Source organism: Caulobacter sp. BP25 (assembly GCF_002737755.1).
GTDB lineage: Bacteria > Pseudomonadota > Alphaproteobacteria > Caulobacterales > Caulobacteraceae > Caulobacter.
Genome location: NZ_PEGH01000017.1, coordinates 1 through 226,330, shown reverse-complemented (window position 1 = coordinate 226,330; position 226,330 = coordinate 1). Strand labels below are relative to the sequence as shown.

Below are 226,330 nucleotides of genomic sequence, written 5' to 3'. Positions count from 1 at the left end.
GGAGCTGGCGGTCGAGAAGGCCAGCAGGGTCGGGTCGCGGATCACGCCGAACAGCGGGATCACGCGCTTGCCCAGCACCAGCAGGCCGGCGAGGAACAGCAGGGCCCACAGCACGCCCATGGTGGCGTAGAAGCCCAGCACGAACTTGCCGTAGGTGGCCAGCATCGACAGGCCCTGGGTGGCGATGGTCGAGGCCAGGGCGGCGAAGATGGCCAGCGGGGCCAGCTTCATGACGAAGCCGGTGACCTTCAGCATGATCTGGGCGGCCTGCTCGACCAGCTCCAGAACCTGCGGGGCCTTGTCGTCCAGCGCCGCGACGGCGGTGCCGACAAACAGCGAGAAGACGACGATCTGCAGAATCTCGTTCTTGGCCATGGCGTCGAAGATCGAGGTCGGCACCAGGTGGGTGATGAAGCCCTTCAGGGTGAAGGCGTCGGTCGAGGCCGTGGTCTTCATCGCCACATCGACATGGGCCATGTTCAGGCCTGCGCCCGGATCCAGCAGGTGGACCATCAACAGGCCCAGCACCAGCGACACGGCCGAAGCGCCGATGAACCAGGTCATGGTCTTGGCGCCGATCCGGCCCACCGCAGCGGCGTCCTCCATGTGCGCGACGCCGGCCACCAGAGTCGTAAAGACCAGCGGCGCGATGATCATCTTGATCAGGCGCAGGAAGATGTCGGTGATGATCGACAGGTTTTCCGCGGCCGACTTGGCGCCGGCCGGTTCTAGAAACTGGTTGCAACCCCAGCCGACCAGCACCCCGAGGACCATCGCGCCGATGATCAGATAGGCGAAGCGTTTGTTCATTCGGTCCCCCTGGCGCCCTCGCCAAGCTCGGCGGGCGTCGACGGTGTGTCTGTTTGCGAAGAGAACGACGCGCGAGAACGGTCCCGCCGCCATACGCCCCCTTCTTGAGCAATTGCGCCCTTGTGGCCGACGCGAGCGGCTTCGTCCATGCTCTTGAGCTTGCGGCCCGCGGCTTGTCTCGCGTTCAGCGGGATAAACAGGCTGCGGCTTGCTTAAGCGGAAGGCTTCGAGGCGCCCAAAGCGCACGCTAAGTAATAAATCATTCCCATTTGGCGAGGCCGGTGTCTCGCCAATGTCGCGGAACGTCGCTATAAGGCGTCATGTCAAACCAAGAAAAAGCAATCGCCGTCGTCGAACGGCTCAATGACGAATACGAACGCGCCGTCGGCGTCCTGCGCGACGCGCTCCGCGCCTATCTCGAAAACGGAACGCGTCCCGACCCGCAAGCGCGGTTCGATGGCAGCTTCGCCTATCCCGAGCTTCGGCTGACCTATGATCCCGAGGCGCTGCCGCCCAAGCTGGCCCGTTCCTACGCCCGCGTCTCTCGACCGGGGGTCTATTCGACCACGGTCACCAAGCCGGCCCAGTTCAAGGACTATCTGGTCGAGCAGCTGAGCCTTCTGATGGACGATTTTGACGTCGAGATCGAGGTTGGCCGCTCGCGTCAGGAGATCCCCTATCCCTACGTGCTGGACGCCACGATCGACCTGAACCAGGCCGACGTGCGCAGCGAGGACATCGCCCGCTTTTTCCCGACCACGGATCTGGCCTTCATCGGCGACGAGATCGCCGACGGCGTCTGGAGCCCGGCGCTGGAGGAGACGCGGCCGCTGTCGCTGTTCGACGGACTGCGCACCGACTTTTCGCTGGCGCGCCTGAAGCACTATACCGGCGCCCCGGCTGAGGACGTCCAGCAGTTCATCCTGTTCACGAACTACCATCGCTATGTCGACGAGTTCGTGCGCTGGGGCATTGACCAGCTGAAAAAGCCCGACAGCCCCTACACGGCCCTGTCGTGCTCGGGCGGGGTGACGATCACCGCCAATACGGTCAATCCCGAGATGGCGGTGGCGGAGTCGGCCTGGCGCAAGCACCAGATGCCCGCCTATCACCTGATGGCGCCGGGCGGCTCGGGCGTGACCCTGGTCAATATCGGCGTCGGTCCCTCCAACGCCAAGACGATCTGCGACCACCTGGCGGTCCTTCGCCCGCAGGCCTGGCTGATGATCGGCCACTGCGGCGGCCTGCGCGACACCCAGACCATCGGCGACTACGTCCTGGCCCACGCCTATCTGCGCGACGACCACGTGCTGGACGCGGTGCTGCCGCCGGAAATCCCGGTCCCGTCGATCGCCGAGGTGCAGCGCGCCCTCTATGACGCGGCCAAGGCGATCAGCGGCGATAGCGGCGACCAGCTGAAGAAGCGCCTGCGCACCGGCACCGTCGTCACCACCGACGACCGCAACTGGGAGCTTCGCCACAGCCTGTCGGCCCTGCGCTTCAACCAGAGCCGCGCGGTGGCGATCGACATGGAAAGCGCGACCATCTCGGCCCAAGGCTACCGCTTCCGGGTGCCGTACGGGACGCTGCTGTGCGTGTCCGACAAGCCGCTGCATGGCGAGATCAAGCTGCCCGGCCAGGCCAACGCCTTCTACGAGCGCGCGATTAGCCAGCACCTGCAGATCGGGATTCTGGCGTGCCAGCTCCTGTACGCCGAAGGCCCGAACCTACACTCGCGCAAGCTGCGGGCCTTCGACGAGCCGCCGTTCAGATAATCGGCACGCTCAGCAGGCCCCCACCGGATCGCTGCGCGATCGTCCGCCCCCAGCGGGGGCGGAAGGTGATCCTTCTTCCCCCTCTGGGGGAGGAGGGCCGCAGGCCCGGAGGGGGCGAGTAGTCGCCTACCCCTCCGCCCAGGCCTTGATCAGCTGGTGGGCGATCGCCAGGGCCGGTGGGGCGAAGAGGCCGTCCTCGAACTCGCCCTTCATCAGGCGGATCGCCTCTTCCTTGGTGAACCAGCGGACCTCTTCCAGCTCGGTCTGGTCCGGCGCGGCCTTGTCGCTGTCGACGTCGGCGGTCATGCCGATCATCAGAGAGGACGGCCATGGCCAAGGCTGACTGGAGTGGTAGCGCACGGCGGTCGCCTTCAGGCCGGCCTCTTCCTCCAGTTCGCGCGCGCAGGCCTCTTCCATGGTCTCGCCGGGTTCGATGAAGCCGGCCAGGGCCGAGAACATCCCTGGCGGCCACGCGGCCTGGCGGCCCAACAGGCACTTGCCGTCATGAACAGCCAGCATGATCGCCACCGGGTCGGTGCGCGGGAAGTGCTCGGCGTCGCAGGCGGGGCAGACGCGCTTCCAGCCGCCGTCGGCGACCTCGGTCTTCTGGCCGCAGGCGCTGCACCAGCGATGGCGGCGGCGCCATTCGAACATCGACTTAGCCGTGGCCAGGATGCCGGCGTCGGCCGGCGGCATGCTGGCCGCCGCGCCGCGAAGCTCCTCGAAGCGGCCCAGCCCCTGCAGCGGCCCCTCGGCCGGATCGGCCGGGCCCTCGATATCGACCGCGAAGACCGCGATGTCCTTCCAGAGGCCCATGTACAACAGCTTTTCCGAGCCGCCGGCCAGGTCCTGGGCCATGTCGGCGCGCAGATAAGCGATCTGCACGCCCTTGGGCTTGCCGTCGGCGTCCAGAATGTCCTCGACCAGCGGCTTGCCGTTCCATAGCGCCACGGCCAGCGATTCAGGATCGGCCAGCTTTTCGGCGAGGAAGGCCGCATCGCCCCGTCGCTCGCTGTCGCGGTTCAGGGGGTTGCCGGCGAAGGTGTTGGTGATGATCGAGAGGGCCATAAGTGACTCTCTAGCGCGGCCTTTGGGAATCGTCAGCCTTGCATCCTTCGCGATGAGTCGCGATATAGGCCTCGGAGATCGGCTCGGACGAAGTCCTCGCCAACCTGGTCAGGGCCGGAAGGCAGCAGCCACAACGAGATCCCCTTCGGGTCGCTGTCCGGTCTCCACCTTCCCAAAATCCCCTATAATCCAAGACAAATCTGTCAGCAGATGTGCGTCCTGGCAGGCGCGAGGCTTTTGCTGCGCCCTTCGCCCCACTACACTGATGGCCATGGCCGATCACGACGATCTCTCGACCGATTCCGCGCCGCCGTGGGACGAAGAGCCCGCTGAACGCGACGAGAACACCGCCGACATCTTCGGCGGACCTCCGGCCGCGCCGGTCGCGGCGGCGGAAGAGGCGCGTCCGCTCGTCCAGGATCCGCCCGCCGAGACCGGCGACGCCTACACCGTGCTGGCGCGCAAGTACCGCCCGCGCACCTTCGAGGACCTGATCGGCCAGGAGGCCATGGTCCGCACCCTGGCCAACGCGTTCTCCACGGGCCGCATCGCCCACGCCTTCATGCTCACCGGCGTTCGCGGGGTCGGCAAGACCACGACCGCCCGCCTCCTGGCCCGGGCGCTCAACTACGAGACCGACACCGTCAAGGGCCCCTCGGTCGACCTGACCACCGAGGGCTACCACTGCCGCTCGATCATCGAGGGCCGGCACATGGACGTGCTGGAGCTGGACGCCGCCAGCCGCACCAAGGTCGACGAGATGCGCGAGCTGCTGGACGGGGTGCGCTACGCCCCGGTCGAGGCGCGCTACAAGGTCTACATCATCGACGAAGTGCACATGCTGTCGACGGCGGCGTTCAACGCCCTGCTGAAGACGCTGGAAGAGCCGCCGCCGCACGCCAAGTTCATCTTCGCCACCACTGAGATCCGCAAGGTCCCGGTGACGATCCTGTCGCGCTGCCAGCGCTTCGACCTGCGCCGGGTCGAGCCGGACGTGCTGGTCAAGCACTTCGACCGCATCTCGGCCAAGGAAGGCGCGCGGATCGAGATGGACGCCCTGGCCCTGATCGCCCGCGCGGCCGAGGGCTCGGTGCGTGACGGTCTTTCGCTGCTCGACCAAGCCATCGTCCAGACCGAGCGTGGGGCGACGGTCACCACCACGGTGGTGCGCGACATGCTGGGCCTGGCCGATCGGGGCCAGACCATCGCGCTCTACGAGCACGTCATGGCCGGCAAGACCAAGGACGCGCTGGAAGGTTTCCGGGCTCTGTGGGGCTTCGGCGCCGATCCGGCCGTGGTGATGCTCGATGTTCTGGACCACTGCCACGCCTCGGCTGTGTCGAAGGCGCTGGGGCCTGACGCCCTGTCGATGCCCAAGGAGCAGGCCGCGCGCCTGGCCGCCATCGGGGCTCACACCTCGGCCGGCACGTTGTCGCGGCTTTGGCAGATGCTGCTGAAGGCCCATGAGGAAGTCCGCCGCGCCCCCGACGCCATGGCCGCGGCCGAGATGGCCCTGATCCGCCTGTGCTACGCCGCCGACCTGCCCGGTCCGGAAGAGGCGCTGAAAGCCCTGCGTGACGGCGCCCCGATCGGCGGCGGCGGTCCTGGCGGCGGCGTCTCGGTCGGCGGCGGCGGTTCGTCGGGCGGCGCGGCCTCGGCCCACGCCCCGATGACCATGGCCGCGCCCGGCGCCCAGGCCATGCCGGTGGTGGCCTCGTTCGACGACGTGATGGCCCTGATCGCCGCCAAGCGCGACATCGGCCTGCGCCTGGACGTCGAGCAGTATGTCCGCCCGATCAACTTCCGGCCCGGCGCCCTCACCTTCGAGGCCGCCCCCGGCGCGCCTGGAAATCTGGCGGGGCGCCTGGTTCGCTTCCTGAAGGAGCACACCGGCCAGCCGTGGCTGGTGGCGGCCGAGGGCGGCGGCGGGGCCGAAAGCCTGATGGAGCGCCAGAAGCGCGAGGAGCGCGAGGCGCTGGAGCAGATCAAGAAGGATCCGTTCGTCGCCTCGGTGCTGTCGGCCTTCCCCGGCGCCGAGATCGTCGAGATCCGCAAGGTCCTCACGCCTGAGGCCGCGCCGCTGGAGCCGGACGAGGAAGAGGGCTGACAAAGGAAGCTGTCATCCCGGGCCAGCGCAGCGCAGACCCGGGACCACGGCGAGCGCCGGCGTATCCGGCGGTCCCGGCTTTCGCCGGGATGACAAGTAGGTTTGGAGACCAAGACCATGAAAGACCTCGGCGGCCTGATGAAGCAGGCCCAGGCCATGCAACAGAAGCTCCAGGACGCCCAGATGCGCCTGGCCGAGACCACTGTCGATGGCACCTCGGGCGGCGGCATGGTCACCGTCACCCTGATGGGCAATGGCGAACTGGTGCGGGTGCTGATGGACGAGAGCCTGGTGCAGCCGGGCGAGGGCGAGGTGATCGCCGACCTGATCATCGCCGCCCACGCCGACGCCAAGAAGAAGCTCGACGCCAAGCAGGCCCAGCTGATGCAGGAAGCCGCCGGTCCGATGGCGGGCCTGATGGGCGGCCTGCCTGGGATGAAGTTCTAGGGCCCCGCGCTTCAACACCCTCGTCATCCCGGAAGCCTCGAAGAGGCTATCCGGGACCCAGGGGCCGGCGCAGTGTGGTTGCCCCTGGGTCCCGGCTCTCCGCTTCGCTGCGGCCGGGATGACGATAGAATAAATGCTTCGTCGCCGTGCGGCGCGAAGCCGAAAAGGACCTGATGGCCGCCTCCGCCGGACCCGAGATCGAGCGCCTGATCGCCCTGCTGTCCAAGCTGCCGGGGCTGGGACCGCGCTCGGGCCGGCGGGCGGCCCTGGCCCTGCTGAAGAAGCGCGACACCCTGCTCGCGCCGCTGGCCCTGGCCATGGCCGAGGCCCAGGCCAAGGTTCGCACCTGCTCTACCTGCGGCTCGCTGGACGTCACCGACCCCTGCGCCGTCTGCGCCGACGGTTCCCGCGACAGCCGCCTGCTGTGCGTGGTCGAGGAGGTCGGCTCGGTCTGGGCGATGGAGCGCGGCGGCTCGTTCAAGGGCCGCTACCATGTGCTGGGCGGGCTGCTGTCGGCCTTGGACGGCGTCGGGCCCGAGGCCCTGCGGATCGGCGAGCTGGTCGCGCGGGTCGGGGGCGGCGAGGTGGCCGAGGTGATCCTGGCTCTGCCGGCCACGGTCGACGGCCAGACGACCGCGCATTACATCGCCGACCGCCTGGCCCAGACGAACGTGCCGGTGACCATGCTGGCGCGCGGCGTGCCCGTGGGCGGCGACCTCGACTGGCTGGACGACGGCACCATCGCCCAGGCCCTGCGCGCGCGGCGACCGGCCTGACGAAATCCAGTCGACGGGTCGGAAATCCGGCTGACAGTCCCGCTTTCCCGCGCCAAGCTCCTTGCCATCGCGTTGGGACCGCCGACGCGACAGTGGAGGGATAGATTAAATGAGCACGCCCGAGGACAAGGCCCCCGAGGCCGAGATCGAAGCCCCGCACGTCGCCAAGGTCGGCGTGCACGACAAGGGCCACAACGTGACCAGCTTCAACGAGGAGCCGATCAACGGCCTGATCGCCGACATCGCCGACGGCGACGAGTGATCGTTAGGGGCGGCGGCCTTTATGCCGCCGCCGACTCCCGGTAGGAACGGAGCATGAACTTCTCCGATCCGTTTTTGATCCTGGCCCTTGTCTTCGCCCTGGCCGCCGTGGCGCTGGGGCTGTGGGCCGTGAGCGCTCAACGCCGCGCCGCCAAGGCCGAGGCGGAAGCCTGGCTGCTGAACGAGCGCCTGGCCCAGGCCGAGGAGCGCCACCGCCTGCTTGAGGACCAGAGCGCCACCCAGATCGAGCTGATCAAGGCCCAGGCGGCCCAGAGCGCCAACGCGATCGCCGAGCAGTTGATCAAGCGCGCCGACGAGAACGCCAAGAGCCGCGAGCGCCTGGCCGAGGCCCGGCTGGAGGCCCAGCTGAAGCCGGTCGCCGAAACCCTGGCCAAGTTCGAGGCCCAGGTGAACGCCGTCGAGAAGGTCCGCGCCGAGGAGACCGGCGGCCTCAAGGCCCAGATCGCGGCCCTGCTGGAGGCTTCGACCGCCACCCAGGCCGAGGCTCGCAAGCTGTCGGCCGCCCTGCGGCGCGGCGCCGGCGTCCAGGGCCGCTGGGGCGAGCAGACGCTCCGTAACGTGCTTGAGGCCGCCGGCCTCAACAGCCGCTTCGATTTCCAGGAGCAGTTCAGCGTCGACAGCGACGAGGGCCGCCGCCGTCCCGACGTCAAGGTCACCTTGCCGGGCGGCGGCGTGTTCGTGATCGACGCCAAGTGCTCGCTGAACGCCTTCCTCGAGGCGCAGGACGCCACCGACGAGGCGCTGCGCGAGGCGGCCATGGCTCGCCACGCCGCCAGCGTCCGCGCCCACATGCAGGGCCTGTCGTCCAAGGCCTATTGGGACCAGTTCAACGCCGAGGGCTCGCCCGACTTCGTGGCCATGTTCGTGCCGGGCGACGGTTTCCTGGCGGCCGCTCTGGACCGCCTGCCCGAGCTGATGGCCGAGGCCATGGACCGCCGCGTGGTGCTGGTCACGCCCACGACCCTGTTCGCCCTCTGCAAGGCCGTCGCCTATGGCTGGCGGGCCGAAGACCAGGCCAAGAACGCAGCCCGCATCGTCGAGGTCGGCCGCGAGCTCTACAAGCGCGTGTCGGTCATGGGCGCCCACGCCGGCGCCATGGGCAAGGCGCTGGAGAGCGCGGTGGGCAAGTACAACCAGTTCGTCGGCTCTCTGGAGAGCCAGGTCCTGACCCAGGCGCGCCGGTTCGAGGACCTCTCCGTCGACCACGAGGGCAAGAAGATCGACGAGCCCGCGATAGTGGAGCAGGGCGTGCGTCCTCTCACGAAGTTGAGCGCCGAGCCGGCCGTGGGGCAATCTCCCACCTTGACCCTCGGAAATGACGCGCCTACCTGACGAACATCATGGCTATCCGTCGCATCCTCACCGTCGATAACGCCGCCGACCTGGCGGTCCTGAAGAAGATTTCTACCCCGGTGGAGGTCGTCACCGACGAACTGCGCGCCCTGATGGATGACATGCTGGAGACCATGTACGACGCGCCTGGCATCGGCCTGGCCGCCGTGCAGATCGGCGAGCCGGTGCGAGTCATCACCATGGACCTGGCCCGCGAGGGCGAGGAGCCGGCCCCGCGCTACTTTGTGAACCCCGAGATCCTGTCGAGCTCGGAAGAAGCCTTCGTCTACGAGGAAGGCTGCCTGTCGGTGCCGGAGTATTTCGACGAGGTCGAGCGTCCGGCCAAGGTCACCCTGCGCTACTTGAACTACCAGGGCGAGACGGTCGTCGAGGAGGCCGAGGGCCTGTTCGCCGTCTGCATCCAGCACGAGATGGACCACCTGGAAGGCGTCCTGTTCATCGACCACCTCTCGCGCCTGCGCCGCGACCGCGCCATCGCCAAGGTCAAGAAGGCGCGCCGGGCGGCTTAAGGCTGGTCAGCGGCTGATCGTTCGGGAGGCCGCGCTCATGTTCAAGATCCTGGCGGCCAGCCTGGCGATCACCTTCATGGGCGCCGCACCGGCGTCCGCGCCCTATGCGATCAAGTCGGGCCTGTTCCAGGCGGGGGAGGCGGACCTTGGGCTGGAAGCCGCGCCCGGCTCCGAAACCTTTACGATCTTTGCCCCCGGTCCCGAGACCGAGAAATTCAGCAACGGCGTGGTGCTGATCCCGTTCAATGGAAAGCTCTATGCCCAATGGCAGAGTTCGGCACGCGACGAGGACTCGACCGACACCTGGGTCGCGTACAGTGTCAGCGACGACGGTCGCGCCTGGAGCCAGCCCAAGACACTCGCGTCCGCTGGCACAAACGGCCTGATGCGCTCGAGCGGCGGCTGGTGGACGGACGGCCGGACGCTGGTCGCCTACGCCAATGTCTGGCCCGAGGGCTTCCAATCGGGCGCCGGCGGCTACACCGAGTATCGAACCAGTCGGGACGGGCTAACCTGGAGCTCTCCGCGTCGGGTGCTGGGCGTTGACGGCCAGCCGATCGAGGGCGTGATCGAGCAGGATCCCCACCTGATCGACGGGCGGGTATTCACGGCCTTTCATCTGCGGCCGGGCATGATCGCCCAGCCCTTCCACACTGATGATCCCCTGGGCGTCACGGGCTGGACGCAAGGGCGGATGACCAACCTGCCGCGCGACGTCTCGACCGCCGCCGCCCCGCACGAACGCCGCCTCAGCCGCGAGATCGAGCCCAGCCTGTTCCGCCGCGCTGACGGCTGCGTGGTCATGGTGTTCCGCGACGAGGAGCTGAGCTTCCGCCAGTTGGCGTCGGCAAGCTGCGATCGGGGCGCGACCTGGAACACGCCCGTTTTGACCGACATGCCTGACGCGCGCGCCAAGCAGAGCGCCGGCAACCTGCCGGACGGTTCGGCCTATCTGGTCAACGCCCCCAACAGCGCCCGGCCCCGGATCCCCCTGGCCGTGACGGTCAGTCGCGACGGCCGACTCTTCGATCGCAGCTGGAAGCTGCGCGGCCAGGCCGACCTGCAGCCGCTGCGCTTTGAGGGTCAGTACAAGCGGCCCGGCTATCACTATCCCAAGAGCGTGGTCTGGAATGGCTGGCTCTATGTCGGCTACGCCGCCAACAAGGAGGACGTGCAGGTGACGCGCGTTCCCATTGAGGCGCTCAAGTCGCGCTGACGCTCAGAGCCGTTATCGCGTCCGACCTGTCTCCGTCTCATACGGCGTCCCATCCCGATGGCGGTAGCCGCTCTCCCCCTCCCGCAGCACCAGGTCGATATCCGGATAGTCACATCCGTCCTCACCGGGCCGCCGCGACCCCACCTCCAGCAGCAGCACGTCGCGATCCGAACGGTTCTGAAAGCAGTGCCCGTTCGCCACCCCGGCCTTGAAGCCCGCGCAGTCGCCGGCCTTGAGCACCGTCTCGCCGTCATTGTCGACCAGCACCACCTCGCCCTCGACGACCCAGGTGAACTCGTCCTCGGCCGTGTGCCAGTGGCGCTGGCTGGACCATTGGCCCGGCGGCAGGCGCAGCAGGTTGACGCCGAACTGGGTGAGGCCGACCGCGTCGCCCAGCTTGGTGCGATGACGGCCCACGCAAGGCGCGTTGAACGGCGGCGGATAGCCCGTGCCGACGCGCGTGGGAGCCGAGGCGAGATTGATCTTGGGCATGGGCGGTCCGTGGAAGAGCTTTGCCGGGTTTGCGTCGGACGGAAGGGAAGCCTAAAGGCAAGATTATGAACAGCCCCGCGCCCGTTTCCGTCAGCATTGATCCCGTCGAGCTCGCCCAGGCCCTGATCCGACGTCCGTCGGTGACCCCGGCCGACGCGGGCGCGATGGACACGCTGCAGCGCCAGCTAGAGGCCCTGGGCTTCGCCTGCCGCCGGATGAAGTTCGGCGAGATCGAGAACCTGTACGCCCGGCGCGGGACGGCGCGACCGAACCTGTGCTTCGCCGGCCATACCGACGTGGTGCCCGTGGGCGATGACGCGGCGTGGACCGCCGGGCCGTTCGAAGCCGAGATCAAGGACGGGGTGCTGTACGGCCGCGGCGCGGTCGACATGAAGTCCGCGATCGCCGCCTTCGTCGCCGCCGTCGCTAAGGTTCCCGACCATCCCGGCTCGATCAGCTTCCTGATCACCGGCGACGAGGAGGGCGTGGCCGAGGACGGCACCGTCAAGGTCGTCGAGGCCCTGGCCGCCGAGGGCGAGATCATCGACCATTGCATCGTCGGCGAGCCGACTTCGGCCAATCTGCTGGGCGACATGGTCAAGATCGGCCGGCGCGGCAGCATCAACGCCTGGATCACGGTCGAGGGCCGCCAGGGCCACGTGGCCTATCCGCACCGGGCGGCCAACCCGATCCCGGTGCTTGTCGATATCCTGTCGTCCCTGAAGGCGCGGGTGCTCGACGAGGGCTATACCGGCTTCCAGCCGTCGAACCTGGAAGTGACCACGATCGACGTCGGCAACACCGCCACTAACGTCATCCCCGCCGCCGCCAAGGCGCGGGTGAACATCCGCTTCAACCCGGCCCACAAGGGCAAGGACCTGGCCGCCTGGATCGAGGCCGAGTGCGCCAAGGCTGCGGAAGGTTTCGACGGGACCGCCAGCGCCCTGTGCAAGATCAGCGGCGAAGCGTTCTTGACCGAGCCGGGCGATTTCACCGACGTGATCGTGGCCGCCGTGACCGACGCGACCGGCCGCGCGCCGGAGCTGTCCACCACCGGCGGCACCAGCGACGCTCGTTTCATCCGCGCCCTGTGCCCGGTCGTCGAGTTCGGCCTGGTCGGCTCGACCATGCACCAGGTCGACGAGCGGGTCCCGGTCGAGGAGGTCCGCCAGCTGGCCGGCGCCTACGAGGCCCTGATCGGCCGCTACTTCGCGGCGTTCGCCTGACCTGGACGGGGACGAGAATGAAGGCGCTCTCGATCCCCGACGTCCTGGCCGAGGTGGCCGTGCTGGTGAAGCCGCACTTCGGCAAGGGCAGACCCGCCGACTACATCCCGCAACTGGCCAGCGTGCCGGGGACCAAGTTCGGCATGGCCGTGCGCACGCTCGACGGCGGCGAGCACGTGGTCGGCGACGCCGACGAGGCCTTTTCGCTGCAGAGCATCACCAAGGTCCTGGCCTTGGGCCTCGCGCTCAACCGGATCGGCGACGAGATCTGGACCCGCGTCGGCAAGGAGCCGTCGGGCACGCCGTTCAACCACCTCTCCCTGCTGGAGGCCGAGCGGGGCGTGCCGCGCAACCCGTTCATCAATGCCGGCGCCCTGGCGGTGACGGACGTGCTGATGAACGTCACCCGCGACCCGGCCGCCCTGGTCCGCGACTTCGCCGGCTTCCTGTGCGACGAGCGATTGGAGATCGACCCGGCCGTCGCCGCCTCGGAACTGGCCCACGCCTGGCAGAACCGCGCCATCGCCAGCCTGATGCGCGGCCAGGGCACGATCGAGCACGAGCCGGAGGCGGTGGTCGCCGCCTACAGTCGCCAGTGCGCCCTAACCATGAGCTGCCGCCAGCTGGCGCGGGCCTTCCTGCCCCTGGCGGCGGGCGGCTTCTCGCCGGTGGCGCAGGAGACGATCTTTCCCGACCGCCTGACCCGCCGGCTGAACGCCCTGCTGCTGACCTGCGGCATCTATGACAGCGTCGGCAGCTTCGCCTATCGCGTGGGCCTGCCGGCCAAGAGCGGGGTTGGTGGCGGGATCGTGGCGGTGGTCCCCGGCAAGGCGACGGTGGCGGTCTGGTCGCCGGAGCTGGATCGCTTCGGCACCAGCGTGGTCGGCGCGGCGGCGCTGGAGGCCTTCAGCCAGATCACGAATTGCTCGGTGCTGTAGGGCAGGTCACTCGCCCCCTCCGCGCCTTCGGCGCTCCTCCCCCAGAGGGGGAAGAAGGAGCCGGATCACCTTCCGCCCCCCTCTGGGGGCGGACGACCGCGAAGCGGTCAGGTGGGGGCCTGCGGCGCTAGTCCCCATACCCCACGCCCACCAGATAAAGCCCATCCGCCGGCGCCACGGGCCCGCACTCGCGCCGATCCCGCGCCTCCAGCGCCGCCTTGACGTCGTCCACCGTCCAACGCCCCGCGCCGACCTCGACCAGGGTGCCGGTCATCGAGCGCACCTGGCGATGCAGGAACGAGCGCGCCTCGAAATCGAGATGGATTTCCTCGCCGACCCGGCGCACGCGGGCGACGTCCAGAGTCTTCACCGGGCTCTTGGACTGGCAGTGCATGTCACGGAAGGTCGTGAAGTCGTGCAGGCCGACCAGATGCTGGGCGGCGGCGTGCATGGCCTCGTGGTCGAGGTCCTTCTTCATGTGCCAGACGCGGCCCTTGTCCAGCGCCGGCGGGGCGCGGCGGTTCAGGATCCGGTACAGGTAGCGCCGCTCATTGGCCGAGAACCGCGCGTGCCAGTCTCCTTCCGCCACCTCGGCCGAGAGGATCGAGACCGCCTCGCGGGTCAGGTGGGCGTTGAGGGCGTTGAACACCGTCTGGGCCGGCCAGTCCTTTTCGAGGTCGACATGGACGACCTGGCCGGTGGCGTGGACGCCGGTGTCGGTGCGGCCGGCGGCGGCGATGCGCACCTCTTGCCCGCAGAAGGCCTTCACCGCCGCCTCGATCGCCCCCTGCACGCTGGGCAGGGTCGCCTGGGCCTGGAACCCCGCATAGGGGCGGCCGTCATACTCGACGAGGAGGCGGTAGCGGGGCATCAGGCCAGCACGGTCCCAGCCGCGATCGGGAAGCCGCGCGTGAAGGTCTGTGCGTCCTGGACGCCCTTGCCCTCGCGCTGGGCCTTCAGCAGGCGGATGGAGCCCTCACCGCAGGCGATCAGCAGGGCGTCGTCCAGGGTGGTTCCCGCCGCGCCGGAAGCCGTCTCGACCCGCGACAGCAGGGCCTTCACCCGGACGGGACCCTTGTCGGACTGCGCCTCGAACCAGGCGCCGGGGAAGGGCGAGAGGCCGCGGATATGGCGATCAACCTCGATGGCCGGGCGGGTCCAGTCGATGCGGGCCTCGGCCGATTTGATCTTCTTGGCGTAGGTGACGCCCTCTTCGGCCTGAGGCGTCTCGCGGACGACCTCGCGCTCGATGGCGGCCAGGGCCACGGGCAGCAGGCGCGCGCCGGTGGCGGCCAGCTTGTCGTGCAGGGTGGCGGCGGTGTCGTCGTCTTCGATGGCGACCTGCTGCGACATCAGGATCGGACCCTCGTCGAGGCCCTCGCTCATCCGCATAACCTGGACGCCGGTGACGAGGTCGCCAGCCATGATCGCCCGCTGGATCGGCGCGGCCCCGCGCCAGCGCGGCAGCAGGCTGGCGTGCAGGTTGAAACAGCCGTGGGTCGGGGCCTCTAGCACATCCTTCACCAGGATCTGGCCGAAGGCGACCACGACGGCGGCGTCGAGGTCCAGCGCCTGGAAGGCTTCGATCTCCTCGGGGGCCTTCATCGAGACCGGCGTGCGGACCGGCAGGCCCAGGCCCTCGGCGAAAGCGTGGACGGGTGAGGGCTTCAAGTCCTGGCCGCGCCCGCGCGGGGCTGGCGGCTGCGAATAGACGCAGACGATCTCATGGCCGGAGGCGACGAGTTCGGCGAGGCAGGTGACGGCGAAATCGGGTGTGCCGAGGAAGGCGATGCGCATGGCGGGGGTTTAGACGTCTCTGGCCGTCGCGAAAAGCCGGAGTCGGAACCTGCGCCTTGGGGCCTCGTTATTCAGGCGACCCAAGAAGGAGCACGACCATGCGTTCCAAGCTGATGCTGATCGCCGCCGCCGCCGCCCTGTCGCTCGCCGCCTGCTCGCAGGAGCACGCCGCCGAGGTGAAGGAAGGCGCCAAGGCCGCCGCCGCCGACGTCAAGGACGCCGCCAAGGCCATCGCCAACGATCCGGACGTCAAGGAAGCCGGGACCGCGATCAAGGAAAGCGCCAAGGAGACCGGCGCGGAGCTGAAGGAAGCCGCCGGTGAGGCCGGCCAAGAACTCAAGCAAGCCGGCAGGGACCTGAAGCAGGACGCCAAGGAAGGCGCGGCGCAGAGCGAGAGGCAGTTGAACCAGGCGGCGAAGTAGGGGTCGCCAGTTCCTCCCCCGCGACGCGGGGGAGGAACTAAGCCGCCATCAATCCCGCAGCAGGTCGTTGATGCTCGTCTTCGACCGGGTCTGCGCATCTACCGTTTTCACGATCACCGCGCAGTAGAGGCTGGGGCCGCCGTTCGGGTCGGGCAGGCTGCCGGGGACCACGACGCTGTAGGGCGGGACCTTGCCGATATGGACCTGGCCGGTCTTGCGGTCGACGATCTTCGTCGAGGCGCTGATGAAGACGCCCATCGACAGCACCGAGCCTTCGCCGACGACCACGCCCTCGACGACTTCCGAGCGGGCGCCGATGAAGCAGTTGTCCTCGATGATGGTCGGGTTGGCCTGCAGGGGCTCCAGTACGCCGCCGATGCCGACGCCGCCCGACAGGTGGACGTTCTTGCCGATCTGAGCGCACGAGCCGACCGTCACCCAGGTGTCGACCATCGTGCCTTCATCGACATAGCCGCCGATGTTCACGAACGAGGGCATCAGGATCACGTTCTTGCCGATATGGGCGCCGCGGCGGACGATGGCCCCCGGCACGGCGCGGAAGCCGCCGGCTTCGAACTGCGGGGCGTCCCAGCCGTCGAACTTGTTGGCCACCTTGTCCCACCACGGGCCGACGCCGCCGCCCAGCGCGCCCGAGCGCATCACGGTGTTGGGGTTCAGGCGGAACGACAGCAGCACGGCCTTCTTCAGCCATTGATGCGTGACCCACTCGCCGTCGATCTTCTCGGCGACGCGGGCCTCGCCGCTGTCGAGCAGCCGGAGCGCCTCCTCGACGGCTGTGCGGACCGGGCCCGTGGTGGCGGTCGAGACGTCGGCGCGGGCTTCCCAGGCGGCTTCGATCTCGGTTTGCAGATCAGACAGGCTGACGGCGGTCATTGCGGGCTTCCTTGCAGGCGGGCCGAGCTCAGGAACTCAGCGAGGTCGGGAGTGCGGAAATGGACGTGTTCGGAGGTCGAGGCCGCCGCGTGCGGGCCGACCAGAACCGTGGTCATGCCGATGCGCGAAGCCGGAACGAGGTTCTTTTCGCTGTCCTCGAAGAAGGCGGTCATCGGCGGGTCGATGGCGTGCAGCTTGCAGATCTTGTCGAAGGTGGCGAGCGCGGGCTTGGGCACATAGTCCGCCGTCTCGATTGCGAAGACTTCCGAGAAGAGGTCTCGAAGCTCAAGGTGCGTCAGCACCCGCTCGGCGTGGCCCAGCGAGCCGTTGGTGAAGATCAGCCGGCGGCCGGGCAGACGAGCGATCGCCGCGCGCAGGGCCGGATCGGGCGTCAACCGGTCCATCTCTACGTCATGGACCTCATCGAGAAAGCGCTTGGGCTCGAGGCCGTGGTTGATCATCAGCCCGGCCAGGGTGGTGCCGTGCTCGGTGAAGTAGCTGTGCTGCAGCGCGCGCGCTTCGTCGCGGGGCAGGCCCGTCTCGCGCTGGACGAAGTCGGTCATCTTGGCCTCGATCAGCCCCATGAACTCGCTTTCCAACGGGTACAGGGTGTTGTCGAGGTCGAAGAGCCAGGTGTCGACGTGGGTGAGGTCGGCCGACATCAGATGCTCCTCCCACGCAAGGCGGGGGAGGTGGCGCGGCGCGGATACGCGCCGTGACGGAGGGGGCGTCCAGCGCTGGCGAGCGCCCCCTCCACCGCTTCGCGGTCCCCCTCCCCCGCTGCTCGGGGGAGGATGAAGTCGGTGACGATCATTTCGAAATCAGCGTGCCCGCGCCGTGTTCGCTGAACAGCTCGACCAGCATGGCGTGCGGCCGGCGACCATCCAGGATGACCACGGCCTCGACGCCCGATTCCACGGCGTGGATGGCGTTCTCGAGCTTGGGGATCATGCCGCCGGTGGCGACGCCCGTCTCGATCAGCTTGCGGGCCTCGTCGATCGTCATCTGGCGGATCAGCTCGCCATTGGCGTCGAGCACGCCCTTGATGTCGGTCAGCATCAGCATTCGCTTGGCCTTCAGCGCGCCCGCCAGGGCGCCGGCGACCGTGTCGGCGTTGATGTTGAAGGTCTCGCCCTTGGTGGAGACGCCGATCGGCGCGATCACCGGGATGTAGTCGGTCTCGGAGGTCAACAGAGCCTGGATGATGTGGGGGTCGATCTTGGTCGGCTCGCCCACGAAGCCCAGATCGACGACCTGCTCGATATTGCTGTCCGGATCCTTGCGAGTGCGGGTGACCTTCTCGGCGGTGATCATCCGGGCGTCCTTGCCCGACAGTCCCACGCCGCGCACGTCGGCCTCGGCGCCGGCCAGGGTGATCCAGTTGGCGATTTCCTTGTTGATGGCGCCCGACAGCACCATCTCGGCCACTTCCATGGTGGCTTCGTCGGTGACGCGCAGGCCATCGACGAAGGTCGACTTTACGCCGGCCTTGTCCAGCATGCGGCTGATTTGCGGACCGCCTCCGTGGACGACCACCGGATGCACGCCCAAGAGCTTCAGCAGCACGGCGTCGGCGGCGAAGACCTTGGCCACTTCTTCCTGGCCCATGGCATGGCCGCCGTATTTGATCACGACCGTCTCACGGTCGTAAATCTGGATGTAGGGCAGGGCCTCGGCCAGGGTCTTGGCGGTGGCCCAGCCAGCTTCCTCGGCGGCGTCGGTCAAGGCGGCGATCCTCGAAGGGAAATTAGGCGGGCCTCGATAGCGGACCCCGCCCCCCCTGTCATCAAAAACGCTCAGCCCTTGGCTTGGCGCGCGAACCGCCACTTCATGGCCAGCACCGCGCCGGACATCAGCAGGCAGGCGATATTCGACGCAATCACGGGCCAGGCGCGGATCATGACGCCGTAGGCGATCCAGCACGAAAAGCCGATGACAGTCACGACATAGGTCCGCAGCGAGACGGACGATGCGTCCTTTTCCTTCCAGATCTTGAGGATCTGCGGTGCGAAGCTGGTGATCGACAGCAAGGCCGCGACGGTTCCGACGACGGCTGTGATCGGCGAAACCGCCATCAGGCCGTGCGGCCTAGCGTCTGGTCCAGGCCCCAGAGCGCGGCGTAGGCGGGCGCCAGGGTCAGGCCGACCGGTGTCGGACCCGGCGCGTGGCCTTCCCGCAGGCAGTGGGCCAGATAGACCAGGGCGGTTTTCACGCCGTGCTCGGAGTAGGGCTTGCCGATCACGCCGCAGGCGCCGGCGAAATCGTCTGGCAGACGCTTGACGTTCGCGGTCATGAACAGCGCCACGCCGCCGCAGTCCTGGGAGATCTTCCGCGCGACATCGACGCCGGTCGGACCGTCGCTGAGATGGACGTCCACCAAAGCGAGGTCCGGATGCAGCTGCTGGGCGAGGGCGAAGGCTTCGCCGGAGCTCATTGCGCATCCCAGGGGATGGCACCCGACCTCCTGGATCAGGTGCTCCAGCTCGATGGCCAGAAGCATCTCATCCTCGACGATCAAAACTTCGAGCGCACCTCCGCCCATAGCCAAAGCCTTGTCCTTCACTCAGTGCGCGCCGTTCACAGGGAGGAGAACGACCACGCGGGTTCCAGGTTCCGCGTCCGTGGTCTCGCACTTGGCCTTCAGCTGCTGGCAGAGCAGCTGGACGATCGTCAGGCCAAAGCCGTTGGCCTGCTTGTCCATGCCCACGCCATTGTCGGTGATTTCGATCCGAAACTCTCCGTCGAGGCGGCTGACGCCGACAAAGATCCGGCCGCCCCGGCCTTCGGGGAAGCCGTGCTTCAGCGCGTTGGTCAGCAGCTCATTGACCACCAGGGCGAAGGGGGCGGCCTTGGCGGCAGGGATGTCGACCCGCTCCAGGTCCAGCTGCATCTCGATGTCGTCGCGACCCGCCGAGCCCATCAGGTCGGCGACCATGTCGCGGATGAAGGCCGAGACGTCGAAGCGCTCGACGTCCTCGCTCTGGAACAGGCGGCGGTGCACGGTGGCGATCGCGTTCACCCGGCCCAGCATGCTTTTCAGCGCGCTTTTCAGGTCAGGGTCTGGGACCCGTCGTGTTTGCAGCAGCAGCAGGCTGGAGATGAGCTGCAGGTTGTTCTTCACGCGGTGGTCGACCTCGTGGAGCAGGGCGGTCTTCTGCTCCAGGGCTTCGGTCAGCTCCCGTGTGCGGGCCTCGATCACCTGTTCCAGGTCGTCGCGATGCTCGCGCACCTTGGCCTCGGCGGTCTTCTTGTCGGTGACGTCCAGCTGCGACCCGAAGAAATAGACGATCTCGCCGCCGTCGTTGCGCACTGGCGAGACATGGAGCGCGTTCCAGAACGTCGAGCCGTCCTTGCGGTAGTTCAGCAGCTCGACATTGATGTCCTCGCCGGCCGCGATCGCCGCGCTGAGCGCCTGCACCGCCTGCCGGTCGGTGTCGGGGCCCTGCAGCATGCGGCAGTTACGGCCGATGACCTCGTCGCGCTCATAGCCGGTAAGTTTCAGGAAGGCGTCGTTGGCGAAGATGATCGGATTATCGGCCTGGGCGGCGTCGGTGACGATTGTCGCCATCCGCGTGGCGCGGATCGCGGCCGCGAAAGGGTCGTCAAGGCCATGCCCAGCGGCCAGGCGGTCGCCGGCGCGTCGCGATTCCGAATAGTCGTCCATGCCTGCAATTCGCTCCACCGCCCCGTGGACGCTCAACGTACTCGATCGTGTCGGGTTCCAAACACAGGTTCAATCCCAAAAAGGAATGGCGGGAGTCGCGAGACTCCCGCCGTAAGGCGCGATCGAGGAGGAAGACTTCGCCGCCCATAAGCGGTGTCTAGGTCCGGCCTAGCGGCCGTTACTTGGGACGGTAGATCCGATCGAACACCCCGCCATCGGCGAAGTGGATCGCTTGGGCCTTCTTCCAGCCACCGAAGGCTCCGTCGATGGTGACTAGATCCAATTTCTTGAACTTGTTGGCGTATTTTGCCGCCACCTGGGGATTGCGCGGCCGATAGTGATGTTTGGCGATCATCTCTTGGGCCGCAGGGCTGTAGAGGAAGTTCAGATAGCCCTGCGCGACCAGGCGGGTCTTTCGGCGGTCAACATTCCTGTCCACCAGCGCCACCGGCGGCTCGGCCAGGATCGACAGCGAGGGATAGACGATCTCGTACTGGCCCGGCAGCTCTTCCTGCGCGAGGAAGGCTTCGTTCTCCCAGGTCAGCAGCACATCGCCGATGCCGCGCTGGGTGAAGGTAGTGGTGGCGCCCCGCGCGCCCGAGTCCAGGACCGGCACGTTCTGGAAAAGGGCCTTAACGAAGGCCTCGGCCTTTGCTGGGTTGCCGCCGGGCTGCTTCAAAGCCCAGGCCCACCCGGCCAGATAGTTCCAGCGCGCGCCGCCGCCGGTCTTGGGATTGGGCGTGATCACCGCTACGCCCGGCTTGATCAGGTCGCCCCAGTCCTTGATTTTCCGCGGATTGCCCTTGCGGACCAGGAACACGATGGTCGAGGTGTAGGGCGTGGAATTATTCGGCAGGCGCGATTGCCAGTTGGTCGGCAGGAGACGCGCCCTTTCCGCGATCTCATCAATGTCGTAGGCCAGGGCCAGGGTCACGACATCGGCTTCCAGGCCGTCGATCACGGAGCGGGCCTGCTTGCCTGAGCCGCCGTGGCTCTGGTTGATGGTCAGGGTCTGGCCCACCCGCGCCTTCCAGTACCGGGCGTAGGCGGCGTTGACGTCCCTGTAGAGCTCGCGCGTGGGGTCATAGCTGACGTTCAACAGGGAGACCGACTTGGACTGGGCGTGGGAGAGCCCGCCCGCCATCAAGGTCGCGGCCCCGGCGCCGGCGCCGGCCAGCAAGCCGCGTCGAGAAGGAGCCTTGCGGGTGTCGCTCATGAGCGCGATCCTTTCTGGAGACGTGAAGGGTAGAGAGGCTGGAGAACCGGCCGCCCCGCGATCCTGGCTTGCGAAGCGGGCGACTTTACGGACTAGAACGCGAACAGGCTTGGGAAGTCGATCTCCGGGCGGCTGTAGCTTAGCGTGGGCGGCTCGCGCCCGTCGCTTGCCTTTGGATCGAATGGCTTGGCGATCATCGCTAGTCCTCTCTCCCGGCGCCGCTGCGCGGACCGACCTGTCGAGCTAAGGAAGCCGATTATTCCTATCTCCGAAATGGAGATTTGGGAGCGTCGGCCGTGAGTTTTTCTGAAAGGCGCGGCGGAGTGGCAACGGGATTCAAAGAATCCCATAAGAATCCAAGCGCTTACTGGGCGGCTATCCGGTCGCGAGCAAGGATCGGCGCCGCTGCGAGAGGACGCCCGCTCGTATTTTCAGCGCTTTCGCGCTTCTGGCGTCACGCCGCGAGCCCGTTTCGTCGAAGGACAAGGGGGGAGCGAAGGAGGGGCGGCGCTAGCCTCGACCAGCGCCGCGATCCAGGCGCGACTTAGAACATCGCCCGGCCGGCGAGGCGCAGATTGTAGCGTTTCTGCTTCTTGGTGGCTTCAACGCCGCCTTCGATGGCCAGGTACGACATCGGCGTGCCGGCGCGCAGGGCGAAGCCGGCGGTGACCGCGCCGTCCTTGTCGTTCAGGGCCGCCAGGGTGAACGGATTGCCGCCCTGGAAGCTGGCCACCGTGTCGCCGACCGACCCGGCCAGGGTTTGACGGTAGCCGACGCGGACTTCCGGACGCCACCACACGGTCTTGCCGAAGTCGGCGCCCAGGACGAGGCCCAGCTCGCCGCTCAGGTTGCTGGAGGTGCGCTTGTCGACTGTCAGGTCGAAGCCTTGGCCGCCGCCGCTTTCAGTGCGTTTGCCCTCGCGCAGCCACACATAGTCCACGCGACCTTCGGGGCGGGCGAAGAAGCGACCCATCTTGGCCTCGTAGGCCATGCCCGCATAGGCGTTCGACGTCAGGCCTTTCCAGTCGGCCGTGTTCTGCAGAAACAGGTCGGCCACGCCGTCGCCGTTGGTGTCCGGGGCGATGAAGCGGCGGTCGCCGTCGAAGAAGCCGTAGCCGACTCCGCCGCCGGCGTTGAAGCGCCAGCCGCCGACCGAACGCCGCCAGTAGGCGCCCGTCTGGATGAAGGAGGCGGTGGTCTGCTCGCCGACCTTGGCGACGGTGTCGTGTTCTTCGATGCTGGCATAGGCCAGGGTCATGCCCAGCGCGCCACCGGCGTCGCCCATGGCCTCATAGCCGGCGACGAAGCCGAACGCCTGGGTGTCCGACCCCAGGGTCTCGCCGGTGTCGCGGCGGGTCAGCGAGGTGATCTCCTGAACCCACAGGCTGTCTGGCCCATAGCGGTCGCCCGGATCGGGACGGAACATGGTCGCGGCGGAAATCTGTTGGTTGACGGACTGCAGGGCCGAGAAAAGGCCCTCGCCTTGGTCGGGCAGCATCTGGTCGTACAGGTCGCGGAAGCCATCGCGCGTGCCCTGATTCAGGAACGCGCCAGCCAGGGTCGAGTTCTCGCCCAGCGCCGCGAACACCGCGTCATAGGCCGAGGTCTCGGCCTTGTTGAAACCGATCTCGGCGGCGGTGCGACGGCGCACGTCGATATAGACGTTGTTGGTGTCGGCGCGGCTGGTGGCCACGTAGAGATAGGGCGACTGGGCCAGCAGGCTGTTGCCGAACGTCCCGGCGGTGATGTTCGAGCCTTGGATCACCGTGAAGGTGGTGGGTTGCTTGACCAGATTGGCCATGCGGATGCCCAGCTCGGCGCCCGAGGCGATGGTGGTCGCGCCGGAGACGACCAGCTTCGTATTGGTCCCCGCCGCCGGATCGGCGGAGAACAGAAGCTTGCCCGTGGAGCCGACGTTCAGGCTGCTGACGTTGATCGTCTCGCTGTTCAGGAGGCCCAGGCTGCCATTGGCGACCGAAATGTCGAGGCGGCCGTCGCTGTCGGTGAGCGTGCCCAGCGCCACCGCGCCGCCGGTGATCGACAGGCGGTCCTGCCCCGCGCCGAACGACATGGCGCCGACCAAGGTGCCGCTCGCCAGGTTCAGGGTGTCGTTCCCGCCGCCGAACAGCACGTCCCCGACGGTGCTCGGCGTCCCCGTCACCGTGGTGGTGTCGGTGCTGGTGGTGGTGTCCGTGCTCGGGAAGGTGCTGGTCGAGGTGAAGCTGGACGGCCCGGTCTGGGTGTAGGTCACGCCCGAATTGTTGGCCCGCAGGTCCAGCGCGATCGTCTTGCCGCTGGCCGTCACCGTGGCCGTCGTCCCGTCGGCCTTGAACTGCGGCGCGGAGACGCCGGCGCGGATCGCGCCGCTGTTGGTGATGGTCTTCAGGGTCCCGGCCTGGTCGAGCACGGCCACCGCGTCGCCGGTTTCACCCGTGCGCGAGGCGGCGATCGTGCCGGTGTTGTTCAGGCTGGAGGCGCTGGAGCCCGCGCCGAACACCAGGGCCCGGGCCGTCGCGGTGACGCCGGAGCTGGCGAAGGACGACGAGGTCGCGGCGATCGAGCCGCGGTTCAGAATCTGATCGACGATCGCGCCGCTGTTGAGGATCACGCCCGTGGCGTCGGCTTCGAAGCTGCTAGCCGAAATCTGCCCGTCATTACGCAGGCCGCCGGTGAGGGTCGTGGTCCGACCACCGCCCGCGCCGACCGACAGCGCCGTGGCGGTGACGCCGTTATAGACGCCCGACGCGCCGATCGACCCCTTGGCGATCAGGCCAAAGGCATTGTCGTTGGTCCCGACCGCGCCCAGGGTGACGTTCTGGCTGGCCGAGCCGATCTGCAGCGCCGGCGCGGAGCCGTAGACGTTGATGCTCGAGGTTCCCGTTGTGCTGGACGCCACCGTGGTGACCACGGTGTTGCCGTCCGCGCCGACCGTGGTCGACGAGTTCGAGCCTTGCAGCACGACCCCGCCGGTCACGTCGCCGGCGACCCGGACGGCGGGACCGCCCTGCAGCAGGTCGTCCGCATCAAGCCTGTTGAGGGCGTCCAGCGTGCCCGGACGCGAGGTGGTGCGGTAGCCGGTGGCGCTGGTCGCGCCCTGCAGGACCAGAGCGCCATTGACGTTGGCGCCGATGTCCTGGGCGATCGCGCCGACCCCTTGGACATTGATCGTCCCGCCCAACGTGACCCTGCCGGTCACGGGCGCTGCGATGCGCACGCCGCGGGCATTGTCGCCGATCACGCTGACGCTGCCGAGATTGGTGACGGCGCCGACAATCGGCCCTTCCAGCAGGAGGCCCGCCGAATTGTTGCCCTCGACGCTGATAACACCGGCCGCGTCGTTGACAATATCGCCGGTGAACGTCCCTGCGCTGGTCAGGCGGACGCCGTAGCGGTTGGAGCCTTGGGCGAACGAACCGTCCAGGTCGCCGTCATTGTCGCTGTCGGTGGGCGTGTAGTCTTCGAGCAGCGAGATGGTGGCCGAGTTGGTCAAGCCGCCCGTTCGGCCGCCGATGATCAGCACGCCGACGCTCTCGCTGACGCCGGTGGTGGAGAGCGTGCCAAGGTTCACGACCCTGTTGTTGCTGTCGATCGCGACGATCGCGCCGGCGGCGGTCGGCCTGATCGAGCCGTCCGCCGTGATACGGATGTCGTCCGCCGCCGAGCCCGTGGCCGTGCTGGTGGCGATCGGCGTCGTGCGCGCGTTGGAGACCGTGATTTCCGCCGACGTGGCGAAAGCCATGGCCAGGAGAGGAGCGGCCGCGACCGTCGCGACCAGGACCTTGCGCTGCATTACGAACGACACCTCGATAGAAACCCGCGCACGTAGTTCGGATCATGTTGCGGCGAAATTGCGGTGAGTCTCGCGCATGACACGTACTAAGGCGCCAACCGTCTATCGCATGGCTTGGCGGGGCGCCATATCTGCTTCGTCGAATCGCTGCACGCTCGAGGCCATGAGCAACCCAACGCCGCTGGCGAACACGTCCGCCCCAGGACCCGAAAGCCGCCGGCCCAGCGCCTTCTGGCCCATGCTGGTCGGGCCGGGCGCGATCCTTGGCCTGATGGCCTTGGGCGTGGCCGAGCCGTTTCCGGCCGCCCTGGCCGCCACCGCGGCGGCGGGCGCGGGCTACTGGCTGGCCAAGCGCGACCAGGCCAGCCAGACGCCGCCGTCGGCGGGCGCGCCGCTTCCGCCGATCGCAGCAGCCGAGGATATCCCGCCCTTCGCAGCCATACTCGACCGTCTGCCCGATCCGCTGATGGTGATCGCGGCCGAGGAGGCCGACGACCTGACGGGGCGGCGATTCCTGTTCGCCAACGCCGCCGCCCGCGAACTGTTCAAGATTCAGCATGCCGGTCAGCTGCTGGTCACGGCGGTTCGCAACCCGCGCGTGCTTGAAGCCGTGGATGAGGCCTTGTTTGGCGGGATCGAGGGCGTGGTTGAGTTCGAGACGGGCGGGACGCAGGGACGGGCCTGGCTGGCCCATGTCCGGCCGCTCGATGAGGGGTTGGGGCGCTCGCGTCTGGCCCTGCTGGCCCTGCGCGACGAGACCGACGCGCGCCGCAGCGAGCGCACGCGCGCCGACTTCCTTGCCAACGCCAGCCACGAGCTTCGCACGCCGCTGGCCTCGCTGTCGGGTTTCATCGAGACCCTGCGCGGCCACGCCAAGGACGATCCTGGCGCGCGCGACAAGTTCTTGGCCATCATGCTGGCCCAGGCTGAGCGGATGTCGCGCCTGATCGACGACCTGATGAGCCTGTCGCGGATCGAGCTGAACGAGCACATCGCGCCGCTGGGCCGGGTTGATCTGGCCATGGCCGCCATCGACGTGATCGACGCCCTGGCGCCGCAGGCCAAGGACAAGGCGGTGACCTTTGATCCGGTGCTGCCGCCGCGGGGCGGCGCGGTGATCGAGGGCGACCGGGACCAGATCATCCAGGTGATCCAGAACCTGATCGACAACGCCATCAAGTACACGCCCAAGGGCGGGAGCGTGCGGGTCGAGATCTTCCCGGGCCTGGCTGCGGAGGCCGCCGGCGCGGCTCGCGACACGGCGGCCGCCCGCATGTCGCTGCTGACGCCTGATCACGATCCGGGGGAGCGCTACGCCGTGCTGCGCGTGACCGATCGCGGGCCGGGCATCGCCCGCGAGCACCTTCCGCGCCTGACCGAGCGCTTCTATCGCGTCGAAGGGCAAAAGAGCGGCGACCGGTCTGGCACGGGATTGGGCCTGGCGATCGTCAAGCACATCATGAACCGCCACCGTGGCGGCCTGACCGTCGAGAGCGTGCTGGGCGAAGGCGCGACCTTCGGGGTTTATCTGCCGATGGCCAAGGCCGAGCGTTAGGTTGCTTGAGGTCGGCGTCCAATTGTCGCGGTCGCAAGCGTAGCTGGACCTTGCGAAAGCCCCGACCAGGACATATCTTCGTTATGCGAGCCGGGCCCCTCTGACGATCGGCGCTGAGATAGCGTGATCGTGATGTCGGAACGCATCGGGTGTGCTCGATGCCGGGTCCAAGGGACGTCCCCCCACAGCCCAGCAGCCCCGACGTCGGGCCGCCCTCCCAACAGAGGAGAGCGATAGATGTCTTTGAGTTCCACCTTTTCCGAATCGACGCGCGGCGCCGATGTCCTGACGCCGGCCCAGCGCGACCAGTTCGACGCCTTGGTGGCCGCTTGCGCCCTTGTCGCCAACGCCGACGGATGGGTCACGCGGGACGAGCGCGGACACATGCTGGAGCGGATGCGGGGTCTTCCCGCCTTGTCCAGGTTCGGCTTCGAGGACGCGTTGGAGGCGTTCGAGGCATTGGACCGTCGTTTCCAGGTTTCCCCCGAAAAGGCTCAGGCCGACGCAGAAACGACCATCCGGCGCCTGCGTGGGCGGACCGAAGCGTCCCGAAGCCTGGTCAATTCGGCCAGCGCGGTGGCCTCCGCCGATGGCGGCCTGGACGCCGAAGAGCGCGAGGTCCTGCTTCGGATCTGCGCCATTCTGGCGCTCGACCCGGTCCAGTTCGACCTTGAAACCCGGGAGCGACGGCGATGAGAGTCGGACCCCCGCTTTCGACGACCGGCTGGTTGGCGCTGCGGGTGGCGCAGCAGACCCTGGTTCAGGCTGCCTCTCACGCCAGCCAACCCACGGCCAAGCCCGTGACCGAGCCGGACCGCATCGAGACCTCCCCCGGCTCGCGCGCCGCAAGAAAGAGCGTGCTTGACATCCGTGTGTGAGATTTCAGGGCTGAACGCCCCGAAGCGGTAAGCGTGCGCTCGATTTTTGGCCTAGACGCCTGAGCGCGGCGAGTGATCGGAGCCGATTGGGACCGACGACCGCCGCGTTTCGGGACTTTTTTCACGACCCCCTCGTTGGCCAAGGCGCGGCGAGGGTTGGAGCACGAACACGATCATGGATTTTCTGACCCTGCCGATCATCGGCAAGCCCCTCTGGATGTGGGCCGGCTTCGTGCTGGCCGTTATCGCGCTGCTGGCGTTCGACCTTGGCGTTTTGCACCGCAAGACGCGCGAGATTGGCGTCCGCGAAAGCCTCGTTATGTCTATGGTCTACATCACCCTGGGCCTCGGCTTCGGGGGACTGGTCTGGATGCAGTTGGGCGCGACGGCGGGGGTCGAGTACCTGACCGGCTTCGTGATCGAAAAGAGCCTGGCGATCGACAACGTCTTCGTCATCGCGCTGATCTTCGGCTTCTTCGCCATTCCACCCGCCTTGCAGCACCGGGTGCTGTTCTGGGGCGTGCTGGGTGTGATCCTGATGCGCGGCGTCATGATCGGGGTCGGCGCGGCGCTGGTCAGCCAGTTCGGATGGGTGCTCTATATCTTCGCTGTCTTCCTGATCCTGACGGGCGTGAAGATGCTGTTCTCGAGCGGCAAGCCTATCGACCTCAACGACAACGCCGTCCTCAAGTTCGTCCGACGCGTCCTGCCGGTCACCGATCGGCTGGAAGGCGAGAAGTTCTTCGTCAAGGGCGTCGACTCGCGCACCGGCAAGGCCGCCGTGCTGGCGACGCCGCTGTTCCTGGCCCTGGTTCTGGTCGAGATCGCTGACCTGATTTTCGCGGTCGACTCGGTGCCGGCGATCTTCGCCATCACCACCGACCCCTACATCGTCTACACCTCGAACATCATGGCGATCCTGGGCCTGCGCGCGCTTTATTTCGCTCTGGCGGCCGTGCTGCACCGCTTCGCCTATCTCAAGCAGGCGCTGGCCGTGCTGCTGGTGTTCATCGGCGGCAAGATCTTCGTCGCCGACGCCATGGGCTGGGAGAAGTTCCCGGCCAGCGTGTCGCTGTCGATCACCTTCGCCATCCTCGCGGCGGGCGTTCTGTGGTCGCTTTGGAGGACCCGCAAGGAGGATTCTCCCGCCGCGTAAGCGCGTGGGCCGGTCACTGTCGTCAAACTGTCATCTAACTGTCGCATAAGCACAGCGCCGGCCCGGCATAGATCTGGGCCGGGGGAAGGCCGCGATCCTGCGGAGCCTTCGACACTTTGGCGCAAGATTAGCTTCACGCATGCTGACCTGGCTTTCGCTCCTTGTTCTGGCGCTGTTTTCCGGCGCGGCCTTCTCGGCCGGTCGTCGTCGCGCTGTCGCCGCCGCCGGAGGACGCCCGCGCGTCCTCCACTCCTTGCCGGACTACTACGGGACCTATGCGGCCCTGTGGGCCGGCGTCCCTGCCGCTCTTCTGCTGCTGCTGGGCGTGATGTTCGGGGGGCGCGTCGAGGACGCGATCCTGCAGTCGAGCCGCCCGGCCGCCGTCCAGGCCCTGGAGCTCGACCGCCAGGACGTCTTCTATAGCGACGCCCGCGCGATCGCCGCCGGCAAGGCGCCCAGCGAGGTGACCTACGAGGGCGAACTGAAGACGGCGCTGGACGCCAAGGTGGCCGAGGCCAAGCGGATCGAGACGATCCTGAAGGTCGGCATCCTGGCCGCTTCGGCTGTGCTGGCCCTGGCGGGTTTCCTGCTGGCCTTCCCGCGCATCTCCACGGAATTCCGCGCCCGTAACCGGGTCGAGGGCTGGATCAGCGTGCTGCTGATCGGTTGTTCGGTCGCCGCGGTGCTGACCACCCTGGGCATCGTCCTGTCGCTGGTCTGGGAAAGCTGGCGCTTCTTCCAGAGCATCAATCCGATCTCGTTCCTGTTCGGGACGGAGTGGAGCCCGCAGATCGCCATGCGCGCCGACCAGGTCGCCTCGTCCGGCGCCTTCGGGGCCGTGCCGCTGTTCGCCGGCACCTTCCTGATCATGCTGATCGCCATGCTGGTGGCCGCGCCCGTCGGCCTCTACTCGGCGATCTATCTTTCGGAATACGCCAAACCGACCGTACGCGGGGTGGTCAAGCCGCTACTGGAGATTCTGGCTGGCGTCCCGACCGTGGTCTACGGCTTCTTCGCCGCCCTGACCGTCGGCCCGCTGTTCCGTGCCGGTTTCAACGCCATTGGCGCGGTCCTGCCGCCCGGCCCCCTGGCCACTTACCTGATGGAAGTCCAGAACCAGATGGCCCTGGTGGCCGGGGTGGTGATGGGGATCATGCTGATCCCGTTCGTTTCCTCGCTGTCGGACGACATCATCAACGCCGTGCCGCAGAGCCTGCGCGATGGCAGCTACGCCATGGGCGCCACCAAGTCGGAAACCGTCAAGAAGGTGGTCCTGCCCGCCGCCCTGCCGGGCATCATGGCCGCCATGCTGCTGGCTGTGTCCCGCGCTGTCGGCGAAACCATGATCGTCACCATGGCCGCCGGCCTGCAGGCCAAGCTGACCGCCAACCCGCTCGATACGGTCACCACCGTCACCGTCCAGATCGTCACGCTGCTGACAGGCGATCAGGAGTTCGACAGCCCCAAGACCCTGTCGGCCTTTGGCCTGGGCCTCACCCTGTTCGTGGTGACGCTGTGCCTGAACATCGTCGCCCTGCGCATCGTCCAGAAGTACCGGGAACAATATGACTGACGCGACCCTCGGCGCGGCCGCCCCGCGCTCGGCCTTCTCGGCCGCCGACGAACGTCTGAAGAAGCGTCACCGCGCCGAGCGCCTGTTCAAGGCTCAAGGCATGGCGGCCATCATCATCGCCATGGTGTTCCTGGTGGTGCTGGTCGGACGCATCGTGGCCCAGGGCTACTCGACCTTCGAAACCCATACGCTGAGCGTGCCGGTCTATCTGAACCCGGACCGCATCGACACGTCCGACCTCACCGGCGTCAATTACGACTACATCGTCGCCGAGGCGGTGATGAAGAAGCTGGGCGTTCAGGACGACGATCTGGGCACGGTATCGACCAAGGTTCAGGATCTGGTCTCGCGCGACTTCGGTTTCCAACTGCTGAACAAGCTCAAGGCCGACCAGAAGCTGATCGGTCAGACGATCACCGTCTCTGGCCCGCTGAAGGCCGACGCCGATCTCTACTTCAAGGGGCAGATCGAACGCGAAACGGCCGAAGGCGATCGCAAGCTCGACAACCAGCAGCTCGACTGGCTGGACCAGCTGAAGAAGGCCGGTGCGATCAAGTCGGGCTTCAACTTCGCCTTCTTCACCAACTCCGACTCGACCGAGCCCGAACAGGCCGGCGTGCTGGGCGCGGTGGTCGGCTCGGCCATGATGCTGATCATCACCGCCCTGATCGCGGTGCCAGTGGGCGTGATGGCCGCTGTCTATCTGGAAGAATTCGCGCCGAAGAACCGCTGGACCGACATTATCGAGGTCAACATCAATAACCTCGCGGCGGTGCCGTCGATCGTCTACGGCCTCTTGGGTCTGGCGCTGTTCATCAATTGGCTGAACGTGCCGCGCTCCTCGCCGCTGGTCGGAGGCCTGGTGCTGGCCCTGATGGCCCTGCCGACGGTGATCATCGCCACCCGCTCGGCGCTGAAGGCCGTGCCGCCCTCGATCCGTGAGGCCGCTCTGGGCGTCGGCGCGTCGAAGACCCAGACGGTCTTCCACCACGTGCTGCCGCTGGCCATGCCGGGCGTTATGACCGGCGCCATCCTGTCGCTGGCCCACGCCCTGGGCGAGACGGCCCCGCTCTTGATGATCGGCATGGTGTCGTTCGTGCCCGGCGTGCCAGAAGGCTTCACCGGTGCGGCCACCGTCCTGCCGGTGCAGGTGTTCATCTGGGAGAACGCGTCCGAGCGGGCCTTCCACGAGCGCACCGCCGCCGCCATCATCGTCCTTCTCGTCTTCATGATCGTCATGAACGCCGCGGCCGTGATCATGCGCCGCCGCTTCGAGCGCCGCTGGTAGGTTTCATATGACCTCGATCCTGAATCCCTTCGCTTTTCCTCTCCTGCGTGGACACGCCATGACCGTCCAAAGCCCCGATGACACCGCGCGCACGCCGGTGATCCAATCCGTCGCTCCGGCCGCCAGCGCTTCGGCCCTGGTCGGCGAGGTCAAGATCAAGGCCCGCGACGTCAAGGTGTTCTACGGCGACAAGCAGGCGCTGTTCGACGTCAATCTGGACATTCCGGCCAAGTCCGTGACTGCCTTCATCGGCCCGTCGGGCTGCGGCAAGTCGACCTTCCTGCGGTGCATCAACCGCATGAACGACACCATCCCCTCGGCCCGCGTCGAGGGTTCGATCGAGATCGACGGCGCCGACGTCAACGCCAAGAGCGTCGACCCGGTCGTCCTGCGCTCGCGCGTCGGCATGGTGTTCCAGAAGCCGAACCCCTTCCCCAAGACGATCTTCGAGAACGTCGCCTACGGCCCGCGCATCCATGGCCTGGCTACCGGCAAGGCCGAGCTGGAAGCCATTGTCGAGAGCAGCCTGAAGAAGGCCGGTCTCTGGAACGAGGTCGCCGACCGTCTGCACCAGCCCGGTACGGGCCTGTCGGGCGGCCAGCAGCAGCGCCTGGTCATCGCCCGCGCGATCGCGGTGTCGCCGGAAGTGATCCTGATGGACGAGCCCTGCTCGGCGCTCGACCCGATCGCCACCGCCAAGATCGAAGAGCTGATCGACGAGCTGCGCAGCCAGTTCTGCATCGTCATCGTCACCCACTCGATGGCCCAGGCCGCCCGGGTTTCGCAGCGCACGGCCTTCTTCCACCTGGGCAAGCTGGTCGAGAGCGGCCCGACCGAGGAGATGTTCACCAATCCTCGCGACAGCCGCACCCAGGACTACATCACCGGCCGCTTCGGCTAAGCGCGCGCGGGAGGAAGCTGAAATGACCGAACATACCGTCAAATCCTACGGCGAAGAGCTGGCCCACCTGACTGCGGAAGTGACCCGCATGGGCGGCATCGCCGAGTCTCAGGTCGCCGACTGCATCGCCGCCATCGCCCGCCGCGACGGCCCGCTGGCCCAGGCCGTGGTCGCCGGTGACGAGCGCCTCGACGCCCTGCAGGGCGAGATCGAGCGCAAGGCCTTCCGCCTGATCGCCTTGCGCCAGCCGATGGCCGTGGACCTGCGCCACGCCGTCGCCGCCCTGAAGATCTCGATGAGCCTCGAGCGCTGCGGCGACATGGCCAAGAATATCGGCAAGCGCGCGTTGATCCTCAATGACGCCGACCCCATGACCGCCCTGACCCGCTCGATCGAGCGGATGGGCAAGCTGGTGCAAGGCCGCCTGAAGGACGTACTGGACGCCTACACCACCTCGGACCTGCAACGCGCCATCGGCGTGTGGAGCCGCGACGAGGAGGTCGACGAGCACTACAACTCGATCTTCCGTGAACTGCTCACCTACATGATGGGCGACCCGCGCACGATCAACGCCTGCGCCCATCTGCTGTTCGTGGCCAAGAACCTAGAACGCATCGGCGACCACGCCACCAACATCGCCGAGATCATCCACTTTGAGCTGACCGGCGATGAACTGACGTCCCAGCGCCCCAAGCTCGACGTCGTTTCGCAATAACCTGGAAGAAGGTGGCCTGAAGTGACTCCCTACGTTCTGGTGGTCGAAGACGAAGACGCCCTGGCCACCCTGCTCCACTACAATCTCGACAAGGAAGGCTACCGCGTCGCCGTCGCCGGCGATGGCGAGGAGGCCTTGACCCTGGCCAGCGAACGCGCGCCAGACCTGGTGATCCTGGACTGGATGCTGCCCAAGGTGTCGGGCATCGAGGTCTGCCGCCGCCTGCGCGGCCGGGCCGAGACCCGCAACGTGCCGATCATCATGCTGACGGCGCGCGGCGAGGAAAGCGACCGCATCCGCGGCCTGGACACCGGCGCCGACGACTATGTGGTCAAGCCGTTTTCGATGGTCGAGCTGACCGCCCGCGTCCGCGCCGTGATGCGCCGCATCCGTCCGGGCCTGGCCGACGACCGCATCACGGTCGGCGACATCGTGATCGACCGGGTCGCCCACCGCGTGAAGCGGAGCGGCAAGGAGATCCATCTCGGTCCCACCGAGTTCCGCCTGCTCGACTATCTGATGCAGCACCCGGGCCGGGTGTTCAGCCGCGAGCAGTTGCTGGACGCCGTCTGGGGCTCGGACGTCTATGTCGAGGCCCGCACCGTGGACGTCCACATCGGCCGCCTGCGCAAGGCGCTGAACGGCTCATCCGACGGCGATCCGATCCGCACCGTCCGCTCGGCCGGCTATTCGCTGGACCTGGACGCGGCCTGAGGCCTTACTGTCCAAGCCGCTCCAGAAGCTGACGGCGGTAGGCGCGGCTGGTCACGACCTCGGCGCCGCTCTCCATCATCAGCCGCCAGGAGCCGTCCGAGAGCGGCGCGAAGGACTTCACCCGCGCCAGATTGACCAACGCCGAGCGATGGCAGCGGGCGAAGAGCCTGTCATTCAGCCGCGCCTCCAACGCCTGCAACGTGCTGCGCAGCAGGCCCTCCCGGTCCGACCAGTGGACGACGACATAGTTGTCAGCGGCGCCGAACCATTCGACCTCGTTGATTCTGACGGGGACGCGCCGCGCGCCGCTGATCACGATCAGGCGCTCCTCAAGCGATGGCGCGTCGCCAGCGCCCCGCGCCAAGGTCAAGCGTGCCTCTTCGAGCGCGACCGTCAGAGCGCGAGACCGCTCCTTCTCCTGGCGGGCCCGCCTATGCTCCGCCGCCGCCAGGGCGATGGCGACCATAGCGGTGTAGAGTAGAAGGCTGATGGGGAGCCGCGCTATGAAGCCCATCGCAAGGACGGCGCCCGGGGCGTAGCGGGCGTCGATCATGGCGGCGGCCAGGGACTCCAGCGGTATGATTATTCCGCCCGCCAGGTAGAGGGCGAGCAGGCCGATCAGGCCTGACCCGAACCAACGGATCAGCAGCCATACGACCAGGGCCGCCAGAAGCCAGGCCGCATAGATCGACCCCTGCCAGATGAGTGAGTCGGCCAGGCCCAGGCTCTGGCCGCGCTCGGCCGCGAAGCGCCGCGCGAACCAAGCCGCGCACAGCGTGGTGGCCAGCCAGCTATAAGCCGTGAAGGCCGACATCCAGAGAGAGGTCCGATCACGCCTCACCTCGCTGGCGGAGGCGCGTTCTGCTTGCGCTGCCTGATCAGAGCGGCGACCCAGAGCAGGGCCATCGGTTGGAACAACAGGGTCGGCCAGAGTTGGCTCCACGGGCTTGGCAGGAACGTCAGGACGTTACCAGAGAAGGCGCTGATCACGGCGCCATAGGCCGAAAGCATTTTTACGACGTGCTCGTAGCGCCAAAGACACGGTGTGAAAGGCGGCGCTGTTGGCCTTAGGAAGCGCCAGAGGTCCCAGCCGCCATAGGTGAAGGCGCCGTAGACCAAAGCCGTGCTGACCGCCGCCTTGCCGCCCGTCCGTCCTTGCGCGACCAGAAGCAGAACCCAGACGCCGATGGCCAGGACCGACAGGGTGGCGATCCAATCCAGGGGCCGGGCGCGCTGGTGGGGATCAAGGTCCGGACGCTTGCGGCGCAGGACTCGCACGCCCGAGAACAGCGTGATGCTGGCCGTCGCCGACAAGGCGGCGAAATAGGCGTTGAAGCGCAGCAAGGTCATGATCCAGGCGGCGGCCAGCAGCACGCTCATCAGCGCCACGAACAGGCGGCCCGACCACCGGTGGAGCCTTGCGCCCTTGCGGCTGAGGATCGGGACCAGACCGACAGCGACCAGCATGAAGCCGACGGTGATGTGCACGGCCAGCGCGGGGGAGAAGATAAGCTTGTCCATTCCGTCAGGCCTAGCGTCGCGTGGACGGGGCGCGAGCCGAATGGGGCGAATGACGGCGGGCGGGGACGAGCCATGGCTTGACCCGGCGTCGGTCGCGCGTCACACCCCGCGCTCATGGAAAAGCTGACCATCCTCCTCGTCGGGTCTGGCGGGCGCGAGCACGCCCTGGCCTGGAAGATCGCCCAGTCGCCACTGTGCGGCCGCCTCGTCGCCGCCCCCGGCAATCCGGGCATCGGCAAGGTGGCCGAGCTAAAGGCCGTCAAGGCGACCGACGCCGACGGCCTTACCGCCTTGGCCCAGGAGATCGGCGCGGATCTCGTGGTGGTCGGCCCGGAATCGGCGCTCGAAGTCGGTCTCGCCGACAAGCTGGCGGATGTCGGCATCCCCTGCTTTGGCAGCAGTCAGCGCGCGGCCCAGCTGGAGACCTCCAAGGCCTTCACCAAAGACTTCTGTCAGCGCCACGGCCTGCCGACGGCGGCCTATGGCGTGTTCGAGGACGCCGCCTCGGCGGGGACCTTCCTCGACACCCTGGAAGCGCCGTTCGTGATCAAGGCCGATGGTCTGGCGGCGGGCAAGGGCGTGGTGATCGCCGCGACCCGCGCCGAGGCCGATACGGCCGTGCTCGACATGCTGGGCGGCCGGTTCGGTTCGGCCGGCGCGCGCGTCGTGATCGAGGAGTTCATGCACGGCGAGGAGGCCTCGCTGTTCGCCCTCTCCGACGGCAAGACCGCAGTGCTGTTCGGCGCGGCCCAGGACCACAAGCGCGCCTATGATGGCGACGAGGGCCCCAACACCGGCGGCATGGGCACCTACTCGCCACCGCCCGTGTTGACGCAGGACCTGATCGACCAGGCCTGGCGCGAGCTGATCGTCCCGACGGTCGAGGGCATGGCCGCCGAGGGCAACCCCTACGTCGGTGTCCTCTACGCCGGCCTGATGCTGACGCCCACGGGCCCCAAGCTCGTCGAATATAACGCCCGCTTCGGCGATCCTGAGTGCCAGACCCTGATGCTGCGTCTCGCGAGCGACATCGTGCCGATCCTCCTGGCGGCCGCGAAGGGCGAACTGGCCTCGGCCGAACCGCCGAAGTGGCGCGACGAGGCGGCGATCTGCGTGGTGCTGGCCGCCGAGGGCTATCCCGACGCTCCCAAGACGGGTGGCCGCATCCAGGGCGTCGACGCCGACTTCGGAGACGAGGTGGTGGTCTTCCACGCTGGCACGACCCGCGAGTTCGAAGGCCGCCTCGTCGCCTCGGGCGGCCGGGTGCTGAACGTCTGCGCCCTGGGCATGACGCTGAGCGAAGCCCGCGAGGCCGCCTATGGCGCGCTGGAGACCATCAGCCTGGAAGGCGGGTTCTATCGTCGCGACATCGGCTGGCGGGCGCTGAAGGGCTCCTAAATCCTCCACCCAGCGGGGGAGGTGGCCCGTAGGGCCGGAGGGGGACGTTCTGTTGAGCCTGCCTCTTCCCCCTCCGTCGTCTCTTCGAGCCGACACCTCCCCCGCTAGGGGGAGGATCTTGCCTTGCCTAAGCGCCGCCACCCTCTAAACTCCCTTTCAAACAAGCGTTGGGGAGAAGCGCGCCATGGCCGAAGCCGCCGAACAGTCCGCCCAGGACCTGAACTCGGGCACCAAGCCGGTCGATCCGCGCCATGCGATCGACGAGGTCAGGCTGGCCGCCTGGCTGGAGGCGAACGTCGAGGGCTATGCCGGCCCGCTGGAGGTGCGCCAGTTCAAGGGCGGCCAGTCTAACCCCACCTACCAGTTGGTCACGCCGGCGCGGAAATACGTCCTGCGTCGCAAGCCGCCGGGCAAGCTGCTGCCCAGCGCCCATGCGGTCGATCGCGAGTACAAGGTGATCTCCAGCTTGAACAAGACGGGCTTCCCGGTCGCCAAGGCCTACGCCCTGTGCCTGGATGAGGACGTCATCGGCACGATCTTCTACGTGATGGAGAACGTCGAGGGCCGCATCCTGTGGGACGGGACCCTGCCCGACTACGCCCCGGCCGAGCGACGGGCGATCTACGAGGCGCAGATCGACACTCTGGCGGCCCTGCACAATGTTGACTACGCAGCCGTGGGCCTCTCTGACTATGGCAAGCCCGGCAACTACTTCACCCGCCAGATCGACCGCTGGACCAAGCAGTACAAGGCCAGCGAGACCACCCCGATCCCGGAGATGGACCGGCTGATCGACTGGCTGGCCAAGACGGTCCCGGCCGATGACCAGACCTCGATCGTCCACGGCGACTATCGCCTCGACAACATGATCCTGCACCCGACACAGGCGCAGGTGATCGCGGTGCTGGACTGGGAGCTGTCGACCCTGGGCAATCCGCTGGCGGATTTCAGCTACTTCCTGATGAACTGGGTGATGCCGTCAGACCAGCGCGGCGGGCTGGCCGAGATCAAGGATCTGGAGGCCTACGGCATCCCGACCATTCCCCAGGCGGTGGAACGCTACTGCAAAGCCACCGGTCGTGACGGCCTGCCCGAGCTGGACTGGTATTTCAGCTACAACCTCTTCAGACTGGCCGGCATCTGCCAGGGCATCGTTGGCCGGGTCCGTGACGGCACGGCCGCCAGCGCCCATGCGCAGTTGATGGAGGCGCGCGTGCCGGTCCTGGCCAAGGGAGCCTGGGACTTCGCGCGCAAAGCGGGGGCTTGAGGGGCTTGATGGGGAAATTGTTGTCGGGCGCGTGCGCCCTGGTCCTGGTCGGAGCGCTGGGCGGTGTGGCTTGCGCTCAGAACGCGCCGAAGGAAACGGTCTTCGTCCAGGCGGGACGCCTGCTGGCCGATCCCGCCACGGGCAAGGTCGACACCGCCAAGACCCTGGTGCTTGAGAACGGCAAGGTGACCCGCATCGTCGACGGCTATGTCGCCGAGCCTGGCGGCAAGGTCGTGGACCTGAAGGACAGCTTCGTCCTGCCGGGCCTGATCGACAGCCACGTCCACCTGACCAACGAGCAGAATCCCAACGGCCGCCTCCAGATGGTGACCCGCTCGCCCGCCGACAACGCGATCGTCGGCGCCGGCTTCGCGCGCAAGACCTTGATGGCGGGCTTCACCACGGTGGCCAATCTGGGCGCCAACAGCCAGGCGATCTTCGCGCTACGCGAAGGCGTCAAGCGAGGCGATGTGGCGGGGCCGCGCATCATCGCCTCGGGCTCGTCGATCGCCGTGCACGGTGGTCACGCCGACATCAACGGCTACAGCGAAGAGGTCATGCACGCTCTGCGGCCGGAATCGATCTGCTCGGGGGCCGACGACTGCCGACGCGCCGTGCGCGAGCAGATCTGGCTGGGCGCGGACCTGATCAAGATCACCGCCACCGGCGGCGTCCTGTCCAACACCGCCGCGGGCCTGTCCAAGCAGTTCTCGGACGCCGAGTTGGCCGCGATCATCGAGGCCGCTCATAGCATGGGTCGCAAGGTCACCGCGCACGCGCACGGGGGCGATGGCATCAACGCCTTCCTCAAGGCTGGCGGCGACTCCATAGAGCACGGCACCTACCTGGACAATGAGGGCGTCGCCCTGATGAAGAAGTCCGGCGCCTATCTGGTCCCGACCCTGATGGCGGGCGATTTCGTCTATCGGATCGCCTCGGGCCCGAACAACTTCCTGACCCCCGCCCAGACGGCCAAGGCGCTGGAGGCCGGGCCCAAGATGCTGGACATGGCGCGCCGCGCCCACGCCGCCGGTGTCCGGATAGCTTTTGGCACGGATAGCGGCGTCTCGGCTCACGGCGACAACGCCGGCGAGTTCGCCCTGCTGGTCAAGGCGGGCCTGACGCCGCTGGAGGCGATCCAGACCGCCACGGTCAACGCCGCCGACCACTTCGCGCTGTCCAGCGAGGTCGGCAGCTTGGCCCCCGGCAAGGCCGCCGACCTGATCGCCGTCAAAGGCGACCCGCTTAAAGACGTCACCGAGCTGCAGCGGGTGACGTCGGTGATCAAGGGCGGGGTGGTTTATAGGTAGGGAGCGAGTGTCCTTCCGCCCCCTCCGGGGGCGGACGACCGCGAAGCGGTCAGGTGGGGGCAAGGGTATTTTACGCCGACTTGCCCCCTCCGCGCTATTCGGCGCTCCTCCCCCTTAGGGGGAAGAAGGCAACCGCCTACACCCCCGCCTTGGCCAACAGCTCCTCCAGCGCCGCTTCGTCGTCGAAGCGGGCGCGGACGGGCCACGGAGTCACCCGCGCGCGCCAGGCGGGCGGCAGCCGGATCCAGTCCTTCTCGGTGGTGACCAGGCCCGCGCCATAGACCTGCGCGCGGTCGGCCAGCATCTTCAGCGTTCCCTCGTCATAGGCGCCGTGGTCTGGGAAGGGGGCGAAGTCCACCAGCTGGCAACCGGCGGCGGTCAGGGCCTTTTCGACTTTCCAGGGCTTGCCGACGCCAGCAAAGCCGACCTGGGGACCTTCCGGAACGGGGGCCGCAGATTCAAGCCGCGCGACCAGCACGGGCATGTCACCGAACTCGACCAGGAGATCGAAGTCGGGCTGCGGCATGTCGACCGGCAGCAGCACGATCACGGCGTCGGCGCGGGCCAGACCGACCTTCAGCGGCTCGCGCATCGGGCCGGCGGGGAAGACCCTGCCATCGCCAAACGGCCACTCGCCGCCGCGCGTCTCGCCATCGACCACCACCAGCGACAGCGTCTTACGGACGCTGGGGTTTTGATGGCCGTCATCCATGACGATCGCGCCGGCCCCGGCGGCCGAGGCGGCGATGGCGCCGGCGGATCGGTCGCGCGCGACCCACATCGGGAAATCCTGGGCCAGCATCAGCGGCTCGTCGCCGACCTCGGCGGCCGTGTGGCGCGTGGGATCGACCCGCACGGGCCCTTTGAGCTTGCCGCCATAGCCGCGTGAGAGGCCGTGCGCTGCGACGCCGCGACGGGTCAGGGTCAGCAGCAGCTCGCGGACGATCGGTGTCTTGCCGGCGCCGCCCATGGTGACGTTGCCGACGCAGATCACCGGGGCGGCGACCTCGGTCGGCACGGCCTTGGCGATCCGGCGCGCGGTCGCCGCCGCCCATAGCCACGAGATCGGGGTCAGCAGGGCGCGCGTCACGGGGGCGGGGCCGCCGCTCTTCACATACCACCAGCGAGGCGTGCCGAGTTTCATGAGGCTATCTTGGGGACCAGCTCGAGGATGCGGGAAAGGCCCGCGCGCGCCTCGGCGTCGCGGACGTCGACGAAGGCGCGGGCCTTCGCGGCTTGAATGCGTAGTTGATCCGGGTTCGCGAGGGCCCCGCTCAAATCATCGCAGAGGTCCGTATCGTCAGCGTAGCCGCCAATGCCGACTTCGGCGAGCGCATCGTACACGCTTCGCCAATTCTCGACGTGCGGACCGCGCACGAACGGACAAGAGACGCGGGCCGCCTCCAGAGGATTGTGCCCACCGATATTGGGCAGCAGGCTGCCGCAGATCAGAGCTAGGTCCGCGAGCCGGTACCACAGGCCAAGCTCGCCAAGCGTGTCCGCCACGAGGATCGACCCCGACGGGTCGCCGCCGCTGCGGAGCCGTACTGACAGGCCGCGCCAGCGTGCCATATCGACAATAGCCGGACCCCGCTCAATGTGGCGCGGCACGATGATCAGATGAGGACGATCCTCGGCCATTTCGGCATAGGCCGCGATGACGAGTTCGTCTTCGCCTGGATGCGTACTGGCCGCCAACAGCACCGGCTTGCCCGCGAAGATAGCGCGCTGCTTGGCCAACTCTGGCTCGTCCACCGGCAGCGGTCCGGCGCCGAACTTCAGATCCGCCTCGCCGGTGACCTTGCCGCCCAGGGCCTCGAAGCGCTGATGGGCGCGGGCGTCCTGGGCCAGGATCAGGTCGAAGGCTGACAGCAGTTGGCGAGCGGCGTCGGGGCGCTTGCTCCAACGGGCGAAGCTGCGGTCCGATAGCTTGGCCGAGACCAGGGCCAGGCGCGTCCCAGCGGCCTTGGCCTCCAGCAAGAGGTTTGGCCACAGCTCGCTCTCGACGAAGACGGCGAGGTCGGGCTTCCAGCGGGCTATGAAGCGCCGCGCCGCGCCGGGGGCGTCGACGGGGGCGTACTGGTGGATCGCGCCGCTGGGCAGGCGCTTGGCCAGCAGGGCGGCGGATGTCGTCGTGCCCGAGGTGACCAGGACCGTGACCTCCGGCCGCTCAGCGCGCAGGCGCTCGACCAGGGGCAGGATCGACAGGCTTTCGCCGACGCTGGCGCCGTGCAGCCAGACCAGCGGGCCGTCCGGCCGCGCGCGCTCGCTCCGGCCCAAACGCTCGGCCAGGCGCGCCTGGTCCTCCTTGCCCTGGCGGGCGCGGTGGGCCAGCAGCGCGGGCGCGATCGGTTCGAGCAGGCCCGTGGCGGCCCGGTAGAGGCCCAGGGACGGGGTCACACGACGTCCGCAGGCGCCAGACGGCAGGCGTGCGCCCCGTGGCTGGTCTCGACCTGGATGGTCACATGGCCGATGTTGAACTTGCTGGCCAGCTCCGCGCAGGCCTCGTGCAGGAACTGGTCGTGGTCGGCGCCGAGGGGCCTCACGACGTGAGCGGTCATGGCCGTCTCGGTGGTGCTCATCGCCCAGATGTGCAGGTCGTGCACCTCGGACACGCCCGGACGGGCGGCCAGCCAGTCACGGACCTTGGCCGGGTCAATGCCGCGCGGCGTGGCGTCGAGGGCCAGATCTAGCGAGTCGCGCAGGAGGCCCCAGGTGCCTAGGACGATGACGGCGACGATGGCCAGGCTGACCACAGGGTCGAGCCACAGCCAGCCCGTCAGGCTCAGGGCGAAGGCGGCGACGACGACCCCCGCCGAGACGCCTGCGTCGGCGGCCATGTGCAGGAAGGCGCCCCGGACGTTGAGGTCCTCCTTCGAGCCCTTCATGAACATCAGGGCCGTGGCGGTGTTGATGGCGATGCCGATGGCGGCGACGATCATCACCGGGCCGGTCTCGATCGGCTGCGGATCGGCGAAGCGGCGAACGGCCTCCCAGGCGATCGCGCCGACGGCGACCAGCAGCAGGGCGGCATTGGCCAGCGAGGCCAGGATCGTGCCCTTGCGCAGGCCATAGGTGCGGCGAAGGCTGGGCGCGCGCTTGGCCAGCACCGTTGCCCCCAGGCCATCAATAGGCCCAGCACGTCCGAGAGGTTGTGGCCGGCGTCCGCTAGCAGGGCGAGCGACCCGGTGATCAGGCCGGCGGCCGCCTCGACGACCACGAAGCTCAGGTTCAGCGCCGTGCCGATCGCGAAGGCGCGGCCGAAGTCCTTGGGCGCGTGGCTATGGCCGTGGTGGCCGTGGCCATGGTGGTGATGGCCGTGACCATGCGCGTGATCATGATCGTGGTGATCATGGTCGTGATCGTGCCCATGATCGTGATTATGCGCGTGTCCGGGGTGATCGTGAGCCATGGCCCTACATCCCACCAAGCAGGGGCTGGATCAATCTTTGACCAGGGCCTCGGCCCTTCTCGTGACCGCAGAGAGGCGCGCCGCCCAGTCCTCGACCAGCTGGTCGGGATCGTCGCCGCGTCCCGCGCCGGTCGGTCCGTCCCAGACCATGGCGGCCTTGGCGAAGGGCAGGGGGATCATGGTCTGGTCCCATGAGCTGAGGCGCAGGCAAGGCTTGGCGGCCAGGCCGACGAAGATCACCGGCGCGCCCGTGACTCGGGCCAGGGAGGGCGTGCCCTTCTCCATATGCTCGGCCGGGCCGCGCGGACCGTCGGGCGTGATGGCGATCCCGCCGCCGTCCTTCACCCACTTGACCATGTCGCGGAAGGCCTGCTCGCCGTGCTTGTTCTTGGCCAGATCCGTCTTCTTGGCCGAGGAGCCGCGGATGGCCGGGAAGCCCAGCTTCTCGACCGTGCGGGCGATGAACTCGCCGTCGTTGGAGCGCGAGATCAGGGCGCGCATGTCCTGGCGCTCGGGGCTCTGCGGCCAACTGAGCGGCGACATCGGGATGCGCGAGTGCCAGAAGCAGAGGATCGCGCCGACGCCTTCCGCGCGGCCTTGCGCCCACACGGCTTGCACCTGCTCGCGGCCTTCCTCGGTCATGCGCAGAGTGCGGAAGACGAGCTTGGAATAGCCGGCGAAGACCGAGGAGAGCAGCCAGATCACGACCGGCGAACGCAGGGGTCTCAAACGTCGCCCTCCAGGGCTGGTGCGTCCGGGCTGTGATCGAGGTCCTGGGCCTTGGCTAGCCGCGCATAGAGGCCGCCGATCTGGACCAGCTCGGCGTGCGCGCCGGTCTCGACCACGCGGCCCTTGTCGATGACATAGATGCGGTCGGCGTTCTTCACGGTCGACAGGCGGTGGGCGATCAGAATGGTGGTGCGGCCGGCCATCAGCCGCTCCAGCGCCGCCTGCACCTGGGCCTCGCTCTCGGTGTCCAGCGCGCTGGTGGCCTCGTCCAGAAGCAGGATCGGGGCGTTCTTCAAGAAGGCGCGAGCGATGGCGATGCGCTGGCGCTGGCCGCCCGACAGACGGGTTCCGGCCTCGCCGACGGGGGTGTCATAGCCCTCGGGCAGGGCCATGATGAAGTCGTGGGCGGCGGCCTGGCGCGCGGCGGCCTCGATCTCCGCCTGGCTGGCGCCGGGGCGGGCGTAGGCGATGTTGGTGCGGACAGTGTCGTCGAACAGGAACGGCTCCTGGGTGACGAGCGCGATGCGGTCGCGCAGGGACGACAGGGTCACGGTCCGTACGTCGTGGCCGTCGATGGTCACCGCGCCGCCGTTCACGTCGTAGAAGCGCGGGATCAGGTTCAGGATCGAGCTCTTGCCGCCGCCCGAGGGACCGACCAGGGCGACGGTCTCGCCCTGCCGCGCTTCTAGCGAGACGTCCGATAGGGCCGGGATGTCGGCGCCGTAAGAGAAGGTGACGTGGCTCAGAGCGATCGCGCTGTCGCCGGCCGGCAGCGGCTTGGCCTCGGTGGGATCGACGATGGTTGGCTCGACGTCCAGGGCGGCGAACAGGCGGCGAGCGCCGGTGAAGCCTTCACTGAACACCGTCTGCAGGTTGGCGACCTGGCGTAGCGACTGCAAGGCCATGGCCAGAGCCGCCAGAAAGGCCGAGAAGTCCCCAGCGCTCATCTGCCCCATCGTCGCCCGCCAGCCGGCATAGGCCAGGACGCCGGCGGTGATCAGAGCGCCGAAGGTCTCCGTAGCCGGCGCGGCCATGGCCTTGGCGTTCGAGCCCTTGATCAGATGGCGCTGACGGCGCTCGATCACGGCGGCCACGCGGCCTTCCTCATAGGCCTCGCGGTTCTCCATCTTGACGATCTTGACGCCGTCCAGGCTCTCCATGATCGCGGTGGAGAGGTTTGAGGTCTCGCCCATGGCGCCCTTGGCGGCCTTGGTTGTCTTCTTTGAAAAGCGTCGGATGAACAGGCTGGAGACGGGGCCGATGATCAGGACGCCTGCAGCGAGCGCCCAGTCCAGCTGGAACATGACGACCAGCGCGCCGACCACGGTCAGGAACTCACGCGTGTAGTTGACCAGGCCGCTGGTCGCCGCCTCGCGGATCAAGGTCGCGTCGTACAGCATCGACGAGACATACGAGCCCGAGTGCGCGCCGCGCAGGCGCGCCAGGTCCGAGCGCATCAGCTTGGCGAACAGCCGCAGCTGCATGTCGCCGACGACGCCGTTGCCAATCCGGTTGATCGAGGTGGTCTGCAAGACCTGGAAGACCCCCGGCTGACGGCGATGAGCGCGATCAGCAGCGGGATGCGCCACAGCGCGCCGGGCTGGGGATCGGAGATCAAGTGATCGACCGCCGGCTTCAGTACATAGGCGAGCGCGGCGCTCAGCCCGGCGACCGCGACCGCGCAGAGCAGGGCGGCGACCAGCCGGTTGCGACGGGGCTGAAGGTACTCGCGCCAGATCCGCGCGGCGATGACGCGGTTGGAAAGTTCAGGCGTGTCCTGGGCGGTCATGGGGGAGGGGTCGGATTTCGCGCGGAGGCTGTCAAGGACGCGCGAGACGCACTGGCCGGTAAAAGCGACAGCATAAGGGCCGGTTTTGCCTTTCGAGCCGCTCTACCCTACTTAGACCGCGCAATTCGCAAGGATCGTCCCCGCTTGGCCAAGTTCGACCTCACCACGCCCTGGGGCCGGTTCAGGACCTATCTCCACTATCTGTGGAACGACCACGCCTATCTGCGTCTGGGCTTTTCCAACGCCCACTGGATCAGCCCCGAGATGGTCCGCGCCAACCAACCCTGGCCGTTCCAGCTGGCCTGGTGGAAGAAGCAGGGGATCAAGACGATCGTGAACCTGCGCGGCGGCTTCGACGGCAGCTTCTACGCGCTGGAGAAGGACGCCTGCCAGCGCCTGGGCCTGAACTTCGTCGACTTCACGATCACCTCGCGCGAAGTCCCGATCCGCGAGCGGGTGCGCGGGGCCAAGGAACTGTTCGAGACGATCGAATATCCGGCCCTGCTGCACTGCAAGTCCGGCGCGGACCGGGCGGGCATCATGAGCGTCTTCTATGCCCACTATCGCCTGGGCCAGCCGATCCGCGAGGCGATGAAGCAGCTCGGGCCCCGCTACCTGCACATCAAGCACGGCAACACCGGCGTGCTGGACTACGTGTTCGAGCAGTACCTGGAGCACGGCGAGCCCAAGGGGCTGACCTTCAGCGAATGGGTCGAGAGCGACGACTACGATCCGGTCGCGATGAAGAAGACCTTCCGCGCCGGGATGCTGGGGAAGGTGCTGACGGACAAGATTTTGCGGCGGGAGTGATCCGCCAAATCCTCCCCCGCTAGGGGGAGGATTTCAGACCAGATCAGCCCTCGCTGCTCGGATCCAGCAGCTTGTGGGCGTGGATGATGAAGTAGCGGGCGTGGGCGTTGTCGACGGTGGCCTGGGCCTTGGCCTTCCAGGCCTTGTGGGCCGCGTCGTAGCTAGGATAGGCGCCGACGAACTCGACCTGGTCGAGATCGCGGAATTCGGTGCCGGCGACGTCCTTCAGTTCACCGCCGATGACGATATGAAGAAGCTGCTTATCGGGCATTTGGAGCAAGTTCCTGCGAGGAATTGGTTTTATGGCAGCTCGATATGCCCGACGCGGTTAAGGATCAATGGCGCTAGCGCCTGATTGGCGCAAACAAGGCTCGGAACCTGCGGAACGGGCCGATTATAGGCGAAGTCATTGCCTTTATGATCGCTAAGCGTGGCGCCCGCGCGACGAACGATCAGGTCGGCGGCGGCCAGGTCCCACTCGCTCTTGGGCGACAAGGCCACCGCCGCGTCGAAGGCGCCCGAGGCCACCAGGCACATGCGGTAGGCGATCGAGTTGCGGCTTTCGATGCGCATCTGTGGCCACGGCTCGCGCCAGGCGGGGTGGGCGAACATCTTGGCGTCGCCCAGCATCGCCGCGCCGAGCAGCTGGTCGGTGGCGCTGGGCGCGATCGCCGCGCCGTTCAGGGTGGCGGGACCCTCCAGCGTGGCGGCGTAGGTCTCGGAAAGCGCCGGCGCGTGGACCACGCCGGCGATCGGCCGGCCGTCCTCGACCACGGCGATCGAGACCGCGAACCACGGCTTGTTCTTCATGAAGGCCACGGTGCCGTCGATCGGGTCGACAACGAACTGACGTCGCGTGTTCAGGCGCGTCGGATCGTCGGCGGTCTCCTCCGACAACCAGCCGTAGTCCGGCCGCGCTGACTTCAGCTCCAGCTTCAGCAGGGTGTCGACGGCTAGGTCGGCGTCGGTGACGGGTGAGCCGCCTATTTTGGACCAGATCTTCAACCCGCTTTCGCGCGCGGTGAGCGCCAGCTCCCCGGCCTTGCGAGCGGCGTCGAGGATCAAGTCCAGGTCGTTCATTTGCCCGCGATGGCCAGGGCGTCGACCAGCAGCGACGGACTGTTGCTGGCCCCGCGCAGCATCAGGTCCGAGCCGGGGACGAGGCGGGCGTAGATGTCGATCAGGTTGCCGGCGACGGTGATCTCGGTGACGGGACCTGTGCTTTCGCCGTTCTCGAACCAGTAGCCGGAACAGCCGACCGACCAGTCGCCGGTGTTGCCGTTCAGCGAAGGGCCGAACATCGAGGTGACGACCAGACCGTTCCCGGCGTCCTTCATCAGGCCCGTGACGTCCTTCTCGCCCGGCTGAAGCGTCAGGTTGTGGGTCGAGACGCCGGAGGGGCCGGCCAGACCGCGCGAGGCGTGGCCGGTGGTGACAAGGCCCAGCTGCTTGGCCGAGCTGGTGTTCAGCAGCCAGGTGGTCAGCACGCCGTCGTCGATGAGGGCGCGAGCCTGCGTCGCCACACCCTCGTCGTCGAACGGCGCCGAGCCCAGGCCGCGAACCCGGTGCGGATCCTCCAGAAGATGGACGCCGCGCGCGAAGATCTGTTGGCCCAGCTTGTCCTTCAGGAACGAGGTCCCGCGCGCGATCGACGGACCCGAGATCGCGCCCAGGAGGGGGCCGATCAGGCTCATGGCCAGGCGGTTTTCGAAGATCACCGGGGCGGTGGTCGAGGCGATCTTCCGCGGGTTCAGCCGCGCCACCGCCTGGCGGCCGGCCTCCATGCCGATGTCGCCGGCGGCGGGCAGGTCGCCGAAGTGGCGGGTCGAGCGGCCCTCGCCGCCGCGCTCCATGCCCGCGCCCTCGCCGGCGATGGCCGAGGCCGACACCGAGTGTCCGGTGGCCGCGTGGGTGGCTTGGAAGCCTTCGCTGGTGACGAACGCCCAACGGGACGACGACCAAGCCGCCGAGCCGCCGTCGGAATTGGTCACGCCCTGGACGGCGCGCGCGTGCTCCTCGGCCTGGCGGGCCTGGGTCTCCAGCGTCTGGGCCGTGGGCTCGTAAGGATCGACGAGGTCGAGCTCGGGATAGGGCGCGCGGGCCAGACGGTCGGCCGGCGCCAGGCTGGCGTAGGGATCCTCGGGCGCGAGGCGGGCCATGGCCACGGCGCGCTCGACCAGCTTGGCGCGGGCCTCAGGCGAGATGTCGGAGCCGGAGACGGTGGCGCTGCGCTGACCGATGAAAACGCGAAGGCCCAGGTCCCGGGCCTCCTCGCGCTCGACTTCCTCTAGATCGCCCAAGCGGACGCTGACGGAGAGCGACTGGCGCTCGGCGAAGACAGCCTCGGCCGCGTCGGCCCCGGCCTTGCGCGCGGCGGCGACCACGTCATGCAACAGGTTTTCGTCCATGCGGTCTTATGGACGACGCGCACGGGCCGGGGCAAGCGGCGGAGGGGAATTAGGCGATGGCGGAGATCAGCAGCGCCACGCCGGCGAAGATGTAGGCCAGCCAGGTGGCGATCATGCCCGCCGTACGACCGATGGAAACGCCGCCGCTATTAGATAGGCCAACCGCATGGATGACGCGGCCGGCGAACAGCAGGAAGCCGACCACGTGGATGGTCAGGGCCGAAGCGCCGGCGACGGCCAGGACGGCCAGGGCCGCGACGCCCGCCGGCACGTATTCGGTGGCGTTGCCGAAGGCGCGGATGGCGCGCGCCAGCTCCGGAATGCCCTCGTCGCCCAGCGCCACCTTGTGCTTCTGACGCAGGCGCACGACCAGCACCGACAGGACCAGCATGAGCAAGAGGTGCAGGCCGGCCCAGAGGGCGGCCGCGTGGCCGGAAACGATCGTATCCATGACTACAAGAACCCTATGACGCCGCCCGCCCCCGAGCGGCGGGCCATATGAGACCTTTCGCCCGGGAACGGCAACCCAGCGCTAGTTCCCGACCTCACGGGCGATCGGATACAGCAGGTGGTGGTCATCGTAGAACGGCGTGCGCTTGTAGAACCAGGCCAGGCGCGCGTCGGGATCGGCGGCGAACTTGGGCTCGGCGGCCAGCTTGGCCTCGAACTCGGCCTTCAGTTTCGGATCGGTGGCCAGCATTTTCTCGGCCAGCGGGGCGATGGCGTAGGGCTCGATGTATTCGACGCGGCTCAGCACCTCGGGGACCATGCCCCAGGCGAAGACGCTCTCGCTGGATTGCGGCTCCAACAGCAGGACGACGAGGTCGCCCAGCGGCTGGTCGGTCGGCACACGCACCGAGCCCTTGGGGAAGGTCCAGTCGCGGGTCTCGGTGGTGACCTTGTCGACGCTGATCTGCACGTGGCCTTCGTTGGCGCGCGTGGCGATCTTGGGATCGACCAGGCGGATCATCTCGACCTTGATCGTCTTGTCGGAGGGCAGGGTCTCCAGCGTCACGCCGTGCAGCTTCAGGCGCTCGATGAGGTCGGCGCGGTAGTTGGGCACATAGTAGGCGGTCGGGCGCTTGAGGGTCAGCGACGGCTTGGAGCCATAGAACGGGACGTTCCAGATCTCTGGATCGGCCTCGCCCAGCCAGCGCACTTCTTTCCGGCCCGAGGCGGGGCTGTCGTAGTACTCATAGCGGATGCCCTTGAAGGCGCGCGTGTAGGCGGGCTTGTCGTCGGCGACGAAGTTGGCCGGGATTTCGGTCGGGCGCAGGGCGGTATCGGCGGCGATGGCCGTCCGCAGATCGCCACCCTTGTCGGCCAGCAGCTTCAAGGCCGTCTCGATGAACACATAGGTCCCCAGCACGCGCTGGGCGTGGGGTTTCAGGCTATGGTTCTCGATCAGGATGGTCGGGACGTGGGCCGCCGCGCCCCAGCCGTTGGAGAAGCGCTCGCCTAGGCCCCCGTCCGAGAAGCCGGCTTTCGGATTGTGCTCGTCGATCCCGAACACCAACTCGCCCGGGATGTGGCCCTGCGCCTCCAGGCTCTTGTTCATGACGGGCTTGAGCACCCCGTCCAGCCATTTGGCGATGGCGGGCGAGCGGTTCCAGACGCCGTTCTCGCCGTTGAAGCCGTAGGTGACGTCGTACTGGTAGTCCATGCCGTCGGTCACGTGGACGTCGACATAGAGATCGGCCTTGTACTTGGCCTGCAAGCGCTTAAGCGCCCGCATCTCCGGCTGGTCCAGCTTCATGAAGTCGCGGTTGAGGTTCTGGTTGGTCGCGGTGTTGCGCCAGCCCTGGATGCGCGGCCCGCGCTGGTTGGGGCGGGAGTAGGGGCCCGAGCGCTCATGACCATCGACCGACAGGATCGGGATTAGCACCAGGTTGACCTTGTCCAGCAGGCCATCCTTGCCGTGGAACGCCATGTCCCGCAGCAGCATCATGCCGGCGTCCTTGCCGTCGATCTCGCCGGGGTGGATGCCGGCCTGAATTAGCAGCAGCGGCTTCTTGGGATCCAGTTTCTCACCGTCCTTGCTGGCGATCACTGCAAAGATCTCGCGCCCCTGAGGCGAGACGCCAAAGTCCTCGACGCGGATCAGGGGGCTCGCCTTATCCAGCTTCTGGAACCAGGCGCGGGTGTCGGCATAGGTCGGGCTGAAGTTGTGCTCGGCGTCGGCCTCGAACGGCGTCACCCAAGGATCGGCCTTGTCGCGGATCAGCCCCTGGCTGGCGCCCTGCCAATGCGGCGCCGGTGGCAGGAAGGCTTCGTCCCAAGGTTTCTTCGTCTGGGCCATGCTGGTGCTCGCGGTCAGGGCGACGGCTATGGCCGCCAAGGTGAGGGCTTTCATCGACTTTCCTATGTCATCCCGGCCGCAGCGGAGCGGAGAGCCGGGAACGCCGCAAGTCTGGCATTTTGGGCGGTCCCGGCTCGGCGCGCTTCGCGCCGGGCCGGGATGACAGATCACTTTGCCTTCCAGATCGGCGCCCCGTCACCGGGCAGACCCAGCCGCGACCACTTCTCGCTGACGGCGTCGACCACGGCCTGGTCCATGCGGATTTCCTCGCCCCACTCGCGCTTGGTCTCGGGCGGCCATTTGTCGGTGGCGTCGAGGCCGATCTTGGAGCCCAGGCCGCTCTCGGGCGAGGCGAAGTCCAGATAGTCGATGGGCGTGTGCTCGATCACCGTGATGTCCCGCGCTGGGTCCATCTTGGTGCTGATCGCCCACATGACGTCCTTCCAGTCGCGGGCGTTGATGTCGTGGTCCACGACGATCACCCACTTGGTGTACATGAACTGGCGCAGATAGCTCCAGACGCCCAGCATCACGCGCTTGGCGTGGCCCGGATAGGCCTTCTTCATCGACACCACGGCGATGCGGTAGCTGCAGCCCTCGGGCGGTAGCCAGAAGTCGACGATCTCGGGGAACTGCTGGCGGATCAGCGGGATGAACACCTCGTTCAGCGCCTCGCCCAGCACCGAGGGCTCGTCCGGCGGCCGGCCGGTGAAGGTGGTCAGATAGATCGGGTCCTTGCGCATGGTGATCGCCGTCACCTGGAAGACCGGGAACTTCTCGACGCTGTTGTAGTAGCCGGTGTGGTCGCCATAGGGGCCCTCGTCGGCGAACTCGTCCAAGAGGACGTGGCCCTCGATGACGATCTCGGCGTGGGCCGGGACCATCAGCGGCACGGTCTTGGCCGGGACGAGATCGACCTTTGCCCCGCGCAGCAGGCCGGCGAACTGGTACTCCGACAGGGTGTCGGGCACGGGCGTCACGGCCGCTAGGATGGTGCCGGGATCCGCGCCCAGGACGGCGCAGGCGGGCAGGGGCTCCTTGGATCCGGCCTTCTTGTGGCGGGCGTAGTGCTGGGCGCCGCCCCGGTGGGCCAGCCAGCGCATGATGCACTTGTCCTTACCCAGGACCTGCATCCGGTAGATGCCGAGGTTGAAGTCGTCTTCGCGGTCCTTGCCTGGACCCTTGGTCACGACCAGCGGCCAGGTGATCAGCGGCGCGGGCTCGCCCGGCCAGCAGGTCTGGACCGGCAGCTTCGTGAGGTCGATCTGGTCGCCGGTCAGGACAACCTCCTGCACGGGGGCCTTCTTCACCGTTCCGGGACGCATGCTCATGACCGTCTTGGCCAGGGGCAGCATGTCGAGGGCGTCCTTGAGGCCCTTGGGCGGTTGGGGCTGGCGCAGGAAGGCCAAGAGCTCGCCGACCTCGCGCAGCTCGCCCGCCGTCTCGCGCGGTTCGCCGCCCAGGGTGACGCCCATGGCCACGCGCTTGACCGTGCCGAACAGGTTGGCCAGCGCCGGCATCTCCGAGCGCGAACCGTCGGGCAGCAGCACGTGCTCGAACAGCACCGCCGGACCTCCGGTCGCCAGCAGGCGAGTCTGGATCTCGGTCATCTCCAGCATGCTGGAGACCGGTTCCTTGACCCGGACCAGCTCGCCCTTGGCCTCCAGGACGTCGATGAATTCGCGGAGGGATCGGTAGGCCATGGGGACTCCTGGAAACGCGCGGAACCTAGACCGGGTGTGCGGAGAACTGAATCGCTTTTCGACCAATCCCTGTCATCCCGGCGGTCCCGGATCGGCGCGCTGCGCGCTTGTCCGGGATGACAATTTTTATTGAGCTACGGCCAGATCGTCGGCGTGGATCATCGGGCCCTCGGTGAAACCGAGTTCGGCCTCGATGGCGTCCGAGCGCAGGCCGGCGATGCGCTGGGCGTCGGCGCTGTCGTAGCGCACGATACCGCGCGCGACCTCGCGGCCGGTTTCGTCGCGGACCCGGACGGCGTCGCCCTTGTCGAACGGGCCCTCGATGGCGCGGACGCCGGCCGACAGAAGGCTCTTGCCGGACTCCAGCGCCCTAGCCGCGCCGGCGTCGATCGTGACCCAGCCTTGGGGGGCCAGCGAACCGGCGATCCAGGCTTTGTAGGCGGCGGCGGGGCTGGCGCCGGCCTCGATCAGGGTCGCCTTCTCGCCGTCGGCGATGGCGGCCAGCGGACGTGGACGCGAGCCCAAGGTGATCAGGGTGGCGCAGCCGGCGGCGCGGGCGATGCGGGCGGCGGCGATCTTGGTGGCCATGCCGCCGGTGCCGACCCCGGCCGCGGCGTTGGCGCCCTCGGCCATGCCGGCGATCTCGGCCGTGATCTCCGGGACCAGCGGGATGTGCTGGGCCTTGGGGTTCTTGCGCGGGTCGGCGGTGTAGAGGCCGTCGATGTCCGACAGCAGCACCAGAAGGTCGGCGCCGGCCATCTGGGCCACGCGCGCGGCCAGGCGGTCGTTGTCGCCGTAGCGGATTTCCTCGGTGACGACCGTGTCGTTCTCGTTGACCACGGGCACCACGCCCAGGCCCATCAGGGTCTCGGTCGTGGCGCGGGCGTTCAGCCAGCGGCGGCGGGTCTCGGTGTCGTCGCGCGTCAGCAGGATCTGCGCCACGCTCAGGCCATGCGGCTCGAAGGCCTCTTCCCAGGCGCGCATCAGCAAGCTCTGGCCGGCTGCCGCCGCCGCCTGCTTTTCCGGCAAGGTGGCCTTCTTGCCGCTCAGGCCCAGGCGTCGACGACCGAGCGCAACGGCGCCTGACGAGACCACCAGCACCTGCTTGCCGGCCGCGCGCAGGGCCGCAGCGTCGGCGCAGAACGCCTCCAGCCAGGCGCGGTCGGCCGCACCGGTCGCGTCGTCGACCAGCAGGGCCGAGCCGACCTTGAAGACGATGCGGCGGGCGCTGCGATACGCCTCGGCGGCTTGGCTCACGGCGTCCAGCCTCCGGGGGTCTCGTCGACGTGATCCTCGTCTTCGGCGATCTCTTCCTCAAGGTCGCCCCGGCGGATGCGTACCTGCCGGTAGGCGGCGCGCAGCAGTTCGGTGACGCCCTGGCCCGAGACGCCGGACACCAAGCGCGGCTTGATCCCCGACACCGCTTCCAGTTCGGCGATCTTTTCGGCGAGGGTTTCCTCGTCGAGGGCGTCGATCTTGTTCAAGGCCAGGATCTCGGCCTTGTCGGCGAGCTCGTCGCCATAGGCTTCCAGTTCGCCCCGGATCGTCTCATAGGCGCCGGCGACGTCGTCCTGGGTGGCGTCGATCAAGTGGATCAGGGTCGCCGAGCGTTCGACGTGGCCCAGGAAGCGAGTGCCCAGGCCCGCGCCTTCCGACGCGCCCTCGATCAGGCCGGGGATGTCGGCCAGCACGAAACGCTCGCTACTGGACAGGTCCACGACGCCCAGGTTCGGGGTTAGGGTGGTGAACGGATAGTCGGCGATCTTGGGCTTTGCGGCGCTGGCGGCGGCTAGGAAGGTCGACTTGCCGGCGTTGGGCAGGCCCACAAGGCCGACATCGGCGATCAGCTTCAGCCGCAGCCAAATCCAGCGCTCCTCGCCCTCCTGGCCGGGATTGGCGTACTTCGGCGCCTGGTTCACCGGACCCTTGAAGTGCAGATTGCCCCAGCCGCCGTTGCCGCCCTTGGCCAGCAGGATGCGCATCCCGGCGTGATCGAGGTCGGCGATCAGGGTCTCCTTGTCTTCCTCCAGGATCTCCGTGCCGACGGGAACCTTCAGCAACACGTCCTCGCCGGCGGCGCCGTGGCGCGCGCGGCCCATGCCGTGCACGCCCGTGCCGGCCTTGAAGTGCTGCTGGTAGCGATAGTCGATCAGGGTGTTGAGGCCTTCGACAGCCTCGATCCACACGTCGCCGCCGCGACCGCCGTCACCGCCGTCCGGGCCGCCGTACTCGATGTACTTCTCGCGGCGGAACGACACCGATCCGCCGCCGCCGTTACCGGAGCGGATGTAGATCTTGCATTGGTCCAAGAATTTCATGCGGTCCTTTTGTCCCAAGGCGTCTCGCGCGTCGAGCCAAAACCCGGATTCGACCGTGACGCATGGCCACAGCCATTAACCTCAAGAAACCGATGACGAGGGCTCGGCGTCGTGACGAAATGTTAAACCACGCTATGCGACAAGGTGTCATGGCAGCGAGCCGCCGTGTTTCGCAGGCGGAACGGGAGGCTGACCTTGGCGACCGAAATAGAAGTCGACGATACTCTGACGAAGGATCTGGTCGAGCTTTCGACGCAGGAAATCCATCGCAAGTATAGCGCCGAAGCCTCTGTGCACCGCAACATCTTGATCGGTCGCGGAACCGGCGTCGCGCCGCAGTGGCGTGATTTCAAGACTTTTCTCGGCGAAGTGGGCCAGCGCCCCTCGACCGACCACACCCTCGTTCTGCTGAACCGCTACGAGCGGACCTATGGCCCCGGCCGCGCTCGTTGGATGACGGCCGAGGAGCAGGCGGCGCACGAGGAAGAATTCGACCGCCAGCGCGCCGAACAGCAGCGCGAAGAGCAGCTTCTGCTGCACAAGGCTGCGGCGACCAAGCGCGCCAGCACGCCCGGCGCGCCCTCGTTCGGCCAATGGACGCCGATGGCCGGCAAGCAGGTCGCCTATACCGATGTCGCCAAGAAGCTGGCCATCCCGGTCGTGGCGCTGTCCAAGACCATGCCGCCCGGCGCCAGCGCCGATGAACTGGTCAAGCGCTCGTCGACCGCCAATGAGCTGATCAACGAAAACGCTTCCTGGCTGCCGCCGGATCCGGTGCGCAAGGCGGGGTTCTTCGAGGCCTATCGCATCTGGCACCTGCAGGTGCAGCCGCAATTCGCCAAGGCCGCGACCCCGACCTTCCTGTTCCTCTACATCGCCCTGCCGGTGATGAAGCAGTGCCGTGACGAGTTGGTGGATCTGGACCTGTGGAACCCGCTGGGTCAGCGCGCTCTAAACGCGCGCGACAGCCATCCGTCTTGGAAGAAGTACACCGAGTTCATGCCGCGCGCGCAGGTGGCGATGATGGAGATTCCCATCTACGCCACCTATTCGCTGCTGAGCGACCTTGACGCTTTGTGCGAGCGGATCGTGACGGCCGAGAAGCGCTTCCGTGAAGGCCCGCAGAAGGTGATCCACACCCACCGCGCGGCCTAGAGAAAGAGTTGTCATCCCGGCCGCAGCGAAGCGAAGAGCCGGGACCGCAATGAACTCAGAGCTTCCGGCGGTCCCGGCTCGGCGCGCGACGCGCTTGGCCGGGAAGACAGCTTTCTAAGCTAGCCACACCATCATCCGCGTGGCCGCCAGGGCGCCCCGCGCGATCGACGGCTTGTGCTCGACGACGCCCGTGTAGAGAAATCCCGCCTTCACCAGCACCCTGCCCGAGGCGTCGTTGTCGGCGAAGTGCCCGGCGGCGACATAGCGCTTGTTCCAGACGCCGCGCGCCCAGTCTAAAGCGCCCTTGGTCGCTTCGGTCGCATAGCCGCGCCCCCAGTAGGGTCGGCCGATCCAGTAGCCCAGCTCGACAGAGCCGTCCGGGTTGGTGAATAGGCCCACGACGCCGATCAGCCCCTCGTCTGCCAGCTCGATCGCGAAGGTGTTGTCGCGCGCGCGGTCCTGCGTCCCGCATCGGGCCACGAAGTCCTCGGCGTGGCCGCGGGTGTAGGGCGAGGGCATGCGCGTGGTCATGCGCGCGACCTCATGATCGACGCAGAAGGCCGCCACGCGCTCGACGTCGGCCTTGCTCGGAACCCGCAGCGTCAAGCGCTGGGTTTCGATGACGGGTCTTTCTTCGATGACGCACATCGGCGCCTCCCAGAGTTCCTCCGGTCCTCCTTGAAGCGGGACCGTGACGCCGCCATGGCGAAGCTTGTTGCGAATGGCGACGAGACAAAACAAAAGCGGGGAGCCCGGCGTTCCGGACTCCCCGCTAGAGATCGTCTGTCCGGATCGTCTTCTGAAGGAGAAGCACGATCCGAAGAAACTCTGGTTCGTGCTTACTCGGCCGGCTGAGCGGCCGGGGTCACGGTCACGTAGGTGCGGTTGTGCTTCTTGGTCACGAAGCCCACCGCGCCCTGCACGAGCGCGAACAGGGTGTGGTCCTTACCGATGCCGACATTCGTGCCCGGATAGAACTTGGTGCCGCGCTGACGCACGAGGATGTTGCCGGCGAGAACCTTCTCGCCGCCGAACTTCTTCACGCCAAGGCGCTTCGACTCTGAGTCGCGACCGTTGCTGGACGAGCCGCCTGATTTCTTGTGAGCCATCTTGCTCTCCTACCTTTAGAAGGCGTCGCCCTTAGGCTTCGCCTTCCTCCGTGGTGGCGGCGGCCTTCTTAGGGGCGGCCTTCTTTTTCGGGGCGGCTTCGGCGGTCGCCTCGGCGGCCTTCGGAGCCTTGGCGGCCTTCTTCGGAGCCGGAGCGGCTTCGGTCGAGGCCGGAACCGTGAACGGCACGGCGGCGTCGCCGAGGCCGCGAGCGCGGGCGTCCAGAATGACCTTCGGGGTCAGGTCGATCGACCCTTCCCACTTGGCTTCCTTGCCGGCGCCGGCGACGGACGTGACGCGCACGACCGATTCCAGCTGGCGGTGACCGCGGGTGCGGCGGTAGCCCTGACGGCGGATCTTCTTGAAGATCTTCACCTTCTCACCCTTGCGGGTTTCGATCAGGGTGCCGGAGACGACAGCGCCGTCCACGGTGGGGGCGCCGACCGTCACGGCCTCGCCTTCGCCAAGCATCAGGACTTCGCCAAAGGCCACGGCAGCGCCGGGTTCACCTTCGAGCTTTTCGACCACCAGCAGGTCGCCGGCTTGAACCCGGTACTGCTTGCCGCCGGTTTTGATCACCGCGTACATAGGTTAGCGCCTTAAAAACGTGCGTTCGCAAAATAGGGAACGCCCGCTCGGAAACCCGGCGGGCGAAGAGGGCGCGACTTATACAGCCGCGAGGCTGAGAGTCAACGGCGTCGCCACGGGAATCCGGCCCTGAGTTTGCTAAATGCGAGAAGTTCGCGAACTCTCCCTGGTATGTTACTTTGTAACACGCTATAGGCCTTCCCCGTGAACCCGTCGCTTCTCGCCCCCATCGCCGCCACTGGCTTCGCCGTCGCCTTCCTGCACGCGGCGCTGCCGACCCATTGGCTTCCATTCGTCCTCGTCGGGCGCGGTCAGCACTGGTCGGCGGGCAAGACGCTGAGCGTCACGGCCCTGGCCGGTCTGGGGCACGTGGCCTTCACCATCCTACTGGGCGTTGGCCTGGTCGGCGCGGGCCTGGCCGTACAGCCGCACATGGGCGCCCTGTTCGGATGGGTGGTGGGAGCCCTGATGGGCGCCCTGGGACTCTTCTATCTATGGCGCGGCCGCCACGAGCACGGCGAGGCCGACATCCAGACCCGGCGCTACGCCTCGGACCGCGCCGCCATCGCCGCCCTGGTGGTGCTGCTGACCCTGTCGCCCTGCGAGGCGTTCCTGCCGATCTATCTGGCGGGCGTAAAGCATGGCTGGACCGGCTTCCTGGCTCTGAGCGCCGTGCTGATGGCCGCCACCGCGGTCGGCATGCTGTTGTTCACCGCGCTTAGCCTGGCGGGGGTCAAGCGTCTGGGGCTCGAGCGCATTGCTCGCTACGAGTCGACCATTCTTGGTGTGGCCTTGATCGCCATGGGCGTCGGGGTAGCGTTCCTCGACCTGTAAGGTGTTCCGCTTCGAGGTGTGAGCGCCTAAATAGCGACCATGACCCAAGACACCTCTCTGGCCGCGCCCGCCGTCTCCGGCAAAATCCCCGTCACCGTGCTGACCGGCTATCTCGGCGCCGGCAAGACCACCTTGCTCAACCGCATCCTCACCGAGGAGCACGGCAAGCGATACGCCGTGATCGTCAACGAGTTCGGCGAGGTCGGCATCGACAATGACCTGGTGGTCGGGGCGGACGAGGAAGTGTTCGAGATGAACAACGGCTGCGTCTGCTGCACGGTGCGCGGCGACCTGATCCGGGTTCTGCAGGGTCTGATGAAACGTAAGGGCGGCTTCGACGCCATCATCGTCGAGACCACGGGCCTGGCCGATCCCGGCCCGGTGGCCCAGACCTTCTTCGTCGACGAGGACGTCAAGGCGCGCACGGCGCTGGACTCGGTTACCGCCGTCGTCGACGCCAAGCACATCATGCTGCGCCTGGGCGACAGCAAGGAGGCCGTCGAGCAGATCGCCTTTGCCGACCAGATCGTGCTGAACAAGACCGACCTCGTCTCCGAGGACGATCTGCGCCATGTCGAGGCGCGCATCCGCCGGATCAATCCGCTGGCCCCGATCCATCGCGCCCAGCGCTCGAACGTCCCGCTGGAGGCGATCCTGGGCAAGCACAGCTTCGACCTGGACCGCATCACCGAGCTGGAGCCGGACTTCCTCAATCCCGCCCACGGCGAGCCAGGCCACGTGCACGACGAGCACTGCGGCCACGATCATCACCATCACCACGATCATGATCATGTGCATGACGAGCACTGCGGCCATGGTCACCACCACCACCATCACCACGACGCCAAGAGCGACGTGCACGACGACGGCGTTAAGGGGATCTCGCTGACGCTGGAAAAGCCGGTCGACGGTCAGAAGATCACCGCCTGGCTCAACGACCTGCTGGCCAGGCGCGGTCCGGACATCCTGCGCGCCAAGGGCATCATCGACGTGAAGGGCGAGAACAAGCGTCTCGTCTTCCAGGCCGTCCACATGATCCTGGAAGGCGACTTCCAGCGCGAGTGGACCGACAAGGACAAGCGCTACAGCCGCATGGTCTTCATCGGTCGCGACTTGGACGAGGCCGAGCTGCGCGCGGGGTTCGAGGCGACAGCGGCTTGAGGCGTAGGCGCGCCGGCGTCCGTCGTGATCAGGTGAAGATCCCGATCGCGACGGACCGCCCCGTTAAGCCGAGACCTGCTGGGTTAGGTTGTCGGTCTTGTTTTCCAGGCCCGCCAGGATCTGGTTGATCAGGCGCGTGCTAAGCGCGGCGGACATCGTCATGCCGCTGAAATCGATCTGAGCGGCCGAACGGTAGGCGGCGAGTTCGCGATCAAGGAACGTGTAGGTTCCCTCGCCGCCCCACGTCCGCTCGGCCCAATCGGCTTGAGCCTGTTCGGCGCTCTGTTGCGTCGCTTCCCCAGAGGCGTTGGTCGCGTCTCCAGCGATCGACGGGTCGATTGCGACGGCGGTGACTGGCGTGGCCGTGGCGACCGCGTTCAGAGGCAGAGGCGCGCCCCGGCCAGCCCGTACTTCGTCCATGCTGGTCAATCCATCTCCGTCGGCGTCCACCGCCATGAAGATCGGGCCTGATATCGTGCCCGCATCAAGGTTTGATGCGCGGCGCAGAGCCTTTTCGGCATCCCATTCGGCGTCCGAGAGCTTCCCGTCGTCGTCCACGTCCGCGCGGGCGAACAGGGCGTTGATGTCTTGGGTCTCCTGCTCGGATCGCGCGCCATCCAGCAGGCTGAGCGTGCCTTTACTGGCCGCAAGCGCGGTTCTTGGCGTGGTCGTCGTCTGGGCCTCGACGAGCGCCGAGAGCGTGTCGTTCGACAGGGCGACGGACGACCCGGTCATTTCAGCCCGGCTGATTTTTCCATCCGTGTCGGCGTCGAGTGTCTTGAACGCCGAGGCGTAGTCCTGTTTCTCGCCACCTGCGGCCTTGAGCTCGTCGATAGAGAGACCGTCGCTCTTGTTGACGTCCAGATGGTCAAACACGCTCTGATAGAGCTGCTGGGTCAGGCCGCCGCTGGTGATCGAAGTCATAACGCTCTCCCAAAGCCGCTACTGTTCGGCGATCGGGAGAAGCAAGAATCAAGCCAAGGTTGCGTGCTGGGCAGCCAAACCGCCTCTTGGGCGCAAAAGAAAACCCCGCTGGCCGAGGCCAGCGGGGTTTCGATCTTTGGCTGTCGCCGAGGATCCTTAGCGGATGTCCTCGTTGATCAGGCCGACCTTGTACCAGCCGGCGGTTTGCAGCTGGTTCAGCACGCCCATGAAGTCGGCGTACATGACGTCGGCGTCGGCGCGGATCATGATGCGCTGATCATCCTTCGGGCCGGCTTGGCCGGTCGAGGTGAACTTGGCGTTCAGGTCGGCTTCCAGGCCATCGAGGCTGGTCTGACGGTCAGCGATGAAGATCGCGCCCGACTTCTGGATCGAGATGAACACCGGCTCCTTCGGCTTCACGCCAGGAGGGGGCGGCGAGGCCGGGGGCAGGTCGATCTTGATGGAGGTCACGGCCATCGGCACGGCGACCATGAAGATGATCAGCAGCACCAACAGAATGTCCACGAAGGGCGTGACGTTGATTTCGGAATTCTGGCCCAGATCGTAACGGCCACCACCGCCGCCAGCAAGTTTAGCCGCCATAGCCTGCACTGTCTCCCAGAAGGCCGCGCGCGTCGCGCACGCCTGAAATGTCGTTACCTCGCCACGTCTGGCGCAGACGGGCGCGGAAGTAAAGCCCGACGACGCGGCGCAATAGCAACCCCCTTTTGACTCTTTTTTGCCGAACGCCGTTCGAACAGGCAGTCGTGGCCGATGCGCTCGAAACGCGCCTCGAAACGCATCGACGCGAAAGAGTCTGGCCCTTGGGGGCCGCGCGCATTAAGTGCGACGCATGATCTTTTCGTTCGACGCCTTTGTCACCGAGGCCCTTTTCGACCGCTCGGGCCGCGCCGTTTTCGCCCTCGGCGACGGCACAGTTCGGCTGCAAGCCGAGGATGGGTTCGTCACCGTGGAGGCCCACGGCGGCCCCCTGGGCGGCGCGGTTCTGGCCGCCGCCCTTCACCCCAACGGCGTTGGCGTTGTCACCGGCGGCGACGATGGCCGTCTGGTCTGGAGCCGAATCGAGAACGGCGAGGTGGTCGCCACCGTTCTCGCCGAGGTGAAGAACAAGTGGATCGAGCATGTGGCGACCAGCGCCGCTTCGGGCCTGATCGCCTTCACCGCCGGCAAGGAGGTCCATGTCCGCGACGCCGCTGACCCTGCCTTCGCGCGGGCGTTCGCGCACGAGAAGACGGTCTCTGGCCTGGCCTTCGAGCCCAAGGGCCGTCGTCTGGCCTCCGTCACCTATGGCGGCGCCTATCTCTGGTACGCTCGGATCGCCGACCAGAAGCCGCATTTGCTCAAGTGGGCGGGTAGCCATATCGGCGCCGCCTTCAGTCCCGACGGCAAGTTCCTGATCTCGTCGATGCAGGAAAACCAGCTGCATGGCTGGCGCCTGTCGGATGGCAAGGACATGCGGATGGGCGGCTATCCGTCCAAGATCAAGAGCCTGGCCTTCTTCGACAAGGGCAGCTTGCTGGCCACGGCCGGCGCCAGCGGCGCGGTTATCTGGCCGTTCGCCGGCGCCAATGGGCCGATGGGCAAGGAGGCCGCCGAGATCGGGTTCTCACGCGACTCCATGGTCGTGCGGGTGGCGGGGATCGACACCCATCCCGTCTGCCTGGCCGCGCAAGACAACGGTAAGATCTGGGCCGCCCACATGCGCAATGGCCGCATCGAGACCCTGAAGGCCGAGAAGGGCGCTCCGATCAGCGCGCTCTCGGTCAGCGCCGACGGCAAGCTCATGGCTTGGGGCGATGAGAGCGGCGAGGCGGGCGTGCTGGAGATCCCGGATATCAGCGGCCCCCGCCAGTTCGCGGGGTAGGGGTGACGCCCAATTGCCGAGGCGAAAGAGTCCTCGATATTTCAAAGACTAAATCTCTCGTCATCCCGGAAGCCTCGCAGAGGCTATCCGGGACCCAGGGGCAAGTGGCGGTGCGGCCGCCCCTGGGTCCCGGCTCTACAGCCCGCTACGCGGTCTTCCGGCCGGGATGACGAGAGAAGATGATTTCAGCCGGTTGAGTTCGGCCCCTATAACCCCTTCAGCTCCCCCCACTCCTCGAACGGCGCCCGGCGGGAGCGGAAGTTGTTCACCGGGGCGGCTTCGTCGCGATAGCCCAGGGCCATGCCGGAAAACAGCATATGGCCCTCGGGCAGGCCGACATGGGTGTCGACCAGCTTGTTGTAGTGCGACCAGAACTCCTGCGGGCAGGTGTCGAGACCGCGCTCGACCGCCAGCAGCATGAAGGTCTGCATGAACATGCCCACATCGCTCCACTGCGGCGGACCGCAGCGGCGGTCGATCGAGAAGAACAGCTGAACCGGCGCGCCGAAGCCCTGGCCGTTGATGGCGAACCACTGCAGGCGGGCCATCTTGTCTTCGCGCGGGATGCCCAGCGCCCCGTACATGTCCTCGCCCACCTGGAAGCGGCGGCTACGGAGCGGCTCCCACAGGTTGGCGGGATAGACGTCGTATTCGGTCGGATCGGGCGAAGCCACGCGGGTCAGCATGGCGTCGGTCAGCGCCTTCAGCGGCGCGCCCGACACGACCTGGACCCGCCAGGGCTGGAGATTGCCGCCTGAGGGCGCGCGGGCGGCGGCTTCCAGCAGCTCGCGCACCAGGGCGCCGTCGATCGGGTCAGGCTTGAAGGCGCGCACCGACATGCGGCGGTTGACGGCGTCGATCACGTCCATCGAAGGCTCCCTTAATCCCATTACCGCTATGCCGAAGGCAGCGGCTTTTCCTCTGGCTAGCATCCCGCCGCAGGGTAAAGACAAGTCTGTCTGGATCTTTTTGGGGGCGTTCCTTGCGGCGGCTTCTGCGTAACATCGCCTTGGCTCTGTTCATCATTCTGGTCGCGGGACCGATCGTGGCGGTGATTCTGTTCCGCTTCGTTCCGCCGCCGGTGACGCCGCTGATGGTCATCCGCGCGGTAGAGGGGAAGGGGCTGGACCATCGCTGGCGGCCGATCGACGAGGTCGCGCCCGCCCTGCCGCGCGCCCTGATCGCCGCCGAGGACGCGCGGTTCTGCCAGCATCACGGCTTCGATTTCGACGCCCTGCAAAAGGCCTATGAGAATAATGAGGCCGGCAAGAAGGTCCGCGGGGGGTCGACCATCAGCCAGCAGACGGCCAAGAACGTCTTTCTGTGGCCGGGCCGCTCCTATGTCCGCAAGGGTCTGGAGGCCTGGTTTACGGTGCTGATCGAGATCGGCTGGGGCAAGAAGCGGATCATGGAGGTCTATCTGAACTCCATCGAGTTTGGCCCAGGCATCTACGGCGCCGAGGCCGCCGCCCAGCGCTATTTCGGCGTCGGCGCCGACAGGCTGACCCAGACCCAGGCCTCGCGGCTGGCGGCGATTCTGCCCAGCCCCCTGAAGTGGCGGGTGATCAAGCCGGGCAAGTACGTGGCCAAGCGCACCCAGAAGATCGGCAAGGCCTCGAAAACGGTGCGCCGCGACGGCCTCGCCGACTGCGTGGGCTAGCTGGTCCACCAGCCGCGCGTCGCGGGGCAGGCCGCCAGCGCCCGCTGGTATCCATCTCGCTGGCGCAATCGGCCCAGATAGGCCTGCTCGGCCTCGCCCAGGGCGAAGTCGATGTTCTTGCGCGCCATCTCCAGGGCGTAGCCCACTGAGATGTCCGCGGCGGTGAAGGTCTCACCGGCCATGTAGGGCGCCTCCGTCAGTCGCCGGATCACGAGACCCAGGCGGCTGGTGAACACATGCATCGCTTGTCGGACGGTCCAGTTGTCGCGATCGGTCTCGGGCGCGAAGTGCTTGGCGCCGGTCAGGAAGAAGACCGACGCCGCCAGTCCCGCCTCGCCCAGGTGCAGGAACTGCTGATAGGCGGGGAAAGTCGCGTCCAGTGAATCAGGCGCCAGGGGCGAAGGCCCATAGCGGCCCAGCAGGTATTCCATGATCGCGATGGACTCGACCATGATCGCGTCGCCGTCCTGGATCGCGGGGATGAAGCCGGCGGGGTTGATCGCCAGGAACTCGGGATCGTTCTCGACCCCGGCCAGCATGTCGACGTCCCGCAGGCGATAGGGCAGCCGCATCTCTTCCAGCAGCCAGACGACGCGGAAGCCGCGGCCTTCTCCGTAGACGGTGATCATCCGCGCATGCCCAGAATGGCGAACAGGGCGCCTTGCGGGTCGACGGCGTTGACCACCCACGCGCCGCCGGGAACCTCGACCGGTCCCATCAGCACCTGACCGCCATGGGCCTTCACCCGCTCGACGGCGGAGTCGATCCCTTCGACGCAGAAGTAATAGAGCCAATAGGGCATCGGCGCGGGCGCGTGGTTGCTGAACATGCCGCCGATCGCCGCCGTGCTGGGGCCGAAGGTCTGGTAGACGCCCATCTCGCCCATCGGCACGGTGTCGTGCTTCACCCAGCCGAACAGGGGCGCATAGAAGTCGAAGGCCTTCTCCCAATCGGCCGCGTGCAGCTCCGACCAGCCCAGCGAGCCCGGCGACATGGGCGCGGGCCGTGGCGGCTCGGCGCCGGGCGCGTCGACGAACAGGATGAACATCGCGCCTTGCGGGTCGGCCACCACGGCGAAGCGGCCGACGTTGGGAATGTCCTGCGGCGGTTTGCAGATCGCGCCGCCGGCTGCCTCGACCTTCTTGGCGAAGGCGTCGACGTCATCGACGCCGAGATAGCCCAGCCAGCCGGGTGGAGCGTCCTGCATCTCCAGTATGCCGCCGAAATGGAAGTCGCCGACCTTGAAGATCGTGTAGGGGCCGGCGGGACCAGAGGAGGCCTCGGTCGTCCAGCCGACGACCGCCGTGTAAAACGCTTCGGCCGCCTTGGCGTCCGGCGTGACCAGTTCGAACCAGACGAAGTCGTTGGCCATCAGGGTGTTCCCGCAGTGTGAAGAGGGGCGCGCGAGGCCGGCCGTGGGCACGGCCTCGGCGAAGGCGTTCCAAGAGCGGATCATTCGGATGGGTGTCAGGCGGCCGCGCCGCCACAGCAGGCGGACTTGGGCTGGGCGTCCTCATACTCGTCATGGCGGCGGGGGAAGTCCGGTGCGTCTTTCTCGTTGCGCCCCAACGGCGCGCGGTCGAGGAGCATCAGGGTCCCGATCGCTTCCTCTGGCCCTCGGGCGTAGGTCGAGTAGGTGTGGAAGACTTGGCCCCCGGCGTCGCGATAGAAGACCGACAGGCCCGGCAACTCGTCATGCCCCTGTCCGGAGGGTTGGTCGATGAAGTTGTAGTGGATCGTCTCGCCGGCCAGCTCTTCGGGCGTGAACGATACGTGGAAGTCGCGGTTGAAGTCGCTGTCGTGCGACGACACCCATGGAAAGCGCCAGCCCATCCGGCGCTGGTAGCCCTGGATCTTCGCCAAGGGCGCGCGGGATACGACGACCAGGCTCACGTCGTGGTGGTTCAGGTGCGGCAGGGTTCCATCGAAGTGGTCGGCCATGAACGAGCAGCCCTCGCAGCCCGCATCCCAGTCTGGCCCGAACATGAAATGATAGACGATCAGCTGGCTGCGGCCATCGAACAGCTGGTCCAGGGTCTTGCGGCCGTCTGCGGTGTCGAAGGCGTAGCTCTTGTCCAGCTTGACCCAGGGCAGGGCCATGCGCTCGGCGTTCAGAGTGTCGCGGGCGCGGGTGTGGGCCTTTTCTTTCAGCAGCAGGGCGCGGCGCGCTTCCAGCCATTCCTCGCGGGACACTACGGCATGCGACATCACGTCCTCCGTAAACTGAGCTGTTTTCGCTTGACGAATAACGTTGATATCAACATAAATTGGGTATGTCAAAGCCGGTCGTGATTCCCTTCGAAGCGACGATCCATGTCCGCGACACCTGCCTGTGCCTGCACGTCCAGCGCGCCGCCCGGGCGTTGGCGCGGCGTTTCGACGAGGCCTTGCGGCCTCTGGGCCTGACCAATGGTCAGTTCTCGCTGCTAATGTCGTTGAACCGGCCCGAGCCAGCCGGCATGGGCGGCGTCGCCAATCTCCTGGCCATGGACCGCACAACCCTGACAGCCGCGCTGAAGCCGCTGGAGCGACGCGGCCTGCTGACGGTCGCGCCCGATCCCAAGGACGGCCGGGCCCGGGTGTTGAGCCTGACGCCCGACGGCCGCGCTCTGCTGGCCCAGGCCCTGCCGCTCTGGACGCGCGAGCACGGCAAGCTGGACGAGGACCTGGGCGGCGGCGGCGACACTCTGCGCGCGGGCCTGCGGAAGCTCGCCTAGTCCACCGCCAGGATCACGTCGGAGGCGGCGATCCGCGCCTTGACCTTCCCGCCGACAAGGAACGACCGGGCCGCGTCTTCTGGTTTCAGGGGCGCGACGAGTCTCGATTCCGCCGCTATGTAGTCCATCTGCACAACTGGATCCAGGCTCAGGACTACCCGATGATCGCTCGTCGTCCGATGCTGATCGCCGCCTTGGCCGGCGCCGTGTCGCTTGCGCTGGGCGGGGCGGCCCTCGCCGGCGAGACGAAGGTCGCCGTCGCCGCCAACTTCACCGAGGCCGCCCGAGAGATCGCCGCGCGGTTCAAGGCCAGGACCGGCCACGACGCCACCTTGAGCTTCGGCGCGTCGGGCCAGTTCTACGCCCAGATCGCAAACGGCGCGCCGTACGAGGTCTTCCTGTCGGCCGACGTCGAGCGGCCGCAGAAGGCCGAGGCCGAGGGTCTGGCGGTTCTCGGCTCGCGCTTCACCTACGCCACCGGACGGCTGGTGCTGTTCAGCAAGACGTCCGGCCTCGTCGATCCGAGGGGCGCGGTGCTCGCCAAGGGCGGGTTCGACAAGCTGGCGATCGCCGATCCGAAGGCCGCGCCCTACGGCCAGGCGGCGGTCGAGACCCTGACCAAGCTGAAGCTCTACGAGGCCTTGAGGCCTAAGATCGTCACCGGGGCCTCGATCACCCAAACCTTCCAGTACGTCCAGACCGGCGCGGCCGAGCTAGGCTTCGTGGCCCTGTCCCAGGTGATCGACGTGAAGGGCGGCTCGCGTTGGATCGTGCCGGCGGCGGACCACACGCCGATCGCGCAGCAGGCCGTGCTGCTGAAGACCGGCCAGAACAGCGCGGCGGCCAAGGCGTTCATGGCGTTCCTGAAGAGCGGCGAGGCCAAGGCGATCATCAAGCGCTACGGCTACGAGGTTCGTTGATGGCCGAGGTGCTATGGCTGACGGCGAAGCTGGCGGGGATCACCACGATCCTTCTGCTGCTGTTGGCCACGCCGCTGTCCTGGTGGCTGGCGCGCGGACGTTCGAGCCTGCGCACCGTGGTCACGGCCGTGGTCGCCTTGCCGATCGTGCTGCCGCCGACGGTGCTGGGCTTCTACCTGCTGATCGCCCTGGGGCCGAACAGCCCGTTGATGGCCCTGCTAGCGCCGTTCGGCGTGCGGACCCTGGCCTTCACCTTCGAGGGCCTGGTGATCGGCTCGCTGATCTATTCGCTGCCGTTCGCGGTGCAGCCTCTGCGAAACGCCTTCCTCGCGGTGGGCGACGAGCCGTTGGAGGCGGCCGCGACCCTGGGCGCCTCTCCGTGGGCCGGCTTCTGGCGGGTGGCCCTACCGCTAGCCCTGCCCGGTTATGTCGCCGCCGCCATCCTGACCTTCGCCCACACGGTGGGCGAGTTCGGGGTCGTGATGATGCTGGGCGGCAATATCCCGGGCGAGACCACCGTGCTCTCGACCGAGATCTATCGTTTGGTCGAAGGGCTCGAATGGGGAGAGGCCCACCGCTTGTCGCTGATGCTGCTCCTCTTCGCCTTCGCGGTGCTGCTGGCCCTGCTGGCCATCGAGCGGCGAGCGCGGGTGCTGGACCCGCGCGCTTAAGATAAGCACCCGTCCAGGTGGAACCGGATCAGCGCCCGGGCCGAGCGGGCCACGGCGCGGGCCGGACCGGCGGGGCCAAGGGTGACGCGGGAGATGTAGGCGCCCTCCATCAGCAGCATAAGCGCGTCGGCGAGGTCGTCGTCTTTGGAACCGGCGCGATGCGCGAGATCGGCCAACCGCCTGTGCAGCTCCTTCTTGTAGTTGACCGAAACCACCTGAGCCGGGTGGCTTTCCTCATGCAGCTCGATCGCTGCGTTCGAGAGCGGGCAGCCGTGGATGTCGGCGTTGCAGGCCTTGGTCTCGAAGGCGTCAAACAGCGCTTCTAGCTGGGATCGCGGGTCAGAGCAGCCGCAGGCCGTGACGCTTTCCCACCAGGCCCAGTACTCGCGCTCCTGCTCGCGCAGAACCTCGACCACCAGCTCGTCCTTGGACGGGAAGTTCCGATAGAGCGTCATCTTGGTCGCGTCGGCCTCGGAGGCGATGGTCTCGACGCCGACGGCGCGGATGCCGTGCTGGTAGAACAGCTCACGGGCGGTCTCGAAGATCCGGTCACGCGCCGGACGCTTGGACGCCGGCGCGCAAACGGCCGCTTCCTTGTCGCCCAAAGCCCCGTCCCCAGAATTTCTCGTCGCCATTTTGGCAGGCCTCTCCTTGACGTGAGAGTTACCGGTCAGTATCTCTCGCCCTGAGCGATGATACCGAACGGTCTCGTCACATCCTAGATCGTCATTCTCGTCGTCCGGGTCAAGTAACCGTCCCTGCGACATTTGATCCTTAAACCCCTAAGGAGCGCGCGCCAATGCCCCCGCAAACAAACGTTTACGTCACCGCGCCCCAAGCCGCCCCGCAAGTCGCGAAGGCGAAGGGTTTCATAGGTTTCTTCAGGTCCAAGCCGGAAGGCGGCCACGGCTGGGCGACCTTCCGCGCCCTTGGCCAGTCCACACGCGGCGCCTCGCGCCGCCCCGTCTTCGAATAGCCCGCTCCCCCCGTTTTCCGTCCGACAGGTTCCTCCCCATGCGTCTCCAACCCGTCATCACGTCTTTCGCCGGCCTCGCCGCCGTCGCCGTGCTGGCCGCCTGCTCGGCCCAAGCCAAGCAGGACGCCGCCGCCGCGCCGCCGCCCGCCCAGGTCACCGTCACCGAGGTCGCCTTCAAGTCCCTGCGCCAGTGGGACGACTTCACCGGCCGCCTCGAGCCGATCGACACCGTCGAGATCCGCCCGCGCGTCTCCGGCTTTATCGACGGCGCCCAGTTCACCGAGGGCGCGCGCGTCCACAAGGGTCAGGTGCTGTTCCAGATCGACCCGCGCCCCTACAAGGCCGAGGCCGACCGCGCCGCCGCCGAGGTGGCCCGCGCCAAGGCCCAACTGGACCTTGCGGTGGTCAATCGCGAACGCGGCCGACGCCTGATCGAGCAGAACGCCCTGGCCCAGAGCGAATTCGATCGCCTGGCCTCGGAAGAGCGCGCCGCTCAAGCCAACCTCTCCGCCGCCCAGGCCGCCCTGCAGACTGCGCGGCTGAACCTGGAATGGACGCGGGTGACCTCGCCGATCGACGGCCGCATCTCCAAGGCCATCATCACGCGCGGCAACCTCGTCACCCAGTCGAGTTTGCTGACGACCGTGGTGTCCGACACGCCGATCTATGCCGAGTTCAACGCCGATGAGCAGACCTTCCTGAAGTACGCCTCTGCCGAACGCGGCAAGGGCGGTCCGGTCTATATGGGCCTAATGACCGAGGACGGTTATCCGCATGTCGGCAAGCTGGCCTTCATCGACAACGCCCTGGACGCCAAGAGCGGCACCATCGCCGGCCGGGCCATCTTCGCCAACGCCGACGGCCGCTTCACGCCGGGTCTGTTCGCCCGCATCCGCCTGGTCAGCGCCGAGAGCCAGACCGTCGCCCTGGCGCCCGATCGCGCTGTCGCGACCGATCTGGGCAAGCGCTTCGTCGTGGTGGTCAACAGCGCCAACAAGGCCGAGTACCGCCCGGTGGAGATCGGCCCGCTGGCCGGCAACCTGCGCATCATCCGCTCGGGCCTGAAGCCCGGCGACCGGGTGATCGTGGGCGGCCTGCAGAAGGTCAAGCCGGGCGACACCGTCGCGCCGGTGCCGGTCAAGGCCGACAAGGCCGACCTCGATCAGCTCGCCCAGGTCGAGACCCCGATCCGTCAGAACTGAGATCTCTCCCTTCCCCCTCGATGGGGGAAGGGCGGGGATGGGGGTGACTTCGGCGCTTAGACCATGCGCCGCGTTCGCCATCACCCTCTGCAATCACCCCCACCCCTGCCCCTCCCCCATCCAGGGGGAGGGGAGTGACAAAACACGCTTCCTCCCCGGAACGCCTCCTCCCCAGGACGACCCGCATGTCCTTTTCAAAGTTCTTCGTGAACAGGCCCCGCTTCGCGGCCGTGCTCTCGATCATCATCTTCATCGCCGGCCTGGTGTCGCTGCCGCAGTTGCCGATCAGCGAGTATCCCGAAGTGGTGCCGCCGACCGTGGTCGTGCGCGCGGCCTATCCGGGCGCCAACCCGTCTGTCATCGGCCAGACCGTCGCCGCTCCGCTGGAGCAGGCGATCAACGGCGTCGAGGGGATGATCTACCAATCGTCCCAATCGGCCGCCGACGGGGCCATGGTGCTGACCGTCACCTTCGCGCTCGGCACTGACCTCGATAAGGCCCAGGTGCAGGTCCAGAACCGCGTCGCCCAGGCCCTGCCCAAGCTGCCCCAGGAAGTGCAGCGGATCGGCGTGACCACCGACAAGGCCTCGCCTGACCTGACCCTGGTCGTGCACATGATCTCGCCGAACAAACGCTACGACATGCTGTACCTCAGCAACTACGCGCAGCTGAACGTGCGTGATCGGCTGAAGCGGATCGACGGCGTCGGCGATGTGCAGATCTTCGGCGCGGGCGCGTACTCGATGCGCGTCTGGCTGGACCCTGAAAAGCTGGCCGCCCTGTCGATGACCGCCGGCGATGTCGTGCGGGCCCTGCGCGAGCAGAACGTCCAGGTGGCCGCCGGCCAACTGGGCGCGCCGCCCAACGCGGGCTCGGGCGCCGACTTCCAGCTGTCGATCAACGCGCCTGGCCGCCTGACCGATGAGGAGCAGTTCCGGGACGTCATCATCCGCTCGGGCGAGGATGGCCAGATCACCCGCCTGGGCGACGTCGCCCGCGTGGAGCTGGGCGCCAACAACTACGCCCTGCGCAGCTTGCTCGACAATAAATCGGCCGTCGCCATGCCGATCTTCCAGCGCCCTGGCTCCAACGCCCTGGAAATGGCCGCCAACGTCAAGAAGACCATGAAGGAACTCAAGAAGGAGTTCCCCGAAGGCGTCGACTACGAGATCATCTACGACACCACCGCCTTCGTGCAGGAGAGCATCGACTCGGTGGTCCACACCCTGATCGAAGCCATCATCCTGGTCGTCATCGTGGTGGTGATCTTCCTGCAGGGCTGGCGCGCCTCGGTGATCCCGCTGATCGCCGTGCCCGTGTCCTTGATCGGCACCTTCGCCGTGATGCTGATGCTGGGTTTCGGTCTCAACGCCCTGACGCTGTTTGGCCTGGTCTTGGCCATCGGCATCGTGGTCGATGACGCCATCGTCGTGGTCGAGAACGTCGAGCGGAACATCTCGCTCGGCCTCGCCCCCGCCGACGCCACCCGCAAGGCGATGGGCGAGGTGACCGGACCGATCATCTCCACGGCCCTGGTGCTGTGCGCGGTGTTCATTCCGACCGCCTTCATCAGCGGTCTGTCGGGCCAGTTCTACCGTCAGTTCGCCCTGACCATCGCCATCTCGACGGTGATCTCAGCCGTCAACTCCCTGACCCTTTCGCCGGCCCTGTCCGCCGTCCTGCTGCGCAGCCATGACGCGCCCAAGGACCGCTTCCAGAAGCTGATCGACGCGGCCCTCGGCTGGCTGTTCAACCCGTTCAACCGCTTCTTCGCCAAGGCCTCGAACGGCTATGTCTCTGGCGTGGCCAAGACTCTGGGACGCTCTTCCGCAGGCCTGGTGGTCTACGGCGTGCTGCTGGTCCTGACCGTCTTCGCCTTCTCCAAGACCCCGACCGGTTTCGTACCCCAGCAGGACAAGGCCTATGTGGTCGCGGTCGTGCAGCTGCCCGACGCCGCCTCGCTGGACCGCACCGAAGCGGTGGTCCGCCAGATGGGCGAGATCTCCAAGGGCGTGCCGGGCGTGAAGAGCTCGGTGGCCTTCCCAGGCCTGTCGGTGAACGGCCTGATCAACAGCCCCAACTCCGGCGCGGTGTTCTATACCCTGGACGACTTCAAGGACCGTCGTGACAAGGACAGGCAGGCCGGCGCCATCGTCGCCGCGCTGAATCAGAAGTTCGCCGCCATCCCCGACGCCCAGATCGCCGTCTTCCCGCCCCCGTCCGTCCAGGGCCTGGGCACCATCGGCGGCTTCCGCATGCAGATCGTCGACAAGGCGGGCTTAGGGCCGGACGAGCTGAACAAGGCCACCCAGAACCTGATGGACAAGGCGCGGCAGGACCCGGCCCTGGCGGGAATCTTCTCCAGCTACCAGGTCAGGGTCCCGAAGATCCAGGCCGACATCGACCGCGAGAAGGCTCGGGCCCAGGGCGTGTCCCTGACCGACCTCTTCGAGACCATGCAGGTCTATCTGGGCTCGCTGTACGTCAACGACTTCAACCGCTTCGGGCGGACCTACGAGGTCAACGTGCAGGCTGACCAGCGCTTCCGTCTGCAGCCCGAGCAGATGCTGCGCCTGCAGACCCGCAACGGCGACGGCCAGATGATCCCGCTGGGCGCCTTCGTCAGCTTCCACGAGACCACCGGTCCCGACCGCGAGAGCCACTACAACGGCATGCTGACCGCCGAGATCAACGGCGGCCCCGCGCCCGGCTTCTCGACCGGTCAGGCCCAGAAGGCGCTTGAGGATCTGGCCAAGAAGGAGCTGCCCAACGGCATGGGCTACGAGTGGACCGAGCTGACCTACCAGCAGATCCTGGCGGGCAACACGGCGATCTTCATCTTCCCGCTCTGCGTGCTGCTGGCCTTCCTGGTGCTGGTCGCCCAGTACGAGAGCTGGAGCCTGCCGCTGGTCGTCATCCTGATCGTCCCGATGACCCTGCTGTCGGCCCTGGCCGGCGTGTGGATCAGCAAGGGCGACAACAACATATTCACCCAGATCGGTCTGATCGTGCTGGTCGGCCTAGCCTGCAAGAACGCCATCCTGATCGTGGAGTTCGCCAAGGAGCGCGAGGAGCATGGCGACAGCCCGCTCCAGGCGGTCCTGGAGGCCTGCCGCCTGCGCCTGCGGCCGATCCTGATGACCTCGATCGCCTTCATCATGGGGGTCTACCCCCTGGTGGTGTCGCACGGGGCGGGGTCCGAGATGCGCCGCGCCATGGGCGTGGCGGTGTTCTCCGGCATGCTGGGCGTGACGGTCTTCGGCCTGATCCTCACCCCGATCTTCTACTACGTCATCCGTCGCTTCACGGCCCGCAAGGCCGTGGCGAAGACGGAGCTGACTTCGCCCGCGGAGGCGCACTGATGTCTGTCTTCAAGCCCACCCTGCGCGCCGCGCTGATCGCCGGCGTCGCCCTGACCGCCGCCGCCTGCGCGGTCGGGCCGAACTACAAGGCGCCGGCGACCCCGCCGGTCGCTTTCCAGAACGCCGAGCCGGCCGTCTTCACCGCCGCCAATCCGGAAGCGCAGTGGTGGAAGGCGTTCGGCGACCCGGTGCTCGACCAACTGGTCGGCCAGGCGCTGGGCGCGAACCTCGACCTGAGGATCGCCCTGGCCCGCGTCGCCGAGGCCCGCGCCCTGTTCACCGAGCAGAAGCTGGACGTACTGCCGCACGTCACGGCCGATGGGACCTATGCGAAGAGCAAGCAGCAACAGCCCGGCCTGACGACCGACCGGGTCGAGAGCCAGACCTACCAGGCAGGCTTCGACGCCAGCTGGGAGATCGACCTGTTCGGCCGCGTCCGTCGGAGCGTCGAGGCGGCCGGCGCTGAAGCAGGCGCGGCCCAGGCCGACCTGCGCGACGCCCAGGTCACCGTCGCCGCGGAAGTCGCTCGAAGTTATCTTGAGCTGCGCGGCGCCCAGGCTCGGCTCAAGGTCGCCAACCGCAACCTCGAGACCCAGCGTGAGACCCTGCGCCTGACCAAGGTGCGGTTCGACGCCGGCGCGGGCAGTCCGATCGACGTCGCCTCGGCCCAGGCGCGCCTAAACGCCACCGAGGCGGCGATCCCCGGCCTGATCACGGCGGAGACGCGGGCCAACTACCGCCTGGCGGTGCTGACCGGCCAGCGCCCCGGCGCGCTAGACGCTCTGCTAGCCCCCCGCGAGGCCGACACGCGCCCGTTGATCGCGGCCCTGCCGATCGGCGAGGCGGGCCAGTTCCTGCGCCGTCGTCCCGACGTCCAGGCGGCCGAGCGTCGTCTGGCGGCCTCGACCGCGCAGGTGGGGGTGGCGACGGCCGACCTGTTCCCGCGCGTCTCGGTGACCGGCTTCGTCGGCTTCCTGTCCGGGACCTCGACGGGCTTCGGGAACAGCGCCAGCCAGGCCTGGTCGGTCGCGCCGACCGTCAGCTGGCCGGCCCTCGACCTGGGCAGCGCCCACGCCCGCCTGCGCGCGGCGCGGGCCCGCGACGACGCGGCGCTGGCGGCTTATGACAAGGTCGTGCTGCTGGCGCTGGAAGACCTGGAAAACGCTCTCGTTTCCTACCGACAGCAACAGGCCCAGCTGAAGAGTCTGGCAGACCAGGCCGCCGCCTCGCGCCGCGCGGCCGAGCTGGCCCGCATCCAGTACCGCGAGGGCGGCATCGACTTCCTCGTCTTGCTGGACGCCGAGCGCACCCTATTGGCCGCCGAGGACGCCCTCACCGTCGCTGAGACCGGCGTCAACACCGACGTCGTGGCGATCTACAAGGCGCTGGGTGGCGGCTGGACCGGCTGATCAGAACCAGCCCGCTTCCCTCAGCGCCTTGGCGTAGGCGCGGCTGACCGGCGCCTCGACGTCGCCTTTCAGGGTAAGGACCGCCCGGCCGTCGCCGCGCCGGGTGTTCTGGACCGCTGCCTTGGCCACCCACCACGAACGGTGGGTCTGGGCGCCCTCGATGCCTTCCAGCTCGGCGATGGCGTCGGACAGCCTCATCAGGATCAGGTCCTGGCCCCGCGAGGTGTGCAGGCGCAGATAGTGATCCTCGGCCTCGACGGCGTGCAGCTCGCCGCCGCGAAGCTTGGGCGGCAAGCGGTCAAGAAAGCGCGGCGCGGGGGCGCCGGTCGGGGCGGCGTGGGTCTCGATTGGGCGGCGCTGGACCAGGAAGTTCAGGGCGGTCATGGCCGCTGTCACGATGAAGACCGGCAACAGATAGCGGGGCAGGACCTCCAGCCTCAGGCCTCGATTGAACAGCGCCTCGCTGACGAACCAGACCACACCCGTGAACGGCAGGGTGATGAGGACGACGGTCGCCACGCCATAGAGCCACGGATGATTGTCGGCGCGACCCTCGCGGCCGATCAGCTGGGTGACGCCCGTGCCGACGACCGCGCCGGCCAGGCACAGGCCGACCCAGTAGGCCAGGCGCGTCACCATGGGCACGTGGTGCGAGCCCAGCGCGCCGATCAGCGCCAGGAACACGCCGGCCCCGCCCGACACCAGATAGCCCCGCGCCGCCTCGGGTCCGAACAGCGCCGTTCGCGAAGCGTGAATGGCGTCGCCCAGCCGCTCACGAAGCGAGGGCGGCGATTGGCGCAAAGACGATTGAGACACGAGGCCGCCCACTCCAACACCGACGTCGACGGCGAGGCGATCGGTCGCCCCGCTCGAACCGGGAGTGAAGGAAGATGGATGCGAAGGCCAAGTCAATCGGTCGCCTCGTGCTGGGCGACGACGGCCTGAGGAATGCGATCCTCGGCGTGGCTCTGGCGATCCTGGTGGTTGTCGTGGCGGCGCCGAACATGTTCACGGGCATGGGCGCCTTCCTGATCGAGCGCGGCGTGCGTCCCCACGCGCCCGACCTGGCCCTGCTGGCGGCCCAGCCGCTGGCGATCAAGATCCATCTGACCGCCGCCGTGACGGCCCTGCTGATCGGCGTCGCCCTGATGATGCGCGCGAAGGGAACCGGCCTGCACAAGACGCTGGGCTGGACCTGGGTGATCGCCATGGGCGTCACCGCGGTCAGCTCGCTGTTCATCCGCCAACTGAACCACGGCCACTTCAGCTTCATCCACCTGCTGTCCGGCTGGACGATCGTCGGCCTGCCTGGCGCGGTCTACGCGATCAAGCGCGGCAAGGTCGCGACGCATCGCAAGGCCATGACCGGCATGTTCGTCGGCGGCCTGCTGCTGGCCGGCCTGTTCGCCTTCATCCCAGGCCGCCTGCTCTGGGCCCTGTTCCTGGGCTGAGCCGGTCCTTTCCCACGACACATCGCAACAAGGAGCCTCGACATGACCCTCTCCAAGACCCTGCTGGCCGGCCTCGCCTTCGCCGCCTTGGCCATCGCCCCGGCCGCTCGCGCCCAAGAGGCGCTCGGCGACCTGACCCTCTCCTTCCCCGGTCTCGCGACCAAGTCCGGCAACGTGATGATCGCCGTCTATGACAGCGCCCAGGGGTGGGCCGCCGGCAAGGCCGTGCGGGTCGCCGTGGCCTCGGCCTCGGACGCCGAACCCAGCGCCAAGATCCCGGCGCTGCCGACCGGGACCTATGCTGTCCGCGTGTTCCAGGACATCGACGGCGACGGCAAGATGAGCAAGAACCCCTTCGGCCTGCCGACCGAGCCCTACGGCTTCTCGCGCGACGCCATGGGCGCCATGGGCCCGCCGACCTTCGACGAAGCCGCTTTCCTGGTGAAGGCCGGCGCCAACGCCCAAGCGCTGCACCTGAAGTAGGGGAGGGGACCATGAACCGACGCGACATCCTGCGCGGCGCGGCCCTGATGGGCGGGGCCGCCCTGCTGACCCCCGAGGCGGTCTGGGCCGCCGCCGCCAACGCCAAGGCCGGGGACTGGACCCTGGGCCTGGCCGACGTCGAGAGCGATCTCGCCCCGACCGCCATGACCCGGCTGCATGGCCGCGCGCCGGCCGAGCTTCAGGGGACGCTGTTCCGCAACGGCCCGGCCAAGTTCCGCCGGCCCGGCGGCTCGGTCGGCCACTGGTTCGACGGCGACGGCATGGTCCGCAAGTTCCAGATCGCCGATGGTCAGGCGCGCATGGCCGCTCGCTTCGTCGACACCGTCAAGCGTCGCAAGGACGCCGCCGCCAACGCGGTGATCACGCCCGGCTTCGGGACGGCGGCCGGTCCCGGCGCGGTGCTCACCGGGCCCGATGACGCCAACGCGGCCAACACCTCGGTGATCATGGCCGGCGGTGAGCTGTGGGCGCTATGGGAGGGCGGCTCGCCGACCGTCCTGGATCCCGCGAGCCTGGAGACGCGGGGCTTCAAGACCCTGCGGCCGGACCTGAAGGGCATGCCGTTCCTGGCCCACCCGCGCGTCCAGCCGGACGGGACGATCTGGAACCTCGGCCTGTCGGGCCGTCAGGCTGTCGTCTGGAAGCTCGCCGTCGACGGCGCCTTGCAGAAGGCCGAGGTGATCTCGCTGCCGCGCGCCAGCTACATGCACGACTTCACCGCGACGGCGCGGCATCTGGTGATCCTGCTGCAGCCGTGGGTAGTCGAGGGCTTCAAGATGCCGATCGCCCGCTCCATGGCCTGGAAGCCGGAGCTGGGAACCCAGGTGCTGGTGATCGACAAGGACGACCTGTCCAAGCGCCGAATCTTCGAGCTGCCGCCGTTCTTCTTCTTCCATCTCGGCGACGCCTGGGAAGACGCGGACGGGACAATCCGCTTCGACGCCTGCGTCGACGAGGACCCCTCCGGCATGGGCGCCGACGGCCAGGCGATCCTGCGGGGCCAGGTGTTGCCCGCCGCCCCGCCGCGCCGGGCCTTGATCACCCTGCGCGCCAACGGCCGCGCCGAGTTCGCCAAGGAGGCGATCACCGCGGAGTTCCCTCGCTCGGACCCGCGCTTCGCCGGCGAGGCGCGCCGCTATTCGGTCCACCTGACCAACCAGAAGCTCGATCGTCCGTTGCTGCAAGGCGTGGCCGTGCGCGACTGGAAGCGTGATCGCGACGCGGTGTTCAACTTTGGCCCGCGCCATCTGGTGGAAGAGATGATGTTCGTCCCGCGTCCTGGCTCCAGCCAGGAGCTGGACGGCTGGATCGTGGGCACGACGCTCAATCTGGACACCAAGGCCACTGAGCTGCACGTGTTCGACGCTCGCCGCATCGAGCAAGGTCCGATCGCCGCCTGGCGCGCGCCTGTGGCCTTGCCGGTCACCTTCCACGGCGTCTTCGTCCAAGCCTGAGAGAACGGCGGTCCTTGCCAGGCCCGCCGGGTTGCGCCTATCCGAGGACAAAGCGCAACCAAGGCGGGCCCTGCTCATGACCGCAGCCAAGACCTCTTCCCGTCCTGGCGCCCGCCCCGGCGGGCGGGGCCGTCCGTCCAAGGCCAAGGGCCTGGACCTGAAGGAGACGATCCTGGACGCGGCCGAAGGTCTGTTCGCGCGCCACGGCTTCTATGGCGTGACCACCCGCCAGGTCGCCGCCGAGGCGGGCGTCGATACGGCGCTGATCCACTACTATTTCGGCGCCAAGCGCGAGCTGTTCGACGCGGTGTTCCTGCGTCGGGCCGAGATCCTGAACCAGGCCCGTGAAGCCTCGATGGACGCCTATCTGAGAGACCATGGCGGCGCGATGACCGTCGAGGGCGTTATCGAGGCCTTCATCGACCCGTTGCTGCGCATCTCGCAGGACGGCGGCCCGGGGTGGAAGAGCTATTTCGCCCTGGTGGCCCAGGTGAACAACACGCCGGCCTGGGGTGGCGAGACCATGGCGCGGTTCTTCGATCCCGTTGTCCACCGCTTGGTCGAGACGCTGAAGACCGTCCGCCCCGAGGCCGAGTATCGCGATCTCTACTGGTGCTACCAGTTCCTGACCGGCTCGATGATGCTGGCGCTTTCCGAGACCGGACGGATCGACTCGCTGTCGGAAGGCGAGTGCCATTCCAGCGACCTGGAGGCCGTGCGAGCGCGGCTGTTCTCGTACTGCGCCGCCGGCTTCGAGGCGGTGATCGCCAAGGCGGGCAGGGCCTGACGTTTTCCCGATCTTCCGTACTCGACGCATTTTTCATCACCTGATGAAAAATGGACTGGCGCGCCGCGCCGGTTCGGGTGATGGTGTTCGCAATTCGCTGTTCGATGAATTGGCGAAGCTCCCGAGCGCGCGTCCGCGAAGACGGACCGACCGGGACGGGCGGAAACGAGGGAGGGAAACCCATGACTTCGATGTGGAAGGCCGCATTGCTGGCCGGCGCGGCGTGGACCACGGTCGCGGGCTCGGCTTCAGCGCAACAGGCTCCGGCCGCCGCTGACAGCGTCGGCGTCGAGCAGGTGGTCGTCACCGCCCGTCGGCGTGAGGAAAACCTCAAGGACGTGCCGGTCGCCGTCTCGGCCTTCTCGGCCGACAGGCTGGAGCGTTCCGGCGGGACCGACATCACCGTCCTGCAGCAGACCACCCCGAACATCACCGTTCAAACCGCGCGCGGCTCGAACTCAACCCTGATCAGCTACATCCGCGGCGTGGGCCAGCAGGATCCGCTGTGGGGCTATGAGCCCGGCGTTGGCCTTTATGTCGACGACGTCTACATCTACCGCCCGCAGGGCGCGGTGCTCGACATCTTCGACATCGAGCGTATCGAGGTGCTACGCGGCCCGCAGGGCACGCTGTACGGCCGCAACACCATTGGCGGCGCGATCAAGTACGTGACCAAGCGCCTGGGCGACGAAGTCGGCGCCAAGGTGCGGGCTACCTACGGCAGCTACAACCAGACTGACCTGCTGGTCTCGGGCCAGACGCCGATCGGCGGTGGCCTGTCGGTGGGGGGCTCCTACGCCCTCTACAAGCGCGATGGCTATGGCAAGAACCTGACCACCGGCGCCGAGCACTACGACAAGGACGTCCAGGCCTATCGCCTCAGCGCCGAGTACCAGCCGACAGAGGACCTGTTCTTCCGCCTGGCTTACGACCACGTCACGGACGATTCTAACCCTCGCCACGGCCACCGCGAACTGCCGGCCCTGACCGGCGGCTACCAGGTCCTGGACGTCTATGACACGCAAGCCGGCCTGGGCGACAAGAACCACGTGATGACCAAGGGCCTGTCGCTGACCGGCCAGTGGAACGTCACCGACAAGGTCACGCTGAAGTCGATCACCGCCAACCGTCGCGGTCACACCGACACCCTGATCGACTTCGACGGCACGCCGGCTCCGACGCTCGACATTCCCGCGACCTATGACGACCGCTCGTTCTCGCAGGAGCTGCAGGCGGTCTACGCCGACGAGAACGTCCAGGGCGTGTTCGGCCTCTACTACATGAACAGTCAGGCCTCGGGCGAGTTCGACACGATCGCTGGCAACCTGGGCGTCTCGATCGCCAATGGCGGCAAGGTCAGCACCCAGAGCTTCGCGGCCTTCTTCGACTTCAGCGCCAACCTGACCGACCGCCTGAAGGTCTCGCTGGGGGCCCGCGCCACCCGCGACGCCAAGCGCGCCAACGTCTTCCGCCTGTTCTATCTGGGCGCGACGCGCTCGCCCTACCAGGGCGGGACCCCGCGCGCGATCCTGCAGACGCGCACCAACTACAGCGCCGAAAAGACCTTCGAGCAGTTCACCCCGCGTGTCTCGGTTTCGTACGAACTGAGCGACGACCTGACGACCTACGCATCGTTTTCCAAGGGCTACAAGTCGGGCGGCTGGGACATGCGCGGCGATGCCTTCATCACCCCGCAGACCGTCAACGGCTACAAGCCCGAGGTCGTGAAAACCTATGAGGCGGGCCTGAAGGGCTTCGCGCTGGAGCGCCGGGTGTCGTTCTCGTCGGCGATCTTCCTGTCCAAGTACACCGACCAGCAGGTCACGACCCAGGTCGTGGTGCCGTCGGGCATCGCCAGCTCGGTCGACAACGCCGGCGCCTCGACCCTGTACGGCGGCGAGTTCGAGGTGAGCGCCAAGCTGGCCCCGAGCCTCACGGCCAATGTCGCCCTGGGCTACATCCACGCCAAGTACGACACCTTCAGCCGCTTCGTGCCGGCCGGCGCGCCCAATCCGCTGAACCCGTCGACCACCCTGGCGACGGGCCAGGTGATCAACGTCGCCGACCTCTACGGCTTCCAGAACACCCCGAAGTGGACCGGCAATGTCAGCCTGACCTGGCGTGGCGAGCTGGCGGGCGGGGATATCGCGATCACGCCCATGGTCAGCTATCGCGACAAGTACCAGCAGTTCGAGCAGCCGCTGCCGGCCCTCGACCAGAAGGCCTTCACCCTGGTCGACTTGACGGCGATCTGGACCGCGCCGGGCGGGCGCTACAAGCTGGCCCTGACCGGCAAGAACCTGACCGACGAGCGCTATCGCACCGGCGGATACAACTTCGCCGGGGCCACCTACAACAACTCGGTGATCGGCTTCTACGGACCGCCGCGCACCATCGCGGGCTCGATCGAAGTCGCGTTCTGATCTAGGCGGAAGCCGGGACGGGGCCTGCTGCAACAGGCCCCGTCCGATTTTTATGGCGACAGTAGCGCAGGCGGGAAACGGTAATGAGCGGAGACCAGACGAAGGCGCGGGAAAAGGCGTCGGGCTATCGCTACGTCGTCCTGGCCATGCTGGTGCTGGCCTATACGTTCAACTTCCTGGACCGGCAGATTCTCGGCATCCTGGCCAAGCCGATCAAGGACGAGTTTGGCCTGACCGACGCTCAGTTCGGCCTGATGGGCGGCCTGGCCTTCGCGCTGCTCTACACGACCCTGGCCATTCCGATCGCGTGGCTGGCCGATCGCTTCAGCCGCGTCTGGATCATGACCGGCGCCCTGACCCTGTGGAGCGGCTTCACCGCTCTTTGTGGCGTGGTCGGAAGCTTCGGCCAACTGTTCCTGGCCCGGATGGGCGTGGGCATCGGCGAGGCGGGTGGAGTGGCCCCGGCCTATTCGCTGATCGCGGACTATTTCCCCAAGCACCAACGCGCGCGCGCTCTGGCCGCCTACGCGTTTGGCATCCCGCTAGGCACCGCAGCCGGCACCCTGGTGGGCGGCCTGCTGGCGGTTCACTACGGCTGGCGGACGGCCTTCATCGTCGTGGGCCTGCTGGGCGTATTGCTGGCGCCCGTGTTCCGCCTCGTCGTGCGCGATCCCCCGCGCGGCGGCGCCGACCGCGCGCCAGGCGAGCCCCCGCCCATCCCCGCTCCCGCTGCGCCGCTCGGCCAGGTGACTCGCCTGCTGGCGGCCAAGCCCAGCTTCTGGCTGCTATCCCTGGGCGCGGCGTCCTCGTCGGTCTGCGGCTACGGCGTCGCGGCCTGGCTGCCGTCGTTCTTCATGCGCAGTCTCGGCCTGACCCTGTCGCAGACCGCCTGGTACTATTCGGGCATCGCCTTCCTGGGCGGCGTGGTCGGCATCTGGCTGGGGGGCGTCATGGCCGACAAGCTGGGCGCCAAGTCCAAGGCCGGCTATCCGCTGACGCCGGCCGTGGCGTTCCTGATCTCGGTGCCCTGCTTCCTGCTGGCGATGAACAGCGGCGCGCTGGTGGGTGATCTGGGCGGTCAGGCGGCGCTGGCCGTCGCTTTCGTCATCTTCCTGGTCCCCACGGGTCTGAACCTGGCCTGGCTAGGGCCCATCACCGCGGCCGTTCAGCACCTGGCGCCGGCCCCGATGCGCACGACCGCCTCGGCGCTCTTCCTGCTGATCAACAACCTGCTCGGCATCGCCGTGGGTCTCTACTATTTCGGCAAGGTCTCGGACCTTCTGAAGCCCGTGTTCGGCGCGGAGTCCCTGCGCTGGGCCATTTATACGGGCATGGGCTTCTACCTGCTGGCAGCGGCGCTGTTCTTCCTGGCCTCGCGCCGGCTCGAGCGGGACTGGGTCGACTAGGACCGTCCCGGGCCATCTAGCGCCGCTTGGCCGTCTGTGGGGCCGGCGACCATTCGGTCGCCCCGGACGCATGATCCCATACGTCCGCCGGATGGAAAACGCTGTCATCGCGCTAAAAGCGTGTGACCGGTAACAATGTCGCAAGGTCAAGGCTTTCTCTTGCCTTGCCGGTGCAGATCGTGCGCGATGACCTCTCATCGGGTGCGATAAGCGCGCAAGCCTTCACCTTATCGTCCAGACGCGGTTGCGCCTGCGAAATAGCGCTCCTATAACCCCGCCACATTTCAGAAAGCCGTCGTCGAGACCGGGCCCTCATGAACATCCACGAACATCAAGCCAAAGCCGTACTCGCCGAGTTCGGCGCCCCCGTGCCGCGCGGCTTCGCCGCCTTCACGCCCGATGAAGCCGCCGCCGCCGCCGAAAAGCTGGGCACGCCGGTCTTCGTCGTGAAGAGCCAGATCCACGCCGGTGGGCGCGGCAAGGGCAAGTTCGAGGGCCTGGGCCCCGACGCCAAGGGCGGCGTCCGCGTCGTCAAGTCGGTCGAAGAGGTCCGCACGAACGCCGCCGAAATGCTCGGCCGCGTGCTGGTGACCCACCAGACGGGCCCCAAGGGCAAGCAGGTCAACCGCCTCTACATCGAAGAAGGCGCGGCGATCGCCAAGGAATTCTACCTGTCGCTGCTGGTCGACCGCGCGTCGAGCAAGGTCTCGGTCGTCGCTTCGACCGAAGGCGGCATGGACATCGAGGACGTCGCCCACTCGACGCCCGAGAAGATCCACACCTTCACCATCGACCCGGCGACGGGCGTGTGGCCGACCCACCAGCGCGCCCTGGCCAAGGCTCTGGGCCTGACCGGCGGTCTGGCCAAGGAAGCCGCCTCGCTGCTGACCCAGCTCTATACGGCGTTCATGGCCAAGGACATGGCCATGCTGGAGATCAACCCGCTGATCGTGACGGCGGATGATCACCTGCGCGTCCTGGACGCCAAGCTGTCGTTCGACGGCAACAGCCTGTTCCGTCACCCGGACATCAAGGCGCTGCGCGACGAGAGCGAAGAAGACCCCAAGGAAATCGAAGCCTCGAAGTACGACCTGGCCTACATCGCCCTCGACGGCGAAATCGGCTGCATGGTCAACGGCGCCGGCCTGGCCATGGCCACCATGGACATCATCAAGCTGTACGGCGCCGAGCCGGCCAACTTCCTCGATGTCGGCGGCGGCGCCAGCAAGGAGAAGGTCACCGCAGCCTTCAAGATCATCACCGCCGATCCGGCCGTGAAGGGCATCCTGGTCAATATCTTCGGCGGCATCATGCGCTGCGACATCATCGCGGAAGGCGTCATCGCCGCCGTGAAGGAAGTCGGCCTGCAGGTTCCGCTGGTCGTCCGTCTGGAAGGCACCAACGTCGAACTCGGCAAGAAAATCATCTCGGAAAGCGGCCTGAACGTCATCGCCGCCAACGATCTGTCTGACGGCGCCGAGAAGATCGTCGCCGCTGTGAAGGGCGCCCGCTAAATGTCGGTTCTGATCGGTTCGCACACCAAGGTCATCTGCCAGGGCATCACCGGCGCTCAAGGCACGTTCCACTCCGAACAGGCCATCGCCTACGGCACCAAGATGGTCGGCGGCGTCACCCCGGGTAAGGGCGGTCAAACGCACATCGGCCTGCCGGTGTTCGACACCGTCGCCGAAGCCAAGGACCGCACCGGCGCCGACGCCTCGGTGATCTACGTCCCGCCGCCCTTCGCGGCCGACTCGATCCTGGAAGCCATCGAAGCCGAGATCCCGCTGATCATCTGCATCACCGAGGGCATCCCGGTGCTGGACATGGTCAAGGTCAAGAAGGCCCTGCAAGGTTCGCGTTCGCGCCTGATCGGCCCGAACTGCCCGGGCGTCCTGACGCCCAACCAGTGCAAGATCGGCATCATGCCGGGTTCGATCTTCTCGGAAGGCTCGGTGGGCGTCGTGTCGCGTTCGGGCACCCTGACCTATGAAGCGGTTTTCCAAACCACGAACGCTGGTCTGGGCCAAACCACGGCCGTCGGCATCGGCGGCGACCCGGTCAAGGGTACCGAGTTCATCGACGTGCTGGAACTGTTCCTGGCCGACGAAGCCACCAAGTCGATCGTCATGATCGGTGAAATCGGCGGCTCGGCCGAAGAAGAAGCGGCGCAGTTCCTGAAGGACGAAGCCAAGCGCGGTCGCAAGAAGCCCATGGTCGGCTTCATCGCCGGCCGCACGGCGCCTCCTGGCCGTCACATGGGCCATGCGGGCGCGATCGTTTCGGGCGGCAAGGGCGGCGCCGAGGACAAGATCGCGGCGATGGAAGACGCGGGCATCCGCGTTTCGCCTTCGCCGGCCAAGCTGGGTGAGACCCTGCTTGAAGTGCTCAAAGGCTAACTAGAACACCGAAACCCCGCCTCGCGCGGGGCCCAGGTTTTTTGCGACCGCCAGTCGACGATCCGAAAAAATCACCTGGGCCCCGCCGTTCGACGGGCGCCCGGGCGATTGAGAGACTATATTTACGGGCTTGCGATAGCGCTCCCGTAAGCAAGCGGATCTAAGGCGACAACGATGGCGGACGACGCAGGCATCATCAACCAGGTCTTGACCGAGACCAGCTTCCTCTACGGCGCCAACGCGGCGTTCGTTGAGGACCTCTACGCCCAATGGGCGGAGAACCCCGGATCGGTCGAGCCCTCGTGGAACGCCTTCTTCGCCAGCTTGGCCGAACAGGCCGACCAGGTGAAGCGCGCGGCCCAGGATCCGGCCTGGACGCCCAAGAAGGTCCCCAGCGTTCGTCCAGACTGGCTGTCGGCCCTGGACGGCCAGTGGGCGACCGTCGCCCCCGCCGTTGAAGCCAAGATCGCCAAGGCCGTCGAGGGCAAGGCCCCCGGCGCCTCCTCCGAAGCCGTCCGCGCCGCCACGCTGGACAGCCTGCGCGCCATTATGATGATCCGGGCCTACCGGATGCGCGGCCACCTGGCCGCCAACCTCGACCCGCTGGGTCTTGAGCCGCCGAAGCCCGCCCCGGAACTGGATCCGGCCACCTACGGCTTCTCGGAAGCCGACTACGACCGTCCGATCTTCCTGGATTTCGTGCTGGGCCTCGAGACTGCCTCGATCCGCGAGATCCTGTCGATCGTCCGCCGCACCTACTGCGACAATGTCGGCGTGCAGTACATGCACATCTCCGACCCGGCCGAGAAGGCCTGGTTGCAAGAGCGCATCGAAGGCCGCGACAAGGAGATCGTGTTCTCCAAGGAAGGCAAGGTCGCCATCCTGAAGAAGCTGATCGAGGCCGAGGGCTTCGAGAAGTTCCTCCACAAGCGTTTCCCCGGCACCAAACGCTTCGGCCTGGACGGCGGCGAGGCCATGGTCCCGGCCATGGAGCAGATCATCAAGCGCGGCGGCGCTCTGGGCGTGAAGGACATCGTCCTGGGCATGCCGCACCGCGGTCGCCTGAACGTGCTGGCCGCCGTGATGGGCAAGCCCTACCACGTCATCTTCCACGAGTTCCAAGGCGGCTCGTCGGTCCCCTCGGACGTCGAGGGTTCGGGCGACGTGAAGTACCACATGGGCGCATCGTCGGACCGTGAGTTCGACGACAACAAGGTCCACCTGTCGCTGACGGCCAACCCGTCGCACCTGGAAATCGTCAACCCGGTCGTGATCGGCAAGGCTCGCGCCAAGCAGGCCTTCACCCTGCGCGAGCAGCCGGACGCCGGCCGCGGCCACGTTCTGCCGCTGCTGCTGCACGGCGACGCCGCGTTCGCCGGCCAGGGCGTGGTGGCCGAGTGCTTCACCCTGTCGGGCCTGAAGGGCTACCGCACGGGCGGCACCATCCACTTCATCGTCAACAACCAGATCGGCTTCACGACCAGCCCGCGCTACTCGCGCAGCTCGCCCTATCCCAGCGACATGGCCCTGATGGTCGAGGCGCCGATCTTCCACGTGAACGGCGACGATCCGGAAGCCGTCGTCTTCGCCGCCAAGGTCGCGACCGAGTACCGCCAGAAGTTTGGCAAGGACGTGGTCATCGACATGGTCTGCTACCGTCGCTTCGGTCACAACGAAGGCGACGACCCGACCATGACGTCGCCGCTGATGTACGCCAAGATCAAGGGGCACCCGCCGACCCGCGAGCTGTACGCCAGCCGCCTGGTCGGCGAGGGCCTCATCACCCAGGGCGAGGTCGACGGCTGGGTCTCGGAATTCGAGACCTTCCTCGACAAGGAATTCGACGCCGGCAAGAGCTACAAGCCCAACAAGGCCGACTGGCTGGACGGCAAGTGGGCGGGCCTTAGCCTGCCGGGCGATGAGGATCGCCGCGGCCAGACCGCCTTCCCCAAGACCCGCCTGACCGAACTGGGCCGGCTGATCACCACGATCCCGGAGCGGATCGACGCTCACAAGACCGTGCGCCGCGCCATCGAGAACCGCCGCGACGCGTTCGAAAAGGGCGAGGGCATCGACTGGGGCGCGGCCGAGCACCTGGCCTTCGCCACCCTGCTCGACGAGGGTTATCCGGTCCGCCTGTCGGGCCAGGACTCGGTGCGAGGCACCTTCACCCAGCGCCACTCGGACATCATCGACCAGAAGACCGAAGAGCACTACACGCCGCTGAACAACATCCGTCCGGGCCAGGGCCACTATGAAGTGATCGACTCGGCCCTGTCGGAAGAGGCGGTGCTGGGCTTCGAATACGGCTTCTCGCTGGCCGACCCGAACACCCTGACCCTGTGGGAAGGCCAGTTCGGCGACTTCGTGAACGGCGCCCAGGTCGTCATCGACCAGTTCATCAGCTCGGGCGAGCGCAAGTGGCTGCGGATGAGCGGCCTCGTGATGCTGCTGCCGCACGGCTACGAAGGCCAAGGTCCCGAGCACAGCTCGGCCCGCCTCGAGCGCTTCCTGCAGTCGTGCGCGGAAGACAACATGCAGGTGCTCAACTGCACCACGCCGGCCAACTACTTCCACGCCCTGCGTCGCCAGATGAAGCGTGAGTTCCGCAAGCCGCTGATCGTGATGGCGCCCAAGAGCCTGCTGCGCCACAAGCGCGCCGTCTCGAACCTGGCGGACTTCGCCGAGGGCTCCAGCTTCCACCGCGTGATGGTGGACGGCGCCGAGGCTGGCTGCGATGTCGGCGGCATCACCTTGAAGAGCGACGACAAGATCAAGCGCGTCGTCCTCTGCTCGGGCAAGGTCTATTTCGACCTGGTCGATCACCGCGCCAAGACCGGCCGCGACGACGTCTATCTGCTGCGTCTGGAGCAGTTCTATCCGTGGCCGATGAAGTCGCTGATGAACGTGCTGTCGCGCTTCAAGAACGCCGACCTGGTCTGGTGCCAGGAAGAGCCCAAGAACATGGGCGGCTGGACCTTCGTCGACCCGTGGCTGGAGCTGACGCTGGACAAGCTGGATATCAAGGCCAAGCGCGCCCGCTATGTCGGCCGCCCGGCCTCGGCCTCCACGGCCGCCGGCCTGATGAGCCGCCACCTGAAAGAACTCGAGACCTTCCTCAACGAGGCCTTCGCGTAAGCGAGGGCTCCCGTTACCAATAAACCCGCCGGACCAAGCAAGAGAGACTCGGAAAGCCCCATGGCCGACATCAATACGCCCGCCCTCGGCGAATCCGTCACCGAAGCCACGGTGGCGCGCTGGACCAAGAAGGTCGGTGAGGCCGTGAAGAAGGACGAGATCCTCGTCGAGCTGGAAACCGACAAGGTTTCGCTCGAAGTGGCCTCGCCCGCCGACGGCGTCCTTTCGGCCATCGGCGCTGCCGAAGGCGCGACGGTTGTTCCGGGCACGGTGCTCGGCGTCGTGACCGAAGGCGCGACCGCCTCGGCCGCTCCGGCCGCCGCCGCGCCCAAGGCGGCCGAAGCGCCGAAGCCGGCGCCGGCTCGGGCCGCCGCCCCGGCTCCAGCTCCGGTCGCCGCCGCTCCGGCCGCCGCGCCGGTCAGCCCGGCTCCGGCCCGCATCGCCGCCGAAACCGGTCTCGACCTCTCGAAGGTCGCGGGCACCGGCAAGGACGGCCGCGTGACCAAGGGCGACGCCCTGGCCGCTCTGGAAGCACGCGCCTCGGCCCCGGCTCCGGCCGCCGCCCCGGCCGCGCCGCGCGCTCTGCACGAGCGTGAGGAACGCGTGAAGATGACGCGCCTGCGTCAGACGATCGCCCGTCGCCTGAAGGAAGCCCAGAACACCGCCGCCATGCTGACGACCTTCAACGAGGTCGACATGAGCGCCGTGATGGCCCTGCGCGCTCAGTACAAGGACATCTTCGAAAAGCGTCACGGCGTGAAGCTGGGCTTCATGTCCTTCTTCACCAAGGCCGTTGTGGCCGCCCTGAAAGCGATCCCGGACGTCAACGCCGAGATCGACGGCACGGATATCGTCTACAAGAACCACTACGACATCGGCGTCGCCGTCGGCACCGACAAGGGTCTGGTGGTTCCGGTCGTCCGTGACGCCGACACGCTGAACCTGGCCGAGATCGAGAAGGCCATCGGCGTCCTGGGCAAGAAGGCCCGCGACGGCCAGCTGTCCATCGAGGACATGCAAGGCGGCACCTTCACGATCACCAACGGCGGCATCTATGGCTCGCTGATGTCGACCCCGATCCTGAACGCGCCGCAGTCGGGCATCCTGGGCATGCACGCTATTAAGGAGCGCGCCATGGTCGTGAACGGCAAGATCGAGATCCGTCCGATGATGTATCTGGCCCTGTCCTACGACCACCGCGTCGTCGACGGCGCCGGCGCCGTGACCTTCCTCGTGAAGGTCAAGGAAGCCCTGGAAGACCCGCAGCGCCTGCTGCTGGACCTCTAAGAGACCCCGAGAAGCCCGCCTCACCGGCGGGCTTCTTTGCTTTCGCGGCCCCGGCGTCCTACGTCGGGGCCGTTCGCATTTCTGGGATACCCCGCGATGGCCAAGGACACGCTCTATCTGCTCAAGCCGCATTTCGAGAAGGACGGCGCCCAGCGCTTCTGTCCCGACTGCGCGATGATGGAGGGGTATCTGGCGACCTATCCCGCGCTGCGCGAGACGCTCGACATCGTCCATGTCGACTACGCCCGCCCACGCGCGGCTCTGGTCGAGCGGCTCGGCGAGGCCCATCAGAACGCGCCTACTCTGATCCTGGCGGAGGTCGCGCCGGACGCGGGCCCGCACGGCGAGATCCAGTCGGCGAACGGCCTGTCGTTCCTCACCGACGCCCGGCCGGTCACCCGCTACCTCGCGGCCAGGCACGGTCTCGCTTCGCCGCTGTGAAGGGCCACCGGGCCGCGCGGTTGTCTCGCGGCCCGCGCCATTCTCCTTGATTTTCAAGGGCGCGGACGACGAAAGGTTGTTCCGTTTTTAACACTCTGGTTCTAAGGAACACGCGCCTCCAAAGGTCTGACAAAACGGCCGGCGAGGCCCATATCTTGTCCGGCGCCGATTCCGGCGCGTCCTGAAGGCGATAGACCCATGGCTCAGTACGACGTCGTCATCATCGGTGGCGGTCCCGGTGGCTACAACGCGGCGATCCGCGCCGGCCAGCTGGGCCTGAAGGTCGCGATCGTCGAAGGTCGCGGCAAGCTGGGCGGCACTTGCCTGAACGTCGGCTGCATGCCGTCGAAGGCCCTGCTGCACGCCTCGGAGCTATACGCCGCCGCGACGGGTCCGGAATTCGCCAAGCTGGGCATCGAGGTGAAGCCCAAGCTGAACCTGCCCCAGATGATGGCCCAGAAGGCCGAGAGCGTCGAAGCCCTGACCAAGGGCGTCGAGTTCTTGATGAAGAAGAACAAGGTCGACTACGTGAAGGGCTGGGGCCGGATCGCCGGCGCCGGTAAGGTGGTCGTGAAGGCCGAGGACGGTTCGGAAACCACCCTCGAGACCAAGAACATCGTGATCGCCACCGGCTCGGAGCCGACCCCGCTGCCGGGCGTGACCGTCGACAACAAGCGCATCATCGACTCGACCGGCGCTCTGTCGCTGCCGGAAGTGCCCAAGCACCTGGTGGTGGTCGGCGCCGGCGTGATCGGCCTGGAGCTGGGTTCTGTGTGGAAGCGCCTGGGCGCCGAGGTCACCGTGGTCGAGTACCTGGACCGCATCCTGCCGGGCACCGACACCGAAGTGGCCAACGCCTTCCAGAAGATCCTGGTCAAGCAGGGCTTCAAGTTCCAGCTGGGCGCCAAGGTCAGCGGCGCGACGGCCTCGGCCAAGGGCGTGAAGCTGAGCTTCGAGCCGGTCGCCGGCGGTGACGCCCAGACGATCGAGGCCGACTACGTGCTGGTCGCCATCGGCCGTCGCCCGTACACGCAAGGCCTGGGCCTGGAGACGGTCGGCGTCACGCGGGACAAGCGCGGCATGATCGCCAACAACCACTTCAAGACCGGCGTCGACGGCGTGTGGGTGATCGGCGACGTGACCTCGGGTCCGATGCTGGCCCACAAGGCCGAGGACGAAGGCGTGGCCTGCATCGAGATGATCGCGGGCAAGGCCGGCCATGTGAACTACGGCATCATCCCGGGTGTTGTTTACACCAGCCCGGAAGTCGCCACGGTCGGCCAGACCGAGGACGAACTGAAGGCCGCGGGCGTCGCCTACAAGGTCGGCAAGTTCCCCTTCCTGGCCAACAGCCGCGCCAAGATCAACCACGAGACCGACGGCTTCGTGAAGATCCTGGCCGACGCCAAGACCGACCGCATCCTGGGCGCTCATATGGTCGGCCCGAACGTCGGCGACATGATCGCCGAGTACTGCGTGGCCATGGAGTTTGGCGGCGCCTCGGAAGACGTGGCCCGCACCTGCCACCCGCACCCGACCCGCTCGGAAGCCCTGCGCCAGGCGGCGATGGGCGTCGAAGGCTGGACGATGCAGGCCTAAGCGGCCGGCGCTTCCTGTCCTAAAGTTAATCTTCACGTCCGCGCAATAGGACGTAGCATGGCGGGGTTCCCACACGGAGCCTCGCCATGTTTTTGTCTGCTCTCGCCCTCACCGCCTTGCTGACCGCTCAGCCTGTGGCCTCCGGCGCGACGCCGGTTGGCGAGCTTAATTTGCGCGCCCCGGAGATCGCCTCGGGCGCCGCGAAAGCAAAGCGGCCGCCGATCACCTGGTCGCGCGATTCATCCCGGGCTCGGAAGGTGCGGTCCGCCTTCGCCGGGAGAGACTTCGTCCTGAACCCGCAGGGGGCAAACTGCGAGTCCGCGTTACGGATGGCCAGCAGGCCCGCTGCGTCGGAGACCCAGCCCCTCTCGAAAATGCCCAGCGCGCATCTCGAATTCGCCGTGGCGCGGCTCGTCGACGGCTGCCCGGTCGCGGTCCCGATGCGGGTGGACGACAAGATCCGATAGGCTCTCTTCCCACGAAAAAGGCCCCGCCTCCGAGAAGGCGGGGCCAAGTCGCTTAGGGGAGGAGACACCCCGCTGCGCAGCGGGGCGTTACGCTTACTGGAGCTTAGAATTCTTCCCAGTCTTCCGAGGCGGCCGGGGCGGCCGAGCTCTTGGCGAAGCTGGCGAGCTTGGCCTGGGCGGCCGCCACTGGGTTCAGGCCTGGACGGCTGGCGGTCGTGGCAGGGGAGGGACCCCGGGCAGGTGCGGGCGCCGGACGCGCCGGCGCGGGCGCTGGACGGGTGGCCGCGCGGGCCGGGGAGGCGCTGGACGTCGGGGCGGCGACGGCGGCGCCGCCGACGCGGAAGCGGCCGATCATCTTCAGCAGGCTGCCGGCCTCGTTCTTCAGCGAGTGAGCGGCGGCGGTCGACTGCTCGACCATGGCGGCGTTCTGCTGGACGGTTTGGTCCATCTGGTTGACGGCGGCGTTGACCTGATTGAGGCCAGTGGCCTGCTCTTGGCCCGAGGAGGCGATCTCGCCAACCAGGGCGTCGATTTCGCCGACCTTGGAGACGATGGCCTGCAGGGCCTCGCCAGTCTGACCCACCATGCTGACGCCTTGGTTGACTTGCTGGCTGGAGGTCGAGATCAGGGTCTTGATCTCCTTGGCCGCGTCGGCCGAGCGCTGGGCCAGGGCCCGCACTTCCTGGGCGACGACCGCGAAGCCGCGGCCCGCTTCACCCGCGCGCGCGGCCTCGACGCCGGCGTTCAGGGCCAGAAGGTTGGTCTGGAAGGCGATCTCGTCGATCACCCCGATGATCTGGCTGATTTCCTGAGACGACTTCTCGATCTGGTTCATGGCCTCGACGGCGTTGCGCACGACCACGCTGGAGCGTTCGGCGTCGCCTCGGGTCGAGCCCACGACCTTGGCGGCCTCCTGGGCGCCGGCCGACGAGCGGCGGACCGTGGCGGTGATCTCGTCCAGGGCGGCGGCGGTTTCTTCCAGGCTGGCCGCCTGTTGCTCGGTGCGACGCGACAGGTCGTCGGAGGCCGAGGCGATCTCGTCCGAGCCGGCGCCGATGCTGCTGGCGGTGTGGACGATGGTGCGCATCGTCTCTTCCAGCTGCACGATGGCGCCGTTGAAGTCGTTTTGCAGGCGCTTGTAGCTCTCAGGAATCTCTTGATCCAGGCGGTAGGTCAGGTCGCCTTCGGCCAGACGGTTCAGGCCTTCGGCGATGATCTCCATGACCTTGGCCTGCTCCTGGGCGGCGGCCTCGGCCATTTCCTGGTTGCGACGGCGTTCGGCCTCGGCTTCGGAATTGGCGCGGGCCTGGGCGGCTTCGGCGGTGCGCAGGGCCACGGCATTGTCCTTGAACACCTGGACCGAGCGGGCCATGGCGCCGACCTCGTCCTTGCGCTGGGCGCCCTTGACCTCGACGTCGACCGCGCCATTGGCCAGGATGTCCATGGTCTTGGAGGTCGCGATCAGCGGCGCGGCGATCTTGCGTGAGCCGATCCACAGCGCCAGGACCAGAGCGGCGCCGGCCGAGATCACGCCGAACAGGATCGAGAAGATCGTGCCGGCCTTGGCCGCCTTCGAGGCCTCGGCGACCATCTTCCTGGTCTCGTCGCTATGGGTGTTTGTGAAGGTGCTGACGTCCTTGGTCAGCTTGGCGATCTCCGGGTCAAGCGTAGCCATGACCATGATCGCGGCTTCGTCGATGTTTTGCAGGCCAAGATCCGCGCCTTGTCGAGCGCTGGTGTAGACCTTTTCCAGGCGCGTGGAGAAATCGGCGACCGTCTTGGCCGACTCCGGCTCCAGTTGCTTGATTTCAGCCAGCAGTTCCTTGGCGTCTTTGTAGTTTTTGTCGATTTCGCCGCTGGCCTGCTCCGCGTCGGCCGAAGCGCCGTCATAAGCGACGGTTCGGTACGAGGAATAGCCAATGGCTTGAATCCGGCGATTGAAGCGGGAGGCAGCCAGCTCGGTGGGCGCCCGGTGCTCAGCCAGCAGCTTGAGGTCAGTTTCGATCTTATTCGACTGCCAGGCGCCTAGGCCGACAATGGCCAGCGCGACCACGGTCAGGATCACGGCGGGCAGGGCGACTTTCGTCGAAATCTTCAGATCGTCGAATTTCATGATGGCCTCTCGCGGCTGCGCAGCCGAAAGACGGAGCGCGCATACTTGCTTTTCAGAAGCTCGATCGGCCGTAAAATCGCGGTTAATAGCGCCTTCCCAAAGCCCTGATGCGACACTCCGTCGCAGGCCGTCAGGCCTTCGGATGGGCGGCCTGGTAGGCGGCCAGCAGGCCGGCGGCGTCCACCTGGGTGTAGCGCTGGGTCGTCGACAGCGAGGCGTGGCCCAGAAGCTCCTGAATCGTCCGCAGGTCCGCGCCCGCGCCTAACAGGTGGGTGGCGAAGGCATGGCGGAAGGCGTGAGGCGTGACCCGATCCGAGAGGCCCAGCCGCCCGCGCAGGGTCTGGACCAGGGCCTGGACGTGACGCGCTGACAGCGGACCGCCGCGCTTGGCCCGGAACAGCGGCTCGTCGGGACCGAGCACGAACGGCAGCTCGTCGGCATAGACGGCGACCGCCTCGCGAACCGCGTCCAGAACCGGGGCGATCCGGGTCTTGCCGCCCTTGCCGGTGATGCGCAGCGCCGCCCCCAGCGGGACGTCGCCCCAGGTCAGGGACAGGGCCTCGGAAATCCGCAGGCCACAGCCCCACAGCAAGGTCAGCACCGCCTCGTCGCGGGCCGTCTCCCAGGGCTCGCGCTCGGTGTCGCCCGAGGCTTCGGCAATCAGGTCGCGGGCCTGGTCCTCGGACACGGGACGCGGCAGGCCGATCTTCAGCCGCGGGCCGCGCACCAGGCCGATGGCGGCGTTGGCGACGCCGTGACGCTGGTCGACATAGCGGTGGAAGGCGCGGATCGAGGACAGGGCTTGAGAGACAGAGCGCGGGGCCAGGGCGTTCTCGCCTTGGCGCCGGAAGGCCAGATAGCCACGCAGGTCGGCGGCCGAAATCTCGCCCAGCGCCGCGACGCTCAGCACCTCACCCTGATGCTGTTCCAGGAAGTTCAGATAGGCCAGGACGTTGTCGCCATAGGCCCGCACCGTGCGCGGCGAGGCCCGGCGCTCCAGCGTCAGGTGGTCCAGCCAGGCGGCGAGGGCCTGGCGAGCCGTCCTGACGCTGGAGGTCATAGGACCGGCCAGCGTTCGGCGGTGCGCTCGACCACCCGGCCCAGGAAGTTGACCAGCTCGGTGCCCATGTCGGGCAGGAAGGCTTCCGGATCGGTCGAGCCGAAGGCCAGCACCGCCTCGCGGCGCGGTTCCCAGATGGCCATGCGCACCAGGGCCATGCTGCGGATCAGCTCGGCCTTGTCGCCGAACAGAGGCAGGGCGGGGGCGAAGAAGCCCATGCGGGCGATCGGCGCGTCGCCGACCAGCATGTCGGCCTGTCCCTCGGCCAGGGCGCGCCAGCCGGCGGGGACGCGCAGCGGCCCCTCCAGCGCGATGACCCCGGCGGCGAGGCCAAAGCGCAGCACCGACAGCTCGTCGACGCGGCGGGCGAGGTCGGAGTGGTTGCGGGCGTCGAGCATGTCGATCACCGCCGCGTGCGTCTGGGCCTGGGCCGAGTAGTTGGCGCGGGCGTTGGCCTCGATCGCCTGGCGGGCCAGGGCCTCGCGCTTGTGGGCGGCGGAGACGCGGGCCAAGGCGGCGGGGCCGAAGTCGAGCACGTTGCTGGCGTCGATCTTCAGGCCCAGTGCGCCCAGCAGGTCCTCGTCCTGGCGCAGGAACTCAGGCGCGGTGCGCAGGAACGCCCGGACGCTGTCGGCGTCGAGCGCCGTCTTCTTGGCCGCGCGAGTCGCGTCGCTCATGGGTGCCCCGAGGTTCGTGAAGTGACGGGCCGATGAAGCCCCAAGACGGTTAACGGGGTCTTGACGGCCCTGGCCGCGCCGCTCTCGACCTGGGGAGCGTTTCGCGGCAGAAGCTTGGGCCCATGCCGCGTATCGCTTCCGTCCTGCTGCCGATGCCCCTGCCGGAGGCCTTCGACTACGCCGAGCCCGAGGGTCTTGCCCTGAACGTCGGCGACCACGTCGCCGTGCCCCTGGGGCCGCGCGTGATCCGGGGCGTGGTCATGGCCCTGCGCGACGGGACGGGCGGCAATCGGCCGCTGAAGGTGGTGCAGGGCAAGGTTGACGATCCGCCGCTGCCGCCGGGCGTGCTGACCTTCGTCGAATGGGCGGCGCGCTATTCGGTCGACGTGCCCGGCTGGCCGCTGGCCATGGCCCTGCGCGGCCTGCGCCATCCGCCGCCCAAGCCCGACAAGGTGCTGGTCCTGACCGGCGTCCAGCCCGCCCGCATGACCCCGGCCCGGCTGAAGGTGCTGGCCGCCGCCGAGGGCGTGAAGCTGTCGAGCGCGGCCCTGGCCTCGGCGGCGGGCGTCTCGGCCGGCGTCGTGAAGGGACTGGTCGACGAGGGCGCCCTGGCCGTCGATTTCGTCGAGCCGGAGCGAGGCCTGCCGCAGCCCGATCTGTCGCTGCCGGCGCGGGCGCTCAATCCCGGCCAGGCGGCCTGCGTCGGTGTGCTCAAGGAGATGCTGGACGCCGGCGGCTTCCAGGCGGCGCTGCTGGACGGGGTGACGGGCTCGGGCAAGACCGAGGTTTATCTCGAGGCCGTGGCCGAGGCGCTGAAGGATCCCGAGGCCCAGGTGCTGGTGCTGCTGCCCGAGATCGCCCTGACCCAGGCGGTGATGGCGCGCTTTGAGCAGCGGTTCGGCGCGGTTCCGGCCGAGTGGCACTCGGGGGTTTCGCCGCCGCGCCGCCGCCAGGTCTGGGAGGCCGTCGCCAATGGCAACGCCCGCATCGTGGTGGGCGCGCGCTCGGCGTTGTTCCTGCCCTACCGCAAGCTGCGCCTGCTGGTCGTCGACGAGGAGCACGACGGCTCGTTCAAGCAGGAGGAGGGCTTCATCTACCAGGCCCGCGACCTGGCCGTGGCCCGCGCCAAGATCGAGGGGGCGAGCGTCCTGTTGGCCTCGGCCACGCCCTCGCTGGAGAGCCTGTATAACGCCCAGGCCGGCCGCTATCGCTGGCTGCGGCTGTCGGCGCGGCACGGGGCGGCGCAGCTTCCTGACATCGACCTGATCGACATGCGCCAGACGCCGCCCGAGCCCGGCCGCTGGCTATCGCCGCCGCTGATCAAGGCCATGGCCGTGACCCTGCAGCGCGGCGAGCAGGCGATGCTGTTCCTGAACCGGCGTGGCTATGCTCCGCTGGTCCTGTGCCGGGCTTGCGGCGAGAAGATGAAGTCGCCCGACACCGACAGCTGGCTGGTCGAGCACCGCTATACGGGGCGCCTCGTTTGCCACCTGACCGGCTTTTCGATGAAGAAGCCCGAGGCTTGCCCGCACTGCGGGGCCAAGGACTCGCTGGTCTCGATCGGTCCCGGCGTCGAGCGGGTCGAAGAGGAGGCGCGGCACATCTTCCCCGACGCCCGGGTGGCGGTGTTCTCGTCCGATACGGTGATGGACGCCGAGGCCGCCAAGACCCTGGTCGCGACCATGGCGGCCGGCGAAATCGACATCCTTGTGGCCACCCAGGCCGCCGCCAAGGGCCACAACTTCCCGAACCTGACCCTGGTGGGGGTGGTCGACGCCGACCTGTCCTTGCGCGGCGGCGACCTGCGCGCCGGCGAGCGGACCTTCCAGCTGCTGGCCCAGGCGGCGGGCCGCGCGGGGCGCCACGAAAAGCCGGGCCGTGCGCTGCTGCAGACCTACGCCCCCGACCATGCGGTGATGCAGGCCCTGGCCGCCCAGGACCGCGACGCCTTCGTCGAGGCCGAGATGGCCATGCGCCAGGAGGCGGGTCTTCCGCCGTTCGGACGCTTGGCGGCCCTGATCGCGTCCGGCCCGGACGCCGCGGCGCTGGAGGCCTATGTCGAGGCGCTGGCGGCGGTGATCCCCAACGCCGAGGGCGTCGAGGTCTTTGGTCCCGCCGACGCGCCGCTCTCCCTGGTGCGCGGTCGCCGTCGCAAGCGCTTCCTGGTCCGGGCCGAGCGGAGCGTCGACTTGCAAGGCTTCCTGGCCGCCTGGCGAGCGCGGGCCAAGATCCCGAACTCGGTGCGGGTCGTGATCGACGTCGATCCGTACAGCTTCCTCTGATCAAGCCTGACGGCGCGCACGAAAAAGGCCCCCGGGGATCGTCTCCCTGGGGGCCTTCTATTGTCGCCTTGAGGCGGTCTAGCTGCTTTTCTTGGCGTCGCGTTTGCGGGCCAGCATGTTCAGCCCCTCGACGCCCGCCGAGAAGGCCATGGCGGTGTAGATATAACCCTTCGGCACGTGGGCGCCGAAGCCCTCGGCGATCAGCACGGTGCCGATCATCAGCAGGAAGCCCAGCGCCAGCATCACGACGGTGGGATTGTTGTTGATGAAGTTGCCCAGCGGGTCGGCGGCCAGCAGCATCACCGTGACGGCGATCAGCACCGCGACGACCATGATCGGCAGGTGATCGGTCATGCCGACGGCGGTCAGGATCGAGTCGATCGAGAACACCAGGTCCAGCAGGATGATCTGGAAGATCGCCGAGCCGACGTTGGAGATAACGATCGTGCTCTTGTCCCTCTCCAGCATGTCGTCGCTCTTGCCCGGGTCCACGGTGTGGTGGATCTCCTTGGTCGCCTTCCAGATCAGGAAAGCGCCACCGGCGATCAGGATCAGGTCGCGCCACGAGAAGGCGGTCTCGAAGCCAGGCTCGCCATGCGAACCGGCCGGGCCGGTGATCCCCAGGTCGAAGACCGGGGCGGTCAGGCCGACGATGATAGCGATGGTGGACAGAAGGACCAGACGCATGATCAGCGCCAGGGAGATGCCGATCCGGCGCACGCGCTGGCGATGCTCAGGCGGCAGCTTGTTGGACAGAATTGAGATGAAGACCAGGTTGTCGATGCCGAGCACGACTTCCATGACGACGAGCGTGACCAACGCGGCCCAGGCGGCTGGGTCGGCGAGCAGGCTGAGAATTTCGTTCATAGAGCCCCACAAAGGAATGAGCTTCGCGCCTCCCCGCGCGAAACCAAAGGACGATATCAAATGGGAACGAACATCGTTCTTGTCGAGGCCGATGTGAACAAAAAGCAGCGTCGTTCGCGAGGTCGGTTCGAGGGCTGAGATTCGCCTGTCGAACGGGCGTCAGGGCGGCGGCGCCGAGGAATTGATCAACATGGTTTTTTCGACGCCACGCCCCTCCGACGAGGGCTGTTTTTGGGGTCTGATTCCAAGGATTGGCCGCAAGGTGAAAAGAGCGTGGGATCAGATCATTCCGGGGATGGCCAGGTCGCGCCAGAGCGTCTTGAGATCGCGCGTATGACGCCGCGATCGGCCGTTCAGTATCGGCGCAGATTATACTGTGTTTTCGGTGCTGACCTTGATTGAAGCTACGTCCCGTGAAGCTGATCGCGATGGCCGTCATGTCGTGACAGTGTGACGCGGCAGCGCCCCTGGATCTATCCCGCGCGATCGCTAATGGCTCCGCTGTCGCATGACATCTGCGACATAAAGACTCTTTTCACACGTCCGTGGGAAGGTTATCCCTTAACCCAGTATCGCGGGGGAGTACCCACAGCATGACGAAACGGACGAGGACCCTTCTGGGTTCCCTGGCCGCTGCCGCCATGATCAGCCTGGCGCCGGCGGCCGCGACCGCCGATGGCTACTGGCAGTGCGTTCCTTTCGCGCGCCTGATGTCTGGCATCCAGATTTTCGGCGACGCTCGGACCTGGTGGTCTCAGGCCGCTGGCAAGTACGAAACCGGCGCCGTGCCCAAGATCGGCTCGGTCCTGACCTTCAAGCCGACCGCCCGGATGAACCTGGGCCATGTCGCTTTCGTGAGCCAGGTGCTCACCGACCGGGTGATCCAGGTCACCCACGCCAACTGGTCCGTCATCGAGGGCGACCGGGGCCAGATCGAACAGGACGTCACGGTCGTCGACGTCTCGGCCAACGGCGACTGGACCCAGGTGAAGGTCTGGTACGATCCGATCCGCGACCTTGGCAACACGGTCTATCCGACCAACGGCTTCATCTATCAGGACGCCCAGGCGATGAAGATCGCCATGGCCACCAGCAAGATCGCCATGGCCCAGAACGCCGTCGTGTCGGCCGCCAAGCAGGCCGCCAACCAGGTGGCTTCGTCGGTTCGCGCCTCGCCGCTGGACATCATCAGCCAGGCCGCCGACTCGACCGACCGTATTGCGGCCCTGATCGAGGCGGCCACGGGCGGCGGATCCTCGTCGACCGACGCCAACAAGCCGAACGCGCCGCGTTGACGTCAAGCGCGGGCCGGGGCACACCCGACCCGCAGCGCGTCCTGTGACAGGTCTGTTCGACTTCTCCGCCGGCGCCTGCGTCTCCTAGGGGCGAGCCCGTCCTGGCGGCGGGCTTGAAGGGCGGCGTCCATGCTGAGAATCCTCCGTCACGGCGCTCCGGGTTTCGAGGCGGGCGGCTTGTCGCCCGATTGGCGCGTGCCCGCCGACGCCGTCTGGATCGAGCTTGTCGACCCCACCCGCGCCGAGGAAGTGGCGATCGAGCAGTCGATCGGCCTCTTGCTGCCCACTCGCGAGGAGATGGCCGAGATCGAGGCCTCGTCGCGTCTCTACCAGGAGGACGGCGGCACGTTCATGACCGCCACGGTGCTGGTCAACGCCGATGGCGACCTTCCGACGGCCGCGCCGGTGACCTTCGTGCTGATCGGCTCGCGGCTGATCACCATCCGCTATGTCGAGCCGCGCTCGTTCTCGGTGTTCGCCGCCCAGGCCGAGCGTCAGCCCAGCCTGTGCCCCAACGGCCTCCAGACCTTCCTGGGTCTGCTGGACGCCATCGTCGACCGCACCGCCGATATCCTCGAGCGCACCGCCGCCGAGGTCGAGGTGCAGTCGCGCGCGATCTTCAGCCGGCCGCGCGGCGTGGCCTTCGAGCAGATCCTCAATCGCCTGGGCCGGGCGCAGAACATCAACTCCAAGGCCCGTGACAGCCTGGTCAGCCTGGCCCGCCTGCTCAGCTTCGCGGCCCTGGCCGAACAGTTCGAGGGCGAGCGCGAACTGCGCGATCACTTGAAATCCCTGCAGCGCGACGTCCAGTCGATCACCGACCATTCCAGCTATCTGGCCGGCAACATCACCTTCCTGCTCGACGCGGCGCTGGGCCTGATCAACATCGAGCAGAACTCGATCTTCAAGGTCTTCTCGGTCTTCTCGGTGGTCTTCCTGCCGCCGACCCTGATCGCCGGGATCTACGGCATGAACTTCGAGCATATGCCCGAGCTACGCTGGATCCAGGGCTATCCGATGGCCATCGCCTTGATGGTCTTGGTCGCCGGAGCGCCGCTGATCTGGTTCCGGCGCAAGGGGTGGCTGTAGATAAAACGCGACGTTTCGTCGCGGTTTTGAACCTTGCCTTAAGGCTGAGGGAGCCATGTTCGGCGCCCGACGATCTCCCGAATTTGGCGCCCCTTCCGCACGATGCGACCGGCATCTTCCCGACCCAGTCTGATCCGCAGTCTCCATCCCTCCGTGGTGCGCGAGGCGGTGGAGGCGCATGGCCGCTATCTGAAGGGTCTGCCGGCCGGTCGGCGGGCCGTGCTGTCCTACGTCAATCTCAACAACTATGAGCTGGACGGCGTAGAGCTGTCCGAGGCCGACCTGACGGGCGCCCTGCTGGGCGGCGCCTCGTTGCGCGGCGCGCGGCTGGTGAGGGCCACCCTCTATGGGGCCGACCTGCGCGACACCGACCTGCGAGAGACCAACCTGTCGCGCGCCGACATGCGCGGCGCGTGCCTGCGCGGCGCCAATCTGGCGGGGGCGGACCTTTCGCGCTGCGATCTGCGCGAAGGCCTGACCGCCGTGCAGGACGACAATAAGGGCCTGCGCATCCTCGACCACACCAAGCGTCCGGGCGAGCTGGACCACGCCCTGCTGCAGGGGGCCAATCTCAGCGGGGCGCTGATGTCGGGCGCCTTCGCCCGCAAGGCCGATTTCACGGACGCGGACCTTTCCAACGTCAACCTGCAGGGCGCCAAGCTCGCCAACGCCTGCCTGGACGGCGCGGACCTCTCCGGCGCCAATCTGCAAAGCGCCGACATGACCAAGGTCTCGCTGCGCCGGGCCGTCCTGGTGGGCGCGGATATCAGCGGCGCGGACCTGACCGCGGCGGACCTGAGCGAGGTGCTGCGCGCGCCGTCGCCGCTCATCTATATCGACGACCTGCCCCTGAACGATGTGATCGCGGCGCACGAGCTCTTCTGCCGGTCCCACGGCGCCGAGGGCAAAGCGGCCAAGGCGCGGGGCGTCGATTTCCGGCCGCTGAAGGGGCTGAAGAACCGCCGGCTTAGCGGGTTGATCGCGCCGGAGGCGGTGTTCTTCGGCATGGACCTGGAGGGCGCGCATCTGCAGGGCGCCAATCTGGTGGGCGCGGACCTGCGCGGGGTCAAGCTGCGCGGCGCCGACCTGCGTGGCGCGCGGCTGATGGGCGCTCAGCTGTCGCGCGCTGATCTCTCCAACGCCAAGCTGGGGCCGCTGAAGATCGGCGAGGATCGGGTTCTGCGCACCGACCTGACCCGCGCGGTGCTGCGCGGCGCGGACCTGCGCGGCGCCAGCGCTCAGCGTGTCCGACTGCTGGAAGCCGATCTTGATCGGGCCAAGCTGGACGGCGCGGACCTGCGCGGCGCTGAATTGCCGGCGATCTTTGGCGTCTGAATGCGCGTTTCGCGCGTAGAGGCTTAAGAGGTTGTACTGACATGATCTCGACAAAGGACTTGGCCATCATGCCTTCGCGGCGGAGGCCGCCCCAACCCGGAGCCGCCCACCGATGACTCGCGCCGCCACGTCCGCCGTCCTGTCCTGCCTGGCCGCCGCCGCGTCCGCCGCCCCGGCCCTCGCCCAGGATCGCGACGAGAACCACGTCGTTGTCGGCTTGGCTGGCGTTTATGCCCCCGCCTACCAAGGCGCGGATGACTATCGCGCCCTCCCGTTCCCGGTGCTCGATCTCAAATATGGCCGCTTCTTCGCCAACATGCGCAAGGGTTTGGGCGCGACCGTCCTGGAGGGCCAGGCGGTGAGCGTCGACGCGGGGGTCACCTTCATGCAGGGCTATCGCCGCCGCGACGTTCCGGTCGGCGTGGGGCGACTGTCCGGCGGCGCGGGCGCGCGCATTTCCGCCGACGCCCGGCTGGGCCGGTTCGTGGCCGGACTGAGCGCGACGCGGGCGCTGACCGGCGACGTCGACGGGACCCTGGTCGACGCCAGCCTGGCCATGCCCGTCCGGGCGTCCGCGCGCCTGATGCTGATCCCCAGCGTCTCGGCGACCTGGGCGGACGGCGCCTACAACCGCGCCTATTTCGGGATCGACGCGCGCCAGGCGGCCGCCTCGGGCCTGGCCGTCTATCGCCCCGGCGGCGGGATCAAGGACGTCTCGGCCTCGCTTACCGCCAGCTATCGGTTGAACGACAAGGTGACCCTGGGCGCGACGGGCGCGGTGAGCAGCCTGCGCGGCGACGCCAAGAACAGCCCGATCGTCGTCGACGCGACCCAGCCGGCCGCCTTCGTCTCGGTCGCCTATAGGTTCTGAACCGACGCGAACGAGGCCTCTTGCGGCGCGCCCCGACCTCGGTGTTGATGCGCTTCGAACCTCGGGAGCTTTTCAATGCCGCGCTTGTCCTGGATCGCCGCCGCCGGCGTGCTCGCTTTGGTCGGCCTTGGCGGCGCGGCCCACGCCGCCGCCCCCCAGTTCAAGTCCGCCGCCTGTGTCGGCGACTACAAGGACGTTGACCTCAAGGTCCAGTGCGGAAACCTGATCGTCGACGAGACGCGCGGCGATCCCAAGAGCCGCCGGATCAGCGTGGCGGTCGCTATCGTCAAGGCCTCGGCCCCGAAGGCCGGCCTGCCGCCGGTCGTCTATCTGCACGGCGGCCCTGGCGGCTCGGCCCTCGCGAGCCTGCCCAGGATGCTCAAGAGCAAGGGCTCGCGCGAGTTCGTCGCCATCGACCAGGACTGGATCTTCATCGACCAGCGCGGCGGCGGCCAGTCGAACCCGAACCTCGATTGCCCTGGAACCAACCTGACCGACGCCGGCCCGCCGTCCCAGAAGGACGCCGACGGCATCGTCGCCTGCCTGAAAGCCTTCCAGGCCAAGGGCGTGAACCTGTCGCGCTACAACGCCGTCGAGGTGGCTAAGGACGTCCAGGACCTGCGCCAGGTGTTGAAGCTGCCGATGATCGACCTGTTTGGCGGCTCGTATGGCACCCGCATCGAGGCGGCGATCCAGACCCACGCGGCTCAGGGCGTGCGGGCGGTGGTCCAGGACTCGCCCTGGCCGCCGGAGGCCGACTGGACGGTCGGCGGGCCGGCCATGGTCTCCAGCTCGATCGACATCGTCATGGCCAAGTGCGCCCTCGTCGCCGAGTGCGCCCAGCGCTATCCGGACCTCAAGGTCAAGCTGGCCGCCGTCGCCGAGCGTTGGCTGGCGGGCCCGCAGACCATCAACGGCAAGACCTACACGGCCGATGACCTGGGTGGTTACCTGATGGACGCCAGCTACTTCACCGCCGGCGTGCTGCCGCGCGACCTGTGGAAGATCATCCAGGGCGATGTCTCGCCGGTGGCCGAGTTCGTCGAGAGCCGCGACTATTACAGCGAGGGCCAGTTCATGACCCACCTGTGCAAAGAAGAGATCCCGTTCGAGGCCCGCGCTGCGGTCGCTGACGGAACCGAGAAGGACCCGGTGGCCCGCCTGATGGTCGCCTCGATGCAGCGCATCCACGACGTCTGCGCCGCCATCGACGTGGGGCCGATCTCAAAGGTCGAGCAGGCGCCGGTCAAGACCGCCATCCCGACCCTGTTCCTGGCCGCCGAAATCGACCCCGGCTGTCCGCCCGAGCTGACCCGCGCCGCGTCCAAGGGCTACCAGGGCTCGCAGGTCGTGATCGTCACCAACGCCACCCACGGCGTCTCGCGCGCCAGCCCCTGCGTGCGCAAGATGATCCGCGGCTTCTTCCAGGACCCGACGAAGCCGGTGGATCGCAGCTGCCTGCCGGCGGCGGATACGCCGATGAGCTTTACGTACGCGGGCTGACGCTGCGGAAACCCTCTCCCGACGGGAGAGGGCGGGGCCCATCGCGTAGCGATGGGAGGGTGAGGGGGACGCTCTGGCCGGAGGGGGCTGGGAGCGGGCGTTCCGAAGGGCTGAGACGGGGGCCGAGTTGGCGCCCATGCTGAAAACAGATACCCGCTAGGGGGCGTCACGAGCCCCCAGCACGGTGGACGCAGACAGTTCCGGCGCCACAACGGCCAGGTCGTAGCCGCGGATGAGCGCGCGCCATTCAGGCGTCAGGGCTTCCAGATCGGCGCTGCGCAATTGGCGCAGATCCACCACGAACCAGTCGCTCGCAGGCGCGTTCGATGGGCGGGCCAGCATCACATCCTTGCGCCAGTCGCTGCCCTTGCCGGTGGTCGCATCGAAGTTGTACACGGTCACCGGGCGGCCGACGCCGGCATATCCGCCCAGCGCGCCTTTCGCGCCGGCGACGATGAGGTTGAGGGACTTCACGCCCTCTCCGTCAGCATGTTCAGCGACGAAATTGCCCAGGTCGCGCTGACCGAGCGGATTGTAGCCCTTGTAGAGATGGTAGGCGCCGAACTTCATCAGGAGGCGCGCCTGCGGCGCCTCGGCGAAATGCGTCGCCAGCGTCCGCTTCATCAGCCGCGCCCTGCGCCCGTTCGGATCGCCGCTACGGGACCGCGAGCCCTGATAGATGGCGCGGGTTTCGCGCAAGGCGGCGAACAACGCCTTGGTCCGGGCGCCGCCGTCCTGATCGATGGCCGTCGCCGCTTGATCCAGCGTCGTATCGGTGACCTTGAACAGGAACAGGTCGAAGGGCGAGCCGGAGGCCAGCGCGGCCTGCGTCGCCGCCCGCTCCTGTTCGACCAGGGCCTCGATCTGGGCGCGGGCGAGCGGTCCTGGACCGGCCGCCAGCATCTGTTCGAACAGATAGCCGCTCGCGCCGAAGAACTCCTGGTCCAGCCCCCACAGCTTGAAGTCCGGCCCGGCGACACCCGCGCAATCGGCCGCCGCCTGCCCCTCGTCGCGGCCGTTTAGGAAGGCCATCGCGTCGGGATGCGAGCGCATGAAGTCGGAAATCTGCTGTTCCCGGTTCGGCGCTCTCAGCCGTGCGTTGACCACGCCGGCGGCCTCCGGCCCGATCTCGACGACCATGGCTGTCAGGCCGCCGGGCGCCATCAGTCGACAGACGTTCGTGGTGAAGGCGGGGATCTCGCGCGAAAAATGGCTCTCGCCGACAAGGACGTACCGACTGGCGCCTATAGCGTCCGATAGTATCGCGGCGCCCGGACCCGAGAAGCCCTCCGGCCGGACTGTCAGCGGCGACCCTGCTTGCGCCAAGCGCTCAACGAACGTGAGCGGCTTGACGGTCTCGGCGTGAGCGGAAGTCGCGCATAGGCTTGCGAGCGCCAAGGCGACCGCAATCGGTTTCAGATTCATATCGCTCACCCCCCCCGCTGGATAAAGCGGCCTTAAGGAGATTTCTGAAAAGCCGCGAGTTAAATCGCGGTCACAACGCCCTTCGCGGCCTGGAGCGTTTTGGGGAAGAATGGGGTTGAGCCCATGATCATGGAGACCGTGAAGACGATCCCGATCGTCGCAAACACGAGCAAAACGAATGCATAGCGCCTAGCATCATAAACCGTCCTCAGACCCCACTTTCCAGAGACAGGACGGTTGGCGCGGTGCTGACAGGAGTGTCCGAAGCGGTCCTGTTTGAGACAATGGCTCCCAAACAGCGAGCGGATATGGATCATGCCGCCTAGAAGCTGACGCTCAGGATGTCGCTCAGGATGTCGCTTTGGGGGCGCTAACGGAAGTGAGTCTGACGACCGAAATCTGACCTTCGTGACGTCCAATCCTCAGCCCAATCCGGCCACCCGCGAAACCCCTCACCCTCCCGCCGCGTCGCGGTGGGCCCCGCCCTCTCCCGGCGGGAGAGGGTTTTCCAGCGGCCTCACATCTTCTTCTTCAGCGGCAGCAGGTCCGGGAACACCGCCTCCCGCTTCTGCGCCTTGGCCGCCAACGCCTCGGCCATATGTGGCCCCGAGAACATGCCCGTCTGCCAGGTGGCGATGTAGTCCAGCGCGTCGGCGATCGAGTGGTCGCGGGCATAGTTGATCATCACCTTGCTGCCGGCGACGGCGAGCGGTGACTTGCCGGCGATCTCGCGAGCGGTGGCCAGGGCGTGGTCGACCAGGGCCTCATGGGTGTCGAACACTTCGTTGACCAGGCCGATCTCCTTGGCGCGCTGGGCCGGCAGGCGGCGGCCGGCATAGGCCAGCTCGCGCACCCAGCCCTCGGGGATCAGCTTGCACAGGCGCGGGAAGGTGCCGACATCGGCGGTCATGCCGATGTTGATCTCCTGGATCTGGAAGAAGGCGTCGGCGGTGGCGTAGCGGATGTCGCAGGCGCTGATGAAGTCGACCGCCCCGCCGATGCAGCCGCCCTGGATGGCGACGATCACCGGCATCCGCGCCTTGTCCAGGCAGCTGAAGGTCTCCTGCAGGTGATGGACGAAGCGGCGGAAGCTCTCGGCCGCCACCCAGCGGTCGGCGTCCTGGCGTGCGGTGACGCCCTCGTCATCGGTGAATACGGAGAGGTCCATGCCGGCGCTGAAGTGCTTGCCGGTCGAGGAAATCACGATGCAGCGCGCCCGGGCGTTGTCGTCGATGTCGCGGACGATGGCCGGCAGCTCGTTCCAGAACGGCCGGGTCATGGTGTTCATGGCCTCGGGGCGTTTCAGCTGGATGTGGGCGACTCCAGCCTCGATCTCGACCTTGAAACAGCTGTACTCGACCTGATCCTGGCGGCTCATGCCGGCCTCCCTTTATCGCTTTGAGCGACTATCGGCCGGAGGACGGGCGGCGACAACGCTGACCCTACGGAATGGGGCGCTTGGACGCGGCGCCATGGACGCGGGGGGATCGCGCGCCTACCTTAGGCCTCTGTCGACCACAGGAGCCCGCCGATGGACGCGGCTGTCTTTCGCGAACCGCGCAAGCGCGCCACGCCTGTCGCCGGCGGCGAGATCGCGGGCCTGGAGTTTGGCCCGACCGACCGGCCGATCGACATCGTCTTCGTCCACGCCAACGGCTTCAACGCCCAGACCTACCGCACGCTGCTTTCGCCGCTTGCCGCCAGCCTGCGCATCCTGGCGATCGACCAGCGCGGCCATGGCGAGACAACCCTGCCGGCTGAGCCGGAGGGGCGGCGCTCGTGGCGCGATCTACGCGACGATCTGGTCGGTCTGCTGGACGCATTGGACGGTCCGCCGGTGGTGCTGGCCGGCCACTCGATGGGCGGGACCGTCAGCCTGCTGACCACCGCTGAGCGCCCCGAGCGGGTCAAGGGTCTCGTCCTGCTTGATCCTGTGATCATGCCCTGGCTGGCCATGCTCTACGCCCAAGCCCCGTGGACCTCGGGCCAGTTGTGGAAACGCCTGCCCATGGTGCAGGGCGCCCTGCGCCGCCGTGCGGTGTTCGACAGCCGCGAGGCCGCCTTCGCCGCCTACAGGGGGCGGGGCGCTTTCAAGACCTGGCCCGAGACCATGCTGGCCGACTATGTCGCCGGCGGCTTGGCCGAGCGCTCGGACGGCCAGGTCGAACTGGCCTGCGCGCCGGCCTGGGAGGCTTCGAACTACGCCGCCCAGGCGCACAATCCCTGGCGGGCGGTGCGGCACGCCAAGGCGCCGGTGCGCATCCTGAAGGCCGAGAAGCACTCGACCTGCCATGCGGGCCCTGGCTTTGCGCGGCGGGGGCGCGACGTACGGATCGAGACCATCGCGGGGACGAGCCACTTCCTGCCGATGGAACGCCCGGACATCGCGCGCGACGCGCTGTTCGAGATGGCGACGGGGTAGACGCTAAAGCGCCAGACCCTCGACCTCAAAGGGCTCCAGCGCCGCCCGCGCCGCGTCGCTGACGGGCGTCACCTTGCGGGCGTCGAGGTCGAAGGTGACGGCCACCGCCTCCGAGGTTCCCCAGGGCTCGCCCGTGGCCGGGTCGAGCATCCAATGGACCACCCGCATGGTCCGCGCGTCGGTTCCCACAAGGCCCGAGCGGATGTCGATCCGGTCGCCGATCCGGGGCCAGGCCAGGTAGGCGATACGATACTCTAAGACCGCGCCGCCCATGCGCGTCGGCTTGTGCTCGGCATGCTCGACGACGAGGTCGCGGAAGGGATGGATGAAGGCGCCGACGCCGTCCGAGACCCGGCCGATGAACTGCTCGGCGCGCATTCGTCCGTATACGTCGCAATCGGTCGGCAGCAGGCCGCCCAGGCCGATGCGCGACAGCTTCAGGGCGTCGGCGCGGGCCAGGCTGGCGGTGGACGTGAACGGCGAAAGGTCCAGGCTCCGCGCCCGCGCCTTCTCCGGAACCTCGACCTTCAGGGCCTGCGCGCGCTCGCGAGCGATCTTGGGCCAGGGGAAGGGCTGGCCCTCGCGCGGGGTGGCGTGGACGACGGTGGTCTGGAAGGTGGCCGCAAGCTCGCCCGAGCCCGGATGGATCAGAAGCTGCAGTAGCCGCGCCTCGGTCTCGCCCATCTCGATCACCCCGCCCAGCATGGTCAGGGGCGCGCCGGCGTGGGCCTCGCGCAGGAAGCGGATGTGGTGCTCCTTGACCAGCAGGGTGGCGTTGGCGTGCGGCGAGAAGGCGTTGGGCAGGCCCAACTCCGCCGCCAGGCCGATCAGGCCCTCCTGGGCGCGGACCACATAGTGGCGCACGTTCATGTGCCCCATCTCGTCGCAGTCCCAGGTGTTGACGCCGCCGCGCCAGATCTCGACGCCAGGAAGCGGCTCTGCGGTCGTCATGGCGGGTCTCGAACGAGGGTGAACGGTCGTTCGAGTCTAGCTGGCTTTGCTCAGCTTCGGCAATCGGCGCAGAGGCCGTGAGCCTCGATGGTCACGCCGGTCAGGGCGTAGCCGGCCGCCGCGCCGGCGGCGATGATCTCGGCGCTGGCCTTGGGCTCGATCTCGCGCGTCGCCCCGCAGCAGTCGCAGATCAGGAAGGCCGCAGCGTGGCCGTCGGCCTCCTTGCGGCAGGCGACATAGGCGTTGAGGCTCTCGATCCGGTGGGCGAAGCCCTGCTTCTCAAGGAAGTCGAGCGCGCGATAGACGGTCGGCGGCTTGGCCGGCGGTCCTGACCCGCCGAAGATCGAGATCAGGTCGTAGGCCTTCACCGGCTGGCCGGCCTGCAGCAGCAGTTCCAACACGCGCCGGCGAGGCGCCGTCAGCCGCTGGTCGGCCGCCGCGCAACGAGCCTCGGCCGCGTCGAGCTCGGCGGCCAGCGCCGCGCCTGCCACGCCGTGGTGATGATGATCGTGTCCGCAGGAAGCGCCTTGGGCCATATCCAAGAGGTAGAGGTCCGCGCGCGCCCGCGCAACCTTGCCCTTGTGTCTCGGTCGGTCAGAACAGCGGCGCGCCGATCAGGTTCGCCTCGGTCGTGCATCGGGCGGGGTCCAGCGGAGCGGCCTTGGCGCGCGCCTCGTCGGACTCAGCCCGCACGGCGGCGAGATCCGCCTTGAAGGCGTCCGAGCTCCACAGCGCAGCGAACAGGGTCTCGGCGTTATGCTTGCCGGCCTCGACGCTGCTGGCGTTGTGGACGCCGCAGATCACCCGGCTTTCGCCATAGGCGCGGGCGCGGGCCAGGATGGGATTGGCGCGATCGGGGGCGACTTCCGACAGCAGCAAGCCGACGCTCCAGCCCCACGTCGCGTGTCCCGACGGATAGTCTGGCGAGAAGCGGAAGCCCAAGCCTGGCTTGATGCAGATGGGGGCCTTTTCAGAGAGATACGGCCGGGGCCGCATGTATTTCAGCTTGGGCCCGGCCACAGCTGACCGGACGTCGCGGCTCATGCGCATCAGCATGGCCGCCAGCTTGGGATTCGTCTCGCGGGTCGGCGTGTAGCCCAGGGCGCAAGCGTAAGCGTCGAGGATCTTCTCCTCGGCGTTGTCGGCCTGGGCCAGCGACCAGCGGGGCGAGTCCTTCAGGGCCCGGGTGGTCAGGAAAATCTCGCGATCCTTCTGCGCCAGCGGCGAGCCCTTGGCGGGCGGCGGGGGGACGTGGTCGCGGGCGTCGAAGGCCGCCTTGGGCAGGTAGCGCGGATAGGTTCCCGCCTCGCCGTTCAGCGTGGCGCAGCCCGACAGGGCCAGGAGGGCGAGGGCGGCCAATGCGCGCATGAAAAAGGTCCCCGGAATCGCTTCCAGGGACCCTGCATTTTCAGTGAAGCCTGATCAAGCTTACTTGCCGAACAGCTTGTTCCAGCGCGGCTTCTCGCGGCCTTCCCAGGCCTTGCGCCAGTAGGCGTCGCTGGCGATCAGCGGGACGACCGTGGTGGCTTCGGCGAAGACCATCTGTTCGTAGGTGGTCGAGACCTTGCCCCACGAGGCGGCTTCCTTCAGCGTCGAGGACGAGCAGGCGCCGTCGCGCACGTCGGCGACCGTGATCTGGATGGCGTACTTGTGCATGTCGGCCTCGACGCCGAGGATCTCGGCGCAGACGACGGTGTCCTGGGCGAAGTTCTTGGGCACGCCGCCGCCGACCATGAACAGGCCCGTGGTGCCGGCCGCGATCTTGACGTCCGTCAGTTCACGGAAGTCGGCGACCGCGTCGATCATCAGATAGGGCTTCTTCTCGGCCAGCTTTTCCTTCTGGTGCTTGACCAGGCCGAAACCGGCCGAGCTGTCGACGAAGGCCGGGCAGAAGATCGGCACGCCTTCCTCGTAGCAGGTCTGGATCAGCGAGCCTTCCTTCTTGGCGTTACCTTCCGCCAGCCACTTGCCCATCTCCCAGATGAACTCGCGCGAGGAATAGCCGCGCGGCTCCAGCTTGTTGCAGATTTCCAGGATCGTGTGGTCGCAGGCCTGCAGCTCTTCTTCGTCGATATAGGTGTCGTAGATGCGGTCGATATAGTTGTCGCGCAGCACGTTGTCGTCGACCGGGCCGGCGGCCTGATAGTGCTTGAAGCCGAGGGCCTCGAAGAAGTCCATGTCGACGATGCTGGCGCCAGTGGCGACCACGGCGTCGATCATGCCGTTCTTCACCATGTCGCGGTAGACGTGCATGCAGCCGCCGGCCGAGGTCGAGCCGGCCAGGATCAGCCAGGTCGAGCAGCCCTTGTCGGCGAGAGCCATGTTGAAGATGTCGGCCGCGCGGGCGGTGTCGCGCGAGCTGAACGACATCTTGCGCATCGAGTCGATGATCGGACGCGCGTCGTAGCTGGTGATGTCGACGTGCTCGACGACGGTCTGGAGGAGTTCGGCCTTGGTGTTCGGAACGGGAGCGTTCATCGCTTCGGTTTCCCTGACTTTGGACGCCCGTCGTTGGAACAGGACCTTCGCCGGGACGGAGCGACCGGCGAGGGCGGGAAATGCGGCGAGCGTGACAGCCGAAAGTGGAAGCCGGTTTCGGCGGTTGTCACGCTCTATACTAGGTTGGCGCCGGGCCTTCCTTCGAAAGAAGGAAGGCCCGGTGGCCTCCGACGCCTGAACGTCGGAGGTGGCGCGCGGTGTAACTCAGAAATGGTCTACTGGCGAACCACGTCGATTTAGCGACGGCGCTTGCGCTTGCCGGCCGCGCCCTTGGGGCGGGAGAAGCGGACGATCTTGCGCTCTTCCGCCTCCTGGCGGACCAGCGGGATCGAGCGCTTGGCCAGGCCGTACATCGAGGCCATCGGCGCGTCCTGCACCTGCGCGGTGTCGGTCTCGCCGAAGCCGTTGAAGCGGGTGTTCATGGCCACGCCATAGGCGCCGAGCATGCCGATCTCGATATAGTCGCCCTCGTCCACGCTTTCCGGCAGATAGAACGGACCGGGCATGTGGTCGACGCTGTCGCAGGTCGGGCCATAGAAGCGGAAGGGCTTGAGACCTTCTTCCACCACTTCACCGTTCTTGCGGTACAGCTTGACCGGGAAGGGCCACTTCATGTGCGCGGCGTCGAACAGCGAGCCATACGACCCGTCGTTCAGATAGAGCGCGTCGCCCTTCTTCAGCTCGACCTTGACCAGCAGCGACGAGGCCTCGGCCACCAGGGCTCGGCCCGGCTCGCACCAGAGCTCGGTGGTCTCGTGGACCATCATCTCGGCGAAGCCGCGGTCGATGGCCGCCAGGTACTCGGAGAGATCCGGCGGGACCATGCCCGGATAGATCGACGGGAAGCCGCCGCCGACGTCGACAACATCGGCCAGCACGCCGGCGCGGACCAGGGCGCGAGAGGCCTGGGCCATGGCCGCCTGGAACGCCGTCGGGCGCATGCACTGGCTGCCGACGTGGAAGGACACGCCCATCAGGTCCTGGGTAGCACGGCGGGCGGCCAGCAGCAGGGCCGGAGCGTTGTGGCTCTCGACGCCGAACTTGCCCGACAGCGAATAGGCCGCGCCTTCGGCCTGCACGCCCATGCGGACGATCAGGTTCAGGTCCTTGGCGTTCCCCGTGGAGTCCAGGATCTTGGCCAGCTCTTCGTGGGTGTCGAACGAGAAGGTCTTCACGCCGTGGTCGAAATAGGCGGCGGCGATCGCCGCCCGGCTCTTGACCGGGTGCATGAAGGCCATGCGCGAGCCCGGGGCCTCGTTGGCCACGAGTTCGACTTCGTTCAGCGACGCCACGTCGAAAGATCGCACGCCAGCCTGAGCCAGCTCACGGATCACCCACGGCGAAGGATTGGCCTTCACCGCGTAGAAGACGTCGCCTTTAAATTCGGACTGGAACCAGCGCGCAGCTACGGAAACCGCGTCAGGCCGCACGAGTGCGACGGGACGTTCCGGTGACCGCTCACGGACCAGGTCCAGGGGCGAATGGTACGTGCGCAATTCACGTAACCCCCTGTTGGAAGTTAAACCCAGGCCGGCGTTAGCAGCGTTTAGAGGACTTCGGGTCCGCCGGAGCCGTGCGAAATAGGGGCATTGATCCGGGATGTAAAGACCCTTTTGCGGCCCCGTTTCGGGATGAATTGATCCATCGCGTCGCTTCGGGCGAAAGCTCGGGCGATTTCGCCGTCTGGAGCCGCCTCGACTCTGGGAAATAGGGGCTGGGCGGCATCCCCACGCCTCCGGTTCGCGCGAGATAACGGACTGGCGCTGTCACAAATCCATTGCGAACCTGCCCCAAACCGTTGATCGCATTTCCCAAGCTATGAAACCACGTTAAGGATTCGCCCCGACCATGACGTCGGACCCTGTTCTTTCGATCCGCGCCGTCTCGAAGACCTTCGGGTCTCGCCGCGCGCTGGACGCCGTCTCCCTCGACGTGGCTCGGGGCGAGATGATCGCGCTCATCGGCCCTTCGGGCTCGGGCAAATCCACCCTGCTTCGGTCGATCGACGGCCTGCAGACCATCGACCCTCCGGGTGAGAATGGGGGCGAGGGGGTGATCTCCGCCTTTGGCGGCGCGGTCCAGGCCAAGGGCAGGGTGTCGAGCGAAGTGCGCCAGGCGCGCGTCCGCATTGGCTTCATCGCCCAGCAGTTCAATCTGGTCGGGCGGCTGTCGCTGTTCAGCAATGTCGCGCTGGGCTCGCTGGGGCGCATTCCCGTCCTTCGCGGCCTGTTTGGCGCCTGGCCAAAGGAGACGCGTGAGGCGACGATGGCGGCGCTCGCCCGCGTTGGCGTCGCCGAGTACGCCGCCCAACGGGCCAACACGCTGTCGGGCGGCCAGCAGCAGCGCGGCGCCATCGCCCGCGCTCTGGTGCAGAAGGCCAAGATCATCCTGGCCGACGAGCCGGTCGCCTCGCTGGATCCGGTCTCGGCGCGCAAGGTCATGGAGATCCTGCGTGATCTCAATCAAACCGACGGACTGACCGTCGTCGTAACCCTGCACCAGGTGGACTACGCTCTGCGCTACTGCGACCGGGTGGTGGCCCTGAAGGCCGGCCAAAAGGTCTATGACGGCCCGGCGTCCGGTCTGAATCGCGAAAAACTCATCGACATCTACGGCCCGGAATTCGAGGACGTGTTCTGGGAAGGAGCCCCGCAATGATCAATCGTCGTTCGGCCCTCGTGATCGCCGCCGGCTTCTCGGCCCTGGCGCTCGCCTCGTGCGGCAAGGCTCCGCAGACGCCCGCCGACAAGGACACGGTCACCTTCTCGATCCTGTCGACCGAGTCGGCCCAGAACATGGAGAGCTACTGGAAGCCGATCCTGGCCGACATGGAGAAGCAGACCGGCCTCAAGGTGAAGCCGTTCTTCTCGTCTAACTACTCGTCGCTGATCGTGGCCATGGGCGCTAAGCAGACCGACGTGGGCTGGTTCTCCAACCAGTCGGGCCTGGAGGCCGTGCGCCGCTCGAACGGCGAGGTTTTCGCCCGCACCTTCGATCCGTCGGGCACGGACGGCTATCGCTCCGTCATCATCGTGCCGGGTGACAGCAAGATTCAGTCGGTTCAGGACCTCTTGAAGTGCGACAAGTCGCTGAACTTCGGGATCGGCGACAAGAAGTCGACCTCGGGCACCCTGGCGCCGATTACCTACGTCTTTATTCCGGCCAACAAGAAGCCCGAGGCGTGCTTCAAGACCGTGATCAGCGCCAACCACCAGGCGAACCTGTTTGCGGTGGCCAACGGCAAGCTGGACGCGGCGACGAACAACTCGACGGCCATCGGCCTGTCCAAGGCGCGCGGCGAGGGCGTCACCGAGAAGGTCCGGATCATCTGGCAGTCGCCGACCTTGCCCGAGGACCCGATCGTCTGGCGCAAGGACCTGGATCCGGCGATCAAGGAAAAGCTGCGCCAGTTCTTCCTGACCTACGCGCAAGGCGACACGCCGGAAGCCGAGCAGCAGCGCGGCTACCTGAAGAAGCTCAGCATCGGCGGCTTCAAGCCCGCCGACGACTCCCACCTCTTGGTGGTGCGTGAGATGGAGGCCACCGAGCAGCTGGGCCTGGCCCGCGAGGCCGGCGACCAGGCCAAGATCGCCGCCGCCCAGGAGTCGCTGGAGCAGATCAAGTCCGAACGGGTCGCCGCCGAGGGCAAGGCCGGCCTCGCCTCGACGCCCGCGAACTGAGGCCCGACATCATGAGCGACGTCGCCATCAAAGACGGGGGTGTCCCGGCGCCGCCCAAGCGCTCGACCTCGGCCCTGGCCTTCGACACCCTGCTGTGGGGCGGGGTGATCCTGCTGTTGATCGTCAGCTTCAAGCCGGCCGAGATCGACAAGTTCCCGCAGCTGTTCTCCGACACCGAGCGGACCGGGAGCTTCGCCAAGCTGTTCTTCAAGCCGTTCACCGATCCGGCGCTGTTCCTGTCGATGGATTGGGGCCTGTTTATCGGCAAGATGTGGCAGACCATCCAGATGGCGCTGTGGGGCACGGCGCTGGCGATTATCGTGGCGATCCCGCTGGGCCTTCTGGGCGCGCGCAACATCGCGCCCGTGTGGATTCAGCAGCCGGTGCGCCGGGTGCTGGACCTGATCCGCTCGATCCCCGACCTCGTCGTGGCGCTGATCTTCATCACGGCCGTGGGCCTTGGGCCCTTCGCCGGCGTGATGTCGATCATGTTCAACACCGGCGGCGTGCTGGCGAAACTGTTCGCCGAGGCCGTCGAGGCGATCGACAAGGGACCCGTCGAAGGCGTGCGGGCGACCGGCGCGGTCAAGCTGCAAGAGATCGTCTGGGGCGTGATCCCGCAGGTGGCGCCGCTGTGGACCAGCTACGCCCTCTACCGCTTCGAATCGTCCAGCCGCGCGGCCACGGTGCTGGGCATCATCGGCGCGGGCGGCATCGGCCAGATCCTGTTCGACTCGATCAACGCCTTCCAGTTCGACCAGACCGGCTGCATCGTCCTGGTGATCGTCGTGGCGGTGTCGATGATCGACCTCTTGTCGCAGATCATCCGCACGCGGCTTCTGTAGTCCGCAAAAGCTGTCATCCCGGCCGCAGCGCAGCGAAGGGCCGGGACCGCAACAAGCGCCGCGTTTCGGGCGGTCCCGGCTCGGCGCGCTTCGCGCTTGGCCGGGATGACATGCGCTGGCCGCTCGCCACCCGTCGGTGAACGGACGTTTCCTGGTGCGCCTTGTTGCCGGAACGCCACAGCTTAACGCCTTGAAAACACTTGTCGCGGGGACGTCACAAATCGGTGGCGGAAGCGTCACGAGCCCCCGGTAAGCCCGGCTTCAACCTGATCCACCTCGAGACGGGTGAGAGGACAGGGGCGCCTTTCAAGGGGAACTCTCAAAATGAGCATCAAGACCTCGCTGGTCGCCGGTTCGGCGCTGGCCGTCGCGCTCGCGATCGGTCTGGGCAGCGCCGCCCAGGCCCAGGATATGAGCTACAAGTGGAGCGGCGCTCCGCAGTTCAGCAACGACGACACCTCGTTCAAGTTCCGTGGCCGGATCCTGTTCGACTTCGTCAGCCAGGACGTCGAGCGCGCCGGTCCGGGCGGTGATTTCGAGACCCGCAACGCCCGCGGCCGTCAAGCCTTCCTCGGCGTCGAAGGCAAGCTGAACAACTACTTCGCCTACAAGCTCGAAGGCGGCGCGGTGAACGGCGGCTCCTGGGGCTGGGATGACGCGGTTCTCGAGTACAAGCCCAGCGAGCAGGTCTCGATCCTGGTCGGCAACGTCAAGGTCGCCGGCCTTGAGAACCTGACCTCGACCCGCTTCACCACCTTCATGGACCGTGGTCCGTACGGCGACTTCGGCGTTGACAGCTACCTGCTGGGCGCCGTGGGCAAGTACATCGGCTACAACTACTCGCTGTCGCTGGGCGTCCAGGGCGCCAGCCTGAACAGCACCGACGTGGCCAACGCCAGCGCCGACTCCAAGGAGCGCCTGACGGTCACGGCGCGCGGCCACTACGCCCTGGTCAACACCGACACCGACAAGCTGCACCTGGCCGTGTCGTACCGCTACCGCAACCGCGGCGACGAAAGCGCCTTCAGCTATACCGGCCGCACCAACACCGCCTACAGCAACGCCACGTTCTACACGACCGGCGCCATCGGCAACCGCGACAAGACCCTGGCCGTCGAAGGCGCCTGGGTGCACGGCCCGCTGTCGGTCCAGGCCGAGTACTCGAGCATCGACGTGACCCGCGTCGGCGGCGCCAACATCGGCGGCGATCCGAAGATCAAGGTCGGCTACGCCTTCGTCAGCTTCTGGCCGACGGGCGAGATGCGCAACTACGACGCGGCCGCCGGCGAGTTCAAGCGTCCGAAGATCCTGAACCCGGTCACGGCCGGCGGCTTCGGCGGCGTCGAACTGGCGCTCCGCTACGACCTGGCCGACGCGACCGACGCCTACAAGACGCTGCGGACCAAGCCGGCCACCTCGCAAGCTGGCGAGTACACCGGCTGGACCGCCGGCCTGAACTACTACCCGACCTCGTATGTCCGCCTGCAGGCGAACTACACCGACGGTAAGGTCGACAACTACGGCTCGAACATGGACTTCGATCTGAAGCAGTTCCAACTGCGCGCCCAGCTCGACTTCTAAGCGTCGCCAACCTTCTGGGCGGGCCGCGCGGCGGCTCGCCCGTTCCCCCTCTCCTCTAGGAGTTCGTCATGAAGAAGCTTCTGTCCTGCGCGGCCGCCGCCGTGGCCCTCTCGGGCCTGGCCGCCGCTCCCGCCCACGCCGCCCGCGACTACGTCTGGGCCGCCGGCTCCTCGACCGTGTTCCCGTTCTCGACCCGCGTCGCCGAGAACTTCGCCAAGAAGACCGGCAAGAAGGCCCCGAAGGTCGAAAGCCTGGGCACCGGCGGCGGCATCAAGCTGTTCTGCGGCGGCACCGGCGAGGGCTTCCCTGACATCGCCAACGCCTCGCGTCCGATGAAGAAGTCCGAGTTCGACGCCTGCGTCGCCAAGGGCGTCAAGGACATCATCCAGATCAAGATCGGCTTCGACGGCATCGTGGTCGCCACCGACAAGGACGGCGCTGATTACAACTTCAAGCTTGAGCACCTGTACCAAGGCCTGTCCAAGCAGGTCCTGAAGGGTGGCCAGTTCGTCGCCAACCCGAACAAGACCTGGGACGACGTCGCTGGCGGCCTGCCGGGCAACCGCATCCAGGTCTACGGCCCGCCGCCGACCTCGGGCACCCGCGACGCCTTCGTCGAACTGGCCATCGAGGCCGGCGCCCGCAAGTACCCGACCCTGGACGCGATCCGCTCGGACAACGAGAAGAAGTTCAAGTCGTTGGTCGACCCGCTGCGTTCGGACGGCTGGATCGACGCTGGCGAGAACGACAACGCCATCGTCGGCACCCTGACCAAGACCCCCGGCGCGGTGGGCGTCTTCGGCTGGTCGTTCCTCGAAGAGAACATGGACAAGGTGAAGGGCGCGACCATCAATGGCGTGCGTCCCTCGGCCCAGACCATCTCGGATGGCAGCTATCCGCTGTCGCGCTCGCTGTTCATCTACGTCAAGAAGGCCAATATCGGCGTGACGCCGGGCCTCGAGGAATTCCTGAAGGAGTTCACCTCGGACGCCGCCACCGGCCGTGGCGGTTACCTGCAGGGCCGTGGCCTGATCCCGCTGCCTCCGGGCCAGCACGACGCCAACAAGGGCGTTGTGAACAGCAAGACCGTGATGGGCCGTCCGGCCGCCTAATCGGCGTTCCGCGACCTTCGCGACAAGACAGACGCCGTGGTCCTATGGGCCACGGCGTTTTTCTTTGTATAGTGCCCTCGCCGGGCCTCCCACCGCTCGCGCCGTGGTCGCCGTCCGGCGACGCGTCCCCGACCCTGAAGGTCCATGATCCTCGTCGCGCTCGCCGTCGTCTTTCTCCTCGTTCTGCTGAACGGGGTCTTCGCCATGTCCGAACTGGCCGTCGTCTCGGCCCGCAAGGCCCGCCTGCAAGGCTTCGCCGAACGCGGCGACAAGGGGGCCAGGCTCGCCCTCGAGATGGCCGAGCATCCGATCCGCTTCCTGTCGGCGGTGCAGGTCGGAATCACCCTGATCGGCATCTTCGCCGGCGCCTTTGGCCAGGCGACCATCGCCTCGGCCCTGGATCATTGGCTGGAAGGCTTCCCGCTCGTCGCCAAATACTCCGAGGCCATCGCCACGACGATCGTCGTCATCGGCCTGACCTACGTCTCGGTGATCCTCGGCGAGCTGGTGCCCAAGCGCCTGGCCTTGATGTTCCCCGACGCCATCGCTCGCCGCATGTCGCCATTCCTGGCCGTGATGGCCACGGTGCTGCGCCCCTTCGTGACCCTGCTGACCGTCTCGACGGCGGCGGTGCTGAAGCTGATGGGCGTGCGCGACGAGCGCAACAACGGCATCACCTCCGAAGAGGTCGAGACCGTGCTCGCCGAAGGCGCCGACGCGGGCCTGATCGAGCCCGAGGAGCGGGCGATGATCAACGAGGTCCTGCGCCTGGGCGACCGCCCGGTCCGCGTGGCCATGACCCCGCGCCGCGACCTCTTCTGGGTGTCGCTGGCCGACGACAACGAAACGGTCCTCAAGGAAATCCGCGCCAGCGCCCACTCGCGCATCCTGGTCGCCACCGAGGATGATCTGGACGGCGACATCGGCGTCGTCCTCAAGAAGGACCTGCTGGACGCCTGCCTGGCCGACGAGCCGCTGGATCTGAAGGCGCACGTCCAGCAGCCGGTCGCCATCCCCGAAACCATGTCGCTGCTCAAGGCCCTGGCGGTCTTCAAGCAGACCAGCCTGCACATGGCCCTGGTCGTCGATGAGTTCGGCTCGCTGCAGGGCGCCATCACGCCGCTGGACCTCCTGGAAATGATCGCCGGCGACTTCCCCGAGGACCACGCCGACGACGAGACCCGTATCATTCGTCGCGACGACGGCAGCTGGCTGATCGACGCTCGCCTCGACATCCAGGAGCTGAACGATCACCTGGGCGAGAACTTCGAGGCCGACGGCGGCTACCACACCGTGGCCGGCCTGATCCTGGACCGCCTGGGCCGTATCCCAGCCGAGGGCGAGCACGTCGCCATCGGCGGTTTCGACCTGGAGATCGTCGACATGGACGGCTCGCGGATCGACAAGATCATCGTCAAGGCCGGCAAGCGGAAGAAGGACGAGGCCGCGGGGTAGGGCGGCGAAGCGGAGCGGGCGCTAAAAGGTCCGCTCAGGGGCGCGATCCTCTCGCCGTGAGATTCAAGGATGGCTCCCGTCTCGGGGACGGGTTTCAAAGCGCCAGTCGGCCACCGCCGCGGGCCCCCACCTGACCACGCTCGGCGTGGTCGTCCGCCCCCAAAGGGGGCAGAAGGAAACGCGGGCCTTCTTCCCCCTCCGGGGGAGGAGCGCCCCCCGGGTCGCGCGAAGCGCGCCCGAGGACAGGCTCCGGCGCGGAGGGGGCAAGTACGAGCGTTCAAGGCGCTCTATGCTCGGCGTATCCGGAATCGAACCTAACGATTTCAAACACTTCTCACTTTTACACGCCGCTGGATCATCCGCGTTGAAACCCCCTCCATACTGATCTCACCCGATGGCTAGGAAGGGACGTCCGGCCGGCGATCGTGACGGCTGTCGGGGGTGGTCGAGCGGGACGTAAGGTTCGGGCTGAAATCGCCCGAACGGTCCGGGGACCGGGTCGCCAGCCCGGCCCGCCCGCCGGGGGCCTCTTTCGGAAGCGGGTTAAAACCCCGCGCGTCGAAGGCTCACCGGATAACGATCGCGCGGAGCGTCTAGGCTTCGTCGAAACGGTACTCACTATCCATACTCCGGACGAATGTCCGGGCGCTCCGCGTCCCCTTCCATCCCTTCAGCGAGTGATCGCGTGAAGCGGCGGCGGCGTGTCTTGCGCTGACCAGATCCTCCCCCGCGATGCGGGGGAGGTGGCCCAGAGGGCCGGAGGGGGCTAGCTCGGCGCCCGTCCAACTCGCCCCCTCCGTCGCTCCGCGACACCCCCCCCGTATCACGGGGGAGGAACACGCAATTGAACAGCCGTATGACCCGCGACATAACTGACGGCATGACCGCGCCCGACACCGCCCCGTTCCGCGACGCTCGCTACGCGCCCCGTGCGCTGGAGGTCGAGCGGCATATGGGCGCGGGGGGTGAAACGCTGATCCTGCGCAACCCCAACCCTTATTCCGACGCGGTGCAAACCACGACCGCGCCGTTGGCGCACTGGGCGACCGAGGCCCCGGACCGGGTCTGGCTGGCCGAGCGGATCGCCGGCGCCGAGGGCTGGCGGACGATCACCTATGCGCAGGCCAAGGCCGAGATTGAGGCGCTCACCGCCGGTCTCGCGGGCCTGGGCCTCGAACGCGGCCAGCCGCTGCTGATCCTGGCCCGTAACGGGATCGACCACGCCCTGATCGCCTACGCCGCCATGAGCCTGGGCGCGCCCGCCGCGCCGGTCTCGCCGCAGTACGGCCTGAAGGGCGCGGACCTGACGCGGCTTGCGCACGCCGTCGAGCGCCTGAAGCCCGCCGCCGTCTATGCCGACGACGCCGAGGCGTTCGGCGAGGCTCTGGACGCGCCGTTCTTGGCGGGGCTGCCGACGATCATCAGCCGCAACCCGCGCCCCGGCGACATCGCCTTCGAGGCGTTGTTGAGCAGCCCGCCGCGCCCTCCGGTCGCCCGTCCAGACGACGTCGCCAAGCTGCTGTTGACCTCGGGCTCGACCGGCAAGCCCAAGGCGGTGGTCTGCACCCACGCCAACATCGCCCTGAACGCGGCCCAGATCGAAGCCTGCTACGCCGATCCGCAAGCGCCGGTGCTGGTCAATTCCGCGCCCTGGAGCCACAGCCTGGGCGCCAACGCCATCCTGCACATGGTGCTGCACCGGGGCGGGACGCTTTACATCGACGCCGGCCAGCCGGTCCCCGGGCGCTTTGACGAGACGGTGCGAAACCTGCGCGAGGTGGCCCCGACCTATCACAACATGGTGCCCGCCGGCTGGGCCATGCTGGTGGGCGAGCTGGAGCGCGATGCGGCCCTGGCCGCCAAGTTCTTCGAGAAAGTCCGGGTGCTGCAGTACGGCGGGGCCTCGATGGCCCAGTCGATCCTGGACCGCGTGCAAGCCGTGGCGGTGAAGACCGTCGGTGAACGGATCACCTTCGCAGCCGGCTATGGCGCGACCGAGACCGGGCCGACCGCCTGCAACATCCACTGGCTGAACGCGCGCTCGGGCATGGTCGGCCTGCCCACGCCCGGCACGGCGGTGAAGCTCGTGCCCGCCCCAGGAACGAAAGATGGCGAGGGCGGCAAGTTCGAGATCCGGGTGAAGGGGCCACAGGTCTCGCCAGGCTATCTGGACCAGCCGGAAGCCACCGAGCAGGCCTTCGACGAAGACGGCTTCTATCGGCTGGGTGACGCCGCGCGGCTGGCTGATCCGGACGACCCGTCGGCGGGCCTCGTCTTCGACGGGCGCCTGGTGGAGAACTTCAAGCTGGCCAGCGGCGCCTTCGTCGCGGCCGGCGCCCTGCGGGTGGCGGCGGTCTCGGCGCTGGGGGGTCTGGTCTCCGACGCCATCGTCTGCGGTGAGGGGCGCGAGGGGATCGGCTTGATGCTCTTCCTTGACGCCAAGGCCTGCGAACGGCTCGGCGACGAAGCGGCCGTGCGGGCGGCGATCGCCGAGCGGCTGGCGGCCTATAACCAGCAGGCCAAGGGCGGCACGGGACGGATCGCCCGGGCCCTGATCCTGGACGGCGCGCCCGACGCGGCCAGCGGTGAACTGACCGACAAGGGCTATATCAACCAGGCCCTGGCCCGCGAGCGCCGGCCCACCGAGCTTGAGCGGCTGTTCGCGGAGGCGCCGGATGAGGGAATTCTCGTTCTCTAATCCGACCTCCCCGGCGAATGCCGGGGCCCAGATCGAATCCCTGGAGCGAGATGATTTCGTTCGGATCGAGGAGCGCGAGCGCCCAAGACTTTCAGGCTGGATCTGGGCCCCGGCATTCGCCGGGGAGATCGGAATCGGAAACGGCCGTGAGGGCGCGGGAGACGCCCACGCAGATCAGCAGCTGCCCCAGATAGTATAGCCCCCACACTGCCAGCCCGGTCGCGAAGTTGTCCGGCAGCAGGCCGCCTCGGGCGAAGATCAAGAGGTCGGAGACCACGAACATCAGGGCGCCCAGCGCGACCTGCTCGCGTGGAAACCGGCTCAGCCAGGCCGACGCCGCCATCGCGGCAAGACCCGTCGCGTACAGCGCCACCCCAGGAGCGCCGGCCCGGTCGGCGGGCAGATGGAAGGCGATCCCCACCACCACGGGGATGAAGGCGGCGGCGGCCAGCAAGGCGGGCGTCGGGGCCTTCCGCCGGTTGCGGGCGTAGAGGGCGATGGCCGCCAGGTGGCCGGCCAGGAAGGCCAGGGCGCCGACGACCAGTCCTGAGGTGACCAGCAGCATGTCGCCCAGCGCGCCCAGGGCCATCACCGCCGTCAGCAGCCAGCCGTCGGTCGAGCGCGCCTTCAGGCCTGCGTAGATCGCCAGCAGGCCCACCCCCGCGCCCTTCCAGGCGACCTCGGCCGGCATGGGCAGCTTCAAGCTCCAGCTGGCGACATAGCTGACGCCGGCGATCACCGACACAATCAGCGCCCAACGGGCCAGGCTGGCCTGCGACATCGTTCTTCTCCCCCAGCAACGGCTCGCCCTGTCGGCGATGCTCGCGCGGCGAACAGTGCGACGCCGAACCCATCCCGCGCAATCCTGTTGCCTGACTTGGCGGAAATGTCGGAAGGATGGGCGACGGTACGGAGAAGACCATGAACGGCGCGGACGCCCTGATCACCACCCTGGCCGACAATGGCGTCACCGCCTGCTTCGCCAATCCCGGCACCAGCGAGATGCAGTTCGTCTCGGCCCTGGACCGCGAGCCGCGCATGCGCTCGGTGCTGTGCCTGTTCGAGGGCGTGGCGACCGGCGCCGCCGACGGCTATGGCCGCATGGCCGGCAAGCCGGCCTGCACCCTGCTGCACCTGGGCCCCGGCTACGCCAATGGCGCGGCCAATCTGCACAACGCCCGCCGCGCCTTTACGCCGGTGGTCAATGTGATCGGCGACCACGCCACCTATCACCGCGACTTCGACGCGCCGCTGAACAGCGACATCGCCGCCCTGGCCGCGCCCAACTCGCTCTGGGTCAAGTCGGCCGAGAGCGCCGATAGCGTCGGACCGCTGGCCGCCGAGGCCATCGCCGCCAGCTATGGGACGCCGGGCGGCAATGCCTGCCTGATCCTGCCTGCCGACGCAGCCTGGAACGAAGCGACCGTGAAGGGGCCGGTGATCTCGCCGCCCATCTTCGCCGCGCCGGACGCCGCCGCCATCGAGGCCGTGGCCAAGGCGCTCGGCGCCGCCAAGAAGCCGGTGCTGCTGCTGGGCTCGGGCGCCTGCGGTGAGGCGGCGCTGGCGGCCGCCGGACGGCTGGCGGTCCACGGCGTCCGCGTGCTGACGGACACCTTCACCGCTCGCCAGGCGCGGGGTGAGGGGCGCTTTAGGCCCGACAAGCTGCCCTATTTCGGCGAGCAGGCGCTGAAGGACCTCGACGGCGTCGACCTGATGGTGCTGGTCTCAACCCAGGCCCCGGTCGCCTTCTTCGCCTATCCGGATCGGCCCAGCGTGCTGGTCCCCGAGGGCTGCTCGGTCGAGACCCTGTGCGGCCGCGAGGTCGACGCGGCGGCGGCGCTGACCGCCCTGGCCGACGCTCTGGGCGCGCCGGTGGCGGGACCGGTCGAGACCTACGCCGCGCCCGCCGCGCCGGAAGGACGCCTCGACGCCTGGGCCATCGGCGCCTCGGTGGCGCGGCACATGCCGGCGGATGCGGTGATCTCGGATGACGCGGTGACGGCGGGCCTGCCGATCTTCACTCAGACCCGCGCGGCGCGAGCGCACGACTGGCTATCGCTGACCGGCGGCGCGATCGGTCAGGGCATCCCACTGGCCATCGGCGCGGCGGTGGCCTGTCCCGGCCGCCAGGTGCTGGCCCTGACCGGCGACGGGGCGGGCATGTACACGGTCCAGGGCCTCTGGACGCTGGTGCGCGAGAAGCTGGACGTGACCGTGATCGTCTTCGCCAACCACGCCTACCGTATCCTCGGCATCGAACTGGGGCGGACGGGGGCGGGTAATCCGGGGCCCGCCGCCTCGAAGCTGCTCGATCTCGGCGATCCCCGCATAGACTGGGTGCGGTTGGCCCAGGGCATGGGGCTGAGCGCCGAGCGCGCCGAGACAGCGGAGGCCTTCGACGCTGCCTTCGCCAAGGCCATGGCGACGCCCGGACCCAGGCTGATCGAGGCGGCGATGGGGTAGTCGGACAACGAAAAGGCCCGCCGGGATTGCTCCCGACGGGCCTTCCTCATTCAGGGATCAAGCTGAGATCAGCTCTTGGTCTTGTTGGTCGGCAGCTTGCAGCCGCCGCCGATGCCCTTGGCCTGGACGCAGGAGAGGAACTCCTTGGCGGCCGGCTTGGCGACGCCCAGCGGATAGGCCAGCACCCAGCCCGGCAGGCCGTCGGAACAGGCCACTTCGACGAAGCCTTCGGTCTCGGTCGCGCCGATGGCGCGGGCGTCCGAAACTTGGCACGAGGCCTTGTTGAAGCCGACCAGATCCTTGGTCAGGCGGGCGTACTGCGGGTCCTTCTTGGTGAAGGAGCAACGATAGCCGTTCAGCTCGGCGGTGACGCAGTCGAAAACCATGCCGCCAGTGGCGGTGAACACGGCGATGCCGCCGACTTCGCTGTTCTTGCACTTCAGCTCGACGATTTCCTTCTTCGGATCGGTCGTCGGCAGCATGCCGTACTTCTCGACGTCGCAGGGGAAGCCGGCCTTGGCCGACAGCTTGCTGTAGAAGCCGGCCTGCTCGGTCTGGGCTGCGACCGCGTCGGTCATGGTGCAGCCGCCGCTGACGAAACCGGCCTGGGCGCAGGGGATCGAGCGGACGAAGGCGCCGGTGGCCGAGGTCTGCTGGTACATGTAGCCCTTGCCGTCCTGGCAGGAGACTTCGAAGTAGTTATCGGTCTTGGTGCTGAGGACGTAACGGCGATCCTTGACCGCGCAGTTCGTGCCGGCCGCGCCGTTCAGCGTGTCGACGACGCTCAGCTGGGTCTGGCGGTTGGTCAGCTTGCAGCTGACATTGCCGCCTTCCTCGTACAGCAGGCAGCTGTTCACCACGACGTCGCCATCGATGTTCAGCGGCGCGACGGTCTGGACGATGTAGCCCGAGCCGCCCTGACAGGCGACTTCGAAGTACGAATTCTTGGCGCCCGAGCCGATGGCGCGAGCTTTCTCGATGGCGCAGCTGACGCCGGCCTTCTTGACGAATGGGGCGAGGTTGTAGCTGGGGTAGGCGTTGCCGGGCAGAATGCAGGCCAGACCGCCAACCTTTCCGTCGGGGCCGGGTTGGCTGGACTCAAGGCAGGTGTAGACTTGCGGCGCGGCGTCCTTCTTGGCGATCGCAGCGAAGCCCATGCCCTCGAAGCAAGCGACCTCGTAGTATTTCGCGCCGGCCTTCTTGTCCTCGCCGATGAAGCGGGCGTCCGAAACCGTGCAGCCCGCGCCGCTGGCCTGGATGACGGCGGGCGCTTCTTGCATGCCCGCCAAGCGCGCCTTGGCGTCGATGGCGGGCTTGCCCTTCTCTTCCTGCGGCGCCGAAATGACGGCGGCCGGCACGAGAATGGCGACCGCGAGGGCGGCCGACAGGCCGATCGCGAAAGGCCTCATGGGAAACATCTCCTGGGTGGATTCCTCGCGCGGACATAAGCGCGCGCTTGCATCGGGGGTCAAGATACCGTCCGACCTGGGCGCGAACTTGGCGGCCTTCGCGGGCAAAAAATGGGTTGGCGGACGAACCATGACCGCCGGAAGGGGACGGAATGCGCGACGGATTTGAGGACGAGACGAGGGATGAGGCCGAGGCGCCGAAGAAGGCCGGACGCCTGATCTATCCCTTCGAAACGGCGCCGGAGCCGGGTTCGGGCGAGGCGGTCGAGGTCGCGCCGGGCGTCCTGTGGCTGCGCATGCCGCTGGGCGGCTCGCTGCAATTCATCAATGTCTGGGCGATCGAGGACGGCGAGGGCTGGGCGATCGTCGACACCGGCGTGCAGACCGGCGAGACCAGCCAGGCTTGGCGCGCGGCCTTCGCCGGCGTTCTGGGCGGCCGCCCGATCACCCGGGTCATCGTCACCCATCTGCACCCTGACCATATCGGCTTGGCCGGATGGATCACCCGCAAGTTCGACTGCCGGCTGTGGATGACGCGGCTGGAATATTTCCAATGCCGGATGCTGGTGGCTGACACCGGGCGAGAGGCGCCCGAGGACGGCGTGAAGTTCTTCCGCGCCGCTGGCTGGGACGAGGATGCGATCGAGAACTACAAGGCCCGCTTCGGCGGCTTCGGCAAGGCGATCTACGCCCTGCCCGACAGCTATCGCCGCCTGAGCGACGGCGAGGACTTCAAGGTCGGCGGGCGGACTTGGACGGTCGTCACGGGCCAGGGCCACTCGCCCGACCACGCCTGCCTGTGGTGCCCGGAGCTGAACCTGTTGATCTCCGGTGACCAGGTGCTGCCGCGCATCTCGTCCAACGTCTCGGTGTTCCCGACCGAACCGGACGCCGACCCGTTGAGCGACTGGCTGCGCTCGTTGGCCAAGGTCAAGGCCACGGTTCCGGACGACGTGATCGTCCTGCCGGCCCACAACGACCCGTTCGAAGGCCTGCACACGCGGATCGACGGTCTGATCTCCGGACACGAGCGGGGCCTGGGGCGCCTGGAGAAGAAGCTGGTCGAGCCCAAGCGCGTCGTCGACACCTTTGGGGCGCTCTTCGCCCGGCCGATCGGTCCGGACCTGCTGGGCATGGCGACGGGCGAGGCGCTGGCGCATCTCAATTGCCTGATCCGCCGAGGACGGATTGGCCGGCGGATGGACGATGAAGGCGTCGCTTGGTACGCGGCGCTTTCTAACGAGGACTAGAAACGCTCGTTTGACATTTCGCGTGCGAAGCATAACGCTTGATCCATGCCCGTCGCGCAAGACCGCCGCCTGATCTTCCTGCTCAATGCCGGCCATCGCCGCGTGCAGCGCTGGCTCGAGGCCAAGATGGCGGCCAAGGGCGGTCTGACGGCGGCGCAATCAGGCGTGCTGTTCTTTCTCGGCGAGAAGGATGGCGCCTTGATCGGGGAGGCGGCCGACGCGCTGGATCTGGCGCCCTCGGCGATGACCGGCCTGATCGACCGCATGACCAAGGCCGAGCTGGTCGAGCGTTGCGCCGACCCCAAGGATGGTCGAGCCATGCGTCTGCGCCTGACGGACAAGGGCCGGGCGGCGCGGGAAGAGGCCAAGGCCGCTCTCCAGGGGATCAAGGCGCAGCTCGTCGAGGGCTTCACGGACGACGAAATCGATGTGGTCGCGCGCTGGCTGGCCAGCCTGCAGACTAAATTCCCCAAGGGAGATGCTTGAAATGACGGACCACGTGAAGGTCGAGATCGACGCCGGCGTGATGACCCTCACCCTGGCGCGTCCCGAGAAGAAGAACGCGCTTTCCAACGAAATGTACGGCGCCCTGGCCGACGGTCTTGAGCGTGCGGAAAAGGATCCCGCGATCCGCGTGGTGGTCTTCCAGGCCGAAGGCGACAGCTTCACCGCTGGCAACGACCTGCAGGACTTCGCCGCCCAGGCGACCGGCGCCTTCACCGGCGAGCGGCACGTGTGGCGGTTCCTGAAGGCTCTGGCCCACGCGACGCGGCCCTTGGTCGCCGCCGTGCAGGGGCAGGCGGTCGGCGTTGGCACGACCATGCTGCTGCATTGCGACCTCGTCTATGTGACGCCGGACGCGCGGCTGACTGTGCCCTTCGTCAACCTGGCTTTGGTGCCCGAAGCCGCGTCGAGCTGGCTGCTGCCCGCCCGCATCGGTCATGCCCGCGCCTACGCCATGTTCGCCCTGGGCGAGGCGGTGGACGGCGCGACCGCCGTCGGCTGGGGCCTGGCCAACGCCGCCGTCGAGGCCGGCGATCTTCGGGCCAAGGCCCGCGCCGCCGCCGACCAACTGGCCAAGCGTCCGCTGGGCGCCCTGACCACCACCAAGCGCCTGATGCGCGACGCCGAGAAGATCGCGGCTCTGATGGACGTCGAGGGCGCCGAGTTCGCCGCCCGCCTCCAGACCGCCGAGGCGCGCGAGGCGTTCATGGCTTTCATGGAGCGCAGGCCTGCGGACTTCGCGAAGGTTCAGTAGAAGCTGTCATCCCGGCCAAGCGCGAAGCGCGCCGAGCCGGGACCGCTGGATACTCTGAGTTTGCCGCGATCCCGGGTCTGCGCTTCGCTCGCCCGGGAAGACAGATCATAAGGAGAGGAACGCCATGGCGGATAGGATCACCTCGCCCTTTGGGGCCAAGTCGACGGCGCGCGAGGTGGTCGCGGGCCACGATCTTTCCGGCAAGGTGGCGATCGTCACCGGCGCGGCCACCGGCATCGGCGTCGAGACGGCGCGGGCCCTGGCGCTGGCCGGCGCGGAAGTGATCATCGCCGCCCGCAAGCCGGAGCTGGGCGAAGAGATCGCCAACCAGATCAACGAGGAAGTCGGCATGAAGCGGGTCAGCTTCGGCATGCTGGACCTGTCGAGCCTGGAGGCCGTCCGCCACTTTGCTCACCGCTGGGGCGACCGCCGCCTGAATCTGCTGATCAACAACGCTGGCGTCATGGCCTGCCCGTTGTCGCGCACGGTCGATGGGCTGGAGATGCAGATCGGCACCAACCACTTCGGCCACTTCCTGCTGTCGGTGCTGCTGGCGCCCAACCTGGTCGATGGCGCCGCGCATTCGGGCCACCGCTCGCGGCTGGTCTCGCTGTCGTCGATCGGCCATCGCCGCTCGCCGGTGAACTTCGAGGACCCGAACTACAACACGCGCCCCTACGACAAGTGGGAGGCCTATGGTCAGGCCAAGACGGCCAACAGCCTGTTCGCGCTCGGCTTCGACAAGCGGTTCAGGGACAAGGGCGTCAACGCCAACGCCGTGATGCCGGGCGGCATCATGACCCCGCTGCAGCGGCACCTACCGATCGAGGAGCAGCGCGCGCTGGGCTGGCTGGACGAGAACGACCAACCCCGCGAGGGCTTCAAGACGACCGAGCAGGGCGCGGCCACCAGCGTCTGGGCGGCCGTCGGCGACGAGCTGGAAGGCGTCGGCGGGTTCTATCTCGAGGATTGCGCCCAGGCCGTCCCGTGGAGCAAGGAGGCGCCGTGGGTCGGCGTCATGCCCCACGCCCTCGACCCCGAGGCCGCCGGGCGCCTGTGGGCCTTGTCGGTCGAGACCACCGACGCCGGCGCCTGAAGCGGAGACACGTCATGAGCCTCAAGGGCAAGACCCTGTTCGTCACCGGCGCCTCGCGCGGCATCGGTCTGGCCATCGCCCTTCGCGCCGCGCGCGACGGCGCCAATGTCGTGGTCGCGGCCAAGACCGCCGAGGCCCATCCCAAGCTGCCGGGCACCATCTACTCCGCCGCGGCCGAGATCGAGGCGGCGGGCGGCAAGGCCCTGCCGCTGGTGGTCGACGTCCGCGACGAGGCCAATGTCCAGGAGGCCGTCGAGAAGGCCGTCGCCACGTTCGGCGGGATCGACATCTGCGTGAACAACGCGTCGGCCATCTCGCTGACCGGCACGCTGTCGACCGACATGAAGCGCTACGACCTGATGCACCAGATCAATACGCGCGGCACGTTTCTGACGACGAAGACCTGCATCCCGTATCTGAAGAAGTCCGCGAACCCGCACGTCCTGATGCTGTCGCCGCCGCTGGACATGTCGCCGCGCTGGTTCGGGCCGCACGTCGCCTACACCATGGCCAAGTTCGGCATGTCGATGTGCGTGCTGGGCATGGCCGAGGAGTTCAAGGCCGACGGCATCGCCTTCAACGCCCTGTGGCCGCGCACCGGCATCGCCACCGCCGCCATCCAGTTCGCCCTGGCCGGCGAGGAGGGGCTGCGGCACTGCCGGACGCCGGAGATCATGGCCGACGCGGCCTATGCGATCTTCAACAAGCGGGCGCGGGCGTTTTCGGGCCAGTTCCTCATCGACGACACCTTCCTCTATGGCGAGGGCGTGCGCGACTTCGATCACTACAAAGTCGATCCGGCCGCGACCCTGATGCCCGACTTCTTCGTGCCCGAGGACAGCGTCCCGCCGCCGGGGGTGAAGATCGGCTAGCGCTTCTTGCCGGCCGCTTTGCGGCCGGCCACCTCAAGCGACTTGCGCGCCCAGTCCAGCAGGATGTCCTGGTCGTCCAGGGCCTCGGTCGGCGCGGTCCAATAGCTCATCGGTTTGTCGGCGCCGAACGGGGCGAACGCGTGGCAGCCGGCGGCCTCGAATTCGGGCCTCAGCGACTCATCGGTCTTCAGGTAGAGGACGTCGTCGTCGATCAGGGCGAAGAACAGGCCGTTGGCGTAGATCCCCACGCCGCCGAACATCCGGCGGGCGGTGACCTGGCCCAGCGGCGCCAGTTGCTCCAGAACGAAGTCCCGATAGTCCGAAGAGACCGCCATGCCCGTTTCAGTTCGTTCCGCCACGCTCGCCGACGCGGCCCTGATCCATCAATTCATCCTCGATCTGGCGGACTATGAGAAGCTGCTGGATACGGTCCAGGCGACGCAGGCCGACACCGAGGCGGCCCTGTTCGGCGCCCAGCCCCGCGCCTTCGCCGACATCGCCGAGCTGGATGGCCAGCCGGTCGGTTTCGCCCTTTGGTTCTACAACTACTCGACCTTCGTCGGCCGCCACGGGATCTATCTGGAGGACCTGTTCGTGCGGCCGGCCGCGCGAGGCGCCGGCGCCGGCAAAGCCCTGCTGGCCAACCTCGCCAAGCGCTGCGTCGACGAGGGGCTGGGGCGTCTCGAATGGTCGGTCCTGGACTGGAACGCGCCGTCGATCGCCTTCTATGACAGCCTGGGGGCGGCCTCGATGGACGAATGGATCATCCGCCGGATGACGGGCGAGGCGCTTAGGAAACTGGCGGGCGCCTGACCGCTATTCCAGCCGGTCGGCCTTGCGCAGCTCGGGGAACAGGAAGGCCCAGATCCCCGTGACGGCCATGGCCCCGATCCCGCCGAACACCGCCGCGCCGACGGGACCGAGCAGCCAGGCCGCCGCGCCGCTCTCGACCTCGCCCAGCTCGTTGGAGGCGCTGATAAAGACGCCCGAGACCGCGGCGACGCGGCCGCGCATGGCGTCCGGCGTCACGATCTGCACCAGGGTCTGGCGGACATAGACCGACAGCATGTCGGCGCCGCCCAGCACGGCCAGGGCCGCCACCGACAGCCACACCAGCTTGGACAGGCCGAAAATTGTGGTCGCCAGGCCAAACACCGCCACGCCCACGAACATGATCGCGCCAGCGTTGCGCCGGATGGGGTTGGCGGCGAGATACAGGCCCACCAGGGTCGCGCCGATGGCCGGCGAGGCGCGCAGCAGGCCAAAGCCGCCGGGGCCGATGTGCAGCACGTCCTTGGCGAACACCGGCAGCAGGGCGGTCGCGCCGCCCAGGATCACCGCGAACAGGTCCAGCGAGATCGAGCCGAACACGATCTTGTTGTTCCAGACGTAGGATAGCCCTTCCTTGATCAGTTCCATGCGCGAGCCGGGCTGCTGTTCTGGCTTGGTGGTCTTGCGGATCGAGAGGGCCAGAAGGGCGGCGAGCAGGTAGAGGCCGAAAGAGGCTCCGAACGCCAGGGCCGGCGAGTGGATCAGCAACAGGCCGCCCAGGGCTGGGCCGACGATCGAGCCGGCCTGCCAGGACAGCGAGTTCCAGGCGATGGCGCGAGGCAGCAGCGGGCGCGGCACCAGCATCGGGCCCATGGCGCTGCTGGCGGGGGACAGGAACGCACGGCTGGCGCCGAACACCACCGAGATGGCGAAGATCGGCCACAGCTGGTGCGAGCCCATCAGCGCCAGCACCAGCAGGACGGCCGCGCTGACCGCGTCCAGCGCCAGGGTCGCGGCCACGATCAGCTTGCGGGTCCGGCGGTCGGCCGTCTCGCCGGCCACCAAGGTCAGCAGGAACAGGGGCAGGAACTGCGCCAGGCCGATCATGCTGACCAGGAAGGCCGACTCGCCGACCGACTTGGTCATCCGCGCGATCGCGTAGACCTGCCAGCCTAAGGCCACCGACTGAATCTGCACGCCGAGGGTCGAACTGAACCGCGCCACCCAGAACAGGAGAAAGTCACGCTCCCGCAACAAGGCGCGGGTAGAGGTGTCGGGGGCGGGGCCGGTCTCGGCTGAAGCTTGGTCGGACATTGGGCCGCAACATAGGACGAAGCTCCCACACCGCAACGTTATTGACCTGAGAAAGCCTTGGCCCTACAGCGCGCGCACCTTCTGGAGGTTTTTGGGCATGCGCCTGCGACGAATGCCGCGCGAACGCGCCACGATCTAAGCCTCTCCCCTCGCGCCTTCGCGTCGGGAGCTCCCCGACGTTCTTTCGCATTCCCCGAAGGCCGATGACCTCCGCTTCCCAGACCCTTTTCGCTTCGTCCGCCTATCCGCCCCTCGTCCTCGAGACCCCGGCGATGGAGGCGGCCGTCACCGCCCTGATCGACCGGGTGTTCGGACCTGGCCGCTTCGCCAAGTCGTCCGAGCGCCTGCGCGAGGGCAATGCGCTTCTTGCTGAATGCTCGTTCGTCGCTTTGCGTGACGGCCAGCCGGTGGGCTGCTGTCGCCTGTGGCCGGTGACGATCGGCGGCGAGCCCGTGGCCTTCCTCGGGCCGCTGGCGGTCGATCCCGACGAGCGTAGCGCCGGTCTCGGCCAAGCCCTCGTCGCGAGCGCCTGCGAGGCCGCTCGCGCCGCCGGCTGGCGCGCCGTTCTCCTGGTCGGCGACGGCCCCTATTTTGGCCGGATCGGCTTTACCAACGCCCATACGGCGGGCGTCGTTATGCCGGGGCCGGTCGACCAGCGACGGGTGCTGCTGCTGCCGCTGCGGCAAGGCGGCGACGAGGGCCTCTCGGGTCCCGTCGCGATCGCTCCGGGCATATGCGCGACGTCATGATCGCTTGAGCCGGACGGCGGGACGGCCTAACTGATCGGTATGACCGACGCGCCCGCCAAGACTGGCCTGGAAGGCGTCGCCCAGGCCGCCAAGGACGCGGGGGCCTCCGGCGAACGCGGCCTGCCGCCGGTATGGCTGTGGAATCCGACCCACTGCGGCGAGATCGACATCCGCATCCGCAAGGACGGCGTCTGGTTCCACGAGGGGACGCCGATCGGCCGGGAGGCGCTGGTGCGCCTGTTCTCGACGGTGCTGCGGCTGGATCCCGACGGCTATCACCTGGTCACGCCCGTCGAAAAGATGAAGATCACGGTCGAGGACGCGCCGTTCATCGCCACCCGCGTCGATCGGGAAGGCGACGCCCTCGTCTTCCAGACCAATGTCGGCGACACCGTCGTGGCCGGTCCCGAGAACGCCATCCGCGTCGAGATCGACCCGGCCACCGGCGAGCCTCGCCCCTATGTGCATGTTCGTCGGGGGCTCGAAGCCCTGATCGCTCGGCCTGTGTTCTATGAGCTGGCCGAGCTGGCGAGGCCGAAGGACGGCGTTTGGGGTGTGGCCTCGAACGGCGCCTTCTTTCCGATCGCGCCTCCAGGATCGGCGCCGGCATGACGCGCGACGAACGCCGCGCCTGGATCACCAGCCGCCTCGACCCGATCGAAGACTACGACCCTAGCCTGGCCAATCCGCTTCGCTCGGACTTCGACCTCAATCCGGGCCTGAAGTTCGACAATCCGCACGCCCTGCGCCCCGCCGCCGTGCTGGTCGGACTGATCGAGCACGAGGAGGGGCTGACCGTCCTCCTGACCCGCCGCTCCGACACCCTGCGCAGCCACACCGGCCAGATCGCCTTTCCGGGCGGGCGCTGCGATCCGGGCGAGACGCCTTGGGTCACCGCCCTGCGCGAAGCGAACGAAGAGGTGGGCCTTGATCCGGCCTGCGTGACTCTGGCGGGCCTGCTGCACGGCTACCAGACCGTGACCGGCTTCCATGTAACGCCGGTGGTGGGCTTCATCGACCCGCGCGCGACCTTCACGCCCAGTCCCGAAGAGGTGGCGGACGTCTTCGAGACGCCCTTCGACTTCCTGATGGACCCAGCCAATCATCAACGTCAGCATCGCGAGGCGCCTGGCGGCGAGCGGCGGCACTTCTACGCCATGCCTTGGAACGACCGCTTCATCTGGGGCGCGACGGCGGGCATGCTGCGATCGCTGTACGAACGGCTTTATGACGACGCGCTCGCGGCGCGCACGGGCTAGAGGGGGAATAGAGGCTTGAGCGGCGTTTCGATCGGTGCGCCCCCCTGGATGGCGCTGCCCCAGACCCAGGCGGTGGTCGCGGCCCTGGAGGCGAAGGGCGGCGCGGGTTGCGCGCGCTTTGTCGGCGGCTGCGTCCGCAACGCCTTGATGGGCAAGCCGGTCGACGACGTCGACATCGCCACGACCCTGACGCCCGACCAGACGATCGCGGCGATCGAGCAGGCGGGCCTGCGCGCCGTGCCGACCGGCGTCGAGCACGGCACTGTCACGGCGCTCTCGGGCGGTCGCCCCTACGAGGTCACGACCCTGCGCCGGGACGTCGCCACCGACGGCCGACGGGCGGTGGTAGCCTTCACGAAGGACTGGGCCGAGGACGCAGAACGTCGCGACTTCCGCTTCAATGCGCTCTACGCCGACGCCGAAGGGACGGTCTACGATCCCGTCGGCCAAGGCGTCGAGGACGCCCGCGCCGGTCGTGTGGTCTTCGTCGGCGATCCGATGACCCGCATCCGCGAGGATTATCTGCGCATCCTGCGCTTCTTCCGCTTCCAGGCCTGGTACGGCCGGCTCGAGCCGGACGCCGAGGCCCTAGCCGCCTGCGCGGCGCTGAAGGACATGCTGCTGGGCGGCACGGCTGAGCGGATCCAGAAGGAGCTGCTGAAGACGCTGGCGGCGGAAGACCCGCGACCGGCCTTTCGCCTGATGGCGGCCACTGGCGTTCTGCCCGCGATCCTGCCGACGGTGGCGTCGCTGGCCCGCTTCGACGCCCTGGTCGCCATTGAGACCGAGCAGTTGTTCGAGACCGACCCCATTTTGCGCCTGGCCGCCCTGACGCCCGACGACGGCGGCGCCAAGGTCTTGGCCGAGCGCCTTCGCCTGTCCAACGCCGACCGCGACCGGATCATCGAGGCCAAGCGCGAGGGCCCCAAGATCGTCTCGTGGATGAGCCCACGCGAAGCTCGCCGAGCGATCTATGCGCTGGGGCCGCGCGCCTTCCGCGACCAGGTGAAGCTGGCTTGGGCCGGCGCCGAGCGGGCTTCGACCACGCCGCAGTGGCGCGCCCTGCTGGCCTTGGCCGAGACCTGGACGCCGCCGGCCTTGCCGCTGACGGGCGACGAGATCCTGAAGGCTGGGGTGCCCAAGGGCCCGCTGGTCGGCAAGGTTCGGCGCGAGGTCGAGCTGTGGTGGATCGACCAGGACTTCATCGAGGACAAGTTCAGCGTTATCGAACGCTTGAAGGCCGTCGCTCAGGGAATGGCCTATTGAGTCCAACAACGGAGGCTCGCTTGAAGATCGGCCTGCTCGAGACCGGCCAACCGCCGGGTGACCTGCTCGAAAAGTACGGCAGCTATGCCTCGATGTTCGAGACGCTGCTGGGGCCGGGCTACGTCTATCGCGCCTACGACGTCCAGCAGGGCGAGCTGCCTCAGGACCCGGCCGAGAACGACGCCTATGTGATCACCGGCTCGTCGGCGGGCGTCTACGACCCGCTACCGTGGATCGAGCCGCTGAAGGCGTTCTTGCGCCAGGCCAAGGGCGAGACGCCGCTGGTCGGCGTGTGCTTTGGCCACCAGATCATGGCCGAGGCGTTCGGCGGCAAGGTGGTGAAGTCCGACAAGGGGTGGGGCGTTGGCCTGCACGCCTACGCGGTGTCCGATCCCGCGCCCTGGATGGACGGCGCCGACGCGGTGGCCGTGCCAGCGTCGCACCAGGACCAGGTGGTCGAATTGCCTTCCGACGCTCGTGTCTTGGCCGGCAGCGCTTTCACCCCCTACGGCATCCTCGCATACGACGACGCCAAGGCGATCTCGATGCAGTTCCACCCGGAGTTCGATCCGACCTACGCCACGGCGCTGATCGAGGCGCGTCGTGGGACGCGCTATACGGACGAGCAGGCCGACGCGGCGATCGCCAGTCTGGGCCAGGCGAACGACCGCGCGCGGATGGCGGACTGGATCAATCGCTTCCTGGGCCAGGTGAGCTCCAAGGCCTGATCAGGGCCACTTCACCGCCGGCGGCATCGAGCTGAGGATCGACTCGACATTGCCGCCGGTCTTCAGGCCGAAGGTCGTGCCGCGGTCGTAGAGCAGGTTGAACTCGACGTAGCGGCCCCGCTGGACCAGTTGCTGCTCGCGCTCGTCGGTGGTCCAAGTCTCGCCCATCCGCCGACGCACCAGGGTCGGGTAGATTTCCAGGAAGGCGCGGCCGACGTCCTGGGTGAAGGCGAAGTCGCGCGCCCAGTCGCCGCTGTCGTGGTGGTCGTAGAAGATGCCGCCGACGCCGCGCGGCTCGTTGCGATGCGGCAGGAAGAAGTACTCGTCGCACCAGGCCTTGTACTTTGCGTGCCAGGTCGGATCGTACTTGTCGCAGGCGCGCTGGTAGGCGGCGTGGAAGTCGATGGCGTCCGGGAAGTCCTGCTGGCGCTGGTAGCCGAGCAAGGGCGTCAGGTCGCCGCCGCCCCCGAACCAGCTCTTGGTCGTGGCGATGAAGCGGGTGTTCATGTGCACGGCCGGCACGCGCGGATTGGTCATGTGCGCGATCAGGCTGATGCCGGTGGCGAAGAAACGAGGATCCTCGTCGGCGCCTGGCATGTTTTTGGCCATTTCGGGCGTGAAGGTCCCATGCACCGTCGAGACGTGGACGCCGACCTTCTCGAACAGGCGGCCGTGCATCATGCCCATCACGCCGCCGCCGCCCGCCTCGCGGTTCCAGGGCTTCTTCTCGAAGCGGCCTGGAGCGCCCGGATAGAGGTCCGCCGGCGCCTCGTCTTCCAGGCGCTCGAATTCCGCGCAGATCTGGTCGCGCAGACTTTCGAACCACGCTCGGGCGTGGGCCTTCTTAGCGTCGAGGTCTTGGGCGTCGAGGTCTTGTTCGGTGCTCATGCCCGCCGATTAAGCCGCCCTGCGCGCCCGTGCAAAGGGGTTGTTCGACTGGGACGTCGAACGCGGCGAAATTCTATCGGCGACGGGCGGTCCCTTACGTGAGGGCGGTGAAGATCAGGGCCACGACGGCGACGTCGAAGATGCGGATGGCGAGAGACAGCATGACAGGCTCGCGACGATGAGTGCGCGAGAGGTCAAGCAAGTTCCGCGCCAAGGCGGCGGCCGATGGGCGCTATGGGGCCAACAGCCGCGCCACGGCGCTAGATGTTGGTCTTCTTGATCAAGCCGGCTTTGGGGCGGCGGTCGGCGGGACCGGAATATTCGGTGCCGAGGTAGGTCGATCTGGCCGCGTTGAGCACTTCCTGCCCACCGCGCAGGCCCTTCTTCTGGCCAGACTGGCCCATCAGGTGGGCGGCGAAGGCGGCGAAGCCCTCGCGGCGTGGCGGAGAGGGCGCTGGCTGTTCGTCTTCGTCCGCGTTCTCGGCGCTCAGCACGACATCCTCTTCATCCTCATGACGGCTGGCGTCGCGCGGCGCGGGCAGGGCGCGTCGCGTGAGTCCAGGGCGTCGAATGGGATCAATCGGGCCGTTCATGTCAGGGACGGTAGAGACGAGACGGTTAAGAAGGCCTCGCCAGGCGTGGTTAAGACTTTGTGGCCAGCTTGGCGATCTGTTCCTGCATCGCCGCCAGCTGACGCTTGAGGTCGGCCAGCGAGTCGTCTGTCGGCGCGGAGGGCGGCGGAGTCTGCGCCGGCGCGGGCTCGGGCGGCGCGGCGGGCGCGTCCTCGGGGCGGACATAGGCGAACGGCGAGAACATCTTCATGGCGCGGTCGAACAGCGCCATGTTCTGGCGGATCTGCTCCTCGTAGACGCCGATGCCAGGCATCTTGCCAGGCGCCAGGTGGGACAGCTGGCCGCGCAGCCGCTCCTGCTGCTTGGTGAAGCTCTCCAGCGACATCTCCAGGTACGAGGGCAGGAAGGCCTGCATGGAGTTGCCGTAGAAGCCGATCAGCTGGCGGAGGAACTGGATGGGCAGCAGGTTCTGGCCGCCGCCGCGGTTTTCTTCCTCGAAGATGATCTGGGTCAGGACAGAGCGGGTGATGTCGTCGTTGGTCTTGGCGTCGTAGACCACGAAATCGACGCCTTCCTTCACCATCTCCGAGAGATGTTCCAGGGTGACGTACGAGGAAGACGCTGTGTTGTAGAGGCGACGGTTGGCGTATTTCTTGATGATCACGCGCTGGCCGGCCGTTTTTTCGGTCCCGGCGGCCGTTTCGCCTTTTTCAGGGTTCTCGGACATTTCGTTCCCTAGACAGCGGTTTCCGTCCGCTTTTCGCATCGCACTATCGCGAATGCAAAGGCATGGCGCCAGTGGTCTGATGACTTGGAGTCGTCATGATGCCGTGAAAATGTGCTGGTGACGAAGGTGTTAGGGATGTGCAAGGTTATTTTGCACTGCAAAAACAACGGCGCTGCAACCGCGAAGGCGCCGCTTCAAATCGTTACGGGAGCTATCGCATGAGCGACGTCGTCATCGTTTCCGCCGCCCGCACCCCGGTCGGCTCGTTCAACGGGGCGCTGTCCAGCCTGCCCGCTTCGGACCTGGGCAAGATCGCCATCGAGGCGGCCATTTCCCGCGCTGGATTGCAGCCTGCCGACGTGGACGAGGTGATCCTGGGCCAGGTGCTGCAGGCGGGCGCGGGGCAGGGGCCGGCGCGTCAAGCTTCGGTCAAGGCTGGCGTCCCGGTGGAGAGCCCGGCCTGGAGCCTGAATCAGCTGTGCGGCTCGGGCCTGCGCGCGGTGGCCCTTGCGGCTCAACAGATCGCGACGGGCGACGCCAAGGTCGTTGTGGCCGGTGGCCAGGAAAGCATGAGCCAGGCGCCGCACGCCCAGAACCTGCGCGGGGGGCAGAAGATGGGTGACCTGTCTTTCGTCGACACCATGATCAAGGACGGCCTGTGGGACGCCTTCCACGGCTACCACATGGGTCAGACGGCCGAGAACATCGCCTCGCGCTGGCAGATCACCCGCGCTGACCAGGACGCCTTCGCCGTCGCCAGCCAGAACAAGGCCGAGGCCGCCCAGAAGGCCGGCAAGTTCGACGCCGAGATCGCGCCGGTCACGATCAAGGGCCGCAAGGGCGACACGATTGTCGACAAGGATGAGTACATCCGTCACGGCGTGACGCTGGAAAGCATTTCTGGCCTCAAGCCGGCCTTCTCCAAGGACGGCTCGGTCACGGCCGCCAACGCCTCGGGCCTTAATGACGGCGCCGCGGCCCTGGTGCTGATGAGCGCCGAGGAAGCCCAGAAGCGCGGCCTGAAGCCGCTGGCCCGGATTGCCTCTTGGGCCAATGCCGGCGTCGAGCCCGAGGTCATGGGCACGGGGCCGATCCCGGCCAGCAAGAAAGCGCTGGAAAAGGCCGGCTGGACCGTGGCCGACCTTGATCTTGTCGAGAGCAACGAAGCCTTCGCGGCTCAGTCGCTGTGCGTCGTGCGCGAGCTCGGCCTGGATCCGACCAAGGTCAACGTCAATGGCGGCGCTATCGCTATCGGCCATCCGATCGGCGCGTCGGGCGCGCGGGTGCTGACCACCCTGCTGCACGAAATGAAGCGCTCGGGCGCCCAAAAGGGCCTCGCCACGCTGTGCATCGGCGGCGGTATGGGCGTGGCCATGTGCGTCGAGGCGGTCTGAAACCAGACGTCACCGGGGACGCGCGTCCGTCCGACTAAGGGGCGGACGCGTGGTGATGACGAACCAAGAACAATAGCCGGGAGAGAAGAATGACGAGAGTTGCGTTCGTGACGGGTGGGACCCGGGGTATCGGCCGGGCGATCTGTGAGCGGTTGATCGCCGACGGCCACAAGGTGGCGGCCGGCTATTCCGGCAACGAGGCGGCCGCAGAGGCCTGCGCCAAGGACCTGGGCGTGATGGTGGTCAAGGGCAATGTCGGCTCGTTCGAGGATTGCCAGGCCGCGGTGAAGAAGGTCGAGGCCGAGCTCGGTCCGGTCGACATCCTGGTCAACAACGCTGGCATCACCCGCGACGGCATGCTGCACAAGATGACCTACGAGCAGTGGTCGGAGGTGATCCGCGTCAACATGGACTCGGCCTTCAATATGACCCGCCCGGTGATCGAGGGCATGCGCGAGCGCAACTGGGGCCGGATCGTCAACATCAGCTCGATCAACGGCCAGAAGGGGCAGATGGGCCAGACCAACTATTCAGCCGCCAAGGCCGGCCTGATCGGCTTCACCAAGGCCCTGGCGCTTGAGAACGCCAAGAAGGGCGTGACCGTGAACGTGATCTGCCCAGGCTATATCGACACCGAGATGGTGGCCGCGGTGCCCGAGAACGTCCTGGCCCAGATCGTCGCCGGTATCCCGGTCGGACGCCTGGGCAAGGGCGAGGAGATCGCCGAAATGGTCTCGTTCCTGGCGGGCGAGCGCGCCGGCTTCGTGACGGGGGCGACGCTCAGCCTGAACGGCGGCCAATACATGGCCTGAGGCCTCGCCACGCTCCATACGAACCGTATCCCCCGAAGTTGGGCTTGACGGCGACTGTGGCCTTTTGGCCTCATGCCCGCGTCTTCGGGGGAACGACGCTTGGCCGTCCAAGATTCGCCCCAGTCGGCGGGCACTACGGATCGCATGAAATTCTCTAAGGCGGAGTTGGGTGTGAGGGGGGCGAGAGCGACATTGTCGATTGTCGCTCTGATGCTCATGACGGCCTCGGCCAACGCGGGGCAATTGCCGCATTCGCTGCGGGACGCGCTGCTGGGCCGCAAGGGCGTGGCGGAGGCTCGCCGCGTGGCGGCGCCGCCGGTCGCGCGCTATGTTTCCGAAACAGGCGGGGCCTTCGTCTTCGACAAGGCCGCGCCCCAGCCCCTGATCAAATTCGACAACAGCACCGAGGTCTGGGCGCTGTCGCCCCAGCCCGCCTCACGCGGCGACGTCATCTATCGCAACGATCTCGGCGAGCCTGTCCTGCGGGTCACCAAGCTGGGTGGCGTGATCCTGTTCACGGACGACCTGCCTATGGGCGCTGCGGCGGCCTTGTCTGGGCGCGCGACATCAATTCAGCCGCCGGCTGTTCTGTCCATTGGCGCGCTTTTTCAGCGTTTGGCGATTGCTCAACTCCGCGCCAGTCGCGCGGCGCAGCGGCAGATCGAGTTCGCCACCGTGGAAGACGCACGTCCGGAGACCTCGGTATTGGTCGCCGACTCCGCCACCGTCGCGGCCGAGGCGTTCGAGCAGGCCGCGCGCAGGGGCGATCGCTCGATCCTGTCCAAGATCGGGCGCGTGCTCCTGACGGAGGGGCGTAAGCCCAGTGCTCAGATCAAGGACGGTTCTCTGATCGTCACCTACGCACCGGGACAAGGGCTGGCGGGCCGGCCCTCGTCCAAGCGCATCATCAAGGTGATGGACCGCTAATACTCAAGATCGCGCTGGCGTAACCATAAAGCCTTAGGTCGCGTTTACCTGGGTTCGATATCAGCGTTCTTCAATTCATGTCCTCGCGCGCGTCCCGCCTGGTCGGCGGTGGCGTTCACGCGGGCGATTCTCGTTTGAAGGTCTGCCTGGTCGTTATGGATAGCCCCGATCTCGTTCTGGTTCCCGAGCGCGGTCGCCTGAAGATGGCCGACATCGCGCGCATGGCGGGCGTGTCGATCTCGACGGTATCGCGCGCCCTGGCTGGAAACCCACTGATCCCCAAGGCGCTCCGCGACCAGATCGTCGAGATCGCCCAGACCCACGGTTATGTGGTCAATCAGTCGGCGCGCAGCCTGCGCCTTCGCAAGACCGACACGATCGGCGTCATCATCCCCCTGGCCCATGAGGCTGGTCAGATGATCTCCGATCCGTTCTTCCTGGAGATGGTCGGCCGGCTGGCCGACGAGATCACGCGTCGCGACTATCTGGTGTTGCTGCACAAGGTGATCGCCACCGAGCCGGGCTGGCTGGATAGGATTATCCAGTCGCATCGCGCCGATGGTCTCCTGCTCATCGGCCAGAGCACCCAGCACGAGGCGCTCAACAGCGTCGCCGACACCTATCGCCCAATGGTCGTCTGGGGTGCGCCCATGCCTGGACACCGCTACTGCTTGGTCGGCAGCGACAATCGGGAGGGCGGGCGTCTGGCCGTGTCGCATCTGGTTGCGCGCGACCGCCGGCGGATCGTCTTTCTGGGCGAAATTGATGCGCCCGAGGCGATCCAGAGGTTCGAGGGCTATCGCAAGGGCCTTGAGGAGGCAGGGATCGCTTTCGACCCGGCTTTGGTGATCCCGTCGCACTACACGCGCGGAGACGCTCAGAGGGCGATGGAGCGCGCGCTGGCCTCGGGCGTCGCGTTCGACGCGGTGTTCGCGTTCTCCGACGTCCTGGCCTTGGCCGCGCTGACGACGTTGCAGCGGGCGGGCAAGAGCGTACCTAGGGACGTGGCGGTGGTGGGGTTCGACGATATCCTGCTCGCCCAGCACAGCTCGCCGCCGCTCACCACCATTCGGCAAGACCTCGAAGCGGGCGCGCGGATCATGGTCGATCTGCTGTTCCGCCGCATGGCGGGGGACAGTTCGCCATCCACCATTTCGCCGGTGGAGCTGGTGGTCCGCGAAAGCGCCTAGAGCCTGTCTGGTTTAGACGAAGCCATCTAAACTCGTAAAATGGGCTCTAAATCATGCATTTAGAGCGCGTTGGGGTCGAAGCCGACCGACTTCAGTTCCTTGAGGAAGCGCATCAGGCTCTGATGCGACCGGCGGACACCGTTCATGAACTCGGGCCTGGCGAAGACCTCCTGCGGCACGATGAAGCCCTCACGGCCGACCCGCTTGGCGATACCGCGCTCCTGCATCTCGACGAAGCGGCGACGGACGGTCTCGTACGGCAGGCCGAGGGAGTCGGCGACCTGGCGCACGGTCAGCGGCCGCCGCTCGTGATCGGGCGGAACATCGTCAAGTTCTGAATAGACCGCGCCCTTGAGGTGCGAAGTGTTGCCGGCCCAAAGCGTTGTGAAGACAAGGCTATACAGAATGTCCGCGTGGTGGACTTCATTGGCGATTTCCACCCAGCGCAACAGGTAATCCGTCGCGTAGCGATGGGCGGATCGAACGTTCGCAAACTCTTCGGACATACGTGAAGCAACTCCCCCTCGGCCAGCCTTTTGACTGACTTGAAAAGGATTGCATGGTTACAATTGCAAGGCCATGCGACCAAGTTGCCCACTTTGAGTATTGGCCGGAAGCTCCGCGACGAAAGGTCGCACCTGCCGCTCAGGGTCTAGGCGCGGGACGGCGACCAGTCCGGGGGCGCCATCTCGAAGCCCTCGAAGCGAAAGCCCGGCGCCACGGTGCAGCCGACCAGGGTCCAAGCGCCCAGGCTGACGGCGGTCTGCCACCATGATGTGGGGACGACCACCTGCGGGCGGCAGCCGGCGCGCAGGTCCGGGCCCAGCACATAGGCTGTGGCGCCCTTGCCATCGGGTGGCGACAGAGTGATTGAGATCGGCGCGCCGGCGTACCAGTGCCAGGTCTCGACCGCGTCGACGCTGTGCCAGACCGAGACCTGTTCGGCCTCCAGCAGGAAGTAGATGCAGGTGGATTTCGCCCGACCGTCCGGGCCCGGTTCGTCCTGGAACGTCTGGCGATACCAGCCGCCTTCAGGATGCGGGGCGAGGTCCAGCATCCGGATGATTTCTTTGGCGCCCAGGTCGCCAGAAATGGCCTCTAGGTTCTGGTTTGACCCGATCATGCTCTCACTCATCCCTTGAAGCTGTCCTTAGCGGCCCGGATTTCGGCGAACGCCTCGGCGGCCGAGGCCGCGTGGGGCCGTAGCCGAGGCGCGCGTAGAAACGGGTTGGTCGTCTTTTCAGCGCCGATGGTCGTGGGCACGGTGGGTTCACTCCGTTCGCGCGCGGCGAACACGGCGGCCGCCCGCGCCTTCAGCGCTGGCGCATCGTCGACCGACAGCGCGAACCGTGCGTTCGAGGCGGTGTATTCGTGGGCGCAATAGACCGTCGTGTCGTCGGGCAGGGCGGCGAGACGCGACAGCGAGGCCCACATCTGCTCGGGCGTGCCTTCGAACAGACGGCCGCAGCCCAGGGCGAACAGGGTGTCGCCGACGAAGGCGATGCGATCCGCCGCGTCGTGATAGCTGATGTGACCCAGGGTGTGGCCGCCGGTGTCCAGCACGTCGAACCGGGTCTGGCCCAGCATGACGACATCGCCGTCCTTGAGCGCGCGATCCAGAGGGGCGATGCGCGTCACTTCGGCCGGTCCAGCGATCGTTGCGCCCGTGGCCGCTTTCAGCGCTTCGTTGCCGCCGGCGTGGTCGGGATGCCAGTGGGTGTTGAGGATCAGACTCAGGGTCCAGCCGCGTTGGTCCAACTGCCCCAGGATCGCCTCGGCGTCGGGCGTGTCGATCGTCGCGACCTGACCGCTGGCTTCGTCGCGGACCAAAAAGCCGTAGTTGTCGGACAGGCACGGGAACTGATGGACGATGGCGGGCATGGCGCTAGCTCTATCGCCACGACGCGGGCGCGAATACAAGGATGGTCTCCAAGCTCGGGAGACACAATGCGTCGCGACGTCCTCGATCTCAGAGCCTTCTACGCCGCCCCCTTGGGGCGCGCGGCCCGGACCATGCTGACACGCAAGGTCGAGGAAGCCTGGGGCGACACCCGGGGCCTGGACGTGCTGGGTCTGGGTTACGCCACGCCTTTCCTGGACGCCGCCCGCGCCAATGCTCGCCGCGTCGTCGCGGTCATGCCCGCGCAACAGGGCGTCGAGGTCTGGCCGCACGGCGGCCGTAACCAGGCCTGCCTGGTCGAGGAGACGGCGCTGCCGTTGCCGAACGCTCTGTTCGACCGCGTGCTGGCCGTCCACGCCCTGGAGGAAGCCGACGACCCCGCTGCTTTGCTGGCCGAGATCGGGCGTGTGATGGCGCCGACCGGCCGCCTGATCGTTGCGGTCTCGTCCCGCGATGGCGTCTGGGCGGGGGCGGAGGGCACGCCCTTCGGTCACGGTCGCCCCTATAGCCGGGTCCAGCTGGAAAGTCTGATCCGCGAGGCGGGTCTGGAGCCGGCGGGCTGGACGCGGGCGCTCTACGCGCCGCCTTTCGCCGCCATGTCGGGCTGGGCCGAGGGGTTCGAGCAGGTTGGCGCGCGCTTGTGGCCGCGGTTCGCGGGCGTGATTCTGATGGAGGCGATCAAGCAGACCTTCGCCGTGAAGCCTCAGGGGCGGAGGGCGCGGGCGCGGGTGTTCGCGCCGGGCGTTCTGCTGCCCAGTCCCGCCGGTCCCGCGCCGGTGCGCCACGGCAAGGGGCGCCCGGCGCCCGTTCATAAGGCGCCAAGCGAGCCTTGAGCGCGAACGGGCTTGGAGCCTGGCCTCCGGACGCCTAGCTTGGACTTGTAACCACTGTTCGCTCGCGGGAGCCTCGCCAATGAAGATGATCGTCGCCGTGATTAAGCCGAGCCGCCTCGATGCGGTGCTCGAAGCGGTCACCGAGGCGGGGGCGTCCGGCCTGACCGTGACCGAGGTGCGCGGCTACGGCCGCCAGAAGGGCAAGACCGAGGTCTACCGGGGCGCCGAGTACGAAGTGAAGCTGCTGCCCAAGGTAAAGCTGGAAATCGCCGTGCCGACCGACGTGCTCGAACCCGTGATCGAGGCTCTGCAGCGCACCGCCAACACCGGCAAGATCGGCGATGGCAAGGTGTTCGTGATGGACCTGGAACAGGCTCTTCGCATTCGCACCGGCGAGCGCGACGCGGCGGCCATCGCGGGCTAGTTTCGTCTTTTCCGACACGACCTCGCCTTGAAGCGGAGCCATAGCTCGGCTCCGCGCGTTGTCCAGGTTCAAGGCGTTCAAGGCGACATGGATTCTCCTTCTTCCGTTTTTGAGCCGGGCCAGACCTGCTGGCGGGTCGAGGCCGCCGATCGTGTGGCCCTCCTCATCGACAACGACGAGGCGTTCGACGCGCTCAAGCCGCTGCTGCTGTCGGCCCGCAAGTCGATCTGGATCCTGGCTTGGGTGTTCGACCCCCTCACGCGCCTTGATCCTGATCGCGTGCGCAAGAGCCGCGACCCGACTCAGGCCGACCGCATCGGTTTGATCCTGCGACGGCAGGCGGCGCTGAACCCGGCGTTGGACGTGCGGGTGCTGACCTGGGACATGCCCTTTCCGATCGCGGCCTCGCAGCTGTTCGGACCCCATCGCGGCGCGGCGTTCTTCGCCGGCTCGCGGGTCAAGTACCGCCTGGACGCCACCCTGCCGGCCAGCGCCTGCCATCACCAGAAGGCGGTGATCATCGACGGGGTAACCGCCTTGGTCAGCGGCGGCGACATCGGCGTGGATCGCTGGGACGACTGTCAGCATCTGGACAACAATCCGCTGCGCCGTCTGCCGACCGGCCGCCGCTATCCGCCACGCCACGAAGTCTCGATACTGGTGGATGGTCGCGCCGGCGAGGCGATGGCCGACCTGTTCATGGATCGCTGGCGGGTCTCGGGCGGCGATGCGATCGAGCGGCCGGTTCGGCCCGAAGTCACGCCCTGGCCCGCTCATCTGACCCCAGACCTGCGCCGCCTGCCGGTTGCGGTGGCCCGCACCTCGGCCGAGTGGCGGGGGCTGCCCGAGATCACCGAGTGCCTGCTGCTGCACCTGGCGGCGATCCGTAGCGCGCAGCGGCTGATCTATCTGGAGAACCAGTACCTGACTTCGCCGATCATCGTCGAAGCCCTGGCCGAGCGCCTTTTCGAACCGGACGGACCCGAGGTCGTGACGATCGGGCCGGCGCGCAGCCCCAGCTATTTCGATCAGATGACCATGGACAGCGCCCGGACGGCGGCGATCAACCGCCTGCGCGAGGTTGATGTCCATCAGCGCTTTTCAGCCTTCTCTGCCCATACGCCGAAGGGCGGGCCGATCATCGTCCACTCCAAGGTCACGATCATCGACGATCGCCTGCTGCGGATCGGCTCGGCGAACCTCAACAACCGCTCGATCGGCCTCGACAGTGAATGCGACCTTGCTTTCGAGGCGCGCACAGCGCTGGAGCGCCAGACGGTGCGAAGGTTCCTGGGGCGGCTGGTCGGTCACTTCATCGACCGGTCGGCGACCGAGGTGCTCGCGGCCATGGAGCGCGAAGGCAGCCTCGCGGCGGCCATCAACGCGCTGGATGTCCATGACGGACCGCCGCGTCGTCTGCAGCCGGCGCCGGCTCGCAAGCTGGGACGCATCCAGCAGTTCATCGCCGACTGGAACCTGGGTGATGCGATCGCGCCCGACGACGCCTGGCGGCCCTGGGGACGTCGCGCGCGGCTGCGGCGCGACATCGCTAAGCTTACCGCCCCGCCGCCGGCGCCTCCGGAGCGGCTACAGCCGTGATTTCCAGATCGACCACCAGCGGCAGGTGGTCCGAGGCGATCCGGGCGCGGGCGTCGTAGGGCGAGCGCACGCCGCGCGTCTCCAAGCCCTTGGTCAGAAAGACGTGGTCGATACGCATGAACGGGAAGCTGGAGGGGAAGGTCGCGGTCGCTGGCCTGGGCCAGACCGGTGACGGCGCCTGAGCGTCACGCAGCGCCGTCCGCAGCATCCGGTAGGTGGCCGAATAGGGGGTAGCGTTGAAGTCGCCCAGAACCACGCCGGGCGCGATCCAGGCGTCGGCGCCTACCCAGTCTGGGCCTAGCAGAGCCGCAGCCTGGCGCTTTTGCTCCTGGGGCACGAGGCCCAGGTGCGTATTGATGATCTGGACCTTGGTCCCGCCGACCTCGACCTCGACCCATAGCGCGCCGCGTGGTTCCAGGCCGGGCACACGGCGATAGAGCGGCAGGCCCTTGGCCTTGATTCGACGCTCAGGCAGGGCGGTCAGGATCGCGTCGCCATAGAGCTCTTCCTCCACGGCCATCGCCGGGTGGAAGTGGAAGCTCATCTTCAGCAGTTCGGCGAGGCGATGGGCCTGATCGACCCCGCGCGTGCGGGCGCGGCGGACGTCCAGCTCTTGCAGGGCCACGACGTCGGGCCGCTCGGCGGCGATCACCTCGGCCACGCGCTCGACGTCAAGCTTGCGGTCGGCGCCCACGCAGCGGTGGACGTTGTATGTCATGAGACGAAGGGTCTTCATCCGTCGAAGAGATCGCCCGAGCCCGGCGAAGGTTCCCCGATTGCGGGGCCTCCGTTGCGGCTGAGCATGAAGAGGCAGCTCTCGGCCCGCCAGTTCTCGACCGCCTTGGTCGGGTCGATCGGCCGCGCCGCGCCCTGGCCGGCGAAGGCGGCGCAGGCGTCGACCCGCAGGTCCAGGTCCTCGATCAGGGCCATGAAGTCGGCGAGGGTGCAAAGGTGAATGTTCGGCGTCGACCACCAGGGCAGCGGCAACGCCTTCGTCTCGGGCATCCGGCCCCGGCTCAGCAGCGACCAGCGCACCCGCCAGTGGCCGAAGTTGGGGAACGAAACGATGGCCCGCTCGGCGATCCGCAGCAGCTCGTTCAGCACATGGCGCGGATTGCGCGTGGCCTGCAGGGTCTGGGACAGCACCGCGTAGTCGAAACTGCGGTCGGGGAAGTGGTCGAGGTCCTGATCGGCGTCGCCCTGCACCACCGACAGACCGCGCGCCATGCAGGCGGCGACGCCGCTGGCGCTGAGCTCCAATCCTCGGCCGTCGATCTGTTTCTCGTGGGCCAGCAGGTCCAATAGGGCGCCTTCGCCGCAGCCGACGTCCAGCACGCGCGAGCTGGGGCGCACCAGGCGCAGGATCTCGCGGAAGTCTTCGCGGATGATGGTCACGCCAGCCCCCGATCGCGTTCGGCCGAACTCAGGAAGCCGGCCAGGGCCGAGTCCATCACCGGCTCGTCCAGCAGGAAGGCGTCATGGCCCTTGTCGCTCTCGATCTCGACGAAGGCGGCCTTGGCCCCTGCGGCGGTCAGGGCGCGGACCAGGTGGCGACTCTCGGCGGTGGGATAGAGCCAGTCGCTGGTGAAGCTCAGCACGCAGAACCGCACGTTGCGCGCCCGGGTGAAAGCCTTGGCCAGCACCCCGCCATGAGCGTCGGCGATGTCAAAATAGTCTGTGGCCCGCGTGATGTAGAGATAGCTGTTTGCGTCGAACCGATCGACGAAGCTGGCGCCCTGGTGGCGCAGATAGCTCTCGACCTGGAAGTCGGCGTCAAAGCCCCAGGACAGGCCGTCGCGCTTCAGTTCGCGGCCGAACTTGCGCTGCAGGGCCGGCTCCGAAAGATAGGTGATGTGCGCGGCCATCCGCGCCACGGCCAAGCCCTTGCCGGGCTGGACGCCGTGGTCGGCATAGGCGCCGCCGCGCCAGTCCGGGTCGGCCATGATCGCCTGACGGCCCACCTCGTGGAAGGCGATGTTCTGGGCCGAGTGGCGGGAGGCCGAGGCCAGGATCACGGCGCTGAACAGGCGCTCGGGGTAGTCGACCGCCCACTGCTGGGCCTGCATGCCGCCCATCGAGCCGCCGATCACGGCGAACAGGGTCTCGATCCCAAGCGCCTTCACCAGCATGGCCTGGGCGCGCACCATGTCGGCGATGGTGATCACCGGGAACGACAAGCCGTAGGCCTTGCCGGTCGCTGGATTGATCGAAGCCGGGCCCGTCGAGCCCATGCAGCCGCCGATCACGTTCGAGCAGATGATGAAGTGCTTCTGAGGGTCCAGCGGCTTGCCGGGACCGATCATGCGCAGCCACCAGCCGGGCTTGCCCGTGGTCGGATGGGGTGAGGCCACGAACTGGTCGCCGGTTAGCGCGTGGCAAATGAGGATCGCGTTGGACTTGTCGGCGTTGAGTTCGCCATAGGTCTGGTAGCCGATCTCCAGGCCTTCCAGAACCGCGCCGGAATCCAGTCGCAGCGGTTCGTTTTCAGGAAACCGCCAGGTTCCTCCGCCGGCGGGCGTGATCAGATCGAGCGCAGCCATGCCCGCCTTGGAGCGCTTGGCGAAGAAGGTGTCAACCGCCCGCTTCCTGACAGGCCAAGGTGCGGCTATGGAGAACGCCATGGACCGACTGATCCTGATGCGCCACGGCAAGGCCGAACGGCACGCCCACAGCGGGGGCGATTTCGAACGCGCGCTGGTCGACAGCGGCCGCGCGGACGCCGCCGTCATGGGGCGCGTTCTGGCCGAGGCCGGCGTCGCGCCGGACCTGCTGCTGGTGTCATCCGCGCGGCGCACGCGCGAAACCGCCGATCAGGTGCTCACGGCTCACGATCAAAAGGCGCGCGTCGAACACTTGCGCGACCTCTATCACGCCGATCCAGAGGACATTCTCCAGGCGTTGGACGACCACGGCGACGGCGCCGCGACGGTCATGGTGGTCGGCCACAATCCCGGCCTGCACGAACTGGCGCTGCGGCTGGCTGTCCAGGGCGGCGCCACGCCGATCCAGACCAGCAAGCTGCGCGGGCGCTTCCCGACCGCCACGGTGGTGGTTTTCGCCTGGAACGGCCAGAGCGCGCCGGTGCTGGAGCATCTCTTCTACGCCCACGAAAGCGGCGGAGCCGGCGGCGAATGACCCTGATCTACAAGATCCTCTCCCGCGCTGAGTGGGCGGCCGCCCAAACCGTCGGGCGCTTCGAAGGCTCGGCCGTCGATCTGGCCGACGGCTTCATCCACTTCTCCGGCGCCGACCAGGCCCAGGAGACCGCCGCCAAGTGGTTCCGCGGCCAGACCGATCTCGTCCTGCTGGGCGTCGAGGCGGAAGCGCTGGGTGGGGCCCTGAAGTGGGAAGCCTCGCGCGGCGGGGCCTTGTTCCCGCACCTCTACCGGCCGCTACTGGCCGACGAGGTGGTCAGCCAACGCAATCTTGATCTGGACGCCGACGGCGTGCCGCAACTGGGCGTTCTTTCCGCATGAGCCTTCACGACGTCGCCGCCCGCGCCCTCCACGCCTTCGATCCCGAGGACGCGCACGGTCTGGCCATCAAGGGGCTGAAGCTGGGACTGGGACCGCGCGACGCGGGGCCCGATGATCCGATCCTGGCCGTGCAGCTGGCGGGCCTGTCGCTGCCCAACTGCGTGGGTCTGGCCGCTGGATTCGACAAGAACGCCGAGGTTCCCGACGCCATGCTGGCCGCCGGCTTCGGCTTCGTGGAGGCGGGCACGGTGACGCCGTTGGCCCAGGCCGGCAATCCGCGCCCGCGCCTGTTCCGCCTGACCGAGGACCAGGCGGTGATCAACCGCATGGGCTTCAACAACGGCGGGCTGGAGCCGTTCGCGCGGCGCCTGTCCGCCCGCAAGGGCCGCAGGGGCGTCGTCGGCGCCAATATCGGGGCCAACAAGGACGCGATCGACCGCATCCAGGACTATGTCACGGGCCTGACGCGTCTGTGGGGTCTGTCGGACTATTTCACCGCCAACATCTCCTCGCCCAACACGCCGGGCCTGCGCGCCCTGCAGACCAAGGCGGCGCTGGAGGAACTGCTCGGCCGTCTGGCTGAGACCCGAACGAGCCTGAAGGCCCAGTCCGGCCGCGACTATCCGATCTTCCTGAAGGTCGCGCCGGATCTTGAGGACGGCGAGGTCGAGGCGATCGTCGAGACCGTCGTGGGCGCGGGCCTCGATGCGATCATCGTCAGCAACACCACCATCGCCCGCCCTGACAGCCTGACCTCGCCGCTGGCCGGAGAAGGCGGCGGCCTGTCGGGCGCGCCCCTGCTGGGGCCCTCGACCGAGGTGCTGAAGCGCTTTCACGCCGCTGCGGCGGGCCGTGTCGCGCTGATCGGCGCGGGCGGGATCGCCAGCGGCGCGGACGCCTACGCCAAGATCCGCGCCGGCGCCCAGGCCGTGCAGCTCTATTCGGCGCTGGTCTATGGCGGGCCGGGTCTCGTCGTGCGGATCAAGCGCGAGCTGGCGGCGCGCCTGCGGGCCGACGGCTTCGCGGCGGTCCAGGATGCGGTCGGCGCGGCATGACGCGTGAGCGGGCCCTGACGCTTCTGCGCCGTTTCGGGCCCTTGGCGTTGATCGTCATCCTGTTCGTCGTGGCCATCGCCAGCGGCTTGGCGGATCACATCTCGCTTGAGGAGCTGCGCGCCCGAGGCTCGGCCCTGCAGGCCTTCGCCCGGGAGAAGCCTCTGCTGTGCGCGGCGGTCTATCTGGCCATCTACGTCAGCTCCGTCGCCATCTCGCTGCCGGGCGCGCTGATCCTGTCCCTGACCGGCGGCTTTCTGTTCGGGCCCATCGGCGGCGGTTTCGCGGCCGTGAGCGGCGCCACGGGCGGCTCGACCATCACCTATCTCGTCTTCCGCACCGCGTTCGGAGACATGCTACGCAAGAAGCCCACCGCGTTCCTCTCCAAGCTTGAGGCGGGGTTCAAGGGCGACGCCTTCAACTATCTGCTGACCCTGCGCCTCATCCCCGCGTTTCCGCTACTCCTGGTCAATGTGGCGGCGGGCGTCATGAACATCCGAGTTGGCGTGTTCATGCTCGCGTCGGTGCTGGGCATGATCCCAAGCTCTTTCGTTTATGCCGGAATCGGCGCGGGGCTTGGTCATATCTTCGCCAAGAACGGACCCGTGACGCTGGAGACCCTGTTCTCCCCGCGCATCTATCTGCCCATCATTGGCATGGGCGTGCTGGCCTTTCTGCCGCCGTTGTGGCGCCATTGGCGCAAAGGGCGCGTTGCCGCGCTGTTGGACGAGAAGTAGTCGCCCCGGATGGTCGAAACGGTTTCGCCGTCAGAGACTGAGACCGCTCCGCCCCGGAAACGTTTTCCGTGGCCCGGCGGCCTGTCGGCGCGTCTGCTGCTGTTCACCGCCGTCGTGGTCGCCTTTGGCGGCCTGCTGATCCTGCCGCCGGCCCTGGCCTCCTATGAGGAGCAGTGGCTGCTGGACCGGGTGCGCGCCGGCGAGCTGGCCTCGACCATCGCCGAGTCTGATCCCGAGCTGCGGGTCAGCGACGCCGTCGCCAATCAACTGTTCGACCAAGCCGGGGCCGTGACCGTCGCCGTGCAAGTCGACGGCGCTCGGCGTCTGGTCTTGCCGCCCAAGCAACCGTTCGAGACGACGCCCTATCTCGTCGACCTGCGCCGCCAGAATCCCGGCTCCTGGCTGGCCGCGCCGTTCTTCACCCTGACCAGCCCCAAGGGCAGCATGGTCCGCGTGATGGCCGAGCCGCGCTATCGCAAGGCCGAGTTCGTCGAGGTGGTTCTGCCCGACGCGCCTCTGAAGGCCAAGCTGGTGGGTCAGCTGTGGCAGCTGGCGGGCGTGACCCTGTTCGTCGCGGGTCTCGCCGGGGTGCTCGTCTACGCCTTCCTGAATATCTTCCTCGTCCGGCCCATGCAGCGGATCACCCGGGCCATGGAGGCCTTCAGAGGTGACCCGGACGACCCCGCCGCGCGTCTTGTCCCCTCCAATCGTCGCGACGAGATCGGGCGCGCCGAGCTGGAGCTCGACCGTATGCAGGCCGACCTGCTGGCGGCCCTGGCGTCCAAGGCCCGCCTTGCCGCGCTGGGCGAGGCGGTCGCCAAGATCAATCACGACCTGCGCAACATGCTGACCAGCGCCCAGATGGCTTCGGACCGCCTGGCCGCGCTCGGCGATCCCAAGGTGGCCCAGGCCCTGCCGCGCCTGGAGCGGGCGCTCGATCGCGCCATCACCCTGGCCTCGGACGTCATGGCCTATGGCAAGTCCAAGGAGCCCGCGCCGGTGGCGCGGCCGACCCCGCTGCGACCCGCGCTGGATATGGCCGCCGAAGACGCGGGCCTGTCCGCCCAGGGCGTGGCGCTGGAGACCGTGGTCGATCCGCGCGAGCAGGTTCTGGCCGATCCGGATCAGCTGCATCGCATCCTGACAAACCTGCTGCGCAACGCCCGCGAGGCGATCGAGGGCGCGCCCGACCGGGGCGGCAAGGGCAAGGTGTTCGTCGAGCTGCGCCGCGTCGACGGCGGCAGCGTCCTGCGCCTCTCGGACGATGGCCCTGGGGTGCCCGAGCGCGCGCGGACCAACCTGTTCCAGCCGTTCGTGGGCTCGGCCCGTCGCGGCGGCACGGGCCTGGGCCTTGCCATCGCGCGCGAGCTGGCCCAGGGCCATGGCGGCGATCTGATCCTGGTTGAAACCGGACCGGGCGGTTCGGTGTTCGATCTGACGCTGGCCGGCGTTCCCGAGCCTCTGCCCGAGCCGGGCGGCCGCGCCGATACAGCTGCGGGATAGGAGAGCTGCGATGACGACCACTTGGACCATCGCGGTGAAGCTCGGCGCCTCTCCGGATCTGGCGCCCATGTACGAGATCACCGTCGAGGCCCCGGACGCCCCGACCGCTCTGCGGCGCGTAGCGGCCATGGTCGCCGTGCAGGAGGCCGCCGACGCCGACCTGCTGATCGACGGTCAAGAAGAGGTCTTTTCCCGCGCCGAGGTTGAGGCGGGCCTGGAAGAGCACCAGGCCCGCACCTGAGGCCAGCGCGATAGCGGAAAGTGGACGCCGGTTTCGGCGGCCATCGCGCGTCCCCAAAAGGACCTGGGCTAGAGGCCCTTGGCCACGCCCTCGCGGCGGGGGTCCGCGCCGCCTTCCAGCAGGCCGCCCGGACGCACGATCACGCCCTGCAGGCCCGAGCCTTCGATCTGCCCGACCTTGACGTTGACGCCGCGCGTATTCAGCGCCGCCAACATATCGGGACCAAACAGATCAGCGTCGCCCGAATAGGTTTCACCCCGGGCCACGACGTTCGGCAGCGAGACCGCCTGCTGCATGTTCAGGCCCCAGTAGAACACGCCGACCATGGCCTTCAGATTGTAGGACAGGATGGCGTTGCCGCCCGGCGAGCCGACGGCGGCCAGGAACTTGCCCTTCTTGTCCAGAACGATGATCGGAGCCATCGACGAGCGCGGCCGCTTGCCGCTGGCGATGGCGTTGGCCGCCGGAGCGCCGTCCTTTTCGGTCGGCGAGAACGAGAAGTCGGTCAGCTGGTTGTTCAAGAACAGACCGCCGACCATCCGGCCATTGCCGAAAATGCTCTCGACCGTGGTGGTCATCGAGACCACGTTGCCCTGCGGATCGACGACAACGAAGTGGGTGGTGCCGCCCGGTTCATGGGTCTTGTCAGTCCCGACCTTGGGCGCGCCCTTGGGGTAGCCGAACGGCGGCGCGGCGCCGGCGGTCGGCGTGATCAGCTTGGCGCGCTCGGCCACGTACTTGGGATCAAGTAGGCCGTCGACCGGCACCTTCACGAAGTCCGGATCGCCGACATAGCGATCGCGGTCGGCGTACATCACGCGCTCGGCCTGGGCCAGCAGCGTCCAGGCGACGGGATCGGTCGGGCCGCGCTTGCCGATGTCGGTGTGCTCCAGCATCCGCAGGGCCTGGATCACGGCCAGGCCGCTAGATTGCGGGTTGGGGACGCAGACGGTGTAGACCTTCCAGGGGCGGCACAAGGCTGGCGCAGAGCGGGGCTTATAGCTCTTGAGGTCTTCCAGGGTGAGGCTGCTGGGCAGGTCGCCATCGCGCACACGGTCGACGATCGCTTGGGCGATTGGTCCATCCAGCAGGGCTGACGGGCCTTCGGCCGCGATCTTGCGGACCGTTTCGGCATAGGCCGGGTTCTTCAGGACGTCGCCAGCCTGGTAGCGGGCCCCGTCGGGTTTGGTGAAGTACTTCACCGCGTCGGGCTGCGAGGCCTGCGGCGCGCGAGGGCTGCTGATCATGCCCGCCAGGCGCGGACTGACCACGAAGCCCTCGTCGGCCAGTTTCTCGGCGTCTTTGAACAGCGTGTTCCAGGCGACCTTGCCGTGCTCCTTTTGGGCCATGGACAGCATGGCTACCACGCCCGGAACGCCGGTCGAGCGGCCGGACAGCAGCACCTTCACGAACGGCAACGGCTTCCCATCCTGCCCCAGGAACATGTCCGGGCTGGCGGCGCTGGGCGCCTTCTCACGGCCGTCATAGGCGGTCACCTTGCCGGTCTTGGCGTCGTAGAAGACCAGGAACGCGCCGCCCCCCAGGCCCGAACTCTGCGGTTCGACAAGGCCGAGCACCGCCTGGATCGCCACCGCCGCGTCTACCGCGCTGCCGCCATCGCGCAGCACCCGCAGGCCAGCCTCCACCGCTAGCGGATTTGCGGCCGCGACCATGCCCTTGGAGATGGGAGACGTCGCCGCCGGCCTGGGCGTCGGCATGCCCAGCGCGATGGACTCCGCCTGGGCGGCCATCGGCGCGAAGGTCAGTTGAAGTGCGGCGGTAAGGGCGAGCAGGGAAGCGAAGCGACGCATACGGATCCTCAGGCAGACAAAGAGGGACGACCTGCCCGCCGCCCCGGAGACCTCCATGGACACCAAGGACGAGGCGCTGTCACGCCCAGATAAGCTGCAGGACGCTTCTGGGATCTTGCTTTGAGCGCCTTGAGGGCAGCGCTCGCCGCAGACCGAACGCCGTTGCGCCAACTTTTCGAAATTATCCTGAAAACCGGGCTTGCTTCCCCGGAGCGGCTGGGCTATCTCCCCCGCCTCGCCGCAAGGCAGTGCGCGCCCGTAGCTCAGCTGGATAGAGCATCAGACTACGAATCTGAGGGTCGGACGTTCGAATCGTTCCGGGCGCGCCATTTTCTCCCAGGCTCAAATTGCTTCTTGCCTCGCCTTTGCTGGCGAGGCGTCGAGCGCTAGCGCTCAACCCGGCGGCATGCGGCCGCGGCGGTGGAATCCTTTTAACGCCGCGCTCGCGCTCATGGTTTAATAGCGTGGTCATGAACCCGCTTGCCGCCACGATGCTGGTCCCGGAAATCCTGCTCGTCGAGGACGACGTCGAACTCCGTCGCGAGATGGCGACCTATCTGCGCGACAACGACCACCTGGTGCATGAGGCTGGCGACGCGGCCAGCGCGCGGCGGATCATGGCCGAGCGCGCGATTCAGGTCGCGGTGCTGGACATCAACCTGCCCGGAGAGGACGGCCTTTCCCTGTGCCGCTCTCTGGCTGGCGATGGCGGTCCGGCGATCCTGATGCTGACCGCGCTGGGCGATCCCATCGACCGCATCCTTGGTCTTGAGCTCGGCGCCGACGACTATGTCGTCAAGCCGATCATGCCCCGGGAGCTGTTGGCGCGCGTGAAGGCCATGCTGCGGCGCAGGCCGGCCGGCCCCGCGGCGCGCAAGACCAACATCTACCGGTTCGCCGATTTTCGCCTGGATCTCGCCGCTCGCCACTTGCGGGCGCCCAACGGCGCGGTGCTTTTGCTGACGCGAAGCGAGTTGGCGATCCTCGCCGCCCTGCTGGAGCGCGACCGTCAGGTCGTGCCGCGCGATGAATTGATCGCCCTGCTGCGCGGCGACGAGACCGAGGAGGTCGGCAGGGCCGTCGACCTTCACATCAGTCGGCTTCGTCGCAAGATCCAGGACCAGACCGATCGGGAACTGATCCGCACCTATCGAGGGGTAGGCTACATGCTCGACGCCAAGGTGATTGCCGAATGATCCCCGCCGTCGCTCGCCGCCGCCTGGGGCCGCCCCTGTGGGTGCGTATCCTCGCGGTCGTCGTCGGGGCCTTGGTGGCGGCTCAGCTTGTCACCCTGGCGCTTACCGTCTTCTTCCCGCCGGCGCCGCCCAGCCAGTACAGCCTGTCCGACATCGAAGCGGCCTTGAGAGGCCGAGAGACGCGTCACGATCGCGAGCGCCCGCTGGTGCGCACGCTGGAAGCCGCGCCGCCCAGCCTTGACAGTCCAGGTTGGGTGGTCTCGCCGACCGCCACACGCGACCTGGCCAAGCTGGTTGGCGCGCCGGAGAGTGATGTCCGCCTGTTGTTCTATGCGCCGCCGCCGTTGGCCGGCGCGCCGATTGCGCCGCCGCCCCTTCGCGAGGCCCGTAGCGAGGCCAGTCAAGGCTATGTCTTGGCCGGCATGGTCCCGCCCGGAGGTGGAATGGCGCGTCCGCGGTTCCCCGGCGGCGCGCCTGTGGGGGCGTTCCCCGGTGGGCGTTTCCCCGCTGGGGCCTTTGCTAACAGGGCCTCGCCTGTTGCGCCTGCGTCCGGCTTCCGTGGCGCTGCCGCTTCCGCCAGCGGCAGGCCATTCGCGCGAGGAGCGGACCTGGGCGAGGCGATGCGACGCTCGGCGAACTGGCCAGGGGCATCTGCCCCGAGCATGGCTGATGGCCCATCCTACGGCCTCCCAGGCCGCCCCATTCCGGGCGCGGGAGCCTTGCGGCAGCGTCTCCCCGCGCTGTCTGGCCGTCCCTCGCCTTCCGACATGGCCTCGCTCCCCGCGTTCGGAGCCCGCCCTGACCTTGCCGCGCGTCCTCCCCGCGGCCCGATCATCCGCACCCCACTAGACGCGGCGGTGTTCGGCGTCCGCTTTTCGACCCAGATCCTACCGGTCGCCGAGACGCCGCGCGTGACGCAAAGCCCACCCGAGCCCACGGCTTCCGTGGAACTGGCTCGTACGGAGCCGCTCAAGGCTCTGCCCGCCGATGTGGAACCCATCGCTCCACCCAAGACGGAGCGAATTTTACCTACTCCGAGTTTGGCGCTTAGTCCGACGCCCGCCGCGCCCAAGGTCGAGGACGTTTCGACCGGCCGCACCCTCAGCGCGCCCGTCAGCCGTTTCGGCTTCGCGACGCCTTCCTACGTCGAGGGCGAGTTCGTGGCCGCCCTGAAGCAGTCCGACGGGCGATGGGCGACGGTGCGTCCGCAGCCGGAAGGTTTCCCCAACAGCTGGCAGCGTCGCATCATGCTGTGGTTCGGCCTCTCGGTCGCTCTGATCACACCCCTCGCTCTGCTGCTCGCCAAGCGCCTGGCCGCGCCGCTGAAGGCGTTCGCCGATTCGGCCGAGCGCTTGGGGCGCGAGCCCTCGGCGGATCTGGCGCCGCTGACCGGCCCTGCCGAGATCGGCGTTGCGGCCGAGGCGTTCAATCAGATGCAGCGGCGGATTAAGCGCTATGTCGATGATCGCACCGGCATGGTGCGAGCTATTTCCCACGACCTGCGGACCCCTCTGGCGCGGATGCGCTTCAAGCTGGAGCGCGCCCCGCCCTCGTTGCGCGCGGCGATCGGGCGAGACATGGACCAGATGGAGCAGATGATCGCCTCGGTCCTCAGCTTCATGCGTGACGAAATGGAGGGACACGAGCGGCAGGTGGTCGACCTGCGCTCCCTACTGGAGGTGGTGGTCGACGACGCCACCGGTCCAGTCACGCTAGAGCCGGGCCCGGCCGTGCTGGTCGAGATCGACGTGGTGGCTATCCAGCGGGTGATGGAGAACCTGATCGACAACGCCGTGAAGTACGGGTTCGAGGCCAGGCTGAAGCTGGAGACGTTCGCGGGCGAGGCCTGCGTGACCGTCCGCGACTCCGGGCCGGGCATCCCGCCGGAGGAACTGGAAGATGTGTTCAAGGCCTATCATCGTGGCACGCAAGCCCTCGCCTCCGGCAAGGCGGGGGTCGGGCTGGGTCTTGTGGTGTCCCGCTCGACCGTGCGGGCGCATGGCGGCGAGCTGACCTTGCGCCCCGGATCGCCGGGACTGATCGCGGAGATCCGGTTGCCTGGCGCCCGAACGGTGGAAGCGGCCGCCTGACCGACGGCCTCAGTCGCCGGCCAAGCTCTCGACCGCCACGGTCAGCAGATAGCCTTGGCCGCGCACCGTCCGGATCAGGTCCGCGCCGCCCTGAACGCGAGCCAACTTGGCGCGCAGGCGGCTGACGATCACGTTGATCTGGGGTGAGCTGTCACGACGCTCACCGGTGACTGGATTCTGCGAGAGACGGGCGCGGGGCACGATCTGTTGCGGGCTAGAGACCAGCGCCCTCAGCAGGTTGAACTCGCCCGACGACAGCTCGATGGGGCGGCCATAGGGATCGAACAGCTGGCGCGTCACCACGTTCAGGCGCCATCCCTCAAAGCGGTAGACATTGGCGTGGTCGTCGTCGGGATTGGGGCGCATGCTGGCCTGGCGGCGGCGCAGGACGGCGCGGATCCGCGCGAGGAGTTCGCGAGAGCGATAGGGCTTGGCCACATAGTCATCGGCGCCGATCTCAAGGCCCACCACCACGTCGCTTTCCTCGGCCATGGCGCTGACCACGATGACACCGGGGGCGGGGTTCTGGTTGCGCAGACGGTTGCAGACCGAGAAGCCGCCCTCGCCCGGTAGCATGATGTCTAGAACGACCGCGTCCACCGCCGTGGTCGTCAGGATGCGGTCCATCTGTTGGCCGGATGAGGCCGTGACGACCTCATACTCATGGCGGGAAAGCAGGTCGCACATGTACGACCGCGCTTCGAGATCGGCATCGAGGAGAAGGATTCTTTGTTGCACGCCACACGCTCCTGGGTCCGAGAACCCTTGAAGCTGTACCGGCGGCTAGCGGCGGAAATACCTTCGCAGTGTATTGAAACAATCGCAATTAAGGCGGCTTTGTGGCCTAATTTTGCAAGCCTTAGAACATCGCTCGGCCCGAGAATCGCAGATAGTACCGGTTCTGCTTCTTGGCCGCCTCGGCCCCGCCTTCCAGCGCCACGTACGACATGGTCGAGCCCGCGCGGATGGCGAAGCCCAGGGTCGCCGCGCCCTGCTTGTCGGCGGTCGAGGTCAGGGTGAAGGATTCTCCCCCCCGGAAGCGCGCCACGGTGTCGCCGATGTCGCCCGCCAGGGTCTGGCGATAGCCGACGCGGATCTCCGGACGCCACCACACGGTCTTGCCGAATTGGGCTCCAAACACGATTCCGGCGTCGCCGCTGAGATTGCTGAAGCTGCGCGCGTCGCGGATCAGGTCGAAGCCATCGCCCCCGCCCGTTTCGCTGCGCTTGCCTTCTGTGAAATAGAGGTAGTCGAGGCGTGCTTCCGGCCGAATGAAATAGCGCCCCACGGTCTGTTCGTAGGCCATGCCGGCGAAGGCGTTGGCGGTGGCGCCGTTCCAGTGGGCGACGCTGGTGGCCGAGGCGTCGGCCTCGCCGTCCGCGTCGACATCCTCGCTGTAGAAGCTGCGATCGCCGGTGAGCCAGCCATAGCCGGCGCCGCCGCCGAGATTGAAGCGCCAGCCGCCGATCGAGCGCCGCCAGTAGACCCCGGCCTGGATCAAGGCGTTGGTCGTATGCTCGCCGACCTTGGCGGTGGTGTCGTGTTCCTCGATGCTGACCGCGGCCAGGGTCACCCCCAGGGCGCCGCCCGCATCGCCCATGGCCTCGTAGCCCGCCACGAAGCCTAGGGCCTGGGTTTCAGAACCCTGATCCTCGCCGTCCTCTCGGCGGATCAGGGTGCTGATCTGCTGCACCCAGACGCTGTCTGGTCCGTAGCGATCGTCCAGGTCGGGGCGGATCATGGTCGCTGCCGAGATCTGCTGGTTCACAGCCTGCAGCGCCGAGAACATCCCCAGGCCCTGATCCGGCAGCATCTGGTTGTAGAGATTGTAGAAGCCGTCCTTGGTGTTCTGGTTCAGGAAGGCGCTGGCGATGTCGTCGTTCTTGGATAGGGCCGTGAACACCGCGTCATAGGCCGAGGCCTGGTTGCGGGTCATGCCCGCTTCCGAGGCCGTGCGTCGTCGCACGTCGATGTCGATGCTGTTCCCGGACTGATAGGCCTTGGCGACATAGAGGTAGGGTGCGTCGCCCAGGAGGTCCTGGCTGATGTCGCCCGCGGTCAGGGTCCCGGCCGTGATCACCTCGAAGGTCGAGGCCGTGGTCAGCAGATTGTTGAACACCAAGCCCAGATTGGCGCCGGAGGCGATGGTGGCGGTGTCCGCCACTAGCCGGGTGGCCGTTCCCGCCGCGGGATCGACGCTGAAGATCAGCTTGCTGTCGGCGCCTAGAGTCAGATTGCTGACCTTGAGGTCCTCGGTGTTGAGCAGGCCCAGCGTGCCGGACCCGATGCTGATGTCCAGCCGCCCGTCGGAGTCCGACAGCGTGGTCAGCACATAGCCGCCGCCGTCGATCGTCAGGCTGTCGGCGCCGTTCCCGAAAGAGATTTCGCCGATCACTGTGCCGTTCAGGATGTTCAGCTGGTCGTCGCCCGAGCCGAGCAGGATCTTGCCAAGGATCGCGGGCTCGTCGGCGTCGTCGACCCCGTCGCCGTCCGTGTCGGTGTCGTCCACGTCGTCATCGCCGTCGTCGCCGTCGTCGACGCCGGTCTGGGTGATGGTCACGCCGGTCGTGTTCTTGGAGACGTCGATGGCGATGGCCTTGCCCGTCACCGTCTCGTCGCTGGCGTCGTCATTGTCGTCGTCGGTGTCGTAGTCGTCGTCGGTGGCGGTGACATAGGCGGCGATCGTGCGCGTGTTGTTGATCGTGCTCAGCGTCCCGGAGTTATCGAGGATCGCGTACGAGGTCCCTTTCTCGCCCAGGACTGAGGCGGTGATCACACCGTCGTTGTTCAGCGTGCTGACCTGGGCGCCAGAGTCAATCACCAGAGCCCGTGTCGAGAAATCACCTTCCGACGTGGTATAGGCGCTGATCGTCCCCGCATTCCAGATCGTGTCGGCGATCGCGCCGGACTTCAGATGAAGGCCGTTGGTCTGAGCTTCGTAGCCCGAAGCGGAGACCGTGCCCGTGATGCGAATGCCGCCGGTGATCAGGGTTTGGTAGTCTGCGTCCCCGCCGATCTGCACGGCGGTCGTCTCGACGCCGTCATAGGGGCTGGAGGCGCTGACGGCGCCCTTGATGATCAGGCCATAGGCGTCGTCGCCCGTCCCGACCGCGCCGAGGGTCACGGTGTTGCTATCCGAGCCGACCTTCAGCGCCGGCGCGCCGCCATAAACCGAGATGGAGGCCGAGCCCTCGGAGCTGTCGGTGACGCCGTCGCCGTCCTCGTCGTCGCTGGTGTCGTCGTTGGTGTCGGTCGGGGGAACGTCGAGAAGCACGCCCCCGGAGACGTTGGCGGTGATGTTCACGCCGCCGCCGCCCTCCAGCATGTCATCCGCGTCGATCAGCGCCCGGTCGTCGGGGTCGCTATAGCGCGATGTGATACGATAGCCGGTCGAGGAGACCGAGCCTTGCAGGACGAAGGCGCCGTCGATCGCCGAGTCCACGGCGACGCCGACCGAGCCCTCGCCCAGCACGCTGGTCGAGCCTTCCAGGGTCACGTTGCCGGTGACGGGAGCGGCGATGCGAATCCCATATCCGCGATCGCCCGTAACGCTGATGGATCCGGAATGGACGAGGTTTCCGACGAGGTGCGCCTCAAGGCTTATGCCTGCGGAATCCATGCCCTCGATCGTGATCGAGCCGGAATTGGTGATCGTGCCGGTGAAGGCGTTGCTCCCGGTCAGGCGTATGCCGTAGCGGCGATAGCCCTTCGCGAAGAGGCCGTCATAGTCGCCGTCGTCGTCGCTGTCCTCGTAGTCGTAGTCCTCGGTCAGGCTGATCGAGCCGTCGCTGGTTACCGACCCCGTCTTGCCGCCGATGACAAGCACGCCCACGGAATCGTCCACGCCCACGCTGGCCAGGCCGCCGTTGATCGTGACGGTGTTGTCGCTGTCCAAGGTAACGATCGGGCCGGACGTGCTGAGTGTGATGACGCCGTCCTCGGTGACCTTCACGTCATCGGCCGCGCCGCCGTTGGGGCTAGCGGTGGTGATCGCGGTCGTCCGGGAGCTGCTGGTGACTTGCACTTCGGCCAGGGCGTCGCCCGCGGCGAGCAGCATCGGCGCGGCGGCCGCCGTGACGATCAGAAACTTGTGCGACATGAAGGACCTTCGAGGGACTATCCCCCCGAGCCCTAACCGCTGGCCTTGACCGCTCCATGGCCGGGTTGTTTCCGGCGCGCCGCGCTCCGCAATATGGCGTAGCCGGTCGTTACTCCGCGCAAGACTAGTCCGTTTTGCGTCCTATCGCGGCGTCCATGATGGCGTCGGTCAGGCCCGGGTCCAAGAGCGCGTCATCGCGCTTGGCGCCGTCTTCCGGGGCGACGTCTTCCAGGGCGTCGGCCAACAAGGCGACGGCCTCGTCGGAAGCGGCGAGCAACGCTACCGCTTCGTCGCCGTCGGGCCAGCGCCCGATATCAGCGCCCAGCGCCGACAGCCGTTGACGGAAAACCGAAAGATCCATGAGGGCCAAGGCTCTTCTGCCTTTGAATGAGGAGGCGCAACGCTTGCTTACCCCGCTTGAGGAGCGAGCGCACGGCCTGTTCCGTGGTGTCGAGGACGCCCGCTATTCTGGCTACGTCCAGGTCTTCGAAGTAGTAGAGCGTCAGCGCCTGGCGCTGGCTGGCGGGCAGGCGCTGCAGGCAGTCGCGAAGAGAGCGGGCGCTCTCGCGACGCTCCAGGGTCTGCTGCTGGTCCTCGACCGGCGCCGAGGGCGCGGCGTCGGCCAGCCTGGTGATGACGTCGGCCGGCTCCGGCGTGGCCCGGCGACTGCGATAGCGGTCAATAGCCTTGTTGACGGCGATGCGGTGCAGCCAGGTCGTGAAGCGGGCCTCCGGAGTCCAGTGCTCCTTGGCGCGCCAGGCGGCGACAAAAGCCTCTTGCGCGATGTCCTCGGCCTCATGGGCGTCTCCCAAGATGCTGAGCGCAAGTCGTCGCACCACGCGGGCGTGCCGATCCACCAGCACCCGAAAGGCGCGCTCGTCGCCGCTGCGGGCCGCCTCGAAAAGAGCTTCGTCCGACAAGTCCTGACGGGCTTCTTCGCTCAGGTTGCTCGTTTGCTTGAACATATTCGTGGGCCGTTCCGCGATTTTTGTCGCTATCGGCCAAGCAATCGACGTGCCAGTTACAAATAGTCATCTAAGATATTCAATGATATATTACGTTATTGAATTTCGGATATATCAATCAACTTTTCGAAACTCTTTGCACAGTGGCTGCAACAAATTCAGGGCCCTTTGATGTGACGCGGCTTTTTTCGCGCCGGTTTCATTCCGATTAAGCAAATTCAGCAACCCTAGGTAATATTGCCGCAGCCGCGTTCCATCTCCGCCTACTGCGGAAAAATTCAGGGTTGTTGCAAGAACGGTGAGTATCTGAACAGCCTTGGCCAGGTGTGCGCACATCTGGTCGAGCTTATTCTGCTCATGGGCATATTTTGCCGACGATATCGCGCGATAGAGTTCCTCGTGGACGGCTATGAGGACATCGCGAGGATTTTGGTTGAGCTGCCTGGAGGCCTTGTAGGCCTGGATGGCTTGATGGCTATTCATCGCTGTCACTTGAGCTACCTAGGATGGATTTGATCTGCTCTTGTAGAATCTGAGCGGCGTAGAGTTCTTGTTCCATGGCCGAGTACTTCGCGATCAGCCTGGTCCGGTAGGTTTCGGCGTCGTCGCGGATCTTGGTCGACTTATCCGAGAGCGTGGTGTTGGCCTCGCTGAGCCGCTCGATCTCGCCCTGAAGCAGGCCTGTCGATGCATTGGCGTACGCATCGAGCTGCGTGGTGATGAGGTCAGCGAAGCCTTGGGTCAGCTTGACGTCGATCGAAACGCTCTCATCAGCGACCAAGGCGAAGGAAAGGCCCTCGTAGATCGTTCCGCTGACACCAACGATGCGGCTGCCCGAGACGGTGAAAAGGCCGCTTTGGCCATCGACGGTCACCTCGCTGATCGCGCCGTCCGCCACCGTCACGTCCAGGGTGAAGTCCAGCGATGCGGTACTGGTGTTCTTCAGCAGCTTCAGAGCGCTGTCGCTGGTCGTGAACTGACTCTCGAAGAAGCCGCGCAGGCTGTCGAGATCGGACAGCAGCAGATTGTCCAGAGTGGTCTCGTCGGAGAGTTCTAGCTGGTTGTCGGCGTTCAGAGAGATCCCAAGCGCCGTCAGGTTCGTCACATCGTCGGCCGATCCGGCCTCGCCGCCGATGATCGACGACAGCTGCTTGGTGACGCCGCGCAGCAAGGAGTCGGCGAACAGCACGGCGTCTTCGTCCACCGTGCCGTCGGCGGCGACGGTGGAGTTGGTGTCCACGAACTCGCGCAGGGCGTTGTAAGCGTCGATGAAGTCGGTGATCGCCGTCTTGATGTCGGAGTAGTCGGCCTCGACATCCAGGGTGATGGCCTGGTCTGTGCTCGTCACCTGCAACAGCGAAATGGCCAGGCCCGGTATGGTGTCGGTCAGCTGATTGCTGTCGCTGGTGATCGTCACGCCGTCGATGGTGGCGATGGCGGGCTGGGCGACCTGAAGGACATTGGCGAAGTCGCCGTCCTCGTTCACCAGGCCAATCGCGGCGGCCGCGCCGCTGATGTCGGAAAGCTCGATGTCGACATTGGTGTCGGCGGCCGACAGCACCAGCTTGTATGCGCCGCTGGACACTTTCAGCAGGGTGGCGCTGACGCCGGTCGTGTCGCTTTGTTCGTTGATGGCATCGGCCAGGTCGGAGAGCGTCATGTCGGAGGTCACGGCGATCGTCGCCGACGTCCCGCCCGCCACGCCGATCGTGAAGTCGCCGCTCGAGCCCAGCGCGGTCGAGGAAGCCATACTGTCGGAGGCGACCTTCATCGCCTTGGCCAGTTGGCTCACCGTCACCGTGTAGCTGGCCGCGACCGCGTCCGAGTCCGCGCTGACGGCGATCATATCGGTCGCGTCCGAGCCGTCCGAGGCGGTCAGATAGGCGGCCTTTTCGTCGAACGCGTTGCCCGTGCTCGTTGATAGGCTGCTGTAGACCGTCGACTTCAGGGATGACATCGCGCTGGTGACGTCGTCGAGCAGCGACTGCAGGCTCTGATAGGCGCTGATCTTGGTCGTGTTCGCGGTGACCTTCGCGTCGAGCGTATCGGCGCGCGCGGTCTTCTGGCTCACCGCTGCCTCGATCAAGGAGTCGGTGTCCAGGCCCGAGATGGTGCCGGTGAGGTATGTGGTCGACCCGCTGGTCGACACCGTGCTCGTGGTGGTCATGGGTCCGCCAAAGGTGCGGCGGGAGGGCGGTTAAGCCCTCCCGCCAGTTGTCGAGCCGACTACTGCAGCAGCTTCAGAAGCGACTGGCTCATCGAGTTGGCCTGCGAGAGGGCCGAAATCGCGGCGCTGGTCAGCGTCTGATAGTTGGTGAAGTTGGTCTGCTCCGCCGCGATGTCGACGCCCGTGATGGCCGTTTCGGCCGACTCCAGGTTCTCCAGCGAGGTGCTGATAACGTCGCCCCGGAACTCGAACCGCGACAGGCTGGCGCCGACGTCGGCCCGCATTTCCGAGACCAGGGTGATGGCCGCGTCGATCTCATCCATCGCCGCCTTAGCGGTGGTGGAGTTGGTGATCGCGGTCGTCGTCAGGCCCAGGGCGGTGGTGTCGGCGCCGTCCAGCGTCACCGTGATGACGTCGGTGCTCGTGGTGCCGACCATGAAGTCGACGCCCGTCGAATAGCCGCTCGCGCCATCCAACAGAGCCACGCCGTTGAACGTGGTGGTCGTGGCGATGTCGTCGATTTCCTCGATCAGCTGCGCGTATTCCGCAGTGATGTAGGAAAGGTCGTCGGTGCTGGAGCTACCCGATTGCGCCTGGGCCGTCAGCGCGTTCATCCGGGTGAGGATGTCGGCGATGTTGGACAGGGCGCCGTCGGCGGTGTTCAGCACCGAGGTTCCGCTCGTGACGTTCGTGGCGGCCTGGTTCAGCGCCGAGATGTCCGCGTTCATGGAGGTGGCGATGGCGAGGCCGGAGGCGTCGTCCTTCGCGCTCACGATACGCGAGCCGCTCGACAGCTTGGCCAGGGATTCGCTCTGCGCCGCCGAATTGTTGTTCAGGTAGCGCAGGGCGGTGTTGGCCGCCGTATTGCTCGAGATAACAGGCATTTTCTAATCCGCTTCTCTTCGTAAACCGGGCGGGGAAAGTCCCGATCGGGAAGCGTCGCCAACGGTTCTTCGCGGACGGGCTTCACGGATTGAACGGCGCTGGCCGTCCGGATGGGGCGGTGTTTTTTCGCCTGCGAATTTTTCGAAAATTTCCGCGCCCCATCCGACGGGGAGCCTCCGTTCAAAAGGTCATCGGCGCCGGCAGGGCGTCGCACCTCTGGAACCCTCGAGGCCCCTGATGACCGCCGTCACCTCCACGACCAGCGCCGCGACGACGACCAGCACGACGTCGTCCTCGTCGAGCTCGCTGAAGCTGGGCACGACCGATTTCCTGAAGCTGCTGATGACCCAGCTGGAGAACCAGAACCCGTTGGATCCCAGTGATCCCACCGAGTTCACCAGCCAGCTGGCGACCTATTCTCAGCTCGAGCAGCAGATCAGCATGAACGACACGCTGACGACCATGTCGGACACGATGTCGAACGTGCTGACCCAGGTCTCGCTGCTGGCCTCGGAGAGCTGATCCATGTCGCTCTCAGCCGCTCTTTCCACCGCCGTCTCGGGTCTCACCGCCCAGAGCCGCGCCCTCTCGGCCATCTCCGAGAACATCGCCAACTCGTCGACCACGGCCTACAAGACCACCGATGTCTACTTCCAGGCCCTGGTCAGCGGCGGGAGCGGCTCGTCCACCTCGACCAGCGCGGTCACCGCCAAGTCCAGCCAGGCCATGTCGGTCCAGGGCACGGTGACCTCGACCAGCGTCGCCACCAATGTCGCCATTCAGGACGCCGGCTTCTTCGTCGTTACGAGCGAACCGGGCGCCGCAGCCTCGGAGGACATGTACACCCGCAACGGCAGCTTCGAGACCAATGCCGACGGCTATCTGATCAACACCGAAGGCTTCTACCTGATGGGGTGGCCGACGGACGCCGACGGTAATGTGCTGGCGTCGAACACCAATGACCTGACCGGGCTCTCGGCCATCAACCTGTCCTCGATCGGCGGCACTGCCAAGGCGACCACCGAGATCGAGATGAGCGCCAACGTCCCGGCCGACGCGGCCGTTCTCGATGAACTCACGACCAGCATGCAGATGATCGACTCGCTGGGCGTGAGCCACACGGTCGGCCAGACCTGGACCAAGACCGACGACAACACCTGGACGTTGGAATTGTCGGATCCCGTGCTGACCTCCGATGGGACGACCAAGTCGGGTGATATGACCGTCGGCGGGCCTTACACGGTCACGTTTAACACCGACGGCTCGTTGGCCTCGATCTCGCCCACGCTCTCATTCACGGTTGAGAACTTCACCACCGGGGCCGCCGATAGCACGGTCTCGATGGACATCGGCGAAGTCGGCGGCACCGACGGCGTGACGCAATACGCCTCGACCTCTTCGGTCATCGGTCTTGAGGATGTCCAGACTGAACAGGACGGCGCGCTCTATGGCGAGCTTTCCGACATCGAAATCGACTCCGAAGGCTTGGTCACCGCCAACTTCGACAACGGCATCAGCCTGGCGATCTACCAGATCCCCATCGCGACCTTCAGCAATCCCAACGGCCTGACCCTCGTGTCCGGCACGACCTATGACGAGAACAGCGCCGCGGGCCAGGTCCACTTGAACCTGCCGGGCGAGGGCGGGGCGGGCACGCTGGTGGCCAGCGCGCTGGAAGGCTCGACCACCGACATCGCCACCGAGTTCAACAAGATGATCATCGCCCAGCAGGCCTATTCCGCCGCCTCGCAGGTCGTCAGCTCTGCGGGCGACATGTTTGACTCCCTGATCCAGGCCGTGCGCTAGCCATGGAGACTGTCGAGAAACTCGCCGCAAAAGCGCAAGCCTCTCGCGAGGCGAAGGGCGCCTCTCCCGTTGTCGAGACCGTGGAGGACGCCATCGCCCTGGCCCACGCCGTCGCCCAGCAGTTGGATGGGCTGACGGGGGATGCGCGTCTGCTGATGCTGTCCAACCTGGACGATGTGCGCCGCGCGCTGGACGGGCGGATGTCGCGCCTCGCCAGTGAGATGGACGCTCAGCGCGCCCAGCTCACGGCCATGAACCGCAGTCTCCGGGCCATCGACGGCTATGGCGGGCGCGGCGCGGGACGGGAGCGCTAGCGGTCATGTCGCTGACCTCGATCCTGTCCTCGGCCGGCGCGGCCCTGACGACGGCGCAGTACCAGATCGCGGTCTCGCAAACGAACGTCGCCAACGCCGACGACGCGAGCTACAGCCGCAAGACCGTCTCGACCACGGCGACGACCCAGACGCTGGCGGTGTCGACCGCGACGGTGACCCGCGCGGCGGACGCCTATCTGGCCAAGGCCGTCGACAAGACTGCCGCCGTGGATGGCCGCGACGCGGTGATCGACACCTACATGCAGTCATACGACGCCAGCCTCGGCTCGGTGGACGGCGGCGACGACGTCTCCAGTCTGCTGACCGCTTTCCAGACCGCGCTAACCAGTCTGGCCTCGTCCAGCACCACGGCGACCAAGGCCTCGGCGGTGTCGGCGGCCAGCAGCTTGGCGTCGTCGATCCAGTCGCTGTCCGACGAGATCCAGTCCCTGCGCAGCCAGGCCAATCTCCAGATCGGCGAGACCGTCGACACCATCAACAGCACCCTTGAGACCATCCAGGCGCTCAACGACCAGATCGTCAGCACGACCGCGTCCGGCGGGGACGTCAGCGATCTGGAGGATCGACGCGCCGCCGCCGTGACCACGCTGTCGTCGTTGATGGGCGTGTCGACCTACAAGACTTCGGACAACCGCGTGGTGGTCTACACCTCGGGTGGCGAGCAGTTGTTGGGCGCCTCGGTCGCCAAGCTGTCCTACGAGGCCTCCAGCAGCCTGTCGGCCAGCGCGGTCTATCCTGGTGCGATCGCGGGCGTGACGGTCAACGGCAAGGACATCACCACCTCGCTGACCGGCGGCAAGCTGGGCGGGCTGGTCTCCCTGCGCGATGACATCCTGGTCGGCGAGCAGGACGCCCTGGATCAGCTGACCTCGACCTTGATCGACCTGGTCAACACGGCCGCCAATAGCGGCTCGGCCAGCCCCCCGCCGAACAGTTTGACCAGCAGCGAGACGGTGTCGGGAACCGACGCCTTCAGCGCGACCGGGTCCGTGCGCGTGGCGGTGACCAACTCCAGCGGCGCGGTGGTGTCGACCGTCGACATTGATCTTTCGGCCTACGCCACGGTCGACGATCTGGTTGCGGGTCTGAATTCTGTCAGTGGGCTGAGCGCTTCTATTTCGAACGGCAAGTTGACGATCGCCGCGACCTCGTCGGGCAATGGCGTGGCCCTGGCCGATATCGACGCGTCGGTCGGCGGCGATGGATTTTCGGCCTATTTCGGCTTCAACGACATCTTTTCGGGTGACTCCGCGGTAGACATCGCTGTCGCCTCCGGGCTGACGACGGACCCTTCGCGATTCCCCACGGCCACGATGGATGTCTCGGGCGCGCTCGCGGTCGGTCAGATCGGCGTGGCGTCCGGCGACACGGGCGCGGCCTCCGCGATCTCGTCGGCGCTGTCGTCCTCGACCAGCTTCACGGCGGCGGGCAATCTGACGGCGGGGCAGTCCAGCCTCATCGCCTATGCGGGTTCGTTCGTCTCGACGGCGGCGACGACGATCGCCGACGCGGCGAGCCAGGCTGAGACGTCCGGAGACGCTCATGACGCGGCCGTCAGCCGCCTGGCCAATCTCACCACGGTCAATCTCGACGAGGAACTGGCCATGCTGGAGGTGTATCAGCAGGTGTATCAGGCCAACGCCCAGCTGACCTCGATCGTCCAGGAGCTCTTCGACACCCTGATCAACATGGTCAACTGAGGCGCGGCGATGATCACCCGGATCGGCACCTTCTCGCATTCTAGCGCTCTGATCGCCGCCAGCCTGCGCACCCAAGCCAAGTTGGCTGACCAGCAGACCCAGGAGGCCACCGGCTTGAAGTCGACGGCGCTCGGCGGGCTGGGCGCGGACGTGGCGTCCCTGCTGCGATTGTCGAACCAGTCGGCGCGACTGACGGCGGACAACGCGGCCGCCGAGACTGCTTCGACCTATGTGCAGTCGGCCTATGGGGCGGTTGGCGACATCGCTGACCTCGCCGACACCATCAAGTCCCAGTTGGCCGCCCAGATCAGCGGGTCCAAGTTGGACGGCGAAAGCCTGGCCTCGTACGCGCAAGGATGGCTGGATGATCTCCAGACCCAGCTCAACAGTCAGGTGGGCGGCGTCTATCTGTTCGGCGGTGAAGCCATCGACGGCGCGCCCGTCGACTTCTCGTCCGCCGACTACGATCCCAACACGGCCGGCGACACCGGCTATTATCAAGGCGCGTCGGCGACCCGAACCTTCGTCAGCGTGGACGGCTCGGAGGTCTCTCTGTCGGTCACGGCCCAGGCCTCCGGGTTCGAGCAACTGGCCAGGGCGCTTTCGATGATCATCGCCGATCCCGAAGACGCCGACACCCTGGCGTCCGCCTATGATCTGGTCGGCGAGGCCATCTCGGGTATCGGCGCGGTCCAGGAAGGGCTGGCCGTGCAGGTCGATCGGTTGTCCAGTCTGGTCAGTCGCAACGAGGCCAAGATCGACACGCTTGACGGCTTGGCCTCGGAGCTCAAGGACGCCGACCTGGCCCAGGCCGCTGTTCTGGTCACCAACTACCAGACCCAGCTTGAGGCGCTCTACTCGACGATCAGCACCCTCTCGTCCTCGAGCCTGCTCAAGTATCTGAGCTAGCCTGGTGCCCGCTATGGGCATGCTTGCATGGGTTGTGCTTCCAACGCCGGCCCTGAAGGCCTCGGTGCGCCTCCGCTTAGAACGTCAAGCCTTTCGCATTGTTGGGGCGGGCCCCTACAACAAATGGGGAGCCTCAAGTATCGCTGTTATTTAAGTTATGTGGTGCTGTGCCGCATGTGACGGAATGTCGCCGTCCAGCCTTGCCTATCTTTACCTCGATTTAAGATTGAACATCGCACTGTATCAACGTGAATATGCCTGCCTTTGTGGCGGGGATATATTTCCACATGAGCGGGGGCTTGGTGTTGGAATATTCGGAAAAGTTAGTCAGCTTTTCAGGAAGTCTGACTATCGGTGTGATCTCCGAGCGCTATTCCGCCTTGGTTGGCGCGATGGAACAAGGCGCGCCTGTCGTGATCGGCCTCGATGAGGTGACCGAAGTCGACCTGACATTCGCTCAACTTCTGGAGGCGGCGCGGCGCACGGCGGCCGACCGCGGCCAGGTGATCCGTCTGGAGAAGCCGGCCGAGGGCCCCCTTCTTCAGGTCCTGCAACGGGGCGGCTTCCTGGACCCGGAAGACGCCGACCGCGTGAACTTCTGGGTCGGGGGAAAGACACAATCATGAGCGCCATTCTCACCGTCGACGACTCGGCGAGCATCCGCGCGGCGATCAAGATCGCCTTGAGCAGCGAGGGCTACGGCGTCACCGAGGCGGCCAACGGCGCCGAAGGCCTGGAGAAGGCTTCCGCCGGCGGCTTCGACCTGATCGTCACCGATCTCAACATGCCGGTGATGGATGGCCTGACGATGATCCGCGAGCTGCGCGCTCGGCCTGCGGGCGCTGGTGTGCCAATCATCTTCCTGACCACGGAGTCCGACGCCGACGTCAAGGCCCAGGCCAAGGCGGCCGGCGCCACCGGTTGGCTGACCAAGCCCTTCGAGCCCGATCAACTGGTCCGGGTCGTCAAGAAGGTCCTCGCCAAGTGAGTGGCCTCGATCCCATCGAGACGTTCCGTCAGGAGGCCCAGGAGCTTCTGGAGCAAGTCGAGCAAGGTTTGCTCGACCTGGCGCATCGTCCGGGGGATCGGGATCTGATCGACGCGGTCTTTCGAGGCCTGCACACCCTGAAGGGGTCGGGCGCGATGTTCGGCTTCGACGCCCTGGCCGCCTTCACCCATCACTGCGAAACCGCCTTCGACCGCGTGCGCAAGGGCGAGGTTCCTGCTTCGCCGCGTCTGGTCGCCTGTGTCCTGGCCGCCCAGGACCACATGCGCGCCCTGGCGGAGGGGCGGACGGTCGAACCCGGCGTCGGCGAGGCGCTTCTGGCCGACCTGCACGCCGCCGTCGAGGGCGGCGATACGCCCGTCGCAGCGGCGGAGCCTGCCGACGCCGCCGCTCGCATCTGGAAGATACGCTTCAGCCTGCCCGCGGACGCCCTGGTCAACGGCGCCCGTCCCCTGCCGCTGCTCGACGAGCTGCGCGATCTTGGCGAATGCCGGGTCCGGGTGGTCACAGACGACGTGCCGCCGCTGGAGGACCTGATCCCGACCGAGTGCCGCCTGGCCTGGGAGGTCCTGCTGACCACCCCGCACGGCCGCGAAGCCATCGACGACGTCTTCATCTTCGTCATCGACGAGATGACCCTGGACGTCGAGGAGCTGACAGCCTCGCAGCCAGCCGAGACGATCGCGGCCCAGGACGACAAGCCCGCGTCCACGGCGCAAGCCGAAAAGCCCGCCGAGACGAACGCCGCCCAGGACACCCGCGCCGCTAAGACCGGCGGCGAGACCGTGCGCGTCCCGGCCGAGCGGCTGGACGAGATGATGGACCGCGTCGGCGAGCTGGTCATCGCCCAGTCCCGCCTGAAGCAGCTGGCCTCCTCCAGCCTCGATACCGCCCTGCGCGCCGTCGCCGAGGAGATCGAGCGCCTGGCCGCCGAGATGCGGGACACGATGATGGTCGTACGCATGGTGCCGGTGATCCAGCTGTTCGGGCGCTTCCGCCGCCTGATCCACGACCTGCAGAACGACACCGGCAAGAAGATCGACCTGCAGATCGAAGGCGAGACGACCGAGCTCGACAAGACCGTGATCGAGCGCCTGGCCGATCCGCTGGTCCACCTGGTCCGCAACGCCGCCGATCACGGCCTGGAGACTCCCGAGCAGCGCCTGGCCGCTGGCAAGCCCGAGGCGGGCCTGATCCGCCTCTCGGCGCGCCAGTCCGGGGCAGAGGTGCTGATCACCATCACCGACGACGGGCGCGGAGTGGACCGCGATCGCGTGCGAGCCAAGGCTGAGGAGAACGGCCTGATCACGCCCGGTCAGGTCCTGACCGACAACGAACTCCTGAACCTGATCTTCGCGCCCGGCTTCTCGACGGCGGCGACCATCACCAACCTATCGGGCCGCGGCGTCGGCATGGATGTTGTCAAGAAGACCATCGAGGGCCTGCGTGGCGCGCTCGACATCACCAGCAATCCCGGCGAGGGCTCGGTGGTCTCGTTGCGCATCCCCCTGACCCTGGCGATCATCGACGGTCTGCTGGTTCGCGTCGGCTCCAGCCGCTTCGTCATCCCGCTGGCCAATGTCGAGGAATGTGTCGAGCTGTCGCCGGCCCAGGACCTGCGCTCGACCGGACGCAGCCTGATAACCCTGCGCGACGAGCTGGTGCCGTTCATCCGCCTGCGCGAGCAGTTCAAGACCGGCAGCGCGCCGGATCCGCATCAGAAGATCGTCGTCGTCTCGACCGGCCAGGACCGCGTCGGCCTCGTCGTCGACCAGATCCTGGGCGACCACCAGACGGTCATCAAGCCGCTGTCCAGCTTCCATGCCGATGTCGGCGCCTTCTCGGGCGCGACGATCCTGGGCGACGGCGGCGTGGCCCTGATCCTTGACATCCCGACCCTGGTCCAGCTGGGCCAACGCCACGACGCCCAGATGCGCGTGGCGGGCTAAGGGAGAAGCGCGACATGAGCCAACCCGCCATCGAGGCCCTGACCTTCGACCTGCAAGGCGAAACCTTCGCCCTTGAGGCCAGCCTGGTCCGCGAGGTCCTGGATCTGCTACCGGAGACGCAGGTGCCGGGCGCGCCGCCGTTCGTCGGCGCCGTCATAAATTTCCGTGGACGGATTATTCCGCTCGTCGACCTGCGTTTCGCCTTCGAGATGGAGCGCGGGGACCCGACCATCGACACCCGGATCGTAGTGATCGAGCATCCGCTGGACGGCGAGCCCGCCCTCATCGGCCTGCGCGCCGACAAGGTGCACGAGGTCACTACGATCACTGAAGACACCACTGAGGACGTGCCGCGCATCGGTTTGCGCTGGCGCACCGACTTCATCCGCCGGCTGGCCCGGCGCGACGGGGACCTGATCGTGATCCCCGACCTCGACCAGATTTTCGCCGCTCGGGGTCAGTCGGCCTCGGTCACATCCCTGCATCCGCCCCAAGCCCGTTGAGCGGCCGGAGTCCTTCCATGCGTCTCACCATCAAGCTGCAACTCGCCGTCGCCTTCGGGTTCATCATCCTACTATTGGTGGCCGGCAATCTGTTCGCCCTGAACAGCCTGTCGAAGGCCAATCAGGAGATGGACGCGGTTATCCAGGGGCCAACAGCGCGTCTTCAAGCCGCGCTTGAACTCGAGGTCCACCTGCTGAACATGGTGCGGGCCGAGAAGAACATGATCATGGTCGGCTCGCCCGAAGAGGTGCGGAAGCTTGAGGCGTCCTTCGAAAAGGAACGCGAGGCGTTCGATACGCTTCTGACCAAGACCAAGGGCCTGGCGACGGCTGAAGGGCTGCCCAAGTGGGAAGCGCTGGGCGAGTCTTTCGAGCAGCTAACCGATCTGCATAGCAAGGTGGCGCAGCTGGCCCTCGCGGGCGACGACGCCGGCGCGGCCGCCCTGTCGATGGGCGAGGGACGCAGGATCGTCACCGAAGCCAACGAACGCGGGGAAGAACTGGTCAAGTTGTCGAAGTCGCAGCTCGAGGTTGCCGCAACCGCAGCCGACGACCACTTCGCCGCCACCCGCAACCTCCTGATCGGTTTGTCGGTCGTGTCGCTGCTCGCCGCAGCGGGCGCGGCGTTCTACATCGCCGCTCTGGTCAGCAAGGGCCTGACCCGGGCCACCGAAGCGGTTCGCGCTGTCGCGGATGGCGATCTAACCAAGACGGTCGAGATCGCCTCGCGCAACGAGATCGGTGATCTGCTGGGCCACGTGAACATCATGATCGAGCGCCTGCGCGGGATCGTGGGCGACGCGGTTTCAGCCTCGGAGAACGTCTCGTCGGGCAGCCAGGAACTGTCGGCCACCGCCGAGCAGATGAGCCAGGGCGTGACCGAACAGGCCGCCGCCGCCGAACAGGTCTCGGCCTCGATGGAAGAGATGGCCGCCAACATCAAGCAGAACGCCGACAACGCCAGCCAGACCGAGAAGATCGCGCGGCAGTCGGCCCAGGACGCCGAGACTTCGGGCCAGGCGGTCAACAAGGCCGTCGACGCCATGCAGACCATCGCCGAGAAGATCACCATCGTTCAGGAGATCGCCCGTCAAACCGACCTGCTGGCGCTGAACGCCGCCGTCGAGGCCGCTCGCGCGGGCGAGCATGGCCGCGGTTTCGCGGTGGTCGCTTCGGAAGTGCGCAAGCTGGCCGAACGCTCGCAGAGCGCCGCCGCCGAGATCAGCGCGGTGTCCAGCGACACGGTCAAGGCCGCCCAGACGGCCGGCGAGATGCTGATCACGCTGGTGCCGAACATTCGCAAGACCGCCGAACTGGTCTCGGAAATCAGCGCCGCCTGCCGCGAGCAGGACATCGGCTCCAGCCAGATCAACGAGGCGATCCAGCAACTGGACAAGGTCACCCAGCAGAACGCCGCCGCCTCGGAAGAGATGTCGGCGACGTCTGAGGAACTGGCCGCCCAGGCCGAGGAGCTCCAGACCTCGATCTCCTACTTCCGCACCGACAGCACGGGGCAGGGACGTCGTCCGGCGGCCCGGCCGGCCGCGCGACGTGCGTCGACGGCGGCCAAGCCCGCCGCCAAGACGTCGGCACGCAGTCCGGTCGCGGCCCAGCAGGCCCGCGCCGCCGGCTTCGCCCTGGATCTGACCAGCGGCGGGCCCGACGCTGATGACGCCGATTTCCGTGAGTACGCCTGAAGCTTAACGCCCCGACGAGGTCCTAAGAGCCTCGCCTCCCAATCATGAGGGACGTCCTATGCGGTTGACCATCAAGCTCAAGCTAGCCCTGACCTTCGGATTCCTGATCCTTCTCCTGATCGGGACCTCGTTGTTCAGCCTCAACGGACTGGCGACCGCGAACCAGGAGATGGATGCGTTGGTCGCCGGCCCGGCCGGGCGTTTGAAGGCGGCCCAGCAGCTCAATATCCGCGCGCTGGACGTGACCCGCGCCGAGAAGAGCATGCTGACCACCGATAATCCGCAGGAGATCGCCGCCCTCTCGCGACGGATCGACGAGGATCGGCGGATTTTCGACGACCTGATGGCCAAGACCCTTGATCAAGTTCCCTCCGACACCCGCTCGAGGTGGGAAGATCTCGACCACTCCTGGAAACGCTTCGAGACCGTCGATGATCGACTGCGGGAGCTGGTCCAGCAGGGGCGTCGTGACGAAGCGATAGCCCTTTCGAATGGCGAGGCTCATCGCTTGGCCGCCGAAATCGGCGAGCAGGTCGAAGCGTTGGTGGTGGCCTCCGACAAGCAACTCGAGGCGTCCGTCGCCAAGGCCGACGCCGATTTCGCTCGCCTCAGGAACATCCTGATCGGCTTGGTCGTCGCCGCGATACTGGCCGCCGCAGCCGCCGCGACCTGGATCGCGATGAACATCAGCAAGGGGCTGAAGGCCATCTCCGCTCTGGCTGAAGCCGTCGCCCAAGGCGACCTCGATCAACAGATCAAGGTCAACACCAACGACGAGATCAAGGACCTAGTCGACACAATCAACCACATGTCCTCGAACCTGAAGGACACGGCGGCGATCGCTGACCGCATCGCTGACGGCGATCTCACCATCCAAGTGAAACCTTTGTCGGACAAAGACGTCCTGGGGCTGGCGCTGGAACGGATGGTTGATCGGCTGCGAGGCATCGTGGCGGACGCGATCTCGGCCTCGGAGAACGTCTCGTCCGGCAGTCAGGAGCTCTCGGCCACCGCCGAGCAGATGAGCCAGGGCGTGACTGAACAGGCCTCAGCCTTCGAACAGGTCTCGGCCTCGATGGAAGAGATGGCCGCTAACATCAAGCAGAACGCCGACAACGCCAACCAGACCGAGAAAATCGCGCGGCAATCGGCGATCGGCGCGGAGACCTCGGGCCAAGCGGTCAGTAAGGCCGTCGTCGCCATGCAGACCATCGCCGAGAAGATCACCATCGTGCAAGAGATCGCCCGTCAGACCGACCTTCTGGCGCTGAACGCCGCCGTCGAGGCCGCTCGCGCCGGCGAGCATGGTCGCGGTTTCGCGGTGGTCGCCTCGGAAGTGCGCAAGCTGGCCGAACGCAGCCAGACGGCCGCCGCCGAAATCAGCGCGGTGTCGAGCGACACGGTCAAGGCGGCCCAGACCGCCGGCGAGATGCTGACGACGCTGGTGCCTGACATTCGCAAGACCGCCGAGCTGGTTTCGGAAATCAGCGCCGCGTGCCGCGAGCAGGATATCGGCGCCGGCCAGATCAACGAGGCGATCCAGCAACTGGACCGCGTCACCCAGCAGAACGCTTCGGCTTCGGAAGAGATGTCGGCGACGTCTGAGGAGCTGGCCGCGCAGGCCGAGGAGCTCCAGACCTCGATCGCCTACTTCCGCACTGACAGCAGCGTTCAGGCCCGTCGCGCGCCGGTCCGCCCGGCGATGAAGCGCGCCGCCCCCGCCGTCGCCAAGACGATGACGAAAGGCAAGGTTCCTGGCCGCGGACCGGTCGCGACGCAGCAGGCCCGCGCCGCGGGCTTCGCTCTGGACCTGACCAGCGGAGGCCCTGACGACGACGACAACCACTTCAAGGAGTATGTCGCGTGAGCGAAGTCTTCCTTGAGCGACAGTGCGTGACGCTGGGCCTGGGCGCCGAGGTGTTCGCCGTGCCGGTCGCTTTTGTCCGCGAAATCCTGGACTACAGCGCGCCCTCGGCCCTTCCGGAAGGTCCCGCCTATCTGTTGGGACTGACCGATGTGCGGGGCAGGGGGACGCCAACCCTGGATCTGAGGACCAAGCTGGGCCTGCCCCGCGTGCCGCCAAGCCTGGCGACGCGGATCCTCGTGCTGGACGTTCCAGTCGACGATCGCATCCTGTCCCTGGGCCTGGTCGCCGATCGGGTGATCGAGGTGGCGACCTTTGAGCCGGGCGAGATCGAGGCCGCGCCCGACATCGGGGTGCCTTGGCGCTCAGAGTACATCAAGGGCGTGGTCCGGCGCGATCAGGGCTTTGTCGTGATCTTTGACCTGCCGCGGCTGCTGACCAGCCAAGACGCCGCGCTGATCGCTCAAGCCGCCTAGACGGCGCGAGAGCGCTGGAGGGAAGAAAACACGTGTCGCAATTCCCCCTCGCGCAGGCCATGGACCCGCAGCACGATCAGCTGTCAGCGCGGAATTTCGCGCGACTGTCGGCATTCATCCACGCCTACAGCGGCATCAAGATGCCGGCCACCAAGCAGACGATGCTCGAGGGGCGGCTGCGTCGCCGGATGCGGACCTACGGCCACACCAACCTAAACGACTATTGCGAATTCCTGTTCGAGGGCGGCGGTCTCGAAGACGAGACGGTGCACCTGATCGACGTCGTCACCACCAACAAGACCGAGTTCTTTCGCGAGCCCTCCCATTTCGATTTTCTGGAGACAAAGGGACTCCCGACGCTGGCCGAGCGGCGACGCAAGCCGATCAAGATCTGGAGCGCGGCCGCCTCGATCGGCGCGGAGGCCTATACGCTGGCGATGGTCCTGGAGGACTTCGTCTCCGACCGCTCCGGTCTCGACTACGCCATTCTCGCGACGGACATCTGCACCGACGTTTTGGCCAAGGGCCTGGCCGGCCGTTATCCGGAGTCGATGATCGAGCCTGTCTCCATGGCGCGGCGTCGGCAGTATCTGATGCAGTCCAGGGATCGCGCGGCGGGCGAGGTCAGGATCCGACCCCAGCTGCGTTCCAAGGTTTCGTTTGGCCGGCTGAACCTGATGGATGGCGCCTATCCCGTCGATCGGGACATGGACATCATCTTCTGTCGCAACATCCTGATCTATTTCGACAAGCCGACCCAGGCCAAGGTGTTGACGCGGCTCTGCGACCATCTGGTCCCTGGCGGTTATCTGTTTCTCGGCCATTCTGAATCGATCGTCGGGTTGGATCTCCCCGTCCGGCAGGTCGCCAACACCGTGTTCCAGAAGCCCTAGCCGTGCCAATTGATCGAAAAGTTCGGGTCCTGATCGTCGACGACTCCGCCACCGTGCGTCAGACGCTGGCGACGGTGCTGGAATCCGATCCGCAGATCGAAGTGATTGGCGTGGCCTCCGACCCCTTCGTAGCCGCTCGCCGCATCCGGGACGAAGTGCCCGACGTCATCACCCTGGACGTCGAGATGCCGCGCATGGACGGCATCACCTTCCTGCGCAAGCTGATGGCCCAACATCCGGTGCCGGTGGTCATGTGCTCGTCTCTGGTGGAGGACGGCACGGAAACCCTGATGCAGGCGCTGGAGGCTGGCGCGGTGGACATCGTGCTGAAGCCGAAGGTCGGTGTGGCCGAGCACCTGATGGAGTCGCGGATCCGGATCTGCGACGCCGTCAAGGCTGCAGCCAGCGCTCGGGTTTCCGGCGCGCGCCGTCCGCCGGTGGCGCTTTCTCGCCAGCTTTACGAGCCAGAGCGGAAGCTGACCGCCGACGCCATGCTGCCGCCCCCGCCCAAGGCCGCGCCGGGCGGCAAGGCCATGGCCCGAACCACCGAGACCATCATCTGCATGGGCGCCTCCACCGGCGGCACAGAGGCGTTGCGCGCGGTGCTGGAAACCCTGCCGCCGGATTCACCCGGCATCGTCATTGTCCAGCACATGCCCGAGCGGTTCACCGCCTCGTTCGCCCAGCGGCTGGACGGCGTCTGCGCCGTTTCGGTCAAGGAGGCGGAGGACGGCGACACCGTGTTGCGCGGACGGGTGCTGATCGCGCCCGGTAACAAGCACACCCTGCTGGAGCGCAGTGGCGCCCGATACTACGTCTCGGTCAAGGACGGCCCGCTCGTCACGCGACACAGGCCCTCCGTGGACGTCCTTTTCCGCTCGGCCGCCCGCTCGGCCGGTTCCAACGCGGTCGGGGTGATTATGACCGGCATGGGGGATGATGGCGCGCGCGGTCTCGACGAGATGAAGCAGTCTGGCGCCTTTACGATCGCTCAGGACGAGGCGACCTCGATCGTCTTTGGCATGCCCAAGGAAGCGATCGCTCTGGGCTGCGTCGATCGCATTGTCCCGCTGCAACAGATCGCCGCCGAGATCCTGAAAGCGTCGAAGCGCTAGGCCGTCTCCAATAACCGTGAAACGGCTATTGGATCGGAAGGCCCCTAGAACAACACCTCGTCGTCGCTCTGGGCGGCGGGGGGCTGGGCGTGTGGGTTTAGCTCGGGAACCTCGCCGACCTGGTCGGCGAACGGCGCATGGACCTCGCGTTCCTGAGCCATGGTGTAGGTGCGCGACAGTCTGGCCATCAGCGGCGCCAGGACCGGCGCGAGATCGTCTATGGGGCCCTGGTCGCCCATAGCCCGCTTCAACAGGTTCAAGGCCTCGTCCAGATATCCGCCCACCTGTCGGTCGAAATCGAAACGGGCGGCGGCCTGCTTGAGCATGTCCACCACCTCGCCACCCTGATGGGCGGCGCTGGCGAGGTCTCCTTCCACCTCGTCCCCGGTCTTGCGAATGCGTTCGACGGCGTCGCGCAGCGCCTCGGCGGCGGCCGAGGCCGCGCTGGCCTGGCGCTCCAGGACCTCGCTGTCATCCATCGCCTCGTCGGACGTCGATCCGAACAGCGCCTCCAGCGCCGCCATGGTGTGGCCGGCCGAGGTTTCCAGGTGGGTGGCGTGCTGACGCAGCTCGATCGCGATGACGCCGAGGGGCTTTCCAGTCTCGCCGATGCGCGAGCACTTCAGCGTCGTGTTCATCGCCATCATCTGGACGTCGGCGCGCATGTTCTGAATCGCGGCGATCTGGGCGGCGAGGTCTCGGGCCGAGCGGGCGGCGGATCGACTGACCGTCTCGGCGGAGCGTTCGCCCGCCTCGATGTCGTCAACCAGAGCGAAGGCCTTGCCGACATTGGCCTCAAGGTCGCGCAGGAAGCTGCCTTCGCCGCCTTGGCTCTCGGCATGGTCGCGCAGGCGCAGGATCTCGCTCGCGTCGGCGGCCATGGCGCCGACGTTGAGACCGATGCGGGAGACGGCCTGGCGGAAATCCCGCGTGGTGGCGTTCAGTTGCGCGGTCAGCAGTTTGTGCAGGAATGTGGACAGCCGCGCGTGGGCCTCGGCGGGAAGGGCGCGGACTTCCGGCGCGTCCAGAAGGGCGAGGCCGAACTGCACGTGCTCTATCCGCTGGCGCGTGATGTCGCCGATCTGCAGCGCCGCCAGCGCCGAGCCTACCTGTTTGCGCACGTCGCGCGCCAGGCTCGCGACCTTCTCGGTGATTTCGCTGATCCGCCTCTGGTGGGCCGTGATCGCGGAGACCTGGGCGACAAGAGAGTCGGGCACTGCGGGCAGAAGATCGTCGCAGCGACGGGCGAGGGCGCCTTCCTGGGTCAGCGCCTGGCGCAGGTCGGAGTCCAACGCGCCCAGGTCGGCGCGGAACGTATCAAGCTGGGTGCGCCCCAGTTCGATACAGTCGCAGATCTCTTGAGCGAAGATGGCGAACTCCGGGCCCGCTGCGGCGATGCCACCCGAGGTGATTTTGATATTGACGCCAAACACCCGGAGATAGGCCAGATGCTTGTGCATATCCTCGATGCACTTGTTCAGCTGTGCGCCAACCTTCACCAGGTCGCCCAATTTATCGAGACGCCCCTCCAGGCTTTGCGGCAGCCGGCGCAGTGTGTCCGAGGCCTCCCCCAGTTCACGCGCGGCAGTTGCGACGCTGTCGCCACCGAGACTTTCCTTCATGCGGTCCAGCGCGGTGATCAGCGCGCTCATGCCGTCCACGGCGCGCGACAGCACGTCGCCCACTTCGAGAAAGCGTCCTTCAATCGCGCTACGCGCTGCCTCGAGGCAGGCGCTCGTCCGATCGTCGGCCGAGAGCGCGGAAGAGGCGGAGACCGCCAAAGAAGAAGAGACCATGAAATCGCCGCAGAGGGTTACGCGCCACCATGGCCCGAATGTGCGAATTTGCCGTAAAGGCGACGCGGTATTCTCGGAGACCCACGATTGATGATGCGTCGAACCATTGTCGCCGCGCGCGGCGCTCTGTAAGCAGGCGCCTTGCCGGCGCCGACAGGCGTCGCAACCCGACGATCGTGTGTATCAACCGCCCTGATTCCGTCGCGATGATGTTGAATTCCGCCCTGACCATGGGCCCCGAGGAAGGATCCGCATGTCGAGCCCTTTGATGGCGGCCCTCAAGGATGTTGCGGACGGTGTCCGTCTCACTCCCCTGTGGTGGCGATTGGGGCTGGACCAGACGGTCTCCCGCTTTCAGCGTTCGGTGCTCGGGCCGTTCTGGATGGCCTGCAACCTGCTGGTCATCGCATTCGCCCTGACAATCGTGGTCAGCGCCCTGATGGGCGTGGACATGTCCAAGAGCTTCCCGCTGGTGCTGGCGGGTCTGCTGGCCTGGTCGCTGGTGGGCACCACCATCGCCGAGGCCCAGGCGATCTTCCTCTACAATGCGGGCCTCATGCAGAGCCAGCGGCTGCCCCTGACCTTCTACGTGTTCCTCCACGCCCAGAAGGCGGCCACCAACTTCCTGACCCAGCTGATCGCGTTCTGGGTGGTGATGCTGTTGTTGCAGAAGTTCGTCGTGCCCCACTGGACGCTGATCCCGGCCGTGGCGCTGGTTCTGCTGCTGGTTTGCTTCCAGGGCTTCATCATCGCCATTCCATCCACGCGCTTTCGGGACGTGGCCTACATGATGAGCTATGTGGTGCAGCTGCTGTTCTACGTCACCCCGGTGTTCTGGGCGGCCGACAACATCAGCCCCAAATGGCGCAAGATGGTCGAGCTCAATCCCTTGACCCACCAGGTCGAGCTACTGCGCGCGCCGTTGCTGGGGCATGCCCCCGCCGCCAACGAGTGGATATGGGTTCTGGGGACGACGGGCGTCTTGGCCCTGGTCGCCCTGACGCTGCTGGCCATGTTCCGCAAGCGCGTGGTCTTCTGGCTGTAGGAGGCGGCGATGACCCACCAGATCAAGCTGACCGACGTCGATCTCGACTACTTCGTTTACAGCCTGCGTTCGCAGTCGCTGCGCAGCGCGGTGTTCAACCTCGCCGTCGGCGGCAAGATGTACAAGGCTGCGGGCGATGTCGCCGCCGTTAGGGCGCTGTCGGGGATCAACCTCGAAATCAATGAGGGCGACCGCATCGCCCTGGTCGGCCACAATGGTTCGGGCAAGACGACCCTGCTGAAGGTGATCGCGGGCATCTATCACCCGACCCGGGGCCAGATGACGATCGACGGCGACATCACCTCGATGATCGCCATCAACGCCGGCATCGAAATGGAGGCCACGGGCCTGCGCAACATCTACAAGCTAGGCTTGATGCGCCGGCTGTCGCGCAAGGTGATCGACAGCCGCGTGGACTCCATCGCCGAATTCTCGGGGCTGGGTGACTTCCTGCACCTGCCGGTGCGGACCTATTCAGCGGGGATGCTGGCTCGCCTGATGTTCTCGGTCGCCACCGAGTTCGAGGCCGATATCCTGGTTCTGGACGAATGGCTCAGCGCCGGCGACGCCGACTTCGTCAAGAAGGCCGGCCAGCGCATGCAGAAGATGGTCGAGGAGGCGAAGATCGTCGTCCTGGCCACTCACGACCACGACCTGGTTCGCCGCGTCTGCAACCGTGTCTGCGAGCTCAAGGGGGGGCATATCGCTTTTCTGGGGTCGACCGAGGACTGGATGGCCTGTCGGGAAACCCAAGCCGCATGAGCCAGGGGGGGCTGAACCTGCGCCCCGTTCAGGGCGGCGCCTGGCAAGCGTCGGCGAAAGGGCGCGCTGAGCTGCTCGCGGAGGGCCGCGACATCGTCCTGGAATGGACGCCGGACAAGGCGCGGCTGCGGGAACTGGCCGAAATTCGCACGCTTCGCGTCGAGCTTCGCCTTGAGGCCATCACCGGAGATCTTGGCGGCGTTGTCGTGGAGGCGGACTGGGGCGCTGGCTATTCTGTGGAGTCCCGAGCCCGTCTGAAGTCTCAGGCCGGCGGTCTGTTCGCGGTGTTGCCGGCGCGAGGACGCCACCTTCGCGGCGCGCGCCTGACCCTGAGCGGGAACCTTCGGCGGATCGCCATCGACCATTTCGCTGTCACCGGCGCAGGCCGGCTGGAGCCTGATCCGCGCGGCGCGCTGGGGCCGATCGTCGAGGGCGTCAAAGGCCTGCTGGGGCCACTCCGCCGTCCTGTCGCGGCGGCTTGGCGCGCCACGCGGCGCTCGGTTCACGCCCCGCTCCACAAGGGAAGCGATGCTTGGCGGCAGACCTACGATCATGCGTTCAAGGTCGCGCAAAACGCTCACAGCGATCAATTCGCCGGCCCAATCGTGGAGCCGTTGCGCCTAGCGCCCGACGCGCCGAAGGTGGTGGCCTTCTACCTGCCGCAGTTCCACCCGATCCCCGAGAACGACGCCTGGTGGGGCAGGGGCTTCACCGAATGGAGCAATGTGGCCAAGGCCCAGCCGCAGTTCGTGGGACACTATCAGCCGCGTCTCCCCGCCGATCTCGGCTATTACGATCTGCGCGTTCGCGAGGTGATGGCGCGGCAGGTCTCGCTGGCCCGTGACGCCGGCGTCGCGGCCTTCTGCTTCCACTACTACTGGTTCGACGGCAAGCGTCTGCTGGAGGCGCCGATCGAGGCCTATCTGGCCGATCCGTCTCTGGACCTGCCGTTCGCGCTGTGCTGGGCCAACGAAAACTGGACCCGGCGCTGGGAAGGTGACGAAGACGACATCCTGATTGGTCAAAACCACTCGCCAGAGGATGACGCGGCGGTGTTTCGCGACATGGCCCGGTACATGGCCGACCCACGATACCTGCGGATCGGCGGAAAGCCCGTGCTCGTCGTCTACCGTCCCGACCGGCTGCCCGATCCGGGCGCCACCGCGCGGCTCTGGCGCGAGCAGGCGCGCGGCCTTGGCCTGGGCGAGATCACCCTCTACGCGACGACCGCGTTTGGCTTCTCGGACTATGCGGGCTGCGGCTTCGATGGCGTCATCGACTTTCCGCCGCACGGGATCGAGGCCGCCGAGATCACCGGGCGGGTCCAGCGGCTGCACGATGGGTTCTACGGACAAGTCTACGACTATGGCGGTGTGGTCGAGGCCAAGCTGAAGGCTCTATCGGCGGCCGATCCAGGTTTCGTGCCTGGGGTCATGCCCGGCTGGGACAATCAGGCTCGAAAGCCCGGTGGGGGCAAGGTCTTCCACAATGCCGAGCCCGCGCTCTACCAGCGCTGGCTGGCGGGCGCTCTGGCCCACGCCCAGGGCGCGCGGCCGCCAGGCGAGGCGCTGGTGTTCGTCAACGCATGGAACGAGTGGGGCGAGGGCGCCTATCTCGAGCCCGACCGCTGGTTCGGGCATGCTTATCTGCACGCCACGCGCGCCGCCATGGCGCCCTACGCCCACCGCGTGACGGCGGATCATCCGATCGTGGCGCAGGCCGCCAAGACGTTTCGGCGACGCGCGCGCGCGGCTATCCTGCTGCATCTCTACTATCCGGACCTGACCGACTGGTTCGCCGAGCGGGTGGCGCGGGTCCAGGATCAGGCCGACGTCATCCTGACGGTTCCAGACACATGGGCCGAGGCGCAGCTGCAAGCGGCGCGAGCGGCCTTTCCGAACGCCCTGTTCATTGTCGCGCCGAACCTGGGCCGTGATCTCGGGCCGTTCCTCCTGGCTCTCGGCGCGGCGCGCGAGCATGGCTACGAGCTGTTCTGCAAGCTGCACACCAAGCGCTCGCCGCATCGCGCCGACGGCGACGCCTGGCGGGAGACCCTGGTTGCCGATCTGATCGGTCCCGAGGCGATCCAGCGGGCCCTGGCGGAGTTCCACGGCGACGAGACCCTGGGCCTGCTGGCGGCGGCCGGGGCTCGCATGGCCTTGGGTGAACCTGGGGTCATGACGAACAACGAAACCCACGTGCGGCGGCTGGCTCGGGCCATGGATCTGGCGATTGATCCAGGGACGCCCTTCGCCGCAGGTTCGATGTTCTGGGGGCGGACAAAAGCCTTCGCGCCGCTCCTGACGATGACCGAGGCCGAGATCGGCTTTGAGAAAGAGTTGGGTCGCGTCGACGGCACGACCGCCCACGCCATGGAGCGCCTGACCGCCGCCATCGTCTCCCGAGCGGGTTATCGCGCGAGCTTCGATTTGTGAGGCGCGCCGTCGTCGATGCGTTCCTAGTCTTCCTCGATCAGTCGACATAGGCGCGCGCGATGACCGTTTCGATCGACCTATCCAAGGCTGAACGGGTTTCGCTCGCCGAGGCATTGGGGAGCGCGCATCGCGCGGCGCGGGTCAGTCTCATGCCGTCTAGCGGCGCCATACCGCCGCGACCGATGCTGTGGCCCTGCGCGGGCGACTTACTGAATGCGCCGCATGAATCCGGCCCGGCGATGACGCCGGATATCGACCTACTGGTGGTTCACCGCGCCATCGTGGGCGGCATGGGCGCGCATCTGAAGCTGGACGACAGGCTCGTCTACGCTGAGCAGGCTTATCCGTTCTATATCAAGCATTGGTACGATCACGACATCACGCCGGAGGCTTGGAACTTTCGCGCGCCAGTCCGGCTCCAACTCTCCAAGGCCTTCGTGATCACGCACTTCAACTACGTCTGGGGTCATTGGCTGACCGAGATGTATCCGAAGCTCTTCCTGATCCGGGCGCTGATCAACGCCGGCGTCGTTGCTCCGCTGCTGCTGCCGGCCTCGGCCCCGACCTACATGGCCAAGATCGCGCGCGCGATGATCCCGAAGCTCAAGATCATCACCTACAACAGCAGCCGCCAGGCCGTGGAGGTCGGTACGGTCCTGCTGCCGCACATGCTGCATAAGGACTACCATTTTCACGACTTCCTGCGCGGAGAGCTCGAACGCGAGGCGCGGAAGCCGCCGCGTAACGGCGGCTTCGACAAGGTGTTCGTCAGTCGAAGCGGGGTGCGCACCCCGCAGTCCTTCCGCCAGATGGAGAACGAGACCGAGATCGAGGCGATCGCCAAGAGCCTTGGTCTTGTCGTGCTGCGGCCGGAAACCCTGTCTTGGGCGAAGCAGGCGCGGATTTTCTCGCAGGCCCGCCTTGTGGCCGGCGAGTTCGGCTCAGGCCTTCACAACACCCTGCTCTCGCCCGCCGGCTGCCAAGTTGTGTCGCTGAACTGGCTGGTGGACGTCCAATCGCGGATCGCCAACTTCCGTCGCCACGACCTTGGCTACATCCTGCCAGAAGACGGCGAGCCGCGCCTGCATACGATCGAGCCGCAAAGGCAGCCGTTTCGGATTGATCCGCAGGAATTCCGCCGAAAGCTCACGATCGCCATAGAGCGCGCGGAGGCCTGTTCCGCCAGGGGCGCAGAGGATTACACGCCGCCCGTCGCGCCGGAGCTTCGTCTATGACTGCAGGAAGTCTGACCTTGGCCTTTATCCTGCCGTTCGCGGCGCTGGCGGAGGCGCGGCCGCGCGTGTCCCTGGTCAATTCTTGCTAGCCGCTGAAGTGATTTCCGGGATCGACCACGATCCACGCTCGCGCTTTTGGGCGTTCATCAGCGACGATAAGTCCGAGCGCGGCGTCGCCCACGTCGTCCTGTAACGCCGCCCAGATCAACCAGATTCTGCTGCTCCGTTTCGAGCCTCAGGCCGAGAACAGCTTCTCGCCTTACTGGGGTTCGCACGCCCGCCAACTTGCGCTATGCACCCTGACCCGCGCGCGCCGCGGCCCGGTAGCTCAGCAGGATAGAGCAGCGCTTTCCTAAAGCGAAGGTCGGGGGTTCGAGTCCCTCCCGGGCCGCCAGCGCCGTTGTAAGGACCACCTAACGCTGTCCACTTTGCCAACTTAAGACTGTCTGATCTGCAAGCGGTAGCCCACTGGTCGCCTACGAGCACCAGCAACCGGATGCGCATGGTGCTGAAGAGTGCGATGCGTTGATAAACAGCAGTGTAGAGGTGGGTTAGCCAGCTGATCGTCCGGTTGGAGCCGCTGCGAGACGGCCGAGCTGCTGAGATCCCACAACGCACAGCGGATCGGCCGCCGTCGCCGCAATGCTATTCAACTGCAGCGCGCCAGTGCAGACGCGGCGCGCGCCGGATCACGCGGCGCGGCGACCAGGCCGCGCACCAGGGCCGGGCGCGGCCGGGCGATGGGGAACACCAGGGCGTAGCGGGCCAGCGCCGGCAGGCCGCGCTTGATCAGCGTTGCGGCGCGACGGCGCTCGGCCGGGTCGCGCGGCTCGGCCGAGGCCAGCGCGCCGACCAGGGACGGCGCTGAGTAGGCTTCGGTCGAGGTGTAGTTGGTGGGTGGCAGGGTAAGCGCCGCCTCGGCCGCCGTCAGCGCGTCGTCGCGATCGCCCAGGGCCCAGGCGAGGTGTGCCCGCAAAGGTGGACGCCGATTGAGTCCAGACCCTAGATCACGCTGCGGCCTGGACATGATCCAACGAGGCCAAGCCGACAATCGACTTGATTGTACTGAAACGTGTATTTTTCTCTATACAACCTTATTGCGAGTCAAAAATCCGTGGCGTAGCTTAATCGGGCCGAGCAACTCGCCGGCTTTCAGCAATACGGAGGGACTGATGACCGAGTTCGAAACCGCCCAAGTCACGATCGATCAGATCGAAGAGCTGGAAGAAATCATCGCCTATTCGGTCGAGACCAGCGGTTCGATCACTGCCGACAGCGACGGCGGCGTCTCCGGCACGGTCAGCGCCAAGACCATCTGGTAGTTGTCGTCGGCGTTTTTCGTCGACGGTCACAACCATGCGGCCAGTCCGGTCTCGGATGGCTGGTCTGGCCGCACTCGATCGAGCCGCAAGACTTGCGACTTCAAAGCGCGGAAATATTCAATGATCAATTCCGAAACCGTCCCAGTCGCGATCGTCGAAATCGAAGAGCTGGAAGAAATCATTGCTTATTCGACCAGCGTCACCGTCGATTGCGATAGTGGTGATCACTGCACGATCGACTTTCAGGAGACGTCTTGGTAGGCGCCCGGGAGGCGGCGCTCGATTGTGATTTCAAGCGACCAGCCCTGCCCCAAGATGCTGGCTCGGTCGTATGCAGCTGGCGGAAACCCATGGAAATTCGCGCTCACATCGTGAAGGGCAGGGCGACGGTCTATCACCGTGGTCGGCGCTACATGCTCCCCCCGGAAGTCGCGGAGCGCGGTGATCTGGAGGCGCTTCTAGCTCGGAAGCCCGCGCGCGAGGGGCCGGCCCAGGCTCGCGCCTTCCTGACGAGCTTTGACGTCATCCCGGAGGCCTGGATCAATGTGATCGGTGACGTGTTTAGCCCATTGATCCGGCCTGGTGCGCACTTTGTACTGCTGACCTTGGCTTTCATCGCGGGCGTTTTCCTACCGGTTCTGGTCGACATCTACGGCTATGTGCCGATGATCAAGGTCTTCGACCTGAACAAGGCCTCGAACATCGGCTGGGCCGCGATCAGCGGCTTCCTCGGCATCTCGGCCCTGTTGGTGTTGCACGAGTTCGGCCACGCGGCCGCTTGTCGGAGCGTGGGCGTTCGGGCCGACGGCCTGGGCGTCGGCATCTACTTGGTCATGCCGTCCTTCTTCACCAAACTCAGCTTGGTTAAGCTGCTGTCGCGTCGAGAGCGGATCATCGTCTACACCGGCGGTGTCTACTTCCAGATGCTGGCCTCGATCTTACTGACCGTGGCCGCGTGGCTCCTGCAGGAGCGCGCGCTGCTGAGCCTTGTGCATATCAACAATTTCACCGTGCTGTTGAACCTGATCCCCGTGGCGCGGTTCGACGGCCAGAAGATCCTCGCCGAGTTCTCCGATTGGATCGAAGCTCGCGACCCGTTTAAGCTCGTGAAGATCGCCATCGTGGCCGTCACGGCCGCTTATCTTCTCTTTGTCGGTCGCGGTTTGTGGCGGAACATCCAGCACCTCGTCGACGGCGCGATGCATGGAGGCCTGACTCCGTCCGCGGTCTTCCTGGGCGGTCTCAGTTGCTTGGGCCTGATCTTCTTCACCCGATCCCTGCTCAAGATGTTGAAGGCTTCAGTGTCCCGTGCCTAGGCGGCTTCGCATCCATATGGGCGCCGAGAGCTCGCCAATGGCCGACCAGCGGGTCGATGACATGCTGCAAGCGATCAAGGCGCTGAAGGAGCACCCCGCCGATGGAGCGCGTGTCAATCTGGCGCACGATCTATTGGCGCCGCCAATACTCGTCGCGCCGTTGTTCCACCACGTCTTGCTAGGCGTCGCCTTTGTCTCCAACTGCACTACGGCTTATCTGCTGGCTCAGGTCGATGAGGCCTTCCTACATGTCCCGCGGGAGCAAGGCGTCGCCGTTCCGAGGTTCGGAGGCTCGCTCTCCGAGATCCAGGAGGCGTTCGTCGAGTGGGTTGTAGACAGGACGTCGCCCGAAATCCTGACACGCCTGGAGCACGCCTCGCTGAAAGAGCGCAACGAGCGGCATCGGCGCCTGGCCCTGCTGCGAGGGCATCTGACCGCCATGCGCTGGGCCTCGGACGACGCCGATCATCTCGCCGAGGTCGAGGCCCAAGTCTCCTCGCTGATCGCGCGTGAATCCAGGATATGGCTCTAGGACGCGTGCGATAGTTACTCACCTTGAGATGACAGTATTGGATTTCATGACTTTTTCGCCTCGTTCCGCTCTCGCCGGCCTCGCGGCTTGGATCGTCACCGCGGCGTGCGGCGTCGCCAATGCACAGACCGCGTCCCAGCCATTCCGGGATTGTGACGCCGTTTGCCCCGAGTTGGTCGCCGTGCCCGCTGGCACGTTCGTGATGGGGTCGTCGGCTAAGGAGAAGGGCAGGGGCCCTGACGAGGGGCCGACGCATAAGGTCACCATCGCGCGCCCATTCGCCGTGGGGCGCTTCGAGGTCACGTTCGACGAATGGGACGCCTGCGTGGCGGCTGGCGGCTGCAAGGCGACCGACAACGGGACCGCCGTCGCGAGCGACGCCGGATGGGGCCGGGGGCGACGCCCGGTGATCAACGTCTCTTGGCGCGACGCGCACGATTATGGCGCCTGGCTGTCGGCCAAGACTGGCAAGCCCTACCGTCTGCTGAGCGAGGCGGAATGGGAATATGCCGCCAGAGCGGGCGGGCGCTCCACCTTCGCCGACGGAGAGCAAATCTCGCCCAGCGCGGCCAATTTCAAGGATAGCGGGACCAACGCGACCGTGCCGGTGGGCGGCTACGCGCCCAATCGGTTCGGGATCTACGACATGGCCGGCAATGTCTGGGAGTGGGTCGAGGACTGCTTCACGCTCACCTATGACACCGCGCCAGCCGACGGCGGCGCAAACGCGGGCGGCGACTGCGGGCGGCGCATGCTCCGGGGGGGCGGATGGAACACGCCCGACAATTTCCTGAGACCTGCCGCCAGGGGCCGTAACAAGGTCGACTTCCGCGACAACGACTTCGGTTTCCGTATCGCTCGGGACCTGCCGTGACGACGAGCGAGACGGGCGACGCCGAAGCGCGGCGGGAGCACGCGCGTGTTCTCCGCATCCGGAACTGGAGCACCGCCGTCGATATCATGGCGGGCCGGAAGCCGCGACCGACGGTTTGCTTTCCAGCGATGACGCTCGAGGCGATGCGGCGCGGGATCGCGTCATCGCCGTCGGGGCTGATGATCGTGTCGGCGCACTTTTCCACATACTTCCTGTTGCTCGATCTGGCGACGCCGCTAGGCCTGCCATTCCTTGTCCTGACCAGCCAGGAGGGTGTCGCCTTCTGGCGCGAAAACCGGGGCTTGATCCCCGACGCCGTTCAGTTCGTCTCGGCGCTGACACCCCGCGATCTCAGGAACTGTCGGCAGAAGCGCTGTATTCTGTTTTGCATGGCCGACTACGCCGCTAGCGGCTTGGCCAACGCCTACGCGCCCTTGCTCGGACGGCTGCGTTATCTAACGATCGCCTGGGCCAAAATCGCCACGCGCCTGGAGTGCGATGTCTTTCCGGTGATCGCCCATCACGTGGATGAACGGCTCGACGTGCTGGTTGACCATGTGCCTGGTGGCCAGCACGACGCATACGCCCTGGCCACCCGGGTGATCCGTCGGCTCGATGCCTTCATGAAGCTCGATCCTGACGCCTGGGAGCTCGCTAGCCTGCTGATCGAGAGCTATCCGGTGCCCGACGATTACGGCGCCGAACCGGCGCGGCGCGAGATGCTACATCTTGCCCAGAGCGACATCGGCATAAGGTCGGCGCTTCGATCGGCCCTGGCCCACGGAGAGGTTGTTTGACCCGGTTGCCATACATCCTTCTGTCCTGCCTCTTGGCCAGCGTGCTGGCGGGCTGCGTGACCGTCAAGATCGGACCGCGCGACGTTCTGGTCACCAATGAAGACGCGGCTCGCCACGGCTGGAAGATGTCCGGCGAACCAACCAGCCAGGCGCGTCTGGAGCCAGATCGGCGGGTGACCTACGCCAAGCTGAAGGCCGACTTCGGTTACATCCATGCCGCGATCATAGAAGGGCGTCCGGATGCGCCGCTGATCGTGTTCTGCGGTGGTAACGCTTTCCGCGAGGCCTATGCCGGCGCGGCCCGCGGCGGCGCTTTGGCGCCATACGGCGACGTGTTGTTGTTCGACTATCCCGGTTTGGGCTTGAGCGACGGCCGCGGCTCGCGGGCTGACTTCGACGCCGCGCGCGCGGCGCTTGTCGCCGAGATCAAGCGTAGGACTCAGGATGGCCGCCTCTTGATCTTTTGGGGACACTCGCTGGGGGGCGGCTTCTGCGCCGCCTTGGCGGCCGACACCAGCGCCCTCGCGACGATCGTACTGGAAGGCGCCTTCGCTCAATACGACGACGTGGCCGACGCCAAGGCCGGCGTGCTGGCGCCGTTCGTTCGACTGCGCGTCGCCGACAGCGCCGTACGCTACGACATCCCGGCGCTGTTGAAGGATCGGCCCGGACCGGTGATTGTAATCGCGTCGCGCGCTGACAAAACGATCAATTTCTCGGCGACGCAACGGCTGGCCGAGCGCCTCAAAGCTCAAGGTCGAACCGTGGAATTCGTGACGCTGTCGAACGCCGAGCACTCACGGCTGTTCGCCGATCCGCAATACGGCCCACGGGTCCGAGCGGCGCTGAACGCCGTGGCGCGATAGACGTTGTCGCTGACCTCCTACATCGTAAATCAGACAGGCCAGCGCAGCACTCGATCGATGTCATGATCGACGCCAAGGCGATCGCGCATGGTCGGAGACACTCGCCAGCGCCAGGCAATCTCGCGCGAGGAAATCAGCTCTCGGCCCAGCTCATCGACTTGCTCAGCTGGATAGTCTCGGTGCAGCTGGCCATGACCCAGCAACCAGCCGACATCGCTCGGGAAACAGTTGAGGTGCTTTAGGATCTGAGCCCGTCGGTCGTTATTCGCTCCGGCTCAATGGGCTGGCCGCGCAACAATCTCACCAGGAATTTCCTGGCCGCGTCGGCGTCCCGGCGCCGCTGAGCGAGTATGTCGAGCACCTCGCCCTCGTCATCCACGGCGCGCCACAGGTAGACGTGCTTGCCGCCGACCCGGCAGACCATTTCATCGAGATGCCAGCGCGGCGACGGCTTGGGCCGCAGCGCCTTTAGTCGGCGCGCGATCGCCGGCCCGAACTTCTTCGCCCAGCGTCGGATCGTCTCATAGCTGGCTTCGACGCCGCGCTCGGCCAGCAACTCCTCCACGTCTCGCAGACTCAGGCTGAAGCGGAAATAGAGCCAGATCGCGGGCCGGATGATCTCGGGCGCAAAGCGATGACGTTTGAATGAGAGGGGCTCTAGGACGGAGTTCCGGGGTTTAGGGACAGCGCTAGCTTGTCGGATAGGGTTTCTGTGCCAGCGTTAAGTTGTGGCCCCAAGTTAGCGAATTTGCCGACCCGTTCCGTTTCAATGGGTTAGCCGGACGGCGCTAAGTTGTCCCGACATTGTATCGAGTCGTCTTAGCACTTCTAGACGATTGTACCTACGCATCGGTGGAGCAACCGGCTTTGAAGTAAGTCACCGGTTCGTTCCACAGGCGACGTCGAGACCACGCCAACCTCTAGCATTCACGCGAAAGCAGGCGCGTCGCGCGGGGGAGCAACTGCATATCGGCCAGCGCCCGCAGCACATTGTCGGACGTGGCTGGTTCATTGGCCATGCAGAAGGGCATTGAGCCGATAGGACGAGATCGTAACCTCGCCGCGCGCGGTCACCAGGCCGCTTTGGGCGGCCAAGGCTTCGCGTTCGGCGTCGAGCAAATCCAGGACAGGCCTTTGGCCCACCCGCACTTCATTGCGCACGCTGTCCAGCGCGCTCGTCGCGGCACTGGCCTGATCGGTGGCGGCCAGTATCACTGCCCGAGCAGTGGCGACATCGCCCCAGGCAACGATCACCGTCTCCCGGACTCGAGCCTGAGCTGAATTCAGGCTCGCCTGAGCGGAACGAAGCGCCGCCCCGGCCTCGTCTATGCGGCCGCTGACAGCGCCACCCGAGAACAGGGTCCAGCGTCCTTGCACACCCACCGTGACGCCATCGGCGCTGTAGCCGGGAAAGAACTGGTCACGTGCTGTGCTGGCCGTAGCAGTCAGTGCCAGGCTCGGCAGTCGATCGGCCTTGGCGTAGCGAACCCCGGCCTGCGCCGCACGTTCCGCCGCTTGGGCGGCTAATAGCATGGGGCTCGATTCAGATGCCGCTGCGATCGCCTCATCGAGCGAGGCGGGCGTCGCGGGGGGCGAGACCACGGCCTCAAGTCCGTCCGGTTCGGCGCCGACGACCGATACGAAATGGGCTCGGCTCCGGGCCAGCTGGCCTTCGGCTCGGGCCAGACCCGCCCGGCTCTCGGCCAGACGGGCCGTGGCCTGGTCAAGATCTGTGCGCGGTATCTCACCGCTTTTGAAGCGCAACTGCGCCTGGCTGGTGATGGTTTCCATCTGGGCGAGCTGGGCCCGGCTCAACGCCACCATGTCCTGGGCGCTCAGCACCCCGACATAGGCCGACGCGACTTCGGCGCTCAGCATGGCCGTCGCGCCGCCGACCTGGGCCAAGGCTGCGGCCTTGCCCTCTCTGGCCTGGGTGATGGCGGCGCTGACACCACCACCTGAGAACAACGACTGACGCAGCTGCAACGACGCGGCGCGGGGCGAAACATCGCTCTGACCAAAGCCGAAGAAGCCGCTAAGATCGGTCGTTCCGCTGGCGCTCTCAGCCGACAGGGTCAGGCTGGGCAGGCGGCCGGCGCGGGCCTGGGTCAGCCGGGCACTGGCCGCATCCGACTGAGCCTGCACCTGGGCGAGACCTGGATTGGCGCGCCGCGCCAAGACAATGGCCTCAGGCAGGGTCATGGCCGACGCGCCGAGGGGCGTGGCGACGCTGGCCAGCAAGGTCAGGGCAAGGGCGGTGCGCATTATACTCACCGGAAAGCGATGCCCGGCTTGACGCCGAGCTTCTTGAAGATCATCGCGGCCGGGCAAAAGCCGGTAAAGGCCGCCTGAATCATGTTGAGGCCCGCAAAGATGGTCAGGCCGATCCACCAGGGATGGACGAACTGAGCCAGGGCAACACCCAACAGGACGACAAGGCCTGCAAAGGCCAGAACCATTCGGTCGACAGTCATGATCAAACTCCTCTAGCTGGCTCAGGCGCGGGCCTGAGCCAGGGCCTGGTGCGTCCAGGCGACGATCTGTGCCGTGCTCATCAGCCCGGCGGTTCGCGCGATGATGGATCCGTCCCGATAGAGCAGCAGGGCCGGAATGCCCGTGACGCCGAGTGCCCCTGCGGCCTGAGGTTCAGCTTCCGAATTGAGCTTCAGGAGCCGCACGTCCGGCTCGAGCCTTGCGGCGGCGGCAGCAAACTGAGGGGCCATGGACCGACAGGGGCCACACCACGGGGCCCAGACATCGACGAGCACGGCGACGCCCCGACTCTTGCCGGCGTGGGCGGTCAACTGCGCGCCGCTGACCTCGGCTGGCGCACCGGAGAACAGGCGCTCGCCGCAGCGACCGCACTTGGCCGCCAGGGCGTCTTTGTCTTCCGGGGCGCGATTGGTCGCGCCGCAGGCCGGGCAAACAAGCTGCCGCATCACCATGACCCTCGCGCTCAGGGCTTGATCTTGTGGATGCCCATCACGTCCAGGGCGAGCTTCTCGTAGAAGGGCTCGCTCTCACCGCGTTTGACCTTGGCCAGGAAGTATTTCTCGAACCCGACCTTGGCCAGGTGCACCCACTTGCCACTGGCCGACCAGTTGACGTTGCGCGGTGGGATCTGAGGCTGGGCGACAAAGGCCACGCCGCCGTCGCCGAAATCCGCCAGGCAGATGGCGTTCCAGGTCGCCTCATGGGTGGCGGGCTGGCCGTTCAAGATCTCTTTGAAGTTATAGGCGATGGCTGTGACCATGCTCTCAATCATGAAACCGGTCTTGGGCACGCCCACCGGCACCGGGGTCTTGCCCGTCGGAGCGATGGCGACGCAGACCCCCAGGGCCATGATGTTCTGATAGGTCGGATTGCGTTGGTGTTTGTCGACCAAGATGAAACCGCGTGGGTTCGTTAGCCCCTCGACACCGCGCACGGCGGCTACGCCCCGGAAGGCCGGCAGCATCATCGAATAGGAGAACGGCAGATCGTGGGTGGCCTTGACGGCGCCGTCATCGGCGATCTCCTCGACATGCATCATCCCGGCCTCGACCGAGGCGACCTTGGCGTTGGTGACCCACTTGATGTGACGCTGGCGCATCTCGCTTTCCAGCAGTCCCTTGGTGTCCCCTACGCCGTCGAGGCCCAGATGGCCGACATAGGGCTCGGAGGTTACGAAGGTCATCGGCACGCGGTCGCGCACCTTGCGGCGACGTAGTTCAGTGTCGAGGATCAGCGCAAACTCGTAGGCCGGGCCAAAACAGGACGCGCCCTGGACCGCACCGACCACGATTGGGCCGGGATTCTCGACAAAGCGGTCAAAGGCCGTCGCTGCCGTTTCGGCATGGTCAACGTGGCAAACCGACTGGGTGAACCCGCCGTGCGGACCAAGACCTGGGATTTCGTCGAAGGCCAGCTCCGGCCCCGTGGCGATGACCAGATAGTCGTAGTCGAGCAGCACACCGTCGGAGAGTTCCAACTGGTTGCGTTCGGGCATGACCTTGGCCGCGCCAATACCTTGGAAAGCGATGCCCTTCTTTTTGAAAACGGGCGGCAGTTTGACTTCGATGGCCTCGCGCTTGCGCCAGTGTACGGCGACCCACGGGTTTGAAGGCACGAAGTGGAAAGTATCGCCCTGCGAGATCACCTCGACCTCGGCCCTGTCACCCACGGCCAGCTTGATTTCGAAGGCGGCGATGGCGCCGCCAAGTCCGGCGCCCAGAATCACGATGCGCGGCTTGGCCATGATCTCGGTCCTCCAAAACCGCAGTTCTGAGCCAGAGGCTAGGCTCGCTTCGTACGGCTGACACTGATCCGGATCACGTCTGGCCCCGACCCTTCGGGATAACGTCACCCTAACGATACTTGACTAAATATGTGAAAAATCGCATATACGCAACTATGAATTTTGAACCCCGCGCCCTCAAGACCTCTGCGGACGACGCCTGCGCCCTGCTCAAGGCGCTGGCTAATCCGCATCGGCTGATGATCGTCTGTGCGCTAGCTGACGGCGAGCAGTCGGTGGGCGCGCTCGCCCAGTTGTTGGACATTCGTGAGACCCTGGCTTCACAACACCTGGGCCTGCTGCGCCGCGACGGTGTCGTCGCCGCCAGGCGAGATGGTCAGACCATCTACTACGGCCTGCGCAGCGGCCAAGCCCGCGCTCTGGTCGAGACCCTGTCGCGACTGTTCTGCGCGGTCCCTCAAACCGCCCCCGTCAAGGAGACTCATTGATGTTCGGATCCCCCAAGACCAAGGACCTCACCGCCCATCAGGTGAAGACCGCCCTCGATGCCCAGGAAATCCTGCTGGTTGATGTGCGCGAACCGGCCGAGTTCGCCGCCGAACGCATTCCTGGCGCAATCAACGCCCCGCTCTCGAGCTTTGATCCGAAGGCCCTGCCCGACGCTGGCGACAAGGCCGTGGTGTTCAGCTGCGGTTCGGGCAAGCGCTCGGCCACCGCCGTCGGCCACTGCCAGAAGGCCGGCCACCCGCTGGAGACCCACCTGACGGGCGGGATCATGGCCTGGAAGGCCGCCGGCCTGCCGACCGTCCGCTAATCGACAAGCAGAAGACCAAAAGCCCTGGAGGGGACGCCATGACGGTACGGCCACTTATGATCAGCGCCTTGGGAGCCACCTTGCTGCTCAGTGCCTGCGGCGACTCCAAGGAGGCCGCGACGCCGGCGATCAGGATGGCTCCTGCGGCGGATCGTCTGACGATCCGCGCTCAGGTCGTAGAAGACCTCAAGCCGGTTCCCGCCACCCTGACGACGCGCGACATGGCCGAAGCCCGCGCGCGGATCTCCGGAACCCTGGTGGCCCTGAGCGTCAAGGAAGGCGATATCGTCCGCCAAGGTCAGGTCATTGGCCGAGTCAAGGATGACCGTTTGGCCCTGCAGACCGGGGCGTTCGACGCGCAGGTTGCCGCCGCAGCCGCCGAAGCGGCGCGCGCTCAGGCCGATCTCTCTCGCACCCGCGACCTCTTCTCCCACGGCGTCTATGCCCAGGCGCGCCTCGATCAGGTCGAGGCCCAGGCCAAGGCCGCAAACGCCAATCTGTCAGCGGCCCACGCCCAGCGTGGCGCCAGCGCCGAGCTGGGGGCCCAGGGCGCAATCCTGGCTCCGGCCACTGGCCGGATTCTGGTCGCCGACGTCCCGATCGGCTCGGTGGTGATGCCCGGCCAGTCGGTTGCCCGGATCACCGCCGGCCCCTTGGTCGTGCGTATCGAACTGCCGGAAGGTCAGGCCCGCGCCCTCAAGGTCGGCGATTTCGTCGAGCTCGCCGCCGAGGACCTTCGTGGCACGGCCACGCGCGGGACCATCGCTCAGATCTATCCGTCGATCTCCGGCGGTCAGGTCACCGCCGATGTCACCGCCCCCAACCTGCCAGGCGACCTGATCGGCCAGCGCGTGCGCGCGGCGGTCAAGATCGGCGAGCGTCAGGCGATCATCCTTCCCCGGCGCTATGTCGCCACCCGGTTCGGCGTCGACTACGCCCGGCTGGTCGGCGCCGACGGCGTGATCGCCGAAGCGCCGATCCAGACCCGCGCCGGCCCTGCAGCCGACACGGTCGAGGTGCTGTCGGGCCTGCGCCTGGGCGACATCCTGACCCCGGCGGAGGCCGGCCGATGAACCTGGGCCTGTCGGGACGCCTGACCAGGGCGTCGATCCAGTCGCCGCTGACGCCGCTGATCCTGCTGGCGGCCATCGCCGTGGGTCTTTTGGCCCTGGTCTCGATCCCCCGCGAGGAGGAGCCGCAGATCAGCGTGCCCATGGTCGACATCATGGTCGCCGCGCCGGGCCTGCGCGCGCCCGACGCCATCGAGCTGGTCGGCAAGCCGCTTGAGACCATCGTCAAGAGTGTCGCCGAGGTCGAACACGTCTACACCTTCGCCGACGACAATCAGGTGATGGTCACCGCGCGATTTAAGGTCGGGGTCGATCCCGATGCAGCGGCCGTACGCATCCACGAGAAGGTCCGCGCCAACTACGATCGCATTCCGGCTGGAATCGCCGAGCCCTTGATCCAGACACGGGGCATCAACGATGTCCCGAGCCTGGTGCTAACCCTCTCGCCGACGCCTGGCGCGGCTGGCCAATGGACAGACCAGGCTCTCTATGAACTGGCGGGCAAGCTGCGCACCGAGGTGGCCAAGGTCGATGATGTCGGCCTCACCTTCATCGTCGGCGGACGTCCCGAGGAAATCCGCATCGCGCCCGATCCGGCCCGTCTGGCCCAGCACGGCGTGTCGCTGGCCGCCCTGATGGACACCGTGCGTCAGGCCACCCGCGCCTTTCCCGCTGGCCAGATCCGCGGCGGCGGCCAGGCCATCGACGTTACGGCCGGCCGTAGCCTGACCAGTGCTGTCGACATCAGCCTGCTGGCCCTGCCTTCGGCCAGCGGCCAGGCGGTCTATGTCCGCGATGTCGCCGATGTGGCCCAGGGCCCGCGCGAGGATCAGGCCCGCGCCTGGCGCTATGCCCGCGCAGACGGCGTCTGGAGCCAGGCCCCCGCCGTCAGCCTGGCCATCGCCAAGCGCAAGGGCGCCAACGCCGTGGTCGTCTCCCAGGCCGTCCTGACCCGCGTCGAGGCCCTGAAGGGCTCGCTGCTGCCGCAGGGCCTGGATGTGGCGGTGACCCGCGACTATGGCGCCACGGCCAATGAAAAGGCCAATGAGCTGCTGTTTCACCTGGGCCTGGCCACCCTGTCGATCGTGGTGCTGATCGGTCTGGCCATCGGCTGGCGCGAGGCGGCGGTCACCGCCGTGGTCATTCCCACGACCATCCTGCTGACCCTCTTTGCGTCCAACCTGATGGGCTACACGATCAACCGGGTCAGCCTGTTCGCCCTGATCTTCTCGATCGGCATCCTGGTCGACGACGCCATCGTCATGATCGAGAACATCGCCCGCCACTGGGCCATGAACGATGGCCGCAGCCGGATCGACGCGGCGGTCGAGGCCGTGGCCGAGGTGGGCAACCCCACCGTGGTCGCCACCCTGACCGTGGTTTCGGCCCTGCTGCCCATGCTGTTCGTCTCGGGCCTGATGGGCCCCTATATGGCCCCGATCCCGGTCAACGCCTCGGCGGCCATGGTGTTTTCGTTCTTCGTCGCGGTGGTTATCGCGCCGTGGCTGATGGTGCGCTTCGCCCGCAAGACGCTGGATTCGGCCGCAGGTCATGGTCATGACGGCGAGGGCAAACTGGGCGCGCTGTATCGCCGCGTCGCCGGGCGGGTGATCGCCACCCGCAGGAGCGCCCGGACCTTTCTGATCGGCGTGGGTGTTGCCACGCTGCTGGCCTGCGCCATGTTCGCCACCAAGACCGTGACGGTCAAACTGCTGCCGTTCGACAACAAGTCCGAGCTGCAGGTGGTTCTGGACATGCCGGAGGGAACCTCGTTGGAGGCCACCGCCCGTGCCCTGTCCGATGCTGCGGTCATCACCCGCACTCTGCCCGAGGTCACAGCGATCGACGCCTATGCGGGGACCGCCTCGCCGTTCAATTTCAACGGTCTGGTGCGCCACTACTATCTGCGCAATCGCCCCGACCAGGGCGACCTGTCGGTGTCGCTGGCTGAAAAGGGCGAACGCAAGCGCTCCAGCCATATCGTAGCGCTAGACCTGCGCGAGCGACTGACCAAGACGCCCCTGCCCGCGGGCGCGTCGATCAAGGTGGTTGAGGCCCCGCCAGGGCCGCCGGTGATGGCCACCCTGCTCGCCGAGATCTATGGTCCCGACGCCAAGACGCGACGCGCCGTGGCCGAGCGGGTCAAGGCTACCTTCAAGTCGGTGCCCTACATTGTCGATATCGACGACAGCTATGGCCAGGCCCGGCCCGGCCTGCGCCTGGTTCCCGACCGTGATCGCCTGGAAGCCTTGAAGGTCGATGACCGACAGGTGCTGGACTCCATCGGCGCGGCCTTCGGAGGTCAGGTGGTCGGCTATGCCCATCGCGGCGAAGGTCGCGACCCGCTGGAGATTTCTGTGCGCCTGCCGCAATCGGCGCGCAGCTGGGGCGAAGGCCTGGCAGCCCTGCCCGTGGCTCAGAGCCAGGCTGGCCGTCTGGTAGAACTGGGCGAGGTGGTCACCGCCACCCGGGAGCCTGGATCAACTCACATCTTCCGCCGCGACGGCCGGGACGTAGACATGGTTATGGCCGAACTGGCCGGTGCATATGAGGCGCCGATCTACGGCATGATGGCCGTCGACAAGGCGATCAAGGCGGCCGACTGGGGCGACCTGCCAAAGCCGGACATCCGCATGAACGGCCAGCCGACCGACGAGAGCAGGCCGACCGTGCTTTGGGACGGCGAGTGGGAGATCACCTGGGTGACCTTCCGCGACATGGGAGCCGCCTTCGGGGTGGCAATCCTCGGAATCTATGTGCTGGTCGTCGCCCAGTTCAAAAGCTTCCGCCTGCCGCTGGTGATCCTGACGCCGATCCCCCTGACCCTGGTGGGCATCGTCATCGGGCACATCCTGTTCAGGGCGCCGTTCAGCGCCACGTCGATGATCGGCTTCATCGCCTTGGCCGGGATCATCGTGCGCAACTCGATCCTGCTGGTGGACTTCATCCGCCACAGCCAAACCGGCGACCGGCCGCTTCGCGAAGTGTTGCTGGAGGCCGGAGCGATCCGCTTCAAGCCGATCGTGCTCACGGCCCTGGCCGCCATGATCGGCGCGGCGGTGATCCTGTTCGACCCGATCTTCCAGGGCCTGGCGATCTCTCTGCTGTTTGGCCTCGCCTCATCGACGGTGCTGACCGTGCTGGTCATTCCGGCCATCTACGTCGTGCTGCGCGACGATGATCGGCGCCCAACTGCAGAGGGGCCAGAATGATTAAGCCTGGCGACCGCATTCTCACCCCTCGCCGCTATGCGAGACGCCTTGTTCGATCGTGGGAATGCCGCGGCATCAAGGCACGCCCGCTTAAGCTTGAACCTTAATTCGTATCTTCTACATTAGGCATATGAGCAAACTCGCCTTCATCACCCCTGCGAACGACGTTCAGGACCTGGCGGCCAGCGCCCACTCGGCGGCGCGGCTTCTCAAGCTTCTGGCCAGTGAGCAACGCCTGCTGATCCTCTGTCGTCTGATCGACGGCGAGGCATCTGTCGGTGATCTGGCGAGCCATGTCGGACTCGCCCAGTCGGCGACCTCGCAACATCTGGCCAAGATGCGCGCCGAGGGTCTGGTGGCCACCCGACGCGAAGCCCAGACGATCTTCTATCGCCTGGCTGATCCGGCAGCGGTTCGCGTGCTGGAAACCCTTTGCGACGTCTACCGCGCTACGACTGAGGCCTGACCGCCAGGCGGTCACGCGAGATCTCCGGCGCAAGGCTGGGACCAGGGAATTGTTGGCGCCCCGGGTCGGTCTTCAGACGTGCAGGGCTTTCCAGGCAACATAGGCGGCGACCGTCAGCACCAGTCCGGCAAATAGCCTGCGGGCCAGGACAGCGTGTGCCGCCAGCGAGCCTGCGCCCCTTACGCCCACAGCACCTCCCGCAAGCCCCCCCAGAACGAAGAGCCCTGCCACAGGCCAGTTGATCAGACCCGAAGCGGCATAGTTGAGCGAAGTCGCCGCACCAAACAGAGAGACTGACAGCAGGGACGAGGCCGTTGCGTTGGCAAGGGTCATGCCGGTCGCCGCCATAAGCCCGGGCACGATCAGGAACCCGCCGCCGATCCCAAAGAACCCTGCCGCCAGGCCCGTCAGCACGCCGAGAGGGGCCAGCTTCAGCATCAAGCCAGGGCTGATATGGACCAGAGGATCGCCCTGGGACTTGGGCCGGCGCATCATCGACAGGGCGATCGCCGCCATCGCGACAGCGAACCAAAGCAGCAGGCGTTGTCCATCAACGGCCTTGGCCAGTGTCGAGCCAACGAATGACCCGATCAGACCCGCGCCGGCGAAAACGGTGGCGCAAGGCCATTTGACCCGGCCTCCCCGGCCGTGGCCAACCAGGTTTATTCCCGCATTGATCGCAACCGCCGCAGCCGAGGTGCCGATGGCCACATGCGGATCATGGATGCCGACCACGTAGAGTAGGAGCGGAGTGGCTAGCACTGACCCGCCCCCGCCGAACAGGCCCAGGAGCGTGCCGACAAGCGCGCCGCTCATCAGGGTCGAAACGATCATGAACAGGGACATGGAGCAACCCGACAGGCTTGTATATTCATATATTCGCATATATATGGCTTGTCGATACCCAAGCCCGAGAGTTTGTGATGCGCGAGCCTATCTCACCCCCTGACCTTGCCGTGACCAAGGCAAGATCGAGCATCCAGCAGGCGCTCGCAGCGCCCGCTTCAAGGCCCCTGGTTGAGGCCTTCTTCGACGAGGCGACCTTCACGGTCAGCTACATCGTGCGTGACTCCAACTCATCGGCCTGCGCCATAATCGACAGTGTCCTGGACTATGACGCCGGTTCCGGCCGGACCAGCGAGCGCTCGGCCGACGCCCTGATCGCCTATGTCAGGGACCAAGGGCTGGAGGTTCTCTGGCAGCTCGAGACTCACGCCCACGCCGACCACCTGTCGGCTGCACCCTATCTTCAAGAGGCGCTGGGTGGCCGTCTGGCGATCGGCGAAAAGATCGTCCGCGTCCAGGAAACGTTTGGAAAGCTGTTCAATGCGGGACCTGATTTCGCCCGCGATGGCAGGCAGTTCGATCATCTGTTCCGGGACGGCGAGGTCTTTTCCATTGGCGGGCTACAGGCCATAGCCCTGCATGTTCCCGGCCATACGCCCGCCTGCATGGCCTATGTCATTGGCGATGCCGTCTTCGTTGGCGATACCCTGTTCATGCCCGACTATGGCACCGCACGCTGCGACTTTCCCGGCGGCGATGCGGCGACGCTGTTTGCCTCAATCCAGCGCCTGATGGCGCTCCCGGACGAGACGCGGGTCTTTCTGTGCCATGACTACAAGGCGCCAGGTCGCGACGTTTTTGCCTGGGAGACCACCATCGGCGCCCAGCGTCGGGACAACGTCCATGTCCACCAAGGCGTAGACCAGGCTCAGTTCGTGACACTGCGCGAGACGCGGGATCGAACACTCGACATGCCCAAGCTTATCTTGCCCTCCGTGCAAGTGAATATGCGCGGCGGTCACCTTCCGGAACCAGAAGCCAATGGCGTGCGGTACCTGAAAATCCCGCTCAACACTGTTTAGCGATGACGATCTTCCGTCTCACATGATTGTCCAACTATTTCATCGAAATGCCTGCGTGGAGAAGGCTTGGCTTGAGCATGATGGTTCTCCTCGCGTAGCCTATGGCTAGACGCTCATTTCGTCCGCCTCGAGGGCAATGCGGATCCGGCGGTGGCTGACTTCATCGAGGTCGAAGCCGACGAGAAGGATGGCCGAAAGCGCGTGTGCGATCGCCGGCCCCAGGGCGAAGATCAGCTTGAGGGCCAAAAGCGCCTCGGGCGTGTTTTGCGCGCCAGGCTGGAAGCCCAAGGCCCCTGCTAAGGGCAAGGCCACGCCTACCGCCACGGCGGTCGCCGCCTTGCTTGTCAGACTGAAACTCGAAAACAGCAGCCCCGTGCGGTCTCCACCCGTTTCCAATCGCTGCTTGTCGGCGACGTCCGAGACCATGGCGCGAAGCATCAGATTCCCTGAGTTCGCGGTCAGCCCCTGCGCGATGGTGAGGGCGATCAGGAGCGGAAAGCCGCCCGGCGTCACCAGCAGCAGACCAAGATTGATGGCCATCTGTATCAGCTCGCCCAGGATAGCCGCTCGGTGCTTGCCGAGGCGATACCCAACCGCCAGCCAGATCGGCGCGGCGAAGATTCCGAAGATGAATTGCAGCAGGAACAGGCCTGCGGCCAAATCCGGGCGACCGACGTAGGCGGACACGAAGAACACGAAGAGTGAGCTTCGGATCAGCTGACCCAAGGTGACGGCGAAATCCGCAGCCAGGATTTTCAGCACCAGCCGATCGCCGAAGATGTGAAGCCAAGGGGCAGGGCCGCGAGACGTGCTCTTTTCCGGTCGGGGCGGCAGGGCTGGCTCGGCCACCAAGATCAAAGAGCTTGCCGTGCTCAGGACGAAGGTCACGATGATGAAGACGGCCATCGCGGCCAATTTCCCGCGATTGTCAGCGGTCTGGCCTTGGTGGGCGGCGACTTGGTCGGCCGCCGCGGGCAGGATCATCACCATCAAGAGGCCCAGCGAAGCCGCGACCTGAAAGAAGGTCTGGACCTTGCTGCGTCCATGATACCGGCCCGTGATCTCGCCGGCCCAGGCCGTGACCGGGATCATGATGGCGCTCCAGGACAAGTAGAAGGCGGTCAGCCAGCTCGCCAGCCAGATCGCGCCCGGCCGTTCGACGCCCAGGACTTGAGGCGTGAAGATAGCCACGGTCGACAGCAGGAAGAGCGGCGCGCCGCCCAGGATCCATGGCTTGCGACGACCGAAGCGCGTTCGCGTCCTATCCGAAAACGCGCCGACGAGTGGATCGGTCAGGGCGCCCCAGGCCTGGGTCAGCATGAAGATGGCGCCCACCATGGTCAGGCCCAATCCCATGTCCTGGGCGTAGTAGGGTGGCAGGTAAACGGCCAGTGGAAGGCCCGCGCCCGCCAGCGGGAAGGCGAGGGTGGCGAACACCGCTAGTCGAGGGAAGCTCAAGGCAGGCGGGGCCTTCGGCATGAGGATGCTCTTAGCGTGGGGTTGGGGCTGTGGGGCCCAAGCGACGTCTGGCGAGCAGACGCGGGTGTGGCTAGAAGGGCTTGGCTGTCAGGGTGAGGCCGACGGTTCGCGGATCAGCCATAATCGCGACATAGGGCGTGACGCCGCTGGCGGTGCCGAAGGCCGCGACATAGCGTTTGTCGAACAGATTCTTGGACCACAGGGACAGCGACCAGCGATCATCGAGGGTTCGCACGCCCAATCCGGCATTGACCACGAAATATCCATTTTGCCGGCCGTACGGTGACAGCGGACTCAAGGACGTGCGGCTTTTCCAGGATTGATTGGCATAGGCGAAGATCGCCGCGCCGGAGGCGACCGGACGCTCCCAGCGCGCGCTGACCTGGCCCGTCCAGTTCGGCGCCGTGGGGAGCTGCTTGCCTGACAAATCCACGGACGTTGGTCCGCCGACATAGGTCAGCTCCGCCGGCGGCGGCGCTGAGACGTAGGACACGTAGACCGCCTCGCCCCAGGCCGTGCTGAACGACAGGTTCAGGTTCTTGGTGAGCTGGGCGGCCCCTTCCAACTCGATGCCTTGCAGCCGGATCTTGCCGACATTGGACAGATAGCTGCGCGTCGTCGTTCCGCTTTGGGCGCTGAGCGTCGCCTGATAGCCGGTGATGTCGTCGCGGTAGAGATTGGCGTTAAGGATCACGCGCCCCTGGGCCAGCTTGGTCTTCACCCCAACTTCAAAGTCGGTCGACTTCTCTGGATCGATGATGACGCGATCCCCGACTCGCGCTCCCAGGTTCGCTGCTCCTGATTTTTCACCGTATCCAAGGCTGAGATAGGCCAGAACGCCGTCCGCGAGCTTGTAGGATGGGTTGATCAACCACGAGAACGAGCCGTCGCTCTTCTCGCCCGCGACCTGATAGGGCGCACCCGTGACGGCGGCGCGATAGACCGCGAACGGGGCAAGAGCCCCCGTGAGGGGGGCGCCGCCGAGCGAGAATGACGAGACCGACGCTTCACGCTTTTCGTGCGTGTATCGCGCGCCCAGAGTCAGGGCGGCGCGGTCATCGATGCGCCAGGTTCCTTGTCCAAATATCGCAGCGCTATTGGTCTCCGCCTTACCCAGCTGATCCAGTTCGACGCCATTTAGGATCGCCGATGGCAGCTGGGGTGACAGAAAGAAATCCGTGGCGCGAGCGAACATCCGCGTCCGATTGTTGCTCGTGACCTGTTGATTGAGCAAATAGATCCCCGTCTGCCAGTCAACGGAGCCGCCCGTCGGCGAAGCTAGGCGAAGTTCCTGAGAAAATTGATCAACATCAACATCATAGCCGATTCCAAAGACGGGGTAGGGCGTGTAGTCGTTGTCGTTGTTGGGGCGAAAATAGAGGCGTCGCCAAGCGCTGACCGAGGTTAGGGTGTAGCCGCCCAACGCGAAATCAGCCTGGTTGGATAGACCGTCCGTCCTTGAGATCAGGCGGCTCTGTGTGTCCAGGTTGGCGTCCTTGATGTCGTAAGAAGGCGTGTAGCCGAAGGCCGCCTGGACCTTCGTGCCCCAGCCATTTCGCACGGCGCCGTTGGCGTAGGTCAGGGGATCACCGATCGGGGGCGTGAACGCGTTGTATTCCCGGGTGTCGTAGTGCTCGGCGATCAGGCGATCGGTGAAAACAGCGTTGGGCTGGAACAGCAGCTGACCGCGTGCGGCCCACCGGTGATTGTCCAGGTAGCGCTCGCCGTCATACTTGTTTCTGATCCAGCCGCCGCCCATGTCGCCATAAACAGTAAGGCGTGCCGCAAGCGTGTCGCCCACCAGCGGGCCCGAGATGTTGGCGCGCAACTGGCGCCGATCGCGGCTCGACACGGTCGTGCTGACCGTAGCCTCGGGCTCGAATGACGGCGGCTTGGTCGTGACGATCAAGGCGCCCAGGGTCGTGTTCTTACCGAGCAAGGTGCCTTGAGGCCCCCGCGCGAGCTCGATGTGGTCAAGGTCGACGAAGTCCAGCCAGGAGAACCCTGGGTGCGTAAAGAACACGTTGTCCACGATCAGGCCGACCCCGGCCTCCGAACCGTCGCTGTTGGCGTTGTCGCCGAGTCCCCGGATGCGCAAGGCCGAAACGCGGGTGTTCTGCTGGACGGCGGAGAAGTTGGCAATCTTGGCGGCATAGTCGGCGACGCGGTCCAAGCGCTCGGCCTGCAACACCCTTCCCGAGACCGCCGAAATCGTGATCGGGGCGTCCTGCAGCTTCTCCTCGCGGCGTCGCGCGGTGATCATCAGTTCTTCGACCGAAATGTCAGGAGCGGCGTTGGCGGACGTCGTGGACGGATCAGCCGCGGCGGCTTCGCCAGCCATGAGCATCACAGTCGCAAGGCTGATGCCGAATATTTCACGGGCATAGGAAATCCTGAAATTCATCGGATTTAAGTCCCCTCAAGACCTTCACGCATGACATCAGGATCAGATTGAGCCTGATGCGCGAACGATGATCACTATCGCCGAAAGCGAAGCGGGGGTGACGGGTAATGTATTTGTCGTCCTCAGTTTATTTCTAAAATCGACCCATAGCGGGTCATTTCTGGTGAGTTCATGGTGATGAAGGCGATAAAATATATGGAAAACATCAGAATAGCTTTATTGGTCTGGGCTTGAGCGTATGGTTGGCGCGCGTTACGCCTCTTGGCGTGCAGCGGACACTTCCTCCGGGCGCGAATGCATAGCAGAGCGGAGTTTCAGGAAGTCGCTCACCACATCTTCCAACTGCGTCGCGAGCTCCACCACAGCATCGGCGGCCCACCCTTCGTCTCGCACACGTACGCGTCCGAAGGCGTCCTCCACGAGAAAGCCGCGTTCCAGCAGAATCGTCACTTTTCGCCGCGTGGTTTCTCGTGACAGGCCCGTGGCGAGGGCGATGCTGCGGCGGCTAAGCCCGGTGCGCAGAGTCTTTGAGGCTAGGCGAGATCGGCTCCAAGTCGACACCTCTTCCTGGTCGTAGAGATAGGTTTCGCGGGCGCGTTCCGTTACATGAAGTAGAATGCAGATGCATTCTATGTCCACCATCAACGCAGATCTATAGATATTTAGAATATCTGTTGTGAATTTTGCACAACTAAATAGGGTTGATCGCAATGCATTGGGTAGATCTCCAGCGAGGCCGTCGCTTCCGATAACGCGGGGTGTTTGTGACGATTGACGATGCCTGTGATTATTCTCTGCATTTGATTTCATCTCCAGGAGCCTAATCGCTATTCCGCGCCCGCCGCGGCGGCCAGGGACTCTCGGGCGTTTGGCGGAGGGAGGGGCGGAGAATATCTCCGGTCTGAACCTTCCAGTCGTTGCCGACCCATCTTCCTCATGCGCTCTACTCTAAAGTGATTCAGCATTCTGAGGTGTCGGCATGGGCAGTGGGTTTCGCTTCTCGGACAAGCGAGTGATCGTCACCGGCGGAGGTTCTGGGATCGGGCAAGCGGTCGTGCTGAGACTGGCGGCCGAAGGCGCCACGGTCCTGGCTGTCGACCGGGATCCAGGAGGACTGGAGGTGACACTTCGTCAGTCTGCGGAGTTTTCTTCCGGAGGGGGCGCGGTTCGCGCCCTAAGGGCGTCGGTCTCCGATGAAATCGCCGTCAAGGCCATGGTCGCGGACTTCGTCAGGGACGAGGGCGGTCTGGATGTGCTGGTCAACATGGCCGGCGTGCTACGCACGGGCCATATCAGCGAAATGTCGCTCGACGCCTTCAATCAGGTGATCACCACCAATCTGGCGAGTGTGTTCCTCTGCTGCCGCGAAGCGCTCCCACACCTTGAGCGAAGCGGGGGAGCCATTGTGAACGCGGCGTCCACCTCAGCCTTCTTCGGTCACCCCTATATGGCCGCCTACGCCGCCAGTAAGGGGGGCGTAGCCGCTCTGACCCAATCTCTCGCCAGGGAATACGCAAAACGGGGCGTGCGAGTGAATGGCGTCGCGCCAGGTGGCATCGGGACCGCGATGACCGCCCAAACCTTCGCCGGGTTGCCCTCGGATGCGGACCTGAGCCTCTTCGCGCATTTGGCGCGCGGTGACCGCAAACTGGGCTCGCCCGAACACGTCGCCAGCGTCGTAGCCATGCTCGCCTCGGAAGACGGATACTTCATGAACGGGGAGATCGTGCGCATTGATGGAGGGGTTCACGCGTAGCCTGCGGACCAATTGCTCCAGCGGCGCCTCCTGCGCGACTATGCGCGTCTTGGCCATCAAGGCCGCGCACCTTGCGTGACTGGTCGGCCTGGAACCGGCGAGGCAGTGGCGACGGTCGATCTAAGCGGCTCGGGTGCTCTGGGTGCTGTAGCGGGCAACCCGAGCCGCTTCATCAGCCTGTTTCGGGCCCTAAGGCCACTCTTCGCCCTTAATCGCTTCTATATCGGCGCTACGCTCGGCGATGAAGAACGCCAAGAGTTGCTTAGCGAGTTCGGCGCCGCACAGGCTGTCGCTTCTATAGTGCACCCCCGCGTATTCACGGTTTTGGGCGATCCTGTCGGCGGCCGCCCAGAGCGCTTTGCGGATAGTCGTGTCCTGGCAAATCTCATAACCGACGAGCGCCATCAGATGGGCCTGCGTTGAATGTCCGCTTGGATAGGCGGGGTGTCCAGGTGCAGGGATGACGGTGCTAATGCTCGAATCCAGATGATCGGGTCGAGGCCGCATCCAGACTGATTTGAAATACATGATGTAAGGCAGAGACCAGTCTTTGATCTCAATGAGCATTTTCCGGGTTTTCACCTTGGGGCCGCCTGCTTGTGCCTGGAGTGGGGCAAACAGGCTTTCAGGCGGCTTGCTATTCTCATTGATGATTTCCGGGCGGCGCGCATTGAAGTCGCTAGCGTGCGGATAGTTCAGCAGGGTGTCGAGCTCGCCACGGCTCGTCGCGACGTCGGGCGGGTCGATCAGGGTGATCGCCGCAAGCCGATCGGGATGTTTCCGAGCCTCCTCGATATACGCTTTGAATGTGGGATCCCAGCGGTCTTCCGGGAAGCGGATCGACGCGGGGTCTGTATAATCGTCGGGCCAGCGCATGGGGTCGTCTCCTTTTCTAGAATTCGCAAACACCGGCCTCGCGCAGGCCGGCGATGTAGTGGTCACGGTCTTCCGGCGCCTGGAATGGATAGCGACGCGCGAACGTGGCGATGGAGAAGTCAGGCTCCAGCTGCATGAGCGTGGCGATGAACCCTGACGCCTCATCGCGAAGCCCCAGGTGGCCCAAGGCCGAGATCAAGGGCTTGTAGCCGTTGGTGAAGGTCGGGTTCGCGCGGACCGAGCGACGGCCGATGGCCACAGCGCTCGCATAGTCGCGCGCGAACAGGTGGGCCATGGTTTCAATCGACTCGAACAGCCGATGATAGGGATCGAAAGGCGCCAGTTCGCGGTAGCGCCGAAGGCGGCGCAGCGCGTCGTCGGGGTGTCCCATATAGCAACTGGTCGGCGCGCTCAGCGCCCAAATGAAGGCAAGGCTTGGATTTAGAATAAGCGATTGATTAAAGTAATGCGACGCCGACTTGAAATCATGATGAACAAACGAACAGAGGTGAGCATATATGCCAAGAGCCTCCGCATTTTCAGGATCCAGATCAATCGCATGCCGAGATAGCCGTTCAGCCTCGATATATTCTTGATTTGGACAGATCGACCATCCTTGACCGACGTGAAAAAGGTACCAGAACGCTGACCAGGCCGCGACCATGCTGTCATCGGGTGCCGCCGCGGCGGCCTGGCGGAGCATGGCGCCAGCCTCGTCATAACGCTGCCGCTCCATGCTGTAGAGCAGCGGAATGGCCTTCAGCACCAGCCTCGTCGCGCTTGAGACGTCGCGTTGACTGGGGCGCGCGCCTTCGATCTGCAGGATGACGGGGTCGATCCGCGCCACCAGCTTGGTGGTGACGCGTTCGTCCGCTTCCGCCAGCGCGTCTATGGGCAAGTCGTAATTATCGCTCCAGACGGTCTGCGGCGGTCCATGGAGCCTGAGGAGCACGACCCGTACGCGGATGCCGTCGCCGATGGGCGTCAATGTCCCCTGGATCGCGTAGTCGACCGCGAGGGTGTCGAGAGCGCGGGCCTGCCCAGTCTGATCGACGCCCAAGGTCGCGATCCCCATGGGTGTGATCACGTCGAACCATCGGAACCGCGCAAGCGCTGCGGCCATGTCCAGGCTCAGCGACCAACACAGCGTAGAATCCAATAACGGAGCCGTCGCGACAAAGGGGAGTATGCCCACCCTGAGCCTTCCGCCGGGGAGCGCGGCGGGCGCTGTGGGCGCTTCGGCGATAGCTGGCGAGACATTCTGCTCCTGCTGGGCGCGGGCGGCTCGATACAGTCGATCCGTGGCCTCGGAAGGCTGCACGTCGAGGCCGTCCTTCAACGCGCGACGGCATCGTTGATACTCGCGGATGACCTGAGCGCGATCTCCTAGGTTCAGGAGCGCTGAGAGCAGAGCTTGCCATGCGCCTTCATGTGTCGGGTCGTGCTCGATCAGCGTGCGGGCGATACGGGCTCGCCGCTGTGGAGAGGCGTCTTGCGAGGAAGCTTCAAGCAGTCGCGCTTCGCAAACCTTCCGAAGCCTGTTTTCGAAACGCGCCCGCTCTTCCCGCAGCCACTGGTCGAAGGTCGGACTAACGCCGTCGAGGTCCTCCAGCAGCGTGCCGGACATCGCGTTCAGGTAATCGTCTTCGGCTTCGTCCCCCGCCTCCCCTCCGATGTTCGCGCCGACCGATGGCAGATGCACCGCATCGATCCAGCAGTTCTCGTCGCACAGCCGGACCTGGTCGCGCCCGATCTGCAGGAGATTTGGCACGCAGCTCCAACTCGTCGCCAGTTCCGACAGGGCCTGGCGGAGACTGGTCCGAGCCTGGGCTTCGGGGGAGCGATCCCAGAGCAGCGCCGCCAAGCGCGAGCGCGGCACCGAAGCGCCTCGCGACATGCACAGCAGCGCCAGAATCGCCCGCGCCTTGCGCCCACGCGGCAGCAGAGAAGTGCCGTCATAGGTCATCGCCCGCATCGTCCCGACGATATGGATGCGGGCGACTGTCCGAGCGAGCTTGGCCGGCGCGCTCTCGGCGAGAGGGTCGGCGGCGCGCGAAGGATGGCTGCTCATGCCGTCGCCTCCCTTCGCGCGTCGTCGCGGCGAACCACCATCACGCAAGCCAGGCTCACCCCTGCGGCGACGGCGACGAAAATGGACGGCGAAAGCTTGTCGCCGGTCGTGGCGATCAGCAGCGTGAAGATCAGGGGCGCTAGACCGCCGAAGGATGTGACGCCGATCGCATGGCCCAGGGCCATGCCGCTGGTCCGGGTCTGAGGCGGGAAGCGCTTGGCGATCACGCCTCCCAACGGGCCCAGATAGATGGAGCTGACCAGGCCGATGGTCGTCTGCGCGAGCATCAGCGCTGCGGCCGTCGCTTTGAAGGCGATCCAGGCGAAGAGTGGGTAGGCTATAGCGAGCATGAGCACGGCGCCGCAAAGCATGAATATGCCGCCGCCGTATCGATCGGAGAGGCGCCCCAAGATCGGTATGAGCAGGAGTTGTTCGGCTCCGGCCACCATGGCTCCCAAGAACGCATCTGGCGCTCTTAGGCCCAGCTGGGTCGTGGCGTAGACGGGCAGATATAGGAGGACGTAGACCATGACAGCCGGAGCGGCCATCAGGCCCGCGCATAGAGCAACCCCGAGCTTGCCTGAGGTCATCAGGCTCCGAACGGGGGCTTGGGCCGGCGCCATCGACCGGAAGGCCGGCGTCTCGACCAGCCTGGCGCGGATGTAGAAGGCTATGGGCCCGATCGCGACGCCGATCAGGAAAGGGATACGCCAGCCCCAGGCCTTTAGGTCCTCCGGCGAGAACCCACGCGCCAACGCCGCGCCGCATCCGGCGGCGAGAATGGTCGTGAGCCCCTGGCTGGCCAGCGGCCAACTGGCCAAGTACCCTCTGCGTCGACCGCTCTGCTCGGCCATGAACGCCAGGGTCGCTCCAAATTCGCCGCCCGCCGAGAGACCTTGCAGCGACCGCGCCAACAGAACGAGCAGCGGGGCGCCGATCCCGATGACTTCGTAGGTGGGGGCAAGGCCAATAATCGCCGAACCGGCCGTCATCAGGCCTATGCAGAGGACCAGTGCGTCCTTGCGGCCTCGGCGATCGGCGTAGGATCCCAGCAGCATCGCGCCCAACGGGCGAAGCAGGAAGGTGACGCCGAACGTCGCGAAAGTGAGCAGCAGCGAAGTGTTGCGGTCCCCGGCCGGGAAGAACAGCTCGGCCATGGTCGCCGCGAGAAAGCCGAAAATAATGAAGTCGAACCACTCAAGCGCATTGCCGAGCGAACTGGCGACGATGATGCGCCATTCGTAGCCGCGCGCCTCGTTCGACGCATTCGACACACTAGCGACCACACGCTGCCCCCTATGTCCCCGGTAAACGCTACCATAACGTGAACCTCGGTCGCCGCTCTTTTTACGCGGCGTTCACGCTAATCTGACGTTTGGCGAACGATGGTCGCTGAAATTGCCCCTGCAAAAGCAGGAGCTGACCATGTCTCTGATCTACAAGGTGGTTCAAGTCAGTGCGCATATCCTCCAACTGCCGGGGGGCACTCCCAAACTCGAGATCGCCGCCCTTGGCGAAGTCACGTCCAGTGGCTGGACGAACCCCCGACTGAGCCCGGTATTCTACGTCTCGCCGCCGCCGGACGGCATCTGGGACTTCGAGTTCCAGGCCGACCCGCCACACGGAATTTCCGGCCAGGTCATCCTGCCGGTCGGCGCGATCTATGCCGGCGTCACGCCGGACTGGTGCAAGGGCGTCCGCGTTCATGCCGCCAGCAACGCCATCGAAGCCGAGGCAAAGTCTCTCCAGCCTGCGGAGAAGGCGCCGCCATCTCCAATCCGCGCCGCCGCACGTGGGCTGGTGATCGTCCAGCAGTCTCTGGCGACCTACGACGACAGCTTCCAGCCGACCGGGACGATCCACTGGAAGAACGACGGCCCGTTCGGCCTGCCGACCCCGCACGTCGAGATGAAGAAGCTGCGCCACGAGCTGACTCTCACCATCGAGGGGCCGAACGAAGACCAAATCCGCAACTGCATTCGCCAAGCCGCGGTCGCGGGCGTGATCGCGGCGATCGTCGCCGCCGTCGCGACGGGCGGCGGGGCCCTGCACGCCGCGATCTCAGCCGCCCTCGCCGCGCTGGAACAGTGCCTGGGCGACGGCTTCTCCGTGCGGATCGACGACCAATCGCACTGGATCTTCTGGGACACCTAACGGCCCAGCCCAGCGCCACGTCACAACTCCCGTTTCCGCTCCAACCGAGGAACGACCATGACATTCAAGCCTGAGACCGCGGGCTCTGAGACACCGCGAATCCTAAACTGCCTGCCGTCGGTCTCGCAGGAGACCGATTGGACCTTCGCGGCGGCTGTGAGCGCCGGAGTGGCCGACACCGCCCTGCCAGAGAGCGTCAACCGGCGCGAAGACTGGTGGACGATCGGCGACCAGAAGAACACAGGCTCCTGCGTCGGTTGGGCGACCGCCGACGGCGTGCTGCGCTATCATTTCGTCAAGGCCGGATGGATCGCCAAGGACACGCCGCTGTCGCCGCGGTTCACCTGGATGGCGTCCAAGGAACTGGACGAATTCACGACGGCGCCAACGACCTTCATCGAGCCGGAAGGCACTAGCCTCAAGGCGGCGTTGGATGTCTCGCGCAAGTACGGCGCGGCGCTGGATGGGGACCTGCCTTTCGAGGGCGGCCGTCTATTCCCTGGCAGCGCGCAGGTCTTCTACGCCAAGGCTGCTCGCCTCAAGATCGCCAGCTACATCAATCTGGGACCGAGCCTGCTGGCCTGGCGCCGCTGGCTGGCCAGCAACGGCCCGATCCTCGTACGCCTGAACGTCGACGCGACCTGGGCCAACGCCTCGGCCGTCCCGCGGCTTGAAACCTATCGCGCCGAAACCGCCCTCGGCGGCCACGCGGTGGCGCTGGTCGGCTATACGCCCGACGGCTTCATCGTCCGGAATAGCTGGGGTGAATCCTGGGGCGATAACGGCTTCGCCTTCGCGACCAATGCCTATGCCGCCGCCGCCTTCACCGAGGCCTATGGCGTCATTCTCGGCGGTGCGACGCAGGTCTCAGCCGGGATCGCCGAGCCTCCCCCGGAGGCCAAGGATGCACGCCCGATCGGAAGTTGGGGGGGCGATGAAGAGGATCTCCGGACCCTCATGCTCAGCGTGATCAAAGGGAGCACGGGTCGCACCTTGGCGTCGCTCAGCCCGATGAGCGAAGTGTTCGTGGACACTGTCGGTCTCGCCCAGTTCCTGCAGACTGCGGAGCAACAGCTCGATGCGCCAGGCGCTCTCTCTTCCGCGCCGGTCGCCACACTAGAGCGCCTGCGACTCGGGTTCTTCGACGAGCTGGTAGATTGGGTGCATCACCAGATAGCCCCAGATCGCGGAAGCGAACCGACCTCCGCCGAGATTCTCGCGGAGATGGTTCCCGTGACGATCGTTCGCGATCCGGCGACGACCATCGTGATGATCAAAGGCGTGAAACTGCCGTTGGGCGTGAGCGCGCTCAGCTTGCCCGCGGGCGTCAACACCCTTCGGGTCGGCATCCGGGGGAAGGGTGGCGACGCGGGAACCGCATCCGTGCTTCGCGGCGGGAGCGCGATCGTCAGCCAGGCTGTCCGCATCCCTGCTGGCCTCACCGAAGCCTATTCAGCCGAGGAGTCGTTCAATGTCTGAACATGCGCAGCTTTGGACGCGCGTCGGCGTCGCCGCGCTGATCCTGGCGGTCTCGACCGCCGCCCAGGCCAAGGAGGACGTCGCCGCTCGCGCGCTTGCCGCCACCGCGGCGCCGAACGCCCGAGAACCGCTCTCGTCGCTCAGCGCCATATCGATCGAAGGTGGTCAGGATGGCGCGACGGCGACGCTCAAGTTCGGGGCCGAGCGTAATGACATTTCCTGGCTTAGACTCGGCAATGCGGTGGGACACTTCCGAACGGCTTCCGTAGCGCTCTCCGCACCGGTCGACAACAAGCGAGGTTTCACCTCGTCGCTGACCAATGACGGCCTTTCCGACATGGCCAGCGTCAGCATCCAGTTCAGCGAACTCAAGATTCCCGCGACGGCCCCTGTCGACCGGCAAACACTTTGCGGGGAGATGAGGGCAGGATTTGAGAAACTCCATCCCGGCCAGACCGCGCCGGGCTGCAGCACCGAACTCGCCTTCGAGGTGGGCGGCAAGGCGCTGGCTGATCAGTACAACGCCGCCATAGACCAGGCTTTGGCCGAACGCCTGATCAGCTACTTCGGCGTGTCAGCAGAGATCGGGCGACGAAGCTATGAATTCTACGATCCGACCACTCTGGCCAAATCCGAAGCTAACCGGACGCCGTGGAGGATCGGCGCCTTCTATGCCTGGATAGGCGGGCGCGAGAACTGGGCGCTCACGATCCGGTACGCCCACGAGGAAGCCTTCCGGGAGGGCCAACCCAGGACCGTATGCTTGGCGAGTTCCGCCCCCGTCCTCGATTGCGCGTCTGGCGCCTTCGGCCATGTCAAACGCATCAAGAAAGACATCCTGTCGCTTGAGGGGCGCTGGGCGCCCGCCCAAGTCGATCTCGGCATCGCCAAGGCCAAGGTCGGGATCGCGCCCAAGGTCGCCTACGACACCCAGGCCGACAACTGGGCGGTCGCCCTGCCAATCTACCTGTTTGGTGACAAGACAGGCTTGACGGGCGGCGTTCGCGGCGACTGGACGAGCACCGATCACGACATCACCGTCGGCGTCTTCATCACCAAGACCCTGTCCATCACCAACGCGCTATAGGCGTCTCATGCATCAAGAAAGGACTATGTCGAAATACAGGCGCTTCGGGGCGGGGGCTGTCACGTTAGTCGCGCCAGGTCGCAGGGGTCTAATACTTGACCGTCTCAGGCGGTAGCCGCCGCCCAAGCGGCGTTGGCATCGGCGCGGAAGCACGCGGTAGCGGCCGCTGGCCGCTACGGACGCAGCCTGGCTAATCTCGCCTGCCGCCGTCTCAGCGACCCGGCCCGTTAAGCTGGCGGTCCCGTTTTTGGTATAGTCCAAGATGCTGAATCTGGAGCGCCATGCATGTGACAGTCGACGTGCTTCTGGGCTTCTCCGTCCAGGCCTCTCGATCTCTGCTTCGTATCGCTGATTCTGAGATTTCTACTGGCGGCGCGCACTGTCATGCGCGTGTCGTGGCTGCCTGCTTTAAGCGTCTGGTCCATACCAGATGGGGCAGGGGAACATTATGTCAAAGTCACATCCCGTTCGAGCTTGGCGCTCGGATTTGAAGCGCTTTCTGCTTTGCACCGTCGCGATGCTCGCGGCCGACGCCAGCGCCACGGCCGCCTTCGCGCGGCAGGTCTCGAACGACTCGAGCGCCAGCGAGACGGTCGATGCGGTCGTCGTCACCGGCTATCGCAAGTCTCTGGCCGACGCCCGGGCCATCAAGCGCGAATCCGTCATTCAGAAGGACGCGATCGTCGCCGAGGACATGGCGAAGTTCCCGGAACTGAACCTGGCGGAATCGCTGCAGCGCCTTCCGGGCGTGCAGATCAACCGCGAGGCCGGCGAAGGTCGCCGCATCTCGCTGCGTGGCCTGGGTCCGGATTTCGCCCGCGTCCAGCTGAACGGCATGGAAGTGCTGGGCAATGTCGACTCGGCCCAGGACAGCCGTGGCCAGCGCTCGCGCGACCGCGCCTTCGACTTCAACATCTTCGCTTCGGAACTGTTCTCGCGGGTCGAGGTCGAGAAGACCTTCGAAGCCGCGCAGAACGAGGGCGGTATGGCCGGCACGGTCGGCCTCTTCACCGGCAAGCCGTTCGACTACAAGTCCGGCGCCAAGGGCGCTCTGTCGGTGAAGCTGGGCACCAACCAGTACACCAAGGACACCCAGCCCCGCATCGCGGCGCTGTTCAGCCGCAACTGGGATGACCGCTTTGGCGCGCTCGTCTCGGTCGCCTACGCCAAGCGCCATACGACCGAGCAGGGCCACAACACCTATAACTACAGCCACCCCAGCGCCGCGACCCTGCAGTCGCTGGTGGCCAAGGGGCTGGACATCTCCAAGCTGAGCGCCGCCCAGCAGGCGAAGTTCCTGTCCGGCGATCTCTATTTCGCGGACGGCAACCGCATCTCGTCCTGGGACGCCAAGATGGAGCGCCTGGGCGTCACCTCGGCGCTGCAATGGAAGCCGGTGGATAACCTGCTGCTGACGCTGGACGCCCTCCACGGCCGTTTCACCACCAAGCGGGACGAACTGCACCTCGCCACGCGCCCGCTGTCTTCAACGGGCTCGGTCGCCTTCGACACCGCCGCCGGCGGCGTCTGGCCCTCGGTCTTCCAGAAGGCGTCGACGATCAACAACCTGACCTGGGACAGCAACAACTACGTCACGATGACCGACGTGACGGGAACCACGTTCGGCAGCGAGCATCGCCGCTCGCTGAACAAGAACCGCTTCAACCAGCTGGCCCTGACCGGCAAGTGGGACGCCTCGGATCGTCTCGTGATCGACGGCCATGCCGGCTACGAAAAGTCGACCTACAAGACGCCGTACGACGACAAGCTCTACATGCGCGCCAAGGGCAACCTGGTCGCCAACTATGGCGCTGACGGCCGTTCGGTTTCGTTCCAGTATCCGGGCTGGGATCCGACCAACGCGGCCAACTACGCGATGGACTCGTTCTACTACCGCAGCTTCTACAATCAGTCGGAACTGCGCGAAGGCGTGCTGAACGCCCGCTATGAACTGTCGGACGCGCTGACCCTGCGCGCCGGGGTCGCCTATCACCGCTTCCAACAGGACGGCCGGGACCTGTTCTACGACGACAACGTCAATGGCACCCGCAGCAAGATGCGCGGCACGTCGGTGGCGGACGTCACCTCGGTATTCAGCAACAACTTCGGCTCGTGGCTGATCGGCGACTACGAAAAGGCCTTCGCCAAGTACAAGGAATACCATCGCCTTGGCCCGAACACCGACGGGACCGGCGGCGCGCTCCAGGACATCGAGAACGTCTACACGACCACCGAAGAGACGGTGTCCGAGTACGTCCAGCTGGACTGGGATCACGAGGTGTTCGGCAAGCGCTTCCGGGGCAATGTCGGCCTGCGCGGCTATCAGACCGACACTCACAGCACCGGCTGGATCCAGGGCGACAGCTACGCCTATCTGGGTACGACCGACGTGAAGGGCAGCTATTCGGGCGTTCTGCCGGCGCTCAACACCGTGGTCGAGCTGACGCCCGAGGTCCAGGTTCGCTTCTCGGCCACCCAGAACCTGAACCGTCCGGGGATGGGCTCGATGGCGGCCGAGGGCACGGCGTTCAAGGACTCGGACTCGGGCGAGATCACCGCCTCGCGCGGCAATCCCAACCTGAAGCCTTACAAGGACACCACGCTGGACGTGTCGGTCGAGTATTACTTCGGCAATGTCGGGCTGCTGTCAGCCAGCGTGTTCCACAAGGACATCAAGAACTTCATCGGGACCAAGACCCTCGAGAACGTGCCGTTCAGCGAGACGGGCGTGCCCTACGCTACGATCCCGGGCGCGACGGCCAGCACGATCGTCAAGGAGTTCTCGATGCCCGTGAACATCCCGGGCTCAAAGAAGCTGACCGGTCGAGCTGGCGGCGCAGGCCGAGTTCTCGTTCCTGCCGGCGCCGTTCGACAAGCTGGGCGCGGTCGCCAACTACACCTATGTCGACGCCGACGAGGCGCTGACCGGCATCTCCAAGACCAGCTACAACGCCACGCTCTACTACGAAACCGATCGTTGGGGTCTGCGCGGCTCGCTGAGCCACCGGAACCGCTGGTACACGGGACGCAGCGACTCCCCGATGAGCGCCAGCACACGTGGCTTCGAGGGTTCCACCTATGTGGACGCCGCAGCCTTCTACAACATCACCGACAAGCTGCAGGTCTCTCTGGATGCGGTCAACCTGACCAACCAGAAGGACACCCAGTTCTGGGGGCAGAACCGCTATCTCTATAACCAGACCCAGAGCGGTTCGACCTACATGATGGGTCTAAGCTACAAGTTCTAATCAGGGCCATGGATGGCGCCTCGCTCTTCGAGCGGGGCGCTTTTCCGTGTGCGGAAAACATGATCGTTTCCCATCGACACCGCTTCATCTTCGCCGCCGTGCCCAAGACAGGCACGCACGCGGTGCGACAGGCCTTGCGCGAGCGGATGGGGGACGAGGACGTCGAGCAGGTCGGCCTGTTCGTCAACAAGCGCTTCCCCTGGACCGACTTGGCCGCGATCCAGCACGGCCATCTGTCGCTGCGCCAGGTGCGCCCCTATCTCGGCGAGGAAGCCTTCGAGGCCTATTTCAAGTTCGCCTTCGTGCGAAATCCGTTCGACCGGTTCGTCTCGTACTGCGCCTTCATGCTGCGCGGCGGCGATCTCTTCCAACGCCAGCCCCGCGAGGCGATGCGTCACTTCCTGCTCGTGGACCCACCCGAGGGCCATATCCCTGTTCCAGCCGCAGGCGGCGCTGCTGGTCGATGACGACGGCGAAACCTTGCTGGCTGATCAGGTCGGACGGGTCGAGGACATGCAGGGCTCGTATGATGCGATCTGCGCGCGGATCGGCATCGCGTCTCGCCCGCTGGACCGGATCAACAGCACACGGCGCGAGGACTATCGCGCCTACTACGACCAGGCGCTGATCGACGGCGTCGCCGCCCGCTACGCCCAGGATCTGGCGCTGTTCGGCTATGATTTCGAGGGCGTGCGATGAGCGACGCGGCTGGAGCTGACGGGCAATCCTCGCAAGACCAA

General features: G+C 66.8%; 212 protein-coding genes, 2 tRNA genes, 1 other RNA gene and 8 pseudogenes (1 of these 223 cut by a window edge). 133 read left to right on the top strand and 90 right to left on the bottom strand.

All coding sequences use genetic code 11. The features are described from left to right. On the bottom strand, positions 1–810 hold the 5' portion of the coding sequence (locus tag CSW59_RS11245; protein WP_099444123.1) for a dicarboxylate/amino acid:cation symporter. It extends 450 nt beyond the left edge of the window; 810 of the gene's 1,260 nt are visible here — the first part of the coding sequence; the start codon lies at positions 808–810; its stop codon lies off the left edge, out of view. Positions 811–1,130: 320 nt separating this feature from the next. On the opposite strand from CSW59_RS11245, the gene CSW59_RS11240 reads away from it, so the two are divergent. Then, positions 1,131–2,585 (top strand): AMP nucleosidase, encoded by a 1,455-nt coding sequence (locus tag CSW59_RS11240; protein WP_099444122.1) that lies wholly within the window; start codon positions 1,131–1,133, stop codon positions 2,583–2,585. 126 nt (positions 2,586–2,711) lie between these two features. Here the strand turns inward: CSW59_RS11240 and nudC are convergent, their stop codons facing one another. Continuing rightward, on the bottom strand, positions 2,712–3,653 hold the full coding sequence (gene nudC / locus CSW59_RS11235) for an NAD(+) diphosphatase (RefSeq protein ID WP_099444121.1): 942 nt from the start codon (positions 3,651–3,653) through the stop codon (positions 2,712–2,714). A gap of 72 nt (positions 3,654–3,725) precedes the next feature. On the opposite strand from nudC, the gene ffs reads away from it, so the two are divergent. The 3 genes from ffs to CSW59_RS11220 all read left to right on the top strand — a co-directional run bounded on the left by ffs (position 3,726) and on the right by CSW59_RS11220 (position 6,207). Continuing rightward, an RNA gene (ffs, locus tag CSW59_RS11230) (signal recognition particle sRNA small type) lies at positions 3,726–3,823 on the top strand. Between the two features lie 101 nt (positions 3,824–3,924). Beyond that, positions 3,925–5,760: a DNA polymerase III subunit gamma/tau gene (locus CSW59_RS11225; protein WP_099444563.1), complete on the top strand. Its 1,836-nt coding sequence runs from the start codon at positions 3,925–3,927 to the stop codon at positions 5,758–5,760. 117 nt (positions 5,761–5,877) lie between these two features. Then, positions 5,878–6,207: a YbaB/EbfC family nucleoid-associated protein gene (locus CSW59_RS11220; protein ID WP_099444562.1), complete on the top strand. Its 330-nt coding sequence runs from the start codon at positions 5,878–5,880 to the stop codon at positions 6,205–6,207. A gap of 49 nt (positions 6,208–6,256) precedes the next feature. Here the strand turns inward: CSW59_RS11220 and CSW59_RS21365 are convergent. Continuing rightward, a pseudogene (locus CSW59_RS21365) lies at positions 6,257–6,337 on the bottom strand (hypothetical protein); the annotation flags it as partial. A 43-nt stretch (positions 6,338–6,380) separates the two neighbouring features. On the opposite strand from CSW59_RS21365, the gene recR reads away from it, so the two are divergent. The 5 genes from recR (at position 6,381) to CSW59_RS11190 (ending at position 10,343) form a co-directional block, all read left to right on the top strand. Further along, complete coding sequence (gene recR, locus CSW59_RS11210; protein ID WP_099444119.1) at positions 6,381–6,983, top strand: recombination mediator RecR; 603 nt, start codon at positions 6,381–6,383, stop codon at positions 6,981–6,983. Positions 6,984–7,092: 109 nt separating this feature from the next. Beyond that, positions 7,093–7,245: a hypothetical protein gene (locus tag CSW59_RS11205; protein ID WP_099444118.1), complete on the top strand. Its 153-nt coding sequence runs from the start codon at positions 7,093–7,095 to the stop codon at positions 7,243–7,245. A gap of 53 nt (positions 7,246–7,298) precedes the next feature. Continuing rightward, positions 7,299–8,597 carry a DNA recombination protein RmuC gene (locus tag CSW59_RS11200; RefSeq protein ID WP_099444117.1) on the top strand — a complete coding sequence of 433 codons (1,299 nt, stop codon included), beginning with the start codon at positions 7,299–7,301 and terminating at the stop codon, positions 8,595–8,597. Between the two features lie 8 nt (positions 8,598–8,605). Beyond that, a complete protein-coding gene (def, locus tag CSW59_RS11195) occupies positions 8,606–9,127 on the top strand; it encodes a peptide deformylase (RefSeq protein ID WP_099444116.1) in 522 nt (173 codons plus the stop codon). A 37-nt stretch (positions 9,128–9,164) separates the two neighbouring features. Continuing rightward, complete coding sequence (locus tag CSW59_RS11190) at positions 9,165–10,343, top strand: sialidase family protein (RefSeq protein ID WP_099444115.1); 1,179 nt, start codon at positions 9,165–9,167, stop codon at positions 10,341–10,343. Positions 10,344–10,355: 12 nt separating this feature from the next. Here CSW59_RS11190 and CSW59_RS11185 read toward each other — a convergent pair whose 3' ends face one another. Beyond that, positions 10,356–10,835 carry a cupin domain-containing protein gene (locus CSW59_RS11185; protein ID WP_099444114.1) on the bottom strand — a complete coding sequence of 160 codons (480 nt, stop codon included), beginning with the start codon at positions 10,833–10,835 and terminating at the stop codon, positions 10,356–10,358. A 65-nt stretch (positions 10,836–10,900) separates the two neighbouring features. Between CSW59_RS11185 and dapE the strand changes: the two genes are divergently transcribed. After that, positions 10,901–12,061, top strand: coding sequence for a succinyl-diaminopimelate desuccinylase (gene dapE, locus CSW59_RS11180; RefSeq protein ID WP_099444113.1), 1,161 nt, complete (start codon positions 10,901–10,903; stop codon positions 12,059–12,061). A 17-nt stretch (positions 12,062–12,078) separates the two neighbouring features. Then, positions 12,079–12,999: a glutaminase gene (locus CSW59_RS11175; protein WP_099444112.1), complete on the top strand. Its 921-nt coding sequence runs from the start codon at positions 12,079–12,081 to the stop codon at positions 12,997–12,999. Positions 13,000–13,126: 127 nt separating this feature from the next. On the opposite strand, the gene truA is transcribed toward CSW59_RS11175, so the two are convergent. Then, positions 13,127–13,870, bottom strand: coding sequence for a tRNA pseudouridine(38-40) synthase TruA (gene truA, locus CSW59_RS11170; protein WP_099444111.1), 744 nt, complete (start codon positions 13,868–13,870; stop codon positions 13,127–13,129). Continuing rightward, positions 13,870–14,796 carry a methionyl-tRNA formyltransferase gene (gene fmt / locus CSW59_RS11165; RefSeq protein WP_099444110.1) on the bottom strand — a complete coding sequence of 309 codons (927 nt, stop codon included), beginning with the start codon at positions 14,794–14,796 and terminating at the stop codon, positions 13,870–13,872. The genes truA and fmt overlap by 1 nt, the downstream gene beginning before the upstream one ends. A gap of 98 nt (positions 14,797–14,894) precedes the next feature. Here fmt and CSW59_RS11160 point away from each other — a divergent pair, with 98 nt between their 5' ends. Next, positions 14,895–15,218: a cell surface protein gene (locus CSW59_RS11160; RefSeq protein WP_099444109.1), complete on the top strand. Its 324-nt coding sequence runs from the start codon at positions 14,895–14,897 to the stop codon at positions 15,216–15,218. 48 nt (positions 15,219–15,266) lie between these two features. Here the strand turns inward: CSW59_RS11160 and dapD are convergent, their stop codons facing one another. The 9 genes and pseudogenes from dapD to CSW59_RS11120 form a co-directional block, all read right to left on the bottom strand. Next, a complete protein-coding gene (gene dapD / locus CSW59_RS11155) occupies positions 15,267–16,112 on the bottom strand; it encodes a 2,3,4,5-tetrahydropyridine-2,6-dicarboxylate N-succinyltransferase (protein ID WP_099444108.1) in 846 nt (281 codons plus the stop codon). Next, positions 16,109–16,774 (bottom strand): pyrimidine 5'-nucleotidase, encoded by a 666-nt coding sequence (locus tag CSW59_RS11150; protein WP_099444107.1) that lies wholly within the window; start codon positions 16,772–16,774, stop codon positions 16,109–16,111. Before CSW59_RS11150 ends, dapD begins: the two co-directional genes overlap by 4 nt. A 6-nt stretch (positions 16,775–16,780) precedes the next feature. After that, positions 16,781–16,926, bottom strand: a pseudogene (locus tag CSW59_RS21845) (hypothetical protein); the annotation flags it as partial. Continuing rightward, positions 16,923–17,837 (bottom strand): acetylglutamate kinase, encoded by a 915-nt coding sequence (gene argB / locus CSW59_RS11145; RefSeq protein WP_099444106.1) that lies wholly within the window; start codon positions 17,835–17,837, stop codon positions 16,923–16,925. The pseudogene CSW59_RS21845 and the gene argB, both read right to left, overlap by 4 nt. Positions 17,838–17,908: 71 nt before the next feature. After that, on the bottom strand, positions 17,909–18,187 hold the full coding sequence (locus CSW59_RS11140; RefSeq protein WP_099444105.1) for a SemiSWEET family sugar transporter: 279 nt from the start codon (positions 18,185–18,187) through the stop codon (positions 17,909–17,911). After that, a complete protein-coding gene (locus CSW59_RS11135; RefSeq protein WP_099444104.1) occupies positions 18,187–18,654 on the bottom strand; it encodes a response regulator in 468 nt (155 codons plus the stop codon). The genes CSW59_RS11140 and CSW59_RS11135 overlap by 1 nt, the downstream gene beginning before the upstream one ends. A gap of 21 nt (positions 18,655–18,675) precedes the next feature. Further along, the gene (locus CSW59_RS11130; protein ID WP_099444103.1) at positions 18,676–19,776 is read right to left on the bottom strand and encodes a PAS domain-containing protein; all 1,101 of its coding nucleotides are present in this window, start codon (positions 19,774–19,776) and stop codon (positions 18,676–18,678) included. Between the two features lie 178 nt (positions 19,777–19,954). Beyond that, positions 19,955–20,992, bottom strand: a complete 1,038-nt coding sequence (locus CSW59_RS11125; RefSeq protein WP_099444102.1) for a sulfate ABC transporter substrate-binding protein — start codon at positions 20,990–20,992, stop codon at positions 19,955–19,957. A 544-nt stretch (positions 20,993–21,536) separates the two neighbouring features. Next, positions 21,537–24,794, bottom strand: coding sequence for an autotransporter outer membrane beta-barrel domain-containing protein (locus tag CSW59_RS11120; RefSeq protein ID WP_099444101.1), 3,258 nt, complete (start codon positions 24,792–24,794; stop codon positions 21,537–21,539). A 151-nt stretch (positions 24,795–24,945) separates the two neighbouring features. Here CSW59_RS11120 and CSW59_RS11115 point away from each other — a divergent pair, with 151 nt between their 5' ends. From CSW59_RS11115 to phoB, 9 genes are all read left to right on the top strand, one after another. After that, the gene (locus CSW59_RS11115; RefSeq protein ID WP_369825772.1) at positions 24,946–26,337 is read left to right on the top strand and encodes a sensor histidine kinase; all 1,392 of its coding nucleotides are present in this window, start codon (positions 24,946–24,948) and stop codon (positions 26,335–26,337) included. Between the two features lie 237 nt (positions 26,338–26,574). Then, on the top strand, positions 26,575–27,033 hold the full coding sequence (locus CSW59_RS11110) for a tellurite resistance TerB family protein (RefSeq protein WP_099444100.1): 459 nt from the start codon (positions 26,575–26,577) through the stop codon (positions 27,031–27,033). Next, entirely contained in the window at positions 27,030–27,215 is a 186-nt protein-coding gene (locus CSW59_RS11105; protein WP_099444099.1) for a hypothetical protein, read from the top strand. The genes CSW59_RS11110 and CSW59_RS11105 overlap by 4 nt, the downstream gene beginning before the upstream one ends. 175 nt (positions 27,216–27,390) lie before the next feature. Further along, complete coding sequence (locus CSW59_RS11100; RefSeq protein ID WP_099444098.1) at positions 27,391–28,371, top strand: TerC family protein; 981 nt, start codon at positions 27,391–27,393, stop codon at positions 28,369–28,371. 139 nt (positions 28,372–28,510) lie between these two features. After that, entirely contained in the window at positions 28,511–29,944 is a 1,434-nt protein-coding gene (gene pstC, locus CSW59_RS11095; RefSeq protein ID WP_099444097.1) for a phosphate ABC transporter permease subunit PstC, read from the top strand. Next, on the top strand, positions 29,937–31,232 hold the full coding sequence (gene pstA, locus CSW59_RS11090; RefSeq protein ID WP_099444096.1) for a phosphate ABC transporter permease PstA: 1,296 nt from the start codon (positions 29,937–29,939) through the stop codon (positions 31,230–31,232). Before pstC ends, pstA begins: the two co-directional genes overlap by 8 nt. A gap of 58 nt (positions 31,233–31,290) precedes the next feature. Then, positions 31,291–32,133 carry a phosphate ABC transporter ATP-binding protein PstB gene (gene pstB, locus CSW59_RS11085; RefSeq protein WP_099444560.1) on the top strand — a complete coding sequence of 281 codons (843 nt, stop codon included), beginning with the start codon at positions 31,291–31,293 and terminating at the stop codon, positions 32,131–32,133. 22 nt (positions 32,134–32,155) lie between these two features. After that, entirely contained in the window at positions 32,156–32,848 is a 693-nt protein-coding gene (gene phoU / locus CSW59_RS11080; protein ID WP_099444095.1) for a phosphate signaling complex protein PhoU, read from the top strand. A gap of 21 nt (positions 32,849–32,869) precedes the next feature. Continuing rightward, positions 32,870–33,562, top strand: coding sequence for a phosphate regulon transcriptional regulator PhoB (phoB, locus tag CSW59_RS11075; RefSeq protein ID WP_099444094.1), 693 nt, complete (start codon positions 32,870–32,872; stop codon positions 33,560–33,562). Between the two features lie 4 nt (positions 33,563–33,566). On the opposite strand, the gene CSW59_RS11070 is transcribed toward phoB, so the two are convergent. Together CSW59_RS11070 and CSW59_RS11065 are read right to left on the bottom strand one after the other, a co-directional pair. Next, on the bottom strand, positions 33,567–34,376 hold the full coding sequence (locus CSW59_RS11070; RefSeq protein WP_099444093.1) for a LytTR family DNA-binding domain-containing protein: 810 nt from the start codon (positions 34,374–34,376) through the stop codon (positions 33,567–33,569). A gap of 23 nt (positions 34,377–34,399) precedes the next feature. Next, positions 34,400–35,083, bottom strand: coding sequence for a hypothetical protein (locus CSW59_RS11065; protein ID WP_236632206.1), 684 nt, complete (start codon positions 35,081–35,083; stop codon positions 34,400–34,402). 114 nt (positions 35,084–35,197) lie between these two features. Here CSW59_RS11065 and purD point away from each other — a divergent pair, with 114 nt between their 5' ends. The 3 genes from purD to CSW59_RS11050 all read left to right on the top strand — a co-directional run bounded on the left by purD (position 35,198) and on the right by CSW59_RS11050 (position 39,058). Next, positions 35,198–36,481 (top strand): phosphoribosylamine--glycine ligase, encoded by a 1,284-nt coding sequence (gene purD / locus CSW59_RS11060; protein WP_099444092.1) that lies wholly within the window; start codon positions 35,198–35,200, stop codon positions 36,479–36,481. Positions 36,482–36,665: 184 nt separating this feature from the next. After that, complete coding sequence (locus tag CSW59_RS11055; protein ID WP_099444091.1) at positions 36,666–37,748, top strand: phosphotransferase family protein; 1,083 nt, start codon at positions 36,666–36,668, stop codon at positions 37,746–37,748. A 5-nt stretch (positions 37,749–37,753) separates the two neighbouring features. After that, positions 37,754–39,058, top strand: coding sequence for an amidohydrolase family protein (locus CSW59_RS11050; RefSeq protein ID WP_201722780.1), 1,305 nt, complete (start codon positions 37,754–37,756; stop codon positions 39,056–39,058). A 136-nt stretch (positions 39,059–39,194) separates the two neighbouring features. On the opposite strand, the gene lpxK is transcribed toward CSW59_RS11050, so the two are convergent. From lpxK to CSW59_RS21840, 6 genes and pseudogenes are all read right to left on the bottom strand, one after another. Beyond that, positions 39,195–40,202, bottom strand: a complete 1,008-nt coding sequence (gene lpxK / locus CSW59_RS11045; RefSeq protein WP_099444089.1) for a tetraacyldisaccharide 4'-kinase — start codon at positions 40,200–40,202, stop codon at positions 39,195–39,197. Beyond that, the gene (locus CSW59_RS11040) at positions 40,199–41,458 is read right to left on the bottom strand and encodes a 3-deoxy-D-manno-octulosonic acid transferase (protein ID WP_099444088.1); all 1,260 of its coding nucleotides are present in this window, start codon (positions 41,456–41,458) and stop codon (positions 40,199–40,201) included. The genes lpxK and CSW59_RS11040 overlap by 4 nt, the downstream gene beginning before the upstream one ends. Further along, positions 41,455–42,470: pseudogene (locus CSW59_RS11035) on the bottom strand (cation diffusion facilitator family transporter). Before CSW59_RS11035 ends, CSW59_RS11040 begins: the two are co-directional and overlap by 4 nt. A gap of 30 nt (positions 42,471–42,500) precedes the next feature. After that, positions 42,501–43,199, bottom strand: a complete 699-nt coding sequence (locus CSW59_RS11030; RefSeq protein ID WP_099444087.1) for a lysophospholipid acyltransferase family protein — start codon at positions 43,197–43,199, stop codon at positions 42,501–42,503. Next, a complete protein-coding gene (locus tag CSW59_RS11025; RefSeq protein WP_369825777.1) occupies positions 43,196–44,683 on the bottom strand; it encodes an ABC transporter ATP-binding protein in 1,488 nt (495 codons plus the stop codon). The genes CSW59_RS11030 and CSW59_RS11025 overlap by 4 nt, the downstream gene beginning before the upstream one ends. After that, positions 44,656–44,988, bottom strand: coding sequence for a hypothetical protein (locus tag CSW59_RS21840; RefSeq protein WP_369825771.1), 333 nt, complete (start codon positions 44,986–44,988; stop codon positions 44,656–44,658). Before CSW59_RS21840 ends, CSW59_RS11025 begins: the two co-directional genes overlap by 28 nt. Positions 44,989–45,132: 144 nt before the next feature. Between CSW59_RS21840 and CSW59_RS11020 the strand changes: the two genes are divergently transcribed. After that, positions 45,133–45,798, top strand: coding sequence for a tyrosine-protein phosphatase (locus tag CSW59_RS11020; RefSeq protein ID WP_099444086.1), 666 nt, complete (start codon positions 45,133–45,135; stop codon positions 45,796–45,798). Positions 45,799–45,841: 43 nt separating this feature from the next. Here CSW59_RS11020 and CSW59_RS11015 read toward each other — a convergent pair whose 3' ends face one another. The 8 genes from CSW59_RS11015 to obgE all read right to left on the bottom strand — a co-directional run bounded on the left by CSW59_RS11015 (position 45,842) and on the right by obgE (position 54,526). Then, on the bottom strand, positions 45,842–46,078 hold the full coding sequence (locus tag CSW59_RS11015; RefSeq protein WP_201722779.1) for a DUF4170 domain-containing protein: 237 nt from the start codon (positions 46,076–46,078) through the stop codon (positions 45,842–45,844). A 20-nt stretch (positions 46,079–46,098) separates the two neighbouring features. Next, the gene (locus CSW59_RS11010; RefSeq protein WP_099444084.1) at positions 46,099–46,878 is read right to left on the bottom strand and encodes a 3'(2'),5'-bisphosphate nucleotidase CysQ; all 780 of its coding nucleotides are present in this window, start codon (positions 46,876–46,878) and stop codon (positions 46,099–46,101) included. Beyond that, on the bottom strand, positions 46,875–48,206 hold the full coding sequence (locus CSW59_RS11005) for a TldD/PmbA family protein (RefSeq protein ID WP_099444083.1): 1,332 nt from the start codon (positions 48,204–48,206) through the stop codon (positions 46,875–46,877). Before CSW59_RS11005 ends, CSW59_RS11010 begins: the two co-directional genes overlap by 4 nt. A 49-nt stretch (positions 48,207–48,255) precedes the next feature. After that, on the bottom strand, positions 48,256–48,657 hold the full coding sequence (locus tag CSW59_RS11000) for an MAPEG family protein (RefSeq protein ID WP_099444082.1): 402 nt from the start codon (positions 48,655–48,657) through the stop codon (positions 48,256–48,258). An 81-nt stretch (positions 48,658–48,738) separates the two neighbouring features. Continuing rightward, positions 48,739–50,559 carry a M14 family metallopeptidase gene (locus CSW59_RS10995; protein ID WP_099444081.1) on the bottom strand — a complete coding sequence of 607 codons (1,821 nt, stop codon included), beginning with the start codon at positions 50,557–50,559 and terminating at the stop codon, positions 48,739–48,741. Positions 50,560–50,672: 113 nt separating this feature from the next. Then, positions 50,673–52,208 (bottom strand): UbiD family decarboxylase, encoded by a 1,536-nt coding sequence (locus CSW59_RS10990; protein WP_099444080.1) that lies wholly within the window; start codon positions 52,206–52,208, stop codon positions 50,673–50,675. 126 nt (positions 52,209–52,334) lie between these two features. Then, positions 52,335–53,465: a glutamate 5-kinase gene (gene proB / locus CSW59_RS10985; protein WP_099444079.1), complete on the bottom strand. Its 1,131-nt coding sequence runs from the start codon at positions 53,463–53,465 to the stop codon at positions 52,335–52,337. Beyond that, on the bottom strand, positions 53,462–54,526 hold the full coding sequence (obgE, locus tag CSW59_RS10980; protein WP_099444078.1) for a GTPase ObgE: 1,065 nt from the start codon (positions 54,524–54,526) through the stop codon (positions 53,462–53,464). The genes proB and obgE overlap by 4 nt, the downstream gene beginning before the upstream one ends. Before the next feature lie 195 nt (positions 54,527–54,721). On the opposite strand from obgE, the gene CSW59_RS10975 reads away from it, so the two are divergent. After that, positions 54,722–55,681, top strand: coding sequence for a hypothetical protein (locus CSW59_RS10975; RefSeq protein ID WP_099444077.1), 960 nt, complete (start codon positions 54,722–54,724; stop codon positions 55,679–55,681). 114 nt (positions 55,682–55,795) lie between these two features. On the opposite strand, the gene CSW59_RS10970 is transcribed toward CSW59_RS10975, so the two are convergent. The 3 genes from CSW59_RS10970 to rplU form a co-directional block, all read right to left on the bottom strand. Further along, positions 55,796–56,329 carry a GNAT family N-acetyltransferase gene (locus tag CSW59_RS10970; RefSeq protein WP_099444076.1) on the bottom strand — a complete coding sequence of 178 codons (534 nt, stop codon included), beginning with the start codon at positions 56,327–56,329 and terminating at the stop codon, positions 55,796–55,798. 191 nt (positions 56,330–56,520) lie between these two features. Beyond that, positions 56,521–56,790 (bottom strand): 50S ribosomal protein L27, encoded by a 270-nt coding sequence (gene rpmA / locus CSW59_RS10965; RefSeq protein WP_096052697.1) that lies wholly within the window; start codon positions 56,788–56,790, stop codon positions 56,521–56,523. 31 nt (positions 56,791–56,821) lie between these two features. Next, complete coding sequence (rplU, locus tag CSW59_RS10960) at positions 56,822–57,376, bottom strand: 50S ribosomal protein L21 (protein ID WP_099444075.1); 555 nt, start codon at positions 57,374–57,376, stop codon at positions 56,822–56,824. A 204-nt stretch (positions 57,377–57,580) separates the two neighbouring features. Here rplU and CSW59_RS10955 point away from each other — a divergent pair, with 204 nt between their 5' ends. Both CSW59_RS10955 and CSW59_RS10950 read left to right on the top strand, forming a co-directional pair. Then, the gene (locus CSW59_RS10955) at positions 57,581–58,210 is read left to right on the top strand and encodes a hypothetical protein (RefSeq protein WP_099444074.1); all 630 of its coding nucleotides are present in this window, start codon (positions 57,581–57,583) and stop codon (positions 58,208–58,210) included. A 39-nt stretch (positions 58,211–58,249) separates the two neighbouring features. Then, positions 58,250–59,371 (top strand): GTP-binding protein, encoded by a 1,122-nt coding sequence (locus CSW59_RS10950; RefSeq protein ID WP_099444073.1) that lies wholly within the window; start codon positions 58,250–58,252, stop codon positions 59,369–59,371. A 63-nt stretch (positions 59,372–59,434) separates the two neighbouring features. Here the strand turns inward: CSW59_RS10950 and CSW59_RS10945 are convergent, their stop codons facing one another. Together CSW59_RS10945 and CSW59_RS10940 are read right to left on the bottom strand one after the other, a co-directional pair. Next, a complete protein-coding gene (locus tag CSW59_RS10945; RefSeq protein ID WP_099444072.1) occupies positions 59,435–60,295 on the bottom strand; it encodes an EF-hand domain-containing protein in 861 nt (286 codons plus the stop codon). Positions 60,296–60,451: 156 nt separating this feature from the next. After that, positions 60,452–60,907 (bottom strand): biopolymer transporter ExbD, encoded by a 456-nt coding sequence (locus CSW59_RS10940; protein ID WP_099444071.1) that lies wholly within the window; start codon positions 60,905–60,907, stop codon positions 60,452–60,454. A 241-nt stretch (positions 60,908–61,148) separates the two neighbouring features. Here CSW59_RS10940 and CSW59_RS10935 point away from each other — a divergent pair, with 241 nt between their 5' ends. Then, positions 61,149–62,180, top strand: a complete 1,032-nt coding sequence (locus CSW59_RS10935; RefSeq protein WP_099444070.1) for a WD40 repeat domain-containing protein — start codon at positions 61,149–61,151, stop codon at positions 62,178–62,180. Between the two features lie 206 nt (positions 62,181–62,386). On the opposite strand, the gene CSW59_RS10930 is transcribed toward CSW59_RS10935, so the two are convergent. Next, positions 62,387–63,049, bottom strand: a complete 663-nt coding sequence (locus CSW59_RS10930; protein WP_099444069.1) for a nitroreductase — start codon at positions 63,047–63,049, stop codon at positions 62,387–62,389. An 86-nt stretch (positions 63,050–63,135) separates the two neighbouring features. Here CSW59_RS10930 and mtgA point away from each other — a divergent pair, with 86 nt between their 5' ends. Beyond that, complete coding sequence (gene mtgA / locus CSW59_RS10925; RefSeq protein WP_099444068.1) at positions 63,136–63,840, top strand: monofunctional biosynthetic peptidoglycan transglycosylase; 705 nt, start codon at positions 63,136–63,138, stop codon at positions 63,838–63,840. Here the strand turns inward: mtgA and CSW59_RS10920 are convergent. The 3 genes from CSW59_RS10920 to CSW59_RS10910 are packed head-to-tail and all read right to left on the bottom strand — an operon-like array spanning position 63,837 to position 66,048. Continuing rightward, positions 63,837–64,469: a glutathione S-transferase family protein gene (locus tag CSW59_RS10920; protein WP_099444067.1), complete on the bottom strand. Its 633-nt coding sequence runs from the start codon at positions 64,467–64,469 to the stop codon at positions 63,837–63,839. The genes mtgA and CSW59_RS10920 overlap by 4 nt on opposite strands. Further along, a complete protein-coding gene (locus CSW59_RS10915; protein ID WP_236632205.1) occupies positions 64,466–65,296 on the bottom strand; it encodes a VOC family protein in 831 nt (276 codons plus the stop codon). The genes CSW59_RS10920 and CSW59_RS10915 overlap by 4 nt, the downstream gene beginning before the upstream one ends. An 11-nt stretch (positions 65,297–65,307) precedes the next feature. Then, positions 65,308–66,048, bottom strand: coding sequence for a thioredoxin family protein (locus CSW59_RS10910; RefSeq protein WP_099444066.1), 741 nt, complete (start codon positions 66,046–66,048; stop codon positions 65,308–65,310). Positions 66,049–66,128: 80 nt separating this feature from the next. Between CSW59_RS10910 and CSW59_RS10905 the strand changes: the two genes are divergently transcribed. After that, entirely contained in the window at positions 66,129–66,557 is a 429-nt protein-coding gene (locus CSW59_RS10905; protein ID WP_236632204.1) for a MarR family winged helix-turn-helix transcriptional regulator, read from the top strand. Here the strand turns inward: CSW59_RS10905 and CSW59_RS20780 are convergent. Then, the gene (locus CSW59_RS20780; RefSeq protein WP_161495046.1) at positions 66,554–66,691 is read right to left on the bottom strand and encodes a hypothetical protein; all 138 of its coding nucleotides are present in this window, start codon (positions 66,689–66,691) and stop codon (positions 66,554–66,556) included. The two genes, CSW59_RS10905 and CSW59_RS20780, sit on opposite strands and share 4 nt — an antisense overlap. 27 nt (positions 66,692–66,718) lie before the next feature. Here CSW59_RS20780 and modA point away from each other — a divergent pair, with 27 nt between their 5' ends. Together modA and modB are read left to right on the top strand one after the other, a co-directional pair. Beyond that, entirely contained in the window at positions 66,719–67,477 is a 759-nt protein-coding gene (modA, locus tag CSW59_RS10900) for a molybdate ABC transporter substrate-binding protein (RefSeq protein ID WP_099444064.1), read from the top strand. After that, positions 67,477–68,148 (top strand): molybdate ABC transporter permease subunit, encoded by a 672-nt coding sequence (gene modB / locus CSW59_RS10895; protein WP_099444063.1) that lies wholly within the window; start codon positions 67,477–67,479, stop codon positions 68,146–68,148. The genes modA and modB overlap by 1 nt, the downstream gene beginning before the upstream one ends. Here the strand turns inward: modB and CSW59_RS10890 are convergent. Then, positions 68,145–68,783: a TetR/AcrR family transcriptional regulator gene (locus CSW59_RS10890; protein ID WP_099444062.1), complete on the bottom strand. Its 639-nt coding sequence runs from the start codon at positions 68,781–68,783 to the stop codon at positions 68,145–68,147. The genes modB and CSW59_RS10890 overlap by 4 nt on opposite strands. 379 nt (positions 68,784–69,162) lie before the next feature. Here CSW59_RS10890 and CSW59_RS10885 point away from each other — a divergent pair, with 379 nt between their 5' ends. The 3 genes from CSW59_RS10885 (at position 69,163) to CSW59_RS10875 (ending at position 75,097) form a co-directional block, all read left to right on the top strand. Continuing rightward, positions 69,163–70,326: an efflux RND transporter periplasmic adaptor subunit gene (locus CSW59_RS10885; RefSeq protein ID WP_099444061.1), complete on the top strand. Its 1,164-nt coding sequence runs from the start codon at positions 69,163–69,165 to the stop codon at positions 70,324–70,326. A 185-nt stretch (positions 70,327–70,511) separates the two neighbouring features. After that, positions 70,512–73,688 carry an efflux RND transporter permease subunit gene (locus CSW59_RS10880; RefSeq protein ID WP_099444060.1) on the top strand — a complete coding sequence of 1,059 codons (3,177 nt, stop codon included), beginning with the start codon at positions 70,512–70,514 and terminating at the stop codon, positions 73,686–73,688. Then, positions 73,688–75,097, top strand: a complete 1,410-nt coding sequence (locus CSW59_RS10875) for an efflux transporter outer membrane subunit (protein WP_099444059.1) — start codon at positions 73,688–73,690, stop codon at positions 75,095–75,097. The genes CSW59_RS10880 and CSW59_RS10875 overlap by 1 nt, the downstream gene beginning before the upstream one ends. On the opposite strand, the gene CSW59_RS10870 is transcribed toward CSW59_RS10875, so the two are convergent. Next, positions 75,098–75,913 (bottom strand): LytTR family DNA-binding domain-containing protein, encoded by an 816-nt coding sequence (locus tag CSW59_RS10870; protein WP_236632203.1) that lies wholly within the window; start codon positions 75,911–75,913, stop codon positions 75,098–75,100. It lies immediately after the preceding gene. A 74-nt stretch (positions 75,914–75,987) separates the two neighbouring features. On the opposite strand from CSW59_RS10870, the gene CSW59_RS10865 reads away from it, so the two are divergent. From CSW59_RS10865 to CSW59_RS10805, 13 genes are all read left to right on the top strand, one after another. Beyond that, positions 75,988–76,548 carry a DUF2306 domain-containing protein gene (locus tag CSW59_RS10865; RefSeq protein WP_099444057.1) on the top strand — a complete coding sequence of 187 codons (561 nt, stop codon included), beginning with the start codon at positions 75,988–75,990 and terminating at the stop codon, positions 76,546–76,548. Positions 76,549–76,590: 42 nt separating this feature from the next. Continuing rightward, positions 76,591–77,031 carry a DUF2141 domain-containing protein gene (locus tag CSW59_RS10860; protein ID WP_099444056.1) on the top strand — a complete coding sequence of 147 codons (441 nt, stop codon included), beginning with the start codon at positions 76,591–76,593 and terminating at the stop codon, positions 77,029–77,031. An 11-nt stretch (positions 77,032–77,042) separates the two neighbouring features. Then, positions 77,043–78,506, top strand: a complete 1,464-nt coding sequence (locus CSW59_RS10855; RefSeq protein WP_099444055.1) for a carotenoid oxygenase family protein — start codon at positions 77,043–77,045, stop codon at positions 78,504–78,506. A 76-nt stretch (positions 78,507–78,582) separates the two neighbouring features. Next, positions 78,583–79,293 carry a TetR/AcrR family transcriptional regulator gene (locus CSW59_RS10850; RefSeq protein WP_099444054.1) on the top strand — a complete coding sequence of 237 codons (711 nt, stop codon included), beginning with the start codon at positions 78,583–78,585 and terminating at the stop codon, positions 79,291–79,293. A gap of 182 nt (positions 79,294–79,475) precedes the next feature. Next, positions 79,476–81,716 carry a TonB-dependent receptor gene (locus CSW59_RS10845; protein ID WP_099444053.1) on the top strand — a complete coding sequence of 747 codons (2,241 nt, stop codon included), beginning with the start codon at positions 79,476–79,478 and terminating at the stop codon, positions 81,714–81,716. Positions 81,717–81,799: 83 nt separating this feature from the next. Continuing rightward, entirely contained in the window at positions 81,800–83,122 is a 1,323-nt protein-coding gene (locus CSW59_RS10840) for an MFS transporter (protein ID WP_099444052.1), read from the top strand. Positions 83,123–83,436: 314 nt separating this feature from the next. Beyond that, positions 83,437–84,636, top strand: a complete 1,200-nt coding sequence (sucC, locus tag CSW59_RS10835; RefSeq protein ID WP_099444051.1) for an ADP-forming succinate--CoA ligase subunit beta — start codon at positions 83,437–83,439, stop codon at positions 84,634–84,636. Further along, positions 84,637–85,521 carry a succinate--CoA ligase subunit alpha gene (sucD, locus tag CSW59_RS10830; RefSeq protein WP_099444050.1) on the top strand — a complete coding sequence of 295 codons (885 nt, stop codon included), beginning with the start codon at positions 84,637–84,639 and terminating at the stop codon, positions 85,519–85,521. Between the two features lie 174 nt (positions 85,522–85,695). Continuing rightward, positions 85,696–88,659 carry a 2-oxoglutarate dehydrogenase E1 component gene (locus CSW59_RS10825; RefSeq protein WP_099444049.1) on the top strand — a complete coding sequence of 988 codons (2,964 nt, stop codon included), beginning with the start codon at positions 85,696–85,698 and terminating at the stop codon, positions 88,657–88,659. Positions 88,660–88,719: 60 nt separating this feature from the next. Further along, positions 88,720–89,946: a 2-oxoglutarate dehydrogenase complex dihydrolipoyllysine-residue succinyltransferase gene (gene odhB / locus CSW59_RS10820; protein ID WP_099444048.1), complete on the top strand. Its 1,227-nt coding sequence runs from the start codon at positions 88,720–88,722 to the stop codon at positions 89,944–89,946. Between the two features lie 96 nt (positions 89,947–90,042). Next, positions 90,043–90,387 (top strand): DUF3088 family protein, encoded by a 345-nt coding sequence (locus tag CSW59_RS10815; RefSeq protein WP_099444047.1) that lies wholly within the window; start codon positions 90,043–90,045, stop codon positions 90,385–90,387. Between the two features lie 198 nt (positions 90,388–90,585). Then, positions 90,586–91,986, top strand: a complete 1,401-nt coding sequence (lpdA, locus tag CSW59_RS10810; protein WP_099444046.1) for a dihydrolipoyl dehydrogenase — start codon at positions 90,586–90,588, stop codon at positions 91,984–91,986. 86 nt (positions 91,987–92,072) lie between these two features. Next, on the top strand, positions 92,073–92,453 hold the full coding sequence (locus CSW59_RS10805) for a hypothetical protein (RefSeq protein ID WP_099444045.1): 381 nt from the start codon (positions 92,073–92,075) through the stop codon (positions 92,451–92,453). 103 nt (positions 92,454–92,556) lie between these two features. Here CSW59_RS10805 and CSW59_RS10800 read toward each other — a convergent pair whose 3' ends face one another. The 3 genes from CSW59_RS10800 to CSW59_RS10790 form a co-directional block, all read right to left on the bottom strand. Next, positions 92,557–94,566, bottom strand: coding sequence for a methyl-accepting chemotaxis protein (locus CSW59_RS10800; RefSeq protein WP_099444044.1), 2,010 nt, complete (start codon positions 94,564–94,566; stop codon positions 92,557–92,559). Between the two features lie 130 nt (positions 94,567–94,696). Further along, positions 94,697–95,626: a tyrosine recombinase XerC gene (locus CSW59_RS10795; RefSeq protein WP_099444043.1), complete on the bottom strand. Its 930-nt coding sequence runs from the start codon at positions 95,624–95,626 to the stop codon at positions 94,697–94,699. Next, positions 95,623–96,303: a DUF484 family protein gene (locus CSW59_RS10790; protein WP_099444042.1), complete on the bottom strand. Its 681-nt coding sequence runs from the start codon at positions 96,301–96,303 to the stop codon at positions 95,623–95,625. Before CSW59_RS10790 ends, CSW59_RS10795 begins: the two co-directional genes overlap by 4 nt. Before the next feature lie 122 nt (positions 96,304–96,425). Here CSW59_RS10790 and CSW59_RS10785 point away from each other — a divergent pair, with 122 nt between their 5' ends. Continuing rightward, the gene (locus CSW59_RS10785) at positions 96,426–98,585 is read left to right on the top strand and encodes a primosomal protein N' (protein WP_099444041.1); all 2,160 of its coding nucleotides are present in this window, start codon (positions 96,426–96,428) and stop codon (positions 98,583–98,585) included. A gap of 78 nt (positions 98,586–98,663) precedes the next feature. Here the strand turns inward: CSW59_RS10785 and CSW59_RS10780 are convergent, their stop codons facing one another. Next, complete coding sequence (locus CSW59_RS10780) at positions 98,664–99,452, bottom strand: TerC family protein (RefSeq protein ID WP_099444040.1); 789 nt, start codon at positions 99,450–99,452, stop codon at positions 98,664–98,666. A 593-nt stretch (positions 99,453–100,045) separates the two neighbouring features. On the opposite strand from CSW59_RS10780, the gene CSW59_RS10775 reads away from it, so the two are divergent. The 5 genes from CSW59_RS10775 (at position 100,046) to CSW59_RS10755 (ending at position 105,545) form a co-directional block, all read left to right on the top strand. Next, complete coding sequence (locus CSW59_RS10775; RefSeq protein ID WP_099444039.1) at positions 100,046–100,747, top strand: CHAP domain-containing protein; 702 nt, start codon at positions 100,046–100,048, stop codon at positions 100,745–100,747. 129 nt (positions 100,748–100,876) lie between these two features. Further along, positions 100,877–101,836: a magnesium transporter CorA family protein gene (locus CSW59_RS10770; RefSeq protein ID WP_099444038.1), complete on the top strand. Its 960-nt coding sequence runs from the start codon at positions 100,877–100,879 to the stop codon at positions 101,834–101,836. Positions 101,837–101,938: 102 nt separating this feature from the next. Further along, positions 101,939–103,171 (top strand): pentapeptide repeat-containing protein, encoded by a 1,233-nt coding sequence (locus CSW59_RS10765; RefSeq protein ID WP_099444037.1) that lies wholly within the window; start codon positions 101,939–101,941, stop codon positions 103,169–103,171. Positions 103,172–103,283: 112 nt separating this feature from the next. Next, positions 103,284–104,042, top strand: coding sequence for a MipA/OmpV family protein (locus CSW59_RS10760; RefSeq protein WP_099444036.1), 759 nt, complete (start codon positions 103,284–103,286; stop codon positions 104,040–104,042). Positions 104,043–104,117: 75 nt separating this feature from the next. Beyond that, positions 104,118–105,545: an alpha/beta hydrolase gene (locus CSW59_RS10755; RefSeq protein ID WP_099444035.1), complete on the top strand. Its 1,428-nt coding sequence runs from the start codon at positions 104,118–104,120 to the stop codon at positions 105,543–105,545. 156 nt (positions 105,546–105,701) lie between these two features. Here CSW59_RS10755 and CSW59_RS10750 read toward each other — a convergent pair whose 3' ends face one another. Together CSW59_RS10750 and CSW59_RS10745 are read right to left on the bottom strand one after the other, a co-directional pair. Further along, positions 105,702–106,685, bottom strand: a complete 984-nt coding sequence (locus CSW59_RS10750; RefSeq protein ID WP_143754991.1) for a hypothetical protein — start codon at positions 106,683–106,685, stop codon at positions 105,702–105,704. A gap of 802 nt (positions 106,686–107,487) precedes the next feature. Continuing rightward, entirely contained in the window at positions 107,488–108,348 is an 861-nt protein-coding gene (locus CSW59_RS10745; protein ID WP_099444033.1) for a crotonase/enoyl-CoA hydratase family protein, read from the bottom strand. Between the two features lie 153 nt (positions 108,349–108,501). On the opposite strand from CSW59_RS10745, the gene CSW59_RS10740 reads away from it, so the two are divergent. Further along, positions 108,502–109,392: an alpha/beta fold hydrolase gene (locus CSW59_RS10740; RefSeq protein ID WP_099444032.1), complete on the top strand. Its 891-nt coding sequence runs from the start codon at positions 108,502–108,504 to the stop codon at positions 109,390–109,392. Positions 109,393–109,395: 3 nt separating this feature from the next. Here the strand turns inward: CSW59_RS10740 and CSW59_RS10735 are convergent, their stop codons facing one another. The 5 genes from CSW59_RS10735 to CSW59_RS10715 form a co-directional block, all read right to left on the bottom strand. Next, the gene (locus CSW59_RS10735) at positions 109,396–110,343 is read right to left on the bottom strand and encodes a thioesterase family protein (protein ID WP_099444031.1); all 948 of its coding nucleotides are present in this window, start codon (positions 110,341–110,343) and stop codon (positions 109,396–109,398) included. A 50-nt stretch (positions 110,344–110,393) separates the two neighbouring features. Continuing rightward, positions 110,394–110,879: a Fur family transcriptional regulator gene (locus tag CSW59_RS10730; protein WP_099444030.1), complete on the bottom strand. Its 486-nt coding sequence runs from the start codon at positions 110,877–110,879 to the stop codon at positions 110,394–110,396. Positions 110,880–110,937: 58 nt separating this feature from the next. Then, a complete protein-coding gene (locus tag CSW59_RS10725; RefSeq protein WP_099444029.1) occupies positions 110,938–111,711 on the bottom strand; it encodes a phosphatase PAP2 family protein in 774 nt (257 codons plus the stop codon). A gap of 60 nt (positions 111,712–111,771) precedes the next feature. Further along, a complete protein-coding gene (locus CSW59_RS10720) occupies positions 111,772–112,863 on the bottom strand; it encodes a deoxyhypusine synthase (protein ID WP_099444028.1) in 1,092 nt (363 codons plus the stop codon). Positions 112,864–113,078: 215 nt separating this feature from the next. Further along, positions 113,079–114,338, bottom strand: coding sequence for a type III PLP-dependent enzyme (locus CSW59_RS10715; protein ID WP_099444027.1), 1,260 nt, complete (start codon positions 114,336–114,338; stop codon positions 113,079–113,081). Positions 114,339–114,690: 352 nt separating this feature from the next. Between CSW59_RS10715 and phnC the strand changes: the two genes are divergently transcribed. The 8 genes and pseudogenes from phnC to CSW59_RS10675 all read left to right on the top strand — a co-directional run bounded on the left by phnC (position 114,691) and on the right by CSW59_RS10675 (position 124,213). Then, positions 114,691–115,500 (top strand): phosphonate ABC transporter ATP-binding protein, encoded by an 810-nt coding sequence (phnC, locus tag CSW59_RS10710; RefSeq protein ID WP_099444026.1) that lies wholly within the window; start codon positions 114,691–114,693, stop codon positions 115,498–115,500. Continuing rightward, the gene (phnD, locus tag CSW59_RS10705) at positions 115,497–116,522 is read left to right on the top strand and encodes a phosphate/phosphite/phosphonate ABC transporter substrate-binding protein (protein ID WP_099444025.1); all 1,026 of its coding nucleotides are present in this window, start codon (positions 115,497–115,499) and stop codon (positions 116,520–116,522) included. The genes phnC and phnD overlap by 4 nt, the downstream gene beginning before the upstream one ends. Before the next feature lie 11 nt (positions 116,523–116,533). Further along, on the top strand, positions 116,534–117,367 hold the full coding sequence (phnE, locus tag CSW59_RS10700) for a phosphonate ABC transporter, permease protein PhnE (protein WP_369825770.1): 834 nt from the start codon (positions 116,534–116,536) through the stop codon (positions 117,365–117,367). A 324-nt stretch (positions 117,368–117,691) separates the two neighbouring features. Further along, a complete protein-coding gene (locus CSW59_RS10695) occupies positions 117,692–118,948 on the top strand; it encodes an OprO/OprP family phosphate-selective porin (RefSeq protein ID WP_099444023.1) in 1,257 nt (418 codons plus the stop codon). Positions 118,949–119,016: 68 nt separating this feature from the next. Further along, entirely contained in the window at positions 119,017–120,060 is a 1,044-nt protein-coding gene (locus CSW59_RS10690; protein ID WP_099444022.1) for a substrate-binding domain-containing protein, read from the top strand. Positions 120,061–120,204: 144 nt separating this feature from the next. Beyond that, the gene (locus tag CSW59_RS10685; protein ID WP_099444021.1) at positions 120,205–121,515 is read left to right on the top strand and encodes a hemolysin family protein; all 1,311 of its coding nucleotides are present in this window, start codon (positions 120,205–120,207) and stop codon (positions 121,513–121,515) included. Between the two features lie 151 nt (positions 121,516–121,666). Then, a pseudogene (locus tag CSW59_RS21835) lies at positions 121,667–121,740 on the top strand (hypothetical protein); the annotation flags it as partial. Between the two features lie 631 nt (positions 121,741–122,371). Further along, entirely contained in the window at positions 122,372–124,213 is a 1,842-nt protein-coding gene (locus CSW59_RS10675; protein ID WP_099444020.1) for a feruloyl-CoA synthase, read from the top strand. Between the two features lie 91 nt (positions 124,214–124,304). Here the strand turns inward: CSW59_RS10675 and CSW59_RS10665 are convergent, their stop codons facing one another. Continuing rightward, positions 124,305–124,994: a lysoplasmalogenase gene (locus CSW59_RS10665; RefSeq protein ID WP_099444019.1), complete on the bottom strand. Its 690-nt coding sequence runs from the start codon at positions 124,992–124,994 to the stop codon at positions 124,305–124,307. A gap of 140 nt (positions 124,995–125,134) precedes the next feature. On the opposite strand from CSW59_RS10665, the gene CSW59_RS10660 reads away from it, so the two are divergent. Beyond that, positions 125,135–126,676, top strand: a complete 1,542-nt coding sequence (locus CSW59_RS10660) for an acetolactate synthase large subunit (RefSeq protein WP_099444558.1) — start codon at positions 125,135–125,137, stop codon at positions 126,674–126,676. Positions 126,677–126,744: 68 nt separating this feature from the next. Here the strand turns inward: CSW59_RS10660 and CSW59_RS10655 are convergent, their stop codons facing one another. Further along, complete coding sequence (locus tag CSW59_RS10655) at positions 126,745–128,094, bottom strand: hypothetical protein (RefSeq protein WP_099444018.1); 1,350 nt, start codon at positions 128,092–128,094, stop codon at positions 126,745–126,747. A 143-nt stretch (positions 128,095–128,237) separates the two neighbouring features. On the opposite strand from CSW59_RS10655, the gene CSW59_RS10650 reads away from it, so the two are divergent. The 5 genes from CSW59_RS10650 (at position 128,238) to CSW59_RS10630 (ending at position 132,561) form a co-directional block, all read left to right on the top strand. Beyond that, complete coding sequence (locus CSW59_RS10650; protein ID WP_201722777.1) at positions 128,238–129,335, top strand: MBL fold metallo-hydrolase; 1,098 nt, start codon at positions 128,238–128,240, stop codon at positions 129,333–129,335. Positions 129,336–129,380: 45 nt separating this feature from the next. Continuing rightward, a complete protein-coding gene (locus CSW59_RS10645; RefSeq protein WP_099444017.1) occupies positions 129,381–129,821 on the top strand; it encodes a MarR family winged helix-turn-helix transcriptional regulator in 441 nt (146 codons plus the stop codon). 1 nt (position 129,822) lies between these two features. After that, complete coding sequence (locus CSW59_RS10640; RefSeq protein ID WP_099444016.1) at positions 129,823–130,593, top strand: enoyl-CoA hydratase; 771 nt, start codon at positions 129,823–129,825, stop codon at positions 130,591–130,593. Between the two features lie 124 nt (positions 130,594–130,717). Beyond that, positions 130,718–131,689, top strand: coding sequence for an SDR family NAD(P)-dependent oxidoreductase (locus CSW59_RS10635; protein ID WP_099444015.1), 972 nt, complete (start codon positions 130,718–130,720; stop codon positions 131,687–131,689). A 14-nt stretch (positions 131,690–131,703) separates the two neighbouring features. Continuing rightward, positions 131,704–132,561 carry an NAD(P)-dependent oxidoreductase gene (locus CSW59_RS10630; RefSeq protein ID WP_099444014.1) on the top strand — a complete coding sequence of 286 codons (858 nt, stop codon included), beginning with the start codon at positions 131,704–131,706 and terminating at the stop codon, positions 132,559–132,561. On the opposite strand, the gene CSW59_RS10625 is transcribed toward CSW59_RS10630, so the two are convergent. Beyond that, the gene (locus tag CSW59_RS10625; protein WP_201722776.1) at positions 132,558–132,896 is read right to left on the bottom strand and encodes a TfoX/Sxy family protein; all 339 of its coding nucleotides are present in this window, start codon (positions 132,894–132,896) and stop codon (positions 132,558–132,560) included. The genes CSW59_RS10630 and CSW59_RS10625 overlap by 4 nt on opposite strands. Between CSW59_RS10625 and CSW59_RS10620 the strand changes: the two genes are divergently transcribed. After that, a complete protein-coding gene (locus tag CSW59_RS10620) occupies positions 132,895–133,374 on the top strand; it encodes a GNAT family N-acetyltransferase (protein ID WP_099444013.1) in 480 nt (159 codons plus the stop codon). The genes CSW59_RS10625 and CSW59_RS10620 overlap by 2 nt on opposite strands. 3 nt (positions 133,375–133,377) lie before the next feature. On the opposite strand, the gene CSW59_RS10615 is transcribed toward CSW59_RS10620, so the two are convergent. After that, entirely contained in the window at positions 133,378–134,646 is a 1,269-nt protein-coding gene (locus CSW59_RS10615) for an MFS transporter (RefSeq protein WP_099444555.1), read from the bottom strand. Between the two features lie 97 nt (positions 134,647–134,743). On the opposite strand from CSW59_RS10615, the pseudogene CSW59_RS21830 reads away from it, so the two are divergent. The 6 genes and pseudogenes from CSW59_RS21830 to CSW59_RS10585 all read left to right on the top strand — a co-directional run bounded on the left by CSW59_RS21830 (position 134,744) and on the right by CSW59_RS10585 (position 138,648). Next, a pseudogene (locus tag CSW59_RS21830) lies at positions 134,744–134,785 on the top strand (hypothetical protein). A gap of 64 nt (positions 134,786–134,849) precedes the next feature. Beyond that, positions 134,850–135,395, top strand: coding sequence for a GNAT family N-acetyltransferase (locus CSW59_RS10605; RefSeq protein WP_099444012.1), 546 nt, complete (start codon positions 134,850–134,852; stop codon positions 135,393–135,395). Positions 135,396–135,434: 39 nt separating this feature from the next. Continuing rightward, complete coding sequence (locus CSW59_RS10600) at positions 135,435–136,007, top strand: DUF1285 domain-containing protein (protein WP_099444011.1); 573 nt, start codon at positions 135,435–135,437, stop codon at positions 136,005–136,007. Then, positions 136,004–136,654 carry a CoA pyrophosphatase gene (locus CSW59_RS10595; RefSeq protein WP_099444010.1) on the top strand — a complete coding sequence of 217 codons (651 nt, stop codon included), beginning with the start codon at positions 136,004–136,006 and terminating at the stop codon, positions 136,652–136,654. The genes CSW59_RS10600 and CSW59_RS10595 overlap by 4 nt, the downstream gene beginning before the upstream one ends. 48 nt (positions 136,655–136,702) lie before the next feature. Next, positions 136,703–137,920: a CCA tRNA nucleotidyltransferase gene (locus tag CSW59_RS10590; RefSeq protein ID WP_099444009.1), complete on the top strand. Its 1,218-nt coding sequence runs from the start codon at positions 136,703–136,705 to the stop codon at positions 137,918–137,920. A gap of 20 nt (positions 137,921–137,940) precedes the next feature. Continuing rightward, a complete protein-coding gene (locus CSW59_RS10585) occupies positions 137,941–138,648 on the top strand; it encodes a type 1 glutamine amidotransferase (protein ID WP_099444008.1) in 708 nt (235 codons plus the stop codon). Here CSW59_RS10585 and hemF read toward each other — a convergent pair whose 3' ends face one another. From hemF to phaR, 4 genes are all read right to left on the bottom strand, one after another. Beyond that, the gene (gene hemF / locus CSW59_RS10580) at positions 138,649–139,536 is read right to left on the bottom strand and encodes an oxygen-dependent coproporphyrinogen oxidase (RefSeq protein ID WP_099444007.1); all 888 of its coding nucleotides are present in this window, start codon (positions 139,534–139,536) and stop codon (positions 138,649–138,651) included. It abuts the gene before it with no gap. A gap of 94 nt (positions 139,537–139,630) precedes the next feature. Further along, a complete protein-coding gene (locus CSW59_RS20605) occupies positions 139,631–139,696 on the bottom strand; it encodes a hypothetical protein (protein ID WP_106907273.1) in 66 nt (21 codons plus the stop codon). Positions 139,697–139,796: 100 nt separating this feature from the next. After that, positions 139,797–140,129: a hypothetical protein gene (locus tag CSW59_RS10575; protein ID WP_099444006.1), complete on the bottom strand. Its 333-nt coding sequence runs from the start codon at positions 140,127–140,129 to the stop codon at positions 139,797–139,799. Positions 140,130–140,178: 49 nt separating this feature from the next. Continuing rightward, positions 140,179–140,835 (bottom strand): polyhydroxyalkanoate synthesis repressor PhaR, encoded by a 657-nt coding sequence (phaR, locus tag CSW59_RS10570; RefSeq protein WP_099444005.1) that lies wholly within the window; start codon positions 140,833–140,835, stop codon positions 140,179–140,181. A gap of 218 nt (positions 140,836–141,053) precedes the next feature. Here phaR and CSW59_RS10565 point away from each other — a divergent pair, with 218 nt between their 5' ends. The 5 genes and pseudogenes from CSW59_RS10565 to CSW59_RS10550 all read left to right on the top strand — a co-directional run bounded on the left by CSW59_RS10565 (position 141,054) and on the right by CSW59_RS10550 (position 145,158). Next, the gene (locus tag CSW59_RS10565) at positions 141,054–142,229 is read left to right on the top strand and encodes an acetyl-CoA C-acetyltransferase (RefSeq protein WP_099444004.1); all 1,176 of its coding nucleotides are present in this window, start codon (positions 141,054–141,056) and stop codon (positions 142,227–142,229) included. 89 nt (positions 142,230–142,318) lie between these two features. Further along, the gene (locus tag CSW59_RS10560; protein ID WP_099444003.1) at positions 142,319–143,041 is read left to right on the top strand and encodes a beta-ketoacyl-ACP reductase; all 723 of its coding nucleotides are present in this window, start codon (positions 142,319–142,321) and stop codon (positions 143,039–143,041) included. Positions 143,042–143,185: 144 nt separating this feature from the next. Continuing rightward, the gene (locus CSW59_RS10555; protein ID WP_201722775.1) at positions 143,186–143,968 is read left to right on the top strand and encodes a DUF4908 domain-containing protein; all 783 of its coding nucleotides are present in this window, start codon (positions 143,186–143,188) and stop codon (positions 143,966–143,968) included. Between the two features lie 155 nt (positions 143,969–144,123). Beyond that, positions 144,124–144,294 (top strand): annotated as a pseudogene (locus CSW59_RS21355) (LacI family DNA-binding transcriptional regulator); the annotation flags it as partial. A gap of 3 nt (positions 144,295–144,297) precedes the next feature. Then, entirely contained in the window at positions 144,298–145,158 is an 861-nt protein-coding gene (locus tag CSW59_RS10550) for a substrate-binding domain-containing protein (protein WP_255408980.1), read from the top strand. A gap of 59 nt (positions 145,159–145,217) precedes the next feature. Here CSW59_RS10550 and CSW59_RS10545 read toward each other — a convergent pair whose 3' ends face one another. From CSW59_RS10545 to gloB, 3 genes are all read right to left on the bottom strand, one after another. Continuing rightward, a complete protein-coding gene (locus CSW59_RS10545; RefSeq protein ID WP_099444001.1) occupies positions 145,218–145,664 on the bottom strand; it encodes a hypothetical protein in 447 nt (148 codons plus the stop codon). 146 nt (positions 145,665–145,810) lie between these two features. After that, positions 145,811–146,281 carry a cupin domain-containing protein gene (locus tag CSW59_RS10540; RefSeq protein WP_099444000.1) on the bottom strand — a complete coding sequence of 157 codons (471 nt, stop codon included), beginning with the start codon at positions 146,279–146,281 and terminating at the stop codon, positions 145,811–145,813. Positions 146,282–146,289: 8 nt separating this feature from the next. Continuing rightward, positions 146,290–147,039 carry a hydroxyacylglutathione hydrolase gene (gloB, locus tag CSW59_RS10535; protein ID WP_099443999.1) on the bottom strand — a complete coding sequence of 250 codons (750 nt, stop codon included), beginning with the start codon at positions 147,037–147,039 and terminating at the stop codon, positions 146,290–146,292. 66 nt (positions 147,040–147,105) lie between these two features. Here gloB and CSW59_RS10530 point away from each other — a divergent pair, with 66 nt between their 5' ends. The 3 genes from CSW59_RS10530 to CSW59_RS10520 all read left to right on the top strand — a co-directional run bounded on the left by CSW59_RS10530 (position 147,106) and on the right by CSW59_RS10520 (position 149,914). After that, on the top strand, positions 147,106–147,891 hold the full coding sequence (locus CSW59_RS10530; RefSeq protein ID WP_099443998.1) for a class I SAM-dependent methyltransferase: 786 nt from the start codon (positions 147,106–147,108) through the stop codon (positions 147,889–147,891). A gap of 79 nt (positions 147,892–147,970) precedes the next feature. Then, on the top strand, positions 147,971–148,315 hold the full coding sequence (locus tag CSW59_RS10525) for a P-II family nitrogen regulator (RefSeq protein ID WP_010918409.1): 345 nt from the start codon (positions 147,971–147,973) through the stop codon (positions 148,313–148,315). Positions 148,316–148,402: 87 nt separating this feature from the next. Further along, positions 148,403–149,914, top strand: coding sequence for a phospholipase D-like domain-containing protein (locus CSW59_RS10520; RefSeq protein WP_099443997.1), 1,512 nt, complete (start codon positions 148,403–148,405; stop codon positions 149,912–149,914). Here the strand turns inward: CSW59_RS10520 and CSW59_RS10515 are convergent. From CSW59_RS10515 to CSW59_RS10505, 3 genes are read right to left on the bottom strand one after another with little or no spacing between them, the layout of a single operon-like run. After that, positions 149,871–150,650 (bottom strand): endonuclease/exonuclease/phosphatase family protein, encoded by a 780-nt coding sequence (locus CSW59_RS10515; RefSeq protein WP_099443996.1) that lies wholly within the window; start codon positions 150,648–150,650, stop codon positions 149,871–149,873. The two genes, CSW59_RS10520 and CSW59_RS10515, sit on opposite strands and share 44 nt — an antisense overlap. Then, positions 150,647–151,309: a methionine biosynthesis protein MetW gene (gene metW / locus CSW59_RS10510; protein WP_099443995.1), complete on the bottom strand. Its 663-nt coding sequence runs from the start codon at positions 151,307–151,309 to the stop codon at positions 150,647–150,649. Before metW ends, CSW59_RS10515 begins: the two co-directional genes overlap by 4 nt. Continuing rightward, positions 151,306–152,454 (bottom strand): homoserine O-acetyltransferase, encoded by a 1,149-nt coding sequence (locus CSW59_RS10505; protein WP_099443994.1) that lies wholly within the window; start codon positions 152,452–152,454, stop codon positions 151,306–151,308. Before CSW59_RS10505 ends, metW begins: the two co-directional genes overlap by 4 nt. 79 nt (positions 152,455–152,533) lie before the next feature. Between CSW59_RS10505 and CSW59_RS10500 the strand changes: the two genes are divergently transcribed. The 6 genes from CSW59_RS10500 to CSW59_RS10475 are packed head-to-tail and all read left to right on the top strand — an operon-like array spanning position 152,534 to position 156,923. Next, entirely contained in the window at positions 152,534–153,049 is a 516-nt protein-coding gene (locus CSW59_RS10500; protein ID WP_099444552.1) for a histidine phosphatase family protein, read from the top strand. Beyond that, entirely contained in the window at positions 153,046–153,390 is a 345-nt protein-coding gene (locus CSW59_RS10495) for a DUF952 domain-containing protein (RefSeq protein ID WP_099443993.1), read from the top strand. The genes CSW59_RS10500 and CSW59_RS10495 overlap by 4 nt, the downstream gene beginning before the upstream one ends. Then, positions 153,387–154,445 carry a quinone-dependent dihydroorotate dehydrogenase gene (locus tag CSW59_RS10490; RefSeq protein WP_099443992.1) on the top strand — a complete coding sequence of 353 codons (1,059 nt, stop codon included), beginning with the start codon at positions 153,387–153,389 and terminating at the stop codon, positions 154,443–154,445. The genes CSW59_RS10495 and CSW59_RS10490 overlap by 4 nt, the downstream gene beginning before the upstream one ends. Continuing rightward, a complete protein-coding gene (locus CSW59_RS10485) occupies positions 154,442–155,179 on the top strand; it encodes a TVP38/TMEM64 family protein (protein WP_099443991.1) in 738 nt (245 codons plus the stop codon). Before CSW59_RS10490 ends, CSW59_RS10485 begins: the two co-directional genes overlap by 4 nt. A 9-nt stretch (positions 155,180–155,188) precedes the next feature. Next, on the top strand, positions 155,189–156,682 hold the full coding sequence (locus tag CSW59_RS10480; protein ID WP_099443990.1) for a sensor histidine kinase: 1,494 nt from the start codon (positions 155,189–155,191) through the stop codon (positions 156,680–156,682). A 10-nt stretch (positions 156,683–156,692) separates the two neighbouring features. Beyond that, on the top strand, positions 156,693–156,923 hold the full coding sequence (locus CSW59_RS10475; RefSeq protein ID WP_099443989.1) for a hypothetical protein: 231 nt from the start codon (positions 156,693–156,695) through the stop codon (positions 156,921–156,923). 68 nt (positions 156,924–156,991) lie between these two features. Here CSW59_RS10475 and ggt read toward each other — a convergent pair whose 3' ends face one another. Then, complete coding sequence (gene ggt / locus CSW59_RS10470) at positions 156,992–158,734, bottom strand: gamma-glutamyltransferase (protein WP_099443988.1); 1,743 nt, start codon at positions 158,732–158,734, stop codon at positions 156,992–156,994. 252 nt (positions 158,735–158,986) lie between these two features. Between ggt and CSW59_RS10465 the strand changes: the two genes are divergently transcribed. From CSW59_RS10465 to CSW59_RS10455, 3 genes are all read left to right on the top strand, one after another. Then, positions 158,987–159,063 (top strand) — tRNA-Arg (locus CSW59_RS10465). 141 nt (positions 159,064–159,204) lie between these two features. Further along, entirely contained in the window at positions 159,205–159,930 is a 726-nt protein-coding gene (locus CSW59_RS10460; RefSeq protein ID WP_099443987.1) for a response regulator, read from the top strand. Continuing rightward, positions 159,927–162,020, top strand: a complete 2,094-nt coding sequence (locus tag CSW59_RS10455) for a sensor histidine kinase KdpD (protein ID WP_099443986.1) — start codon at positions 159,927–159,929, stop codon at positions 162,018–162,020. Before CSW59_RS10460 ends, CSW59_RS10455 begins: the two co-directional genes overlap by 4 nt. A 9-nt stretch (positions 162,021–162,029) precedes the next feature. On the opposite strand, the gene CSW59_RS10450 is transcribed toward CSW59_RS10455, so the two are convergent. From CSW59_RS10450 to CSW59_RS10420, 7 genes are all read right to left on the bottom strand, one after another. Then, complete coding sequence (locus CSW59_RS10450; RefSeq protein WP_143754989.1) at positions 162,030–162,758, bottom strand: response regulator transcription factor; 729 nt, start codon at positions 162,756–162,758, stop codon at positions 162,030–162,032. A 121-nt stretch (positions 162,759–162,879) separates the two neighbouring features. Then, entirely contained in the window at positions 162,880–166,119 is a 3,240-nt protein-coding gene (locus tag CSW59_RS10445; RefSeq protein WP_099443984.1) for an autotransporter outer membrane beta-barrel domain-containing protein, read from the bottom strand. 124 nt (positions 166,120–166,243) lie between these two features. Further along, a complete protein-coding gene (locus CSW59_RS10440) occupies positions 166,244–166,480 on the bottom strand; it encodes a hypothetical protein (RefSeq protein WP_099443983.1) in 237 nt (78 codons plus the stop codon). After that, a complete protein-coding gene (locus CSW59_RS10435; protein ID WP_099443982.1) occupies positions 166,434–167,084 on the bottom strand; it encodes an RNA polymerase sigma factor in 651 nt (216 codons plus the stop codon). Before CSW59_RS10435 ends, CSW59_RS10440 begins: the two co-directional genes overlap by 47 nt. A gap of 114 nt (positions 167,085–167,198) precedes the next feature. After that, positions 167,199–167,567 carry a flagellar protein FliS gene (locus tag CSW59_RS10430; RefSeq protein ID WP_099443981.1) on the bottom strand — a complete coding sequence of 123 codons (369 nt, stop codon included), beginning with the start codon at positions 167,565–167,567 and terminating at the stop codon, positions 167,199–167,201. Beyond that, on the bottom strand, positions 167,560–169,251 hold the full coding sequence (gene fliD, locus CSW59_RS10425; RefSeq protein ID WP_099443980.1) for a flagellar filament capping protein FliD: 1,692 nt from the start codon (positions 169,249–169,251) through the stop codon (positions 167,560–167,562). The genes CSW59_RS10430 and fliD overlap by 8 nt, the downstream gene beginning before the upstream one ends. 59 nt (positions 169,252–169,310) lie before the next feature. Then, the gene (locus CSW59_RS10420; protein WP_099443979.1) at positions 169,311–170,135 is read right to left on the bottom strand and encodes a flagellin; all 825 of its coding nucleotides are present in this window, start codon (positions 170,133–170,135) and stop codon (positions 169,311–169,313) included. Positions 170,136–170,373: 238 nt separating this feature from the next. On the opposite strand from CSW59_RS10420, the gene CSW59_RS10415 reads away from it, so the two are divergent. The 14 genes from CSW59_RS10415 to CSW59_RS10350 all read left to right on the top strand — a co-directional run bounded on the left by CSW59_RS10415 (position 170,374) and on the right by CSW59_RS10350 (position 184,389). Beyond that, positions 170,374–170,658 (top strand): flagellar hook assembly protein FlgD, encoded by a 285-nt coding sequence (locus CSW59_RS10415; protein ID WP_013077610.1) that lies wholly within the window; start codon positions 170,374–170,376, stop codon positions 170,656–170,658. 3 nt (positions 170,659–170,661) lie between these two features. Then, the gene (flgE, locus tag CSW59_RS10410) at positions 170,662–171,942 is read left to right on the top strand and encodes a flagellar hook protein FlgE (protein WP_099443978.1); all 1,281 of its coding nucleotides are present in this window, start codon (positions 170,662–170,664) and stop codon (positions 171,940–171,942) included. Positions 171,943–171,944: 2 nt separating this feature from the next. Next, on the top strand, positions 171,945–172,256 hold the full coding sequence (locus CSW59_RS10405; protein WP_099443977.1) for a hypothetical protein: 312 nt from the start codon (positions 171,945–171,947) through the stop codon (positions 172,254–172,256). Between the two features lie 5 nt (positions 172,257–172,261). Continuing rightward, a complete protein-coding gene (gene flgK / locus CSW59_RS10400) occupies positions 172,262–173,977 on the top strand; it encodes a flagellar hook-associated protein FlgK (RefSeq protein ID WP_099443976.1) in 1,716 nt (571 codons plus the stop codon). Between the two features lie 9 nt (positions 173,978–173,986). Continuing rightward, the gene (locus CSW59_RS10395) at positions 173,987–174,886 is read left to right on the top strand and encodes a flagellin (RefSeq protein ID WP_099443975.1); all 900 of its coding nucleotides are present in this window, start codon (positions 173,987–173,989) and stop codon (positions 174,884–174,886) included. 305 nt (positions 174,887–175,191) lie between these two features. After that, the gene (locus CSW59_RS10390; protein ID WP_236632202.1) at positions 175,192–175,512 is read left to right on the top strand and encodes an STAS domain-containing protein; all 321 of its coding nucleotides are present in this window, start codon (positions 175,192–175,194) and stop codon (positions 175,510–175,512) included. Continuing rightward, on the top strand, positions 175,509–175,874 hold the full coding sequence (locus CSW59_RS10385) for a response regulator (protein WP_099443973.1): 366 nt from the start codon (positions 175,509–175,511) through the stop codon (positions 175,872–175,874). Before CSW59_RS10390 ends, CSW59_RS10385 begins: the two co-directional genes overlap by 4 nt. After that, positions 175,871–177,841 (top strand): chemotaxis protein CheA, encoded by a 1,971-nt coding sequence (locus CSW59_RS10380; RefSeq protein ID WP_099443972.1) that lies wholly within the window; start codon positions 175,871–175,873, stop codon positions 177,839–177,841. Before CSW59_RS10385 ends, CSW59_RS10380 begins: the two co-directional genes overlap by 4 nt. Positions 177,842–177,855: 14 nt before the next feature. Beyond that, complete coding sequence (locus CSW59_RS10375) at positions 177,856–178,344, top strand: chemotaxis protein CheW (protein WP_099443971.1); 489 nt, start codon at positions 177,856–177,858, stop codon at positions 178,342–178,344. Between the two features lie 17 nt (positions 178,345–178,361). Then, complete coding sequence (locus tag CSW59_RS10370; RefSeq protein WP_099443970.1) at positions 178,362–180,041, top strand: methyl-accepting chemotaxis protein; 1,680 nt, start codon at positions 178,362–178,364, stop codon at positions 180,039–180,041. Between the two features lie 58 nt (positions 180,042–180,099). Beyond that, positions 180,100–181,908, top strand: a complete 1,809-nt coding sequence (locus tag CSW59_RS10365) for a methyl-accepting chemotaxis protein (protein ID WP_099443969.1) — start codon at positions 180,100–180,102, stop codon at positions 181,906–181,908. After that, the gene (locus CSW59_RS10360) at positions 181,905–182,381 is read left to right on the top strand and encodes a chemotaxis protein CheW (protein ID WP_099443968.1); all 477 of its coding nucleotides are present in this window, start codon (positions 181,905–181,907) and stop codon (positions 182,379–182,381) included. The genes CSW59_RS10365 and CSW59_RS10360 overlap by 4 nt, the downstream gene beginning before the upstream one ends. A 32-nt stretch (positions 182,382–182,413) precedes the next feature. Next, complete coding sequence (locus CSW59_RS10355; protein ID WP_099443967.1) at positions 182,414–183,274, top strand: protein-glutamate O-methyltransferase CheR; 861 nt, start codon at positions 182,414–182,416, stop codon at positions 183,272–183,274. A gap of 2 nt (positions 183,275–183,276) precedes the next feature. Further along, positions 183,277–184,389 (top strand): chemotaxis response regulator protein-glutamate methylesterase, encoded by a 1,113-nt coding sequence (locus CSW59_RS10350; protein ID WP_099443966.1) that lies wholly within the window; start codon positions 183,277–183,279, stop codon positions 184,387–184,389. 44 nt (positions 184,390–184,433) lie between these two features. Here CSW59_RS10350 and CSW59_RS10345 read toward each other — a convergent pair whose 3' ends face one another. Then, positions 184,434–186,065 carry a hypothetical protein gene (locus CSW59_RS10345; RefSeq protein ID WP_236632201.1) on the bottom strand — a complete coding sequence of 544 codons (1,632 nt, stop codon included), beginning with the start codon at positions 186,063–186,065 and terminating at the stop codon, positions 184,434–184,436. A gap of 373 nt (positions 186,066–186,438) precedes the next feature. On the opposite strand from CSW59_RS10345, the gene CSW59_RS10340 reads away from it, so the two are divergent. The 5 genes from CSW59_RS10340 (at position 186,439) to CSW59_RS10320 (ending at position 192,056) form a co-directional block, all read left to right on the top strand. Then, positions 186,439–187,230 carry an ABC transporter permease gene (locus tag CSW59_RS10340; protein ID WP_099443964.1) on the top strand — a complete coding sequence of 264 codons (792 nt, stop codon included), beginning with the start codon at positions 186,439–186,441 and terminating at the stop codon, positions 187,228–187,230. 9 nt (positions 187,231–187,239) lie between these two features. Next, entirely contained in the window at positions 187,240–187,992 is a 753-nt protein-coding gene (locus tag CSW59_RS10335) for an ABC transporter ATP-binding protein (RefSeq protein WP_099443963.1), read from the top strand. After that, positions 187,989–190,427: a glycoside hydrolase family 99-like domain-containing protein gene (locus tag CSW59_RS10330; protein ID WP_099443962.1), complete on the top strand. Its 2,439-nt coding sequence runs from the start codon at positions 187,989–187,991 to the stop codon at positions 190,425–190,427. Before CSW59_RS10335 ends, CSW59_RS10330 begins: the two co-directional genes overlap by 4 nt. A 59-nt stretch (positions 190,428–190,486) precedes the next feature. After that, complete coding sequence (locus CSW59_RS10325; protein ID WP_099443961.1) at positions 190,487–191,662, top strand: DUF563 domain-containing protein; 1,176 nt, start codon at positions 190,487–190,489, stop codon at positions 191,660–191,662. Between the two features lie 317 nt (positions 191,663–191,979). After that, positions 191,980–192,056 (top strand) — tRNA-Arg (locus CSW59_RS10320). Positions 192,057–192,311: 255 nt separating this feature from the next. On the opposite strand, the gene CSW59_RS10315 is transcribed toward CSW59_RS10320, so the two are convergent. Further along, positions 192,312–192,638 (bottom strand): hypothetical protein, encoded by a 327-nt coding sequence (locus CSW59_RS10315; RefSeq protein WP_099443960.1) that lies wholly within the window; start codon positions 192,636–192,638, stop codon positions 192,312–192,314. 196 nt (positions 192,639–192,834) lie between these two features. Here CSW59_RS10315 and CSW59_RS20775 point away from each other — a divergent pair, with 196 nt between their 5' ends. The 8 genes from CSW59_RS20775 (at position 192,835) to CSW59_RS20600 (ending at position 197,611) form a co-directional block, all read left to right on the top strand. Next, a complete protein-coding gene (locus tag CSW59_RS20775) occupies positions 192,835–192,984 on the top strand; it encodes a hypothetical protein (protein WP_161495044.1) in 150 nt (49 codons plus the stop codon). A 120-nt stretch (positions 192,985–193,104) separates the two neighbouring features. After that, positions 193,105–193,245 carry a hypothetical protein gene (locus CSW59_RS20770; protein WP_161495043.1) on the top strand — a complete coding sequence of 47 codons (141 nt, stop codon included), beginning with the start codon at positions 193,105–193,107 and terminating at the stop codon, positions 193,243–193,245. 89 nt (positions 193,246–193,334) lie between these two features. Continuing rightward, positions 193,335–194,300 (top strand): hypothetical protein, encoded by a 966-nt coding sequence (locus tag CSW59_RS10310; RefSeq protein ID WP_099443959.1) that lies wholly within the window; start codon positions 193,335–193,337, stop codon positions 194,298–194,300. A gap of 37 nt (positions 194,301–194,337) precedes the next feature. Then, positions 194,338–194,832, top strand: coding sequence for a hypothetical protein (locus CSW59_RS10305; protein WP_099443958.1), 495 nt, complete (start codon positions 194,338–194,340; stop codon positions 194,830–194,832). A gap of 28 nt (positions 194,833–194,860) precedes the next feature. Then, positions 194,861–195,706 (top strand): formylglycine-generating enzyme family protein, encoded by an 846-nt coding sequence (locus tag CSW59_RS10300; RefSeq protein ID WP_369825769.1) that lies wholly within the window; start codon positions 194,861–194,863, stop codon positions 195,704–195,706. Next, a complete protein-coding gene (locus CSW59_RS10295; RefSeq protein WP_099443957.1) occupies positions 195,703–196,503 on the top strand; it encodes a hypothetical protein in 801 nt (266 codons plus the stop codon). The genes CSW59_RS10300 and CSW59_RS10295 overlap by 4 nt, the downstream gene beginning before the upstream one ends. Continuing rightward, entirely contained in the window at positions 196,500–197,369 is an 870-nt protein-coding gene (locus CSW59_RS10290; protein ID WP_099443956.1) for an alpha/beta fold hydrolase, read from the top strand. Before CSW59_RS10295 ends, CSW59_RS10290 begins: the two co-directional genes overlap by 4 nt. Positions 197,370–197,431: 62 nt before the next feature. After that, on the top strand, positions 197,432–197,611 hold the full coding sequence (locus tag CSW59_RS20600) for a hypothetical protein (RefSeq protein ID WP_143754988.1): 180 nt from the start codon (positions 197,432–197,434) through the stop codon (positions 197,609–197,611). Here the strand turns inward: CSW59_RS20600 and CSW59_RS10285 are convergent. From CSW59_RS10285 to CSW59_RS10265, 5 genes are all read right to left on the bottom strand, one after another. Next, a complete protein-coding gene (locus CSW59_RS10285) occupies positions 197,608–198,072 on the bottom strand; it encodes an IS6 family transposase (RefSeq protein ID WP_255408979.1) in 465 nt (154 codons plus the stop codon). The genes CSW59_RS20600 and CSW59_RS10285 overlap by 4 nt on opposite strands. A 305-nt stretch (positions 198,073–198,377) precedes the next feature. Then, positions 198,378–199,634 (bottom strand): TolC family outer membrane protein, encoded by a 1,257-nt coding sequence (locus CSW59_RS10280; RefSeq protein ID WP_099443955.1) that lies wholly within the window; start codon positions 199,632–199,634, stop codon positions 198,378–198,380. Positions 199,635–199,639: 5 nt separating this feature from the next. Beyond that, positions 199,640–199,843 carry a DUF2892 domain-containing protein gene (locus CSW59_RS10275; RefSeq protein ID WP_099443954.1) on the bottom strand — a complete coding sequence of 68 codons (204 nt, stop codon included), beginning with the start codon at positions 199,841–199,843 and terminating at the stop codon, positions 199,640–199,642. A gap of 21 nt (positions 199,844–199,864) precedes the next feature. Further along, complete coding sequence (locus tag CSW59_RS10270) at positions 199,865–200,308, bottom strand: thioredoxin domain-containing protein (RefSeq protein ID WP_099444550.1); 444 nt, start codon at positions 200,306–200,308, stop codon at positions 199,865–199,867. A gap of 17 nt (positions 200,309–200,325) precedes the next feature. Then, positions 200,326–201,606 (bottom strand): NAD(P)/FAD-dependent oxidoreductase, encoded by a 1,281-nt coding sequence (locus tag CSW59_RS10265; protein ID WP_099443953.1) that lies wholly within the window; start codon positions 201,604–201,606, stop codon positions 200,326–200,328. Positions 201,607–201,761: 155 nt separating this feature from the next. On the opposite strand from CSW59_RS10265, the gene CSW59_RS10260 reads away from it, so the two are divergent. From CSW59_RS10260 to CSW59_RS10240, 5 genes are all read left to right on the top strand, one after another. Then, positions 201,762–202,094 (top strand): helix-turn-helix transcriptional regulator, encoded by a 333-nt coding sequence (locus CSW59_RS10260; RefSeq protein ID WP_099443952.1) that lies wholly within the window; start codon positions 201,762–201,764, stop codon positions 202,092–202,094. Further along, the gene (locus CSW59_RS10255) at positions 202,094–202,420 is read left to right on the top strand and encodes a rhodanese-like domain-containing protein (protein ID WP_099443951.1); all 327 of its coding nucleotides are present in this window, start codon (positions 202,094–202,096) and stop codon (positions 202,418–202,420) included. Before CSW59_RS10260 ends, CSW59_RS10255 begins: the two co-directional genes overlap by 1 nt. Before the next feature lie 38 nt (positions 202,421–202,458). Continuing rightward, positions 202,459–203,493, top strand: a complete 1,035-nt coding sequence (locus CSW59_RS10250; RefSeq protein WP_099443950.1) for an efflux RND transporter periplasmic adaptor subunit — start codon at positions 202,459–202,461, stop codon at positions 203,491–203,493. Next, positions 203,490–206,702: an efflux RND transporter permease subunit gene (locus CSW59_RS10245; RefSeq protein WP_099443949.1), complete on the top strand. Its 3,213-nt coding sequence runs from the start codon at positions 203,490–203,492 to the stop codon at positions 206,700–206,702. The genes CSW59_RS10250 and CSW59_RS10245 overlap by 4 nt, the downstream gene beginning before the upstream one ends. A gap of 130 nt (positions 206,703–206,832) precedes the next feature. Then, on the top strand, positions 206,833–207,168 hold the full coding sequence (locus tag CSW59_RS10240) for a helix-turn-helix transcriptional regulator (protein WP_201722773.1): 336 nt from the start codon (positions 206,833–206,835) through the stop codon (positions 207,166–207,168). Positions 207,169–207,240: 72 nt separating this feature from the next. Here CSW59_RS10240 and CSW59_RS10235 read toward each other — a convergent pair whose 3' ends face one another. Continuing rightward, a complete protein-coding gene (locus CSW59_RS10235; RefSeq protein WP_099443947.1) occupies positions 207,241–208,014 on the bottom strand; it encodes a sulfite exporter TauE/SafE family protein in 774 nt (257 codons plus the stop codon). Between the two features lie 74 nt (positions 208,015–208,088). Here CSW59_RS10235 and CSW59_RS10230 point away from each other — a divergent pair, with 74 nt between their 5' ends. Continuing rightward, positions 208,089–209,036 carry an MBL fold metallo-hydrolase gene (locus CSW59_RS10230; RefSeq protein WP_369825768.1) on the top strand — a complete coding sequence of 316 codons (948 nt, stop codon included), beginning with the start codon at positions 208,089–208,091 and terminating at the stop codon, positions 209,034–209,036. 105 nt (positions 209,037–209,141) lie between these two features. On the opposite strand, the gene CSW59_RS10225 is transcribed toward CSW59_RS10230, so the two are convergent. The 3 genes from CSW59_RS10225 to CSW59_RS20595 form a co-directional block, all read right to left on the bottom strand. Further along, positions 209,142–210,515, bottom strand: coding sequence for an MFS transporter (locus tag CSW59_RS10225; RefSeq protein ID WP_099443945.1), 1,374 nt, complete (start codon positions 210,513–210,515; stop codon positions 209,142–209,144). A gap of 70 nt (positions 210,516–210,585) precedes the next feature. Next, positions 210,586–212,919, bottom strand: a complete 2,334-nt coding sequence (locus tag CSW59_RS10220; RefSeq protein WP_099443944.1) for a TonB-dependent receptor — start codon at positions 212,917–212,919, stop codon at positions 210,586–210,588. A gap of 252 nt (positions 212,920–213,171) precedes the next feature. After that, entirely contained in the window at positions 213,172–213,561 is a 390-nt protein-coding gene (locus CSW59_RS20595; protein WP_143754987.1) for a hypothetical protein, read from the bottom strand. 370 nt (positions 213,562–213,931) lie between these two features. On the opposite strand from CSW59_RS20595, the gene CSW59_RS10210 reads away from it, so the two are divergent. Then, complete coding sequence (locus CSW59_RS10210) at positions 213,932–214,675, top strand: SDR family NAD(P)-dependent oxidoreductase (protein WP_201722772.1); 744 nt, start codon at positions 213,932–213,934, stop codon at positions 214,673–214,675. A gap of 189 nt (positions 214,676–214,864) precedes the next feature. On the opposite strand, the gene CSW59_RS10205 is transcribed toward CSW59_RS10210, so the two are convergent. Genes CSW59_RS10205 through CSW59_RS10195 form a run of 3 tightly spaced genes read right to left on the bottom strand, consistent with a single transcriptional unit; the run spans position 214,865 to position 218,908 of the window. Next, positions 214,865–215,551 (bottom strand): phosphatase PAP2 family protein, encoded by a 687-nt coding sequence (locus CSW59_RS10205; protein WP_161495042.1) that lies wholly within the window; start codon positions 215,549–215,551, stop codon positions 214,865–214,867. A 16-nt stretch (positions 215,552–215,567) separates the two neighbouring features. Then, a complete protein-coding gene (locus CSW59_RS10200) occupies positions 215,568–217,622 on the bottom strand; it encodes a BTAD domain-containing putative transcriptional regulator (RefSeq protein ID WP_161495041.1) in 2,055 nt (684 codons plus the stop codon). Continuing rightward, positions 217,619–218,908: an MFS transporter gene (locus CSW59_RS10195; RefSeq protein ID WP_099443940.1), complete on the bottom strand. Its 1,290-nt coding sequence runs from the start codon at positions 218,906–218,908 to the stop codon at positions 217,619–217,621. The genes CSW59_RS10200 and CSW59_RS10195 overlap by 4 nt, the downstream gene beginning before the upstream one ends. Before the next feature lie 139 nt (positions 218,909–219,047). Here CSW59_RS10195 and CSW59_RS20950 point away from each other — a divergent pair, with 139 nt between their 5' ends. The 5 genes and pseudogenes from CSW59_RS20950 (at position 219,048) to CSW59_RS10170 (ending at position 226,289) form a co-directional block, all read left to right on the top strand. Continuing rightward, positions 219,048–219,776, top strand: a complete 729-nt coding sequence (locus tag CSW59_RS20950; protein WP_201722771.1) for a hypothetical protein — start codon at positions 219,048–219,050, stop codon at positions 219,774–219,776. A 57-nt stretch (positions 219,777–219,833) separates the two neighbouring features. Next, positions 219,834–221,255, top strand: a complete 1,422-nt coding sequence (locus tag CSW59_RS10185; RefSeq protein WP_099443939.1) for a C1 family peptidase — start codon at positions 219,834–219,836, stop codon at positions 221,253–221,255. Further along, entirely contained in the window at positions 221,248–222,342 is a 1,095-nt protein-coding gene (locus tag CSW59_RS10180) for a hypothetical protein (protein ID WP_099443938.1), read from the top strand. The genes CSW59_RS10185 and CSW59_RS10180 overlap by 8 nt, the downstream gene beginning before the upstream one ends. Before the next feature lie 448 nt (positions 222,343–222,790). Continuing rightward, positions 222,791–225,590: pseudogene (locus CSW59_RS10175) on the top strand (TonB-dependent receptor). Between the two features lie 59 nt (positions 225,591–225,649). Next, positions 225,650–226,289 (top strand): annotated as a pseudogene (locus CSW59_RS10170) (sulfotransferase family 2 domain-containing protein). Positions 226,290–226,330 lie beyond the last annotated feature (41 nt).

Coding starts and splice junctions, on each gene's coding strand:
- CSW59_RS11240 (WP_099444122.1), top strand. CDS start 1,131: ATGTCAAACCAAGAAAAAGCAATCGCCGTCGTCGAACGGCTCAATGAC.
- nudC (WP_099444121.1), bottom strand. CDS start 3,653: ATGGCCCTCTCGATCATCACCAACACCTTCGCCGGCAACCCCCTGAAC.
- CSW59_RS11225 (WP_099444563.1), top strand. CDS start 3,925: ATGGCCGATCACGACGATCTCTCGACCGATTCCGCGCCGCCGTGGGAC.
- CSW59_RS11220 (WP_099444562.1), top strand. CDS start 5,878: ATGAAAGACCTCGGCGGCCTGATGAAGCAGGCCCAGGCCATGCAACAG.
- recR (WP_099444119.1), top strand. CDS start 6,381: ATGGCCGCCTCCGCCGGACCCGAGATCGAGCGCCTGATCGCCCTGCTG.
- CSW59_RS11205 (WP_099444118.1), top strand. CDS start 7,093: ATGAGCACGCCCGAGGACAAGGCCCCCGAGGCCGAGATCGAAGCCCCG.
- CSW59_RS11200 (WP_099444117.1), top strand. CDS start 7,299: ATGAACTTCTCCGATCCGTTTTTGATCCTGGCCCTTGTCTTCGCCCTG.
- def (WP_099444116.1), top strand. CDS start 8,606: ATGGCTATCCGTCGCATCCTCACCGTCGATAACGCCGCCGACCTGGCG.
- CSW59_RS11190 (WP_099444115.1), top strand. CDS start 9,165: ATGTTCAAGATCCTGGCGGCCAGCCTGGCGATCACCTTCATGGGCGCC.
- CSW59_RS11185 (WP_099444114.1), bottom strand. CDS start 10,835: ATGCCCAAGATCAATCTCGCCTCGGCTCCCACGCGCGTCGGCACGGGC.
- dapE (WP_099444113.1), top strand. CDS start 10,901: ATGAACAGCCCCGCGCCCGTTTCCGTCAGCATTGATCCCGTCGAGCTC.
- CSW59_RS11175 (WP_099444112.1), top strand. CDS start 12,079: ATGAAGGCGCTCTCGATCCCCGACGTCCTGGCCGAGGTGGCCGTGCTG.
- truA (WP_099444111.1), bottom strand. CDS start 13,870: ATGCCCCGCTACCGCCTCCTCGTCGAGTATGACGGCCGCCCCTATGCG.
- fmt (WP_099444110.1), bottom strand. CDS start 14,796: ATGCGCATCGCCTTCCTCGGCACACCCGATTTCGCCGTCACCTGCCTC.
- CSW59_RS11160 (WP_099444109.1), top strand. CDS start 14,895: ATGCGTTCCAAGCTGATGCTGATCGCCGCCGCCGCCGCCCTGTCGCTC.
- dapD (WP_099444108.1), bottom strand. CDS start 16,112: ATGACCGCCGTCAGCCTGTCTGATCTGCAAACCGAGATCGAAGCCGCC.
- CSW59_RS11150 (WP_099444107.1), bottom strand. CDS start 16,774: ATGTCGGCCGACCTCACCCACGTCGACACCTGGCTCTTCGACCTCGAC.
- CSW59_RS11140 (WP_099444105.1), bottom strand. CDS start 18,187: ATGGCGGTTTCGCCGATCACAGCCGTCGTCGGAACCGTCGCGGCCTTG.
- CSW59_RS11135 (WP_099444104.1), bottom strand. CDS start 18,654: ATGGGCGGAGGTGCGCTCGAAGTTTTGATCGTCGAGGATGAGATGCTT.
- CSW59_RS11130 (WP_099444103.1), bottom strand. CDS start 19,776: ATGGACGACTATTCGGAATCGCGACGCGCCGGCGACCGCCTGGCCGCT.
- CSW59_RS11125 (WP_099444102.1), bottom strand. CDS start 20,992: ATGAGCGACACCCGCAAGGCTCCTTCTCGACGCGGCTTGCTGGCCGGC.
- CSW59_RS11115 (WP_369825772.1), top strand. CDS start 24,946: ATGAGCAACCCAACGCCGCTGGCGAACACGTCCGCCCCAGGACCCGAA.
- CSW59_RS11110 (WP_099444100.1), top strand. CDS start 26,575: ATGTCTTTGAGTTCCACCTTTTCCGAATCGACGCGCGGCGCCGATGTC.
- CSW59_RS11105 (WP_099444099.1), top strand. CDS start 27,030: ATGAGAGTCGGACCCCCGCTTTCGACGACCGGCTGGTTGGCGCTGCGG.
- CSW59_RS11100 (WP_099444098.1), top strand. CDS start 27,391: ATGGATTTTCTGACCCTGCCGATCATCGGCAAGCCCCTCTGGATGTGG.
- pstC (WP_099444097.1), top strand. CDS start 28,511: ATGCTGACCTGGCTTTCGCTCCTTGTTCTGGCGCTGTTTTCCGGCGCG.
- pstA (WP_099444096.1), top strand. CDS start 29,937: ATGACTGACGCGACCCTCGGCGCGGCCGCCCCGCGCTCGGCCTTCTCG.
- pstB (WP_099444560.1), top strand. CDS start 31,291: ATGACCGTCCAAAGCCCCGATGACACCGCGCGCACGCCGGTGATCCAA.
- phoU (WP_099444095.1), top strand. CDS start 32,156: ATGACCGAACATACCGTCAAATCCTACGGCGAAGAGCTGGCCCACCTG.
- CSW59_RS11070 (WP_099444093.1), bottom strand. CDS start 34,376: ATGTCGGCCTTCACGGCTTATAGCTGGCTGGCCACCACGCTGTGCGCG.
- CSW59_RS11065 (WP_236632206.1), bottom strand. CDS start 35,083: ATGGACAAGCTTATCTTCTCCCCCGCGCTGGCCGTGCACATCACCGTC.
- purD (WP_099444092.1), top strand. CDS start 35,198: ATGGAAAAGCTGACCATCCTCCTCGTCGGGTCTGGCGGGCGCGAGCAC.
- CSW59_RS11055 (WP_099444091.1), top strand. CDS start 36,666: ATGGCCGAAGCCGCCGAACAGTCCGCCCAGGACCTGAACTCGGGCACC.
- lpxK (WP_099444089.1), bottom strand. CDS start 40,202: ATGAAACTCGGCACGCCTCGCTGGTGGTATGTGAAGAGCGGCGGCCCC.
- CSW59_RS11025 (WP_369825777.1), bottom strand. CDS start 44,683: ATGCAGCTGCGGCTGTTCGCCAAGCTGATGCGCTCGGACCTGGCGCGC.
- CSW59_RS21840 (WP_369825771.1), bottom strand. CDS start 44,988: ATGACCGCCCAGGACACGCCTGAACTTTCCAACCGCGTCATCGCCGCG.
- CSW59_RS11010 (WP_099444084.1), bottom strand. CDS start 46,878: ATGAACGACCTGGACTTGATCCTCGACGCCGCTCGCAAGGCCGGGGAG.
- CSW59_RS11005 (WP_099444083.1), bottom strand. CDS start 48,206: ATGGACGAAAACCTGTTGCATGACGTGGTCGCCGCCGCGCGCAAGGCC.
- CSW59_RS11000 (WP_099444082.1), bottom strand. CDS start 48,657: ATGGATACGATCGTTTCCGGCCACGCGGCCGCCCTCTGGGCCGGCCTG.
- CSW59_RS10995 (WP_099444081.1), bottom strand. CDS start 50,559: ATGAAAGCCCTCACCTTGGCGGCCATAGCCGTCGCCCTGACCGCGAGC.
- CSW59_RS10990 (WP_099444080.1), bottom strand. CDS start 52,208: ATGGCCTACCGATCCCTCCGCGAATTCATCGACGTCCTGGAGGCCAAG.
- obgE (WP_099444078.1), bottom strand. CDS start 54,526: ATGAAATTCTTGGACCAATGCAAGATCTACATCCGCTCCGGTAACGGC.
- CSW59_RS10970 (WP_099444076.1), bottom strand. CDS start 56,329: ATGTGCGTCATCGAAGAAAGACCCGTCATCGAAACCCAGCGCTTGACG.
- rpmA (WP_096052697.1), bottom strand. CDS start 56,790: ATGGCTCACAAGAAATCAGGCGGCTCGTCCAGCAACGGTCGCGACTCA.
- rplU (WP_099444075.1), bottom strand. CDS start 57,376: ATGTACGCGGTGATCAAAACCGGCGGCAAGCAGTACCGGGTTCAAGCC.
- CSW59_RS10950 (WP_099444073.1), top strand. CDS start 58,250: ATGACCCAAGACACCTCTCTGGCCGCGCCCGCCGTCTCCGGCAAAATC.
- CSW59_RS10945 (WP_099444072.1), bottom strand. CDS start 60,295: ATGACTTCGATCACCAGCGGCGGCCTGACCCAGCAGCTCTATCAGAGC.
- CSW59_RS10935 (WP_099444070.1), top strand. CDS start 61,149: ATGATCTTTTCGTTCGACGCCTTTGTCACCGAGGCCCTTTTCGACCGC.
- CSW59_RS10930 (WP_099444069.1), bottom strand. CDS start 63,049: ATGGACGTGATCGACGCCGTCAACCGCCGCATGTCGGTGCGCGCCTTC.
- CSW59_RS10920 (WP_099444067.1), bottom strand. CDS start 64,469: ATGATCACCGTCTACGGAGAAGGCCGCGGCTTCCGCGTCGTCTGGCTG.
- CSW59_RS10915 (WP_236632205.1), bottom strand. CDS start 65,296: ATGATCCGCTCTTGGAACGCCTTCGCCGAGGCCGTGCCCACGGCCGGC.
- CSW59_RS10910 (WP_099444066.1), bottom strand. CDS start 66,048: ATGTCGCATGCCGTAGTGTCCCGCGAGGAATGGCTGGAAGCGCGCCGC.
- modA (WP_099444064.1), top strand. CDS start 66,719: ATGATCGCTCGTCGTCCGATGCTGATCGCCGCCTTGGCCGGCGCCGTG.
- modB (WP_099444063.1), top strand. CDS start 67,477: ATGGCCGAGGTGCTATGGCTGACGGCGAAGCTGGCGGGGATCACCACG.
- CSW59_RS10890 (WP_099444062.1), bottom strand. CDS start 68,783: ATGGCGACGAGAAATTCTGGGGACGGGGCTTTGGGCGACAAGGAAGCG.
- CSW59_RS10885 (WP_099444061.1), top strand. CDS start 69,163: ATGCGTCTCCAACCCGTCATCACGTCTTTCGCCGGCCTCGCCGCCGTC.
- CSW59_RS10880 (WP_099444060.1), top strand. CDS start 70,512: ATGTCCTTTTCAAAGTTCTTCGTGAACAGGCCCCGCTTCGCGGCCGTG.
- CSW59_RS10875 (WP_099444059.1), top strand. CDS start 73,688: ATGTCTGTCTTCAAGCCCACCCTGCGCGCCGCGCTGATCGCCGGCGTC.
- CSW59_RS10865 (WP_099444057.1), top strand. CDS start 75,988: ATGGATGCGAAGGCCAAGTCAATCGGTCGCCTCGTGCTGGGCGACGAC.
- CSW59_RS10860 (WP_099444056.1), top strand. CDS start 76,591: ATGACCCTCTCCAAGACCCTGCTGGCCGGCCTCGCCTTCGCCGCCTTG.
- CSW59_RS10855 (WP_099444055.1), top strand. CDS start 77,043: ATGAACCGACGCGACATCCTGCGCGGCGCGGCCCTGATGGGCGGGGCC.
- CSW59_RS10850 (WP_099444054.1), top strand. CDS start 78,583: ATGACCGCAGCCAAGACCTCTTCCCGTCCTGGCGCCCGCCCCGGCGGG.
- CSW59_RS10845 (WP_099444053.1), top strand. CDS start 79,476: ATGACTTCGATGTGGAAGGCCGCATTGCTGGCCGGCGCGGCGTGGACC.
- CSW59_RS10840 (WP_099444052.1), top strand. CDS start 81,800: ATGAGCGGAGACCAGACGAAGGCGCGGGAAAAGGCGTCGGGCTATCGC.
- sucC (WP_099444051.1), top strand. CDS start 83,437: ATGAACATCCACGAACATCAAGCCAAAGCCGTACTCGCCGAGTTCGGC.
- sucD (WP_099444050.1), top strand. CDS start 84,637: ATGTCGGTTCTGATCGGTTCGCACACCAAGGTCATCTGCCAGGGCATC.
- CSW59_RS10825 (WP_099444049.1), top strand. CDS start 85,696: ATGGCGGACGACGCAGGCATCATCAACCAGGTCTTGACCGAGACCAGC.
- odhB (WP_099444048.1), top strand. CDS start 88,720: ATGGCCGACATCAATACGCCCGCCCTCGGCGAATCCGTCACCGAAGCC.
- CSW59_RS10815 (WP_099444047.1), top strand. CDS start 90,043: ATGGCCAAGGACACGCTCTATCTGCTCAAGCCGCATTTCGAGAAGGAC.
- lpdA (WP_099444046.1), top strand. CDS start 90,586: ATGGCTCAGTACGACGTCGTCATCATCGGTGGCGGTCCCGGTGGCTAC.
- CSW59_RS10805 (WP_099444045.1), top strand. CDS start 92,073: ATGTTTTTGTCTGCTCTCGCCCTCACCGCCTTGCTGACCGCTCAGCCT.
- CSW59_RS10800 (WP_099444044.1), bottom strand. CDS start 94,566: ATGAAATTCGACGATCTGAAGATTTCGACGAAAGTCGCCCTGCCCGCC.
- CSW59_RS10795 (WP_099444043.1), bottom strand. CDS start 95,626: ATGACCTCCAGCGTCAGGACGGCTCGCCAGGCCCTCGCCGCCTGGCTG.
- CSW59_RS10790 (WP_099444042.1), bottom strand. CDS start 96,303: ATGAGCGACGCGACTCGCGCGGCCAAGAAGACGGCGCTCGACGCCGAC.
- CSW59_RS10785 (WP_099444041.1), top strand. CDS start 96,426: ATGCCGCGTATCGCTTCCGTCCTGCTGCCGATGCCCCTGCCGGAGGCC.
- CSW59_RS10780 (WP_099444040.1), bottom strand. CDS start 99,452: ATGAACGAAATTCTCAGCCTGCTCGCCGACCCAGCCGCCTGGGCCGCG.
- CSW59_RS10775 (WP_099444039.1), top strand. CDS start 100,046: ATGACGAAACGGACGAGGACCCTTCTGGGTTCCCTGGCCGCTGCCGCC.
- CSW59_RS10770 (WP_099444038.1), top strand. CDS start 100,877: ATGCTGAGAATCCTCCGTCACGGCGCTCCGGGTTTCGAGGCGGGCGGC.
- CSW59_RS10765 (WP_099444037.1), top strand. CDS start 101,939: ATGCGACCGGCATCTTCCCGACCCAGTCTGATCCGCAGTCTCCATCCC.
- CSW59_RS10760 (WP_099444036.1), top strand. CDS start 103,284: ATGACTCGCGCCGCCACGTCCGCCGTCCTGTCCTGCCTGGCCGCCGCC.
- CSW59_RS10755 (WP_099444035.1), top strand. CDS start 104,118: ATGCCGCGCTTGTCCTGGATCGCCGCCGCCGGCGTGCTCGCTTTGGTC.
- CSW59_RS10750 (WP_143754991.1), bottom strand. CDS start 106,685: ATGGTCGTCGAGATCGGGCCGGAGGCCGCCGGCGTGGTCAACGCACGG.
- CSW59_RS10745 (WP_099444033.1), bottom strand. CDS start 108,348: ATGAGCCGCCAGGATCAGGTCGAGTACAGCTGTTTCAAGGTCGAGATC.
- CSW59_RS10740 (WP_099444032.1), top strand. CDS start 108,502: ATGGACGCGGCTGTCTTTCGCGAACCGCGCAAGCGCGCCACGCCTGTC.
- CSW59_RS10735 (WP_099444031.1), bottom strand. CDS start 110,343: ATGACGACCGCAGAGCCGCTTCCTGGCGTCGAGATCTGGCGCGGCGGC.
- CSW59_RS10730 (WP_099444030.1), bottom strand. CDS start 110,879: ATGGCCCAAGGCGCTTCCTGCGGACACGATCATCATCACCACGGCGTG.
- CSW59_RS10725 (WP_099444029.1), bottom strand. CDS start 111,711: ATGCGCGCATTGGCCGCCCTCGCCCTCCTGGCCCTGTCGGGCTGCGCC.
- phnC (WP_099444026.1), top strand. CDS start 114,691: ATGACGTCGGACCCTGTTCTTTCGATCCGCGCCGTCTCGAAGACCTTC.
- phnD (WP_099444025.1), top strand. CDS start 115,497: ATGATCAATCGTCGTTCGGCCCTCGTGATCGCCGCCGGCTTCTCGGCC.
- phnE (WP_369825770.1), top strand. CDS start 116,534: ATGAGCGACGTCGCCATCAAAGACGGGGGTGTCCCGGCGCCGCCCAAG.
- CSW59_RS10695 (WP_099444023.1), top strand. CDS start 117,692: ATGAGCATCAAGACCTCGCTGGTCGCCGGTTCGGCGCTGGCCGTCGCG.
- CSW59_RS10690 (WP_099444022.1), top strand. CDS start 119,017: ATGAAGAAGCTTCTGTCCTGCGCGGCCGCCGCCGTGGCCCTCTCGGGC.
- CSW59_RS10685 (WP_099444021.1), top strand. CDS start 120,205: ATGATCCTCGTCGCGCTCGCCGTCGTCTTTCTCCTCGTTCTGCTGAAC.
- CSW59_RS10675 (WP_099444020.1), top strand. CDS start 122,372: ATGACCCGCGACATAACTGACGGCATGACCGCGCCCGACACCGCCCCG.
- CSW59_RS10665 (WP_099444019.1), bottom strand. CDS start 124,994: ATGTCGCAGGCCAGCCTGGCCCGTTGGGCGCTGATTGTGTCGGTGATC.
- CSW59_RS10660 (WP_099444558.1), top strand. CDS start 125,135: ATGAACGGCGCGGACGCCCTGATCACCACCCTGGCCGACAATGGCGTC.
- CSW59_RS10655 (WP_099444018.1), bottom strand. CDS start 128,094: ATGTTTCCCATGAGGCCTTTCGCGATCGGCCTGTCGGCCGCCCTCGCG.
- CSW59_RS10650 (WP_201722777.1), top strand. CDS start 128,238: ATGCGCGACGGATTTGAGGACGAGACGAGGGATGAGGCCGAGGCGCCG.
- CSW59_RS10645 (WP_099444017.1), top strand. CDS start 129,381: ATGCCCGTCGCGCAAGACCGCCGCCTGATCTTCCTGCTCAATGCCGGC.
- CSW59_RS10640 (WP_099444016.1), top strand. CDS start 129,823: ATGACGGACCACGTGAAGGTCGAGATCGACGCCGGCGTGATGACCCTC.
- CSW59_RS10635 (WP_099444015.1), top strand. CDS start 130,718: ATGGCGGATAGGATCACCTCGCCCTTTGGGGCCAAGTCGACGGCGCGC.
- CSW59_RS10630 (WP_099444014.1), top strand. CDS start 131,704: ATGAGCCTCAAGGGCAAGACCCTGTTCGTCACCGGCGCCTCGCGCGGC.
- CSW59_RS10620 (WP_099444013.1), top strand. CDS start 132,895: ATGCCCGTTTCAGTTCGTTCCGCCACGCTCGCCGACGCGGCCCTGATC.
- CSW59_RS10625 (WP_201722776.1), bottom strand. CDS start 132,896: ATGGCGGTCTCTTCGGACTATCGGGACTTCGTTCTGGAGCAACTGGCG.
- CSW59_RS10615 (WP_099444555.1), bottom strand. CDS start 134,646: ATGTCCGACCAAGCTTCAGCCGAGACCGGCCCCGCCCCCGACACCTCT.
- CSW59_RS10605 (WP_099444012.1), top strand. CDS start 134,850: ATGACCTCCGCTTCCCAGACCCTTTTCGCTTCGTCCGCCTATCCGCCC.
- CSW59_RS10600 (WP_099444011.1), top strand. CDS start 135,435: ATGACCGACGCGCCCGCCAAGACTGGCCTGGAAGGCGTCGCCCAGGCC.
- CSW59_RS10595 (WP_099444010.1), top strand. CDS start 136,004: ATGACGCGCGACGAACGCCGCGCCTGGATCACCAGCCGCCTCGACCCG.
- CSW59_RS10590 (WP_099444009.1), top strand. CDS start 136,703: ATGGCGCTGCCCCAGACCCAGGCGGTGGTCGCGGCCCTGGAGGCGAAG.
- hemF (WP_099444007.1), bottom strand. CDS start 139,536: ATGAGCACCGAACAAGACCTCGACGCCCAAGACCTCGACGCTAAGAAG.
- CSW59_RS10575 (WP_099444006.1), bottom strand. CDS start 140,129: ATGAACGGCCCGATTGATCCCATTCGACGCCCTGGACTCACGCGACGC.
- phaR (WP_099444005.1), bottom strand. CDS start 140,835: ATGTCCGAGAACCCTGAAAAAGGCGAAACGGCCGCCGGGACCGAAAAA.
- CSW59_RS10565 (WP_099444004.1), top strand. CDS start 141,054: ATGAGCGACGTCGTCATCGTTTCCGCCGCCCGCACCCCGGTCGGCTCG.
- CSW59_RS10560 (WP_099444003.1), top strand. CDS start 142,319: ATGACGAGAGTTGCGTTCGTGACGGGTGGGACCCGGGGTATCGGCCGG.
- CSW59_RS10555 (WP_201722775.1), top strand. CDS start 143,186: ATGAAATTCTCTAAGGCGGAGTTGGGTGTGAGGGGGGCGAGAGCGACA.
- CSW59_RS10545 (WP_099444001.1), bottom strand. CDS start 145,664: ATGTCCGAAGAGTTTGCGAACGTTCGATCCGCCCATCGCTACGCGACG.
- CSW59_RS10540 (WP_099444000.1), bottom strand. CDS start 146,281: ATGATCGGGTCAAACCAGAACCTAGAGGCCATTTCTGGCGACCTGGGC.
- gloB (WP_099443999.1), bottom strand. CDS start 147,039: ATGCCCGCCATCGTCCATCAGTTCCCGTGCCTGTCCGACAACTACGGC.
- CSW59_RS10530 (WP_099443998.1), top strand. CDS start 147,106: ATGCGTCGCGACGTCCTCGATCTCAGAGCCTTCTACGCCGCCCCCTTG.
- CSW59_RS10525 (WP_010918409.1), top strand. CDS start 147,971: ATGAAGATGATCGTCGCCGTGATTAAGCCGAGCCGCCTCGATGCGGTG.
- CSW59_RS10520 (WP_099443997.1), top strand. CDS start 148,403: ATGGATTCTCCTTCTTCCGTTTTTGAGCCGGGCCAGACCTGCTGGCGG.
- CSW59_RS10515 (WP_099443996.1), bottom strand. CDS start 150,650: ATGAAGACCCTTCGTCTCATGACATACAACGTCCACCGCTGCGTGGGC.
- CSW59_RS10505 (WP_099443994.1), bottom strand. CDS start 152,454: ATGGCTGCGCTCGATCTGATCACGCCCGCCGGCGGAGGAACCTGGCGG.
- CSW59_RS10500 (WP_099444552.1), top strand. CDS start 152,534: ATGGACCGACTGATCCTGATGCGCCACGGCAAGGCCGAACGGCACGCC.
- CSW59_RS10495 (WP_099443993.1), top strand. CDS start 153,046: ATGACCCTGATCTACAAGATCCTCTCCCGCGCTGAGTGGGCGGCCGCC.
- CSW59_RS10490 (WP_099443992.1), top strand. CDS start 153,387: ATGAGCCTTCACGACGTCGCCGCCCGCGCCCTCCACGCCTTCGATCCC.
- CSW59_RS10485 (WP_099443991.1), top strand. CDS start 154,442: ATGACGCGTGAGCGGGCCCTGACGCTTCTGCGCCGTTTCGGGCCCTTG.
- CSW59_RS10480 (WP_099443990.1), top strand. CDS start 155,189: ATGGTCGAAACGGTTTCGCCGTCAGAGACTGAGACCGCTCCGCCCCGG.
- CSW59_RS10475 (WP_099443989.1), top strand. CDS start 156,693: ATGACGACCACTTGGACCATCGCGGTGAAGCTCGGCGCCTCTCCGGAT.
- ggt (WP_099443988.1), bottom strand. CDS start 158,734: ATGCGTCGCTTCGCTTCCCTGCTCGCCCTTACCGCCGCACTTCAACTG.
- CSW59_RS10460 (WP_099443987.1), top strand. CDS start 159,205: ATGAACCCGCTTGCCGCCACGATGCTGGTCCCGGAAATCCTGCTCGTC.
- CSW59_RS10455 (WP_099443986.1), top strand. CDS start 159,927: ATGATCCCCGCCGTCGCTCGCCGCCGCCTGGGGCCGCCCCTGTGGGTG.
- CSW59_RS10445 (WP_099443984.1), bottom strand. CDS start 166,119: ATGTCGCACAAGTTTCTGATCGTCACGGCGGCCGCCGCGCCGATGCTG.
- CSW59_RS10440 (WP_099443983.1), bottom strand. CDS start 166,480: ATGGATCTTTCGGTTTTCCGTCAACGGCTGTCGGCGCTGGGCGCTGAT.
- CSW59_RS10435 (WP_099443982.1), bottom strand. CDS start 167,084: ATGTTCAAGCAAACGAGCAACCTGAGCGAAGAAGCCCGTCAGGACTTG.
- CSW59_RS10430 (WP_099443981.1), bottom strand. CDS start 167,567: ATGAATAGCCATCAAGCCATCCAGGCCTACAAGGCCTCCAGGCAGCTC.
- fliD (WP_099443980.1), bottom strand. CDS start 169,251: ATGACCACCACGAGCACGGTGTCGACCAGCGGGTCGACCACATACCTC.
- CSW59_RS10420 (WP_099443979.1), bottom strand. CDS start 170,135: ATGCCTGTTATCTCGAGCAATACGGCGGCCAACACCGCCCTGCGCTAC.
- CSW59_RS10415 (WP_013077610.1), top strand. CDS start 170,374: ATGACCGCCGTCACCTCCACGACCAGCGCCGCGACGACGACCAGCACG.
- flgE (WP_099443978.1), top strand. CDS start 170,662: ATGTCGCTCTCAGCCGCTCTTTCCACCGCCGTCTCGGGTCTCACCGCC.
- CSW59_RS10405 (WP_099443977.1), top strand. CDS start 171,945: ATGGAGACTGTCGAGAAACTCGCCGCAAAAGCGCAAGCCTCTCGCGAG.
- flgK (WP_099443976.1), top strand. CDS start 172,262: ATGTCGCTGACCTCGATCCTGTCCTCGGCCGGCGCGGCCCTGACGACG.
- CSW59_RS10395 (WP_099443975.1), top strand. CDS start 173,987: ATGATCACCCGGATCGGCACCTTCTCGCATTCTAGCGCTCTGATCGCC.
- CSW59_RS10385 (WP_099443973.1), top strand. CDS start 175,509: ATGAGCGCCATTCTCACCGTCGACGACTCGGCGAGCATCCGCGCGGCG.
- CSW59_RS10375 (WP_099443971.1), top strand. CDS start 177,856: ATGAGCCAACCCGCCATCGAGGCCCTGACCTTCGACCTGCAAGGCGAA.
- CSW59_RS10370 (WP_099443970.1), top strand. CDS start 178,362: ATGCGTCTCACCATCAAGCTGCAACTCGCCGTCGCCTTCGGGTTCATC.
- CSW59_RS10365 (WP_099443969.1), top strand. CDS start 180,100: ATGCGGTTGACCATCAAGCTCAAGCTAGCCCTGACCTTCGGATTCCTG.
- CSW59_RS10340 (WP_099443964.1), top strand. CDS start 186,439: ATGTCGAGCCCTTTGATGGCGGCCCTCAAGGATGTTGCGGACGGTGTC.
- CSW59_RS10335 (WP_099443963.1), top strand. CDS start 187,240: ATGACCCACCAGATCAAGCTGACCGACGTCGATCTCGACTACTTCGTT.
- CSW59_RS10330 (WP_099443962.1), top strand. CDS start 187,989: ATGAGCCAGGGGGGGCTGAACCTGCGCCCCGTTCAGGGCGGCGCCTGG.
- CSW59_RS10325 (WP_099443961.1), top strand. CDS start 190,487: ATGACCGTTTCGATCGACCTATCCAAGGCTGAACGGGTTTCGCTCGCC.
- CSW59_RS20775 (WP_161495044.1), top strand. CDS start 192,835: ATGACCGAGTTCGAAACCGCCCAAGTCACGATCGATCAGATCGAAGAG.
- CSW59_RS20770 (WP_161495043.1), top strand. CDS start 193,105: ATGATCAATTCCGAAACCGTCCCAGTCGCGATCGTCGAAATCGAAGAG.
- CSW59_RS10310 (WP_099443959.1), top strand. CDS start 193,335: ATGGAAATTCGCGCTCACATCGTGAAGGGCAGGGCGACGGTCTATCAC.
- CSW59_RS10305 (WP_099443958.1), top strand. CDS start 194,338: ATGGCCGACCAGCGGGTCGATGACATGCTGCAAGCGATCAAGGCGCTG.
- CSW59_RS10300 (WP_369825769.1), top strand. CDS start 194,861: ATGACAGTATTGGATTTCATGACTTTTTCGCCTCGTTCCGCTCTCGCC.
- CSW59_RS20600 (WP_143754988.1), top strand. CDS start 197,432: ATGATCGACGCCAAGGCGATCGCGCATGGTCGGAGACACTCGCCAGCG.
- CSW59_RS10280 (WP_099443955.1), bottom strand. CDS start 199,634: ATGCGCACCGCCCTTGCCCTGACCTTGCTGGCCAGCGTCGCCACGCCC.
- CSW59_RS10275 (WP_099443954.1), bottom strand. CDS start 199,843: ATGACTGTCGACCGAATGGTTCTGGCCTTTGCAGGCCTTGTCGTCCTG.
- CSW59_RS10270 (WP_099444550.1), bottom strand. CDS start 200,308: ATGCGGCAGCTTGTTTGCCCGGCCTGCGGCGCGACCAATCGCGCCCCG.
- CSW59_RS10265 (WP_099443953.1), bottom strand. CDS start 201,606: ATGGCCAAGCCGCGCATCGTGATTCTGGGCGCCGGACTTGGCGGCGCC.
- CSW59_RS10260 (WP_099443952.1), top strand. CDS start 201,762: ATGAATTTTGAACCCCGCGCCCTCAAGACCTCTGCGGACGACGCCTGC.
- CSW59_RS10255 (WP_099443951.1), top strand. CDS start 202,094: ATGTTCGGATCCCCCAAGACCAAGGACCTCACCGCCCATCAGGTGAAG.
- CSW59_RS10250 (WP_099443950.1), top strand. CDS start 202,459: ATGACGGTACGGCCACTTATGATCAGCGCCTTGGGAGCCACCTTGCTG.
- CSW59_RS10245 (WP_099443949.1), top strand. CDS start 203,490: ATGAACCTGGGCCTGTCGGGACGCCTGACCAGGGCGTCGATCCAGTCG.
- CSW59_RS10240 (WP_201722773.1), top strand. CDS start 206,833: ATGAGCAAACTCGCCTTCATCACCCCTGCGAACGACGTTCAGGACCTG.
- CSW59_RS10235 (WP_099443947.1), bottom strand. CDS start 208,014: ATGTCCCTGTTCATGATCGTTTCGACCCTGATGAGCGGCGCGCTTGTC.
- CSW59_RS10225 (WP_099443945.1), bottom strand. CDS start 210,515: ATGCCGAAGGCCCCGCCTGCCTTGAGCTTCCCTCGACTAGCGGTGTTC.
- CSW59_RS10220 (WP_099443944.1), bottom strand. CDS start 212,919: ATGAATTTCAGGATTTCCTATGCCCGTGAAATATTCGGCATCAGCCTT.
- CSW59_RS20595 (WP_143754987.1), bottom strand. CDS start 213,561: ATGGTGGACATAGAATGCATCTGCATTCTACTTCATGTAACGGAACGC.
- CSW59_RS10205 (WP_161495042.1), bottom strand. CDS start 215,551: ATGCGCTGGCCCGACGATTATACAGACCCCGCGTCGATCCGCTTCCCG.
- CSW59_RS10200 (WP_161495041.1), bottom strand. CDS start 217,622: ATGAGCAGCCATCCTTCGCGCGCCGCCGACCCTCTCGCCGAGAGCGCG.
- CSW59_RS20950 (WP_201722771.1), top strand. CDS start 219,048: ATGTCTCTGATCTACAAGGTGGTTCAAGTCAGTGCGCATATCCTCCAA.
- CSW59_RS10185 (WP_099443939.1), top strand. CDS start 219,834: ATGACATTCAAGCCTGAGACCGCGGGCTCTGAGACACCGCGAATCCTA.
- CSW59_RS10180 (WP_099443938.1), top strand. CDS start 221,248: ATGTCTGAACATGCGCAGCTTTGGACGCGCGTCGGCGTCGCCGCGCTG.